The sequence below is a fragment of the Brucella pseudogrignonensis genome (assembly GCF_002252525.1).
Lineage (GTDB): Bacteria > Pseudomonadota > Alphaproteobacteria > Rhizobiales > Rhizobiaceae > Brucella > Brucella pseudogrignonensis.
This window is the reverse complement of sequence record NZ_NNRM01000053.1, coordinates 57,672-281,228: the sequence shown is the minus strand read 5'-3', so window position 1 is coordinate 281,228 and position 223,557 is coordinate 57,672. Positions and strand designations below refer to the sequence as shown.

The window sequence follows — 223,557 nt, the reverse complement described above, 5'->3', positions numbered from 1 at the left end:
AAGCCCCCCCGCCCAAGCGCGATACGGGCCTTTTCTGAAGAAGAACGCTGGGCCATTCATGTACTCATAAGAACAAATCAAATACCACTAACCTTGTGGGATTATGTATTTATCGGTACTTGTTGCTTTACTAAATCAATACTGCTAAACGATCGTCGTCGGGGAGGACAAGACCGCCTGCGCGCGCTTCTGCGCTGCCGGGCGGTTTTCCATTTTTAGGGCCATGCATATGCTGCATAACTGATGTGCATCATCGCCCATTGTAATCATCATACCAGCTACCTATCTTCGGCTTGTTCAGTCTCACTCCTCCTCCCAGAGACTGAACTCGAAGCGCGGCACTCCTCCTCCCAGTCGCGCTTTCCAGATCAGCCCGTTGCACACTCCTCCTCCCAGTGCAGCGGGCTTTCTTGTTTTTTGGAGCTTCTATCTAGATCCATCAAAACGGAATATCGTCGTCCAACATCTCAGATAGACCAACGGACACATTGTCGTTCGCTGGCTCCGGCACGTTGTCATTGTCTGCTTCAAGACTAAGGCCTGCCCGCACGTCTTTCACATTCCAGTATTTGCCGTTTGGAACGACACTGATTTCGTCGGTGGTAAGCAACTCACGCTGGCGTTCAAGCCATTCCATTACCGTCTTCGGAAACGGCCGCTGGCCTCCGTGCTGCGTCCACCATCTATGCGCCTTGGTTTGTGCGAAACCAGTGTGCTGAGGACAAAGCCATTCGTTGATCTGCGTATATCCAGCGATGTAGCTGCACTTAACCGACGGCGGCTTGTCGCCCTTACCTTCGTGAAAGTGAAACGTCCGACCTGTCACTTTGCGCCACTCTGCTTCTGCGGTGCTGACAATCGGAACGTCAGCGGCCTGCCGGGTTAGCTTCTCATCCTCATTTGGCGGGAAGTCATAGCCGCAGCATGGGCACTTCATCAGCGAGATGTGCACCTTCTCACCGCAACCGACCGCCCCGTTGTCGTCTGGCACTGTCGGGCAGATCTTGATTGGCGGCTCACCGTTGCCAGCGCTTGGTGCTTTCGGCTCGACCATGTCGACAGGACCATGCCGATCGACGAGTTTCGCGAAATCCAGAACAAGGCAATTACGTTTAGGGCCTGCCGAGATAGCAGCAAGCCGCTCCTCAACAGTATCCAGTGGCGCACCTACCTTATAGAGCGGGCGAGTGCCACGCCCAGCCATTTGGACGTACAAGCTCAGGGATAAGGTCGGGCGCATAAATGCAATTAGATCAACACCCTTATGATTGAATCCTGTCGTAAGAACTGAATTGTTCGTAACGCACTGGATTCGGTATGCTTTGAAGTCCTCAAGGATGCGGCGGCGTTCTTCCTTCGACGTATCGCCCGTTACAGCCTCGCATGTAATTCCGCGGGATCTAAATACGTCGCGCACGTCCAGCGCAGCCTTTACGCCGGCGCAGAAACAAAGCCAGGAGCGACGATCAGCGCCCTTTGCGATGATCTCAGAAACCACAGCATCATTAAGGTCAGTGCGATTGATTGCCTCTTCCAGCGCGCGCTGCTTGTAATCTCCGCCAAGCCGCCCGACGCCTTTAACGTCGTATTCTGTTGCCGTTGGTTTGCTCGTCAGCGGAGCAAGGAACCCGTCTCGGATGCCATCAGCAACTCCGTAGGTGTAGACAATCTGGTCAAAGAGGCGATCCGCGCCCTCATCCAAGCGACCGCTATCCAGCCGATAAGGCGTAGTAGTCAGGCCAAGGATTTTCATGTCCGGATTGATCTCGAGCAGCGCGTCAATGAACTTGCGATACATCGTGTTGCTGTTGATCGGGATCAGGTGGCACTCGTCGACCATAAGGACGTCGACGTGTCCAATCTGTGCCGCCTTGTTGTGAACAGTCTGAATGCCTGCAAAAACAATCTGACTGCGCGCATCACGACGACCCAAACCAGCCGAATAGATGCCTGCAGGTGCAAATGGCCAAACGCCAAGCAATTCCAGATAATTCTGTTCGATAAGCTCCGCGACGTGAGTAACGACCATCACGCGCATATCGGGCCAGCCCTCAACGAGGCGCTGGATCAGAGATGCCATAACCAACGACTTGCCGCAGCCCGTCGCAAGATCAACAAGCGGATTGCCCGCCTCCTCTTGCCAATAGTCGAACACGGCGTCTATTGCTTCTGACTGGTAGTTTCGTAAGGTTAGCATGTTGGGGGCGTTACCTTGTCTGGAAATGAAAGATTTTGGACGGTGGTTCTGTATGTCGTGACGGTGAGTTACGTCGCTTTCTGCTGCCTCATCTTGGGTTGGCTGGTTGCGACAGAAGATACCGTCATTGAGGCATTAGTCGTGCTGGGAGGAACTTACGGAACCTTATTGACCGGCGTCCCGGTACTGATCGCTGTTCTTGTTGCAAAGCAGCAGTTAGATGCTAATCGGACGCAGCATGTGGCGGCGATTAGACGGTCATTCATCAAGGAGATTAACGTGTTATGTGCAATTCGATCGTATGCTGTCGGCGTCATAAACTACAAGGAAAGATGGTTTTATAAGGCATCCTCAGAAAGTGACTACCCTATATTTACAACGCCATCTTTTGACCCGATGATTGTGGATAGTTGGCCCGATGTTTTGCCTTCATGCTTGAGAGATGATATTATAAGACTTGAGTTTTTATGCATGAAAGTCGTCGAAGATCATCCACATCGACAGGATTTTGAGGCTGCGATAGCAACTCCGATTTACTTAGCTGATAAACTCATCAAAAGCGCTGACGAACATCAAAAACAGCTCTCTCAATACTGGTCCTAACCTTTAGCCCCATCCACCCAAACCTCCCCACTTTTCATGCGATAAGTGATCGTCTCAGCCTCCTCATCGACATCGATCTGCTCACCATTCACCATGCCCGGTAGGTACAAATGCGCTGGGCAGCCGTCACGCTGTTCATCGATCGACAAAGGCTTTGCCCATCGTGCGCATGAGATATGGCAATCGCCGCCGCTCTCAGGCTGAGCATGAAGGCATGTGCGGCAGTTCACACGCGGCTGTGCCTCATGATGGCAGACAGCTTTGTGCTTGCAGAACATGCATCCAAAGAACTCCGGGTTTTCGCTAATTCTGCTCGGAGGCGCGTCTGAAAATACGATGCGTTCGCAGCGAGCAACGAGCCGTAAGCAGAATTCCAGATCGTATTCGATGCGCTCTGAATAGAGGCTGTCGCTGTCCTTGCACGACACCAGATAAAGGCACCGGCTTAAACCGAAGGCATGCATTCCAAGCTGACACTGCGCATAGTGCAACGGCTTTGCTTTCTGGCAGCCGTCCTTAACAATCAGCGCGAAGCCCTTGGCATTGCTCGATTTAAACTCTAGTAGGTGCTCTGTCTTCGACGCCTCCGGCACATTCATTGCCTTACCGTCGCACTTGCCGCGCACAAAGCCCGACACAAGCCGGATCTTGTCTTGCTGCCCGTAAACGTCGACGCCGATGCTCTCGAGATCAGCGACGAGCCGGTCTTCTTCAATGTTACCCGTTTCAAACAAGCGCAGCTGACGGCCGCTATGCACCTCGTGGGCCGAAGCCCACCTGAAGCCATACCAAAGCGCCCTGTCGCATTCTGCGCCCGCCTCGCCCACGCTGATGCCCCACGAGTCCCAGGATTTCGCCTGGGCCTCGTAAGCGGCATAAATCGCGCCGACGGTTGTGGACTGTGGTTTGGGGAGTGGTGCCACGGTCTACACCCGCATCGGCATAATTACGCACCTGTATCCCGGCCGACCGGCTGACGTGATAAGCGCAGGCGAACCAGAATCCGCCATCGACATGGTGACTTCATCCGCACTAAACGCCGCCATGAGTTCCGTGACATACTGGCCATTGAAACCAATCGTCAGTGGCTCGCTACTGAAATTGACCTCCATTTCCTCGGTCGCGTCACCGCGATCTGGATTAGCGACGTTCAGCGTCAGAGCATCCGAAGCAAACGAGAAGCGCACAGCACGCCCCCGCTCGCTTGCAATAACTGATGTGCGGCCGACTGCTTCGCGCAGTGCTTTAGCCGACAGGGTAGCGACACGCTCTGATGGCTTGGGAATAACGCGCTCGTAATCCGGATATGTGCCGTCGACGAGCTTCGACACGATGACAGTCGAACCCCTCTCGACCATTACCTTGTTTGACGAAAGCGAAACCGACACGACGCCTGTCGGCAGCAATGACAGAAGTTTGTTAGGAAGAATAACAGGCGCAAACGACGATTCCTGCTCGATACGTGTTGACGCGAGACGATGCCCGTCTGTTGCCGTGGCAACGATATGGCCGTCCTTGGCTTCCAGAAATACGCCGTTCAGGTAATAGCGGGTTTCTTCGGTGCTGACAGCGAACTGCACTTCCTGCACGAGCGAAGCGAGATCGAACTCGATCGTGGTGTCGAAGCTTCCGTGATTGAAGGACGGGAAGTCAGCGGCTGGCAGCGTATCCAGCTTGAAACGGCTTTTGCCAGATTTAACGACCAGATGATTGCCGTCGGCTTCCAAGCTAATGTCACTTGTGGCGCGCTTCGAAATGTCAGCAAGCAGCTTACCCGCAACCGTGACAGTGCCGTCCTGGCTATCCAGAACAGGCAAGCTGGTGCTGATTTCCAGATCAAGATTTGTACCGGTGATGCTCAGCTGTCCTTTGTCCGCGGACAAGAGCACGTTGCCAAGGATTGGGATTGTCGTTCTGGCCTCAACTGCCTTTGTCACGGTCGACAAGGCGTGCGCAAGCTGCGCTCGGTCAAGCGTTACCCGCATGGGTTTCTCCTCGTGTTGGTGGTGGCAGGCACGGCTGGTGACCGCGCCTTGGTTAGATTAGCCCTTAGACCAAGGACGGCTTCCCGCAGCTTTTGCAGGCTGCGATGGCTTGTTGTTGTTTGCCGCTGCAGGGCGGTTGTCATTGGCTGATCGCTGCGCTGCCGCCGCAGGCTGTTGAGCGTCAATGCTCGGCTCAGGCACGTTGTTTTCGTCAGGGAAGAAGTATTTCTTGATCTCGGCACGCGCCGGATACTGGCCGTCCTTTGAAGGCTTGCCGAGGGCTACTCGCACCGTGAACGACTTAAAGAGCAGATCGTCGGTGTCTTCTACCGAAGACATTTCGAGCGCGCGGCAAAGGCTGGCAAATTGCCTTTGACCAATTTCCTGAGCGGTCGGGTTCTTGTTCTCAATGTTGTAGTTGTTGAACAGCTTGCGATCAGCATATTCAGCGGGCTCGAGCACCTTCAGCGTTGTTTTCAGAATGGTGCCGCTGCCGGTCGAAGTCGGCACCACGTCGGCCGCCTCGATTTCCATCTTGTATGTGCCGTTCGGCAGTTCGGAATAGTCCGACTGCGTCGTGTCGTGTTGGGTGGCGTCAAACGCCGTTCCAAGTCTCGCCATGTGTTAGTTCCTCGTGTTGGTGGTGTGGTGAATGCGCAGGTTAAGACTTTGCGCGAAACACGGTGGGTCGGACAAACCCTCCGATGAAGCCAAGCGCAGCGCCGATCTGCCAAAGTGACATGTGTCCAGCATTGATGCTTAAAGCGGTGAGGAATGCCTGCACTGTTTCAGTGAAGAAGAAGCCGACAACCCATCCCGAAAACGCGCCAAAGAGAACGCCGATCAGCGGTGCAAAGAAAAGAATGGCGGCAACGGTAACCAGTCCAGCTAGTGCTTTTTCCATCAAGCAACCTCCTGCATCGTGTCCGGCCAGTACTTCGCCAGCTCGGTGAAGCCCTGCCCTTTGCGGTATGGAACGGCGTCGGGCATTGAATACCGGTTCTTGGCGTTGAAGCCTGCGCCTTCATTCAGATGGATCTGGCGCTCTTTGCCGCCCTCGGCATGGGCGACCTTTGTCTGGCGCGCGACTTCCTTTTCCTTGATGGAAACTCGGTAGTTCATGAACGCCACAACATCAGACTTTTCTCGAACAAGTGCATTAGCGCGCTTGTGCAGTTTCGGCTGGTACCTCGAATATGGATCTGTCGTCGGGCTGTCGAAGCGCACAATCTCGGGGTGAGCGAGGATGACCACATAAATGCCGGCTTGAGCGAGCGCAGACAGGGCCGACATGAGCTCATTCCATTCGGTGTCGGCTTCCACGTAGCCTTTACCGAACCCAGCTTCCTCAATGCTGTTGATACCAAGGCGGGCACATGTCGCAGCCCAGACAAGCGGTTCGAGGCCGTCGGCACTGTCGATAATCACGGTGCGCCGATCATGCTCAACAGTCAGCAGTTCGCCGATAATGTTGAGCAAATCTTCGAAGCTTTCAATTGTGCCTGGCGTTGCCATTTCGATATCAGATGGCGGACGCTCGCCTTCTGTGGCCAGATAAATCGGATCTGGAAACTCAGATGCAAGGCTGGTCTTGCCGATGCCGTCGACGCCATACAAAAGCATGACCGGCGGGTCGTTTCTCTTCGTCGATTTGAGGCTTGATAGGCTGATAGCCATAAGTAACTCCTCGTGTGTGGTTAGTGGGTAAGTTGAATGACGATCATCATGGCCAGCAGGATGATCGAGCCGATCAGCCAGACTGGCGCCGATGTGGCCAGCGTGGGAAACCGTGGGTAGGTCATTGGCCACCCCACAAATAAAGCAGGCCGTAGAAAGGCAGCACTGCGTTCCAGAAAATGAAGCCTGCCACGACCAGTAAAAGCCCAAGGGTAAACCCCGTGAGAGCCAACGAACGTGCAATCTTCCCGGTGCCATTACCGGCTGGCGTGACGGCGTTCACAACAGCACCCATGAGTAAAAGCCGATGCCCAGCGCTAAAGCCGCGACAACTGCCAGCCCCATGACGAAGTGATCACCAAGGCCCAGCGTAGTTTCGCTGGACAAGATCCGGTCGTCTTCGACGGCGTAGTCTTTGAAAGGCGCCGTCATTCGGCACCGTCCTTATGAAATCTGAGCATAATACCTCCTCGTTCCCCGCCGCGATTGCAGCGGGGCTGGTTGGTTCATCGGTGGGATTTACTGGTTAAGCGGCGATGCGCGAGTACGGCTCGTCGTGAGCGATCCAGTGTTCGACGGCATCCTTTGCCGCCCTCAATCCGAGACCAGTTACAGATCGCAGCTCTTTGATCGCTGAAATCTTCTCGCCCTTAGCAGCGAACCGTTGCCATTCGTGCTTATAGGATGGTGCAGGCTCACTCACCTTCTGCGTCAGCACGTACACGCCGAACTCCTGGCCCTTATGGATACCGGCTAGACGCGTTGCTTCCTTTGCGGCCAACGTTTCATTTGCATGAACATGAGGCGCTGCCGAGGGCTTTGGCTGGCCGTTTTCAATCAGTGCGACGATGGCGGGTTTTGCAACTGGCGCGAAATAGAACATATCGTTACGCAGAATGAACGGGGCCGGTGCAGCAGCTTTGACAGGCTCGTCGACCCATTCGGCGATGAGGTCGAGATTTGGCTCATTGCCTATCCAGCGTGAGCCGTGAACACCGTCTTTCTGGAAGATGCGGATCCCGATATCACCGGCTATATCAGCAGCAAATGCATATGAATCATTATTTCGTGCCATCAATGGCCCAGCCTTACGGCCATCACGCGTGCAGTAGTATTTGCCTGCTTCGATTTTGAGGGGGGCGGCGACAAAGTCAGATAATTGTGCGTGCCAATTGCGCCCTGTTTCTCCCCATCCAGTAAAGGGCGCATCGAACAATACGCGCGCATAATTATTATTGATTTTCTCGATGACACCGATGGAACCGCTATACCGACCATCGCCCTCATTGGCAGTCAAACGCACCCGATCACCGACCTTGAATGTCTGCGCCTTCGCAACTACAGGCAGAGTTTCAAATTCATCTGACGCCAAATACCAGTTGTCGCCAACGTCATCGATGACCCAAACATCACCACCATCGACGGTTTTTACCTCGTAAAGTCCGCCTGCGCGAACGTCGATCTGTGTTACCAGGCTTCTAACCTTATCTCCAACTTTCACATTACCCATCAAGCTACTCCCCTCGTCTTTGTTGATTTTGTCAATTTCACGCCCTTGGTGAAATCGACCGGAATGACATTGGCTTCTTCTGTTCCGATCTCAGAGCCGCCACCGCCGTCGCCATTATTGGCCGGTGGTTCGACTTCGAAGCGCGAAACCTCGATCGTCCCAAGGCCAGTACCTGGTATCCAGAACCGCACTGTGAGGAACATGCAGCCGTCTCGATCGCCGATAATGATCCCCTTCCAGCCTGTCAGCTTGTGGGTCACAATTGAGCCGGGCAGATCCCAGCAGTCACCGCATTCGCAAGTCACGCTGCACCCCGCTTCGTTCTGCTGAAGGACACAGGAGCGTTCGAAACATACCGACCATCTTTAAGGACGGCACTGTCTCGGGCATGCAGCTTCTGCGCGGCTGTTCGATAAGGCTTGCGGTTTGTCGTGTCCCGCTCGCCAGTCCGCGTGAATTTGGTTTGGTAAGCCTTGTGGGGCTCACGCAAGGTATGGGATTTCATTGATATTCCTCCTTTTAGGAGGTTGATCTGTGGCCTGCACATGCTGGCCAACGTGGCTCAGGCTGCGATGGCGCCCGGCTGTTCGTAATTGTCGTTCGCGGCTTCCAGCGCACGGATGCGTGGCATAGCGATATAACTGACGCAGTGATTCGCCGTGGACCATCCACCGTTCGAAACGCACCGCACAACGATGCGGTCGGCTGTAGATTTTGGGATCGGTCGGCGGAGAATTGAAGCTACAGTCGATCTGGGCAAGCTAAGCGCATTTCCGATCTCTGTCGGGTTGGCGCCCACCTCGTGCATGCGATGCACTTCTTCTATGGTTTCATAATCTTTCATGCTCTCCTCGTGTTTGGTGTTGGTTGACAAATGGCTTCGGTGAAGCCATCTGTCTTGTCGCGCGGGGTGGTACTCGCGAAGGAACCCCCGGTGTAGAAGTGGCGCAAGCCCTCCTCGTGTAAGCCGGGGTATTACGAGGCGGAGCGAGCAGCGGGTGGTGCCGGCTCATAAACTCCGCCTTTAAAGTTTTCGCCCTAATATCTGGCGCAGGGCTTATTGCTCGTGTTTGGTCATCATCCAGATATGACGGTCTGCTGGTGAGGCAGAATGAGGGTTAGGCCGATTTTTTACGCCTTGCCGTTGCTGGAACATTATCGTTACCAGCTGAAGACGACGGAACAGAACCCGCATCGATATCCAGGCCAAGATACATTTTGAGGATGATTTTTGCGCGCTCCCGCTGACGTGCGGTGGGATGACTTGTACTAATCATGCTTGCGGCGAAGCTGATTTCCCACGGCGTCATTTGACGCAATACGGTTTCAAGCAACACAAAACCGAGCGCTTGATAATCAGTATATTCGGGCTGTCGATCAGTAAGCGGAACGCTGACTGGACGATTACCGGCCTTAATGTCAGAAATTGCTATTTCCAGGCTTTTGGGATCAGATTTGACTAATGCTCTAGCCATTCACATTCTCCTCTGTGATGTTAAGCAGCGCTTCAATTTTTGATAATGTGTCGTCGTCGGCTGCTGATAGAGCGGCGACAATTCTTGCAACCCTTGCCGATGAATTGCTAATTTGTTGATTTTGTTGATGGATTTTTCCAACCACGTGGTTGGAGTTTTCTATGTGCTTTGGAACAGAGGCTGATGCTTTTGCCTTAGACCGTCTCTCCCGTTCAGATTTGGCTTTCTTTTCCCTGATCTCTTCAAGGGTAGCGTCGCCATTTGCTAGCATCATGTATTTTCTGGCTGTTTCATCACTCAGCCTAACGTGCGAGAAAAGAAAAGCCGACCATCGCATTTCGCGGGTTTCTTTAAGACGCTTCTGTGCTTCCAAAAGCTGAATACCGGCTGCAATGTAATGCTGTTCGGCTTTATCAAGGGCCTTGTCGCCAGCCTCGACGCGAGCCTTTATTTCGCGGCCAACCGTGTCGATTGCTATTAGTTGGTTAGCCACTGACTTCTCCTCATGGTTGTACTTTGTTTGGTTGCATGCTTATGGGTAGATGTCGGTGGGGAGCAAATAGCCACTCTGCAGCTTCGGCTGTTCTCATGTAGGCGAAGCGGCGCATGACTGCGTTCGCTGAGAGACGGCTTCAACCGTCAGAGCTTAGAGGTATTGGCTTATGCTGAAACCTAAGTTGGTCGCAGTTCGTGCTTACGTTCGTCTGCGATTTGGACGCTCAGAGCATGTCAGTGCTCATTGGCGGTCGTGGCCGGGACAACTGGCCTTCGATTTCTAGGCTGGCGTTACAAACCAGCTCAATCCCCACCGGCACCTATTCTTTTGTTCTATATGCTTCTATTCCTGCGCATGCTTATGGGTAGATGTCGGTGGCCGCTCTTCCGAGTGCTTGTTCTGTGTGGTGTTGGCAAACGTAGGTCATCCTTGAATGGCCACTTATCAAAACACCCACCAATCAACACGAGGAACAGCACCATGAAAAAGATTATTGAACGTCTCGTTCACGTACGGGCTCATGTACGGTTCAGACTTGGAAAGATTGAGAACGTTCGAGAGCACACCCGCTCTTGGCCTAATCAGCTAGCCTTCAACTTCTAAGATTGTACGGCCACCGGCACCCACTAATAAGCATGCGAAACATCGCCAGCCTCATATGCGAGGCCAGCGCTCCTGTTGGTCTACGGTGGGTATTTGTCGTTGACGGCGAAAAGCGCTCTGATCGAATGGGTCATGATTTTCTCCTCGTGTATTGGCTGGTCGTCTTGGGATTTTGGTGCTTGGCAGATTTACTATCTGTCCGGTCGCGGAAGCTCCGGCTTCTCTTTGTGCAACTCATTCTCCTTTTGTGTGTCCCGACATTCTTTGTGTCGGTTGATGATTGACTTATGCGATAAACAAATAATTATGTCAACTGGTATTATGCGATATTCGCAATATATTTGTTGAGCAATATATGCGAAAAGGCCATATGGCTAAAATATACTCAGCTCAGTGGATGGAAGACGCTCGCAATTCTGCGGGACTGACTCAGTCTGAACTGGCCGATCGTATCGGCTTGAGCCAAGACAAAATTAGTAATGTTAAGCGCGGAGTGCGTAAGCTTTCCAGCGACGAAGCCACTCGTATTTCAGAAGTTACCGGGTATCCGCTGCCCGGTCACATTAACCCACTGGATGTATTAGGATACATTGGCGCTGGCGCCGTGGTTTACCCCATCGATGATGGCGATCCCTTGTATTCGCTAAATATCGAATACCCCCTTCCACCGGGAACGGTGGGCGCGATTGTGCGCGGCGACAGTATGTTCCCCATTTTTGAGGATGGGGATCTAGTAGCATATTCAGGCGAGACGGTTTTACCTGAAGATATGATTGGGGAAACCTGTATTGTGCAAGTAACTGATGGGCGAATGCTTATCAAAACGATTCGGCGCGGGTCATTGCCTGGCCTATATACACTAACCAGCTACAATGCCCCCGACATTGTGGACGTGTCGTTAGATTGGGCTCGATCATTCTATAGTCGTATTTCTCGCAGGGTTTGGCGCAAGTTTGTACGCTAACCCTTGCCCTGACGACTGCAAATTGCGCTTGATGTAGGCTTAAAAGCCGAACGCCTTTTCAATTGCTTGCACACGCAAAGCTAATAGGGCTATTGGCGGAAATTCTTCATCATCCCATATAATTCCTGACCACCTTTTATGATCATATTTTGCAAGGCTACCAGCGATAACGATAGCCTTTTTTCGCGCGTCTAAATCGTTAGCATTTCGCTCAATCTGATCCATAAGCGCACTCACCTCATCAGGCTCGTCTCCGCCCATGTACTCTTCGATCAAATCGGATGCCTTCTTATGAAGCCGTGCGAACACCTCAACTACCGACTCCGATCCGTCCAAGGCTGATTTCTCGCGCAAAAGATCATCAATATTGGATCGCGCCTCTTCGTCTAATTTTGCCGGAAGCGATAAAACTTTAGTAAAAAACAGAACGGGCGTCACGAGAAGTAAGCCTACTATAAATGACGTCTTCGAAATCACGTCGCCCATGAGCGCGTCATACCCAGACCAAGCGCCCACAATTAAAGCTGCTACAACTGACAGTACTGCGGCAACGATCATTGACCGCGGTCCACCAAATCCCAAATCGCTAAGCGTCTCACGCCATGCGCGGGAAATAATTTTATTCCAATACTCTCTCTGCATGCTGCCCCCACTCGCTTTAGAAGGGGCAATCTACCTAATCTCTCCATTGATTCAATCTCCTCAACACCCGCATCATTGCTGGACGCGGTCATATTATGCGTTAATCAAAATCCACCGCAAGTTAAAATATTTGATTTTCGCTATTTTTTGACTTGACGAATTTATTTGATTATCGCATCTTTCTTATCGCAGCCAGCACGAAGACGGCCTCACCAGCTTGATCTGCTGAACCAACCAAACACGAGGAGTAACCCAATGACGAACGCGAAAACCCCGAGAAGAAGAAGATCGCCAGCACCTCGAAAGAACGAAGTAATCGGCGGCGGATTCTTTGTATTCCGCCGTGGCAAACTAACCGGCCGCGTCAGCGTTGCCACTACCCTACCGTATGAACACGGGTCGTTTGAGCAAGCACTGGCGGAGGCAACGCGCCTCGCCAAGCTCTGCCCAGGCGAAACATACGAAGTTTTCCAGACAAGTGGCGCGATCGCCACATCCAACCATGATGTGTTTCTCGCCGAACTCCGCGAGGCCGGTGCCAGCGTTGAGACTGTCGCTAGTGAAGACCCCGAGCTGGCGGAGGCTGCGTGATGAACCGCGCCCTGCTGGAAATGCTCGCCGATATGGAACCTGAGCTGCACACCGAAGTGCATCGCGCAGGCAGTGACGAACCAATGCGTCGTCCCGACCACCGTGCAAAGAAGCACGCTCGCCCAATGCCCTGGATACGATACGCAGCGCGCGAAGCCGTTGAGATGACGGTTGTCATTGGTTTCTTTGTGACAATCGGCGCTGTTGGGCTCGGCGTCACATGATTTACCGCGAAAGATAGCGACGGGGCGTAGCGCCCCAGGATTTACCAGTCATCGACGATCCGAGCGTTTTCACGCCACGGGCCGTCACGGTCACCAAAACCACACGAGGAGCATCAATTCATGTCTAACAGACACACGCACATTCTTACCGCCGACGAGTTCATTGCTCAGGGCACCACAGCAGCAGCAATCCTGTCGATTGCCCGTTGGTATCGCGTAAGCGACCCGGCAACCGCCGCAAAGATCAAAGACATTGCATATGACGTGTCGCGCAAAACGGGCGAGAAGTTCCGTATGCGCCGCGTGCGACCGGCCAACGACAATCGCCGTCCTTTCAAGCGGAGGGCGGCGTGATGGACAGCCGCGGCAACAGTATCGACGCTGCTTATCTCAACGCGTTGCGGCTAGGCCCGCAGCGCATAGGCCGGGCTTCTGTTGGAAGCACTGGGATTCCTCTGCCCGTTGCTCGCCGTCTGGCGGCAACAGGTCGGGCCGTCGTCGTGGGTGATGAGGTGCGATCTATCAAGGCGGCGGCTCGTCAGGGTCCGCCAACAGATTAAGATAATTGGTTATCTCTTCGGCTTCATCGCGCCGGAGATTGCAACAGAATTGGCCGTTCAGCTTCGCAGGTTCGCCCGTTGAGAGCTTAACGACGGTCCATGTTCCATCCGGCTCTTGCCGCTTGTCAAAATGAAATATCGTCATGGCATCAGCAGTTTGTTGCTATGCAGATCAGCTATTATTCCAATTCGCAGTACCCTACGTCATTTAATGATGACGTATCGGATGCCTATTCCATCGAATGTCGCAGTGATTAAACAGATAAGCCATCTCGCTAGCTTCGTCCTCTGACAAATCGTGAAGCAGCGTTCCATTCACGGCTGCTGGCAGAGCATTGTTAGTATTAACAACCGTCCAGCTACCGTCCTGCTCTCTGCGGACATCATATCTAAGGTCAGCCATGCCACTACCCTCCATGTGGACTAACTTTCCAATCACGAGACGAAGTTTAATTTCAAATCCCGTTTGGTCAATAGCCCACTAAGCCGCTAGCGCCTCATCCAATCCGTTGAGGTACTCAATCAGTTCTTCGGCATCGCGCTTCTTAAGCGAGCAGCAAAGCTGCCCATTGAGCGAAACCGGATTCTGACTGACGGTTTCCTTTACGGCCCAAAGACCATTCGGCTGTTCGTCCAGATAATAAAAGTTAGCTGCCATTGCGAACTGCGGCGTCATCTCAATTTCCTCAGTTGTGGGGAACCGCCGCGATAACGCCGACCCGGAATCTTTGTTCCAAAAAAATCAAGAAAAGTGAGGAATCAACATGCATAATGAAAACGACAACGAAGCTGATTTGCTTATGGGCGTCGAGCCTATCGCTAAATATCTAGGCGTCACAAGGCGCCAAGCGTATCGGCTTGTCTACGATAAAATTATGCCTAGCTTTAAGCTCGGTGGCACCGTTGCTGCTCGCCGATCCAGCCTCAAAAAATGGATGGAAAGTCTGGAAGCAGAGCACGCCGCGTAAGCCGTGTGCCATGTGTCAAACCATGTGCCGTCGATTCCCCGCGCAATCCTGAAAATGCGTGTTTTTCTGGGAAATCCCTGAATATTTGCGGCACATGGATTATGATGCCACACCAAGCTCAAACATTTGATATTGTTGTATATTTTTGGTGAGCGCGCAGGGATTCGAACCCTGGACCTACTGATTAAAAGTCAGTTGCTCTACCGGCTGAGCTACGCGCTCCCAGAGGGGAACAAATCGTCCCTGGAAGTGCGGCGGAACATACGGGCGACTTTCAGAATGGTCAACACCATAAAATCAAGTTTCTTCAACATAAATTCAAAAAAACGACACCAATCGGCAGATTTCCACGATAAGCTGGGCGCACCGCCGATTTTCCACCGTCAAAAAGTGCATTTATCAACAAAATTTCCGCGCCCGCCCATCCGAGACGACAAAGAATCGCGTCGGGATTGACGAACTAGCCAAAAATTTCGAGCTTTGAAAAAGCGATTCCTGTTGTTGAAATGTTACTGTAGGCTCATAGGTGTAACTCATTCCAGCATTTTGGTTTTTCATGTCCTTCGTTGCCAATGCATTCTATCGATTCAGGCATTCCCTATCTGGCATAGGGCTTGCACTCGGAACTTTATTGTTCGCAGCGGCACTGACACCAAGCCTTGTTCCGCGGACCTATGTCATGCAGGGCATATTGTGCGGCGTCGCATTTGGTTCTGGATATGGCCTGGGCGTATTTTGGCGTTGGGTCTGGCACTATCTGGAGCTGCCCGAGCCGGGGGAATGGTTGCGCAGCCGTGTTAATTTACTCGTTGGCCTTATCTGTCTTGCAGTTGCTATAGCTGCGCTTTATTTTTCGGCCGGCTGGCAAAATTCAGTCCGCGCCGTGATGGGCATGGAGCCAGTGCCCAGCGCCTATCCTGCAAGCGTCTGCGGACTAGCTGTAATAACCTTTTTGATCCTTCTGCTCTTGGCACGCGGTCTTATCGGGCTTGGCCGATTTATTTCTACACGAATACACCGTGTCGTACCTCGCAGAGTAGCTAACGTCATCGGTGTTGCAGTGACCGTTGTCCTCATCTGGACAATCGCAAACGGCCTGTTGATCCAATCCACATTCGAAGTGCTTGATCGTTCGTTTCGCGAATATGACGCGCTAATAGAGCCTGATCGCCCCCAGCCTTTGGCGGTTGATAAAACAGGAAGTGCTGCATCATTGCTACAATGGGATGAGCTTGGCCGAGCAGGGCGCGAATTTGTGTCGTCGGGTCCGACGGGCGCTGAAATATCATCGTTCACAAAACGCCCGGCAATCGACCCTATCCGCGTTTATGCGGGTTTGAATGTCGCAGACACACCCAAGCAGCGTGCTGAGCGAGCATTGGATGAACTCAAACGACAAAACGGATTTGACCGCTCGATCCTGGTAATCATTACTCCCACAGGAACCGGCTGGGTCGATCCTGCGGCTATGGATGGACTCGAATATCTTCACGATGGCAATGTCGCCAGCATCGCGATGCAATATTCCTATCTCAACAGCCCGCTTTCCCTTCTGTTTCAGCCGGAATATGGCGCTGAGGCCTCGCGTGCGTTGTTCTCCACCGTTTACAACTACTGGAAGGCATTGCCAAAAGATAAACGACCTCGCCTCTATCTCTATGGTTTAAGCCTCGGGGCGATGAATTCCGAGAAATCAGTTTCGCTATTCGAAATGCTGGCAGACCCGATCAACGGCGCATTATGGAGCGGTCCTCCCTTCCCTAGCCGCGATTGGAGGCAAATCACGCGCGACCGTAATCCTGACACTCCGGAATGGCTGCCGGTCTTCAAAGACGGCTCTTTTGCTCGGTTTATGAACCAGAATGGTGAGGCACCTGGAAACGGCGACCGTTGGGGACCGCTACGCATCGTCTATCTGCAATATGCCAGCGATGCAGTCGTGTTTTTTGACAGCCATTCTTTCTACCGCCAGCCGGACTGGATGAACGAACCGCGTGGTCCCGATGTTTCACCACAGTTACGCTGGTATCCAGTCGTGACCATGCTGCAGCTGGCCTTGGATATGGCGTTCGCAACCGCAACGCCTATTGGACACGGTCACGTTTACGCACCCGAACATTATGTCGATGCTTGGATCGAAGTCGCCGATGTGGATGGCTGGAGTGCGGAGCAAATTGACCGCCTGAAACAGTACTTACATCATAAAATGACAGGCGACGACGTTGAAGGCTATGACCAGCGCGGCGGATAATCGCACAAATATGGTCTTGGTATAATCTGACCTGCAAATGAAAACAGCCACCCTTTTGAGGCGGCTGTTTTTTCGGATTTCGACTTCTATCAGCGGTAAGGCGAATAGCACTGCTGGCGCGGACCATTATATGGCTGGAACGTATTGTCCGAAGCGCGATATGATCTGTAGCGGTTATAGCACCACTGAACATGGCTATTACTAGCGCGGTAAACCGGCTGAGGTGCTGGCTGAGCGATTGCACCACCGATGATCGCCCCAGCGCCGAAAGCTGCCAACGGATACCACCAGCCATCATTATGACGACGATAGCCATGGCGATAGTGGTTATAGCCGCGATGGCCATTCCAATAACCTGGACGCGGGCGATGATGGTTCCAACCCGGGCGCGGACCGGGACGGTGTCCATTCCAGCCAGGGCGGCCGGGACGATGACCGTTCCAATTGCCATGACCACGACGGTCCCAACGGTCACGCACTTGCATGACGTTATTAGCATCAACAACCTGAGCAGTTGGCAGGACCGGAGCAGCAGAGACAGGCGCCATCGCACCGATCATAAAAGTTGCGCCGACTAAGCCAACCATCATTTTCTTCAAGGTGTTTATCATCTTGTTCTCCAGTTCAACTGCACACATCATTATCGATGCTAGATGAACGTGTGCTGAATGATAGTGAGGAATATATAGCACCCTATACATCTGACAAGTGATTGGCATGATTTAGGGAAAAGCAATCTCGTGAGTTGAGACCTATGTCAGGTTGACCCCAATCATACTTACGGCGGTTACAGTTAAGACTGAACCGCTGGAACCGCTGTGAACTTTTTTAAGCATTATCCGACGCAAAACCGGTTCCCACTTTTACTGGAACTGCTTTAAGTCTCAAATCGATTTTGTTCGCCATGGTTCACATTATCAGTTAGTTTTGCCCATGGCTGATGGGCGTCGTAACAGCGCGTTTATGGTGGGGTTTGTCGTGTCAACTGAGTTGGAAGCATCCAGATTTTATGCTGCAGACATGATTTCCAAAGAAGCCGATCCTTTTCTGGCGGCTGTAGAAAATACACCCACACCTATGCTCATCACCAATCCGCAATTTTCCGACAACCCAATTGTCTTTGCGAACAAAGCTTTTTTGTTGCTGACGGGATATTCGACAGATGAGGTGATCGGCCAAAATTGCCGTTTCCTGCAAGGTTCTGGAACCAATCCAGAGGATGTGATTGCAATAAAAACAGCAATTGCAGCGGGCACTTCAATCGATATCGACATATTAAACTATAAGAAATCCGGCGAAGCCTTTTGGAACCGGCTGCACATTTCACCAGTCAGAAGCTCTGATGGTGTAATCCAGCATTTCGTTTCCACACAACTCGATGTCACGCTCGAGCTAAAGCGTTTGGTTGAGCTGCAACAAGAGCGTGACACGCTTTCCAGTGAGACCAGACGGCATCAGAACTATCTTGATTACATCGTGAATGCCGCAAATATCGGCTATTGGACCCGTGATCTGAAGACAGGGAGCGTGACCGGTTCTGCTGAGTGCCGCCGAATTTTTGGTTTTAGGGAAGACGAACACATCAATTTTGACCAGATTCTCGAGCTGATCGCGCTTGAGGATCGTATGTCGGTGATTCAACAGACGGAAGCTGCTTTTTTAACTGGCGAACCGTATTCCATGGAATATCGGATCGTAAACAGAGCCGGCCAGACCATTTGGGTGGAAACACGAGCCAAAGCGCTGCTCGGCGACAATCCGACATTGCTTGGCGTTATGCTGGATGTGACCGAACGCAAGCAGACCGAAGCTGACAAGGCATTGGTGACAAGAGAAATCTCCCACCGCTTCAAAAACTCCATGGCTATGGTGCAATCCATCGCCAACCAGACTTTACGCAATGCAAACAGTTCCGAACAGGCAAGCCAGCTGTTCAACGAGCGTCTTCATGCGCTGGCCCAGGCGCATGACATGCTGTTGCAAGATGACTGGGGTGGTGCAACCATTACGCAGATCGCCAATACCGCATTGGCTCCGTTCAACAGAACTTTTGGCAATCGCATCCGCATGAGCGGTCCTTCGCTCTTTGTAAGTGACCGGGTAACGGTCTCGCTTTCTCTCGGTCTCTATGAGCTTACAACCAATGCGGTGAAGTACGGTGCCCTGTCCAATGAGCACGGCAGCATCGATTTCAGCTGGGATATTGTCGATGATCAGGGCGAAAAGAAATTCCAGATGCGTTGGCTGGAAACCAATGGTCCCTCCGTTACGCGACCTTCACGACGCGGCTTTGGCCAGCGGCTTATCCGGCTTGTTCTTGCCGAAGAACTCAAGGCACGCTGCGACATCGACTTTGATCCCACAGGCTTGAAAATCAATGTGCTCGCGCCGATCACGGCCGATGTATTTCCGGGCTTTGATCATAGGATGAGCGCAGGCCCAACGATCACCTGACATCATGCTTTCGCGTAGAGGCATTTTGACATCTGGCGGTAGAGCATAAAAAGCGCCATATGCTGCGATCATGAACGATAGCTCTGCTCTTTTTTCCGAACAATCCGAAGTCACCGCGCAGGAGAAGGAAACGCACTTCTTCCCAGTCATGGCCGACTCACCGCCCGTTGATTGGCTGATATCGGACGGTTTGACGGATTACGACGAAGCGCTCGCTTTTATGGAAGCGCGCGTTGCAGCTATTCGTGAAGGAACGGCGAACGAACTCGTCTGGCTCGTCGAGCATCCATCGCTCTATACGGCCGGCACCAGTGCTCAATCAGCAGACCTGCTGACACCGGATCGCTTTCCCGTGTTTAACACCGGACGCGGTGGCGAATATACCTATCACGGTCCCGGCCAGCGTGTGGCCTATGTCATGCTCGATCTGAAGCGGCGCCGTGAAGATGTGCGCGCATTTGTGACTGCGCTTGAGCAATGGATTGTCGAAACGCTCGCGCAGTTCAATGTCAAAGGTGAAAGGCGCGCAGATCGCGTTGGCGTCTGGGTTGTCCGTCCGGAAAAGCCGCTGCTTGCCAATGGTGGCATGTGCGAAGACAAGATTGCTGCTATTGGCATCCGTCTGCGCCGTTGGGTGAGCTTCCATGGCATTGCCATCAATGTCGAGCCGGAGCTCGAACATTTTGACGGCATCGTTCCGTGCGGCATTGCAGATTACGGTGTGACAAGCCTCGTCGATCTCGGCCTTCCGGTAACGATGGGCGATGTCGATGTTGCGTTGGGCAAGGCCTTCGAAAACGTCTTTGGACCTCGCCAGCCCAAATAATTAGACGCTCTTCACGCGCCGCTCGCGCATGAAGACATAGAAACCTGATCCCACGATAATCGCGATGCCGAACCATTTGGACGGCGTCGGAAAATCGCCGAACACAATCAAACCGACCAGAACTGCATTGACGATTTCCAGATACTGGAAAGGTGCGAGCATAGATGCCGGTGCGAGTTTGAATGCTTGCACCACGAGCAGATGACTGACAGTACCGATCGTACCCAGCAAAAGCAGAAGCAGCCAGGGCTGCAGGCTATGTGGCAGTGCAAAACTCAAATCTTCAATGCCCAAACCTGTGCCGAATACCATCGCCAATCCTGCCAGCGCTGCCCCACCGATACCAGCATAAAACTGCATGACGACCGGGCTTTCCTTTGCGCCATATTTACGGTTCAGGATCAGATAAATCGCAAAAGTTACGGCGGTTGCGAGAGGCAACAAGGAAACCGCACCGAAAATTTCGAAGCTTGGCTGAATAACGATCATCGTTCCGATCAGACCGATACCCACAGCGCTAAAACGACGCCAGCCGACTTTTTCCTTGAGGAAGACGGCCGATAGCAGCGTTAGGATCAATGGTTCAGCAAAAAATACAGCCATAGCGTCTGCCAGAGGCATATATTTGACGGCCGTGAAAAAACACGTTCCGCCAAAACCCATCAGCGCGCCGCGCACAAGATTGCCGACAAGATGCGTGGTCCGTAAAGACGCAAAACCACTCATGACGATCAGCACGAAAAACATCAGCACTGACTGAATAAAAAAGCGCATGAAGGTGACAGTAGCCGGCGGCATATTATCCATCATGGCAAGCCATTTGCCGATGGCATCCATAAGCGGCAGCAGCAGTACCGAGAGGACCATGATCGCCATGCCCTTTACGTGCGCTTCTGTGCCGCCTGCTACCCTGCCCTGCATCTCACTACTCGCAATTTTCTCGCTCCCATTGCGCTTACGCGAATGGCCTGCCCGTTTCCATCTTAATTCACGCAAGAAAAGCGCCCGGTTTGACTTTCGCCATGTTTCTGGTGCAAATCGGCTTCGCTACGAGCAAAACCATTTGATAACTTCGGGCAAAAGCGGAACGTAAGGCGAACTTTGTTCGCATTGCGGGTATTCCCGTGGCATTATCTGTGTGATTCGCAGCTAACTTTATTTCGTGCCGTTCAGTGGGGGCGGTTCTTTCGGTTTCAGACAGAAAGCTTTTCGGACAAAGATGGACGACAGCAACGATCTCTTTTCCAGAGTAGTCAACAATGCCCGTGAACGGCAGATGGAGCAGCAGCCCAAAAAGGCTCATGCATCGACGCCTGTTGCGCAAACGGCAACGACACCATCTGCACCAAAGCCAGCCCCTGTTGCAACCAAGGCTCCACCTGTTTCATCAGGCGCTGATGATTACAACGCCTCCTCCATTCGCGTTCTCGAAGGGCTGGAACCGGTTCGCCTGCGCCCCGGCATGTATATCGGCGGCACCGACGAAAAAGCCCTGCACCACCTCTTCGCGGAAGTCATCGATAACTCGATGGACGAAGCCGTTGCAGGCCATGCCAATTTCATTGAGGTCAATCTCGACGCCGAAGGCTTTCTGACCGTCAGCGATAACGGACGCGGCATTCCGGTTGATGAGCACCCGCAGGTGCCGGGAAAATCGACGCTTGAAGTCATCATGACCAAGCTGCACGCAGGCGGTAAGTTCGACGGCAAAGCCTATGAAACCTCCGGCGGCCTGCACGGCGTGGGTGTTTCGGTAGTCAATGCGCTTTCAGATGTTCTGGAAGTCGAAGTCGCGCGCAATCGCCGCCTTTATCGCCAGCGTTTTTCGCGCGGCATTCCTCAGGGTGGCCTTGAAGATGTCGGCGAAGTCCACAACCGTCGTGGTACGCGCGTCCGCTTTCATCCTGACCCGGATATCTTCGGCAAAACCGCACAATTCGATCCGCACCGACTTTATCGCATGGCGCGTTCGAAGGCCTATTTGTTTGGCGGCGTAGAAATCCGCTGGAGCTGTGATCCGTCGCTTCTCGACCCGAAGAAGGAAACTCCGGAAAAGGCTGTTTTCCACTTCCCCGGCGGCCTCAAGGATTATCTCTCTGCCTCGCTCGGCAAAGAACATCAGGTAACGCGCGAGATTTTCTCGGGCCGCACTGAAAAGCAGGGTGGGCATGGTGCTGTTGAATGGGCGGTGTCATGGTATGGCGGTGACGGCTTCGTCAACTCCTATTGTAATACGATCCCGACGGGCGACGGCGGCACGCATGAAGCAGGTCTGCGCATTGCATTGACGCGTGGCCTCAAGGCCTATGCGGAGCTAACCAACAACAAGCGCGCTTCGATCATCACAACCGATGACGTGATGATTTCGGCAGCCGCTATGCTCTCGGTCTTCATTCGGGAACCGGAATTTGTCGGCCAGACCAAGGACAAGCTTGCAACCGTTGAAGCGCAACGTATCGTGGAAAATGTCATCCGCGATCCGTTCGATCACTGGCTTACAGCTTCGCCACAGGAAGCATCCCGCTTGCTCGACTGGGTTGTCGATCGCGCGGAAGAGCGCCTGCGTCGCCGTCAAGAAAAGGAAACCGTCCGCAAGAGCGCGACGCGCAAACTGCGCCTTCCGGGCAAGCTTGCAGACTGCACGCAGAATGCTGCAGCAGGTGCAGAACTTTTCATCGTCGAAGGTGACTCGGCTGGCGGCTCCGCCAAGCAGGCACGCAATCGTTCCAATCAGGCGATCCTGCCGCTACGCGGTAAGATTCTGAACGTTGCCAGTGCTGGCCGTGAGAAGCTGACAGCCAACCAGCAGATTGCCGATCTCGTGCAGGCGCTGGGTAGCGGCACGCGCAAGAATTATCGTGAAGACGATCTGCGTTATGATCGCGTCATCGTCATGACCGATGCTGACGTGGATGGTGCACATATTGCATCGCTGCTCATCACGTTCTTCTATCAGGAAATGCCGGATCTCATCCGCAACGGCCACCTGTATCTGGCAGTCCCACCGCTGTATCGTCTGAGCCAGGGTGGCAAGGTCGCCTATGCTCGTGACGACGCGCACAAGGACGAGTTGCTTCGCACTATGTTTACCGGACGTGGCAAAATCGAAATCGGCCGCTTCAAAGGCCTTGGTGAAATGCGTGCCGAGCAGCTGAAAGAAACGACCATGGACCCGAAAAAGCGCACGCTTCTTCGTGTTCATGTCGATGAAGATTATATCGATGAAACACGCAGCACTGTTGATGATCTGATGGGTACAAAGCCGGAAGCCCGCTTCCGCTTCATTCAGGATCGTGCCGCTTTTGTGGAAGAACTGGATATTTAATCTTTATCTCTTCCTATCCTGAACTTGCCGAAGGATCGGAAGAGATTCGAACTTCACCATTCCCCCAATTTTTTAAGGGGAATGGATAGTCTTTTGCGGCAAATGCTCAATTCTTGACGTCGATGCCGAGCTTGGTTTCGATTTCCTCGGTCGACTCTTTAACGAAAAATGTCAGGTCTGCGCTGAGCGTAACAATACGGGTTCCAGTACCGTAAGCATTATATGACAGGACGTGGTTGAAGTTCACTGCAACCCGTTCACCACTGACATCCGTAAGCATGATCCACATTTGCCCCTCCTCCTGAAAATAGTTGCTATAGAAGAGGATAGAAGCTTTTCTTGAAATGGCAATGCTCACCTAAAGCTTTACCTGCATTCTGACCTTTTCAACCTTGCGACCAAAACTCTCCGACCATTCTTCGCTGCGGTGATAGGTCTTGAATCCAGCTTTTTCATAAAGCCCGATTGCTGGAGAATTATCGGCATGGGTGCCGATTTCAGCTTCCGCAAAACCATCAAGAACAATCTGCGCCATCAGCGCACCAAGCAATGCGCCGCCTACGCCCTGACCATGGTGCGTGGGATCAACCCAGAGGTCGGAAATGTAGTTTGATTTCGGGACGCGAGCGCCCCAACCGTATATTTCGCCGCATCGTTCCGCCAACAAAACACCATCGGCATTCCCGCGCAAGTCGCGCAGGAATTTGGCCTGGAGTTCCGACCGGCTTTCATCCGTCAGCACAATGTCGCGCGCTGCGGTTTGCCATGCGCGCACCGCGATTTCAGCCATAAAAACAAACTCGCCGGTCATAGAGCGCTGTGCGTCCACTTGGACGCACAAAGGTCGCTCTAGTTTTTTATATTCTGGCTTCGATCCCCCTGAAAATCGATCTCGATTTTCGGATCGAAGCCGGGCACGGCGAATGAGAACTTCAGATTTTACCACCATTTCTTCGGTGTAAAGCGTCCCGCAGCCTGCTCAATCGCGCCAGCTGCCTGAAACAGCGTTTCTTCTTCAAACGGGCGACCGATCAGCTGCAGACCAAGCGGCAGACCCTGATCATTGAGGCCAGCAGGAACCGCGATGCCCGGCAGGCCGGCCATGTTAAGCGTGATGGTGAAGATGTCGTTGAGATACATCTTGACCGGATCGTTTGCGAGTTCCTTGTCGCCAATGCTGAACGCAGCGGAAGGCGTAACAGGCGTCAGGATTGCATGAACGCCGCTTGCAAAGACATTTTCAAAGTCTTTCTTGATCAGCGTGCGAACCTTCTGCGCGCGCAGATAATATGCGTCATAATAGCCAGCCGACAGAACATAGGTTCCGGTCAGAATACGGCGCTTCACTTCCTTGCCAAAACCTGCAGCACGGCTCTGTTCGTACATATCGGCAATATCCTTGCCCGGTACGCGCAGACCGTAACGCACGCCATCATAACGCGCGAGGTTGGACGAAGCTTCCGCAGGTGCCACAATGTAATAGGCAGCAAGCGCATATTTGGTGTGCGGCAGCGAAACATCGACGATTTCAGCGCCAGCATCTTTGAGATATTGCACACCCTTCTGCCAGAGCGCTTCGATTTCTTCCGGCATACCATCAATACGATATTCGTTCGGAATACCGATCTTGAGGCCCTTCAGCGACTTGCCGATAGCTGCTTCGTAATCCGGCACTGGCAGATCAACCGAGGTTGTATCTTTCAGATCGAGCGATGCCATAGACTTGAGCAGGATCGCGGCATCGCGCACGTCGCGAGCGATCGGGCCAGCCTGATCAAGCGATGATGCATAAGCAACTGTGCCCCAGCGCGAAACACGGCCATAGGTCGGCTTGATACCGACAGTGCCGGTGAAAGCCGCTGGCTGACGGATCGAGCCGCCCGTATCGGTTGCGGTAGCACCTGCACAGAGATGTGCTGCAACTGCTGCCGACGAACCGCCTGAAGAGCCACCCGGTACCAGATCAACATCTGAGCCGTTCGCACGCCAAGGGTTCTTCACAGGGCCGTAATAGGAGCTTTCATTGGACGAGCCCATGGCGAATTCGTCCATGTTAAGCTTACCCAGCATGACAGCGCCGTCAGCCCAGAGATTGGCGGTGACGGTCGATTCATATTCAGGCTTGAAACCATCGAGAATATGCGAACAGGCCTGCGTGTGAACACCCTTGGTCGCAAATAGGTCTTTCACGCCAAGTGGAATACCTTCGAGAGCACCAGCCTTGCCTTCGGCAATGCGGGCATCAGAAGTTTTTGCCATTTCGCGCGCCTTTTCAGGCGTCACAGCGACATAGGCATTGAGCTTGTCATTGGCGGATTCAATAGCCGCAATATAGGCTTCTGTCAGTTCCGACGCGGTGAAGGCCTTAGCCTTCAGCTTGTCGCGCGCTTCGGCAATGGTCAGTGCGGTCAGTTCGCTCATCATCAAATCCTGTAAAGTCACGCCTCAGCGAGACGCTTTTCAAAAAAGGCGCTGTATTCGGAGTCAGGATAATCCAGAACCACTCCGCAACGCGCAAAACCCGAATTTTCATAAAGCCGCCAGGCACCATCAAAGCCGGGGCCTGTGCCAGTTTCAAGGACCAGACGCGAAGCACCCTTGGCTCTTGCCAGCTCGACAATCGCATCGACAAGATGTGAGCCGATACGCTTGCCTCGAACTTCCGGGCGCGTGAACATGCGCTTGAGTTCACCCACACCGTTATCGTGCATCTTCAGCGCACCACAGCCGACGGCCTTGCCGTCTTCATCTCGCGCGACAAAAACCGTAGTTTCCGGCTCCGCCATCTGCTCAACAGTCATCTTGAACTGGAACTCGAGAGGCGAAAGCGGCAGCATATGCGCGTTCAAGGCTTCGACCAGATCACGCACATCATCCTGCAATGGGGTCTCGACGGAAACCCGAATAGCCATCGACTTACTCCACGACCTTTGGCACGACGAAGAAATTATCTTCGGTCACAGGCGCATTGGCAACAACAGCACTGGCGATATTGCCGTCCGTTACTGCATCTTCGCGCAGACGCATCTTCATCGGCGTTACCGAGGTCATCGGCTCAACGCCTTCAATATCGACTTCGTTCAACTGCTCGACAAAGCCCAGAATTGCATTGAGTTCGCCGGTCATACGCTCTGCTTCGTCTTCATTGACAGCAATGCGCGCAAGATGCGCGACGCGCTTGACGGTGGAAATATCGACGGACATTCTGTTCTCCGCAAATTCATAATTTAGAGCGGCCAACCGCCACCCCGAAAAGGTTCTTTTACCGGCTATAACGGTGCAGGTGGGGAAGCGCAACATTTCTTGCGCTTCCATCCGTCGTTAGCCAAAATTAGAACGTGTGAACAGTGCCAGCGTCAGCCACCAACACCTTCGTTTCCTTATGGTCAGACATTGCCGCTACAAACTTGTCTGCCGTCTTTTCAATGAATGGGAACGAGCCGTAATGGCACGGCAGAACGGTTTTAAAATTGAAATAACGCTGGCACGCAAGAGCTGCCACAGCACCACCCATGGTAAAACGGTCACCGACAGGCACAATGCCGATTTCTGGCTGATGCAGTTCATTGATCAGCGCCATATCAGAGAAAATATCCGTGTCACCCATATGATAAAGTGTCGGCGCATTCTCGAAATGAAATACCAGGCCGTTCGGATTACCCATCGACTGAGTGATGCCGTCTTCTGTCATCAACGCTGAAGAATGCAGCGCGTTAACAAACGTTACGCTGAAACCATCGCGGACAATGGTTCCGCCGGTATTGCCCATGCTGAACTTTTCCAAACCTTTGCGACCCAGCCAGCCGGTGATTTCTGGATTTGCGATAACCGTCGCACCGGTTTCTTTGGCAATCTCAACGGTATCGCCGATATGGTCACCATGACCATGAGTCAGCGCAATATGCGTGGTTCCCTTGGTGGCTTCCTTGAAATCGATGCCCTTGGCACCCGGATTTCCATTGATGAACGGATCAATCAGAATGACGGCCTTATCCGTTTCAACGCGATAGGCTGCATGGCCCAACCAGGTGATTTTCATTGTGTGTCTCCTTGCGGCTCGATTTTCAGTTTTAAAACAGATATTACGGCTCAATTCCATCAGGCAATATGAAGCCTGATCAAAATACTATGAGGACATATGGCCGTCGTTGAGATCGAAGACGTTTTGGAAATTCTGCAACCGGGCCAGACAGTCGCCGGGCTTGATCTCGGCACCAAAACTATTGGCCTTGCGGTTTCCGATCTGGGCCTGTCGTTCTCGCATCCCCGTCCGGTTATCAAACGCACCAAGTTCACAATCGATGCACAGGTGCTGCTGAAAGCACTCGAAGCAGACAAGGTCGGCGTCATTATTATTGGCCTGCCGATGAATATGGACGGGTCAGCCGGACCACGCGTTCAGGCAACGCGGGCTTTCGTGCGCACTATGCAGCCACTGACCGACCTGCCCTTCGTGTTCTGGGACGAGCGCCTGTCTACGGTCGCAGCCGAACGCGCACTCATCGGCATGGATGTTTCACGCGGCAAGCGGGCCGAACGCATCGATTCGGCCGCAGCTTCCTTCATTTTGCAAGGCGCACTGGATCGCCTGCACATGCTGCGCTCATCGCATACCGATGACAGCGATTACGACGCCGGATAAAGCTGATCGAGTATCCGGTTGGCATTATGACGTGCATCCAACATGCCATAGGTCGAGCGCCACTGCCCACCAAGACGTGTTTCGATGAAGGCATCGGCCACATCATCCGCACCAAGATTGCGCAATTCGGCGGCAGCAGCTGCATAAGCTAGCTGCTCCGTCAGAAGACGCGCAACGCCTTGATCAGTTTCGGTCAGCTGCAAGGCTGCCTGCAACACATCAATCGTACCCTGACCACGCACGCCCAGCTGTCCGCTGATCCAGTCGAGAACTTCATCGAATAGCGACGGTGCGCGTGAGAGCACGCGCGCCACGTCGAGTGCCATGACATTGCCCGAACCTTCCCAGATCGCATTGACCGGCGCTTCGCGATAGGCGCGTGCGAGATTGCCGTCCTCAATGTAGCCATTGCCACCGAGGCACTCCATCGCTTCATAAAGCAATGCCGGTGCGATTTTGCAGACCCAGTATTTGACAACTGGCGTCATGCATCGCGCGAATGCAGCTTCCGCGCGATCACTTGCAGCCATATCAAAGGCACGCGCCAGACGCATGGAAAGTGCGGTCGCACCCGCAACATCCAACGCCATATCGGCAAGAACGCGGCTCATCAGCGGCTGTTCGATCAGCTTTTGCCCACCTACCTCGCGATGACGTGCATGATGAACGGCCTCGGCCAGCCCCGAGCGCATCAGGCCAGCGGAGGCAACAGCGCAATCAAGTCGCGTCAGCGTGACCATATCCATGATGGTTTTGACGCCTTCACCTGGATTTCCGACCAGATGACCGATAGCGCCATCAAACTCGACTTCGGATGAAGCATTGGACTTGTTTCCGAGCTTGTCCTTCAAACGCTGGAAGAAAAAGCCATTTCCAGCCGCCTCATTGGTCAGGCGCGGCAGCAGGAAGCAGGAAAGCCCCTCTTCCGCCTGTGCCAGCACCAGAAAAGCATCCGACATCGGCGCAGACATGAACCACTTATGGCCGCTGATTGTATAGGTGCCGTCTTCATTGCGTTCTGCGCGGGTGGTATTGGCGCGAACATCCGTGCCACCCTGCTTCTCGGTCATACCCATACCAAGCGTAATGCCCTGCTTCTGCAAGGCGGGCTTTTGCGAGGAATCATATTTCCGCGACAGAATCTGCGGCGACCATTCCTTGTAAAGATCAGGCGAAGCCATCACTGCTGCGAGCGAAGCATTGGTCATGGTCAGCGGGCAGAGATGGCCTGCCTCAAGCTGTGCGGTGAGGAAGAAACGCGCGGCACGCGCCTGATGGCGACGTCCGGCTTCAGCTGGATTAGCCTCCCATATCGAGCAATGAAGACCCTGCGCAATCGAACGGCGCATCAGCGCATGGTAAGCTGGGTGATATTCCACCAGATCAACACGGCGACCCTGACGATCATGCGTCCGCAGCTTTGGCAATTCGGTATTGGCGAGACGTGCAAGATCCTGCGCTTCCGCCGACATGACGAAACGCCCGGTATTCTCCAGATCAGTATGCAGTTCTTTGGGGAAACGCGCTGCGATCTGAATCAGAAGCGGATCGCCCAGATATGCATTCGTACCCGTCATAGACGGGGTCTGGTTGGTGACTTCGTGGGTTTTCACAGGCTTATCCGTTCGGCTTTGTTCAACTCAAAATCAGCTTGCGAGCCGATTGAGGCGCGCAGAACTGACATTCTATGCGTTCTTGCATTGTAATTTACTAACATTTTCCGACAGCTCACCGCTTTATGCCCAAAGAATACAGGTTTTTCTTTGTGAATCCGCTAAAGCCTTTATAAGGGCGGTTGCGGTCCAGCTTTCACGGCTCTATACGGGTGACTTGCCATGACAAATCAAACGGTCTCACCGATTTTCCCTCATCGCCACCTACTTGGCATCAAGGGGCTATCGCCCCTGGACATTAATTGTCTTCTCGATCTTGCGGATCAGGAAGTGGCTGTCTCCAGACAGTCCAAGAAGAAAAAGTCCGTGCTGCGCGGTCGCACCCAGATCAACCTCTTCTTTGAAGCATCGACGCGAACGCAATCATCGTTCGAACTCGCCGGAAAACGGCTGGGCGCGGACGTGATGAACATGTCGGTCGGCAACTCGTCGGTCAAGAAGGGCGAAACGCTCATTGACACTGCGATGACGCTGAACGCCATGCAGCCAGACATTCTGGTCATACGCCATGCGTCTGCCGGTGCTGCGGCGCTCCTTGCGCAAAAAGTCGGCTGTGCAGTCGTCAATGCTGGCGACGGTGCTCACGAGCACCCGACACAGGCGCTGCTCGACGCGCTGACCATCCGCCGCGCCAAGGGCGATATCGGAAATCTGATCGTTGCTATTTGCGGCGATGTGCTTCACTCGCGCGTTGCGCGCTCCAACATTCTGCTTCTCAATGCACTTGGCGCACGCGTTCGCGTCGTCGCCCCTTCGACCCTGCTGCCTTCCGGCATCGCCGACATGAGTGTTGAAGTTTACAACACCATGGAAGAAGGCCTGAAAGACGCTGATGTCGTGATGATGCTGCGCCTCCAGCGTGAGCGCATGGCCGGCTCCTTCGTACCGTCGGTGCGTGAATATTTCCGCTTCTACGGTCTTGACAAGGAAAAGCTGAAGCTTGCCCGACCTGATGCACTGGTCATGCATCCCGGCCCCATGAATCGTGGCGTCGAGATCGCATCGGATGTAGCGGACGGCCCCCAGAGCATGATCCAGCAACAGGTGGAAATGGGCGTCGCTGTGCGTATGGCGGTTATGGAAGCCCTGCTCGATCCGCGTCGCGCAGAAGCCGCAGGAGAACGTGCATGAGTGCGATCCTTTTTGAAAATGCCCGCATCATCGATCCGTCTCGCGGACTGGATGAAGTCGGAAGCCTGCTGATCAAAGACGACAAGATTGTCGCCAGCGGTGCCGATCTCCGCAATCAGGGCGCTCCTGAAGGTGCTGAAATCATCGACCTCAACGGCATGGCTATTCTGCCGGGTCTGGTCGATTCCCGCGTTTTCATCGGCGAGCCCGGTGCTGAACACCGCGAAACCATCGCATCGGCCAGTCAGGCCGCAGCAGCTGGCGGTGTAACCTCCATCATCATGATGCCGGATACCGATCCGGTTATCGATGACGTGGCGCTGGTCGAGTTTGTGAAGCGCACTGCGCGCGATACGGCTATCGTCAATGTGCATCCCGCCGCTGCTATTACCAAGGGCCTGCATGGCGAGGAAATGACGGAAATCGGCCTGCTTCGCGATGCGGGTGCGGTTGCCTTCACTGAAGGTCGTAACACGCTCACCAACACACAATTGATGCGCCGTGCCCTGACCTATGCGCGCGACTTTGATGCCGTGATTGCCTGTGAAACCCGTGATCCTTATCTTGGTGCTAATGGCGTCATGAATGAAGGCCTCTTCGCAAGCTGGCTCGGCCTTTCGGGTAGCCCACGCGAAGCGGAAGTCATTCCACTGGAGCGTGATCTGCGCTTGGCTGCTCTCACCCGCAGCAAATATCACGCAGCACAGCTTTCCTGTGCCATGTCAGCCGACGCGCTCAAGCGCTCAAAAGACCTTGGCACCAATGTAACGGCAGGCGTTTCGATCAATCACCTGTCGCTCAACGAAAACGACATCGGCGAGTTCCGCACCTTCTTCCGTTTGTCGCCGCCTCTGCGCAGCGAGGAAGACCGTCTGGCAATGGTTGAAGCCGTCAAGAACGGCACAATCGATATTGTCGTTTCAGCACACGATCCGCAGGATGTGGACACCAAGCGCTTGCCTTTTGCCGATGCAGAAGCTGGTGCAATTGGCCTGGAAACGCTGTTGGCTGCAGCCCTTCGACTTCATCACAACGACAGCATTCCGCTGCTTCGTCTGGTTGAAGTGCTCTCGACTGCGCCTGCGCGCATCTTCGGACTGGATGCAGGCACTCTGAAGCCCGGTGCCAAGGCTGATCTTGCTATTGTCGATCTGGATGAGCCATGGGTGGTTCGTGAGCAAGACCTGCATTCACGCTCAAAGAACAGCTGCTTTGAAGGTGCCCGCTTCCAAGGCCGCGTCAACCGCACTATAGTCGGCGGCAAGACAGTTTATTCGGCTTAACATTTTCAGAAAAGCCGTCTTGCTTTTGGGCGGCTTTTCTTCTCAAGTAATTTGAATAAAGAACATATGGGGAGTTCCATGGCCGAAACAGGTCTGGTCAATTTAGTGACAATCTGCACGCTGATATTCGGCTATATTCTCGGCTCCATTCCCTTCGGGCTTATCCTGACGCGGTTTGCAGGACTGGGCGATGTACGTTCGATTGGTTCCGGCAATATTGGTGCTACCAATGTTCTGCGTACCGGCAACAAGAAGCTCGCGGCGGCAACGCTCATTCTTGATGCGCTTAAAGGCACGGCAGCTGTATTAATCGCCTCAAAATTCGGCCAGGAAGCTGCAATTGCAGCCGGTTTCGGTGCCTTTATCGGCCATCTTTTCCCGGTCTGGATCGGCTTCAAGGGCGGCAAGGGTGTTGCAACCTATCTTGGCATTCTGATCGGCCTTGCATGGCCCGGCGCTCTGGTTTTCATCGCGGCATGGATCATCACGGCACTTCTCACCCGCTATTCTTCACTGTCAGCGCTTGTTGCCAGTCTGATCGTTCCAATCGCACTTTATGCGCGCGGTGATCACGCGATTGCGGCTTTGTTTGCTGTGCTGACCATTATCGTCTTCATAAAGCATCACGCCAATATCTCGCGCCTCCTCAGCGGCACTGAAAGCAAGATAGGTAAAAAGGGATGAAACAGAGCGCGAATTCGACTTCTGGAATTCGCCTCTCCGACCGACAGCGGCTCAATTGGCTGCGCCTCATTCGCACTGAAAACATCGGTCCCGTCGCTTTCCGCGACCTCATTATGTTCTGTGGCTCTGCCGCCAGCGCCATAGAAAGACTACCTGACATCAACATACGCGGCGGTGGCGCTAAGCCCGTGCGCGTGACACCGCTGGAAGATGCCGAACGCGAGCTGGAAGCCATCGAGCGGATGGGCGCGCGTCTTGTTGGCATGGGCGAGCCAGACTATCCACAACAGCTAAAAAACTGCGAGGCACCGCCTCCTCTTGTGATCATCAAGGGCAACCCCAATGTGTTTCGCAAGCCACCAGTGGCTATTGTCGGCTCGCGCAATGCGTCTGTGGTCGGCGCACGCTTCACAGAGCGTCTGGCGCGTGATCTGGGTGACGCTGGCTTCGCAATAATCTCCGGCCTTGCGCGCGGGATCGATGCGGCAGCACATAAAGCCAGCATAGAAAGCGGAACCGTGGCTGTGCTGGCCGGTGGCCTTGATAAACCCTACCCACCCGAAAACCTGCCGATCTATCGTGCCATACCCGAAAACGGCAGTGCACTCATTACCGAGATGCCGATGGGTGCAGAGCCCCGTGCGCGTGATTTTCCACGTCGAAACCGCATCATAGCTGGACTTTCGCTTGGTCTCATCGTGGTAGAGGCTGCCGAGCGTTCAGGCTCGCTCATCAGCGCCCGCATGGCTGGTGAAATGGGCCGAACAGTGTTCGCAGTGCCTGGTTCGCCGCTCGATCCACGCGCCCGCGGAACCAATGCACTTCTGAAACAAGGCGCAACGCTTGTGACCTGCGCCGACGACGTTATCGATTCTTTGTCCCCGCTCATCGGCCGCGATACGTTCAAAGCCGAAGCAGCGCAGCCCGATCTGTTGACCCAGATCGATGAAGCGCCTGAGCCGCTTCAAGCCATAACGACGGACGAGCAACGCGATATTCTCGTCGATGCTCTTGGGCCGGTTCCAATCGATGTTGATACGCTTGTCAGACACACAGGCCTTGATGCAAGCAATGCCCAACTAATCCTGCTGGAACTTGATCTTGCCGGGAGGCTGTTACGCTATCCCGGCAATCAGGTCGCCCTTGTGCCACGCGATGAGCATTTCTAAACTCAATCACACGGGCAATGATGTTGATTGTCGCGTGCTTCCTGCAATGCCATGTCCATGAGATAGACGAGAAGATAACTATCCGTCCCTCTGGCCATTTTGACGAGTTCTTGTAGCATTTCTTCTATATAAGCCAGTGTCTCCTGACGAGTTGTATCTCGCTGAACCACCTTTGCCCCCAAAATGTGCCGGTTTCCTTCAAATGAAAATCACCCTTCTGGTTCAAACCCGACGGATATACCCCGGCCAGACACTACCACAAGCTTTATATTTACATATAGCAACTTTAGGTTGTATTTGACGATTTTTACCGTCTAGCTCTTGACCAAACGCAAACCGCTGTTCATGTGAAAGGCAACTATTTGAACGCGATACAGGGATAACTTACCCGTAAACATCGCGAATCTGGGCTGTTGTAATGAACGTCGTTGTCGTCGAATCGCCTGCAAAGGCCAAAACTATCAACAAGTATCTCGGGTCGAACTATAAGGTTCTGGCCTCGTTTGGTCATGTGCGAGATCTGCCAGCCAAGGATGGGTCTGTCCGTCCGGATGAAGATTTTGCAATGTCCTGGGAAGTTGACAGCAACTCTTCCAAGCGTTTGGCGGATATCGTCAAAGCGTTGAAGGACAGTGATGGTCTGTTTCTGGCAACTGACCCTGATCGCGAAGGGGAAGCCATTTCGTGGCACGTACTCGAAGTGCTCAACCAGAAAAAGGCCTTGAAGGGCAAGACCGTCAAGCGTGTCGCGTTTAACGCCATCACCAAGAAAGCCGTTCTCGACGCTATCGCAAATCCGCGCGATATCGATGAGCCGCTGGTCGATGCCTATCTCGCTCGTCGTGCACTCGATTATCTCGTTGGCTTTACGCTTTCACCGGTCTTGTGGCGCAAGCTGCCCGGGGCTCGTTCGGCAGGCCGTGTTCAGTCGGTAGCTCTGCGTCTCGTATGCGACCGCGAATCCGAGATCGAACGCTTCATCCGCGAAGAATACTGGAATATCGCCGCTTCGCTTAAAACACCGCGTAACGATGCGTTCTCGGCTCGTTTGACTGCGGTTGACGGCAAGAGGCTCGGCAAGCTCGACATCAAGAATGAAGAGCAGGCAACGGCCATCCGTACCATGCTGGAAGGCGCAAGCTTCAAGGCAGTTTCTGTCGAAGCCAAGCCGACCAAGCGTAATCCCGGCCCGCCATTCACCACATCGACGCTTCAGCAGGCGGCATCAGGACAGCTCGGCTTTTCGGCATCGCGCACCATGCAAGTTGCGCAGCGGCTTTATGAAGGCGTGGACATAGGCGGAGAAACCGCTGGTCTGATCACCTATATGCGTACCGACGGCGTGCAGATGGCCCCCGAAGCCATCACTGCCGCCCGCGATGCGATTGGGAAGAGCTTCGGTCCACAATATGTGCCGGAAAAGCCGCGCTACTATTCGAGCAAGGCTAAGAACGCTCAGGAAGCGCACGAAGCGATCCGTCCGACGGAATTCACGCGCCATCCGAAAGAAGTGCGCCGCTATCTCGATGAAGATCAGGCGCGTTTGTACGAGCTGATCTGGAAGCGCGCTATCGCGAGCCAGATGCAGGCTGCCGACATTGAACGCACAACCGCTGACATCGAAGCAACCAATGGTTCGCGTTCGGCCATGCTGCGCGCCAACGGTTCGGTTACGAAGTTTGACGGCTTCCTCGCGGCCTATATGGATCACCGCGAAGAAGAAGATGAGGATGAAGACAGCGCAAAGCTGCCTGAAATCCGCTCCGGTGAGGCGATTGCGCGCGAAAAAATCGACGCCACGCAGCATTCCACCGAGCCGCCACCGCGTTATTCGGAAGCATCGCTCATCAAGAAGATGGAAGAGCTCGGCATTGGCCGTCCATCGACCTACGCAGCGACGCTCGCAACGCTTCGTGATCGTGAATATATCACCATCGACAAGCGTAAGCTCATGCCGGAACCGAAGGGCCGTCTGGTTATTTCGTTCCTTGAAAGCTTCTTCAAACGCTATGTCGAATATGATTTCACAGCGGACCTTGAAGAAAAGCTCGACCTGATTTCCGATGGCAAGCTTTCCTGGAAAGACGTGCTGCGTGATTTCTGGCGGGACTTCTCCGGTTCTGTTGATGATATCAAGGAACTGCGCGTTACCAACGTTCTGGATGCGCTCAACGAAGAGCTTTCATCGCTTGCTTTCCCTGATCGCGGCGATGGTAGCGACCCGCGCACCTGCCCAACTTGTGGCACGGGCCAGCTTTCGCTGAAGCTCGGAAAATACGGCGCGTTCGTCGGTTGTTCGAATTATCCGGAGTGCAAGTTCACCCGTCAGCTGGGCGGTGAAGGCAACGGAGAAGCAGCAGCTTCCGACGAACCGAAGCAGCTGGGCAAAGATCCATTCACCGGTGAAGAAATCACCGCGCGAACCGGTCGTTTCGGCCCATATGTCCAGCGGGGCGAAGGCAAGGAAGCCAAGCGTGCCAGCCTGCCAAAAGGCTGGACGGTCGATACGCTTGATCATGAAAAAGCAATGGCGCTGCTGTCGTTGCCGCGTGATGTTGGACAGCATCCTGAAACCGGCAAGATGATCTCTGCTGGCATTGGTCGCTATGGTCCTTATGTCAGCCATGATGGCACGTTTGCCAATCTCGAAAACGCTGATGAAGTGTTCTCGGTGGGCCTCAATCGCGCTGTTTCCGTCCTTGCGGATAAACAGTCGAAGGGTGGTCGTGGCCGCTCGACACCTGCAGCCCTTGCGACATTGGGCGATCATCCAGATGGTGGCACAGTCACCGTTCGTGACGGTCGTTACGGTCCTTACGTCAACTGGGGCAAGGTGAATGCTACGCTGCCAAAGGGCAAGGACCCAGCCAGTGTGACGCTGGAAGAAGCGCTGGAACTCGTTGCCGCAAAAGCTGGCAGCACAAAGACAAAGAAGGCTCCTGCCCGCAAATCTGCCGCCAAGGCCGCAGATGGCGAAAAGAAAGCCGCACCGAAAAAAGCTGCTGCAAAGAAGCCGGCGGCGAAGAAAAAAGCCCCTTCCAAAGCAAAGGCGAAGGCGGCAGAGGAGTAAGAATTGGCGCGTCGTTTCCCCAAACCCGATACCGGACGATCCGCACGGACCGAACGGCGTGCTGCTAAAGCAAAATCAGAAGCTGCACAGGCAGGAGATTCAACCTCCTTCCTGCCGACGCGTGACGAGGTTCTCAAGTTTATTGAAGAGAACCCGGACCGCGCAGGCAAGCGCGATCTGGCCAAGGCATTCAATATCAAGGGCGATGCACGCGTCTATCTCAAGGATCTGCTGCGTGAACTCGGTGATGAAGGCCTGCTTGAAAAGCGTGCCCGTCGCCTCTCCCGTCCCGGCACTCTGCCACCGATCTCCGTATTGAACATTATCGGCCGTGACAATGACGGTGGACTCATCTCACGCCCGGCTGAATGGGACGAAGAAAACTACGGCAAGCCGCCAGTCGTCACTATCCGCCGAACCCGCCTCAACAAGTCGTCCGATGGTCCGGCAGTCGGTGTTGGCGATCGGGTATTGGCCAAGATTTTCCGCAACAAGGACAATGACGGTCCAGAGTATTCCGCGCGCGTAATCAAGGTTGTCGATCAGAGCAGCAACGCGGTACTCGGCGTATTGCGCAAGCTCAGCAATGGCGAATGGCGGCTCGAGCCAGTCAATCGCAAGCAGCCGGAAGTACAGCTTGATCCAAAGTCGCTTGCCGATGCGGAAAGTGGCGATCTGGTTGAGGTGGAACTGACGTCGTCTCGTCGCTATGGCTTGCCGAGCGGCAAGGTGCGACAGGTGGTGGGTTCAATCGACAGCGAAAAAGCCCTGTCGATGATCGCCATTCACGAGCATGAAATCCCGCATATCTTCCCCGATGATGTGATCCGCGAAGCAGAAGCTGCAAGGCCTGCAACGCTTGACGGTCGTGAAGACTGGCGCGAGCTGCCGCTACTCACCATCGATCCGTCAGATGCAAAGGATCACGATGACGCCGTTTATGCGGAGCCGGACTCTGATCCCGACAATGTCGGCGGTCATGTGGTCGTCGTTGCGATAGCTGATGTGGCAGCCTATGTGCGCCCCAACTCGGCGCTTGATCGCGAAGCATTGAAGCGTGGCAATTCGGTTTACTTCCCCGACCGGGTTGTACCTATGCTACCAGAGCGCATTTCCAACGATCTATGCTCGCTGCGTGAACTGGAAGATCGTCCAGCACTTGCCGTCCGCATGGTGTTTGACGCCAACGGACATAAGAAGTCGCACAAGTTCCATCGCATTCTGATGCGTTCGGCTGCAAAGCTTGCCTATGCGCAGGCACAGGCTGCGATTGACGGCGCAACGGATGAGAAGACTGCACCTATTCTGGACACGATCCTCAAGCCGCTGTGGGCCGCCTATGGCGCACTCAAACGCGGTCGCGATGCGCGTGAGCCGCTTGAGCTGGATTTGCCGGAAAAGAAAATCCTGCTCGGGCCTGATGGTAAGGTCGACAAGGTCATCGTGCCTGAACGACTGGACGCCCATAAGCTCATCGAAGAGTTCATGATTCAGGCCAATGTGGCTGCCGCTGAAGTGCTTGAGGCACATCGTCAGCCGTTGATTTTCCGTATCCACGATGAACCGGCACTGGCAAAGCAGGAATCCTTGCGGGAGTTTCTGCGCACGCTTGAAATTAACCTTGCCAAAGGTGTTGCTCTCAAGCCAGCGCAGTTCAACCGTATTCTCGAAGCTGTTGATGGAACAGATCATCAAGATCTGGTCAATCAGGTGGTGCTACGCACGCAAAGCCAGGCAATCTACAGCCCGGATAATATCGGCCATTTCGGACTGCATTTGCGCAAATATGCGCATTTCACCTCGCCGATCCGCCGTTATGCCGATTTGATCGTGCATCGCGCTCTGATCAAGGCTTTGGGATTTGGCAAGGATGGTCTGACCACCGATGAAGAAGCGCATCTGGAAGAAACTGCGGCGCTCATTTCTTCGACCGAACGCCGTGCGATGCTTGCAGAGCGCGAGACCGTTGATCGCCTGATTGCCCATTTCCTCGCAGCGCATCTTGGTGATGAATATGAGGGACGCGTAACTGGTGTCACAAAAGCCGGGCTTTTCGTATCCCTTGCGACATATGGCGCAGACGGACTTGTCCCCATTTCAACTTTGGGTAATGAATACTATCTGTATGACGAAGCAAACCATGCACTCGCCGGAGAAAAAAGCGGAAAAGGCTTCCGTCTGGGCGACAATGTAACGGTTAGACTGGTAGAAGCGCTCCCTGTCGCGGGTGCGCTTCGGTTTGAGATGGTTTCGGAACCGCATTCCTTGCCGATGTCGACGCGTTCGCATCACAAGGCAAGCAAAGGGATGCGCGGGCGCAAAGGAAAGCCGGCAGGCGTTTCGCGCTCCAAGAGAAAAGGTCACAGATGAGCACGCTAGAGGCCAATTCCACAGATAGTCAGATCCACGTTTTCGGTGGTGAAAGCCAGAAAACTGCACGCCCGACCCGCGATCTGGGTCAGGCGATGTGGCGCGGATTTAAGTGCCGCTGCCCGCATTGCGGCGAAGGCAAGCTGTTTCGGGCTTTTGTAAAGCCTGTCGATAGCTGCTCTGTCTGCGGTGAAGATTACACCGAGCAGCGCGCAGACGACCTTCCGGCCTATCTGACAATCCTTGTTGTTGGCCACATCGTCGTTGGCGCCTTCATGGGCGTTGAAGCAACCACGAACCTGTCGCTCTGGGCGCATATGGCTATCTGGGGACCGATGACCGTCATCCTGTCGCTTCTCATGCTGCAGCCAATCAAAGGCGCAACCATCGGCCTTCAGTGGGCGCTGTTCATGCATGGTTTCGGCGGTCAGGGCGAAGGTGATTACGGCGACGTCACCTGACAGGGTTCATCCCCGTGACATCCCCTTCACACGCCACAACGCATACACCAAGGCTGCCGCTTCGCCCGCGCGATGCTGCTTCATTGCTTCTTATTGACCGCACGGAACGCGTCCCCCGCATTCTGATGGGCAGACGCCATCCGTCTCTCGCGTTCATGCCCGGAAAATACGTATTCCCTGGCGGCAGAGCCGATCCTATCGATGGCAGCATTGGCGCTGCCTCCGAGCTCAGCTCCGATGACACGCAGAAGCTGGTATCTGGCATGGGTGCGCGCGCTTCACAACGCCGCGCAAGAGCGCTTGGGCTCTGTGCCATTCGCGAAACATTTGAAGAAACCGGGCTAAAACTCGCGCGTCCCGGGGCGGAAAACGCCTTGTCATTAAACGGTGCCAATTATCCTGCAAACAAGGACTGGTTGGCATTTCTGGAAGGTGGTGCGCTGCCTGCGCTGGGAGACCTGCGCTATTTCGCCCGTGCAATCACTCCCCCCGGAAATGTACGTCGTTTCGACACGCGCTTTTTTATTGCTTTCCGTGACAGCCTGCCGGAACTGGCAAGCCAGAAACTTGTTCCCAGTGGAGAACTACAAGATTTGGATTGGGTGGCCGTCGATGAAGTTGATAAACTGGACGTCGCCCGTATTACTCAGACAATTCTGAAAGAAGCGCAAATGCTGCTGACGGAAACCCGGCTTGAACTGCCAGCCACTCTGCCAGTGGTGCAATACAGCAAGCGGCATGGCCGCTTTGTTCGCGAAGTGATCTGACCTAATGAATAAAGAAGTTTATCCTGCCGACATCATCCCCCAGGAACCAGACGGCGGGAACACCCAGGGCCAGATGCATTGGCGTTCCCTTGCAGCGGCAATCGCCACGATCAGCGCCATGGGTGCAGCGATCGGGCTCGGTATTCCGCTTCTGAGCGTTCTGCTTGAAAGCCGCGGCCACTCAGCCAGCCTTATCGGTGCGAACACTGCAGTCGCAGGTCTTGCATCCATTGTTGCCGCACCGCTCGCAGCACCCATTGCCGCCCGCCTCGGTGTGGCCAAGGCAATTGTTCTGATGCTCTTGATTGGCAGCGTCGCATTTCTGGGCTTTCACTTTTTTCAGCCACTCTGGGCATGGTTTGCTCTGCGAATCGTCCTGCATTTTGCGCTGACAGTGCTTTTCGTTCTCTCGGAATACTGGATCAACGCCTCAGCTCCGCCTGAAAAACGTGGCCTTGTGCTCGGCATTTACGCAACCTCGCTTTCGCTCGGCTTTGCGCTCGGCCCTTGGCTCTTTTCAAAGATCGGCAGCGCGGGTGGTTTGCCGTTCTATGTCGGTTTCGCCATCATCTTGATCGCCATCATTCCGGTGGTTGTCGCATGGCGCGACAGCCCGGATTTCGAGGAAGGCGAACACGTTCCCTTTCTGCCGTTTATTTTTGCCGTACCGACGGCAACGATGGCAGTCTTCGTATTTGGCGCAGTTGAAACTGGCGGTTTCGCCCTGTTCCCGGTCTTTGGCGCCCGTGTTGGCTATGACGAAGGCGATGCAGCCCTGCTGCTGACGATGATCGGTCTTGGCAATGTCCTGATGCAGATACCGCTGGGAATCATCAGCGACCGCATTTCGGACCGCCGCAAACTGTTGCTGTTCTGCGCCGTTACGGGTCTCGCCGGGATGATGGCCCTGCCCTATCTGATGGAGAACTGGTATCTGATGGCGGCTGTGCTGTTCCTCTGGGGCGGTGTCGTTGCGGGTCTCTACACTGTCGGGCTTGCGCATCTTGGTTCAGAACTCACCGGTCGCGAGCTTGCATCAGCCAATGCCGCCTTCATCTTCTGCTATGCCATCGGCATGTTGGCAGGCCCACAGGCCGTTGGCGTGGGTATGGATATGGCTGGACCCAAGGGCTTTCCACTGACTCTGGGCGTCTTTTTTGCAGCTTTTGCACTCTTTGCTGCGATAAGACTTGTTCAAAGGAAGAAGCGGGGTTGACTTTTCGCCCTTAATCCGTAGTGTCGCGCCGAATTTCCGCTTCTGACCAATTGGACAGACTCGCAGCGGTTTAATCATGAAAGAGCAGGTATTTCGATATGGCCAAGGCTACGACCATCAAGATCAAGCTTTTGTCGACCGCTGACACCGGCTTCTTCTACGTAACGAAGAAGAACAGCCGCACGATGACGGAAAAGATGACAAAGACCAAGTACGACCCGATTGCGCGCAAGCACGTCGACTTCAAGGAAACGAAGATCAAGTAATTCGTTTCCGACGCCAGATTACTGGCAGGAATCAAAAAAGCCGTCTCCCAAGAGACGGCTTTTTTATTTGGGAGAGCCTAATCAGGCGGCGGAAAGAACGATGCGATTCCGGCCTGTTTTCTTGGCTTCATAAAGTGCTGCATCCGTTCGTGCAAAAAGTGCCTCAGCAGTATCTCCACCCATAAGCCGTAGCCCGGCAATACCGATGCTGATCGTCATATTGATCTTGTGCTTACCACCAATGATGAGGAACGGCGCTTCGGCAACAGCTTCGCGAATGCGCTCTGCTACCGCTGTGGCAGCTGTTAAATCAGTATCCGGTAATACGATGGCAAATTCTTCGCCACCATAGCGACACATGACATCCATGCCGCGTATCTTTTTACGCAGCCGCGCAGCGAATTCTCGCAGAACATCGTCGCCACCGTCATGCCCGTATTTGTCATTGACGCGTTTGAAATGGTCGAAGTCAATCATGATGACCGAAAGCGGCCTCTCGCGCCCTGTAGCGCGCGACAAGAGTACTGGCATGTGCGTATCAAGGTAACGCCGGTTATGCAGCCCGGTGAGGCTGTCAGTTACCGCCATTGTGATTGTGCGGTGTAAGCTCTGACGCAGCAAATCATTATAGCATTTGCGCTTGATCTGGGTACGCAACCGCGCATAAAGCTCCAGTTTCTCAAGCGGACGCATCACATAGTCATTTACGCCCAGTTCAAGCGCACGAACGACCAAAGCTCCCTCGTCTTCATTGACGATCAGAATGATCGGAACAAGCCGTGTGCGCTCGATTGTGCGTATCTGTGAGCATAATCGCAATGGGTCGTAATAGGTAAAATCTGCCGAAATGACGATGCTGTCGTAATCATTCTCAATCGCCTTGATGAGAGCCGCATTTGCGTCATGTGCGACATCGACGAAATAATCCTCGCCGAGGATGAGGCGCAACCGTGCTGCTGCCAGTTCATTCTCATCCACCACCAGAATACGTGCTGCATCTTCCCCGCCGCCAAAGCGCCCGGATAATTTGGTCACGAGTAGAGCTTCAACTTCTGTGTCAGCGACAGTTCCAGTGCGTTGGAAAAGCTCATCCGAAACCATTTTAAGACGTGCGAGGCTTTTCACGCGTGAAAGGAGCTGAAGATCCTGCGCGGGTTTGGACAGGAAATCATCCGCACCGGCCTCAAGCCCTTTGATCTTATCTTCAGAACTATCCAGAGCAGTTAGAATCACAACCGGAATATTGGTGGTGCGCGGGTCGTCTTTCAGGCGACGACAAACGTCAAAGCCGTCCATATCTGACATGACGACATCAAGGATAATCACATCGATCTGCCCGCCCAGGCAAATCTCGATCGCCTCCGCGCCTTTATTAGCGGTTACGACCTCGTAATATTCGCGCAAGAGCAGCGCTTCGAGCAGCTTTGCATTTGATTCTGCAGCATCAACGACAAGAATTCTTGCAGTCATATCAGCCAGCCCCCCAAATTCTCACCCTTGCGAGATTCCCCAAATCGAAAAGGTTTAAGCGTCACCCAAGTAGGATTTTATGGTTTCTATAAACCGCGGTACCGAGATCGGCTTGGATATATAGGCCTCACAGCCTCCCTGCCGAATGCGTTCCTCATCGCCTTTCATTGCGAAGGCCGTCACCGCAATCACAGGAATATGCCGCAATTCCTCATCATCTTTAAGCCACTTGGTCACTTCCAGACCGGATACCTCCGGAAGCTGAATGTCCATCAAAATCAGATCGGGACGATGTTCGCGCGCAAGATCAAGTGCCTCAAGACCGTTGCGTGTCCTGATGGTTTCATATCCGCTGGCTTCGATAAGATCGCGAAACAACTTCATATTGAGTTCGTTGTCCTCGACGATCATGACACTTTTCGTCATCGAATATTCCCTGGCCTTAATCTTTCCCGAGGTAAAACAAGGCTGTCTTGTTTGTCCTACCCATATAGCTCCCTTATAGTTTAAGCGCATTTCATTGACGAAAGGCAAATATTCGCCAAATCCCGCATTGTCGTTAAGACTTTAGGCGATTAAACAAAGGCCACAGTCTAAAGCTTTCCTAAAAACGGCAGAAAGCGATTTTTCTGCATAAAATCACGTAAAAACAACGAGTTAATTCGAGAGGCCATATGAAGACGCTGTTAAGCCAAACCGACGCGGAAAACCTAGCAGTCGAAGCGCTTGTGTGGTTGGCTCAAGACAAGGATCTATTGCCGCGTTTTCTCGCACTCACCGGCATTGAAGCGTCATCTATTCGCTCTGCAGCACAGGAACCGGGCTTTCTCGCAGGCGTTCTGCAATTCTTTCTCGGGCATGAACCAACATTGATACGCTTTTGCGAAGAAACGGGACGCGATCCTGCCCTTATAGAAAAGGCCATGGCACTGTTGCCAGGTGGCCTTAATCATCATCTTTGAAAAAAGCCCCGTCTCGCGGGGCTTTCTCGCCTGCAGCCTGCAGAATTATGCAGCGCTGACCGCTTCAGCGTTTATCACACTGATGACGCTCAGCTCATGGGCTTTGCCGTCGCGTGCAGTCCACGACATGGACTGGCCCGGAGTAAGGCCAATAAGAGCAGTGCCGATTGGCGTTAGAATAGAAATCTTGCCCTGAGCAATGTCTGCCTCGCCGGGATAAACCAACGTTACTTTGCGTTCATGCCCATCGTTTGAGCGAAACTCTACCGTCGAGCCCATGCGAACGACGTCTGCCGGCAGTTTTTTCTGCGGCACAACTTTTGCGCGATCGAGTTCCTGCATCAACTCCTCAGCCACTTCCTCCAACTTTTCGGAGACGTTGCCGGCCAGAATTGTCAGGCGCTCATGGTCAATATCGCTGACGACGATCTTTGGCTTCTTGCGATTCTTTTCGCTCATGACGATAGCTCACTGCTGTCTAAGGATAATTGTTCTCCGCACCGAATCCCGGCTGGAGCATTTGCTTGAATTTTGGATGAAAGCGCTTTTAGCAATTCCGCTTGAAGCCAAGCGGCAACCCGTCCCCCGGAGCCCTCTGCGCAAGGCAGGCCTCGAGGGTTGCTATCCCGTGATCGGTTGAACCCGATGGAGTATGGAAGCAAAGCGGTTGTTCATAACACTAAACTTGGTGATATCCTTGCCAATGTCAAGGGCACAGCTGACAGGGTGACAGAGTATCGATGGCATTGGCTCGCTTTAGTGCTATAAGGCGATGTTCCTTTTATGTTCATACAAACACACGCTGCCATGGCTGATCAACTCGCTATAAACCGCTCGGAGCAAGGCTTTTGCCGCGATTGTTTGTCGCTGCAAAAGCTGGAATCAGCTCGGCGTTGTCGGACCTGCGGAAGCCCTCGCCTTGTACGTCATCCTGAGCTTTACAAGCTGTCGCTCGCTCATGTGGATTGCGATGCGTTTTATGCTTCAGTCGAGAAAAGAGACAATCCCGATATACGCGATAAGCCGGTCATCATCGGTGGTGGAACACGCGGTGTCGTCTCGACCGCTTGCTATATTGCACGCATTCATGGTGTGCGCTCTGCCATGCCAATGTTCAAGGCTTTGGAAGCCTGCCCACAAGCCGTTGTCATCAAACCCAACATGGAAAAATATTCCCAGGTAGGCAAGGAAGTTCGGCAACTGATGCGCGAACTGACGCCGCTGGTCGAGCCTATTTCTATCGACGAGGCTTTTCTCGATTTGGGCGGCACTGAACGTCTTCACCGAGCGCTCGCGGCCATGGTGCTGGCGCGGTTTGCCAAGCGTGTCGAAACTGAAATCGGAATCACGATCTCTGTCGGGCTATCTTATTGCAAATATCTCGCAAAGGTTGCGTCCGATCTCGAAAAGCCACGCGGATTCTCCGTTATTGGTGAAATGGAAGCGCTGGATTTTCTTCGCGACAAGCCTGTCAGCATGATCTGGGGTGTCGGAAAATCATTTAATGCAAAGCTAGAAAGTGATGGCATTCGCACCATTGGGCAGCTTCAGACGATGGATGAAGGCACACTCATGAAGGCTTACGGCACGATGGGGCAGCGGCTGTTTCGGCTTTCACGCGGGCAGGACAGCCGTAAAGTCGAACCTGAGCACGATATGAAGAGTGTTTCAGCAGAAACCACCTTCAATAAGGATCTTTCTCAGGCCACTGATCTGGTTCCTGTGCTGCGCGCTCTATCAGAGAAGGTCTCGCAGCGGCTAAAGGCTGGGGATATCGCGGGACGCACCGTTGTACTTAAGCTCAAGACACAAGATTTCAAACTACGAACGCGCAATCGGCAGCTCGCCGATCCAACCCAACTTGCCGACCGCATTTTCCGCACCGGCCTGCAGCTTCTTGATAAGGAACTGGACGGAACCAGATTCCGTCTACTCGGCATCGGGGTAAGCGAACTTTCATCAGATGAACGTGCAGATCCGCCAGACCTTGTTGATACTCAAGCTACAAAGCGCGCAGTGGCTGAAAGCGCCATCGACCGTCTGCGTAACAAGTTCGGGCGCAACGCGGTCGAAACCGGCTACACATTTTCTAAGGGCAATCTCGCCAGACCGCAAACACCATCAGATCGTGACCCGGATGATTAATCCTGTATTGAAGCATCTTTTGGAAAGTGCTGGAGAAAAATGACTCAATCGTTGGTAACGGCTTGACGAAGTGTGTCTGGATCAATATTGGAACTGCTCAAGAGAGTGCTGACTGATTTGACAGTCCTCTTTCGGAAGGCCTCATGGCGGAGTGGTTACGCAGAGGACTGCAAATCCTTGCACCCCGGTTCGATTCCGGGTGAGGCCTCCAAAAAATTATCCAACAAAAACAATTACTTAATCTTTTTCGCGGACTTATTAAGATCTGTTTTCATGTCGCGTCTTGTTGCAAATAGATTCCCTGCAATTACAACCAGTTACAAGAAATCTCGGCAAATCCATGCAACATGGAACGCAACATGCTTGACTCTTTTAGCGCAGTGAACAAAATAAGAACATAGTAATATATGGACACGTCTGGCGGCGAGTGTGTCTGCTTTAACGGAGCAGGACAATGAATGCGGTTGCGCAAGAAAATGGATACGACGACGAGATTGAATTGGTGCTGGCTTATCACAAAGGCGATGTGCGAGCGGCAATAGAAGCACTGTTGAAAGACCGAGACTTCCTCGTCAAAGAGATCGAGTACGCCAGCCTAGCAATGTCGATGGGCTTTGCTCGTGGATGGAAGCCGACCATCATAAAATGAAAACCGTGCTTAGGAAAGCGCCTACTGTGTTTCTGAATTGATCTGAGCGTCAAAGATTGGCGCAGATTCATACGTGATGGCACTAAGGGTTAAATTAACTGAAGTATTCGTCTTCAGAAAATATTTTGCCGATTTTAGGTACAATCATTTGATTTCCCTAAACAAATCCCGTCACATAATGGACAAACAAACGTTGAATTTCAAGAATTTATGAAACTTGTTCTACAAATATAAACGCGCTCTTGCACCTCCTTGCTTAATGACAATAAGAAATAATCGGAAGTACTTTAAACTAGGGAGACGAATATGAACCGTTTAATCCTCACAGCGGCAATTGTTGGAACCACATTGACTTCTGCATTTGCTCAGCAGCCGACACCGGAACAAATGGAAATGGCTTATAATGCAGCACGTAATCAACTTGGCGTGCTCGCATACTGTCAGGAAAAAGGTTTCATTGATGGTAGTGCTTCTGAAATTCAGACTAAGCTGATGACACTTGTTCCTACACCTGCGGATGCTTCGAAAGGCGACGCAGCGGAAGCGGCTGGAAAGCAGGGTAAGGTTTCGGTTATGGGCATGGAACAAGATCTGGCGACATCAGCAAAGGCACAAGGCATTGAAGAAGCCAAACTTTGCGAAATGATGGCTAATGCATTGAAACAGGCCGCAGCAAATATGCCGAAGTAAGAAAACAGCCCCGCTGCGTTTAAAACAAGCGGGGCTATATTTTGTCCCACGCTAAACTGGCCAGCATCTGGTCAAGATGCTTGTTACCCTCTTTCGATTGCTCGCGAGTTTCTTCACGCCTTTCACAGTTGCCGAATACCTGCAACGACTACACGACTGGCAATCGGATCCATATTCGGTATTGTCCAGATTAGAGCAGCGATTGAACGAGTAGTGTTGTGATAAAATTTCTTGCCGGAGTAATAGTTCTACTTTCATGCCAAGGCGTCAGCGCTGAACCGTTTGCGGTCCAAAACGCTAATGTCACTTTCGATAATTCGAATGGTGAGCTCATAATAGCGATGAAGATTATGCAGCCAGATATTCGGCGTTTTAGTGACATGACCCAAAGAAACATTGGCCGAACAGTTTCCATTAAGGTCGGCGACCAAACTCTTTCTGAGGTCCGCATAGCTGAACCTATCAAAAATGGCTTTCTATCAATAACTTACCTTGAAAGTGTCCTATCAGCACAAAAGATTGTCAAAAGCATCATCAATGCCGGAACCATTGATGTATCGCCTAAAGATTGACCACCCATTTCATCAAGTGAGCACGAAAGCACCTGATTTGTCATCCCAAGCAACTATGCATGACCGGATTTTTACCAGTAAATACATTCATTTAAGCAGTCAGTCGAAAAGATTTCCTTGGCACAAAAGGAACGCAGGTATGCACCAATTTCATCCGATAATTGCAATCAGTGCCATTGCGGCTTTAACGCCACTCAGCCAAGTCAGCGCTTCTCAGAATGAGGCATATATTAAGAAAGCAGCTTTTGAACTCACAGTGGCCTATCAATGTGAGAAAGTTTTGAACGATAAAGAAGTGTATAAAACTGCCAAGCGCAACGCCGTTAAGCTGATGGGTGAAAGTGAAGCCGCCAAGCTGATCACTTCAGTAGAAACTCACCCTCGTGATGGCCACACGAAGGATAAAGGTTTTTGTCGAATGATGATAAAAGAAATACGGTGAGGATGTCTCTATACAAAAAAGCTTGGCTATTTCTTATTATAGCGTCCGTTTTGGTTTTAACCTCTCCTGATTGGACAGTGGGTATTGGCATTGCCATAGAAGTAAGCAGCGCCGCGATAGGATCAGTCGCATTAGTCGTTGGTGCGCTGATGTTCATGTTCGTTTTTGTGTGTCCCCAATGCTCGTTTTCACTCTTTAGAAGCGAGAGTATATTTGGCCTATATATTTACCATCCATGGCCAAATAAGCGTTGCTCCAGATGCGGGTGTGAGCACTCGCACCATAGTGTGCATCGATCCTAGTGGCAGGATTGGCACACGTTAGAACCAATGCCTGGCTGAAGGTAATATCGGCTTCATAAGCGGATCCACGCCTTGCGCATCGAACTGCTCAGCCAGAAGAGTTGCAGTTGTTGGTCCAAGTGTAAAGCCCTGATGACCATGACCAAAGTTAAACCATAGACCTTTATGTCTGCTAGGCCCTACGACCGGCAACATATCGGGCATACAAGGCCGCGTGCCTGACCATGGGTTTTCTTCGACTGGCTTTTGCAGCATGAACAGCTCGCGCGCCGCAGCTTCAGCACGAAGTACCTGCCGCGTTGAAGCAGCGGTACCCAGCGGGGTCATATGGGCACCGGTTAAAATACGTAGCCCCTTGTTCATCGGTGCGATGAATGCACCGTTTTCAACGTCCAGCGTTGCTATTTGCGGCTCCTGCTCAACGGCGAAATGTCGGTGATAACCGCGCTTGAAGACCATCGGAATGCGATAGCCAAAAGCCTCCAGAAGTGATGGCGACCACGGACCGAGAGCGATAACGACGCTCTGCGCGGAAAACGGCCCCTCATTCGACAAAACTCGCCAGCCTGTGGCATCCTGCTTTATGCTCGTTGCATCGCCGATTGCAAACGTTCCGCCGCGTGAGATGAAGAGCGATGCATAACGGCTAACCAACTCTCCCGGATCACGGCATGTCCAGGGAGACGTCCAGTGAACTGCACCTGCTAGCGGACGACGCAGCGTTGGCTCGGCCGCGGCAATATCGCTTGTCCCCAGCACTGTGTTTGGCACGCCATATAGCTGCTTCAGACGCTCCGCCCTTACCGCCGCTTCTTCGAATTTAGCGGTCGTGCGATAGGCAATTCGCCAGCCCTTCCGAACAATCAGCTCATCTGCACCTGCAGGCACGATAAACTTTGCATGGTCTTCACTCGCCCGCAGGACAAGTTTCGAATAGGTCGCCACCGTTTGGGCATAAGATTGCGGTGCCGAATGCGCAAAATAACGCCAAAGCGGTTCAGCCAAGCGCGGCATATCACGCACTTGCCAATCAACGTCGTTGCCACGTTTTAACGCAACGGAGAGAATTTCGCGTAAAGAACGCGGAAAAGCATGAGGCTCAACCGCCTCGGTTTGAATGATACCGGCATTGCCATAACTCGTCTCTCGTCCCGGCGCCGTGCGATCGACAAGGACCACATTGTGCCCCCTCTCCTGCAAAGCAAGAGCGGTAGAAACACCGACCATACCGGCTCCAAGAACGATTGCGTCAGTCATGGTTCAATTCCATCATTAAAATCTGGAAAAATCTGGCAGAAAACTTTTGATGGTCGCGAGCCTACGACTACCCGACCACATCAATCAATTTGACTTTCCGACAATAAACATATTTTTATTATTCAAAAATCCCATTCTTGTGTTTGAGAGATCAGAATGAAGCTTTTCATCGCCGGACTTGACACAGAGACCAACACATTTTCACCGATGCAAACCGGCCTTGAGGCATTCTCAGAGAATCTCATTGCTTACGGCGATGCGACCCAGAAACCATTGAACTGTTGCTCGTCGCAGCTTTTTGTCTGGCGCGATGCCGCACAAAAAAGAAGCTGGCGCGTTGTTGAAAGCCTGTGCGCTGTCGCAGAACCGGGCGGGAGAACTACACGTTCAGTCTATGAACATTTCCGTAAAACAATTCTCGATGATCTGAAGGCGGCCATGCCCATTGATGCCGTTATGCTGGCTCTTCATGGCGCATGTGTTGCAGACGGTTATGACGACGTGGAAGGCGATCTGATTTCACATATTCGCGCACTTGTCGGCGCTAATATCCCCATCGCTGTCGAGCTAGACCTTCACTGTCACATCACAGATGTCATGACCACAAATGCATCTATAATCATGACTTATAAGGAATACCCACACACCGATATCGAAACAGTTGCAGCCCAGCTTTTTTCCCTATTGGCAAACACACTTGAAGGCCAAATCCGACCAACCATGGCCACATATGATTGCCGCCTCGTCAGCATTTTTCACCCACATAAAGCTCCATTGCGTGGCATCGTCGATCGCATGAAAGACATGGAAGGCCAGGATGGCGTGCTTGCAGTTTCCTTCGGGCACGGCTTTCCATGGGGTGATGTTGCAGATGTTGGGGCTAAAATGCTCGTTGTCACCGATAATGATCCAGACAAAGCTGCACGCATTGCAGAAAATTTTGGTCAGGAAATATATAACGTGCGCGAACCAATGCGCGGCGAGTATCTGACAATCGACGATGCGTTGGATCGTGCCACTGCTATAAAGCATGGCCCAGTGGTGCTCGCCGATGTTTCCGATAATGCTGGCGGCGGCGCACCCGGCGATTCAACTTTTATTTTGCGCCGCATTCTTGAGCGCGGCATCGAAAATGTTGCTTCTTGCCTCTATTGGGACCCTGTTGCAGTACGCATGTGCCGCGAGGCTGGCGAAGGCGCAATTTTGGATTTGAGGATCGGTGGCAAAATAGGAAAAGTATCTGGCGATCCACTCGACCTCACAGTCAAAGTCAGGCGAGTTGCGTCTGGAGTTACTCAGCATTTTGGGCCAACACCGCTTAGCATTGGTGATGCCGTATGGGTTAGTGCAGGCAGCATCGACATCGTTCTGAACACAGTGCGCACGCAAACTTTCCATCCAGAATGTATGTCCGCATTGGGGCTCGACCCATCCAAAAAGAAGATAGTGGTGGTCAAATCCAGCAACCATTTCCGGGCTGGTTTTGAACCTATAGCGAGCGATATTCTTTATGTTGGAGCGCCGGGCGCATTGCAGCCTCGTTTCGAAGACTTGCCATTTACCAAGCTTACAAAGCCATATTGGCCACGCGTCGCCGATCCACTGGCTCAGTAGCCAGTCACTAAAACCCGCAAGACGATCGCTCGTAGAATGGATTGCGTTTCAATGACATATTGATTACGCGCTCGTGTTCATTGAATAGTTCTATCACCGCGTAAGCTGGGTTAGTCTCGCTTATCGCACACCTCCACGATCTGGTCGAAGGCGAATTGGAGACGTCAAGAATGAATGATGCGAAATCCAGCCTCGGCGACATTCTGCGAGACATTCGCAATCGCAACCAATGGACGCTCGCCGAAGTAAGCGCGATGACAGGGCTGGCCGTATCGACTCTCTCCAAGGTCGAGAATAATCAAATGCAGCTCACCTATGATCGGCTTATTGAACTTGCGCAGGGAATGAACATCGACATTGCCGAGCTTTTTGGCACAGTCGCCAGCCCCGATGCGACATCAAATGTTATGGGCCGTCGCACATACACGAAATCGGGCGAGGGAAAATCAATCATCACGCAGAACTACGATTACCTGTATCTCTGCACCGAAATATACAAGAAGGCGATGGTGCCTATTCTGGCGGTCGCACATGCCCGCACTCTCGAAGAGTTCGGCCCGCTTATCCATCACAAAGGTGAAGAGTTTTTCTACGTCGTCGAAGGTGAACTGGAACTACACTCGGAGATCTATGCACCTTTGCGCCTCAAGAAAGGTGACTCTGCGTATTTTGATGCAATGACGGGTCATGCCTATTTGAGTGTGAGTGAAGAACCTGCACAAATCCTATGTGTCTGCTCTACACCGGAAACTGAACTGGTTTCCACTCTCGTCAACCAGCAGACGATTAAGTTCAAAGCCAACTGAGCAGAAAATCTTGTATCAATGCATCATTTCGCAGAATAGTTTGCGAAAATTATGTTTCTTATAAGAAAATAAATTGATTGCCTTTCAGAGCTGTGCGAACTTGCACCGACTACCTTCGGGTACAGCTGAATTAGCTGGCTGAAACTATGCATGCGGCCAGCACCACTGTTGGAGACAACATTGTCTGACCATGCGGCAATCGAAGATTTCAATCGCGCAATACCGGCCGACCTTCCTACGCCTTATGTAGAGATCGACGAAGAGCGTTTGATGCGTAATCTCAAGGCGATGCAACAGCGGGCCAACCAAGCTGGCGTCACTTTACGCCCTCATATCAAGACCCACAAAAATCTTGCAATCGCGGGACGACAGCTTGAACTCGGAGCAATTGGCGTCACAGCCTCCAAACCGGAAGAAGCGCTTGTTTTTGTGGAAGCTGGCGTGCCGTCGGTGACAATTGCATATCCAATCGTCAGGTCTGAATCCATTGAGCGACTTGTTAAGAGTGCAAAAGTCCATCAGACCGAACTCCAGTTCATTGCGGCTCATGAGATGGGTATTGAAGCGATCGGGGCAGCGGCTCAAACGTATGGTGTAAAACTTGGTGTCTTTCTAAAAATCGATGTTGGACTAGGTCGCGTCGGCGTTAAGCCACAAGATCCCGCAACAATCCAATTGGCAGAGAAGATTGCACGCCACCCTCAACTTACATTCACAGGACTACTGTCACACGCTGGGCACTCTTATGGCAGCAAGTCCGTCGAGCAGCTGACAAGCATTGCTAACAAAGAAGCGCAAGACCTGCTCGAACTTGCAGAAAAATTGAAAAAGTCAGGTATCGAAGTGCCCCACATATCGGTGGGCGCAACACCAACCTGTCTGGGCGCAGCTATCCCAGAAGGGATTACTGAAATACGGCCCGGAAACTACGCCTTTCTGGATCGCACTGCACTTCGTTTGGGCATCGCATCTTCGGATGACTTGTCGCTCTCGGTAATTGCAACGGTCGTCGCCCATAACGACCATCATTTCATCGTTGATGCAGGTTCAAAAACTCTGTCATCCGATCTTGGCGCACATGGCTCTGGTGGCAGTGGTTTCGGGATTGCGGTCAATGTGAGCGACGCCACCCAAGCTTGGGAAGTAGAGCGCCTTTCGGAAGAGCATGGTTTCGTTCGTTTTTCCGATACGCCACCGGCGATCGGTAGCCGCGTTCGCATTTTCCCAAATCATTCCTGCGCGGTTGTTGCACAGTTTGATCGGGTCACATTGCTCAAGCTTGATGGACGACCGCACATCTTAAAAACCGACGCCAGAGGCCGACAAACCTAAAACGAAAGCTTTCGGCTGGTCGACATCATGCAATCTAAAATAATTGGGAGAGAGTTGAGTATGACAAAGGAAGTTGAATGGGCGCGCATGACCGCCCCTGCCCTTCGTGAAATAGCGGGCAAACCCGGTGCGCTGGCCATCTTACCGATTGGCTCGCTAGAACAGCATGGGCCGCATCTGCCAGTCATTACAGATACGGCTAGTGCTTCGGCAGCGTCCATCCGGGCAGCACGTCAGGTCGCCGACGAAATTCCAATCGCTGTTCTTCCCGGCCAATGGCTTGGCATGAGCGAACACCACCTGCCTTTTGGCGGAACGATCACTCTTGATTACGAAACTCTCAGCCGGGTCATCCGCTGCATTGTGAGATCGTTGAAGGCAATCGGTTTCTCGCGTCTTTTTATCGTTAATGGTCATGGCGGCAATATCGATCCACTTGCTGTCGCTGCCCGTGAACTTGCGGTCGAATTTGGAATGCCGATTGTCGTCACCACACCTTGGATGCTGGCAAACGAAGACGCAGCCAAAATCTTCGAGGTCGATAGCGGACCACACCATGCTTGCGAGGGCGAAGCTTCTGTTATGCTCGCAATTGCCGGTGATGCTGTAAAGTCCGAAATGTTTGGTCAGGCCTTTGGCAATCAGCAACATCCCATTGATGTGCCAGCAGATGTTTCGCGTTTCTACTCATTTGCAGAGCGCGCACCCATCACCGGAACGTGGGGTGATCCACGCAGCGCCACTGCCGAAAAGGGCGAAAAATTCCTCGATCTTCATGCACGAGAAATTGTGAAACTGATCCGCAATGAAGTGCTTTGGACCAAACCCGACCCCGTTTGGACGGCAGGACGCGGCCTTGGAACAACTGAAGGCAGAACCGAATAATCGGTGGCAACAGCCAAATAATTAAGAGGGAACAAACATGATAATAAAATCAAAAAGAGCGCGTCAGACTTTACTCTCATTGGCAGCAGCGGCAGCACTTTCCGGGGTGGCACTGGCCCCGGCTATGGCCAAGACGCTTGTCTATTGTTCGGAAGGTTCGCCCGAAGGCTTTGACGCCGCGCTCTATACTACCAACAGTACATGGGATGCTTCTGCCGAGACGATTTATGATCGCCTGACCGAATTCGAAAGCGGCACAACGAATGTCGTTCCGGGGCTGGCCGAAAGCTGGGTTATATCCGACGACAATCTTGAATATACACTGAAACTACGTCAGGGCGTGAAATTCCACACGACGGACAGTTTCACTCCAAGCCGTGAGTTCAATGCGGACGATGTGCTTTTCACTTATAATCGTCAGCTCGATAAACAGCATCCCTGGAACAACTATTTCGTGGGCGCTGGTTGGGAAATGTTCAATGCGATGGACATGCCGACGATTATCAAAGAAGTCGTCAAAATTGATGATCACACCGTCAAATTTGTGCTCAACCAGCCCGATGCTTCACTGCTTGCAAAGCTTGCGTTGAATTTTGGTTCAATCATGTCTGCTGAATATGCAGAACAACTGGACAAAGCCGGACAGCGCGAGGATCTAGACCATAAGCCCGTCGGTACCGGGCCTTTCCGTTTTGTTGATTATCAAACCAACGCAGCAATTCGCTTTGCTGCAAATACTGACTATTGGGACGGCGCTCCCAAGGTAGATGATCTGATTTTCGTGATTGCGACAGACGCCTCCACCCGTATGCAAAAGTTGCAGGCAGGCGAATGTCACATTGCTGCCTATCCCGCTCCGGCCGACGTTGCAGACTTGAAGAAAAATCCAAATCTCACTGTGATGGAACAGCCCGGACTGAACGTCGCTTATCTGGCGATGAACACACTGGATGCACCATTTGATAAGGTGGAAGTACGCCGTGCATTAAACATGGCAATTGATCGCAAAGCCATTGTTGATGCGGTTTATCAGGGCATGGGTCAGGTTGCACAAAGTGTGCTGCCATCAACCATGTGGGGCTATAATGCTGACATCAAAGGGTACAGCTACGATCCAGCTGCAGCAAAGAAGCTTCTTGATGAAGCTGGTGTCAAAGACCTGAAAATGAAGATATGGGCTATGCCCGTCAGTCGGCCTTATATGCCGAACGCACGTCGTGCAGCAGAATTGATGCAAGCAGATCTCGGCAAAGTCGGCATTAATGTGGAGATCGTTTCTTATGAATGGGGCGAGTATCTCAAAAAGGCGCGCGACAAGCAGCGCGATGGCGCAATCGTTTTGGGTGGAACCAGCGATAACGGCGATCCGGACAATCTGTTGAGCTATTTCTTCAACTGCTCAGGTGTTGGAGGAAGCAACAATGCGAATTGGTGCTACCAACCGCTTGAAGACATTCTGCAAAAAGCGCGCGTGAGCTCGAATAAGGATGAGCGCACAAAACTTTATCAGGAAGCGCAAGCCATCATCAGCGATCAGGCGCCTTGGGTACCATTGGCGCATTCAACTGTCGTGTTGCCAATGTCGAATAAAGTCAAAAACTATGTGATGGAGCCACTCGGATCACATCGTTTCGAGAAGGTCGATATTGAGGAATAAAGACTGCCTCTGCCTATAATCGATAAGCAAAACGGGACCGAGGACAGCAATTATAATAGCTGTCCTCGGGCATAAGACTAAGTATCAGCGCATCATAGCGGCGACATTACCACCATCGACTGTGACCACGGCACCGGTTGAAGTACGCGCTGAAATGAGATGCAAAAATGCATCCGCAACATCATTCGCCGAAACTTCTCGTTTAAGCAGATTGCCGCGCATATAGACTTTCGGCGTCACACCACGAGCCTGCGCACGCTCTTCCACCATTTCGTCAGTCATCAGGCCTGTGCGGATACGATCTGGATTGACGGCATTCACTGTAATTCCATCCGCGGCATGTTCCAACGAATACTGGCGCATCAGGGCCATCAGTGCCGCTTTTGAAGTGCCATACGGGCCGAAGTCGGGACCCGGATTGACCGCCTGCTTACTCACGTTGAACACGATGGAACCGCCGGTTTCCTGTCGCTTCATAACATTGACGACAGCGCGAGCGATGTAATGATGGCTCCAGAAGTTGAGATCGAATGCCGATTTGAACAAAGCATCATCAACTGACGTCAGCGCTCCCTGAAAAGCCGCCCCGGCGTTGGAAACGAGAATATCAACGCCACCAAAAGCTGCAACGATGTCAGCAATGGCCTTCTCCGCGGACTGGGGGTCTGTCAGATCGCAAGCGATAGCTTTGCCGCCTAGTCGCTTGGCTTCGGCTGCCACACGTTCTGCATCAATATCAATCAGCGCGATTTCGGCACCTTGCTCCCGCAGACGTTCTGCAATGGCAAGACCAAGACCGCCTGCCCCACCAGTTACGACTGCTACCTGACGGGTCAGCGGCTTCTCGGTCTGTTTGGCGAGTTTGACCTGCTCTAGCGACCAATATTCAATGTCGAAAAGGTCTTCTTCGCTCAGGGCCTCGAATTGATCAATTCCCTCAGCACCGCGAATGACTTCGATAGTAGCTTCAGCCACATCCGCACCGATGCGCGCCGCTTTTTGCGTTGGCCCCGCAGCAAACAAACCAATACCGTCGATATAGAAAACCCGCGGCATAGGGTCGAGCATGGTTTTACCACCACCAACGCGCGCATTGTTGCGCTCAAAATACTCTTTATATCCAGCGACATAAGATGCAACGCTGTCTTTAACGATCTGTGCCCAGCTCTCAATATCGTGTGCGTAAGGGGCAGGAAGCGATACACCATAACGCTTGATGTGGATGACGTGCTCCGGCGTTGCGTTGCCGCGACGAACAAGATCCGCAACATTGGGCGCTCCGCAGAAATCAAGGATATCGTCATTCGAACGATGCTCCACGATGAAACGGCGCGGACGACCTTCTTCCTTGCCCGAAAGCGCAATTGCTCCGCGCAATATCGGCGCAATATCGGAGACAGAAGCGAGCTCATGCCTATGCTCGCTTTTGCTTGCATGACCGAACGGTTGCGGATTGCCTTCAGCAATCCGTTTCTCGGCCCGATCAATTGCTTCGATCATATTTTCATAGGCGATGCGGGGATCTTCCGACCATGTGAAAATGCCATGTTTAAGCAGGATCATGCCCGGAGCATCCGGGCGCTCAGAAAAGGCTTTCTGACAGGCTTTGGAAAGATCAAACCCTGGCATGACATAAGGCACGATAATCATCTCGGGAAAGAGTTCGCGAATGATCGCTTCCCCGTTTGGTTGATTGGTCAGCGCGACAATTGCATTGGCATGGGTGTGATCGACATGCTTGAACGGAAGAATTGCATGGAGGATCGCTTCGACGGACGGATTTGGTGATGACGGATCGAGCAGCAGGCGGCGCTGCAGCATCACCATATCGTCATCGCTAAGCGTATCGTAATTGACCATAGCTTTCAGGCGCTCAAGATTGAGCGCGGGCAATCCTGCGGGCTCGATCTTGCCCATATCCCAACCGCTTCCCTTCACACAAAGCACTTCAACCGGGGTGCCGTCATGGTCATTCAACACTGTCTTGACTGAGGTGTTACCGCCGCCATGGAGAACAAGCTTTGGTTCCGAACCCAGCAAGCGTGTGGTATATGTGCGGATGGCCACATCACGATTGATGCCTGCTTTCTCATATGCACCAACAATTGCGTTGAAATCCGCATCCGACCAATTCGACTTCATCTGCCTACTCCTCAGTTGGCAATCTGTGACCCTCAAGTCGCAGACATAGAAAAGCGCTCACGGAAAGTGTATTTTCCATGGCAAAACAACAATTTATGAAGACATCTCCTCACCTGAAAACAATTGACACTATATACTGACATTAGTCAACTTCCTTCATTGGCTTGTTGATTAAAACTCGTTTCTGTGCGAACCAGATCAACGGCTAACATCAGGAAATCAGTATGACATCGGACGATCTGACACCGTCTACGCATGCCATCCCGGCTGAATTTGATGACGCGATCGTATGGGCAGCCTGGCTTTATTATGAAGACCAGCTCACCCAGAACGATATCGCGAAGAAGATGGGCGTTTCACGCGCGACCATCGTCAATTATCTGCAGGAAGCACGGCAGCGGGGCGTGGTGCGGATTCTGATGAATTCGGAGATACTCACCCGAACAGAGATCGCCCAAAAACTCGCAACCCGGTATGGTTTGGACGAGGTCCTAGTCATTCCCAGCGAAAAGGCAGCCTCCCCAGAAGCACGACTTCAGGCGCTGGGAACCGGCGGCGCACGCCTCATTGAACGTATGGTCAAACCGGGCGATACGATCTGCGTGTCCTGGGGACGAACCGTTCTGGCAATCGCAGATGCGATCTCGCTGCCTCGCCCCATCGAAGGATTGACCGTCGTTCAGGTCACGGGCTCATCGATGGGCAAACGTGAATTTGCCGCAGAGCTTTGCACCTCGATCATGGCCCGCAATGTCGGCGCAACCAGCGTAAACATGCTGGCTCCAGCGATTTTGAGCAGTGCTGGCTTGCGCGACGCGTTGATGGGCGAACCTGCGCTTAAACGGCAATTTGAACTGATTGCTCAGTCAGACATGATTGTCTTTGGCGTTGGCGGACTATCATCAGAAAGCACGATGCGCATTGCCGATGTCACCAGCGACGAAGAAATCGACGCCTACGCCAAAGATGGTGCGGTCGCGGTATTGATCTGTCGCTTCCTCGACAATGACGGCAAGCAGGTCATTCGTGAACTCGACAAGCGCGTCATCGGCATCGAGCTGGATGAATTGCATCGGGTTCCGCGCAGGCTTTGTGTGGCGGGTGGTTCGCGCAAGGTCGAAGCGATCCGCGCAGTTTTAACCGGCGGCTACGCAACCCACCTCGTTACCGATTTTGAAGCAGCAGAACTGCTGCTCGCGCAATAAAGCAAAAAGCGGCGGGTCGTTTTAATAACCCGCCGCAGTTTTAATTACTGCTTGATTGGCGCAGTATTCATGAAATTCAGTGTATCCTCAAACGAACGGATACCGGCATCTGAACCAAGTCCTGTGGCAACCAATGCTGCGGATGCCTGCGCAAAATTCAGTGCGGTTTTCACATCCATTTTGCGATGCAATGCCGTGATGAAACCTGCATCGAATGCATCTCCGCAGCCTGTCGTATCAACCACTTCAATCTGGAATGCTGGCTGACGCAGAACCGCGCCAGTTGCATCCAAGAAGCATACACCATCACCACCAAGCGTGAAAACACAATGCTTCACGCCGCGTTCGATAAAGAAATGTCCCGCGCCTTCGACATCAGCCGCGCCCGAAATCTGCTTTGCTTCCTCAATAGATGGCATGAAATAATCAATATGTGGGAAAAGCGGAGAGATCAGATCGAGAGTACCATCATTGGCTCCCAAAAGATCAAAGGTTGTAATACGCCCACGCGCCTTGGCTTCGGCCAGCAATTTACGGCTTGGTTCACCATCAAGTTTTGCCAACAGACCGGTTCCGCCCAAATGAATGATTGGTGGTGCCAGAACTGCATCGAGCGCGCTGTCAGCAATTTCAAAATGATCTGACGCGCCGCGTGCATGAAGTGCCGGGCGATCACCGTTGCGACGGATATTGAGAATAGTCGAAGATGTAGGAACGCCTTTCAGACGCTGCATCTGCGCAACGTCTACGCCAAAGCGCTGCAAAGTCGCCAGTACGAAATCAGCCTTCTCATCGTCCCCCACGGCCCCAACCGCAAGGCAGTTTAGACCAAGCTTCGCCAGATCGACAACTGTTCCGCCAGCGGTTCCCGCAACTGTCAGCCGGATTTCATCAATAAACTCGACATTGCCGCCCGGTGGAATTGCATCAACCGGACGCCCTAGTACGTCGAGAATATAAAGCCCGATAACGGACACATCGTGAGACATGAGATCCTCCCAGATTTCAGTTGGGAGCAGTCTGTGTAAACAACACAGACTGCCCAACAATATTCAATTTCAATAGTTGATGGTTTTGCTCATCAGGCTTGCTTCAAGTCCTGTCACGCAACGCGAAGATCGTGCCAGCAAGCAGGATGAAAGCCCCAACGATTGCCAGCTGCAGCGTGCTTGGAATGCCCACAAAGATCAGGACGTTACTGACAAGCGTTATCAACAAAACGCCCAGCAATGTCCCTATAACCGATCCTGAACCGCCGGTGATACGCGCTCCGCCAAGGACCACCGCTGCAATAATTTCAAGCTCCATCCCCGCAAGGTCGAAAGGATTGGCAAGACGATTGCTGGAGACGTGAACCACACCCGCAATACCCGCCAGCAAACCTGCATAGGCAAAGACAAAAATACGGACACGGAAAAGGTTGATCCCAAGTCGCTCGGCGATGGATGGATTACCACCAACCGCGAAAATAGCGCGTCCCATCAATGTGCGTTCAAGGATAAACCACGTCACGAAAGCTGCGACCACCAAAACCAGCACAGTGGCCGGCAGAACGGATACGACGCCGTTCGACGCGCGATGCGTGAACAGCGACGCCTTACCGAACGCGTCCATGGCGGCCGGAATATTCATGAAAAGTGCAGTGCCGACGAAGGTCAGAAGGAAGCTTCGGATCACATACTGCGTGCCGATCGTGACGATCAGCGAAGGCGCTTGCAGCTTTTGCACGAGAAAACCATTGAGCGCACCAAAGCAGGCACCGCCGAGAGCAGCCAGCACCAGAATGAGAGCCATCGGCATTTCTGGAAACAGGTTCGTCACCAACATTGTCAGCGCATACATGACAAAAGCGGCAATAGCTGTAAACGAGACGTCGATACCACCTGATGCGAGAACGACGAGCACCCCCATCGCAAACAAACCGCGCACGACGGATGCACGCAGGATATCAACCAGATTGCTCATCTGCAGGAAATCAGGGTTGGCCGCGATAACCACAAAACAAGTAATGACTGTCAGCAGAAGCGTAAACAGTTCCGGTCTGGCGCCCATCAAGTCCCAAAGCCGGAGCAGTATGCCGCGCTCTTTCGCGCTGGCCTTTTCTACCGATACTATGTCGGTCATTGCGCGATCTCCTTTGCAGTGCTGGCCATGGATGCATAGATCGCGTCTTCGGTCAGTCCATCGGCATTGTGTGCGGCAACGATACGTCCCTGCCGCATGACGAGAATGCGGTCGCAGTTCTGCAAGAGTTCAGGCAGATCGTCGCTGATAATGATGACGCCCATTCCATCGTCAGCAAGACGCTGGATGATGCGGAAGATTGTATCCTTGGAACCGACATCGACGCCAACCGTCGGACCATGCAGGATCAGAAGCTGCGGATTGATGGTCAACCAGCGCCCAATCAGAACACGTTGCTGATTGCCACCGGATAGAGATTGAACCGGGATCGTGACATCAGGTGCAACAATCTGAAGATCGGCGACGCTATCTTCCGCAACCTTTCTGGCACGTCTGCCACTGATCATGCCCAGCGCATTGCGCAAACGATCAAGAACCGGAAGCGTTATATTGTCCTGAATAGGCTTTTCCAGAAACAGACCTTCCGTAAGCCGATCTTCCGGAACATAGCCAATGCCAAAGCGGATCGCGTCAGCTGCCGATTGTGGCGCGATTTCTTCGCCGTTCAACCGGATTTTGCCAGAGCTTGCCGGCACAACACCAGCAAGCGCCAGCGCCAGTTCATTGCGACCTGAGTCAAGCAGACCAGTTACGCCAAGGATTTCGCCCTTCTTCAACGAAAGCGAAACGGATTCAAAATTCTGTCCGTCACCTAGATGTTCGACGTCCAGCATCACATTGCCCAGTTTGGGGTCGGTGCGATATCGGGTTTCACTGATTTCGCGACCCGTCATCCAATGGCTGAACTCAGCCTTCGTATGTGTTGCTACATCAAGTTCAGCGACTTTCAGGCCATCACGCATGATGATTGCACGACCACCGAGTGACTTGCACTCATCAAGCTTATGCGTGACGAAAAGGACAGCAACGCCTTTGCTAAGCAGCTTTTCGACAACGCGCAGAAGATTGACAACCTCCTGTCGCGTCAGTGAGGTCGTCGGTTCATCCATGATAACCAGACGTGCCTCGGAAGCAACCGCGCGTGCGATTGCAATAAGCTGTCGCGTAGCAAGCGGCAATGTATCTGTTCTGCGTTTCAAGAAGGCGTTATCGGTTGGAAGATGCACTTCCGCCAGGGCACGGCGCGCTGTTTCATTCAGTGCCGAAACATCGAGCCTGCGCGCAAGTTTCCCGGACGCTTCGACGAGCTGCTCGGTGAAGGCGACATTCTCGGCAACCGAAAGGTTCGGCAATAGCGACAGGTCTTGATAAACCGTCTCAATACCTGCGCGTAAAGAACCGATGGCACCAATGTCGCCTGCGCGGGCGCCTGTTGGTTCGCCGTCGATAAAAATCTGCCCCTCATCGGCAGGCTGCGCGCCGGAAAGGATTTTGATCAATGTGCTTTTGCCACAGCCATTTTCACCCATCAGGTGATAAATTTGGCCCGCTTCGATAACAAGGCTTACTTCCTTGAGTGCCTTGACGCCGCCAAAGGATTTCTTGACGCTTCTGATCTCAAGAAATGGCGGTGTTGATGCAGGTGTTGAATCTGTAGCGTGCATGGAAATTTCCTGAAACTCTCAGACACTTCTGCGCCGTGCATTTCCTCAAGGCGCGAACTGATTGGGTGCGATACCGCAGTTCCGGGGCTGCTGTGGTGCTACAGCCCCGGAATATTATCGGACAGGCGGAGTGCTTCTTAGAACGGGAAGTTCTTGTAGTTGGACTTGTCCACGTCTACCCATGCCTGACCCTGCATGATGACGCCCTTGCCCGGTCCCTTAATTACTGTCATCTTCTCATAGCCAGGAACGCCAAGGTCCATACCGTCCTTGATTTCCTCACCCTTGAGAACCAGATCGGCGACCTTGTTCATGACATAGCCCGCGTCTTTCGGATCCCAGAAGAAGATCTGATCGACGGCACCGCTTTCGAGATATGGGCCGGTATCCTTTGGCAGACCAAGACCATAAACGCAGGTCTTGTCCTGCAAACCAGCTTCTTCAACAGCGCGGCCGATACCAATCACATCGATAGCTGATGAGCCCTGGAAACCCTTGATATCGGGGTATTTACGCAAGATTTCCTTAGCCTTTTCATAGGCTTTGTTGGCATCGTTGAAGGATTCATTCTTCTCGGCAACCAATTCCATGTCTGGATACTGCTTTGCGTTGGCAGCGCCCGCATCAACCCACTGATTATGCGTGAGGCTTCCGAGCGAACCTACGAATGAAGTCCATTTGCCAGACTTGCCCATGCAATTTGCGAGCGCTTCATTGATACGCGTTCCGAATGCCTTGTTGTCGAAAGCTTCGATGTCGACATCGACATTGGTCAGGCTGTCACCTTCGTGTGCGATGACCTTGATGCCACGCTGGGCAGCACGACGCAGCACGCCTTCAAGTGCCGATGGGTCCATCGGTACAACGGCAATTGCAGACACGTTTTTTGCAACGAGATCTTCAAGAATACGAGCCTGCTGTGCAGCATCTGCCTTTGCCGGACCGACCTGGCTTGCGCTGACATCGGCATTGTCTTTGCCAAAGGCATCGACGCCTTCATTCATGCGTGTGAACCAGTTTTCACCGGTTACCTTCACGACAGTGACGATGGTTGGCTTGTCCTGTGCAACGGCAATACCGGCCATCGCAACACCTGCGAGCATTGTGCAAGCAGCCAGTTTGGAAATTATACGCATGCTTCTCCTCCAATTTTAATGATGCTTATTGTTGAGTTTCATTCCTGATGAGCAGCAAAGTTCCTCCCGCTGGACATCAGGGAATTGGTTATCTTCTTAGTCGCAACCAGTAGCCCAGATGCACGCGTGCCGAAGCCAGCAGCACCAGAAGCAGCACACCCCAGGCAAGATCGCGGAAGAAATTGGAAATGTTCATGAAGTTGAACAGGCTCGAGAGAATCTGCAGTGCTGTTGCGGCCAGCAGCACGCAAAGAACCTTACCGTAGCCGCCTTCCGGTTTAACGCCGCCGAGCACCGCGATAAGAATAGCGATCAGCACATAAGAGCCGCCGTAGTCCCACTTCACGGACGAATTGCGCGCTGCAATGATGATACCCGCGATTGAGGCCAATACACCGCAGATCGTGTAGGTAATAAGCAGCATACGCTTTTCGTTGATGCCGCCATAACGCGCGGCTTTTGAATTGCTGCCCATCAGCATCAGCTTCACACCGAATGGCGTGTATTTCAGAAGAAAAGCCAGCAGAGCGGCAATTGCGAGAAACAGAGCAAAGCACATTGGAATGCTTAGCACCGGCATGTTGCCGAAATTATCTAGCGGCTCGATATAGCCAAGGCTGATCGCAGAACCATTGGTCAGGAAAACTGCTACGCCCGTAAAAACCAGCTGCGTGCCAAGGGTCGCAATCAGTGGCGTAAGCCGTGCATAGGCGATCATGATGCCGTTGATGAAGCCGCCAACGAGGCCGACTGCCAGTGCCAAACCGGCAAAAGTCCAAGAAAACAGAAGCGGTGCATCGGCGACCGGAATAAGGTTTCGGGTCAACAGGAAGGCAACAATTCCCGCGAGATTGGCAAGCGCGATGCCCGAAAGATCAATGCCACCGTTTCCCGAGATCATGGCGAGCATAACACCCAGCGCAAGCAGACCAAGCTCAGGCACCTGAGCGGCCATGGACTGCAAATTATAGCTATCCATGAAATTGGCGCCGGCAAAAGCCGCGCCAGCAGCCAGAACTGCGCAATTGATCAAAAGCAGAAATAGAGTCTGCCTATCCACGCCATACGATGACACGTCGTCTCCTCCCGGTATTCAGGGGCTCCCACCCCTTAAATGAGCCAGCAATCCATTAGACTTTCGGCCTGAATGATTTATGCCACCTCGCACTGACATTTGTCAGCCTATGTTGTCGCTTGTCAACACATTTTGTTTTTGGTCTTTCAAAAGCCCGGATTCTCGGCTTTTCTGGCCCATTCATTCTGGTCCAGCAGAGCCTTCCTCCTAAGCTCAACTTCAACGTTAATCAAAATTCTTACATTTGTCGATTGTCTATCGAAAAATGTAAGAATTTTGAGGTGCGTAATTACACTTTCGGAGAAACATCTCAATCAAAGGCTTCAAATTTCCGGCCACTTCTAGACAATTGGATGCCGTTTTTATCCGTCAAAACGACGCAATAAGCCGATCCGTTGGCGCGGGAAATCTAGCCGCGCAGCAAAGACGGTTAAAGACACCATTAAGAAGGGTGGTAGTTATTTTCTCTGTATCTTCGTGACGGGATTACTTTCGCCAAGGGCGCGTTTCACAGCGGCACGCGCCGAAGCCAGATCCGGCATAACCCAGTTCGGTTCGCTGCCAAGAAACTTATCGAGAAACGCGATCGCATAGCCTGGCATTTCCGAGACATTTTCTTTGTAAGACCACCATGTCCGAAGCTCATCGGCACATTGGTCGATATCCGGCACCGTGCCAAACTCCTGCTCCTGCACAGCGGCAATGGCGCAGATACAGTAGTTGGTGTAGAGAAAACCTTCTGGCCAGAAGCTAACGATCTCGTAAAGGCGGGCAGAATCGCCCGTGGCATGTTTCGGCGATGAAACGACCTTCGCTGGCGACAAACGGATCAACTCGCGCAACACAAGACCTGCAGCAAAAGTAATGAAATCGTTGCGGTCCACCTTGGCAAAACGCTTGTTTTGATTGACCAGCTCTACCCAGTTCAGGAACGCCTCGGTGAGCTTCTTTTCATCAATGTCGTATTCAACGCCATAGAGCTCATGCAACAGAGCAGCATGTTTGCGAAATGTCGCCCTGAACCAGCGCAGCTGGCGCAGTCGATGGCGCAAATCAGGCATTGATGCCATTTGTTCTCTGAGTACCAAGTCCATGTTGCGAGCGACCTCCCGTTTGCAAATGACATTATTCGAAACCGATAGAAATGTCAGTCTTCATTCGTCTTCGATTATCGGACAAATTATACATATTGACATTCAAGAAGACAAATGTTCTCTAATTGATGAAAGACGAACTCGGAAAATATCCTGTTCGTCCTTCGTGGGAGGAGATCAAAAATGGCTATCTGGCAATGGGCTTTGCTGGCGCTTGCTTTGCTGTGGGGCTTTCAGTCGCTGGGCGTATGGTTCCAGATGCGCCACTATTCCGATGTGATGAAGGGCATCACTTCGAAATATTCTGACGGTTTTGTTGGTGCGGGGCATATTCGGGGACGCTTCGGCAAAGGCGTCATCGTGTTGATCGTCGTAGACCGCAACTTGGAGGTGCGACGCTTCCTGCAAATGAGCGGACGGACGGTTTTTGCACAATTCAGCCGCCGCGAAGGCTTCGAGGGAATGCGCCTCAGCGAATTGCAGGACAATCCCGCAATTGGAGAAGGAACGCCTGAAGTGGTGGCTGCTGCCAAACAGGCGATGGAGCAGATCGGTCGCATAAGAGATCAATCCGATGGAATCGAGCTCGAAGGTCTGAAGGCAGTGGGAGCATAGGAGTTGCTTGCCTGAAACAAGCAATCGAGGAGGAACAATGTCGATAGTGACGATGTTGGCACAACATGCCGACACAACGATGCAAACAATACATATGGCTGGCAGCATGATTTCCGATGCCGCCCTGCACGGCAAACACGCCGCAGAGCACGCAGGAAATGACTTACTACAGCTTGCACAAGCGACCACCACCGCGCCGGGCGATGCTGGCAGCGGCGGAATTACCGTCGATCAGTTCAAAGAACGACTTCAGAACGTCCAGCAGGAAGAACAGCTTGGCTGGCTTGCCTCTATCGGCAAGCACTTCATTGGCGTCTTCCAGAAAGGTGGCGAAGTTTTCGCCGGATTTGTAACTGGTATCATCCCGACACTCGTCGTGCTGATGACAGCGTTTTACGCCGTAACTGAACTGGTCGGTGAAAAGCGCGTCCATGGCCTCGCACGAAGCGCCGGACGTATCGCGCTTACCCGCTATACGGTTCTGCCAGTGCTCGCGGTCTTCTTCCTGACCAATCCAATGGCTTATACATTTGGCTCGTTCCTGGACGAAAAATACAAGCCTGCTTTCTATGACGCGGCTGTGTCCTACGTCCATCCTCCGCTGGGTCTCTTCCCGCATATCAATCCGGGCGAGTATTTTGTCTGGGGCGGCGTGCTCGTTGCACTTCTCGAACTTGAGAAGAAAGGTGCTGTTCCAACAGGTTATCACATCAACGTCGCCATCTGGTACGCAATCGTTGGTCTCGTCGTGATCCTCCTTAAAGGCATGCTCACAGAACGCATCACCGCCATCATGGCGCGGCGTCAGGGCATTGAGCTTTAAGCGGGAATTGGGGAGGACGACATGGTAAAGACCTATAAGGCAGTTAAGATTTCCCGCGGCTCAAATGGCTGGGGCGGACCACTAGTCATTCAGCCAACCGAGCAGCGTAATAAGGTGGTTTCTGTCACTGGCGGTGGCATCCATCCACTTGCACGCCAGATTGCTGAGCTGACCGGCGCGGAAGCCGTTGACGGTTTCCGCTCACCACCAATCGAAAGCGAAATGGCCGTCGTGGTTGTCGATTGCGGAGGTACAGCCCGTTGCGGCGTCTATCCACGCAAGCGCATTCCAACGGTGAACATTACGCCGGTTGGACAATCCGGGCCTCTCGCACAATTCATCACCGAGGATATTTATGTTTCGGGTGTGAAGCCGGAAAATATTGTTCCAGCTGATGGTTCGGCTGCCGCAGCTCCTGCTGCAGCCGCCGCAGAAGAGGAAACGCCTGTTCCGGTAGAACTGCCAAGCGAAGGCGGTATTGTCGGCCTCATCAGCAGCATTGGTCGCGTCATGGGCCGTGTGGTTGGTATCTTCTTCCAGGCTGGTCGACGCACAATTGATCAGGTTATCCGTAACGTTTTGCCATTCATGGCATTCGTAACAATGCTGATCGGCCTGATCCTCTACACGGGTATCGGCGACATCCTTGCTCAGCCACTCGGACCGCTTGCCAATAACATTGTTGGTTTGCTGGTGCTTTCTGCAATTTGCGGCCTACCGTTCCTTTCGCCAATCCTCGGACCAGGTGCGGTTATTGCGCAGGTTGTTGGCGTGGCAATCATCGGGCCACAGATCGCAAACGGCACAATCGCCCCGGCGATGGCCCTGCCTGCACTGTTTGCCTACAACACACAGGTCGGTTGCGACTTCGTGCCGGTCGGTCTGGCACTTGGAGAAGCGAAGCCGAAGACCATTGAAATTGGTGTTCCGGCAGTTCTGATCAGCCGTCAGATCATGGGCCCACTTTCGGTTCTGATCGCATGGCTCGTCAGCCTCGCAGTGCTGTAAAACTCTGAGCCTGCTGCGGCAGAAGCGGCGGCAGGCATTTTCCCAAACATGTACAATATCGATGTTCCTGATTGACTTTCGTGGGCATCGAACGACTATACCAAGAAAGGACCGCCTCTATGTCGATACATCTGAAAACGCGGATCACCGCGATCGGCCCGGAAGTAGCGGATCTCGCCGAAGGCGGCGTTCTCATCCTGTTTGCTGACGGCTCGCCACCTGAACTGGCAGAAGTATCTGTTCTTCACGTCGTGGAAGAAGGTCCTGAAGCATCAGCTCCCGCTATTGGAGCAAAGATAACCATTGGTTCTCTCAAAGCAGAGATTACTGCCGTTGGCGAAAGCGCCTGGCAGAAGGTGCGCGAAATCGGGCACGTCGTTATTTCCTTCACAGGCGCGAATTCAACTGATCGCCCCGGTGAAATCTGTGCCAGCGAAATAGCAGGTGAAGACCTTGTCGCTGCTCTCAAAGAAGGGCAGATTATCACCATCGACGGCTAGAAACTGGCGATCTCTGGAATAAGAATTGCGTGTTAAAACAGACAATTGAAATGATTTTTACGTCATGGATGTGAAATCGCTTAATTGTCGATTTGAGGCTTACATAAATGGAACGCTCGACTATCGTCCGGGTTCATGAAGGGCTGCATGCGCGCCCTGCAACTCGCTTTGTTAAACTGGCCAAAGGTTTTGAGAGTGACATCGAAATTGCCAAGGCCGGAAAAAGCGTAAGTGCCAAAAGCTCCGTGAAGCTGATGCTGCTTGGCGTAAAAGAGCTCGATGAAGTGACCGTTCGTGCTGATGGGGCAGATGCTATTGAAGCCATTGAAGCTTTGATAGGCTATCTGGAGAACCCGCAGGCTGGCCTTGAAGAAACTACAACCCCGAGTACTCCTGCTCCTATGGCTACGCCTCAAGCCGAAGCCACCCCGCAGCCTGCAATCTCGAACAAGCTTCCTGTTGGTCAGATAAAAGGCGTGGGGGCCAGCGAAGGCATTTCTTTGGGAACAGCTTTTCCGTTCTTTCCTGAAGAGATCAAACCTTCGGGTCGAAAACTTGCAGCATCTGAAATAGACGCCGAAATTGCCCATTTCAAATCTGCAATCGCGACAGTGCAGCAGCGCATGGACGCTTCCCTCTCCAGCGGCAATCTCGCCGATGCTGACCGAGGCATTATTGCAGCCTTGAAAGACATAGCAGCTGATGACAGCCTGACCGACGAAGCGCTTGGACTTATTCGGGGCGGTCTTGATGCAATTTCGGCCATGCTCGCTGCAGCTTCAACTGTGGCCGGCCAATTTGCGGCACTTGACGATCCGTATCTCAACGCACGCGCGGATGATGTGCACGCTGTTAGCCGCCAGATTTGTCTGGCTCTGCTTGGTAAGGAAGACATCAATCTGGAAGGCCTGCCGGAAGGCTCGGTGCTTATTGCAGAAGACATCGGCGCTTGGGATCTGGCGCGCGCGCCGCTCAAGAAGATCAAAGGCGTAGTTTGTGGTCACGGCGGCGCAACATCGCATGTCGCCATCATCGCCCGCACGCACGGTATTCCGGCGGTTCTTGGCCTTGGAAGTGCAGTTCAACAGCTCAAGAATGCGAAAACCGTAGCAGTGGATGGAAGTTTCGGCATCGTTCATGCCGATCCGGATATAGCCACCCGCGACGAAATCGAAGCGCGCATTTCCAAAGCGCTACAGGAAAAGCAGGCGCTGAATGCCTACCGCTCCATCACGCCGCGTCGCGCTGACGGAACAATCATCGAAGTGGCAGCCAATATGGGTGCGCTGGAAGAAATCGATGTTGCACTCGAAGCCGGTGCGATGGGTGTCGGACTTTTCCGCACCGAACTTCTGTTCATGAAGCACATTCACCTGCCTTCAGAAGATATGCAGACAGAAACTTATACGGCACTTCTGAAAGCTTTCGCGCCAAACTCCGTGATCGTTCGCACGTTGGATATTGGTGGTGACAAGCCGATTGCGGGGATTGAGTTTCCCGAGGAAGAAAACCCTTTCCTTGGGTGGCGCGGCATTCGTATGTGTCTGGACCGCCCGGATGTATTCAAACCGCAATTGCGGGCGCTGTTGCGTTCAGCGGTTAACGGCAATCTCAAAGTGATGTTGCCCATGGTTTCGGATGTTGAAGAAATTCGTGCGACCAGAGGCCTTATCGCGGAATGCATCACTGAGCTTAAAACCGAAGGCAAAGCATTTGCGGAGTTTGACCTGGGCGTAATGATAGAGACACCTGCGGCGGTTTTCGCTGCCCGAGAGCTCGCAAAAGAAGCTGCTTTCTTCTCCATCGGCACCAATGATCTAACACAGTATGTGATGGCTGCGGATCGGCTCAATCCAACCGTTGCAAAGCTTAATGATGTCAGACATCCGGCTGTAATGGCTGCAATCGAGATGACCGCGAAGGCGGGAACGGAAGCAGGCATCATGGTCGGCATGTGTGGGGAAGCAGCTGGAAAGCCGGAGCTTATCGGGGAATTCATTCGTATGGGGTTGACGGAACTCAGCATGAGTCCGGCTTCAATTCCCCGAGCAAAAAAGCATATCGCGGATATGTTCGGCAGTTAGATCTTGCCTGCAAGACACCTATAAGAAGCCCGGATATCGCTGTCCGGGCTTTTAATTTATGGAAGATGAGCAATCAAAGTCTGGAACAGTATTTCGAGCTGAGCCTCATCGCGGTCTTCTGCAGCCTGCACGAGACGATCATGGCGTACATCCAGCGCCAGAATGGCGCTTTCCAAAGGATCGACGCCTGCCAGATCTGCCGCTTTTGCTGTTGCCAGACCACAAGCGATACCGACAGCCGCAAAGCACGTTGTTTCAAATCTACGCAGCGCCTGCGGGTCGCAATGACCATCCATCGAGACAAATCGTACTGGTCTTTCTTCAAGCAGTTCCAGAAATAGAGCCGCGACAGCTCTGGCCGTTGCTGCAATCTTCGTATCTCCAGCTTCTGACGAAAAAACGCTCTTCAACAACGCGCGATGCTTTTGCATCATTCTGGCGTGGACCGTGACAAATGCGGCTTCCTGAATCAGCACATTCTGCAATTGATGGCGGCGGAGCACGTCTTTTGTGAGGTAATACATATCCTTACGAAAAGCGCGTGCGCCCTCCGCACCAGCGCCGAAATAAACCGACAGGCTTTTCACATGCGGCGCGCTGTTGTGCACATTTGGATTAGACGAAATCAGCGAAATCGAAATTGTTTCAGCCGTTGTCAGCGCCTTATCCATCACGCTTGCGGCGTGTCCCAGCAACAATTCCGGCGACACGATTTCTCCCGGACGTGTCGCTGATTGTTCGACCTGCAAACTTTCATGACGATTGCGACGAATCATGTATCGAACCTCCCGCAGGCGGTCCTTCAGGTTGACTGCAATTTCTTCCGAAAGAATGTGTAACATGTTCATTTTCCTCAACTGCAGCGCCATCGTAACAGGATGCAACAAGCACATGAATTATTGTTTGCCTTCGCACGGAAAAGCAATAGTTTCGGTGTAAGAACACGACTTCTATAATGTAATAATACGCCAATAATTTGAGGGACAGTTTTGAAAAAAGCCGGCAAGAAGACGCAGAAGAATCCGGAAGCAGCGGACCTCATCATTGGGTCGGAAGGTGTGGCTGCGGAAAACCGTACAAGCCGGCTGCGAACCCGCGCTGCGTGGATGTATTACGTCGAACAAATGACCCAAAATGATATCGCGGAAGCGCTGGGTGTCGGCCGTGTCACAATCGTTCGCCTTCTTGCTGATGCACGCGCTCGCAATGAAGTAAAAATTACGATCGAAGGCAAGCTGGCAAGTCTGACATCATTGGAAGTTGAGCTTGAGAAAACCTTCGGGCTTGAGCGCGCCATTGTCGCGCCCCTCTCTTCGGCTGACATTGATCCAATACCACCGATCAGTGCGGCAACAGGCGCATATCTTTCGGAAAAAGTGCAGCACGGCATGACGATCGGCGTGGGCTGGGGCCGCACACTTTCCAGCACCCTGCAACACATCGGTGCCCGCCCGCTCAATGATCTTAAAGTAATTTCTCTGCTTGGCGGCATCGTGCAACCGCGTCGTTCAAACCCACCGGAATTTGCGTGGCAATTTGCGCAGATTTTTCAGGGCGAAGGCTATCTGATCCCCGCCCCTGCTCTGGTCGACAGCAAAGAAACACGGATCGCACTTATCGAGCGTTGTGGGCTGAATACCGTGTTGGACATGGCCGAAGAACTCGATATGGTTTTGCTCAGCGTCGGTGATATTCAGACTGCGAGTAGCACGTCATATCGCGTGGGCCTGATCGACGAGGCGCAGAAACTGTCGCTGATAGAGAACGGTGCGGTCGGCGACGTGCTGTTTCACTTCTACGATATAAATGGCAAGATCGTTGATGATCCAGTGCATGACCGTGTCATGTCGGCCAAAATTGAGAGCCTTCAGAAAACGCCGCAACGTATTCTTACATCAGGTGGCAAAGAGAAAATCGCAGCTCTGCTTGGCGCAGTGAAGCTTCTGAAGCCAACCGTTCTCATCACTGATGAGGAAAGTGCTGCTGAAATGCTCAGAGCGTAATCCAATTAAATGCAAAAAGCACATCGTCGCAAAACGATGTGCTTTTTTGATTGCCGCATTTGCGACGAAACCGGCATCAATTGGCAGCTGCTGCGCATTCTTTAAGGATTTGCAACACCGCAGCCCGCTCTTCGATTTGTGGCATATGTCCACAACCTGCAAAAATGTGGACGCCCACCTTCCCCGGCAAACCATGAGCATGAGCAACCGGGATAACACGGTCTTCGACACCGAAGATAAGCCGCACTGGCATCGCCAGCGAAGCAATGCTTGAGCGTACCTCGAAGGTTTGCGTGCCATCTGCAAAGAACCGCGCACCAATTGCTTCCTGCGTATCGCGCAGTTCTGCATCCGCAGCCTGAGTAACGGTCGCATTGATGAAAGGTCTTGTCAGATGGCTCTCATCAGCGACGAGCAGTTTCAGCCAGGGAACGATGCTGGCTTCGCTTTTCGCGCCGACGAGACCCGTTATAAATGCCCCATTGACCTGTGGCCCCAAGCCGCCCGACGAAATGAGCAGCAGCGAACGCACATCGACAACACCGCGAGCCGCGGTGACAGTTGCGACCGCTCCACCAAGTGAATGTCCGACCAGAAGGCAGGATGTTACACCCAATGACGCAAGCGTTGCCTCCACGCTTGCTGCAATCTCATCTATGCTTTCAGGAACGACGCGTGGTGAATTGCCGTGTCCCGGGAGATCGAGTGCAAGGATTGGATGACCAAGCGATGCACCGGCAAACAATCCACGCCACGAATTGAGATCAGCTGCATAACCGTGAATCAGAACAACCGGCAAACGGCCAGCTTCCCCCTCACGCAGCCAGACTGCATTGAGCAGTTCTGTAGCAATCGGTTCAGCAGTGTTTCTCACTGGCGGTTTAGCCGCAACCGCAGCAATGGCTGGCTTCGCAACGCTGATATTGCCTTCAACGTCCTTTTTCTGCACGCGACCTTTCGGGCCTGAGCCTTGAACGGATTTGAGATCAATGCCTGCTTCGCGGGCAAGGCGACGAGCGAGCGGTGTTGCCCGAACATCATTTACTGAACCTGCTTCATCGTCTTGGGAGGACTGGGGTTCAACCTGCTTTGGAGCTACCGGCTCAACAACCGCCTCCACCTGAGCAACAGCGACAGGTTCTTCAACAAGCGGAACCGACTTGCCGTTACGCTCTTCACCTTCAGCATAAATCCAGGCCACAGCTTGACCGACGGGTACAACAGCCCCTTCAGCAGCACTAATATCTGCGATGATGCCGGATGCTGGCGCATCAACTTCCATCGCCGCCTTGTCGGTCTCGATTTCAAAGAGAAGCTGGCCTTTCGTGACGGTATCGCCATCCTTGGCAAACCATCGCGAAATCTGCCCTGTCTCCATATCCATATCGACCTTGGGGAGAATGACTTCCACAGCCATGGTCAGCGCACTCCTTTGGCCAGATCACGAGCGCTTTTCAGGATATCAGGCACCTGCGGAACGGTCGCGCGTTCAAGATCAGGATTATAAGGAATTGGCGTTTCGGCTCCGCCCAGACGCACAATCGGCGCATCGAGGTAATCAAAGGCATCGCTTTCCGCTACAATGGCAGATATTTCAGCGCCTATACCAAGGGTCTTTACTGCCTCGTAAACGCAAAGAAGCTTCGACGTCTTCTTGACGCTTTTAATGATGGTTTCACGATCAATCGGACGCACGGTGCGCAGGTCGATCACTTCAACATCAATGCCTTCCTTGGCAAGTTCAGCGGCGGCATCAAGGGCTTTGTGCACCATGATTGCAGTTGCAACGATGGTCAGATCGCGCCCTTCGCGAACCACTTCCGCCTTGCCGATTGGTACGGTGTAGAAGCCTTCAGGAACCGGACCTTTGGTCTTGTAGAGCAACTTATGCTCGAAAATCATAACCGGATCGGGATCTTCAACGGCTGCGAGCAACATGCCCTTGGCATCGTAAGGGGTCGCTGGCTGCAAAACTTTGAGACCCGGTACATGGCCAAGCCATGCTTCAAGGCTCTGGCTGTGCTGTGCCGCGGCACCCGTTCCCGACCCTGCCGGAAACCGCATAACCAGCGGCACAGAAACCGCACCGCCAAGCATATAGCGAATTTTCGCAGCCTGGTTGACGATCTGTTCCATCGCAAGTGCTGCAAAGTCGGAGAACTGGAACTCAAAGATCGGGCGCATACCGGTTAGTGCTGCACCGACAGCAACACCTGCACCGCCCAATTCTGAAATCGGCGTGTCCATGACCCGGTCTTCGCCAAAGCGATGCACCAGATCACCTGTGACCTGAAATGCGCCACCATAGACGCCAATATCTTCACCCATCAGGAACACGCGGTCGTCGCGTTCCATAGCAATTGCCATTGCTTCCTGGATGGCTTGCGAATAGCTCAACTCACGGATTGTCGTGTCCATATTCAAATATCGTCCGTGTAAACGTCGCGGGTCAGGTTGGTCAGATCAGGTGCCGGACTATTCTTGGCGAACTCGATCGCGTCAGCGATTTCCTTCTCCACTTGAGCGCGGATTTCCTCGATCTCGGCGTCATTGATGAAGCCATAGGCTTTCAAGTCGGCCTCAAAATATGCGATTGGATCGCGATCATTTTGCCAATGCTCGATTTCTTCCTTGGTGCGATAACGGTTGCGATCGCTCTTGGAATGACCACGAATGCGGTACGTCTTGTTTTCAATCAGCGTCGGACCATCGCCGCGCCGTGCGCGTTCAGTGGCTTCATTGATGGCCTCCGCCACTTCCGACAGATTGTTACCATCGACGATCACGCCGGGCATATTGTAGGCCGAGGCGCGGTCTGCAACATTGGCAACCGCTGTCGAGCGCTTGGTGGAGGTGGACATGCCGTAGCCGTTGTTTTCACAAACGAAAACAACAGGAAGCTTCCAGACAGACGCCATATTGAGAGCTTCGTGGAAAGCGCCTTCATTATTTGCGCCATCACCAAAGAATGATACGACTACCTTGCCGTTTTTCTGCTTCTTGGCGGAAAGCGCAGCACCGACCGCAATCGGAATACCGCCACCGACAATACCGTTCGCGCCGAGATTTCCCTTAGAAACGTCAGCAATGTGCATCGAACCACCACGGCCTTTGCAATAACCTGTTTCCTTACCGAAAAACTCAGCAAACATACGTTTCACGTCTGCACCCTTGGCGATGCAATGGCCATGGCCGCGATGGGTCGACGTGATCATGTCATCGTCATTGAGCGGCAGGCACGATCCCATCGCACTGGCTTCCTGCCCGATGGAAAGATGCATTGTTCCGTGAATGAGACCACGTGTGTAGCTTTCTTCCGCGCCTTCTTCAAAGCGGCGGATGAGATACATCTTATGCAGTGCTTCTTTCAGTTGCTCCGGCGAATAGGTGCGGAAGGCATAAGGCAAGTTATGACGGTCGCCCGTATCCTGCGGTTTGACTTTTTTGGCTTGAACCATGATGTTTTGTCCTCACGCTCCGTAAACGAGCTTGTCTTGACGCGCGCGCAGTTCAGCAATCTTGGAACCGGGAGCCACGGCCGCATTATCGTAGGTGATAAGCTCGCCCTTCTTGATCGGTTTGGTCACGCTGCCACCCTGCAGAAGCCCGCAAGGGATCGCATGTGCACTGCGCGCCTCGCCCGAAGTCATGATCCATGCGCGGTAGCAATATTCGCCAATCGCATCGAGCTTTTCGCCCGGCTGCATGTCCTTCTTTGCAACCGCAGCCACTTCTGCGACCGGCTTTGAAAGCGGAACCATGTCAGGCTTGCCGTAAAGAACAACGCGGGCGCAGGTGAGCGGCACTTCGAGAGAAGTCAGGTGATATGGGCGATGGAATGTGAAATATGGACCCTTGCCCATCTTCAGGTCTTCCATGCGCTCGGAAATACGTGGGTGCGACATGTCGGCGACGACAAACACGCCGGGTGCTACACCCTTCCCGATCGAATAATCAACCACACCAACTTTGGACAACACACCGCCGTCCTTTTCAGGGATCAGTGTCTTGTTGAGCTGGTCGAGCGTTGCAGCGGGACCGTGCATACCGGCTTTATCCGGGACAAGACCTGTCGCATTGGCAATGGCGGCCATTTCGACCATGGTCTTTGAACCATCGACGAATTCCACCAGCATGCGCACGTTCATGTTACGGTGCGTGGCTTCTTCCATATATTGATCAGGAACCGCATCGATATTGAGCGGGTTGTTCTTACCCTTGCCCGCCGCCACAATCGGATGACCCATGGCAGTCACAAACTCGATCAACTCCATGCAAGATGACGGCTCGTCCCCAGCGCCCAGCGAATAGGTAACACCAAGGCGTTCGGCTTCTGCTTTCAGATAAGCACCGATTGTCACGTCTGCTTCGACATTCATCATGACAAGATGCTTGCCGTGTTCCATGGCGCGCAGGCCAATCTCTGCACCGACAGCCGGAACGCCGGTTGCGTCGATCACAACATCGATAAGATCGTTCTCGAGGATCAGATTGGCGTTGTCTGTTACGGCAACCTTATGCGCTTCCATGGCGGCTGTCAGATCGGAAGCGGTCGAAACCTCACGGCCATGACCTCCTTCCTGAAAAGCAATATCGACTGCCTTCAGGGCATTGGGAACGCGCAGCTCAGAAATAGCACCAACTTCGATACCCGGCATATGCGCAACGCGCGTGACGATATCGGTGCCCATTTCGCCTGAGCCAATCAGTCCGATACGGATCGGTCGCCCACTATCCGCCCGCGCCTGCATATCACGCGCCAAACCTGTCAACGCCACATTGGTTGCCATCGTTTCCTCCTGAACGTCCCTGCAAATATTCTCGCAGTCTCCTCTGATACCTTATCGATTAATGAACATTTGTTTCTAAGTCAATACCAGTGTTCATAAACCGCGCACCTCAACCCGCTCGCAAATGCCATCTTGTTATTCAACTTTAGTTTGCTATAGAATACAAATGTTCTGCCGTTTCGCACAATTCACATTTTGAAACGTCGATACGTGCGAGCTAATAATGGCGTTCTGTTAGCTCGGCGCACTTTGGGAGTGCTCCGGGGGGAGGAGAAATAAATGGACGCATTTCTGAGCGGACTAAAAACGGCAGTCGATACGCTTGGGGCAACGGTTCTGTTGCCTATCGTCATCTTCATCATTGCGGTGGTACTCGGCGCAAAGGTGGGCAAAGCCTTCCGTGCAGCCATCACCATCGGCGTTGCTTTCATCGGTATCAATCTGGTCCTGGGCTTGATGTTCACCTCTATTGGTGAAGTGGCTCAGGCAATCGTCACCAACACGGGCATCAAGCGCGATATCGTTGACGTAGGCTGGCCTTCGGCTGCGGCAATCGCCTTCGGCTCATCGGTGGGTCTTTGGGTTATTCCTGTCGGTATTCTGGTCAACATCGTGCTGCTTCTGCTTCGCTGGACACGCACGTTGAACGTCGATGTGTGGAACTTCTGGCACTTTGCTTTCGTCGGTTCGCTGGTTGTCGCTGCAACCGATAACCTGGCTTACGGCATCATTGTTGCAGCACTTGTTGCGGCACTTTCGCTGCTGTTTGCAGACTGGTCGGCGCGTGCTGTTCAGCAGTTTTACGGTGTACCGGGGGTTTCCGTGCCGCATCTGGCCTCGGCACAGATTCTGCCGATTGCAATCGTGCTCAACTGGATCATGGATCGCATTCCCGGCATCAACAAGATCAACATCAGCACGGAAACCATCGAACGTCGCTTCGGTGTATTCGGCGAACCGGTTGTGCTCGGCCTGATTATCGGTTTGGTGCTCGGCCTAATCGCATTTTATAATGCAGGAGATTTCGGCGTCGTACTCGCGAAAGTTTTCGGCACAGGCATGACACTTGCCGCCGTTATGTTGCTTCTGCCGCGTATGGTCAAAATCCTGATGGAAGGCCTGCTGCCAGTTTCCGACGCTGCACAGGAATTTGTGCGCAAGCGCACCGGCGACCGCGAACTTCTTGTTGGTCTCGACTCGGCAATCCTTATCGGACATCCAGCCGCGATCTCGTCGTCGCTCATTCTGGTGCCTATTGCGATCATTCTTTCGGTCATCCTGCCAGGCAACCGCGTCATCCTGTTTGCCGACCTTGCCGTCATTCCTTTCATCGTCGCCATGACTGCACCGCTTCTGAAAGGAAACGTGTTCCGCATGGTCGTCGTAGGAACGATCACACTGGCAATCGGCTTCTATGTAGCCAATGCGCTTGCTCCGTTGTTTACGAGTGCTGCGGTTTCATCCGGCTTCAAGCTGCCTGAGAACGCCTTGCAGATCACTTCAGTGGTCGACGGATTCCTGTGGGTGCCATACATCATCATATCGGCCATCCAGTGGCTTGGTGCTATTGGTATCGCGGTGATCGCCGTTGTTATTGCTGCACTTTTCATGCTCTATCGCCGCAATACCCAGGCATGGGAGCGTGCGGCAGGCGCTGAGGACGAACCAGCAGACGAAATTGCCGCCTAAAATTGGCAATGATCGACACATGAAATAAAAGTCGCACGTCGAGACCGACGTGCGACCTTCTTTAAACGGAGAATGAAATGGCTGCTGGTCTGATTGATTTTCTCGACCCACAAGCGATCGAGCTTCAGAGCGAAGCAAAAACCAATGAAGAGATCATCCGGATTCTGGCGGGCAAGCTGGAAAAGCTGGGTTATGTAAAGCCAAGCTACGCCGACGCGGTCGTAAGCCGCGAACTGACGATGCCAACAGGATTGCCGCTTGAGCGCGAAGAAAACGTTGCTGTGCCGCATACCGATCCTGAGCATGTGCTTAAGGCTGGCATTGCCTTTGCAACCCTGAAATCACCAATTGAATTTGCCAATATGGAAGATCCTGAAGAGGCCGTTTCTGTTGGATATGTCTTTCTGCTTGCCATCAATGACAAGGACAAACAGATTGAAACCTTGCAGCAAATCATGGCGACAATTCAGGATCCGAATGCACTCGATAGGCTGAAGGCGGCGCGCACGCTTGAAGATATTCAAACTGCGCTGAATTAAGAGTAGATCTTAACAGCCGAATTCGAGACAACAAAAATACGATATTCGCGCGTTTCATGGAATGCACGAACACCACTTGGAGGAAACCATGGCTAGAATAAAAACAATTCTCTTCGCTTGCGGAACAGGTGTAGCGACATCTACGGCAGTCAACGCAACAGTCACCGAAGAAATGAAAAAACGCGGGCTTACCTTCAATGCTCAGCAGGCAAAGGCCACGGAAGTAGCCTCTTTAGCTGACAATGTGGATTTCATCGTTTCAACCACGCCTATTTCCGCTTCCGTCACCAAGCCAGTCATCAAGGGCCTACCCTTCCTGACTGGTATCGGAAAAGACAAAACGTTGGACGAGATCGAAGCCGAGCTTCGTAAATAATCTCACTCAGCTCAAAAAGCGGAAGTGGGGGACGCAGTTCCTCCACGTCAAATGATCTGAAGAAAAGCGTCGGTGTCCGGCGCTTTTATCTTTTTTGAACCACACGGATACGTTGCTCACCGCCGATATCTATAAACTGCGTGGCTGGCGGCACTTGATGCACATCATGTGTACCAAAGCTTTCGGGATAAAACGCGTAGCCTTCTGGTGCATTTGGTGGGTTTCGATCATCGATCAGCCGACCGCCTGTCAATTCCGTCATCGGATCGGGAATAGCGGAGATCAGCCGCCGCGTATAGGGATGCGTCGGGTTCGAGAATATCCGATCCCATGGGCCACTCTCAACAATCTGGCCGAAATACATAACGGCGACCCGATCACTCATATGCTCTACGACGCTCAGATCATGGCTGATCATGATGTAGGAAAGACCAAGCCGCTCTTTCAGCTCCAACAAAAGATTGATAATCTGTGCCCGGATCGAAACATCAAGTGCGGAGACAGGTTCATCCAGCACGATGACTTTCGGATTGAGCAGCAAGGCGCGCGCAATCCCGATGCGCTGGCGTTGCCCCCCGGAAAACTCGTGCGGGAAACGTTTTGCCTGCTCGGGTTTCAATCCAACGAGGCGCAGAATTTCCTCAACCCGCCCATCAACCTCGCTACGTGATTTTACACCATGAAGCCGTAAAGGTGCTGCGAGCGATGTATAGACGGACTGGCGTGGATTGAGTGAAGCAAACGGATCTTGAAAGACCATCTGCGCCATCTTTGCCCGCTCCAGCCGTGAAGGCTCATTCTTGCCAGTGATCGGACGCCCCTCAAAATAGATCTGCCCACTGGTTGGTTTCTGAAGGCCTACAATGGAGAGCGCGAGCGTAGATTTACCACAGCCGGACTCACCCACGATGGACAAGCACTCGCCTTTATTAAGGGTCAGGCTGAGATTATTGACGGCGCGCAGCAATTGCTTGGAATGGCTGAAGATACCGCCACTCACCGGGAAATAAACGCAGACATCATCAATTCTGACCAATGGCTCTGCCAATTTCGTCGAATGCATATCATTCATGATGGAAACACCTCACCACACCCGCATCCTCAAGTGGCGTCCAGCCCGGCTTTTGCGCGCGGCAAATATCGGTGGCACGCGTGCAGCGCGGCTCAAATCTGCAGCCTGCCGGGAAAGCGGAAATGGAAGGCACCACGCCTTCGATTTCCTGCAGCCGTAACTGACCTTCTTTCTGGCGAGAACCAAGTTGCGGGAGCGAAGCCAGAAGTCCATGCGCATAAGGGTGCGCCGGATGGTGAAACAGACCCGCTGTTATGCGCTCTTCGACAAGATGCCCGGCATACATCACACCCACGCGACGGCACATTTTCGCAATAACACCAAGATCATGACTGATCATGAGTACGGAAGTCCCACGCGCTGTGCAAAGCTCCTGCATCAGACGGAGAATTTCCGCCTGAACCGTCACATCAAGCGCCGTCGTGGGCTCATCGGCGATCAAAAGATCAGGGTTGCATGCGAGCGCAATAGCGATCATCACACGCTGGCGCATACCGCCCGACATCTGATGCGGATAATTTTTCACACGTTGCTCTGGCGCCGGCACCTGAACGCTGGCAAGCGCTTCAACCGCTTTGCGCTCTGCCTCATGCCAAGTTGCACCCTGGTGCAGCACAAACATTTCTGCAATCTGCCGCCCTACGGGTGAAAGCGGATTGAGTGCGGTCATCGGTTCCTGAAAGATCATCGCGATGCGATTACCACGCAGCTTTCGCATTTCGCGTGACGACATGGATCGCAAGTCCTGCCCTTTGAACCGTATCGCGCCACCGGTTATCGATAGTGGTTTTCGCAGCAATCCTATCATCGACAATGCGGTGATGCTTTTTCCGCAGCCGGACTCTCCAACCAAACCGAATGTTTCACCAGCACCGATTGTGAAGGATACGTCTTCAACAACATTATGCTTGGTCGAACCAGACACGATATCGATCCGCAGATTTTCGACCTCGAGAAGTGTTTGTTCGCTCATACTTTGCGCGTCCTCATATGCGGGTCGAGCCAGTCACGAAGACCGTCACCGAACAGATTGAGACCAAGCACTGTGAAAAAGATTGCTAGACCGGGGAACACCGCTGCCCAAGGTGCATTCACGATCAACTCACGCGCATCAGTGAGCATATTGCCCCAACTAGGATCAGGAGGACTGATACCAAGACCCAGATAGGAAAGGGCAGCTTCTGCGAGGATCGCGTCACCCATTCCCAGTGTGCCGATCACAAGGATAGGTCCAATCATGTTCGGCAAGATCTGCGTAATCATGATGCGAACATCGCTATAGCCCAGCATCTTGGCGGCCTGAATGTAGCCCTGCTTCTTGAGCGAAAGGGTGGAACTGCGCGCAATGCGGCACGTCCAGGACCAGTTTGTGAGACCAAGCGCGAGCAAAAGGCTCGGCAAACCGGGGCCGAGAACAGCCATGATCGCCAACGCGAAGATCAGCGACGGGATCGCCAGCATGAGATTTGTGAGACCATTGACGAAATCGTCCCACCAGCCGCCGAAATAGCCAGCAGAAATTCCAAAACAGAGGCCAATGACCGTGTTGATGCACTGTGAGACCACACCAACGGTCAATGACACCTGCGCGCCATAGAGGATGCGCGAATATACATCGCGGCCTTGTGCGTCAGTGCCGAACCAGAATTGTGCATCGGGTGGCAGTTCTGCATTCATCAGATCGGCATCGAGAACCGGATTATAGTGCGCCAGCAATGGTGCAAATACAGCCGCGCCCACGATTACGATGCACACGAACCCGCCAAATACGAGATTGAAACGGAGCTTCATGGGCTTACTCGTGACTTATGCGCGGATCGATAACCGCGTAGAGAATATCAACAATCGTATTGATGACCAGAAACCACAATACGATCACGAGAATAGCCCCCTGTACGACGGGAATGTCGCGCAGCGAAACGCTATCAATCAGCAATGAGCCAAGGCCCGGCCATGAAAACAGCTTTTCAACCACCACGGCTTGCCCCATCATCGATCCGAATTGCAGACCGATTGTCGTGATGATCAAAACAAGCGCATTTCGCATGACGTGCCACGTCACCAGCCTGAAGCTGTTCATTCCTTTTGAACGGGCTGTGCGAATGAAATCCGCGCCCATCACTTCAAGAACAGCTGCGCGTGTTGTCCTTGCGAGAAGCGCCAGCGGTGCAACACCCAAAGTCAGCGCTGGCAGAATGATGTTGCGTATGCCGCCATTGCCATAACCGAAACTTGGCAACCATCCAAGCGTCAGTGCAAAGAGATACATGGCAAGAAGCCCCAGCCAGAATTGCGGCAGTGAAAGGCCAGAGACCGCGCCTATCATTGTCACACTGTCGAGAATGCTTCCGGGCTTCAGCGCCGCTATAAATCCAAGTGGAACCCCAATCAGAATGGCAAATCCCATAGCTGCAAAAGCGAGTTTCAGCGTTGGCCACATACGTTCCTGAATGAGCGAAACAACCGGCTGCCTCGATCGGTAGGACGTGCCAAGATCGAACTGTGCCAACTGCACCAGATAGTTGCCGAAACGCACATGAACAGGCTTGTCGAGACCGAACTCCTGCGTGATCTTTTCAACCATCTTCGGGTCGTTCATGCCCTTGCCGTTGGCGATAAGACCAGAAGCAATGCTGCCCGGAACGACGCTGAAAATGACGAAGATCAGGAGCGACACCGCAATGACTGTCGGTATCATCTGCAAGACGCGGCGGGCGATAAAATAGAGCACACGGTCCTCCTTTCGGATCAGCGTGAAAGACGCTGGAGCAAAGGGGATCAGTGGCCCGCCCGAAATCGAGCGGGCCGATCCAGATCAGCCGGAATTAACGACCGGACGGAACCGTGTCGTCGACCCAAAGCTTTTCATAGGACTGTACTGCGAGCTCCGCAGAGTTTGGCTGCAATCCGTGCAACCATGGCTGATGCGCCATGACGGCCTTGTTGTAGTTGAAGAACCAGACTGGCGCTTCTTCCTGCAGCAGGTTGTTGGCTTTTTTCAGCAGCGCATTCTTTTCGTCTTCTGTTTTCGCGAGTTTTGCTTCATCGACGATCTTATCAAATTCTGCATTGGCGAACTTCTGATAATTACATGCAGATTGCGGTGTCGTGGAGTAGAAGCACTGCATTGCGGTCAGCGCATCTGGGCCACTTTCGAGCGACCACATATAGGCCTGGAAATTGCCAGCAGGAACTACATCCGCAAGTACGGAGGCTTCAACCGGCTTTGCTTTAACCTTGATCCCGACCTTATCCAGCATCGGGATGATCGCCTGAACGATAGTCAAGCCCCAGCTTTCGTTTTGCGTTGCCGTCAGCTCAAACTCGAAACCGTCTGGATAGCCGGCTTCAGCAAGCAAAGCTTTCGCTTTTTCAGGATCATAGGGATAAGGCTTGGCATCTTTGTCGAAGGCAGGCGATGAGTTCGGAAGCCAGCCCACGGCACGATAGGCCTTGTCCTTGACGAGGCGCTTGATGATCAGATCGCTATCAATGGCGTAGTTGATTGCTTGGCGGACGCGCTTGTCCTGAAACGGCTTGAAATCCGGGTTAAAGCCAACAGCGCGGGTATAGACCTCGGCTACTTCCACCATATTCTTCGCAAGTTCAGGATCGGCAAGATAGGCAGTGTACTGCGCCGGTCCGAGCACCGCCACATCGATTTCCTTATTGCGGAACGCAACGTCGCGAGCAGCGGCATCGCCCATGATCATGATGTTGATCTTGTCTGCGTATGGCTTGCCTTTTTCGTAATATTTGTCCCACTTCTCAACCGTCAAACGAGAGCCGGGGACGTATTCGGCAAACTTGTAAGGCCCAAGACCGATTGGGTGACGCTGATATTCTTCGCTGTCGCCCTGACCGGCAGGATAAATCGCCGTGTTGTTGCGCATGAACTGATAGCCAGGATCAATTGGCTGTTTCAGCGTGATCTCAAGCGTATGGTCGTCGATCTTCTTCAGACCGGAGATTTCCTTGGCTTTGCCCTGTGTGTATTCTTCGGCACCCTTGATTTCGGCAATATAGCGCGCTGGCGGGAAAGCCTTCTTCGGGTCCATTATGCGGGTGTAGCTCCAGATAATGTCGTCAGCCGTTAATGGCTTGCCATCATGGAAAAATGCGTCCTGGCGCAGCTTATAGGTATAGACGAGCCTATCCTCAGAAACGCTTACATCTGTTGCCAGACCGAGTACCGGCTTGTTCTGATCCGCATCCCAATCATACAGCGTGCGATGAATGGCCTTGGCATAAAACTCGTCCTGCGTTGCAGGTGAAGCCTGAACATCAAGCGTCGAGAAGCTGTCACCATAAGGTGCAACAAAATTAATAACGCCTCCCGAACGTGGTTCGTCAGCAGCATAGGCGGCAGTACCCGCCATCAGTGCAATGGACATCGCCGCAAGCAATGTAAATTTCCTCATAGTCTTCCCCTTTTACTTTATTTTTCTTGATCCGAATGGACGTCTTCAGGCAGCGGGACCGAAGCCTCGCTGCCTGTCCTCCTTACGAACGTTCGAACACCACTTCGCCTTCGCGAATAGTGAGCATACAATGCGTGTCGTTGAGAATTTCCTGTGGTTTTGCGGTAAGCATATTGCGTGAAAACACTGCAATATCAGCTACCTGTCCAGGAACCAGTTTGCCTTTCACATCCTCCAGTTTCTGCGAAAAAGCACCGTATTCGGTATAGACCTGAAGCGCTTCTTCGATTGAAACACGCTCACGGGCATCCATCACCGTTCCCTTGCCAGTTTCGCGCGTGAGCATCGAATAGATGTTGGGGTAAGGATTTGGATGACAGACAGGCGCGTCACTTCCTGTAGCAGGTTTGAAACCGAGGTCTTTCCACGTCTTGAGTGGATAGCTCGACAATGCTTTTTCTTCACCAAGCACGGAAATATACGCATCACCAAAGTCGTAGATGAAAACCTGTTGTGGGCATGGATAGATGCCAGCCTTTTTCATCCGCTCGTGCTGTTCAGTCGTAGAGAATCCACAATGTTCGATACGGTGGCGACGATCAGGATCTGGATGCGCTGCAAGTGCTTTTTCGTAGGCAGTAATGAGCTGACCAATCGCTGCGTCACCGATTGCGTGGCAGGCAAGCTGATAGCCCTTTTTGTGGGCATCAAGCACCAGTGCTTCCAATTCCGCATCCGGTAATATCTGCACGCCGATATTATTATCGTCGCCGAGATAAGGCTTGCTCATCCATGCGGTCCGCCCACCTGCCGAACCATCAAGGAAAATCTTGACTGCACCAACCGTCAGCATGTCATCACCGACCCCAGACACCAATCCGGCTTCGTAACATTTCTCGACAATTGATGGGCCAGGATCGCCCAACAGGACAAGCCATGTGCGTACCGGCAATCGCTTTTGAAGTTTCGCTATATTATAGGCGCGAATTTCGTCAAAGCCTGCAACCTGCCCAACGGCCGCATCCATCACGCTGGTAATGCCATATGAAAGCAACAGATTACCCGCAGCCTCAATGGCTTCGATCATTTCTTCCGTTGTTGCTTTTGGAATTGCTTTGCGAACTGCCCCTTGTGCATTTTCCGCAACCATTCCGGTCAGCACACCATTATGCTGTTCGATCAAACCGCCGTCCGGCACTGGCGATTTTTCATCGATACCGGCCAGCTCAAAAGCTTTTGAGTTGAAGATCGAAACGTGACCACAGGCACGCACCAGCATCACCGGATGATTGGGTGCTACAGCGTCGAGTTCTGACTTATGCGGATGGCGGCCGATGTCAAGTTTGGTCTGATCGTAACCACGGGCTCTAATCCACGTCCCCGGAGGAACCGAAGCTGCCATTTCGCGTATCGAACCAAGCAGACTTTCCAAAGTGGGTGCTGCTTGCGGCGTTGCATCAAGCCACTTGAGCGTCAGCCCGACTGAAATCAGGTGGAGATGAGAATCGTTTAATCCGGGTGTAGCGAAACGCCCCTCCAGATCGATGACTTTTGTTTTGTCACCTTTGAGAGACCAGACTTGGTCTTTAGTACCGGTGGCTAGAACCTTGCCTTGCCAGATTGCCAGGGCCTCTACCGTGCCCTCTTCGTATCCACACCAGATCGTGCCGTTATGAATAATGGTATCAGCACGCAATTCGGGCATTACAACAGACATTCAGCGATCCCCTCCCTAAGTCACGCCTTCATATAAGAAGATCAGAGTTCCACCGATGTATCAACCGTGCAAGCCTTTGATATGACAAATTTTGTGGGGGCAATTTAATCAAAACGACGAAGCTGCCGTCGTTTTGTTGAAACATTTGCAAAGGTCAAAAATCAAAAACAACGAAATAAAAGCATTACGGCCTTATTGCACTGCTCATTGATCAGCTTTAACCAACCGCTTCGCATTACATGCTTGACCAACCATGGTCATGGCAGGCAAAGCAAAGTTATATTGTTTGGGATCAAGAGTTGAACATTCTGTTTGATAAAGCCGAGGCGAAGTTTGCCGATAAGGTGGTTTTGGAACCGCTTTCGCTAGAGCTTTCAGAACGGCGCATTGGTATCATTGGCCTCAATGGATCAGGTAAGTCCACCTTTTCACGCATGGTGAATGGGCTGGTTCTGCCATCGTCGGGACGCGTTCTGACAAATGGCCATGACACAGCAATTGACGGAGCGAAAGTGCGCGCGGCGGTTGGCTATATCTTTCAGAACCCCGCGAACCAGATCGTACTGCCACTAATCAAAGACGACGTTGCATTAGGCCTGCAATCGCGTGGGCTGAGCAAGCAAGAATTGGCGAACACGGTTTCAGCGGTACTTGATCGCATTGGGATAGCGCATCTGTCCGAACGCCGCGCACATGAGCTATCCGGAGGTGAGTTGCAGCTCGCAGCGCTCGCTTCGGTTCTGGTCACGGAACCTGATATTGTCATCATGGACGAACCGACCAATCAGCTCGACTTGAAGAACAGAAATATAGTGGAGCGGACCATCCGTGAACTTAAGGAAAATGTTATCGTGGTCAGCCACGATCTAACCTTGTTGTCGGGCTTCGACCGTGTGCTGCTTTTCCATCAGGGTAAACTCGTCGAGGATGGCCCCGCTGATGAGACGATTGCGCATTATCTGGCGTTAGTCTCATGAACTTTTATGAAGCGCGCGGAAATGGACCAATCCATCGACTGCCACCAGCAATCAAACTCATTGCTCTTTTCGGGTTAAGTGTCGTTCTCTTCATGATCAACACTCCGGTTGCACTTGGAATTTTAACTGCTCTCGTGGCGTTCAGTTCCCTCGCCTTTTGTCGTTCGGCGGTCGTTCAATGGCTAAAATCTTGGCCACTCTTACTGACGATTGCCGTTGTCGTTGTTTGGACTGCCTATGCCAACAGTTTTGAAGCGGCTTCAATCGTTCTGATGCGGCTGGGATCATTGAGCCTTTTTGCAACCGTCATTACGGCCACAACAACGATTGGTCAGTTCATCGACACGATAACCAGAGCCGCACAACCATTTGAAGCAATTGGTATAGGCAACGCTCGTGACATTGGATTAGCGATTGGGCTCGTTATTCGCTTCGTGCCTGAGGTTCATGCACGCTATAAATCGGTAGCGGAAGCTCACCGCGCGCGGGGATTAAAAATGCGGCTATCCACGGTTATCGTACCGATGGTAATTGGCACGATGCAAAGTGCGGATGAAATTGCAAACGCTATTGATGCGAGATGCATTCGTTCGCAGCAGCGCAAACACAATTAGACAGATAGGCGCGCCGCCGCTTACAACAAAATTATCGTCAGCAAGAAGGTACACGACGTGCAAACGAGATCTTTGGTTATGATCGCGCTGTTTACAGCAATCATCGTGGTGCTGGGCTTGATACCACCAATTATGCTCACCTTCATACCTGTACCTATTCATGCCCAGAGTCTGGGTGTTCTGCTCGCCGGTGTGGTGCTCGGGGCCCGCGGTGGAGCGCTTTCAGTCTTGCTCCTGATAGCACTCGTCGCAATTGGCTTACCTGTTCTTTCCGGAGGCAGAGGCGGCCTCGGCATCTTCTTCAGCCCAACCGCTGGATATCTGGTGGGCTTCTTGCCTGCGGCCTTTGTGACAGGCTGGATTTCAAACAAAGTGGCCCAAAGCACGATCGGTGGCTGGAAAACCTTCGCAGGCTTTTTCATCGCTGCAACGGTCGGCGTCATTATCGACCACATCTTCGGTGTCGCATGGCTTGTCGCCTATGTCGGCCTCTCCCCGTGGAGCGCCATAATTGGAGATTTGGCCTTCGTGCCCGGTGATCTCCTCAAAGCAGCGATTGCAGCTTATGCAGGTCAGTTCATCTTCGTAAACTTTGGAAATCGGACCCGTGATATCTAACCTCACTCCTTCCATGCAAGGTTAGCCGAACTGGTCTTTCCAGGGAGTTGCATTGCCGCAACTCCCCGGGACAATAAGGCGACCAATCCCTCTGAACCAAAAGCAAGAATTATACACGCAATCTTTGCGCAATGTTTGTGATTCAACTAGCGGGACGTTTAAGGACACGCTAAATAAGCTGTGGGACGGCAGAAAGCCGTGGGAGGGGATAATGAAAAAGCCTCAGATGCTGCTATCGAGCAGCTCTATACTGACGCTCGCATTTCTGATGAGCATATCGGCATTGGATACTGCCGCGGCCAATTGCAGTTTACCGGGTGGATCGCCCCCTTGCTTTGCAAGCATGGCACCTTCTCTGCTGCCAGTAACGGTTGATGAAGGCGCGGTTGAGATAAATGGTTTCCAGGTATCTCATCCGAGTGACAACGCAATCGTCGGAACGACGAGCGGCAAACAAGCCAGCCTTGTCATTTCTAACGGTGGCACCCTCGAAAACCTGCGCGGTATCGTCGGTGACGTTGCAGGTTCTGAAGGCGAAGTCCTTGTCACTGGACCAAACTCTGCTTGGAACAATATCGAGCGGCTCATAGTTGGCAATGACGGCGTCGGCACTCTGTCGATTGAAAAAGGCGCAAAGGTTACAAGCGGTCCTTTCTCAGCTGTTGGCTGGGGTGCAGGATCCGTTGGCAATGCTACAATCACTGGCACCGGATCACATTGGTCTTTCGACTATGCAATGGATATCGGTTCCGGCGGCAAAGGAACCATGACCATCGCGGACGGCGGCGCTCTCAGTGGAGACGACCTCTTCGTCGGTTATGACACTGACGGTCAAGGCAGCTTGCTTCTTAAGGATAAAGGCTCGTCAATCGACGTCAACGAGTTCTATGTCGGCTTCTATGGCAAAGCCGACGTTAAGGTGGAAAATGGCGCCGAACTCAAAAGTGCACTAATTCGCCTGGCTACGCAGGCTGGCTCAGAAGGTTTGCTTGAAGTAAGCGGCAAAGGTACTGTCGTAACGACCGGCCCTATTCTGGCAGGAACTTCCGGGAAGTCCGACATCATCGTGCGCGACGGTGGAGCGCTGAACACCAATTCTCTCAGAATGGGGATTCTCGCCGGCTCTAATTCATCCGTCACAATTTCCGGCTCAAATGCCAAGCTCAACGCCGATGAAATCTGGTTTGGAAACGGCAAATCAACGCTCGATTTCCATCACAACAATGAGCTTTACGAATTCTCCGGGAAATTGATCAGCAAGCACATTGATGGCAATACGTGGAAAGACGGTATTACCGTTGGAACCCATGAGCTGCACCAGAGTTCTGGCAAAACACTTCTGTCGGGCGACAATTCGCTTTTCCAGGGCAAGACCTATGTTGAAGGCGGCACATTGCTGATCGGCAACAAGCTTGGTGGCGACGTACTTGTCAGCGGTGGTGGTGCGTTAGGCGGCTCAGGCGCGATTGGAACAACCGATGCGCTTTCGACTGTGACAATTGCTTCAGGAGGCATCCTTGCACCGGGCAATCTGAACGGGGGACTGACAATCAATGGCGATCTGATTTTTGCCGCTGGCTCGTCCTATCAGGTCAATGTTGACCCAAAAAGCAATGCATCTGATCATGTTTACGTTTCTGGCAAAGCTTCGCTCAATGGTGGCTCCGTGCTCCATGTTGGTGCAAGCGGCAACTATAACCCTTTTTCGACCTATCGCATCCTGACCGTTGGAAATGAACTAACCGGCGCATTCAACGGTGTAACCTCAAACTTCGCATTTCTGACACCAGAGCTTATTTATGACTATGCGAAAAAAACGGTCGATCTGAAGTTATCGCGGAACGATATGAAATTTGCCAACAAGGCTATGACCGCAAATCAGCGGTCATTGGCCGGTGCCTTGGACACCCTCAAGGCTGATGGGAACGCACTTTACACCGCTCTTGTTACTTTGGGCGACGATCAAGCAACAATCCAGAGCAGCTTTGATGCATTATCCGGCGAAGTGCATGCATCAGCTAAATCAGCACTGATCGAAAATACCCTGCTGACACAGAATGCCATAACCAATCGCTTGCGCTCAGCTTTCAATGAGCCTGTCGCAACGCCGCCAATCGAGCCTCTTGGCTACGGACCGGAACGCAAGCAGCCTACGGCATTTAACAGCGTTGTCGATAAAGACAGAGTAGCCGCGACTTATGGTGGGTGGGCGCAAGCCTATGGCCACTGGCTTAAACAGGACGGCAATAGCAATGTCGGCGAATTCAGCGCTTCGTCAGGCGGTTTCGTGGCAGGTATAGACAATACTATCGCTGATAGCTGGCGTGTCGGCGTGCTGGCAGGCTATGGACAGACAAGCTTTCACAGCAATGACCGTGCTTCATCGGGCAATAGCGACAATTATACGCTTGGAGCCTATGCAGGATCGCAATGGGCGATGTCGCATGGCGTGCTCGCGTTCAGTTCCGGCATCGCTTACACTTGGCATCAGCTGGAAACAGAGCGATCTGTTGCTTTTAACGGGTTCTCCGATCGTCTAAACGCGGATTATGATGCTGGCAGCCTGGTTGCCTTTGGTGAACTTGGCTACAAAATCGCAGCTGGCAGAAGCACTTTTGAGCCTTATGCCAATTTGACGAATGTCTATCACAAGACCAATGGTTTTAATGAAACCGGCAATACACTTGCTGCGTTGAATGTAGATTCCGACAAGACCAACACCGTCTTTACAACACTTGGTCTGCGCGCGGCGACGACGCTTGATCTGGGCAACATTTCACCGAAAGCAAGAGCCGACATTGGTTGGCGACACGCTTATGGTGACGTTGATTCAGAATCCTCCGCGCGTTTCACAGGTTCCGACATCTTCACTGTTGGGGGAACTCCCGTGGCAAAAGACGTCGCTACGCTTGAGGCAGGGCTGGACTTCAATCTGCTGCCATCGACAGTTCTTGGGGTCGCCTACACCGGTCAGTTTGCCAAGGATGTGAAGCAGAACGGTTTCAATGTAAAACTGGCTGTTTCGTTTTAAATCAGCCAATTTACAACTTAAGGGTCTGGTGGTGCGTAATGCACCACCAGACCCTTTTTACAACTAAATTTTTTATCTCGTATCATGGATAAAAGCTTGCATTTAAATTGCCTTTTGATGCCTCAAAAGAATATCCAGTCTCCAAAGCTGAGATTATCAAATATTAATTTTTTCAACCACTGAGCATCGAATATTATGGTTATACGCCCGTAATGTTTTTGATGATGAAATTTTCCATATAGGATTTTTCAGCAGAGTATATATTTCTATACCTGTTTTGGAGGAGGTGGAATGAGATGGCATTGGCGATTTGACTGGATGACTTTGGCTATACTAGCCTTTTTGTTATCGGTCTTGATTGCCGTTTTCGGCACCAATCATATGATGTCTATCGCACTAAATGGGTTGCATCAGCGTGGTGCCAACACTTTGGGTCTAGCTTCATCGGCGCTTGGCGGCCAATTGGCCCGCTATGAAAAGCTACCGGCGCTCATTGCTGAACACGACACCATTCAAAATCTGGTACGCAATCCTGCAGCTCAAAATGTGACGGCAGTGAATCAGTATCTGCAATCCATCAATAATCTGCTCGAATCCTCAGACATCTATCTGATGAACGATGAAGGCGTGACAATTGCCGCCTCAAACTACAATGAACAAAGGCCTTTTGTCGGAGAGAATTTCAGTTATCGTCCCTATTTCTTCGATGCAATTGCGGGGGATAGCGGCAGGTTCTTCGCACTCGGCACAACATCCGGAAAACGCGGCTACTATTTCAGCGCCCCAGTAATGGTCGATGGTCAAGCACGCGGTGTTCTTGCTTTCAAAGTCGACATGGATGTGATTGAGCGGTCATGGCATGGCAATGATTTCGAAATCATCGTGACTGATCCCGAAGGCATCATCTTCATGTCGGGGCGACCCGATTGGCTGTTTAAAAGTATAGGCCCCCTCACCGCTGATCAGATTGCTCGCACGGCTCACACCCGTCGCTATGCGGAAACACCGCTGATCGAAATACCGGTCCGCAGCACGCAAACGGATCGTGGTGACACTTTGCTTGAGATGGATGACGCAGAGCGCACCATTGAATATCTGATCCTATCGGAAGAAATGGTCGATGCCGGTTGGACCGTCAGCGTGTTGCAGGCGACGCGCCCGGCCCGAAACCAGGCTTATACCTCCGTGCTTGCCCTCTTGCTGCTGGTTGGGCTTGGCGCAATGGCCATTGCTGTCTTTCTGCAGAACCGCACACGGCTTGCCGAACGTCTCGCAGCCCAGCGTGAAATCAAAGAGCAACTGGAGTTTCGTGTTGCGGCACGTACGGTTGAACTGGCGACGGCAAACGACAAACTGGCAAGCGAAGTCGAAGAACGCAGAGCAACCGAGCGGCAGTTGCGGCGAACACAGGTCGAACTAGTTCACGCCGGAAAACTTGCGGCACTTGGGCAGATGTCAGCGGCGCTATCGCATGAGTTCAATCAACCGCTGGCCGCAGTCCGCGCTTATGCCGAAGTTTCTGGCCTGATGCTCGATCAGGGGCGCGAGCGCGATGCTAAAGCGGGGTTGGACCGGATATTAAAGGTCGTCGAGCGCATGACGAGCATCAGCAAACATCTGCGCAACTTTGCCCGACGACCCAACAAAAAGCTACGCGCTGTGAAAGTGCAGGATGTCATACGTGATACGAAGGAAATCATTTCATGGCGTCTGAGCGTCGCGAAGGTTGATCTCTCCTTCAACCAGCAAGACGAAGAGACCTGGGTGGTAGCGGATTCGGTGCGTCTGCAGCAGGTGCTCGTCAACATCATCTCAAATGCAGCTGATGCCGTTGAAGGTCAAGCGAGCCGGTTTATTGGTATTGAAATCAAGGCAGAGCCTGAAAAGGTTCAGATCGCGATCACAGATAATGGCCCAGGCGTTCCGGATGCTATAGCGGCCCGCATTTATGATCCGTTTTTCTCGACCAAGGGCGTGGGCAAAGGCTTGGGTCTGGGTCTCTCTATTTCCTACAACATCGTCAAAGATTTTGATGGGGACCTCGCCGTGAAAAATCTGATCGGGGGTGGTGCCGAGTTTTGCATCAGCCTCTATAAGGCGACTGCTCCAACCAACCAAGAAACTGGAAAAGACATATGAGTGTTGGCGAAATCCTCCTGATTGATGACGAAGAAGAGACCCGAGAAGCGATAGCACTTGGGCTTAAATTCATGGGATATCGCGTGCGCCAATTGTCGAATGCGGAACGTGCGCTTGAACTGGTCGGCTTTGGTTTTAAAGGCATTGTCGTCACCGATATACGTATGCCCGGCATGGATGGTCTGACACTCATGTCACGCATTCATGAGCTGGATCCGGAAACGCCCGTCATTGTGTTTACAGGTCATGGCGATGTGCAATTGGCAGTACGTGCGATGCGTGACGGCGCATATGATTTTCTCGAAAAGCCTTTTGCCATGCAGCAACTGGCAGAGACGGTCGGACGCGCACTCGACCGCCGGCAACTGGTCATGGAGAACCGCCTCCTTCGTGCAGCTGCCGGACAAAAAGACGACATCGAGCAACGACTTGTCGGGCGAACACAGGTCATGATTGATTTGCGTTATCATGTCCGCGCCGTCGGCCCTACAGACGCCGATGTTCTGATCGTCGGTGCAACGGGCACAGGCAAGGAAGTCGTCGCGCGGACGTTGCATGATCTGAGCACCCGCGCCGACAAACCTTTTATCGCGATTAACTGTGCCGCACTTCCGAGTAATCTCATTGAAAGCGAATTATTCGGCCATGAACCGGGTGCTTTCCCCGGTGCGATGCGGGCCCGCTTTGGCAAGTTTGAACTCGCACAAGGAGGAACCATTCTTCTTGATGAAATCGCAACCATGCCCATCGACACGCAGGCAAAATTACTGCGCGTTATTCAGGAGCGTACAATCACGCGGCTGGGATCGAACGAAGTTTATCCGTTGGATGTTCGCTTCATCGCGACCAGCAAAGCCAATCTGGAAGATGAAGTGGCTGCTGGCCGCTTCCGTGCCGACCTGCTTTACAGGCTCAATGTCGTGACGATTAAAGTGCCATCGCTCGCAGAGCGGCGAGAAGATGTTCCGGTGCTTTTCCTCAAACTCGTCAACGAAGCAGCTGCACGCTATCGCAACGACCCGACCCCTGTTCCGCCTCACCTGATCACCACGCTTACGGAGCGTGAATGGCCGGGAAATGTCCGCGAGCTGCGCAATGCGGCCGACCGTTTCGGGCTTGGACTTGGTCTGCAATTTGATGATGATCGCAAACATCAGACACGCCCGATGCGTCTTGCTGACCGCGTTGCTGCATTTGAAAAAAGCATCATTGCAAGTGAGCTTGTGATGCATCGCGGAAGCCTTAAACCCGTCTACGAAACGCTCGGGCTATCGCGCAAATCACTTTACGAAAAGATGCAGAAGTTCGGCTTGGACAAGCAGAACTTCATCAGCTCACAAGAAGACTGAACGCCGAGATGGGTGGAAATCCACCCATCTATTTACGCCGACGTTACCATTTCCACCCATGGCCATCCACAAACTGGCAAAAACCGCATGTTTGTGCTGAGCTTTTCCTTGCACGGCAAATGATCAGCCCGCGTTATCGCATTAAGTGGTCTGGGAGGAACCACGGCGTGAGCGGGCATATCGTGTCCGCTTGCTCTATTCCGCCCGTCCACACCGCGAGCCTTTTCAGGGCATCAGGGGCAAAAGACATCCGGGAGGAATTCAATTGAAAAAAGCAATTCTCACTGCTTTGACATTCACCGCTCTTACTGCAACCGCGTTTGCGCAATCCTTTCCAAGCCAGCCGATCACGATCATTGTGCCATTCACTGCAGGTGGGCCGACCGATACTGTGACACGTCTTGTTGCGCAGGCCATGAGCCGCGACCTGGGCAGTCAGATTGTCGTTGAAAACGTTGGTGGTGCAGGCGGAACGCTCGGCGCCGCAAGGGCTGCTCAAGCAAAAAATGATGGTCACACGCTGCTGCTTCATCATATCGGTATGGCGACATCGGCCACTCTTTACCGTGAACTTCCATACAAACCGCTCGAAGCATTTTCCTATGTCGGTCTGGTTACGGAAGTACCGATGACCATCATCGGTCGCTCAGATCTTGAAGCCAATTCGGTTGAGGAAGTTATCGAATACATCAAGACCAATGGCGAAGAGGTTATGTATGCCAATGCGGGCATTGGTGCGGCGTCGCATCTTTGTGGCCTATTGCTGATGAACGCGCTTGGCACCCAGATGACCACAATTCCTTATCAGGGCACCGGTCCTGCAATGACTGACGTTATGGGTGGACAGGTTGATCTGATGTGTGACCAGACAACAAATACCACCAACCAAATTCGTGACAAGTCGGTAAAGGCTTTCGCTGTCACGGTACCGGAACGCGTTGCAAGTCTGCCGGATCTGCCGACCATCGCGGAAAAGGGATTCCCAGATTTTAATGTCAGTATCTGGCATGGCCTTTATGCTCCGGCCGGAACGGACGAAGCTGTGGTTGAGCGCCTGAGCAAAGCTCTTCAGGTCGCACTCAAGGATGAAACCGTCATAGCACGCTTCGCGGATCTCGGCACGGTACCGTCGTCAGAGGAAGACGCGACACCGACTGCACTCAAGGCGAAGCTTGAAAGTGAAATCGAGCTCTGGCGCCCCGTCATTGAAGAAGCAGGCGTTTACGCGAACTAAAAACTGACAAAATCAAATCCATTTCATTGGGGTATCGCAAAATGCTGTCCCGAGATTATAGAGATATCGTTGGGGGCATCATGCTGGTTGCCCTCGGTCTCGCTTTCTCCTGGTATGCGGCTGCAAACTACGAGCTTGGCACGTTGCGGCGCATGGGACCGGGTATGTTCCCGACATCACTTGGCGTTGTACTGGCTGGCTTTGGTCTGGTGATAGCCATACCAGCTTTCTTCCGCCCGGGCGTTATGCCGGAAATTCGTGTCTGGACACCAATTTATGTTCTGTTGGGCGTCGGTGCTTTCGCGCTCACGATCCGGCCCTTTGGCTTGATCCCGGCAGTGCTGAGCGTTGTCGTGATTTCGTCCTTCGCAGAGTTGCGTGTGAAGCCACTTAGCCTGACCATTCTTTCAATCGCACTTTGCCTTATCGCCTGGCTGGTCTTCCGTGTCGGACTTGGGCTTCCTGTTGCAATGTTCCGGTGGCCGTTCTGATGGACATATTCTCCAATATCGCGATTGGCCTGGAAACAGCTCTGACGCTTAACAATCTGTTCTATTGTTTTCTGGGCGTGTTTCTGGGAACTCTGATTGGCGTTATTCCAGGTATCGGCGTGCTTTCAGCCATTTCGATGCTTTTCCCGATCACCTTCTATCTAGAGCCTACTACTGCTCTCATCATGCTGGCAGGTATCTGGTACGGCACGTCTTATGGAGGGAACACAGCCTCCATTCTGCTCAATATCCCCGGAACGCCTGCCAATGCTGTCACCTGCCTCGACGGGTATCCGATGGCGCGTCAAGGGCGCGGCGGTATCGCGCTTCTGATGACCACGGTCGCCTCTTTCGTTGGTGGTTCCATTGGTATTGTTTTGCTGATGTTGTTCTCACCTATCATCGCAAAATATGCGTTGAGCTTTGGCTCGGCGGACTATTTCTCACTAATGGTTCTGGGGCTGGTTGCTGCGTCCACAATATCGGATGGCTCGCTGGCGAAGGGCCTCGCAATGGTTGTTCTCGGCATCATGTTTGGCACAGTAGGGGCTGATATCTACACCGGCACTGCGCGCTTTTCGTTTGGCGTACTCGAACTGACCGACGCCATCAGCCTGATCGCGCTTGCCATGGGCATTTTCGGCGTATCCGAAGTGATTGCCAGTGTGCGTAAAGTCAATGTCGGTGACATTGACCCAGAGAGTGTTAAACTCAAGGCCATGAAACCATCCCGCGAGGACGTAAGCCGGTCATGGTTCCCGATGCTACGTGGATCGTCAATCGGCGCCTTCTTCGGCACATTGCCGGGCACCGGACCATCGGTGGCAGCTTTCATGGCTTATGCTGTCGAAAAGCGCGTGGCAAAAGAACCGGAGCGCTTCGGCAAAGGTGCGATCGAAGGCATCATGGCGCCGGAGTCTGCCAATAATTCCGCAGATCAGACCTCGTTCATTCCCACGCTTTCACTGGGCATTCCAGGCAGTCCGACCATGGCGCTGATGCTGGGCGCTCTGATGATCCACGGCATTGCGCCTGGCCCTACTCTCATGACCGATCAGCCATCTCTGTTCTGGGGTCTGATCATGAGTTTCTGGATCGGCAATCTCTTGCTGGTGATCCTCAATATTCCCCTGATTGGCGTCTGGGTGAGATTGCTAACTATCCCGTATCACCTGCTGTTTCCTGCCGTTCTCATGTTCATCTGCATCGGAACCTATTCGGTCAACAACAGTGCATTTGAAGTTTGGCTCGTGGTGTTCTTTGGCTTTGCCGGATACCTCATGCGTATCTTCAACTTCCCCGCCGCACCCCTGTTGCTCGGCTTTGTGCTCGGACCGCTTATGGAGGAACACTTCCGTCGGGCGATGTTGATGTCGCGTGGCTCGTTCTCCACATTCATCGACCGTCCAATCAGTGCCACGGTTCTCGCCGTCACAGCCGCACTACTCGTGTGGGGAACATGGTCAGCGTATCGCCGCCGCAATCAGCGTGTGCTGGCTGCGCAAACTCTTAGTTCCTAAAACAAAATGCCCGGCGAGAAATGACTGTCTCACCGGCCACAACTTTGCTCAACAGGGCTTAGAACTTTACGCTAAGCTTGGCCTTACCCGAATTCTGATTAAAGCTCGAACCATACTGACCAGAATATTCAAGACCCAAGGTCGTCTGGTTGCCGAGATCAATATCAAAACCAGCCTTGATAATCGCAGTATCCTTGGCAATTGGTGCACCAACCACTTCAAATACTGTTCCAGCATCAAATGCAGCAGCTGCAGTCGGTATAGTGTCGCCATAGGCGTGCTGCCAGCCGACTGTTCCGTTGAGCTTGGCATTTATGCTACCAAACACGACAGGAGCAGAAGCACGAAGACCAAGCGTAGTGAACGTAGTTGTCGTTGTTTCTTTTCCAATCTGCAGCGCAGCATTGCCACCATGCTCGTTAAAGCGGTCTGTTTGCAGACGTACCACAGCAACATTCGCAAATGGCTCAATCGCTGTTCCATTCAGATCGAAACGATGTGAGAGTTCACCAAAAGCCTGGAAGGTATTTGCGCTGTAATCCGCATCAAGACTCTCTGAAAAGCCTGGGAAGGCGACAAAACGATCAGTTTCGATTTTGTGCCAGCTATAGGCAACGCCTGCTTTGAGCAGTGTCGCGTCCCATTGAGTGCCACCATAGATACCCAGATGATAATTATCGCTGTGGCCCGATGAGTTGCGATCATTCACATCGAAGTTGGTGCGGCTATATCCTGCGAGAGCACCCAGCCTCCAGTTTTCGACAACTTCCGCATCATAACCTGCAACGAAGCCACCCGTGGATTGCTTCAACTTACCGGCATTTCCGTCAGCTCCGGTTTCACTCCATTGACCGAGCGCCTGTCCCCAGATTGCTGCGCGCGGTGCGGAAATCTGAGCTGAATCAGCATCCGTTGCGACCGACGAGGATGCAGCATTTCGCTCACCACCAAATGCTGCACCAATGCGGTCCATAACTGCATTTCGAACAATGGAACTGTCATTGATGATCGCAGTTCGCGTTGAAGCATGAACTTCACCCGAAAGAGCATTGAATGCGCGGCGCGCATTGTCTTCGCTGTCCTGCATGACGACCGTGTCGTAAACAGCGTTGCCAGCACCAAGCTCTTCCACAGCGAGGGCTACCGACTTCTGATTACTTGTCTTTGCTGTAGCAATGAAGTCGACATCGTTACGAGCGATATCGAGGTAAACCGCATTGGCGTCATAAGCCAAACCGAGATCTACGAAAGGCATGTTCTGGCTCATATCGCCAAATGTACCTGTGATGCCGCCTTCAGCACTCAGAATGGTGTAACGCTTGCCCGGCATATAGGTGCCAGCAGCCTTTTCTACATAAACCTTAGCGCCACCAAGCGCTGCCGTTCCACTCACATCGATACGGTCACTTTTACCGGCGGCATCAATTTCAGCAACATAAGTAGCTCCCGCATCAAATGCCAGGTTGCCGGCAACCTTCAGCGTGCCAATAGAATTGCCCGGCGCTATGATACTGCCAGCACCGGCGTAAAGTCCGCCGATGAAGCCTGCGCCACTAAGATGTGCGCCATTTTCAACGCTAACCGTGCCGCCAAGGAATGCACCTGAATGGGATGCATCACCGATGACCAGACCGCCTTCTTTTACAGTTGTACCACCTGTATAGGTGTTGGCACCATTAAGAACCAGAACACCTGAGCCGGACTTCGTAAGGCTGCCAGTACCGTCAATGTTGCCGTCAAAACGCGTATTGGCAGACTGGTTTACGGTCAAAGCTGCAGAACCAAGGCTCAATGTTCCGCCCTCACCCATCAGTGACGACATGCTCACATTGAAATTATTGAGATCAAGCTTGCCACCATTCACGGCGAAAGCCGTGTTGTTGACGAATGCACCATCTATACCAGCCTGAAGAACACCGCCTTCAACCAAGGTTCCGCCCGTATAGTTGTTTGCCTGCCCCAGTACGAGCGTACCGGCTCCACGCTTGAGCAGAGCGCCCTCGCCCGTGGCTTGCTGCAACAACGTCACACGGTTGTTTGCATCAGCAATGTCGATCCATCCAAGCCCTTCAAGCGATACGGTGCGATCCAGCGTTTTCATATCGCTGCCGGTTATGCGCAAACCGCCATCAATGAGACGCAGGCGAGCAGCGGCATTGCCAAGAGCTGCATCTTCGCTGACGAGGATCGTTCCGCCGTCGGTGACTGCTGTTTCACCAATGAAGGAATGATCATCAATACAATAGTCTTTGATGGCCTGCTGGAAGCGCGCATCGGTGCTATCGCAGTTGAGCAATGTCTTCTTCTCTTCAAGCGTCAGATCGTTCAGGATTGGTTTGCCATTGGCATCCGAAATCTGGCCAAGATAGAGATCTGTACGATGGTTGTTTCGCGTTAGAACAAATTCCTTGTTCTTGTCCGCAAAACCATAAGCATTGGCACCCCAAACGAGGCGTGTTTTATCAACTTGGTTCTCCGAATAGGTCTGCAACTGAGGCCCGACCCAGCGGAAATCGTGCGCAACGGGTTCATGATCCGAGATTGCTTCTGGCTGGCGGCCCGGCCGCGTGACTTTTACGTCTTTAATCACCCCGGTGTAGGGATCATTGGGATCATCTACAATCTCATACCACTTCCCGAATGGTCGCGAGACGAGGAAATGGTCGATCTTGGCACGGTCCCAGCTCGCCCAGGTATTGGTTGCGTCTTCGCCTGCCGATGGCCATGTGGTGCTACCATCGTTGAGATCATGTGGCTTGAAACCTTCACGGGCCGCATCAGTCTGAAGCAGCATATACTGCTTCTTGAGAACATTCATGGTAACCGGCGTGTTGTTATCAACCGCATAGGTTTCTTCTTGCAGACCAACATCCTTACCAGCTCTGTAGGCGGCCGAAAGAGCGTCACCCCATTGCTTCCACGACAGGCTGTCGATGTTTTGTCCAGCATATGCTTCCTGTATGACCGCGCGCATAGTCTGCTGATTGGCGTTGAGAACATATTGCCGTGTCAGGTCGCGGTAAAATGTATTGCCGTCAGACTGCTGCATCAGCCTAATTTGTGCATCAATGTGATGAAGACCACGCTCAGAAACATCACCAGCATTGAAATCGCCAAGAACGATGATTGGCTGGTTAAATCCTTTTGCCCATGTATTGAGGGCTTTGGCTTCGTTCAGGCGACCAGTTGAACCGTCTGCATAATCAAGATGAACCGTACCGATCATTGTCTGCGGGCGGGAACCTTGGGCATCCAGTTGAGTGTAGCTGACATAGCGCCCCTGCGTCGATCCACCCAGATTAAGTGTTCCAAACGTGCCTGGTAGACGCGAAATAATACCCACATCGCCGACCTGCACGTTGCCGTAAGTGCCACGACCAGCGGTTTGGAGGAAATCGGGGATACGCGTAACATAAGTACTACCGTTGACTTCCTGCATACCGAGGACATCAAAATTGGCGGCTGCCATAAAATCCGCGGTCAGTTCCGGGTTCTGTTTGAACTTGTTCCAGATATTGAGCGTCATGACACGAATGTCATAGCTATCGGCCGCGCGTGCCGGAGCCGCGGCTATTCCTGCAACTGCAACACCACATAAAAGCTGCGCAGTTAAAGCCAGAAGTTTTCGGTTACGTTTGGTTGTCCCCGGTACCATCCCTCAGTCCTTTTCTTGGAAAATGCATCCATTTCATCAATGTGACAGCCGGATTGATCATCCAACTTCACCTGATGCTGAAATGACAGAGTTCAATGTCACTTTTATTACATTTTACTCTAGAGCGACTTTGGAAGACTCAATTCTTTCGCCCCATGAACAGTAAATGTCATTAATATTACATTTTTATTTGCTATCGCCTCTGGGAGTTCTTGTGGCCTAAGCCCACAATTTCCTTGCCTATTTCAACCTGGGAATGAGAGATGGATCTGAGCAACCACGCGCATAAGGATGCGACAGCAAATATGAGCGAACTTTCTGGTTCCGGTGGCAAAAAGAAAGAAATACGGCAGCAAATGCTGCTTCAGTGGATTGAGAACAGCCATTATGTTTCGCTGGAGGAGATCGCTGAACGATTCCGCGTTACCACGCAAACAGCCCGACGTGACATTGCGGATCTGGAGCATCAGGGCAAAGTCAGAAGGTTACATGGTGGCGTATCACAGCTAGCTCCGCTGGACCCCATCACCTATCGTCAGCGCAGGCATGATAGGGCAGATGAAAAGGCTCGAATTGCTGAAGCAGTGGTCGCGCTCATTCCCGATAACGCCACTATTTTTCTTGACACCGGCACCACATGCGAAGCGATTGCCAATGCGCTTGTAAGCAGAGAACGCCTGCATGTTGTCACATATAGCCTAAGATCCGCCGCCATTATTAGTGAGAAAACGGATTTCACTTTAGCAGTTCCTGGTGGCTTTGTTCGACCTATCGATGGCGGGATGTTTCAGGAAGATACACCGGAATTCATCCGACGCTTCAAGTTCGACTATGCAATCATTTCGGTCAGCGGCGTTGATGATGATGGTGATCTTTGTGACGACGACCATACGGAAGTGGCCGTCGTTTCAGCAGCATTGCGACAAGCGGCACACAAACTGCTCGCAGTGGACAGCTCAAAATTTGGCAAAAGAGCGATGGTCAGGCTTGGATCGGTTCACGACATTACCGCCGTCATAACCAACGAGATGCCAGCCCCAGTTTTATCCACCTTGCTTGCAACAGCGAACATCCCTGTCGTTTTGGCAAATATGGAAGCATGAAGCCATGAATCACCTACTTTGCTGATCCATTCGTCCCGTTCGGTGCAAGATTCTGAGATCGCGCAACGACTTTAACGACCCAATCAGCAAAAACGCGGAGGCGATTGCTCAAATGGCGATTGGGTGGGTAGACGAGATGGATCGGCATCGGTTCGATCTGCCAGTCCTGCAATACCGGGCGCAAGGTGCCGTTCGCTATATCCTCCTGCACCATGAATAAGGGCGCCTGCACCACGCCTAAGCCAGCACGCGCAGCGGCAAGATAGGTGGTCGATTCATTAGCCGCGACAACATAGCGTCCATTGACCTCGACTTCTTCTGTACCTCGTTTGAAGTGAAATGGCATTTGCTGGCCGGTTGAAGGCCGGAAATAACCCACTACATGACAATTATTGCTCAGGTCGGATGGATGTTTAGGTGTGAAGCACCGATCAAGATATTCCGCAGACGCACAGGCGATAAAATGCATATCACCTATCCGGCGCGCAATCAGCGACTGATCGCTCAACTCGCCGATCCGAATCGCACAGTCGACGTTTTCCGCCACATAATCGACAGGGCGGTCTGATACGCCAAGATCAATCTGAATATCGGGATAGCGTTGATGGAACTCGATTAGTGCCGGGATGATAATCAGATTGGCAACCGCACTCGCCATTTCTACGCGCAGGCGGCCTTTGGGCAGTGTTTGGGCGCTTGAGAGGCTGCCGTCCAGTTCTTCGAGATCGGAAAGCAAGCGTGCAGCGCGCTCATAGTAAAGTGCGCCATCCGGTGTTACGAGAACACGGCGGGTCGTACGATTGAGGAGTTTTGTACGAAGATGGGCTTCCAATCCTTGAATAAGATTGCTGATTGTTGCCTTCGGCACATTGAGAGAAGCAGACGCGCGCGTGAAGTTACCGGTTTCGACGACCCGGAGAAATGCGCGCATGGCGGAGAGCTGATCCATTTTCAATAGCCATCATTGTTCGAAATTTGGGATAGTGTAACCAATACATGGGGACTATTCCAGATAATAGACAATGATAATATCTCAACATGGCAGTTTGCCGCTAGTGGTTTGATTCCGACATTTGCTCTTACGAGTTACAAAGGTCGAACAAATGTCAGAATCAAATGACCGCTAGTCACGAAAGCAAGAAAGATGTGCGAGAAATTTACGGTTGGAACAATGCAGGCTGGTGATGCCACCTGCACGGCACGCATTTATCGCGGTGCCAAGTTGCTTTCACCGCCACCAGTGGTTTTACACCTGCATGGGGGAGCGTTCTCAAACAGCTGTCTTGGTGCCTGCGAACGCGTTGCCGAAACACTTGCCGAGGCAGGTGCGGTGGTCGTGTCGCCTGAATATTCATCGGCCTGTCTCAACCCGTTTCCGGCGGCACTGGATGTGGCTTATTCGATAATGACCTCAATGCGCGCGCGTTGCCCGGAGTTTGCGCACAAGAAGTCGATGCTGTTCGTCGCCGGTGAAGAGGCGGGCGGTAATATTGCAGCCGGCGTGGCACTCATGGCGCGCGATCAGCATCTGGCAGACCTTAAGGGCCAGATATTGCTTTCGCCCATGCTTGATCCCTGCCTCGCCACGGCATCTTTCCGCAAATATTGTCCGGAAAGTGCCGTTCAGACGATTGCAGACGGCTGGCAGAACTATCTTGGCGAATGTGCAGGGTTCACCCACCCTTATGCCGCGCCCGCCCTTTGTACGCGGCTTGGTGGTTTGGTGCCAACTCTGCTCGTCACCAGTGCCCAATGTCCAATGCGTGACGAAACGCGGGCCTATGCAGAGCGTCTTCGTCAGGCCGGCGTCAAGGTTCAGTCGCATGTCCTGCCCGGACAAGCCGGCTGGATACCCGAGAACAATGTCACGCGCACGGACTGGACGCCGCAGGAAAAGACACTGATCGATCTGTTTTCGGATTTCTTCCGGCGAGCAGGTGCAAAGCAAATCGAAGCATAACGTCAGCTCGAACGGTCTCCCAACCTTTGGCCTGACGCTCAATATGAAGCCGGCCCCCACCGGTTAGGAGATACAACATGACATCGAACATTGCCCGCCGGGCCCTATGGGGCGCCGGCCTTAGTATCCTATTGTCTGCAGCAGGTGGTGGTGCCATTCTTTTCGGTATGCCGCACCTGAAAGCCGACGCCGCAACCGATGTATCTGCTCCACCACCCGCAGTTCCGGTTTCAGTTGCAGCAGCTGAACAGCGCGCCATCAACAGTTGGGAAGAATTCTCCGGTCGTTTGGAAGCCATTGACCGCGTTGAAATTCGTCCGCGTGTCGGCGGCGCAATCTTGAAAGCACATTTCCGCGAAGGTGCTTTGGTAAAGCAGGGCGATCTGCTCGTCACAATCGATCCGGAACCTTATGCCGCTGCCGTTGAAAAGGCCAGGGCACAGGTTTCAGCAGAAGAAGCGCGTGTAGCACTCGCCAAAGCTGAACTGGAACGCGGACGCCAGCTGGTGACAACCCGTACCATTGCACAAAGCGGCCTTGATCAGCGTTCAAGCGCCTTTGATGAAGCACAGGCAAGCCTTCGTTCTGCAAAGGCAGCACTACGCTCGTCTGAACTTGACCTCCAATATACCGAGGTACGCGCGCCTATCTCCGGTCGTGTCGGACGTCTGGAAGTAACGGCTGGTAATCTGGTTGCAGCAAGTTCAGCTTCACCGGTACTAACGACACTCGTATCGGTCGACCCGATCTATGCAAGCTTCAGCGCCAATGAAGAAGTTGTCACCAAAGCGCTTGCCAAGCTCGCGACTTCCCCCGGCGGCAATTCCATCGAGCGCATCCCCGTGCAGATAGGAACAGCGGCGGATAATGGCACACCGATTTCAGGACATATTCAGCTCATCAACAACGAGGTGGATGCCACGACAGGCACGATCCGTGTTCGTGCAGCCATCGATAATCCGGATGGAAGGCTCATTCCAGGACAGTTTGTCCGCATTCGCTTTGGCGAACCGGACCCTGATCAGAAGCTCGTGGTAAGTGATCGCGCAATTTCGTCGGATCAGGACAAGAAATTCGTCTTCGTAGTAGGTCCGGACAACAAGGTTGAATATCGGCAGGTGGTGCTTGGTCGCAACTATGACGGCCTGCGTATTGTCGAAAGCGGGTTGAAGCCCGGCGAAAACATCGTCGTCAACGGCCTGCAGCGTATTCGCCCAGGCGTAGTCGTTGCACCGCAGCCCGTAACCGAAACACTTGCCAAGAATTAATTGAAACGGCGCGTCTGTCGGCGCGCGCAAACGCAAAAAGCTCAGCCTATTCATCCCGCGAGAACACATGTTTTCGCGGGAACGGGAGAGTCTTTTGCTCATCCGCCTAAAGGGGGATAATAAGATGAATTTTTCACGCTTTTTCGTAGACCGACCGGTCTTCGCTGGCGTTTTGTCGGTTCTGATCTTTGTTGCCGGTCTGATCGGCATGACAGGTTTGCCGATCTCGGAATATCCGGAAGTCGTGCCACCACAGATCGTGGTGCGTGCACAATATCCGGGCGCCAATCCAGCCGTTATTTCAGAAACTGTCGCAACACCGCTTGAAGAGCAGATCAACGGTGTCGAAGGTATGCTCTATATGCAAAGCCAGGCGACCGCTGATGGTGTCATGACCCTGACCGTCACTTTCGCACTCGGCACAGATCCCGATCAGGCCCAGCAGCTGGTGCAAAACCGTATTTCGCAGGCCGAGCCACGCCTGCCGGAAGAAGTACGCACGCTCGGTGTCACGACAGCTAAGAGCTCGCCCGATCTTACGCTTGTTGTTCACCTGATATCGCCTGATGGCCGATATGACGTGAACTACTTGCGCAACTATGCTGTTCTCAACGTCAAGGATCGTATTGCTCGTATTCCAGGCGTCGGTCAGGTGCAGATTTTCGGCGGTGGCGACTATTCGATGCGCGTCTGGATTGATCCACAAAAGGCCGCTGAACGCGGACTTTCGGCCGGAGACATTGCCAACGCTATCCGCCAGCAGAACGTTCAGGCCGCAGCTGGTGTTATTGGCGCTTCCCCATCGGTTTCAGGTCTCGATCTGCAGCTTTCAGTTAATGCTCAGGGACGTCTCCAAACACCTGAAGACTTTGCCGATATCGTTGTGAAATCCGGCAGCCAGGGTGAAGTTACACGCCTTGGCGACGTTGCGCGCGTTGAAATGGGGGCAGCGGACTACTCGTTGCGCTCGCTGCTCGATAATAAATCAGCCGTCGGTATGGGTGTTTTTCAAGCGCCCGGTTCCAATGCCCTTGATATTTCCGCAAACGTCCATGCTGCCATGGCTGATCTGAAGAAAACCATGCCGGAAGGCGTGGACTTCGATATCGTCTATGACACAACGGCGTTTGTTAAAGCCTCTATCGAGTCAGTTATTCACACTCTGCTTGAAGCCATCGTTCTGGTGGTAATCGTGGTCATCATGTTCCTGCAGACATGGCGAGCCTCGATCATTCCTCTCGTAGCTGTTCCCGTGTCCATCGTCGGCACCTTTGCGGTGATGTATGTATTTGGCTTCTCCATCAATGCACTAAGCCTCTTCGGCCTCGTGCTTGCGATCGGCATCGTCGTCGATGATGCGATCGTGGTGGTGGAAAATGTCGAGCGCAATATTGAACAGGGCCTCTCTCCGATTGAGGCGACCTATCGCGCCATGCAGGAAGTGTCCGGCCCGATTATCGCCATTGCACTGGTGCTGGTGGCAGTTTTCGTACCGCTGGCCTTCATTACCGGCCTGACTGGCCAGTTTTATCGTCAGTTTGCGCTGACTATCGCCATATCGACCGTGATCTCGGCGTTTAACTCGTTGACACTGTCACCAGCGTTGGCAGCTTTGCTGCTGCGCGGCCACAATGCACCGAAAGACCGGCTGACCCGCGTTATGGACAAGCTGTTTGGCTGGTTCTTCCGTGGCTTTAATCGCTTCTTTGGTGCAAGTTCAAATGCCTATGGTCGCGGTGTTGGTGGTATTCTCACACGCAAGTCGCTTGTGATGGGCCTCTATGTCGTGTTGCTCGGCGTCACCTTCGTTCTGTTCCGTGCGGTGCCCGGCGGCTTCGTTCCGGCGCAGGACAAGCAATATCTGATCGGCTTTGCACAATTGCCGGATGCCGCGACACTCGACCGTTCGGAAGATGTTATCCGCCGGATGACGGACATTGCACTCAAGCAGCCTGGCGTCGCCAATGCTATCGCCTTCCCGGGCTTGTCGATCAATGGTTTCACCAACTCGTCGAACTCCGGCATTGTGTTTGTAACCTTGAAGCCGTTTGAAGAGCGCAAGACAGCTGAACTCTCTGCAAATGCTATTACCATGCAGCTCAACCAGCAGTTTGGATCCATTCAGGATGCCTTCATCGCCATGTTCCCACCCCCTCCCGTACAGGGACTGGGTACTACCGGCGGCTTCAAGCTTCAGCTGGAAGATCGCAATGGTTTAGGCTTCCGCGCGCTTGACGATGCAACCAAGGCATTTCTTGCCAAGGCGTATCAGACACCGGAACTGGCGGGGCTGTACTCGAGCTATCAGATCAACGTTCCGCAACTTTTCGCTGACATTGACCGCGTGAAGGCACGCCAGCTGGGCGTGGCCGTCACGGATGTTTTCGAAACTTTGCAAATCTATCTTGGTTCGCTTTACGTCAACGACTTCAATGCCTTTGGCCGCACTTACAGCGTGCGTATTCAGGCAGACGCGAATTATCGCAGCCATGCCGAAGATATCGGCAAGCTGAAGGTTCGTTCGCAGGCTGGCGAGATGATCCCATTGTCCGCCCTTCTTAAAGTTGAGCAGACCGTGGGGGCAGAGCGCGCAATCCGTTATAACGGCTTCCTTTCAGCCGACATCAACGGCAACCCGGCTCCCGGCTTTTCATCCGGTCAGGCGCAGGCTGCCATTGAGCGGATTGCGGAAGAGACCTTGCCTGCAGGCATTGCCTATGAATGGACCGACCTGACATATCAGCAAATTCTGGCTGGCAATTCGGGTTTCCTTGTCTTCCCGCTGGCGCTGCTGCTGGTGTATCTCGTGCTGGCTGCGCAGTATGAAAGTCTCACTCTGCCACTCTCGATCATCCTGATCGTACCAATGGGCATCATGGCCGCACTGATCGGCGTCTGGCTGACAGGAGGTGATAACAATGTCTTCACCCAAATTGGTTTGATCGTTCTGGTGGGGCTGTCCGCCAAGAATGCGATCCTGATCGTTGAGTTTGCCCGTGAGCTGGAACTATCTGGAAGAACGGCAGTTCAAGCAGCTATCGAGGCAAGCCGGCTGCGTCTGCGTCCGATCCTCATGACTTCGATGGCTTTCATCATGGGCGTCGTGCCGCTTGTCATATCGACAGGGGCTGGTGCGGAAATGCGCTCGGCAATGGGTATCGCAGTGTTTGCAGGAATGATCGGCGTGACGGCCTTCGGTATCTTCATGACGCCGGTGTTTTATGTACTGATCCGCAAATTGACCGGCGAACGTCCATTGAAACATGCTGGACCGAAAGTAGAAATACTGGATGCTCACTGAAGTCTAAAACATTAAGGCCGGAGGCAAAACCTCCGGCCTTTCTGCATATGAATGACTAATCGTGTAACCCAAAGCCTTTCTCAATGGCTTTCATTCGTTCACGCGCTCGGGCTTACGCAGCACAAGTTGAGCTTGAGCCATATGAACTTTCGGAATGAGAACGGCCTATCTTAAGTGTTTTCTCAAATGACATATCGTTCCACATTGGCGACTGGCGGGGGAATTATCGCCTTCGAAACTAATGCTGCAGAACTGGTTTGAACGCCTTCCCTGTTATAGGCGTCAGAATAACTTCATCAGAAGCGGTAGTTTACGCCTGCCTTTATGACATGGTCATGCACGTTCGTCTTGGTGGTACCATATGATGTCGTGCTCGAGACGTCCTTGGTTGTCACGTAGTTATACTCGATTTTTGCCGACAGACCGCCGCCAAATCCCTGTTCGATACCACCGCCCAGAAGATAACCAGATTTCCAGCCGTTAGGGCCGGTAACGTCATCGCCGTCTTTGAATTTCGTCATGGTCAAACCTGCTGTGCCGTAAACCAATGACCGATCAAACGAGAGACCAGCTTTGGCCTTCGCTGCACCACGAAACCGCTCTTTCAACCGGCCATGCGGTACACGCGCTTCATTTCCCATGTACGAACCTTCAAGTTCAGCACCAAGAACAGCAGGGCCAAACTGGAAATTGTAACCAGCCTGCACACCGCCGGTCATGCCCTTGCCGCCAGTAAACGGATTAATCTTCGGCGAAGCCAAACCACCATGAGCACCGATATATGCGCCGCCCCATGAAAATGCTGGCGGGGTTTCGTAATCGTAGGATCCTGAATTGTAGTTGAGATCAGCTGCATATGCGTTCGTTGCGAGCGCCAGGGCAGCGGTCGCGGTCGCAAGGGTTTTTGCGATAAAAGACATGTATAACTCCAGACGAAGCCAGCGCATCATTCATTGACGCTTACAAAGCTTCAGTTCGCGTTGGAGAGCCAGAATCAGGCTCCTATTGATCTCCCAACCCAATCAACAATGTGCGCTGACTAACTCAGAAGATGCTGGCATTCTCCTCGCGAGAGTTGCGTCTAGATTGCAGGAACATGCATTTCATAAAATTTATTTATTATTTTTATATATTTACACGTATTTCTTTAACTAAATAGTAAGCAATTATGCTTTGAAACATGAACCGCTCAATGCTGTTTCTTGTTTAGATCCGGGCCTGATCTCGCCGCGACTGAGTGAATCTGTAGACGCACGCAAAAGCCAGGCTTCAAATCAAAAAACATGACTTTTCCTCCGTGAATTTCTGCAGCCTTTTGGACAAGGTTCAATCCAAGTCCGGCACCCGATGAATGTGTATTAATGCGCCGAAATGGCTCAAACACATGCTCGCGCTCAGAAAGAGGAATACCAGAACCCTCATCACAAACATCGATAATGCCAGAAGCGCCGACTTTGATGACGATAGCCCCTTTACCGCCCGCATGGTCGATCGCATTGCGGATCAGATTAACGACTGCCATCTCGATAACCGAAGTCTGAACGGTGAAAATAGCTTCTTCGCTGCTCGGCTCGAAATCAAAATCATAACCGGCGTCGAGCGCCAGCGGTGCAAGATCAGCAGCCAGTCGCTGAACAAGCACATTCAAATCCTGGCGTTCAGCACGCAGTTCAACAACACCAATAGCCTGCATTTCAAGCAACTGATGTGCCACACGAGACAGACGATCAATATCGGATCGCAACTGCTTGCTTACATCATCATCGGCTAGAAGATCAGCTCGTGTGCGAGCTATGGCGATTGGTGTTCTAAGCTCGTGGGCAGCGTCTGCAAGAAAGCGGTTTCGGCGATTATAACCTTCATCAAGTTTCGAAAGCGCGGTGTTGAAGGCATCGACCAGCGGAATGATTTCCTGCGGAACCTTGGACCGGTCAATCCGTGCAGAACGGTTCTCAAAATTGATAGCCTGCGCTTGTTTCACAGTTTCCATGAGACCGCGAAGGGAGCGGCCAACAGCCCGTGGCGTCACGATCAATGTCGCAATGCTAGTCAGGATCAACATTGGCACGACAGCGATCAGGACGATGATACCCAGGCCCGGCAACACATTGGACCAATGGATTTCCCCATCAGGATATTTTGCGAGATCCACCTGCATGCTGATCCAAAGGCTGATCCCGTCGTTTTCAAACCCCTTTTCCGTGGCCGCTATCACTTGAAGTTTGCCAACGGAGGTATTGCGATTTTCTACTGTAGCACGCGTCGTATTGGCCGTTTGCACACGCGCACGGTCAATGGTCCACGGGAAGGTCGCATCAAGACCGGCCCACGGTATCTTTCCATATTGCAAGACAATCGCATTTTCATTTCTCACGATGAACCACAGATCAGGATACCGTTGTTTGAGCTGCGTAAACTGCGGCGTCTCTAATAACTGAACATGGCCCTGACCGTCTTTCATCACACTTTCGGCAACGACGCGCACTGCTTCTTCATTGGCATCTTCCAGCTCGGGGTTGATGATCCAAATCCATCCGACGAGCAAAATGACGAAAAGCACAAGTAAAAACGCCTGCAGTACGAACAGGCGTTTCATCAGACTCCATCGCAGCGATTGGCTACGCATCTTTTTCATGCTTTTGACCGGATCAAATAACCAATGTTTCGCACCGCCCTAATTTCAACGGTCGCTTCGGCTTGAGCCAGTTTCTTCCGAATACGGGAAATGTGAGCATCAAGAGCGTTTGATTCAATCTCATCATCAAGCGTGTAAACGGCTTCGACGAGGTTGGAACGGGTCACAATACGGTTTGGTCGCCGCATTAACGCTTCCAGTGCCAGATATTCTCGCCGCGGAAAATCAATAACCGCATCAAGCACAGTGACCTGATTGGTCCGAGGGTCAATGATAAGGTTTCCGAAACTCATAAACTTATCTGACAACGAAGTTCCCCGTCTTCTAAGTGCGCGCAGTCGTGCAAGCAGCTCTTCAATGGCAAAAGGCTTGGCAAGATAATCATCTGCACCTGCATCTAGCCCATCGACGCGGTGATCGACGCTTCCCAACGCAGTCAAAACAAGAATGGGTACGGAGAGCTTACTCTTGCGCAGCGCTGCGACCAGATTGAGCCCCTCTCCGTCAGGCAGACGACGGTCAAAAACCAGCACATCGTAATTGCCATCACGCGCCAGAGCATCGGCATCGGCAATGGTGCTGACATGATCAACCAGCACTTCATGTCGCCTCAACGCTTCAAGTAAAGCGCGCGCCATTTCAGGTTCATCTTCAAGAAGCAGGATACGCAATGATTTTCCCTCAGAGGCCAGTTCTTGCCCTCATTCCCCCAACTAGCCATCGAACATTGCGACTACATTGCAATTGGCATCCCTTACTATTTAGCACCTTGCAATAAGCTTTCCGAGCGGCATTGTTAAACAGTGGCTAAGGGCATCTCTGAACAACCAAAACGTGCAATGTACTTGCAATCTTGGCTCATATCGTTGCTGCCAATAGCAACCGATAGGAACAATAATGGCAATCAGATTATTTCCTGCCTCCCACTGGGGAATAGCCGCTCTTGGCACAGCTGTAATGCTGACAGGCTGTGCTTCGCAAATCATGAAAAACTATATTGGCGCACCCATCAGTAGCGTCATGCTCGATTACGGCCCTCCCGATAATATCTATAAGCTGAGCGCAAACGAGCAAGCCTATCAATGGAGTCGAACCAAAACGCAAGCCGTTGCTGGTGAATATAACGGAGAGGTACAAGAAACACGTCGCGGAGAACGTTATAAAGGAACTGAAACTCCCGGATATGTCGAACATACCGAGTGCTTCTACACCTTCTTTACCCGAAGATCAGGCCCCGATTGGTTGGTAACAAGTTTCCGACAACCATCGCTACAATGCGAATGATTTCAAAGTGTTGTTCGCGCATCCTGACGAAGACTGATAGTTTAAAAAACTAAGGCTTTCGACACATTATAGCATCGAAAGCCTGGTAATTATGGCAACGGCCTGATGCAGCTGCAAAAGCAAAACCCGATCAGTTCTTCTTCCACTGAACCTCTTCAATCGCGACTTTACCTGAACGCTTGTCGTAGAGGCAAATAACCGTCGTATCTTTGGGTTGCTTGCGATTGCGGGTCGATCCTTCACGCAAAAGCAAAGCTACTTTCCCAACGCTATCATCAAAGTCGACAGGCTCGGAAACAAATGGACTCACCATGGATGATTTCGCCATGCATGAACTGACAACTTTGGTATGAAGCGCCTCCCAAGCAGCCGGACTGGATGCATGAGCAGAGCCAACGCAAAAAGCAAACGCAGTAAGTGTAAATGCTACCGTCTTCATTGAGAGACCTTTCAAGCAGGATAGTTATTGCTTGCCGATCAGTATCGCACATTGAATAGGCTGTCGGCTCTAACATTTCTAACAATGAATAAGCCGCAAACAAGGCAATGGTTGCAGGAGGGCGCTCACCGCCCTTCTGCCGGTTAGACGAACTCAATCACGACTTAGCGCGAATTGATGGTCCAGAAATCCTGCCAATCCTGAAGCTTTGAATAGTCGCTTTCAGCGGTCTCAGAATGTGGAACATAGAGCTGGTCGATGACTTTCACGATGCCAGACACTTCGCTTTCTGGAATCTTGGCGCCCTTGTTCGACGAAATTTTTCCGTCTGCCAACTGCGGAGCCATGCCCTCTTCCGTCATCATGTAATGCACGAAGAGCTTCGATGCATTCGGGCTTTTCGTACCGGATGCGATAACGGCAACGCGTGGCGTCAGCTGTCCGGCCCAGGGCTTCATGCCTGCACAAATGCCCATCGTGTAGCCATTCTTCTTGGCATCACGGAAAATCGAGGTGCTGAGGAAGCCCATGAATGGCTTTTCCTGTCCCTTTGCACCAATGATCGGACCGACCTCCGTATCGCTCCGCGTAACGCTCGGGCGGTTCTTGGCGAAGCGCTTGACCCACTCAGCAGTCGCGCTTGCTTCATCGGTTTTCAGTGGCTCACCGAAGAACTCTTCATATGCCTTGCGCATGGCTTCATCATCATGCTCGGCAATCTGATTGAACCAGAACATGGTTTCGTTGCGCAGAAGCGGATCAGGGATAGCAATGCGGCCCTTCCATTCTTCCGTGGTCAATGCCCAGATATTGTCGATCGGGCACTTATCGCCATGGACATCTGAGTTATAAGCCCAAACCCATGGGTTAAGGCTGGTGATGGCCGGATTCTGATATTCCGCAGGCACCTGATCCTTGAGATCGACGGGAAGCCAGCTGAGACCTGCGCCCTGAACAATGATTTCCGACGTAACTGATGGCAGATTGCTCATGTTGAAGACGTCTGTGCGAACATTGTTCGCAGCAGCTTCACGCAGAATGACCTGTTCCTGATTCTGGCCGTTCATCTTCACGCCTGTAGCCTTCACACCGTATTTTGCGGTGAAAGCTTCAGCCATGGTGACGATCTTGCCAGTGGCGTCCACAACGGTAATGCCTGGCTCTTTCTTGGCCGCTTCAATCAGCGCTTCGAGCGAGTAATCCGCATCCTTGATGCCGATTTCAGCGACAGGCTCTGCGAAGGCAGCCGTGCTTGCCAGAAGTGCGGCGCTCAATGAAAGGGCCGCATATTTGCGAAGGGTTGAACTCATTATTTCCTCCAACGTTGATAATTATTGTTTGAAAGCGAAAGCATCGACGCGCATTTGATGCGCCGCTTTTTAGTGGCTGATGCGCTTGCCTTCTTTGTCGAACACATGGACGTGACTGCGGTCGACATGGAACCAGATTTCATCGCCAGCCTTCTGGGCTGGAGCATCTGCTGCGATTGCAAAAAACTGGTCGCCATGAACTGACATTTCGACGATCCAGCTACCGCCGGTGGGCACGATATCCATCACTTTGGCCACACATCCCTGCTCAACAGGCGTATCGTTGAGACGCACGGATTCCGGCCGGATACCGACGGAACCGATATCTCTTGCCGCAATGCTCTGCGCCTTGAGATAATCGCGTGCCCATGTCGCCAACGCGCCGTTATTGCTGTCATTTAGCTCGATGATATTGATCGGCAGATTGCCTATGAATTCAGCCACAAAGCGATTGGCCGGGCGCTCGTAGATGTCGTCAGGCGTGCCGAGCTGCTGCAACTCGCCTTCGCTCATCACCGCAATCGTGGTTGCCAAAGTCATGGCCTCCCACTGATCGTGGGTTACGAATACGACAGTCGAGCCCATTTCCTGATGAATACGCTTAAGCTCCGCGCGCATTTCGAGACGCAGTTTCGCATCGAGATTGGAAAGTGGTTCATCGAGCAGAATAATATCGGGCTTAAGCGCCAGCATACGCGCAAGCGCTACGCGCTGCTGCTGACCGCCAGACATCTGTGCTGGCAAACGGTCGCGATAACGCTCGATGCCAAGCTTCTGCAGAACGTCATCTATAATACGCTGACGCTCAGCCTTGGCGACCTTATGCAACTTCAAGCCGAACTCGACATTCTGTTCGACCGTCATATGTGGCCAAAGGGCATAGTTCTGGAACACCAGCCCCATGCCACGCTTTTCTGGTGGTACATAAATGCCGTCATCAACCGACACGATCTTCTGACCATCGACGAGGATCTGACCTTCGGTTGGATATTCAAGACCCGCAATCATGCGGAGCGTCGTCGTCTTGCCGCAGCCCGAAGGTCCAAGCAGGCAGAGAAACTCCGACTTTGGAATTTCGAGTGAAAGCTTTTCAACTGCGGCGCGGGCGGCTTTGCCGTAGCTCTTTCTGACATCGCGAATAGTAATGCTCGACATTATTTGCCTCCCAATCCGTCAGACAATTTGCTGTTGGTGAGTTTTTGAACGATGACCGTGCCGCCAAAGGCGATGACGCAGATCATCAAAACGACTGCATTTGCGGCCTGGCTATAGCTGTAATCGACGAGGCGCAATGCATAGGTGGTGAGAACATCCGTGCCCGGCACAGCCAGCACGACGACGAGGCTCAAGCCTTTGATGCCAGAGATAAACGGCAGCAGAATACCTGAAACCAGAGAGCCTTTCTGGATCGGCGCGACAATCGAAACCAGACGACGCCAGAAACCGGCACCGACGATCTGGGCCGCTTCTTCAGGCGCTTTGCCAAGTTGCATCATTGCAGAGATACCCGCACGCGATGCGAACGGCATCTGATCAGCAAGGATCGCTAGAACCAGCAGGATCGGCGTTCCGTAAAGGGCCGGAAGCGGACCACGCTGCACTGCAAACATCGTGAGATAGGCCGCAGCAAAGGCAATGCCCGGAACCAGATAAGGCAGGAATGTCACCTGACGCAGAAACGTGCCAACAAGCGAAACAGGCGTACGAGCCACGACATAGCCGACCAGAAGACCAAGCAGACCTGCACCCAATGCAGCCGAGCCGACGATCCACAACGTGTTCCAGGTCGCTTTCCAGAACTCGCCTGTCAGGAGGATGCCATTGCTCATTGCAGTGGTGTTAAGATCGGTGCCGATCCAGAAATCCAGCGTGAAATTATCCAGCGTGAAAACGCCCGGCACGCGCATAACCGTCGTCAGCAGAAGCGCCATCAGCGGAATGAACGCGCTGACAACGAACATGAGTGCGGCGAAGCTGAATGCAGGCACTCGGAAACGACCGAGGTCTGTCTCGCGGTTCATAGAACCCTTGTTGCCAATAGTGACGAAACGGCGCGCTTCCTTGAGCAGATACATATCGAGGAAGATTGAAATGCTACCAAGCACGACAATGGTTGCCGCAAGAACGGCACTCATGCCAGCCTGGCTGGTCGAAATTGCGCGGAAAAGAGACGTCGCCAGAACGTCAAAACCAACCGGCACACCAAGAATATACGCAACACCAAAGTCGCCGAGGCACTTGGCGAAAATCAGCGTTGAAGCCGACACTAGCGAGGGCAGCATCAAGGGAAGAATGATACGGCGCGCGATCAGCAATTTGCCTGCGCCCATGACACGGGCTGAATCTTCAAGCGTGGAATCAAACTGCCGCAACGCATTACCGAAAAGCAGGATCACGAATGGCGTATAGTGCATGGCCAGAATGAGCGTGATTGGCAACATGCCGTAAGCAAGCCAATCAGGTGGCGAGAAGCCCAAAGCTTCCATCCAGCTTGGCTGACCACCGGTGGTGCGGTTTTTAAACAGGGTCAGCCAAGCCAGTGCGAAGGTCCACGAAGGCAGCATGTAAGGAACGATCAACGCTGTCGAGAACCACTTCTTGCCCGGCAAATTTGTGCGGCTTAAAAGCCATGCCAGTGGAATGCCTGTGACAAGCGCAAAGGCAATCGAACCAAGTGCGATGATTGCTGTGTTCCAAAGCGGACGCCAGAACACATCGGTCGAAATCGCCGAGAAGAACGCACGGTTGAGATAATAAAAGGTCAATTCACCAATCTGCTGGCCCGAGCGCGCCCGATCAGCAAATTGGACAATCACTGCATCCGACAAAAGCAGCACGATTGGCGCTGCAATCAGATAGGCAAAAACGATTGCCAGCATAACCCCGATCAGTGTTGTGGGGTCTGCATTATAGACCTTATATTTGTAGGTTAGTTGCTTGTAAAAACTCATTATTTTATCCACTTTGAGCCGAAGAGACTCCGACCGAAACCCAATCGGGTTGCAGTTGACTGTGTTCTGGCTTGCTGCGGGAGCTGGCACTCAGAGAAATGCCATGCGAATTGATAGCTTGCTGTGAAGCGAATTATGGAGGCGGTGCGCCAGCCTTCTCGCTCACCTCGCGCACCACGGACCACGCGGCTGCATAATCTATGGGAATGAAGTGGTCGTCGCCCTGAAACTCGGCTCTCATTTCAGGCGTGAATGTGAAATTGAAGAAGCAGCGCTTCATCTCCGCCACGAGCGACGGCGCAAGATTGTGAGCATAGGCAAATGAAGAGGTCGGAAACAGATCGCTCTGATAAATCAGACGAACGGCATCACGCTTCACAAGCCCCCGCTCGATCATGCGTTCAAGCACATCGGAGGCAACCGCCGCCATATCGTAATCACCGGCGACAACACCGAGGATCGATTTATCGTGTCCGCCCGACATGATAGGCGCATAGTCCTGCCCCGGCGTGAGATCTTCTTTTGGAAAGAGAGCGCGTGGCGCGACATTGCCAGAATTTGAGAACAATGACGCATGGGCGACGCGATGCCCTTTAAGATCACCCAATTTTTCATAGGGCGATTCCGCGCGCACGACCGCCACCAGCCGATAGCCGCGCATCTGATCGCCAGTGCCTTTGGCGGCAAAAGGAACAGCACCTGCGCGATTGACCGCCTCAATTGTCGGCCCTGTCGAGAAGCCCGCAAAATGCAGACGTCCTGAACGCATCGCCTCAACTTCATCGGCACTGGACTGAATCGGATAATAAACGATCTGCCGTCCAAGGCAGGCCTCAAGATGCTGGGTGAACGGCTTGAAAAGCCGCGCATAAACCGCCGGATCTTCGATGGGCGAATAAGCCCATACGAGTGTTTGCGGATCACGCCACTGGGAAGCGTCTTTGGGAGTATCTGCGACAAGGTCGCGGTTCTCGTCGCAATAACGCTCATCCAGCGCACCGCGATAAGCGCAAGCCGCATCAGCGGCATTCGCATAAGCGATGCACAGCTGAAGCCCAAACAAGGTCATGCCGATACGACATGCCAACCCGCGCCAGAACATTTTTTCCTCCCTGGACACTTGCTATGATACAAGCGCCGCAGCCTCATCCAGTATTGTCCCAGATACTAGCAATTCTAACTGTCAGAATCCTGTCGTCCCGAAAACCTTGAGTAGAATCGTCGAACACAACATGCGTATCCTTCTTGTAGAAGACACAATCGATATTGCGTTTGCTATTGCTTCAAAGCTTGAAAAGGAAGGCCACTCTGTCACGACTGTCTATGATGGCGTGCAGGGGGAAGATCTGGCTGTAAATGGCTCCTTTGATCTGGTCGTACTCGACATCAACCTTCCGGGACGTGACGGTTTTGCCGTCCTGCGCAGTATGCGCGAACAATCCTTGTCGTGTCCGGTATTGGTAATCACCGCTCGCAATCAGATTGCCGACAAGATCGACCTTCTCGAGCTTGGCGCTGATGACTATCTAGTCAAACCCTTCGATCTCAGGGAGCTTGTTGCCCGTATCAGAGCTGTCGCAAGACGGCATATGGGCGTGGCGCAGCCGGTTTTGCGGATCGGCGAACTATCGATCAACCTGACACAAAGATCAGTGATGCAGGGTGACGAGCCACTGGATTTCGGGCGGCGCGAATTCGACGTTCTGGAAATGCTTGCCACCCGTTTCAATGTCACGGTCCCAAAAGATATGCTGGTTCTGAAACTGTTTGGCCACGAAGATACCGGCACACCCAATGCTATCGAACTGCTGGTTTCACGCGTGCGGAAGAAGCTCGAGAACAGCACAGTTGAAATTGTCACACAACGCGGCGTGGGCTATCTGCTCAGGCTCAAAGCGCCGCAACTCTGATGGTCAAAGGAGCAGCAAACAGGGAATATTCAATCCAGCGCCGCATTCTGGTGGGCAGTGGATTGACGCTGCTTGCTGTCACCGTTCTGCTCTTCTTTCTAGGCCGCTGGTATGCGCATCGTGCGGCCGATGAAGCATTTGATCGTGTTCTTGGTGCAGCTGCCCTATCCATCGCAGACACGATAACTCTGCAGGATGGTGCGCTCAGCGTCGATCTTCCACACTCCGCCTTTTCCATTCTGGGCACCTCACGGCTCAATCGCATTTTCTATCGTGTCGTCGCACCTGATGGCAGCCTCCTGACTGGTTCGCCCATTCTCGGGCTAGAAATTCCGCATGGCAATAATAGCCGCGTTCGCCTCAGCGACAGTATTTATCGCGGGGAAAAAGTACGAATTGCTGCAGTCGCACGCTATCACAGCGACGCAAAAGGCGGCGGCTGGGTCGACGTTCTGGTTGGGGAAACGCGCGAAGCACGGAGACAGCTGACCTTGCAACTAAGCCTCAACACTCTCTTGCCTGCGCTTGGAGTGGCTTTGCTTGCACTGGTCCTTATCTGGCTCGCAATTCGATTTGCATTCAGACCGCTGCGGACGGTTGAATCTGATCTGCGCCAGCGTTCCACATCCGATCTCAATCCGCTGGCCGGTCCTATTCCTAAGGAAGTCAGCGCGCTTGTCGCAGCACTCAATGACTTCATGGGACGTCTGAACAATGTGCTTGCAGGATTGAAGCTGGTCACAGCTGATGCAGCGCATCAGATGCGCACTCCACTTACCGCCTTACGTGCCCTGACTGAACTGTCGCTCGAAGAAACTGATCCTGACCGGCAAAAGGAAATCCTTGCCCGTGTCCATGCCAATTCCATAAGCGCAAGCCTTCTCGCAAATCAGCTTCTGTCTGAAGCGACGACATTGCACAGTATTCAGTCGCGAAAGCTCGAAACGCTCGATCTGCGGCAGGTTACACAGGAAGCGGTACGGAGACTGCGCGCTGAAGGCAGTTATTCTGATCTGCAACAAACCATCAGCTTTGATGTGCCTGATGAGCCGCTCTATGTGAGTGGCGAAACCATCAGCCTCAGAGAAATGATCCGCAATATCGTCGAAAACGCACTCGTTCATGCACCTGGCCCTTTGACTATCAGCCTTAGCCAGAATGGGACTACGATCACGCTTGGCGTTCATGACAGAGGCGCTGGGCTTGCGACCGACATGAAAGACCGTGTCTTCGAGCGTTTTGTCCGAGTGGATCAGTCAAAGCCCGGTTCCGGCCTTGGTTTGTCGATAGCAAAAATGGTTGTGGAAGCACTAGGCGGCCAGATCGAACTGCGTGACCGCGAAGGTGGTGGAACAAGCGTGCTGGTGACATTGCCCGCAACGACACCGGAGCAGCGCACATGAAACGTATCATCCTGCAATTCTGTGCCGTCCTAATATTGATTGTTCCTTCATGGCATAACACGCATGCGCAAAATGACCCGGCATCAAAGCCCGAGTTTCAGATTGTCGGTGACATCGCACCCGAAACCATAGCCCCCGTACAAGCTGGTCTGGCCCGTCAGTTGCCTGGCGTCAATATTGCTTATCGACAGATCAGACCGGGCGAATGGACCTCGCGGCTTCTAGCTGGTGCCGCAGAAGCGAGTGCCGCCGATCTTGTTATCCTCTCGACACCCGATCTTGCGGTACTCATCGCAAATGAAGGCGGCGCGCAGCCAAGAAATGGAATTGTCCGCAATGCCGGATTAGCACCACAAGCTCACTGGCGCAGCGAATTGTTCAGCATCGGTTTCGATCCAGCGGTGAGTGTTGTCAAACGCCGCGCACTCGACAATGAACTGCCAACGACACGCATCGAACTCGCACGACTGCTGGAGCAAAACGCTGCGCGTTTTCAACGGCGTGTCGGGGTCGTCAATATTGGCATTGATAATGTCAGTTACACATTGGCTGCTCAGGATTCGATCCGATCGCCACTATTCTGGCGTATCGTCCGCGCTTTCGGCGCGTCACAAGCGCGAATTTTCGATACAAGTGAGGAGCTATTACAGGCGTTGTCGGCTGGCAACATCGATCTCGCCTATAATGTGCCGTTGTCAGACGTAAGCAAATGGCAATATGACGCCCGGGATTTTGCAGTCATCGTACCACAGGATTACGTTGTCGCCCTGCCCTGGACCGCGCTCATCCCGGATCGAAGCAAACACGCAAACATCGCCGAGCAGGCGATCACATTTCTACTGTCTTCTAACGGTCAGGCGATCCTTCAAGAAACTGGTCTTGTATCAGAAACGAGTCCGTCGGACGTTGCATCACTGCAACCTGTCGAGCTTGGACCGGAGCTTCTTGTTTATCTAGACGGGCTAAAGCGCAGTCGTTTTCTCGACACCTGGTTCCAGCTTATCGTGCATGAATGATATTTCATATCACGATATGCGATCACCTAATTTGGTGAATGTGCTGGGCGATTTCTCGCCCAGCATCACAGTTTTCGGAGTATGTTTAAAGGTATCGCGCAGCTGGCTTTGAATTGCCAAACAACGTGGATAGTTCACCGCGCGCAGCTTCAAAACCTGTCCATTTCTCAACATCATGCAGCCCTGGAATGGTAACGCGCTCACCGTTTTTGAGACCGGCAAGTGCAGCATCGACCATATCATCCGTTGACATCACAATGCTTTGCGGCAGCTCTTCCACTGGTTTACCAGCAATGCTCCAGAAGTCGGTGGCCGTCGCGCCCGGTAGAACTGCTTGAACACGAATACCCTTGTCTGCCAGCTCATGGTTGACGGAATGGCTGAAGCTCAAAACATACGATTTCGAGCTGCCATAGACGCCATTCAATAGCTCTGGTGCTATCGCAACAACTGACGCGATGTTGATGATTGTCCCACGCCCCCGCGCGATAAACCCAGGTACGGCGGCATAAGTCAGCCGTGTCAGTGCGGTGATATTGAGCGTAATCATCTTCTCCATATCGTCCACATCGCTATCGAGCAGCGGCTTCACGCCACCCGCGCCAGCATTGTTGATCAAAAGACTGATGTTCTTGTCAGATTTAAGTACATCTTCCACGGCGCGGACATCATGAACGTTCGTCAGATCCGCTGGAAGCACTTCAACTGATCGCCCTGTCGCAGCGATGAGTTTCTTCGAAAGAGCTTCGAGTTTATCCGCACTTCGCGCCACGAGGATGAGGTCGTAGCCTTGTTTGGCAAGACGATCGGCATAGACAGCACCGATGCCAGTTGAGGCACCAGTTATGAGGGCTTTACCTAATGAATTCGCAGACATTCTAGTTCTCCAGATGGTCGGAACGACCCGATATCTGAAAAATAAGCTAGATGTCTCACGTCTCAAATGACGTATATATTACGTAATTAGGACATTTCCTATTACACAAAAGTGCGACTAGATCGCCCCTTGCCGCGCATTACGACGGATGACCTGAGGTGGTTGGCCGAAACCGCGAAGAAAAGCTTCACGCATCCGCCGCCGGTCAAGGAAACCGGTTTGTCCGGCGATCTCATCAATGCTGTGTCGGCTTTGCTCCATCATAAGACGCGCGGCTTCAAGGCGAAGATTTTCAACTGCCTTCGCAGGAGAATGTCCGGTTTCCGCCTTGAAGGCGCGGCTGAACTGCCGCGGACTAAGCCTTGCAACCTCAGCCAGATCTTCAACCGTTAAAGCCCGCGAGAGATTTGCGCGTGCATATGTAAGGGCTGTTTGGATACGATCCGACTTTGCGCCCATATCAAGCAGAGCAGAATGCTGCGACTGACCGCCAGCACGCCTGTGGTACATCACAAGAGCCTGCGCAACGCGGCGGGCAACATCCGGGCCATGATCTTCCTCCACCATAGCAAGTGCCAGATCAATACCCGCAGTCATACCCGCTGATGTCCAGACTTTGTCGTCTTTCACAAAGATGCGGTCTTCATCCAGAATGACGGTTGGGAAACGTTCTTTCAGGCTGCGCGCACAAGCCCAATGGGTCGTCACCCTTCGGCCATCTAGAAGTCCTGCCTGTGCCAGAACAAAAGCGCCAGTACAGATGGAAGCGACACGACGCGACGATTCAAAACTGCTGCGCACAAAGCGGATCAGCCCTTCGGAAGCGTCCTCAAAAGCCGTCGTACCACCAGCGATGATCACCGTATCAAATTTATTGTCTTCCAAAGGAGCGGTCATGATCGAAAGACCACCAGACGAACTGACAAGCCCGCCATGCTCTGAGAAGACAGCCGCGTGATACTTCTCCTCACCCAAAATCGAGTTGGCTGCCTCGAAAACCGGCTGCGCTGCCAGAGCCATTGATGAAAACCCGTCGAAGACCACAAAAGCTATTGTTTGCATCTCACTATGCCTCAATGACGTAAAATGTCTCTTTTATGTAATATAGGCTGATTATCGGACACATTAAACTATCCCGATAAAAGTGGGAACAGGTGTCGCTTTAAACATGCGCAGACAGACAGTTAGAGTCGCCAAATGTTAGTCGCAGCCGCTTATCGAGCCGCGATTGGAAAGCAATATGGGGTTTCATAGAGCGGGTGTGGCACGACCAGCGCCTCAATCCCAAACACGTCCTTCACCAGTTTCGGTGTCAAAAGCTGCGCTGGTGAACCCGAAGCATAAACGCGGCCCTCGCTGATCGCGATCAGATGATGCGCATATAGAGCGGCGTGATTAAGATCGTGCACAACCATGACGATGGTACGTCCACGCTCCTGATTAAGCTTTTTTAAAAGCTCAAGAACTTCAAGCTGGTGAGCAATATCAAGATAGGTCGTCGGCTCATCCAGCAACAGTAGTGGCGTTTCCTGAACCAACGCCATGGCAATCCATGCTCGCTGCCGCTGACCGCCTGAAAGCTGATCAAGCTGGCGCTCCGCAAAATCGATCAATCCCGTTGCTGCCAGTGCCTGCTCAACCAGCTTGTCATCGTCTTTCGTGAGAGGCGACAGAAAACCTTTATGCGGATGGCGCCCAAACCGACACAGTTGCCGCACAGTCAAGCCATCAGGCGAAACAGGATTTTGTGGCAGAAAAGCGAGTTGTTGTGCTACAGATTTGCTCGTCATCGACGCAATAGGTTTTCCACCTAGATGAATGGTACCTTCTGTCGGCTGAATAAGGCGCGCGAGTGCACGTAATAAGGTGGATTTTCCGCAACCATTAGCACCGACAACAGCCGTGATCTGGCCGTTAGGAATAGTTACATCAACATCCTTCAGAACTTCGGCTTGCGCATAGCCAACCGTGATGTTGCGGGCATATAGCCGAGAAGGATGGATATCAGCCATTTCGACCTGCTTCCTTGAAAAGGAGAAAAACGAGATACGGCCCGCCGACAACTGCAGCAATGATGCCTGCTGGTATCTCATTGGGTAGTGCAATCACGCGCCCGATCAAATCCGCGAGACATAGCGCCAAAGCTCCCAGCAAAGCGCTTGCCGGAACCAAATAGCGACTGCGAGAACCAACCATCAAGCGGCCAATATGCGGCGCCAACAGACCGAGAAATCCCATACTGCCTACAGCCGCAACCGCACCGGCGGAAAGCAATACGGATGTGAGAACGAGCCCGCCTCGTAAAATGGTAGGCGGCAAACCGATGCTGTTCAACGTGTCGTCGCCAAAGCCGCTGGCGTCAAGCTTGCTCGCAGCAAGGACCACCAATGGCAGGCAGGCAAGAAGCCAGACCGCGAGGATGACGACATCATTCAGCGTTCGCCCATAAACACTACCTGCAAGCCAGATCATGGACTGATCAGCGCGTGTCGGAAACAAGACCATCATATATTGCATTAATGCGTGCGCCATCATGCCTGCCGCAACACCTGTCAGAACCAGTGCAGTAATGCTTCCACCGAACTGTCGTGCAATCAGAAACAGTGTCGCGGCACCCAGCAAGGCACCTAAAACTACACCAAGCGGAATGGCCCAAACACTCCAGGCAGCTGGCGCCAACATCGCAGCACAAAATGCGCCAAGACCGGCCCATTTCGTAATGCCAACGACATCGGGCGAAGCGAGCGGATTACGCAATGCACCCTGCAGGAAAGCCCCTGCCAATCCGAATGCACCTCCGGCCATTATACTGACTCCGAGGCGCGGCAGGCGGTATTGCATGACGATGAAAGCGTTTTTGCCGCCGCTGATTGCGGTTATGATGTCGGACAGGCTCAAACGCACCGCGCCAACCATGATACTAAGAATGGAAATCGCGACAAGCAGCGCAAAAATAAAGCTGCATGTTACAAATGCGCTTCGGTTAGCCTGATGTTCGGCAGACGTCTTCATTTAAGCCGCCTGCCATAAAGAATGAACAGAAAAGCAGGGGCCCCAATCAGTGCCGTCACAATACCAACCGGCACTTCGGCTGGAAAAGCGAGAACACGCCCTAGCAAATCAGAAGCATTCAACAACAACGGTCCAGCAATGGCTGAAAGGGCAATGACACTCGTCTGATCCGCGCCGACCAAACGCCGCATAGCATGAGGTACAAGCAATCCGACGAAACCGATTGGTCCACTGACGGCCACTGCGGAACCGGCCAGAATGACAATAAGCAGCGCAGCAAGACCACCTACACGCTGAGCATTTTGCCCAAGTGAAGCGCCGGTATTCTGATCGAGCGCCAGAATGGCAAAATGCCGTGAACCAAGAAGCGCAATGCATCCGCCCAAGAGCGAGAATGGCAGAATAATCCAAGCCTTTGCCCATTGGGCCGCGTTGAGCGAACCGGCAAGCCAATAGACGATGTCCTGCGCGGAGTTGTTGGCAATCAAAATCGCCTGAACCAGAGCAGAGAGGACGAGCTGGATCGAAATACCGGCAAGAGCCAGTTTTATATCGCTCATGCGTCCGGAGATCGCCAGCATCCACATCGCAAAACCGACGATTGCCGCGCCAAAAAAAGCAAGCCAGACAGTTCCAACACCACGAAATGACGGAAAAGCGATAAGGCAGATCACGATTGCAAGTGATGCGCCGGCATTAATGCCGAATGTTTGTGGTGAGGCCAGCGGATTACGGGTCAGCGTCTGGATCAGCACACCCGCAACCGCGAGGTTAGCGCCGACCAGCGTTGCGAGCACGGCACGCGGCAAACGTATATCCCACACAAGCGCGCTTTGTGCTGAGCCATCTGGTTGAAACAGGAGTTGTAACGCACGACCGATAGAAAGATCAGATACGCCAAAGGCAATGCTTGCCAGAAGCACCACACAAAAGACAGCCAGCAGGATCGCGCCCAAAAGAACAGGGTTGATCAAACCTGATGTCTGCTTATGCCCGGCCTCCATTGTCACAGTTACTTACTTTCCGCCATAGACTTTTGAAAGCACTTCCTGAGCGAGCAATTCTGCGATTTTCAGCCCGCGGAAACGCACGAACTGCGTGCGGTCTATTTCAAACGCCATATGGTTTTGAACGGCAGGAATATTGGTCCATGCAGTGTTATCTTTCCACTGATCGACAATCGTGCCGCCGGAATCGACACCAATGAGTAGAATCTCTGGGCTTACGGCAATCAGGCGCTCAAGATTTGCACCACTCTCTACAGGCTTATCCGACTGTATGGCAGGCGTTAGTCCCATCGCTTTAAAGACGGAACCTGTGAACGAAGAAGATGTGTGCAGACTTAGCGAATCCGGTGTCGCCACTGCAAGCAGGATACGTCGCTGTTCAGTGGTCGGAATCCGAGCGATAATTTTCGACATAACTTCTGAATGTCGCGCAATCGCTTCATCACCTTTGGCGCGCTCACCGAGCGCTTCGGCAATTGTAATAACCGAAGACTTGATGGTGTCGTAGTCCCCTTCCCAACTATTGAGTACAATGGTCGGCGCAATGGAACTCAATTGCTGATAAACGGCAGAATGTCTAGTCACATCGGCGATGATCAAATCGGGCGAGAGCGTGCTGATCAGCTCAAGATTGGGCTCCAGACGTGTACCGACAGACGCATAATCAATCTTCTTGCCAAGCAGTTGCTCGACGCGTGCTGACTGATTGTCGTCCGATATACCAACCGGAACAACGCCCAATACATCAAGGGTCTGTAAAAACGAAAATTCAAGCGCAACGACACGCGTTGGCTTGCCCGTAATCTCAGTTGTTCCAAGTTCATGCTTTATTGAGCGAATGTCGTCACCTGCCAATGCCGGTACAGACGCCACACAGGCCTCCGCTACGATCATGCTCATGAACGCTAAATTGAATTCGCGACGGTTGATGCCTGCCATGTACTCATCCGAAGTTTTGAGCCATTACCCGGCGCGCCCGAGAAAAGCTCTCACAGTAGGTAGCTACGCCAGGGAAATCCCAGCGTAGCAATGTATGCTCTTAAAACGTAACCGATGCATTCACAAAGAACGTCCGTGGCTGGCCAACAAATTTGCCGCCATTGTTATCGGTCGCCCTCGTGAAATACTCTTTGTCAAACAGGTTTTTAACACCGAAGGCAAATTTCGGGGCGTATTTCATGTCTTCAGGCTGATAAGCAACCCGAAGATTAACGAGCCCATAACCGGGAATATCACCCAGACGGCCGGTCACGTCCTCTTCTGTCACATAGGTCGCGCCATCGGTAGCATTACCCGGCGAACGTTGCTTGGACTGTGCTGTAACATCGGCATTGAACAACCAATCAGCATAACGATAGCTCGCACCGATCATTCCTGTGTGGCGCGAGTAGAACGGCAAATCCTTACCCTTGAACGCTCCAGCGCTGTAGGTCGCCTGCGTATAGGTATAATTGCCATAGATGGACAAGCCTTCCAGCGCTTGTGATACCCCACCAAGATCGTACCGAGCGGCCGCTTCAATGCCCTTATGTTCAGTTGCGCCGAGATTGGTCCAGATGCCTTCACCGACAATCGTGCGCCCCAGATAAAGCTCCTTGTCGAAATCGATATAGAAAGCCGTGAACTCAGCACTCAGGCTGTCGCCCTCATAGTGCGTGCCAACTTCATAGGTCTTCGCTTTCTCAGGCTGAAGACCTTCGGTCGTCGAAGCGAGGTGGCTATATTGTTGCGGGCCAAACGATACACCCGCATTGGCAAAAACACTCCAGACATCATTGACCTGATAAGCAACAGAAATGGTCGGCAGGGCTTCTTTTGCATCAAGTTCCGGTGATTTCTGCCCAGTCACTGCACCATTACTGAAATCGGTTACTGTGTTGTTGGTGTTGATTATTTCATAACGAACACCCGGTGTAATCGTCCAGTTTCCATACTGAATCTTGTCATCGATATAGACGGCATGAGCAGTCGTTCCGCCATCGCTCGTCTGATAGGTGTTCATCGGAAGCGCATAAGGATTAACGCCCGAGGCACGGTTATAGAATGCCGTTCTCGCTGCGACCTCCGAACTTTCTTCCGAAAGATACCGATAGCCTACAGTGACTTCATGGGTGGTTTCTCCCAGCTCAATCACACGCGAATACCGCGGCTCGATGCCATAATAGGAGTAATCACGCGGTGCCGATGTCAGACGATAGCGTCCTGCATTCGCCCCGGTGCCCTGCTGTTCGACATGGCTGCCTCGGAATGAGCTGACGTAATAGCCAAGAATTTCCAGATTGTTGACACCGTCATTGTGCTGATAACGCAGCGAAATATCGTTACGTCGCCCAGTGAATTCGTCGTAGCGGCGCGTGGACTGGAACGGATCTTCTGCAAATTCAGCGGTTGTAAGCCCACCCGGCATTTTACCTTTGCCAGTATAGTGATGGTACTGAACGCTTAATGTATCCGTATCCGAGAGTTCGTATTTGCCCTTCAGGATAAGGTCATCAATATCAGTCCGATCGTTGCTGTCGCGATAACCAGTGCCATGAATGCCTGAATACAGAAGCGCTGCGCCAAAACCGTCAGCATTCGTGCCACCGATAAGCGCACTAGGCGTTGCTTTGGTGCCGCCATTCATTTCAGCACCCGCCGAGAAACGTGCTGTGAAATCTTCAGGAATTGGGTGGGTAGCAAAATTGATGATGCCGCCCACATTTTGCGGACCATACCGCACCGACCCTGCGCCACGAACCACGTCGATGGTTTCCACATTGCCTAAAGTCAGCGGAAACAGAGACAACTGCGGCTGCCCGTAGGGTGCGTAAGACAGAGGAATACCGTCCATCAGTACCGTCGAACGTGGCGACAGGCGGGATGTCAGACCGCGAACACCGAGGTTCAAAGAAACATCGCTGCCGCCGGTGCCATTGCTTTCCTGCACTTGTACGCCTGGAATTTGATTAAGCGCGTCGCGAATATCCTGCGCGCCGCGTTCCTCGAACTCCTTGCGATCCACGATTGTTCGTGCGCCAGGATGCTTGAGCATCTTTTCCTTATTGGGCGCATCAAGCCAGTTGCCCACAACGGTAATCGCGTCCAGGACAATTCCACGATCAGCATCAATTTTCTGGCTGCTCTCAGCATCCTGAGCGAAAGCATGAAAAGGCAGGATGGCAACGGAAGCCAGCAGAGCGGACGTGGCGATAATGCGATGGCGAACCATGGAAGTTCCTCAGGGCGGAAAAAAGTTGCACTGAGCCGCTGCGAAAATGTCATTTCGCATTTTGGCATTGTGCTCGGAAAGGAAGACAGAAAGCGGTGCAGGTCAGATGAAGGCGACCCTGCCGTCATGACCTATTGTCAGAACAATATCTCAGGAATGGATTTCATCTGCTGCGCCTCAAAAACAGAAATTGGGTCACCGCCGATTGCGGCAATGTTGTGACTACTACATTACTGAAGTGAGAATTTCAATAAACATTACCATAACCCTCATCTTTTTTCGATGAGGATCGAATTTCTATTTTTGAAGAAAGAGATACGGAGAGCATACCATTATAATTATATGATACTAAAAGGTTTTTTAGTTATCAGACACAACGAGTCCGATCAACTACGCTAGGCGGCTCCTGAAATCAGCGAGCTTCTTTTTTGTATCGAGGGCGCGTTGCTGATTTTTTGTTGCGATGCTGTAAGCCAGAGTCTCAGAAACGACAATGGCACCGACCGTCCAGCTGGCAAGTCCTGTCGCAGAGCCGACGCAGCACAAAACTGCCGCCACTTTATCCTGATAAGCATCCCTAAGCTGCGCGCCGCATACGAGTATAACGTGGCAGCCAATGGCCGCAAACTGATCCAGAATGAGTTTAAATTCTTTGGTCTCGCGCGCTGCATGAAAAAGCACAATGACATCGCCCGAACGCAGATCAATGAGCTCGTTGGCGAGCGAAAAACCGGCTTCACCGCTAAACCTTGTCCGCAGCCCGACGCGGCTCAACGCGATGGAACAGTGTTTCGCTTCAACTTCGGAGCGGCCAATGCCGATGCACCAAATGGTGTCAGCCTGTTCGAGCACTTGCATAGCTTGCGCAAGGGCATCCGCTTCGAGCTTTTCTTCAGTGGAGGTTACAATTTCGCGGGCTGTTTCAAAAACCCGCTTTTTGACGACCGAGAGGTCATCGCCAGTTGCGCGAAACCGTTGGGACAGCCTTTCAGTCGTTGGCTGTGCCTTTGCTATGGGACGGCTGCAAAGCCGCTTGAGCTCCGGCAGACCGCTGAAACCCAGCCGACGTGCCGCACGAATTACCGTCGCGTCACTGGTTCCGCTCTTTGCAGCTATGTCCTCAGCATTCTGAAAGATCATTTCTTCAACGGGCATCGACAAAAGATACTCGATGACCGCCAGCTCGGAGCGTGTCAGCTCCGAACGGTGCTTTTCAAAGCGCTGTCTCAATACCGAATCTTGAGAAGATGTGGTTAGCATTTCGGTCTCCAGTGATGCCCGTCGATACATCAAACTTTCACAACCGAAAAGCATTCCTCTTTAAATATCAACCCGAAAGCAGATCAGAGATCACAACACTCAACCAGGTTGTACTGCCCGTGCTCGTGCCGTGCTCTTCTCCCAGGCAACCAAAACAAGGCTCGAACAAACAATCAGCACAGCGCCGAAAGCGACATTTGAAGCCGGGATTTCCGCCCAGATTGCGTAACCATAGAGGAACGCCCAAATGAGGCCAGTAAACTCTGTCGGCGCGAGCGCAGAGGCGGGTGCGTGACGAAAACCTTCATAAAGAAGATATTGTCCAATCGTTGCAACAAGGCCAAGGCCAATCATCAATACCCATGCCGATGCGTCAGGCGTCTTCCACACCCAAGGGAAGGACACAGCGCAGGCAATACCAAAAAGAAGGCTTGTGGCCCACATCTGGGTCAAAGTCGTTTCGGTCCGACTAACGAGGCGGATCAAAATCGTGCTCAGAGCCCAGCAAAAGCCTGCAATCACGCACATAATAGCGGGTATCAGGTTTGGAGTATGGGTTGGGTTGGCCGCAATCAACACACCGACGAAGCCGCCCATACACGCGACCCAGCGCCCTGCCCCGATCTTCTCCTTGAGAATAAAGATCGACAGAAACATCACCATGATCGGCGCTGAGAAGTAAAGTGTTGTGAGCTCGGCAAGGCCAAGATGGCGGGCGGCATTATAGAACAGAAGCCAAGCCAAGAGCATCAGACCAGCGCGCAGCACGAGTGTGCCGCGATACTTGCTCTTGAAAATTGAGGAATGGCGAAGCCGCCACGCAAGCCCACCGGTAATGACTACAATCACGAGGCTTCGCATGAATAGAATTTGCGGAACCGCATAATCTGCAACTAGCCATTTAACAATGGCATCTTGCAAGGCGAAGCAGGCATAACCTGCAGAGGCAAGCGCGATCCCGAAAATCGGTTTCGACTCAGCGTTTCCAGAATCCATGATGACCTCACAGTGAAGCGAAGCCGCTATAGCTCAGGACGAGTGACTTGAGAAGGCTTGTTCTGATGTACGTAGGCCACCGAGCATCTTGCAAAGGCATGAAGCGAGGAGTAAGCAGATTCTATTCAAACATGCAGCGAGATTATCCGGCAAACTTCAGCAATGGATTTGCGCACGAGAACGCGTTGAACCAGTGGTCGGGGCACCCATAAATTATGAATAAGAAAGCGGCACTTGCCGTGGGCGGCAACGCTGTATTGGCCGGCATCCTTCTGATGCTGCTTGGCGATTTCATGTTCGCTTTGAACGATGCCATGGGCAAATGGCTTGTAGCCAGTTTCTCAGTTGGTCAAGTTTTGTTGATCCGCTCGTTTGGTGCCTTCTTTGTGCTCGGCCTGATGTTATCGCGCCAGCCGGCAAGCGCGTTGTTTCAAGTTGAAAAGCCTTCGCTTCAATTGGCGCGCGTAGTTCTGGCAACTGCAGATACAGGCCTTTTCTATGCGGCGGTTACTTTCCTTCCGCTAGCAGACGTGATGACCTTCTACATGGCAGGCCCAATCTACGTCGCAGCTCTCTCGCACTTCCTGCTTGGTGAACGCATCGGCTGGCGGCGCTGGCTTGCTGTCTTCATTGGTTTTATCGGCGTTATCATCGCGCTGCGTCCATCTTCAGCGATGCTGTCATGGCCTTCTGTTTTCGGCCTTTTGGGCAGTATTTCCTTCGCGATGACACTGGTACTAGGACGTGTTCTGCGCTCCACACCAGACGCGACGCTCGTAACCTGGCAGACGTTGGGCTGTCTTGTTGTTGGTGGTGTTCTGAGTATCGGACATTGGACGCCGTTTACCACAGGTGAATTGCTGGCTTTGCTTCTGCTTGGTATCGTTGCCTGCCTTGCACATCTGCTGATTACCCGGGCACTCAAGCTCGCACCGGCATCGGTATTGGCGCCACTACAATACACGCTATTGCTGTGGGCGATCGTGTTCGGTTGGATGTTCTTCAACGATCTACCGGATCGCCAAACCCTCTTTGGGGCTGCCATCATTGTTCTGGCTGGTCTGTTCATCTTCCACCGTGACAAGGTGAAAAAGACAGAACCCCTCGTTCCAAATGATGCCAGCCATGGTTGATCTTTAAGGCCTGTTAATTCGCAGCCGTATCAACCCGAACCACAACAGACATGCCGGGTGCAAGCAAATCAGCATCCGGCTGCCCCTCATCGATGGCGATGCGGACCGATAAACGTTGTGTGATCTTGGTGAAGTTGCCAGTTGCATTATCGGATTTGATAACACTGAACTCAGAACCCGCAGCTGGTGAAAACGCCTCGATATGGCCTTTCAACTCAGCGTGGCGAAGTGCATCAACAGTGAACGTCACCGGCTGACCAACCTTCATGCCGTAAAGCTGGGTTTCCTTGAAATTCGCAACAACCCATTTGGTGTTGGGAACAAGCGAGACAAGCTGAGTGCCTGCCGTCACATATTGCCCCAGCCGCACGCCAACCTCGCCGAGTTTGCCATCACGCGGAGCCAAGATCCTGGTGTTTTGTAAGTCAATCTTTGCCAGTTCTACTGTTGCCTCCGCATTGGCTATATCCGCATTCAAGCTGTCTCGATTGACGATAATGGATTGGAGATCCTGCTTTGCAACAGCAAGAGCTGCCTGCGCCTCTTCAACGGAAGCCTGCGCCTGCAACAACGTACCATGCGCTGTGTCAGCCGAGCTTTGCGTTGTAACACCGCGCGGCAGCAAAGCCTCTACGCGCTTCGCATTGGCCTGCGCCACTTCCAGCGCTGCATTAGCACCTGAAATCTGTGCCTGCCGCGACTGGATCGTTGCTTCCGCAGAACGCTGGCTCTGCTCGGAATTGGCCAGTGCTGCCTTTTTGCTGGCAAGCGAAGCCTCTGCCTGATCCAGCTTCTGTTGATAGCTGCGACTATCGATTTCAAACAGAAGCTGTCCCTGTTTGACCGTTTGATAGTCGGTTACATCGACCTTGGTAACATAGCCCGCAACCTGCGGGCTTATGACCGTGACCTGCCCCCGGACATAAGCATTGTCGGTTGTCTCAATGCTGTGCTTGAAGGGCGGCAATTGCCACGCCCAGAGAACCATCAGAACGCCTGCAAGGCCGATGATAAGGGCTAAGCCGCCGCGAATATATTGCTTTCCAACAGACATTTTCAAACACTCATTGATTAACGAACAGTCGTCACTTCTGGATGACGACGGATTTGCATACTTTCATAAATGCGATAGGCGATCAGACAGCCAAGCGAGACGACAGCGATTACCGAGATTGCCAGAAAGGCATCATTGTAAGCCATCACTGTTGCCTCACGCGTAACCTGTTTCCCGAGCAGAGCAAGCCCTTCAGCCTTGGTTAGCCCCTGATCGGCCAGCACCTTCGAGTAAGTACCCGAAAGTGCCTGAACGCGTTGTGCGACCAACGGGTTGGACATCACGAGCTGTTCGACCAGATGAGCCGAATGATATTTCTCGCGGATCGCAATGAAGGTGCTGAAGACTGCCGAGCCGATCAGCCCGCCAATATTCTGCGTAAACAGGAAGATGACGATGAAGCTCGTCATATAGGTCGGACCCTGTTTGAGCGCCTTCGTGATGCCCGTCAACATGGCAGGTGGCAGGAACAACGCGCCACCAAAGGCAATCAGCGCCTGACTAAGATAAGCATTGTGCGGACGCGTGAGATTGGTCGCGTGACTATCCATATAGGCACCCATCGCGATGAAAATCAGCGCCAGCCCGAAGATGGTCGAGACGCGTTCTAGGCTCATCCACATACCACAAACAAGGCCACCCGCCAGTGATGCGGCGAGAATGATGAGATATAGTCCCTGACTTTGCCCATCCTGCAAACCGAAAGCCTGAAACAACCCCACAGCACCAGTTGTCTGTTCCGCAAGCACAATGCGGAATACAAAGAGGATCAGCGTAAAACGCAGGATTTCCGGCGAAAACAGCCAATGCAAATTCATCAGCGGTTGTTCGCGGTTTAGTTCTATCGCTGCGGCGCAAGCCAACGCCGCGATTGATACCGCAAGGCACACGCCAATCCATGGTGCTTCAAACCACCAATAGTTTTTGCCCTGAACCAGAATGACAGCCAGAAGGCCAAAGCCGATAGCGATCAGCCCATAGGCCACAAAATCGAGCCAATGCAGAACTTTGGCACGCGGAACCTGTGTCATTGGCAGTACATAAACAACGGCAAAAGCCGCCAGCGACAGGCCAATCTCGACCATATAGAGCTGCTGCCACTGTCCAATATCAAACAACATCGGCGAGATTACACGCGCAAATGGACCAGCCGCCGCAGAACAGGTGAGCGCGAGGCTAAGTCCCCAGGTCATCTTCTTTGCTGGCGGAAAAGCTTCCAGCATATAGAGAAAGCCGATGGTCGAAACGGGTGCGGCGGCAGCACCGGCGATGAAGCGGATGGGGATCGCTGACCAGATGTCATAGACCAACAGATGCAGCAGCGAAGATACCAGAAAGATTGCAATCGCGATTTCTGCAAAGCGGCGTAGACCAAACTGCGTGCGGATCTTTACCAGAAGAATGGTGAGGCTCGCATAGGGCGCCATGTAGGCGGCAATCACCCATGAGGTTTCGGTCAAGGTCGCGCCGAGCGAACCTTGAATCTGCTGCGTGTTTGCCGAGATGAAATACATGCTGAGGCCGCGCGTCGACCACATGAGAACAGACGCTGCTATATAGATTGCAGACATGTAAACCGGCATATGCGGAACGGCAGGCGTTGCAACCTGTGTCGGAGCGACAGGCTCTTTTGCTGCTATCGGTTTATCATCGCCTCTCTCGGACATAGCGCATCACCTGTCTTTATCAGCCAGCGTTGCTTCAACGGTCTGGCTGATTTCCTGAAGGACGGTTAGCGCTGTTTCGAGCGACTTCTGATCAATCTTTTGCAGAAGCTCCGCGCGGATGGCTTGTGTGATTTCCTGAAGTTGCTTGACCTGAGCCTGTGCCTCTTCAGTCAGTTCAATGCGCTTGGCACGACGGTCGCCCTCCACAGCCGCGCGATAGATAAGCTGCTGCTTTTCAAGACCATCAAGGAGACGCACAACAGACGGATGCTCAATCTCAAGAGCATCGGCAAGTTCACGCTGGTTCCAGTCTCGCTGCTCGGCAAGCAGCAGCAATACGCGAGCGCGCGCAAGCGTCAGCCCGCGTTCGCGAACACGAGAGTCAAAAAGATTGCGCATTTTTCGAGCGGCGGTTGAAAGGCCCATCGTGAATGCGGCTTCTAATTCTAGTTTGGACTGAGACATTGTATAGCTATCTATAATATGAGTAGCTACATATATAGTGCACAATCGGGCAACAATCAATAATGCTCTAATGTTGTGTCAGCTAACGAAAACATTACCCAGTCAAATGAATATTTTTTCCGAAATGCGGGAATAAAATGGGTGTCGCGATTGTCTTACGTCATATCGCATGTCGCGATTGGAACCCGTGTGAGGCAAACCATGAGAACCGCAACGTTTATGTCTGTTTTGGCTATTGCAGCAGTATCGGCAACTTCAGTGCTCGCAGCGCCCATGGTCAAAACGATGGAAACATCCAAAGGTCAGGCGTTGGCTGGTGCCAAAGATATGACGCTCTACACTTTTGACAAGGATAGCAAAGGCATGTCCAATTGCTATGATACTTGTGCCACGAACTGGCCGCCTTTTATGGCAGCAAAGGGTGACAAGGCTTCTGGCGCCTATACACTGGTAAAGCGCAAGGATGGCAGCGAGCAATGGGCAAAAGACGGAATGCCGCTTTATTACTGGATGAAGGACAAAAAAGCCGGCGACGTGACTGGAGACGGCGTTAATGGAGTCTGGCACGTCGCAAAGCCATGAGGTCGATGTGAGCCGTCCTGCTCCCGACAGTTTCGAGGGCCAGCTTCTGGCCCTCCTGCCGATCATGCGGCGCTATTCGCGCAGTCTTGCAAAGTCCGATGCCGAAGGCGAGGATCTTTTGCAGGATTGCGTGACCAAAGCGCTGTCCCGCCGCGGCCAGTGGCGTGGCCTCAATCTGCGTGGGTGGATACTCACGATGATGACCAATCTTTATCGCAACAGCTATAAAAGCAAAGCACGCACCCGGCACGAAACGCTGGATGCTGCTGAAAACATCAGCTCTCCTTCAACGGAAAGCGATCCTTTTCAGTTGCAACAGCTTGAAGAAGCCATCAACAGTCTGCCGGAAGACAATCGCTCGGTCCTGATGCTGATCGTCGTTGAAGGATATAGTTATGGCGAAGCAGCAACCATGCTTGATATTCCCATAGGGACTGTAATGTCGCGCCTCTCACGCGCGCGGCAACGGCTCGCAGACCACATGAACGGCTCAAATGTCGTAATGCTTCGGAGAAACCCATGACAAAACGCAATTCTCCGATTACAGAAGCGGAACTGCATGGCTTTGTGGACGGTCACCTTTCCAGTGAAGAAAGCGCGCGTATCGCAGCGATCCTCGAAAACGACCCCGAACAGGCAGCAATCGTCGACGAATGGCGCAAGCAGAATGAAGGCATCAGACAGCTCTTCTCCGGCTATGCGCTTGAGAAGAATAGCGATGCGAACCTGATCCGTGCGAGAACCAGACAACATGAACGGCGCTATCGCTGGGCTGTTGCGGCGTCCATTCTCGCCGCACTGGTGATTGGCGGCCTCGGCGGCTTTGCCGGTTCCCGCATTTATGACCAGCCTCAGCAGATAGCCAGTATCGAAGCATTACCTCAGCAGGCACAGGCGGCCTATCTGGTCTATGCAAGCGAAGTACGCCACCCGGTTGAAGTCTTCTCAGAAGAAGAAGCTCATCTGGCGACATGGCTTGGAAAGCGGCTTAATATACCTGACCTTAAAATCCCCGACCTAAGCACGTTTGGCTTTCAGTTGGTTGGTGGTCGTCTGTTGCCAGTCGACAGCAAACCCGGCGCCTTTTTCATGTATGAAGATGCAGCTGGAAAGCGTCTTTCAGTCATAGTTGGTCGGAACCCTGAAAACCGGGACACAAGCTTCCGCTTCGCCTCAAGTGACGGCGTTGAAACCTTCTACTGGATCGATGGCGAGCTTGGCTACGCGGTAAGTGGCGAGATATCCCGAGACCAGCTACGGCAGATAGCTGAAGAATGCTATCGACAGTTTCCGAGCTGATGAAATCAGCGTACATAAAAAAGCAACCAAGATTTCGATAAATTCTGCGCACTTCTATAATACATACAAGTAACTATAATAGACGTTCTCTAAAGACAGACCTGTAAAAAAGGCTGTATGCGTTTGCACTAAAAGATTGCACGCAAAAAAACTATGGGGAACCCGTGCTTAAATTCCAGAACATTGTTCTTGAGCTGATTGCAAGAGGCAAGCCTCTGGAGCAGACACTTGTGCAACTCTGTCTTGAGATGGAGGAGCTGATCGCTGACGCAAGCGTGATGGTCTGCTCTGTCGATAGTGCAGGCATGATGCACCTGCTTGCAGCACCGGGCATCCCTGAAAGCTATGGCAAAATACTGGACGGAACAGTGGTCGGCCCGGAAGTCGGCTCCTGCGGAAGCGCGATCTATCACAACGCCGCTGTAAGCGTTGCCGATATAGAAAATGATCCGAAGTGGGCAACCTACAAGAAATGCGTGCTGCCCTTTGGTTTGCTGGCCTGTAGTTCTGTACCTATACGGAACGAGACTGGTGAGGTCGTCGGCGCGTTGGCTGTCTATTTCAGCAAAAAGCACACCCCGTCGGCACAAGAGCAGCAAGTGATCAATACGGGTGCAACGCTCTGCAATCTTGCGATGGCGCGTGAAATGCGCATTCTCAACTATGAGCGCAGAGCGACAGTTGACGAACAAACAGGACTTCCCAATCGTGCCGCATTTGATGACGCGCTTTCACAATTGCGCTGCGAACTGGCTGGCAGCTGGGCCTTGTTCGTCATCGATATCGACAATCTCAAAGTTACCAACGATACATTCGGCCATGAGGTCGGAGATTTTCTGATCCACACTATCGCAACCAGCATTTCGGTAGCAATGGCACCGGACATAACTTTCCGGACGGGCGGCGATGAATTTACCGTCATCATCCAAAGCCACAGCGCACTTTACGATCTCGACCACACGGCGGAGTTGATCTTTAAATCACTTTCCTCGCATGTCGAATTTGACGGTCAGACAATCCTGCCACGTGTGACTATTGGCGGCGCTGTTCTAGCCGCACAAGATACACAGCCGCAGATCGTGCGCCGCAATGCAGACTTTGCGCTTTACCACGCCAAGGAAAATGCGCGCGGCAGCTTTATACGCTATCAACCGAACGTTGATACGCGCATTGTCCATCGACGCAATTCGATCCGAGAAGTGCGCGAAGCACTCGATCAAAAGCGTATCACTGCGCATTATCAGCCCGTAATGCGGCTCGACACCAGGGAAGTCATAGGTTTTGAGGCTCTAAGCCGCATGACCACAACGTCGGGCGATATTCTACCAGCGTCGGTATTTCAGGAATCCTTTTCGGATGTGCATATCGCATCCGAAATCACGCAGTATATGCTCACCATCGTTGCTCAGGACATTAGGCGCTGGCTCGATCTCGGTCTGCCTGTGCAACATATTGGCGTGAACGTGACAGCTGCCGACTTTTATGTCGGCGATCTTGCGGCTTTTGTGTCTAAAACTTTCGCCAAATATGACGTACCACTGCGACATCTGATTATCGAAGTGACGGAAAACGCCTATATCGGTCAACGCGATGACGTGGTGGCTTCTGGCATTCGAAACCTCCGAATGCTCGGCGTCCGCATTGCTCTTGATGACTTTGGAACGGGGTTCGCTGCCCTTGCGCATCTCCTCACGGTCCCCGTCGATATTATCAAAATCGACAAGTCGTTCGTATGCAGGTTGGCACCGGGCGACCCAAGTGTCGCAATCGTCAAAGGTATCGTACAAATTGCCGGAGACCTGAAGATCAAACTCGTTGCCGAGGGGGTCGAGACTATGGCCCTTGCTGAAAAGCTGCAGCAGATGGGATGCCAGCTCGGCCAGGGCTATGCCTTCTCCAAGGCCGTCAATTACGAAAAGGCAACTGTCTTATTGCGGGATCTCGGTCAATACGCAGATCAGGCACCGACGGTCAAAGCGAAATCGTTGAATGCAAAAAACTGAAGCCTTTTACCCCGGCCTGTGATCCAGTTTCATCTAGCCTTCGTATGAGGCTTCATGAATACAAACGTTTCCTTTGGCTCACAGACATGGCACAAGAAAGTAGAGCGCAATTTGCTGCTTCTGGCTTCGCCACATCTGAGCGTACGGGATTCAATACGGATGAATGAACGGACTGCTTCTGAAAATCAGCCCTCATTGGAGGAATTGATGCTGGCGGTCAGTTCCCGACGCGACGTGGACGCATTCGAGGCGATTTTTAAGCATTTCGCACCCCGGGTGAAGGCCTATATGGCCAAACTGTCTGCCGATACGCAAACAGCGGAAGAATTAATGCAAGAGACCATGATTACGGTCTGGAACAAGGCGGATCAGTTTGATTTTTCCAAAGGAGCCTTGTCGACCTGGATTTTCACCATCGCACGCAACCAGCGCATTGATGCAGTGCGGCGCGCCCGACGCCCGGAATTTGACCCAACCGATCCGGCCTTCGTACCCGATGAGGAGCAGCCAGCCGATTTGAGGATTGCCGAGCGGCAATCTGCCAGCCAGTTACGCGCCGCAATGGCTGACTTACCGAAGGAACAATGCACCCTGCTTGAACTGGCTTATTTCGAGGAAAGCACGCATAGCGCCATCGCAAAGAAGCTTAACCTTCCGCTTGGCACCGTCAAATCCCGGCTTCGACTTGCATTCAGCAAATTGCGCGCAGCGCTCGATAATTCGGGAGCGCACTGATGGATATCAAGCATCATCTGAGCGATGAACTCCTTTCAAGCTATGCCGCTGGCACACTGGCAGAAGGCTGGAGCATCGCTGTAGCCACTCATCTTGCACTCTGCCCTCAGTGTCGCTCTCGCTTGAACCATTTCGAGTGCATAGGTGGTCAACTTCTTGAAACGGTTGAGCCAACGAAACTTGAAGCTTCCACATGGGATAGTTTTAAAGACAGGCTCCAGAAGGCACCGCAGTCAACAGTGCATTCGGCACCACGCGCCGAGATAAAAATGCCTGCCGTGATACCGGAACCGCTGCGATCCTATGTCGGTGGCGACTTACCGGATTTGAAATGGAAATCGCTCGGTCGAGGCGCTTATCAGGTGCCCATCGAAACGCGCGATAGCGAAACACAGGTTCGCTTGTTGAAAATTCCAGCGGGGAAGCCAGTGCCCGAGCATGGGCACGGCGGTCGCGAACTGACATTGGTGCTAAGCGGTAGTTTCCATGACGAAACCGGGCTTTTCGCTCGTGGCGACATTGAGGAAGCGGATGGTGATCTTGTGCATCAGCCGATTGCCTCACCCGATGGGGATTGCATCTGTCTGGCGGTGACTGACGCTCCGCTCAAATTCCAGAGCTGGCTTATGCGGCTGGTTCAGCCCTTGATTGGCATCTAAAGAAAAGGCGGCAAATATGCCGCCTTTTTTGTTAGTTCAAAACGACAATTGCCGCGTTCAGTGCGGTCGCCAGCGATAGCCATATGAGATAAGGCACGAATAGTAGCGCCGAGATACGATCTGGTCGCCATGCGCGAAGAATAAACAGAAGCACGCAAAGCCAGACCCCGATGATTACGACAAGTCCCAGCACTGTCATATGAGCGCCAAAGAAAATAGGCGTCCAGATGAAGTTTAAAATCATCTGACCAAACCATGATCCGTGCCGCTGCCACCCACTGTCACTTATCCATGTACGCCAGCCTGCAATGGCAATGAAGATATAAAGTATCGTCCAAATGGGGCCAAAGGCGGCGTTAGGCGGGGTAAACCACGGCTTTTGAAGCGATGCATACCATTCGCCCGGCGGGAAACCGATGCCGATTGCCATTCCGACAACAATAATGACGAAGGCGAAGACGGCCAGAAGCCCCAATTTTTGCATATGATTACTCCAGTCTATCCGCTGATCCGCGACGTAACCCAATAGCCAATATAGGCTGACACTGCAGACAGAACAGTGCCCCAGATCAGGTCTGCAATCGTCAGGGTCCACGACCAGTTTTTCAAGGTGGCCTGATTGGTCAGATCATAAGTCGCATAGGCGACAAACCCCAAAAGCGCTCCATGAACAAGCGTAACTGTGCCACTGCCAGCAACAAGTCCGGGCCTCACCGCGAAGAAAATCAGTCCGAACACGAAGATCACATAGAAAACGATAGCCGGTGCAAGACGAAAACTCGGCGCAAGCATGTCGCCCATGACAGGGCGGTAAAACACATTCGCCATGTTGGATAACCACACGGAGTCGATTGCCAAGAATGCAACCGCCGTCACCATATAGGCGATGAGATAATCTTTCATCGATCGCTCACTCTCTTATTTGATGCGGGTCCAGCCCACATTGCGACACAGGAGGCCAGCCAAAACGCAGCCATTGGTCGTCATACTATCGCCGTCGACTTTCACGCTGATCTTGTAGGTCAGGTTGCGTTGCGGGTCGAAAGCAGTGCCTGAATATCGCCCGTCTGCAGTCTCGTTGATACTCATCACCAGCCGGTCGCCAGTTTTCTCTTTGGGTGTTCCAGGCTTGATCCATGTGTTTGTGGCGCAGATATCCTTGCCGCATCCGGCAATTCTTACCCGCGCGTTGCCATCCCCACGCGCCCAGTTGCCGTTGATCTCAGCCGCATGCGCCGAGAAGGAAAACAACACCGTCATCATGCTGATCGTCAGTATCCATTTCATCGACGCCTCCTCCGTCAGTGGGTATGGAGCCTAAGCATGTTCAATCGTATAAAGGCCGACATTGATCGCGCCTTCCTCAAACCCACCTTCGCAATAGCAAAGGTAGTATTCCCAAAGCCTACGGAATTTATCATCAAAGCCAAGCTTTTCGATTTCCGGCCAATTGGCGATGAAGCGCTGACGCCATTCGGCAAGTGTCAGCGCATAAGAATGACCGAAATGCTCGGTATCCGTTAACACCAGACCGGCCTTAACAAGATCGCGCTCAAGCACTTTGTCTGACGGAAGAAAGCCGCCCGGAAAGATGAACTTCTGGATGAAATCGGCTTTGCGGCGATAGTTTTCGTAACGCGTTTCTTCTATCGAAATGACCTGCAAGACGGCTCGACCGCCGGGCTTGAGACATCGCTTCAGGGTTGCGAAATATTCCGGCCAATAGGCTTCGCCAACGGCCTCAAACATTTCGATCGATACGATGCGGTCAAACTGACCTTGCACATCACGGTAATCCTGCAGGCGAAGATCAACGGCGTCGCTTTTCCCAACCTCTTTAACCGCAGTTTGCGCCCAGGCGAGCTGCGATGGAGACAGGGTTATTCCCGTCACATGCGCGTCGCCATATTCTGCGAGATAGCGCGCCAAGGCGCCCCAGCCGCAACCGATTTCAAGTATCTTTTCGCCGCCCTCAAGCGCCAGTTTTTCAGCAATGCACTGCAACTTCTGCTCCTGCGCATTCTCAAGGCTATGCGTCGTCTCATTCCAGATCGCAGATGAATAAAGCATCGAAGGATCGAGCCACCGGGCATAGAAATCATTGCCTAGATCGTAATGCGCTTCGATGTTGCGGCGGCTGCCGCGCCGTGTATTGGCGTTGAGCAGATGGCCGATACGGTTTAGCGCCCGCATCCAACCCGACCCACGCAATGTGGAGAGCAGCGTATCGCGATTGCGCGCTGCAAAGCGGATGACTGAGGTTAGATCAGGTGATGTCCATTCGCCTTCGATATAGGCTTGCGCAAAGCCAATATCCCCACCCGTCAGCAACCGGCGCAGGCTATTCCATTTAACGATTGCGATCTTGGCTTCTGGTCCGGGTGATGGACCATTGACAGCAATAACCTCACCGCCGGGCAGCGAAAGCACCAATCGACCATGCTGGACCTGTTTCAACAGCCGTTTCAACACAATAGCTGAAGGGCTGAAAGCAGGTCGTTCGATCCGGCTTGATGCGGATAGTGGATGATATTCGTCGAGCTGGCTCATGCGGCCTTGTTCCTCTGCTGGACGGTCTCGTTACGAACAGATGTGATGGGAGTGTCAGGCGCTGCGGGTCGTTTGCGTAAACCGATGCCCTTCAACCAGATTTTCAGCGCTTCCCAGTGAATACCGCCCACCACTTTCAGGGTGAGAAATGGAATTGCGAAGAAGGCACTCAACAGGGCGGCGTCGCTCAGTTCAACCCGACGTGCCAGATGACGAGCCGTCAAAAGCAGGCCTTCATCGTCAAAACTGTTGATGCGGATGGAGAGCCTGTCTGTGGGGGGGGTGACTTCAAACTCATATAGCAGCTTCATATCCATGAAGGGCGAAACGTAAAAAGCCTTGTCACAGCTTTGCACGATGCGTCCGCTTGATGCGTTCTCGACGGGGATCATGTAACCGTGGCGCTGGCGGAATGTGTTATCAACTTCCCAAAGGATCGCCACGAGTTCGCCGCCACGATTATAGCAGAAGAAAACGCTCAGCGGATTGAAAGCCCAGCCTGCAATGCGCGGCATGGTGAGCAGGCGGATCGCACCGCCATCAGGCGTTACTCCGGCTGCATCCATGGCACGTTCGACCTGTTCGCGCAGCGACACAGTCGATCCATCGCCTCTGTCTTTTCTGTAGAAAGAAAACAGATTAAAACGGTCGAGAGAGAACAGCTTCAATTTACCGTCAAGCGCTTCCAACTCGTCGAGATCAAGCAGGAGCGAGTAGATTTTATAGGCCAGCTTGTGAACCTTGGGCCGCAAACGCGCGTGGGTCACATGCCCGGGGAACAGTGCCGACTGGAAACGTTCGGTCATGCCAACGCCCTTTCCCTGACCGGCAAAGGCTGGCGAACGATACGGGCGCTTTCCTGCTCGACCTGCCACGGGCGGCGCAGGCCGCCGAGATCTTCTGCCACGGCAAGACCTGCCTGAAGCCCATCCTCATGAAAGCCGGAGCCGAAATGCGCACCGCAAAACCATGTCCGGCGCTGTCCCTGCAATGACCAGATTTCCTTCTGCGCACGATCCGTTGCCATGTCGAAAATCGGATGCTCATAGATCTCGCGACGGATCACCAGTTCCTCACGCGGCGCACGACATGGATTGAGTGTCACAAAAGTCTCGGGCGCCTGGCCCAGCGGTTGCAGGCGGTTCATCCAGTAAGTGATGGATGGCTGCGCCGGGCCATTGGCTGCGTTGGTAAGGTAATTCCAGCTCGACCACGCCGCCCTGCGTTTGGGCATCAGCGACATATCGCTGTGCAACACCGCTTCATTACGTGAATATTGAAACGCGCCGAGAATGCGGCTTTCATCCGCGCTCGGATCGGCCAGCATCCGCAAGGCCTGATCGGCATGAGTGGCGATCACGACATCGTCGAAGACATGGCAAATACCGCTTCCGTCAATCAATTCGACAGAGTTTTCAGAGCGTCGAACGGATTTGATCGGTGTCGAAAGCCTGATCCGGTCTGCATAGGGTTTGGTGATACGCTTTACATATTCCCGGCTGCCGCCGGATACCGTACGCCAGATAGGCCTGTCACGAAGAGCCAGAAGACCATGATTGCAGCAAAAGCGAACGAAGCTTGCGGCCGGATATCGCCCCACTTCCATCGCAGGAGTGGACCAGATCGCCGCCGCCATCGGATAGAGATGATCTTCCCGGAAAGCCCGGCCATAACCATTACGTGCTAAATAATCATCCAGAGAAATTCCGCCCATAATGGCGAGGTCTTTTGGTGCATTGCGATAAAATCGCAAAAGATCACGGATCATCGACCAGAAGCGCGGGCTAACCAGATTGGAGCGCTGGGCAAAGAGTCCGAGGCCCGTGCCGCCCGAATATTCATAAGCACCATTTCCGACTGAAACGGCAAATGACATGCTCGATGCCGCGGTTGGAACTTCAAGTGTGCGAAACAATGCAGTCAGATTTGGATAGGTCACTTCATTATAGACGATGAACCCGGTATCGACCGCGACCGGACCGAGGCTGCTCTCAAACTCAACAGTATTGCTGTGGCCGCCGATGCGATCCGATGCTTCGAACACAGTCACATCATGGCGTTGCGAAAGCAGCCATGCAGCCGACAATCCGGAAATCCCGCTGCCGATAATCGCGACCCTGAGACGTTTAGAGCTGCCCGAGTGGTTCGTGATATCCATAGTCCCTCTCTTCACCGCATGCTTGGGCCGCGTGTTTGCTGCATTTTCATCGTTTTACGTTTTGAGAAGGGGTTTGGTTCAATTGGCGGCCAAACTTTTTTCATTTTTTTGAGCTGCTTACGAAACCAAACGGCCGGACCGAACGTATTGGATGAAGAAAAAGCGAACTCTCGGCTGAAGGTCCACCATGCAACCCGGTCTGCTTTTAATTGTTGCCATCAGCCTGTCTGCCATCATGGCTCTCGCGTGGGCGCTTGAAAGAAAGAGCGGCAAAAGCGGCTGGATCGATGCCATCTGGTCATTCTCTGTAGGTTTAGGTTCAGTCATAGCTGTGATGCTTGCGGATGTGACATGGCAACGGCGCTCCGCGATACTGATCCTCATTCTGGCGTGGTCGCTTCGCCTTGGCTTACACATAGCGCAGCGAAGCATGGGCCATGGTGAAGACCCACGTTATGCAAAGCTGATAAAAGAATGGGGAGAAAATGCTTCTTCCCGCCTTTTCTGGTTTTTGCAGATACAGGCTCTCGCAGCCTTCATGCTGGTTCTGGCGGTCTATCTCGCTGCTGTTAGCCGCCCCGCTTTTCCATCTTTATGGGATATAATCGGGGTAGTAATCATCGCCATAGCATTGATTGGTGAAGCCCTGTCAGACGCGCAGCTCGCGCAGTTTCGCAAAACGCCAGAAGCCAAGACCGAAATTTGCGAAACCGGCCTTTGGGCCTATTCCCGACATCCGAACTATTTCTTTGAATGGCTGTTCTGGTGTGCGTGGCCGCTGATGGCGATCACCGCATCGCCATGGAGCTGGCTGTCACTGCTCGCACCGCTCCAGATGTACTGGCTGCTGGTGCATGTCTCCGGCATCCCGCCGCTTGAAGAACACATGCTGAAATCGCGCGGTGAAAAATTCCGTGCCATGCAAAGCCGGGTCAATGCGTTTTTCCCCGGTCCCCGAAAAAGCCCCGCAAGATCAGGAGCCTCAACATGAATATGCTGGCATATGCAATCAATGCTGCAGAGCGCGTTCCTCTGAGCGATACCATCACGCTTGCGGGTATCGATTATCTTTGCGCCCGTACCAAACGTCGACTGGCTAGGACATCTGAACAGATCGAGCTGGATTTCCTGAAGACCATGAAGGATTTCCCGGTCGCTACCCATACGGATGATGCCAACCGCCAGCACTACGAACTGCCGTCACAGTTTTTTGAATTGGCACTGGGTCCGCAACGCAAATATTCCTGCTGCTTTTATCCGGATCAGAACACCACGCTTGAGGAGGCGGAAACCTATGCGCTCAGCGAAACTGTGCGCCATGCCGGTATCGGCGATGGAATGGACATTCTTGAGCTTGGTTGTGGCTGGGGTTCATTGTCGCTTTATCTCGCTGAAAAATTTCCCAACGCGCGGATCGTCTCCGTTTCAAACTCCGCCTCACAGCGCGCCTATATCGAAGCACAAGCAGCAACGCGCGGTCTTAAGAACCTCACCGTTATTACAGCCGACATGAACGATTTTTCCATCGACCCGCGCTTTGATCGTGTGGTTTCGGTGGAAATGTTTGAACATATGTCGAACTGGCAATCCTTGTTTGAACGCGTACGCGGATGGCTTCATGCAGATGGACGATTGTTCATTCATGTCTTCACGCATCGCGATCGTTCCTATCGCTTTAACCATGAAAATCCTGCCGACTGGATCGCACATCATTTCTTCACTGGCGGCATCATGCCTGCCTTCGACTTGCCGCATCGCTTCGACGATATTTTCACCGTCGAGCAGGATTGGCGCTGGTCTGGACGCCATTATCAGCAAACAGCTTTGGATTGGCTGAACAATTTCGACAATTCGATTGATCAGATCAGGCCAATTCTGCAACAGGTCTATGGGCAGGATGCCAGTCTTTGGGAACGCCGCTGGCGGCTGTTCTTTCTGGCGACTGCCGGACTGTTCGGCCACGAAAATGGTGATATCTGGGGCGTCGGACATTACCTCCTAAAGCCCGTCAAATAAGGATCATTCAATGACTGCGAATGCGCTTGTCTGGTTGCGTAACGATCTGCGTCTTGCCGACAATCCTGCCCTTCAAGCCGCCGTTAAGCTGGGTGGCAAGATCACAGCGCTTTATGTGCATGAAACCAATCCGCAATTGCGCGCACCCGGAGGTGCCGTGCTCTGGTGGCTGGAACAGAGTCTCAATTCACTCGAAAAAAGCCTCAACGACCGTAATGTCGAGCTGCTGGTGGCACGCGGCGATGCACTCGATATCATCGAGAGCCTGATTGAAGAAAACAGCTTCGATACGGTGTTCTGGAACCGGCGCTATGCGCCGCAGGAGCGTGATGTCGATGCAGTCGTCAAATCCACGTTGAAAGACAAGGGGCTGAATGTAGAGTCTTTTGCAGGCAATCTTCTGGCTGAGCCCTGGGAGATCAAAACCGGCAGCGGCGGTCCTTATCAGGTCTTTACACCTTATGCCAAAACGCTGCGTCAGCAGGGCGTAAACCGACCGCTCCACTCGTCTGACTGGAGAGCCGAACCATCGACCCTCAAGCACAAACCGGCAAGCGAAGCTTACAAGCAGCCTTTCTGGTCAAAAAAGATGAATGGCCTGTGGGAGATAGGCGAAGCGGCTGCCATCGATCAGTTATATCATTTCTTCGATGAGACCATCCGCAATTATGCCGGCGACCGTGATCGTCCGGATGTCGAAGGCACATCGAAACTTTCGCCGCATCTGCGCTTTGGTGAAATCAGCCCAAGACAGGCATGGTATGCTACGCTTTCGCTGATGGATGAGCATCCGGACACACAGACCGGCGGTGAAAAATTTCTCTCCGAACTGATCTGGCGCGATTTTCACTATCACCAGCTCTATTATCGTCCGGACATCGCTGAAAATGATATGCGCGATACGCTGGCTGACGTTCAGTGGCAGAGCAATCCACAAGCGTTCGAAGCCTGGAAAAAGGGTAATACCGGCGTTCCAATGATTGATGCCGGGATGCGCCAGCTCTGGGCTACTGGCTGGATGCATAACCGCGTGCGGATGCTGGTAGCGTCAGTCCTAAGTAAAAACATGCAGGTCGATTGGCGCGACGGCGAAAAATGGTTCTGGGATACGCTGGTGGATGCAGATATCGCAAGCAATCCAGGGAGCTGGCAATGGGTTGCAGGTTGCGGCATGGACGCGGCACCCTATTTCCGCGTGTTCAATCCTGTATTGCAAGGCGATAAATTCGATACCGGCGGCGGATATGTGCGCGAATGGGTGCCAGAAATCGCCGCATTACCGGATCGTTGGATCCATAAACCCTATGCTGCACCGGAAGACGTGTTGCAGAAAGCGGGCATTGTTCTTGGCAAAACTTACCCGCTTCCCGTTTTCAAGGCACCCAAAGCGGGTAAATAAACCCGCTTACTGCGTCTAAAGTTAAGACAGGATAATTGGAACCACTATATCCGACGCAAAGCCGCTTCGCACTTTTGCTGGAAATGCTTTAAAACCTCTGCATCAACCGACGCGCGGCAAGCTCGCTGCGCTTCAGATTTTTGTAGATATCGCGTTTCGCAGCATGGAACTCGCTGACCAAGCCTTTCTGCGGCGCAATCGTTTCAGCGATTGCGCTCATGCTGGCAGCAATTTGAGCGAGATCCGTTTTCTCAAAGGCGCTAGCGCCCGCGATGCCAGAGCCAAGCAGAACCGGCTCGGCAGAAGACGGCAGGGATACTTCCAGCCCTGTCGCATCAGCCAATATCCGACGCATGAGCGGGCTGCGCGCAGCACCCCCACTCACGATTATTGTACGGATTGGAATATCTTTGGCAGTCAGTGCATCAAGAATATCCGCCGTGCCATAGGCCAGACCACAAAGTCCTGCAACGAACAGACAAACCAGATTTTCCCGCGATGCATCGAGCTTGATGCCCGTTATGGTACCGGTCGCATCAGGATCGGCGTCTGGCGCGCGGTTGCCCAGAAACTCCGGCACAACATGCAGTCCCTTTGCCAGCAGCGCTGTCTTTGAAAGCTCACCTGTCGCATCAATAGCCAGCTGTTCAAGGTAGTCGAGAAGTGACAGGCCTTTGGCTGCCGCTTCCTTCTCAGCCTCAGCCTTATAGGGATGCATACCGACTAGATAATCAGTCGCGGCACCAAATGCCGACTGCCCACCTTCATTAAGCCAAAGGCCGGGCATCATGGCGCCCCAGTAAGGCCCCCAGACACCATCCACAAATGCAGGTTTCTCGGTAACACTCATCGTGCAGGCAGAAGTGCCGATAATCAGTGCCAGCCTTGACCGCATATCGACGGCGTTGTTCTCATCCGCACTTCCCGCGATTGTGCCGACGCCGCCGGCATGTGCATCGATGAGCGACGCACCGACCGCCGTACCGGGCACAAGCCCCAGCTCTTTTGCGGCCTGCTCAGTTAACCCCTGCCCCAACGGGGTGGCGATATCGACAATGTCGGTTCCAATACGGGCAAAACCTTCATCAGCCAGAACACCGAGGCCAATGGTGCGGAAGTAATCCTCATCCCATCGCTTTTCGTGTCCAAGAAAAGTCCATTTGCAAACCACCGTGCAGAGCGAGCGTGAGTGGCTTCCGGTTGCACGGTAGGTCAGATAATCAGGCAAGTCGAAGAAGAGACCGGCGGCGTTGAACGTATCAGGGTTGTTTTCCTTCAACCAAAGCAGCTTCGGCGTTTCCATTTCTGGTGAAATGCGCCCCCCGACATATCGCAAAACGGGATGGGCCGTCGCATTGATACGTTCGGCTTGTTCGCGGGCGCGATGATCCATCCACACGATGATGTTTCGCTCCGCGTCACCGGCAGGGCTCGCAGGCAATGGATTGCCGTTTTTGTCGAGAATGACCAGCGAACAGGTCGCATCAAAGCCGATGCCTTTGACGGATTCCGGGGCGACATTCGCCAGCTCTAATACTGCTGCCACTGAGCTGCAAACGGCCTGCCAGATATCTTCCGAGGATTGCTCGACAATATCCGAACCCTGCTTCCACATGCGGATATTTTGCTTGGCACTCGCCAGCAACTCTCCATCGCGTGTAAACAGCCCTGCCCGCGCGCTGCCCGTGCCGACATCAACACCCAGAAATACGTCCACCTTATGCCTCCCATGCAGGCAAGTTGCGCCAAATCGGCACTCCTTGCAGCGTCTTGGCTACAACATCGGTTAGAAAATCGGAACCGGTTTTTTCTGCTCTATTGCAATGGCGCACCATTGGCGCGCGTCCCGCAAAGATGAACTTCAATGCCCAGCTGGTGTGCGAGACTTGCCTTGGCCAGCATTGCATCGTCTGCCGCAGAAACATCATGCGAATAGACAACCTGTATATGGTTGGCCTTATGACGTGCCATCATCTGATCACGGGTGACGCCATAGAGCACACCGTGCATCATCGGCCATTCTCGATTGGTGAGATTCCAGCGTCTCTCAGTTTCCTGAGGAGAAAGCGCCACCGCCTTTCCGCGGCCGATATCCATTTTAAGCCGCCCATCTTCCACATAGATGCGCGACCAGACCAGCTCACCGGGTTTTGCGATACCACGAAGGGTGCCACCACCTTTACCAAAAAACATCGGAGGCTGCCGCACAGAATCCGATCCTCGATAGCCACCCTCATGATGAGCAGGCGGCGCTGCACCTGAAATCTCAAACACCCAGACATATTCATCTGTCGTCCCGCCTCGATCCATATCACCCCAACGCAGATCATGAAGTGTGGTCTCGACCGGCTCACCAAGCGCACGATGCAGGCGATTGATCATCAAAGCATCAAGACCCGCGCATTCATCCACTTCATTGAAATGAACTACGGCCTTACCTTCACGGATGATCTCTCCTTCTGCGTTGCGCACAGGCGGACGATCCTCGTTATTAAGAAGTCCTTCAACGAGGTCGGATGCTGGAAGCAGATCTTTCAAGCCTTGCTGATACTGGATACCAATCGTCTCGCATCCAAACTGCTCTGCCATTCGTACAGCAGCGATATAGGTCTGGCACTGACCAAGCACCTGTGCTTCCGTCAATTCCTGCGCTTCATCTTTGCCAAGATGAAACGTCATTCCAGCATCGAGCAACCATTGATAGGCTTGCCGAGCATCCTCCTGAGAAACATTGATCGCAGCATGATAGAGCGCCGACTGCGAGAGGCGTTCTTTGAAAACACCTATCGGAAACAATAGCTCATCGGGAATGATCGCATTATACATTCCCATGCACCCCTCATCGAAAATGCCCATGATGGATCTGTTTTCGACAAGGTCTTTTGCAATGTGCGAAGCTTGCTCAACCAGATGCACCGGCACAGTCGCATGGTTAAACGACTTCACATGAGATGTATCATGTGAAGCAATCTTACCTGTTTTCAGCCACTCATCGAGCTTGTTCAGAAACCACTGATCGGTGAAATCTTCACTCCAAAGCGACGCATATTCGACACCCGCCTTTGTCAGTGAGCCGTTAAGATTGAGCAGGCCAACCAGGCCGGGATAGGTTCCCGACCAGTTGGCGACTGTCAGGATCGGACCACGATGAGCGATGAGGCCTGCAAGAATATTCTGGGAATATTGCCAGACCGCTTCCGCAACAATTAGCGGTGCATCGCGATTGATCTTCGCGAAAACCTCAATGCCCTGCTTTTGCGTTGCAATGAAACCGTGGCCGGTTTTTGGATCGATACCGTGTCCGCGTACCGCTTTCCTGCCAAGTTTCTCGATTGCCGCAATGAGACGGCTTTCCATATTAGCCTGTTCAGGCCAGCATTGAATATTCGCGCTTTCACGCAAGTCGCCATTGGCGACGAGAATGATATCCTGCATGTGGTCGTCTCCTCCAGAACCGATGCTTGTCCTCTACCAGCAGTTCAACTGCTCATCAGACAGGCCCGGTTGATCCCAAAGGCCAGACGCTCTGCAACTTCTCACCAGACAAGATACGTTCGCGGCATTGGATTTCACCATCACCATTGGCATCTGCATCGTCGGCGATAACGGCAACCAGTTCTTCAGGAATGACCACTACACCCGAAATATCAGCGAAAATCACATCGCCAGGACGCACACGAACACCATTGATGTTCAACTCGACCTGCGACTTGGTCGGCTCCATACGTCCAGAAACCCCGACCGGGCTAACGCCACGCGCAAAAAGCGGGTAATCAAGCTTCTTCACTTCGGCAATATCGCGCACCGTACCATTGACGATTGTTGCAGCAGCACCGGCAGTTTTCGCACCAGTCGACATCAGCTCGCCAGTGCCAGAACCTTCAGCACAGGATGCGTCCACCAGCAGAATGCCTCCCTCGACGACATTGTCGATTGTGCCGTGATAGACATCCTGCGGCTGGCCGGTTCGCGTGCTTTTTTCATAGAGAACAGTATGAACTGGACCGCAGATCACCTGCCCCGGCTTCAGTTCGCTTTGCAGGCTCAGTCCCTGCAGAAAGCCATAAAAGCCATGCTTGTCCATGACATCCTGAATATCGCCCGAATACCAACACGACAGGCGTTTGATCGCATCCCAGTTGACGCGCGAATAATCATAGCTGCTCATTGTTTTGTTCTTCCGTTTTAGCCCGTTTCAGGCCTGTTTCTGGATTGTCTGATCGCCTGTTCGAGATAAGCCGTACTGTTGGTGATGTGTTCGCGCATGGCTTCGCGCGCATCGCTGGCCTTACCTGCTGCAATCAGCCCGTAAATATTCTCATGCTCGGCCAGCCCCGCGCTCAGTTTTTTGCTCGGAACCCGGCTCGATACTTTGATGACCTCTGAGATGAGCGAATGAAGATTGCCGTGCAGTGACGTTAAAATCTCATTGCCCAAAGATTGCACCAAAGCCCGATGGAAAGCCGCGTCGCCTTCGGCGAAACGGGAGAAGTCATTGTCATCGGCAGATTTCCGCATGACATCGAGTGCTGCCGTCACTCCATCACGCAGTTCTCCCTCGCCAGAAGCGAGGCGCCCCGCAACATCCACTTCGATCAGGCGACGCACATCCATGGCCTGAACGAGATAGGACGAGTCACGCGCAAAAAGTGATCCAACTGACGATACCAGTGAGTCCATGAACTCGCTGACATCATCCCGGACAACTTCAGCTCTTTCACCGTGGCGACGCCGCACCAGCCCTTTGGTTTCAAGAACCTGCATGGCTTCGCGCACAGATCGCGTGCTGACACCGAATGTCCTGCCAATCTCGGCCTCAGAAGGCAGACGTTCTCCCACCTGAAGCTCACCAGACAGAATGCGTGCCTCTATCGCGGCAACAATATGCATATGCAACTTGCCGCGATCGACATGAGGGGAAATTGAACCAATCACCATTTTACCGCTCCGAAGCCGCGATTATCGCGTTTTATTTACATTAGAGTTATGACATATGTCATATGTAAATTCGCATTTCATGTCAAGGTTTTGACATAATCAGGTTCTGGTTTCAGCCTCCTCCTACTCGGTATTATCGAGCTTTACCAAGCAGTAAAGCCGCCATCCACAACGACATTCGAACCCGTCATGTAAGACGAAGCGTCGGATGCGAGGAAGCGGATGATACCGTTATATTCATTGATCTCAGCCTGGCGACGCATTGGTACGCGATCAAGGAACGCATCGATAAATTCTTTATCGAAGCTCGCAGTCTTCACACCACCGAATGAAATCAGGTTCACACGAACGTTCTTCTCACCCCAATAGGTGCCGAGATAGCGCGTAAGATTGATAAGTCCCGACTTGGAAGCGGCATAGGAAATTGCTTTGATGAACGGCTTGCCGTCGCGTTTTTCGCGATAGGAATAGAGCGCCTGGTTTGGCGAAACGAGACCGTAGATCGAACCGACATTGATGATTGAACCGCGACCTTCGGATGCCATGTGGCTACCGATAACCTGACTGGTCAGCATAACGCCGGTCAGATTGGTATCGATAATCTCATCCCAAAATTTCTGCGGATAGACTTCAAACGGCGCATTCTGCTCTGCCGAACCGTCTGGCTTTGAATCGATACCCGCATTGTTGACGAGTACATGCGGCACGCCCCAATCAGCGATCAGCTGTTTGGTTGCAGCTTCAAGGGCAACCTTGTCTGTGACACTTGCCTCATAAACGCGGATACGATCTTCAAGTCCCGGAAACTTTTCAGCAATCTGCTGCTTCGTGAATGGGCGACGGCTGAAGATTGCCACCTTCGCACCTGCTTCAGCCAAAGACTTGGAAAACTGCGTTCCGAGCTGCCCAAGTCCGCCTGTCACAACCGCAACGCGGTCTTTGACACTAAAAATATCAGTCATTGTAGGTTCTCCTCGCAGATTTTACGCTTTGGCTGAGGCGTCGATTGCTTCGCGCGCGCGACGATTTCCTTCGTTAAGGAACATCACGTCATTGCCCATAATAATCATGTCCACGCCCTTCTTTTTGAGCGCAGTTACGCTTTCGGCGACCGGTGGAATGCACGGCGCCATGACCTTGATGTCTCGCGCGTGGCACTTTTCGATAAGCTCGCTCAGCTTCTCATCGACTTCCGGATGCGACATGGAATAGTCGATCGAAATGCGGCGCGAGATCGAGTAGTCGGCTGGGCCGAAGTTGATGACATCAATGCCTTCGACATCAAGAATTTCATCGATATTGTCGAAGAACTCGAAGCTCTCAGCCATCGGGATCACGAGCTTGTTGGCATTCTCGCGTTCCATGTAGGATGACCACTGGAAGCCCGGCCCGGCAAAACCCGCGGCACGACATGAAGCGTCGCCACCACGACGGCCGTAAGGCGGAAACTTTGCCGCCCGGACGATTGCACGAGCCTGCTCTGCAGTGTTGACCTGCGGTACGATAATGCCGGTTGCGCCGATTTCCAGCGACTTGCGGATATCCCATTCATTCGTGCCGCGAACACGAACCAGCGGTGCGATGCCCGAAAGGAGCGCTGCCATCACCAGCTTTTCCATATGGGTATCGACGTTGACGGGCGTATGCTCGGCATCGATGAAGGCAAAATCCAAGCCCCAATTACCAGCAACCTCGATTGCTGTCGTCGAACCGGTGTAGAATGTTGTGCCGAACGTCGCTTCGCCATTGCGCAGCTTTTCAGCCAGTTTCAGATTTTCAACTACAGGCACTGCTCTCTCCTTGAGTCAGTAGTTATGTGGGGAATTAATGATTGCTGGTTCACTTCACATCCGAGGAAATAAACGCCTGCAATTCAGGCGTTTTCGGATTTGCGAAGAGTTCTTCGGAAAGCCCGGCCTCCCAGACTTTTCCCTGATGCATGAAGACGGTGTGGGTCGCGACACGACGGGCAAAACCCATCTCGTGCGTTACCAAAAGCATGGTCATGCCGGTCTTGGCGAGTTCAGCGATGGTCTTCAGAACCTCGCCGGTCAGTTCTGGATCAAGTGCAGAAGTCACTTCGTCAAACAGCATGACTTTAGGCTTCATTGCCAATGATCTGGCAATCGCCGCACGCTGCTGCTGGCCACCGGACATAGAGTCTGGATAGGCATTCTTCTTTTCCAGCAAGCCTACTTTCGACAGCACTTCTTCGACCAGCTTTTCCTGCTCTGCCTTGGACACATTCTTCACAAGACGCGGGGCCAGCTTGATGTTTTCAGCGACGGTGAGATGCGGAAACAGATTATAGCTCTGAAACACCATCCCAACTTCCTTGCGCAAATCGCGTAGACCCTTGTTGGTGCCATCAAGCCTATGCCCAACCACTTCGATTGAGCCGGAGTTGAATGGCTCAAGCCCGTTGATGCAGCGTAGCATCGTGCTTTTGCCAGAACCCGACCGCCCGATAACGGCAACGGTTTCACCAGGTTCAACCGAGAGGTCCACACCTTTAAGAACAGGCAGAGAGCCGAAAGATTTTTGCAGGTTATCAATGCGCAGCGCTGGCATTTTTCTGCTCCTTTAATTTCTCGCTCCACCACGACAACGGGTAGCAAAGGGCGAAGTACATCACTGCGACCGTCAGGAAGACGTGGAAAGGCTGGAAGGTCATATTGTTGAGAAGCTGTCCGGCGCGGGTAAGCTCGACGAAGCCGATCAAAGCCGTCACCGACGTATTCTTGATTACCTGCACCATGAAGCCGACTGTTGGGCCAAGTGCTATGCGAAAGGCTTGCGGCAGGATCACATAGCGCAGCGTTTGCGTACCGCTAAGCGCAAGTGAATCCGATGCTTCCCACTGAGCGCGAGGGATCGATTCAATGCAACCGCGCCAGATATCTGCCAGAAATGCTGTCGTGTAGATCGTCAGCGAGATTGCTGCAGCTGCCAGCGGCGGAAAGTAGAAGCCAAGGAAGCTAAGACCGTAGAATGATAGGAACAGCAGGATCAGAAGTGGTGTTGCCTGCACGAGCTGAATGTAGCCCATGATGATCCAGCGCAGCCACTTTGGTCCGAGTGAGCGACCCAGTGCAAACAGCAATCCGAGAATGCCACCGCAGACGAAAGTGATAAGCGAGAGACCGGCTGTCCACCAAAGGCCCTGGATCAGAAACTGAATGCTTGTCCATCCGAATGACTGGATCATGGCTTTTGCTCCTGAACGTCGAGCATCAGCGCCCCAGTTTCATTGCCCACATCCACGCGGCGGCGGAACAGCCAGAGACCAAACAGCATGTAGATGAAGCGGAAGAAAAACGTGATGCAGATATAGATGGCGGCCACGATCAAGAAGGTTTCTAGGCTCCTGAACGTCTGTGACTCGATCGTCCCTGCTGCCATGGTCAGCTCCTTCGCCGAAACCGCCGACACAATCGAAGTACCAAGCAAGGTCAGTGTCAGCTGGCCGGTCAATGCCGGATAGATGATGCGAAGCGCAGGAACCAAAACCACGTAGCGCATGACTTGAAACTGAGACAGGCCAAGTGCCAGACCAGCCTGAATCTGGGTCTTGGGAATGGCGATCAGACCTGCACGAAATATCTCTGCCGAATAGGCTCCAAGATTAAGTGATACAGCGAATATCGCCGCCTGATTGGCGTCCAGCTTGATCCCTGTGTAAGGCAAGCCGAAGTAGATCAGAAAGAGTTGCACCAGAAGCGGTGTATTGCGGAATGCTTCAACATAGACCGCGCCGATTTTCCTGCCCCAGCGTGGGCCATCGAAGCGCAGCAGGGCCACAGCAAGACCGATCGTAAGGCCGATGGCAATTGCCTCTGCTGACAGGATTATCGTGTTGATTGTTCCGGTTACAAGCTCGGGAGCTCGGGCTAGGACCGGAGCGAAGTCCATCTCATAGGCCATTGTGTTGATCTTTCAGAGTTAACAGCGGCGCAGAAGCGGGATTGCGAGGTGCCGTAACACTTTAACTTTTATGCATATTCTTTCATCGGGCAGGGCCTGCAAAAAGAACACGGCATGAAGGAACGGGCAGTCGCATACATTGCGGCATGCGACGCCGATCAGACAGAAAAGGCTTAGAACGTCGGGAGTTTTCCACCCGGAATAGGTCCGCCGATCCACTTCTCGTGGAGTTCATTCAGGCGACCGGTCACTTCCTGATAATAGATGAAGTTGTTCAGCCACTGATGCAGCTCAGTCGAGCCTTTACGGGTAGCCATCGACCAATAGAGCGTAAAGATCGGAACGTCTTTCTTGATCTCCAGATTGGTGAGATTGCGCTTTTTTATGATGTCTTCTGCAACTGTTGCCACCGCCGCTGTCGCATCGACTTGGCCTGAAATCAGAGCTTGCATTGCAAGCGCATCGTCATCAAAACGGACAACCTCCAGGCCTTCGATGCCATAGCCGCTCACAGCCACATCCTGAGTACTTCCCTTTGGCACCGAGATGCGCTTTCCAGCCAGATCCTGCAGAGTTTCGACCTTCATATCCTTGGCGGCAATGAAACGCATTTCATAAGCGCCATATGGATTGGTCATGAGAAATGTCTTTGCGCGTTCTGGCGTCGCAGTCATCTGCGCGATCAAAAAGTCGACGCGACCGGACTCAAGTGCCGCCGAACGAGAAGCGTTATTGACCGGCACAACTACGAGATTGACGCCAAGCGCCTTAGCCGCATCGCGTGCTACATCGACGAGAAACCCATCGGTCTTGCCGCTGGCATCAACCGTATCATAGGGCGGAATGCCCGTCAGCACCCCGATCGTTACGGTGCCTTTTCCAGTGATATCCGACAGAGACTGCGCAATCGCCGATGATGCACCAAAGCACACAACAGACGCGAAAGATGCCGCAAGCGCAAACCGCCTGAACAGTTTCGTAAACATGATTTCCTCCAGCTTTTTTGTCCAAGCACGTTCCCTGTTGCGCTTCGACTTTTCCTCCCGCGGCGTCTTTTGAATACCCTGATCCTCATCGAGTAAACGCAGCCTCTGTCATATGACTTATGTCATAAGTTTAGTCAAGCAGCTTTTGTGCTTTCATTTCTATTGAGACAAAGCTTTTGAGCACGTTAAAACAGCTGCAAAACAACAGTGCTGCGAGGGAACAGCGTTCCTCGCAGCGCCGAAGCGACTGTTTTTCAAAGGGATACCCGAGTTAAGCGCTCAACTGGTACTCAGCGCAATGCTTCTAGTTCAGCGATACGGGCTGCACTGTCTTTTTCCAGAACGCGCGTCATTTCACGAATGATTGTTTCAGCCAGCACGAAAAGTGCCGCCGATGAGTCCCATGCAGACGGCACCGCAATGCGGCCTGCAAGAACATGACGCGATACTCGCGCGATCGGCGACAGCCACTGGTCGGTCACAAGGATCACTTCCACCCCTCGCCCGCGCGCCTTCTCCGCCAGCCTCAGAAGACTATCCTGATAACGACGAATATCAAACACCACCAGCACATCACGTTTGCCCATATCAAGCAGACGATCCCGCCATACACTTTCCTGCCCGCCAAGATGAAAAACGTTAGGCCGGATAATGGTCATATGCGCTGCCATATATTGCGCGATAGGGTCGGTGAAACGTCCGCCGATCAGGTAAACATTGCCCTTGGAGTTACAAAGCGCCGCAACCGCCTGTTTAAGTTGCTTCTCGCCCAAATGCCGGAAGCTTTCGCGGATATTTTCAAGCGTGTGCTCGACAGCCGGATAGGCCTTGTCCTGCTCTTTGTCCGGCCGCGCATTGCGATGATGCGGAGATTGCAATTGTGCAGCAAGCTCATCCTGCAAACGAGCTTGAAAATCGGGATAGTTCTGGAAACCAAGACGATTGACGAAGCGCAGGATTGTCGGCGAACTGACCCCGGCCTGTGCTGAAAATTCAGCGACCGTTTTCAAACCCAGCATGGGATAATTCGCGATCAGTGTCTGCGCAGCGCTTCGCTCGCCCGCGGGCATTGCATCGATCCGTTCATTGATCAGTTCAGCGACTGTGGCACTCGTCTGCACGCTGTTTCCATTCAAGTCTGCCCTTTTCAAATTTGGGCGAAATTGTGTTTGACAAATTATCATAGGCCGTATCAAATAATCCGCAATAGCGCATAATCTGAGAAAACGTAACATAAGTTACAGCGCGGGGAACAAACAGAATGACGGACGAGCGAGAAGATCGCACGGCTTCGTGCGCGCCTGTTATTGTCGTAAATGGGGACGGCAACAGCCCTTGGTTGTTTGTCTGCGAACATGCTTCAAATTTCATTCCGGAAAGCTTCAACAGTCTTGGTTTAGACGCTGAAGCACTGAAAGCGCATATCGCCTGGGATCCCGGCGCGATTGAGGTTGCTCGTCGGCTGAGTGCAGGCTTGAACGCCCCACTGGTGGAGTCCGGGCTATCCCGATTGCTGATTGATTGCAATCGCCCACTCCAAGCCACTGACCTGATCCCGGAGATCAGCGAAACCACTATCATCCCCGGCAATCACGATCTGAGCGCGATTGAACGCACTGCACGGATCGACCTTTCACACCGGCCCTTTCACACCCGCGTCGAGGAAGTTATTGCGAAACGCGCCAAGCGTAGATTGCCGTCTTGGATCGTTACCATCCATTCTTTCACGCCGGTTTATCGCAGCGTTTCCCGACCATGGCAGATCGGCATCATCCATGATGAGGATGATCGCATCGCAAAGCCGCTGATTGCAGCGCTTGCCCAAGACAAGAACCTGAATGTCGGCATCAACGAGCCTTATTCGCCCGCCGACCGGGTCTATTACACGCTGGAACGCCACGCGCGCCCACGCAACACACCTTGCGTGATGATCGAACTGCGCAACAACGAAATTGCGAGTGCAGAAACGCAGGCGCAATGGGCCGAACGGCTAACTACCATTTTCGCGGCAATCGGAAACGATCTTGCCTCTCAAACTCAACTCAGCGGATCGAAAGCCTGAAGGAGCGGGAAATGCCCAAGCCAATCAGACTGTTCGTCAAATATGTTGATGCACTGAACTACTATGTCGGGCGTTTTGCGATGTATCTGTTCTTCGTGCTCGGCGCATGTCTTCTTTATTCGACCTTCTCGCGTGTTGTTTTGGGCGTTCCGGTCAACTGGGTACTCGAAATGTCCCAGTTTCTGCTTTCAGCCTATTATCTGCTGGGCGGTGCTTACGCCATGCAGCAAGGAGCACATGTGCGGATGGATCTGTTCTTTGATCGCCTTACCCCACGTAAGAAGGCGATCACCGACATGATCACCATTCTCTTCATCATCTTCTATCTCGGAGTGATGGTTATGGGTGGGATTTCATCAACCAATTACGCCATCGTCTATAGCCAGAAGAATTATACTGCCTGGGCACCTGTCCTGTGGCCTATCAAACTCATCATGACGCTAGGTATCTTCCTGCTGTTGCTGCAATGCATCTCGAATTTCTTCAAGGATTGGGCGTCGTTACGCGGAAAGCCAATCAATACAATTGCAGGACCGGCGATTGAGGAAGGGCATCACATATGAGCTCGGAACTCATCACCCTTTTCATGTTTGCCACAATGATGCTGCTGCTGATGACCGGGCAGCGTGTCTTCGGCGTCATTGGTTTTGTCGGCGCGATTGCGGCCCTTCTGCTCTGGGGCAAAGGCTCTTTCGAGATGCCTTACAACGCCACCTTCGCGGTACTGAACTGGTATCCGCTGATCACGGTGCCTTTCTTCGTGTTCATGGGTTACATGCTTTCGGAATCCGGCATCGCCAGCAATCTCTACCGCATGTTCCATGTGTGGTTTGGCGGCATTCGCGGCGGTCTGGCACTCGGCACCGTCGGCCTGATGGTCATCATTTCCTGCATGAACGGTCTCAGCGTGGCGGGTATGGCCATTGGTGCGACGGTCGCTTTGCCTGAGCTTTTGAAGCGCGGCTATAACAAGGTCATGGTCACGGGCGTTATTCAGGCAGGCAGTTCGCTTGGCATTCTGATCCCGCCAAGCGTGGTTTTGGTGCTTTATGCGATGATCGCACGCCAGCCTGTGCTCCAGCTCTGGCTTGCAGGTATCGGCCCCGGCCTGCTGATGGCTACACTTTTCGCCATCTATATTTATATCCGTTGCCGCCTGAATCCAGAACTTGGACCAACTCTACCCAAGGAAGAACTTGAGCGAATTACATGGCGTGAACGCATTTCCTCGCTTCAAGTGGGCCTGCTTCCACTTGTCATCTTTGGGACCATGATGGGGTTGTTTTTGACAGGTGTTACGAGCCTCGTTGAAAGCTCTGCAGTCGGCGCTCTTCTGGCAACTCTGGCAGCATTGTTCACCAAGCGCCTGACAAAAGCAGTATGGGAAACCACAACCCGTAACACGCTAACCATTACCTGTATGTTCCTATGGATCATCCTGGCAGCACTTTGCTTCTCATCAGTCTATGATGGCCTTGGTGCAGTGAAGGCAATCGAGCGGCTTTTGCTTGGAACTTTTGATTTGTCGCCTTGGACAATTCTAATTCTGATGCTTTTTTCCTTCATCATATTGGGAATGTTCCTCGATGACACCGCTATGCTGGTGATCGTGGCACCTCTCTATATCCCACTGGTGAAGAGCCTCGGTTTCAACCCTATATGGTTTGGCATTCTCTACACCATCACCTGCCAGATTGCGTATATCACGCCGCCATTCGGGTATAATCTCTTCATGATGCGAGCGTTAGCTCCCAAAGAGGTCACGCTAATGGATATCTATCGATCCATCGTGCCATTCTTCTTTCTCATGGTGCTGACGATCATCATCCTGATGATCTTTCCTGAGATCGCGATGTGGCTGCCGAACTGGTACATGGGCCGATGAAAAAATTACGGAGGAACACGCATAAGAATGGTCAAAAGAGCCGGAAAGCGGCCAGACCAGCAGCAATAAAGGGAACATCAAACAACAATTGGGAGAATGGGCATGAGCGAGAATAACAAGCTTAATAAACGTGACTTTCTCAAAAAAGCGGGGCTGACAACCGTGGGCGCGTTAGGCGCCACCACACTGGCTACACCTTATGTGCGGGCACAAAGCCCGATCAAATGGCGACTGCAGACCTATGCCGGTCCAGCACTCGCAGAACACGTTATCAAGCCGTCGATCGACGCCTTTAATAAGGCTGCGAACGGCGAAATGGTGATCGAACTTTATACCGCTGATCAGCTTGTGCCGCAGGGCGAACTTTTCCGTGCTGTCCAGTCAGGTACAATTGATGCAGCACAGAGCGATGATGACTCCATGGCATCGCCTGTCGATGTCGCGGTTTTCGGGGCTTATTTCCCGTTTGCATCGCGCTACAGCCTCGATGTGCCAGCATTGTTTAACTGGCACGGCCTCAACGAAATCTGGGAAGAAGCTTACAAGGAAATTCCGGGCGTAACCTGGCTGAGCGCAGGTTCATGGGATCCGTGTAACTTCGTGACCACCAAACCGATCCGCAGCGTTGCCGACCTTCAGGGACTGCGCGTTTTCACCTTCCCGACCGGCGGACGCTTCCTCACCAAGTTTGGTGTCGTACCTGTGACGTTACCTTGGGAAGACATTGAAGTCGCCATCCAGACCGGCGAACTCGACGGCGTTGCATGGTGTGGCGCAACCGAGGCCTACACTGTCGGCTGGGCAGACATCAACAAATACTACCTGACCAACAACATCAATGGTGCATGGGCTGGCTCCTATTTCGCGAATACCGAAAAATGGGAGGCGGTGCCAGATCACCTCAAGACTCTCTTCAGGCTCGCGATGGATTCCTCGCACTATCATCGCCAGCATTGGTACTGGTGGGGTGAAGCGCATTATCGTACCACCGGCGGCAAACTCGAACTCACCACCATTCCAGAATCCGAATGGAAGCAGATTGAAGACGCCGCGCTTGAGTTCTGGGACGATGTTGCCAAGCAAAGCGAACGCAATGCCAAAGTGGTCGCAATCCTGAAGAAATATCAGGAAACGATGCGCAATGCGGGCGCGCCTTATCGCTACAGCTAACAATTTAGGGCGCCGCGCAACAATGCGCGGCGCCCATGATTTTATCCCGTGAGGAGCGAAGCATTAAATGGCCGAACAGTTGACTTTCGACACACTGAAAAAAGCCGTCGCAAATGACGAGATTGATACCGTGCTTGCATGTTTTGTGGACATGCAGGGGCGTCTGATTGGCAAACGCTTCTACGGACCATTCTTTGTGGAATCCGCCCATGATGAAACGCATGGGTGCAACTATCTTCTGGCTGACGACATCGATATGGAGCCGGTGCCCGGCTATGAGGCCGCAAGCTGGGACAAGGGCTACGGCGATTTCGTCATCAAGCCAGATCTCTCAACTCTGCGTCTGGCACCATGGCTGGAAAAGACAGCCATCGTTCTCTGCGATGTGCTTGACCATCACGACCACGAAGACCTTGCGCATTCACCCCGCGCTATCCTCAAGAAGCAGCTCGCGCGTCTGCATGAGCGCGGTTATCGCGCCTATTTCGCGTCGGAGCTCGAATTCTATCTCTTTGACGAGACATATAAAACCGCACGCGCAAAACGCTGGCAGGAGATGGAAACCGCCTCTCCTTATGTGCAGGATTATGTCATCCATCTGACCACCAAGGAAGAGCAGGTTCTGCGCGCCATGCGCAATCATCTGGGTGCCGCAGGCATCCCGGTTGAAAACTCCAAAGGTGAATGGGGACCGGGACAGCAGGAACTCAATGTTCGCTATGCAGAAGCGCTGGAAATGGCCGACCGCCATGTCATCATGAAAAATGCCATGAAGGAAATTGCCGAGGCCCATGGCAAGTGCATCACCTTCATGGCGAAGTATGATTATTGCAGGGCGGGAAGCTCGAGCCATATCCACAACTCCATCTGGAGTGCCGACGGCAAAGAACCGCTGTTCTTCGATCCCAAAGCACCCAATACGATGACACCGCTTATGCGCTCATGGGTGGCGGGCCAGCTCAAATATGCGGTTGATTATACCTATTTTCTGGCACCCTATATCAACTCCTACAAGCGTTTTCAGGTGGGCACATTCGCGCCCACAAAAATCATGTGGAGCCAGGACAACCGCACAGCGGGTTTCCGGCTCTGCGGCGAAGGCACCAAAGGCATTCGCATCGAGTGTCGCATCGGCGGTGCCGATCTCAACCCTTATCTGGCCTTTGCAGCTCTTATTGCTGCAGGGCTTAGGGGTATCGACGAAAATCTGGAGCTGGAAGATCCATTTGTGGGGGACGCCTATAGCGCGGTCAAACTCAAGGAAATTCCATACACGCTGCGCGAAGCGGCAGAAGCCCTAAAGAACTCGGCATTCCTCAAGGAAGCGCTCGGTGAAAAAGTGGTCAATCACTATGTCCACACCGCGCACTGGGAGCAGATTGAATATGACCGCCGCGTCACAGACTGGGAACTGCATCGCGGTTTTGAACGCTATTAAATTATATAAAGCATAGAGGAATTGCCCAATGAGCGGCACGGCCAGAATTATCTCCCCTATCGATGGCTCGATTTATGCAGAACGCGCCTATGCCAGTGACACCGCGATCCAGGCGGCGGTCACGGCGGCAAGCCAGGCGCAACCCGGCTGGGCAGCTACAAGCATCGCAGAACGCGCGCACTACTGCCGTTTGGCACTTGATGCGCTTGCTGCAATGCAGGACGAGATCATCCCTGAAATCGCATGGCAAATGGGGCGGCCAACGCGCTATGGCGGCGAGAATGGCGGCGTTCAGGAACGCGGCCAATATATGATCGACATCGCAGAAGAAGCGCTGGAGCCTTATGTTCCAGCACAGAAAGATGGCTTTCGCCGTTACGTAAAGCATGTTCCGCTCGGCGTGGTCATGATCATCGCGCCTTGGAACTATCCCTATCTCACCGCCGTCAACACGATCATTCCGGCATTGATGGCGGGCAATACGGTTCTTCTTAAACACGCCACACAAACACTGCTGACCGGCGAACGCTTCGCGCAAGCCTTCGAGAGGGCTGGTATTCCAAAAGGCGTGTTCCAGAATATCGTTCTTGATCATACATCTACGGAAAAGCTGCTGGCGTCTGGCTCAATCGACCATGTCAATTTTACCGGCTCCGTCGGCGGTGGCCGGGCAATCGAAAAGGCAGCCTCCGGCACTTTCATGTCGCTGGGGCTTGAGCTTGGCGGAAAAGACCCGGCCTATGTTCTGCCCGACGTCAATCTCGACCATGCCGTCGCCAATCTGGTCGATGGTGCCTTTTTCAATTCCGGTCAATGCTGCTGCGGCATCGAACGTATCTACGTTCATGAGGCCGTCTATGACCGCTTCGTCGATGGTTTCATCAACCTCACAAAGCAATATGTGGTCGGCAATCCGCTCGATAGCGCAACCACGCTGGGGCCGATGGCGCAGGCGCGGTTTGCCGATCTCATCCGCGAGCAGAAGGCCGAAGCCTTGCGCAAGGGCGCTAAAGCACACGTCAACATGAAGGTTGAGAGCGACATCACTGGTTCGCCTTATATTGCGCCGGAAGTGCTCACCCATGTCGACCACCAGATGAGTGTCATGCGTGAAGAAAGCTTTGGCCCCATTGTTGGTATCATGAAAGTGCGCAATGATGAGGAAGCGCTCGCGCTGATGAATGACAGCATTTACGGCCTCACCGCTTCGCTATGGACAAGCGACACGGACCATGCAGCGAGCCTTGGCGACCGCATCGAAACCGGCACGGTCTTCATGAACCGCTGCGATTACCTCGACCCGGCACTGGTCTGGACGGGGGTGAAAGATACCGGCAAGGGGGCTGCCCTTTCGCCCATTGGTTACGGCAATCTCACGCGACCAAAATCCTTCCACCTGCGTGAAAAAATCTGAACAATTTGTCTGACGCATTATTCGGAAAGAATGACATGACCACTCTAACTTCCAAATGGAATTTCCCGACAACCGTGCTTTTCGGGCCGGGTCGCATCAAGGAACTGCCTGCAGTTCTCAAAGCAGCCGGTATCGAACGTCCATTGTTCGTTACCGATCCCGGTCTCGCAAAACTCCCTGTCGTCGCTTCCACACTCGCCATTCTTGATGGAGCTGGCGTCAAATATGCAGTCTTCTCCGATGTGAAGCCCAATCCAGTTGAAAGCAATCTTTATGCTGGTGTGCAGGTTTTCAAAGACGGCAAGCATGACGGCGTGATTGCATTTGGTGGAGGCTCGGCGCTTGATCTGGGCAAGCTCATCGCTTTTCAGGCAGGCCAGACCCGCGATGTCTGGGATTTTGAAGACATTGGCGACTGGTGGACACGAGCCGACAGCAATGCGATTGCACCGATTATCGCCGTACCGACAACCGCTGGCACCGGCTCGGAAGTTGGCCGCGCAGGCGTGCTGACCAATGAATCGACCCATACCAAAAAAGTCATTTTCCACCCGAAAATGCTGCCTGTAACGGTCATTGCCGATCCAGAGCTTTCGACCGGTATGCCGCCGTTTATCACAGTTGGCACCGGCATGGATGCACTGGCACATTGTCTGGAAGCCTATTGCGCACCGGGCTTTCATCCGATGGCTGACGGCATTGCGGTTGAAGGCATCCGTCTTGTGTTTGAAAATCTGCCCAAAGCCTATGCCAATGGCGCAGATATTGAAGCGCGCGCCAATCTGATGGCCGCAGCTTCCATGGGAGCAACGGCGTTCCAGAAAGGGCTTGGTGCCATCCATTCCCTCTCCCACCCAATCGGCGCGCTTTACGACACGCATCATGGCATGACCAATGCCGTCTTCATGCCCTATGTGCTCAAACACAACCGCGCAGCTATCGAAAAGCGCATAGAACGCCTTGCGGATTATCTTGGTATTGAAGGTGGTTTCGATGGTTTTGTTGATGCTATCTTGAAGCTGCGCAAAGACCTCGGCGTACCGAATACATTGCCGGAATTCGTAAAAGGCCTTGAACTCGATACAGCCCGCAAAGACCTAATCGCCGAAATGGCCATCGTCGATCCAACGGCTGGCGGCAATCCAATCGAGCTCACAAAACAGGGCGCACTTGATTTGCTGAATGCAGCCATGACTGGAAAACTCTGACCGGAATCCGGTCAGAGCGTTTTCAGCAAAAGTGCGAAGCGGTTCCAACGATTTAGTCTTACAGCGGTTCCAGTTAAGAATGAATCGTTAGAACCGCTGTAACTGTTTGTTTTTACGCATTATCCGACGCAAAACCGCTTCGCACTTTTGCTGGAAATGCTATAACTGGAACCGCTGTAAGCGTAGTTGCGAATTCGCGGCTACGCTTTTTGTTCGACCAGACCGCGTCGTTCTCTGGCCTCCGCATCAAGCTTTTGCGCTTTCTCTACAGAGAGCACGGATACTGTGGTGATCAGGCAATAAAGCGCAGTAATCACAGCAACTGGCCAGGCGGATTCGTACCAGCTTACCAAAGCTGTTGCGAGCAGCGGCAGTGGGCCAACAAAGAGCGCACCCGTCACTTCTCGCGCAAAGGCAATCGCACTGTAGCGAACTTCCGTTGGGAAAATATCGCAGTAAAACGATGGCTGAACGCCGAACGAAGAACGCGCACCAATCGCATGCCCGATGATAATCAGCACCACTGCAGTCCAAGGCGTACCGGCACCCAGAAGCTGGAAATAGACCAGCGAGTAGATTGCGGCAGCAGCAGACCCCATGGCCATGATCGGCACGCGGCCAACACGGTCAGACAGAGCGCCAAATACCACGCACATAACCGCACCGAACGCACTTGAAAGCATCACGCCAATAAGGATGATTTCACGCGGGAAACCGAGTTTCGACGTCGCATAGGCCAATGTGAATGTCTGAAACACATAGGACAGGTTTGGCGCGAAATTTGCACCCATTGCCGCCAGCATTGTTCTTGGGTGGTCCCGCAAAACTTCAAGCACCGGCAGTTTGGCGTCGCGACGCTCTTCCTTTACCTGCAAAAACTCAGGCGATTCTGGCACTTTCTGGCGAATATAGATGCCAAGAAACAGCACCAGACCGCTTAACAGGAACGGTACGCGCCAGCCCCAGCTCATGAAGGCTTCTTCCGGCAGAAGCGTGAAAAGCGCAAACACGCCTGCTGCAAGAATTGTCGCCACATCAACAGCTGCAGCGGGAAGACTTGCAAAGAAGCCGCGGCGATTGCCTGCGATTTCACCCGCCATGACCACAGCGCCCGCATATTCTGCACCAGCACCAAGCCCCTGAACGACGCGAAGAGCCAGCAACAGGATCGGTGCCCAGATACCGATTGAGTCATAAGTCGGCAGACAACCGATCAATGTTGTGCTGATACCCATCATCAGAAGGGTGAGCATCAGCACAGGCTTGCGCCCGATGCGGTCGCCCATCCAGCCAAAGACGATGCCGCCCAGCGGACGCACCAGGAAGCCGACCGTATAGGTCGCAAAAGACGCAATGATACCGGTAGTCGGATCGAATTGCGGAAAGAACAGATGATTGAAGATCAGCGCTGCAGCCGTCGCGTAAAGAATGAAGTCATACCATTCAACGACGGTGCCGATGGTGCTGGCAAAAATCGTACTGCCAAGCGCCTTCTGTTTGCTCATAGTTTCGGTTGTCAAAATCCCTCTCCCTCGATTTGACGTATATAAAGCCCCCCGGCCTTTGTTAGCGCCGCTTGAAAACCGGCGCTCTTTTCTCCTTGAACGCCGCTCGCCCCTCCTGCGCATCAGCAGTTGCAAAGCAGATCGTTTGCAGGTCGCGCTCATATTCGATGGCTTTTTCAAGCGGCATCGAGACAGAAGCTTTGAGGTTGAGCTTCGCGGTTTCGGCAGCAATCGGTGCACGCGATGCGATCACGCTCGCAATTTCGCGCGCCCGCGTGAGCAGATCGGCCTGCGGCACGACTTCACTCACCAGCCCCCAGCGCTCTGCCTTCTCAGCTGAAATCGGGTCACCTGTCATAATCATCAGTGCTGCGTGGGATGCGCCAATCGAATGCGCCAGGTGGGCGGCCATTCCCCCACCACCGATCCAGCCGAGCTTGATCTCGGGTGCCGCAAATTGCGCGTTATCGGAAGCAATGCGGATATCACAGGACATTGCGGTTTCAAGCCCGCCACCAAAGGCATAGCCATTGACGGCTGCAATTGATGGCTTGAGAAGCGCGCGGAATGCATCGCAGTAATCCGGCCGATTGCGGAACTGCCACGGTGTCTCATAGGTATCGAGTTCGCGAATATCCGAGCCCGCACAGAATGCACGTTCTCCAGCGCCCGTTAGAATAACGCAACGGATCGTGTCGCTGTCGTTGCATTCGGTCACAGCTGCAACGATTGCATCAGCCATTTCCGGCGTCACGGCATTGAGTTTCTGCGGACGATTCAAGGTGATGACGGCAACCGCGCCGTCGATTTCGAATTTGATGTCTTCAGTCATGGAAAACTACCTTTCACCGCCATGCACGCGCGAAGCGGCGTAGAGAGTTTGCAGCTCATTCAACACTGCAGATGCCGGGCGGCGTTCATCAAAGGCCGCCCCCAAAAGCGCCGAAGCCTTGCCCTGAAAGGCGATGTAACCATCATGGCGCGGGCGCACATAGGCCTGCTCCAGAGTGTCCGCCGTGTTACGATAGAAATTGCCCCATCGCCGGTTCACCCGCTCATCGTGCCAGGCGTCGCGGCGCGATGGCTGGCCTTCATGATCGGGAATGAACCCGGATTGGGTTTCACGGCTCATCAGCCACAGAAGATGAGTTTTAAGCGCGGAGGTGATATGAGCGCGGCGTGAAACACCAATGCCCGTGCCGCCCAATGTAGAGCCCGGACGACCGCCATTGGTTGCGCGTGGTGCATTGTGAAACGCGACAGGCTTTCCACTTTGCGGGGCAGCATAATTCACATAACCATAGACCAGCGGGCACAATGCAACATCGTCATACTCGGCCATATGGCCCAATATACCGATGGGATTCTTTTGCCGAACAGATGCCGGGCTGCGCGCCGCAAGTTCTGCCATCAGGTCATAGACCTGCCGCCCGACATTTTCAGAAACCAATATATTCGGATCTTTTTCCGCGGGTGGCTCGCCAAAAGCTGCCGCGATAGACAGAAATGACAGGCAGGCATGTGGACCGGCAAGCGAAAGCGCGACCTTGCCGCTTTGCTGCGATAGACGAAGTACCTCATCCCAAGTGACAGGCACACCATCTGAGAGATCAGGGCGAAGAGCCATAACCTGCGTTGCAGCATCAAGCGGCAACGCCCAGTGCTTGCCCGCAAAGCGATAGCTCGTCAATGACGGACCGATACCGGCCTTGGCAAGCTCAGCAACCGTTTCAGCGCCAAACACGTCTTCAAGTGAAAGCAGACAATCGCCAGACATGGCTTCGCCCACATGCGGATGATCGAGAACCACGAGATCATAGCGGGCGCAGAGATCAGCAATCGGGTGGGATTCAAAACCTTCAAGCGGCTGTTTGTCCCAATGGATGTCCAGACCGGCAGCAATAACATCCGGCAATTTTGATGCCGCCGCCAATGCATTATAGCCGCGCGGATGATCCCAGGTGAGAGCTTTAATCACCTGCATTTCAGATGTTCCCCGACACGATAGCGCCAGATTTCTCAAGTGCTTCGATCTTGTCTGCCGCATATCCGGCTTCGGCCAGCACATCCCGTGTATCCTGCCCGGTTACGGGTGCACCACGGTCCACTGTCGATGGCGTCTTGGAAAAGCGGATCGGGAAGCCCGGCGTTTTTACCTTGCCCTCTGTCGGATGCTCATACTCGACAAAGGTGCCGTTATGCTTGATCTGCTCGTCGTCCACGAGATCGGCATAGCCATAGACAGGCCCGCACCAGATATCGGCTGCGCGAAGAAGCTCCAACCATTCGGCAGAGGTTTTCGTTTTCAGCTTATCGCGTGTCTTGGCAAAGATTTCATCGCGGCGCGCCCAGGTATCAACCTCATCATTCATGGTGAGGAAACTGTCTTCGCCAATCACTTCACCCAGCGTTTTCAGCTTCGGAAAAGCGACGATAATAAAGCCGTCAGAGGTTGCAAAAGCACCGTAAGGCGCCCGGATATAGACATGGGCATGTGGCTCTGCCGAGCGGGTTTGTGGTTTGCCACCGACGGTGAAAACCGAAAGTTCCTGCATCTGAATGGTGGTGATCGCATCGAGCATACTGACCTGAACCAACTGCCCCTCACCCGTGCGCTCGCGATGGAGAAGTGCTGCAAGCGCGCCTTCAAAAGCAGTATATGCGGTGATGGCATCCACCAGATATTGCCCGGCGGCAGTTGGCGGCTCACCCTCACGGCCTGCCGAAAGCATAGCGCCTGACATACCTTGCAAAACGAGATCCTGTCCCGGACGATGGACATAAGGACCATCTTCGCCATAACCAGAGATCGAAACATAGATCAGCTTTGGATTGATCTTGGAAAGCGACTCGTAATCGACGCCAAGACGCTTTGCGACTCCCGGACGATAGTTCTGCAAAAACACGTCTGCGGTTTTCACAAGGTCAAGAAGCACCTGTTTTCCATCTGGTGATTTGAGATCGACCGCGAGCGAACGCTTGTTACGGTTGAGCGACAGGAAAGAGACATTAACGCGATTGCCTTCGGCACCGCCCGCCGCCACATGGCGCTGCCATTCGCCTGTCGTTGGCTCAACCTTCACCACATCGGCACCAAGATCGCCCAAACGCTGCGCTGCAAATGGCCCCGCCATCGCAATTGAACAATCCAGCACACGATATCCTGATAAAACACCCATGGCAGCTCCACTCCCTGCTCAAATCCATATGCGTCAGAACCTATCCAATATTTTCGCCTTGTCTAGAGTGAGCGCTAACATTTTTATATTCATATCCTCATGATTCATGAGATAGTGCCACTAGATGTTTTAGCGCTAACATTTTTCAATTGACGTAATGACGCATATGTGAATAAAGTTTTTACAAGTGAACGGGAGGTTCACACTGGAGGAGAACACATGACCAGAATTCGCTCAGGCCTTGGTTTGAAGGCACTCACACTCGCCATTTTGTCGGCATCTGCGCTGAGCGCGAGTGCGCAAAATCAGGACCGCGCGGCACTACTCGGCACCCTGCCAACCGAAATTCAGGCACTTTATACCGATGTGGTTGAAGTTGGCCCTTCGGCTTATGGTGATTTCAAAGCGCCCGCCAAGCCGTGGCGCTGGTGCCATTCGGAATCCTATATGGGCAATCCGTGGCGTGTAACCTTCAATGACGAACTCAAGCGCCTTGTGGATGGGGCTATCGCTGCAGGCGATGTGTCTGAATATGTTGTTTCAGACTCCAATGGTGATGCCACACAGCAGATTTCGCAAATTCGCGCCTTCATCGAGCAGGGCTGTAATGTCATCACGACGATTGCCGGTTCTTCCACCGCACTCAATGCAGTGATTGACGATGCCTATAAGGCTGGCATTCCGGTTATAACGTCCGCTGGTTCCGTAACGACCCCGAATGCGATCAATGTCATGCACAACCAGAACCTCTGGGGCTACCAGATGGGCAAAGGCATTGCGGAAGTGCTCAAAGATGGCGGCACCGTCCTTCAGGTTGAAGGCATTTCCGGTCATCCACTTGTACAGCAGGAAAATGCCGGGCTTGAAAAGGCGGTTGAAGAGTCCGGCAATCTCAAGATTGCCCGTAAAGTGAGCGGCGAATGGACCGGCACGACAACGAAATCCGCAGTGCTTCAGGCACTTGCCACCACACCGCAGCAGATTGATGCAGTCTGGTCGACGGGCAGCGAAGCACGCTTTATTGCGGAAGCCTTCCAGCAGGCAGGCCGTCCGCTTCCCTTGATTGCGGCTTCCATTTCTGGCGATGCACTTGGCTACTGGAATGCCAATCAAGACACGTTCAAGTTCTATGGCGGTGAAGTATCACCGCATGTTGCAGCCCAGAACGCTTTCCGGGTCGCATTACGGGTTCTTGAAGGCCAGAAGCCGCTCGTCAATACGATCATCGCTCCGATGCCGCTTGTGACGCAGGCCGACCTTCCAAATTGGTACAAGGACTGCATGAAGCCGGATTCCGCGGCCATCTTCCCGATACCGCCGCAGGATCCATTCCCGGAAGAACTGCTTAATGGCTACTTCTCGAACGGAAGCGCCACCGCACTTTATGATTTCGCGAAAGTTCCAGCTTCCTGCTCCAAGTAAGGTTTGCAGGACGACGCGCTGAATAACGTCATTGCCAAGGTCAATTGGTCCAGATCACTTGGCCCAAACCATTGGCAATGACCTTCGCTTATCGCATGCAGAAAGTCATTTCATTATGCCAGACTCTGAGCATCCCCCGCTGGGCACATCCAGCATACACAGGCTGCTTGCCGAAGCGGGGCTGCCCAACATCACGCACGCTCCGGTTATGTCACTACAGGTGGAGAACCTTGAAAAGCGTTATGGGGAAACAATTGCGCTCACAAATGCAAATGTGACTTTCAGCCATGGCGTTCATACGATTCTGGGGGAGAACGGATCAGGCAAGAGCACGATGCTGAAAATATTGTCTGGCGTGGTCGCACCCACGCATGGGCGTGTCGTTCTCAACGACAAAACCATCTCGGCCAGATCGCCTGCAGATATGAAGGCATTGGGCCTTGCGACGGTTTTTCAGGAAGTTTTGATCGCTCCGCATCGTTCGGTGGTCGAGAATATCTTTCTCGGATTTGACGGGCTCATTACCCGTAAAGTCAGCAAATCAGTGCGCGAAAAGGCAGCCCACGCAGTTCTGTCAAAAATTGCACGCTTTCCGATCGACTTGCACGCAGCGGCTGGCAGCCTGTCACTAGCGGCGCAGCAGCTCGTTGTAATTGCGCGCGCCTTCATCAGCCGTCCTTCGATCCTGCTTCTCGATGAAGCAACGGCAGCGCTCGACTATGCAGATCGTGATCTCGTCTTTGAAACAATCGAAGATTATGCTGCATCCGGCAATATTGTGATCTTCATTTCGCACCGGCTGGAAGAGGTGAAACGCCTTTCCGATGAGGTCACAGTGCTGCGCAGCGGCCATGTTGTCGATACGCTCGAAAGGCAGCAGATCAACAGCCAGATCCTTCTGGAACTCATGGCGCCGGAGGCTCATCTCCATGTTGAATGATCAAATCATTCTTACCTATGAAAATCTCGTGCTTGCGCCCGGGCGCAAAGCGCTGTCCGGCACAATCCGCGCCGGTGAGATAACCGGACTTGCAGGTCTTGAAGGCCATGGCCAGGAGCAGTTTCTGCTGGCGCTTGCAGGCTTCAATCAGCCTCGTCATTCGAAGGTCGAAATCGTCACCCGGTCCGGTGAACAAAGTGCCTATAGCAATCATCACAATGCAGCCAGATGCGGCGTGGTTTACTTGCCGCGTGACCGACGCGCGACCGGTATTTTCCCGGTGCTTTCCGTACTCGATAATTTTGGTATGCCTTCCATGCCGCGTTTTTCATGGGGGGGCATTCTCAACCGCCGCAAACAGAAGGAAGAGCTGCAGCGCTATACCGAATTTCTGTCGATCCGCTATCAGGCAATGGACGCGCCGATCACGGCCCTGAGTGGCGGCAATCAGCAAAAAGTGCTGCTCGCGCGACTTCTGGCGCTCAAACCGCGTGTGATGCTGCTCAACGATCCGACACGCGGCGTTGATCTCAACACCCGCATGAAATTCTATGAAGCCTTCCGTAAACTCGCCCGTGAAGAAGGTATCGCGCTCGTCATCCTGTCGAGCGAAATCGAAGAAATCCTGCAAATCTGCGACAGCGTTTCAGTGTTCCGCGATTTTGAATGCTCAAAAACCATCAGCAAATCCGAAATGTCGATGTCGGGCGTCCTTGCAGCCATGTTCGGGCAGGATGAGGTGGAGCTATGATCTTAACCGACAACAAAAGCGGCTTGCGGCGCATCTTCTGCGGCAGTCAGGAAACACGGCTCGCCGCAATCCTGTTCATCATTCTGCTTGTCATCAATATTGTGCTTAACCCGGTACGCTTTGCACCGTCAAACTGGGGCTCGGTGTTGGGACTTGCAGCGCCGCTGCTGCTGACTTCGCTCGCAATTACCATACCGTTTCTTGCCGGGCGTGGCTCGATTGACATTTCCGTTGGTCCGCTCGTGGGTTTGATCAATGTCATTCTCGTTCAGATACTGATCACAAAAGGCGGCATATCCTCGCCCTTCATCATCGTCCCGGCAGCAATTGCACTCGGCATTCTAGCTGGCGCATTGAACGGCCTTCTGGCAGCAATCATCCGTATTCAGCCAATTGTTGCAACGCTTGGCACCTACTTGATCTTTGGCGGGCTGGCACTCACCATCCTGCCGTCCCCATCGGGTTCAGTGCCTGCATGGCTGTCATCTTTAGCGGGTCCATGGTCCATTCTGCCAGTAGGCGCTGCGGTTCTGATATGGATCGGCATCAAACGCCTGCCTTTCTATGAGACGCTTATGGCCGTCGGCAGCGAGGATCGAGCCGCCTACACCGCTGGTGTCAATGTTCCGCTCGTCCGCTTCATCGCTTATGTGCTGGCCGGATTATTCGCAGGACTGGCAGCATTGTCGCTCACAGCTCTCATTGGCTCGGGTGATCCGATCATCGGTCCCGGCTACACGCTGATTGCAATTGCTGCAGTCGCCCTTGGCGGCGTCAGCCTCGCCGGTGGCGTTGGCGGATTAACCGCAGCATTTCTGGGTGCAGCATGTATATTCTTGCTGCAAAGCATGTTGACGGCCTTCAACGTCTCAACCTTCGTGCTGCAAGCAGTCTATGGCGCAGTACTTGTTCTGGCTGTCTGCCTCAACTCCGAAAAACTAAAACTCTATTTCCGACGTAAGGTGGCGCAGTCATGATTAAGGCACTGGCTACAAATCGCGCTCTGGTCGCCTTCATCGGGGTCTTGTTGGTGTTCCTCTTGGGAGCAGCTCTCATTCCGGGCTTTGCCAGCCTGTTCTCAATCCGCGCCATGCTGGTTCTGGCTGCACTGCTTGCTATTGCAGCACTCGGTCAGACGCTGGTGATGATCCTTGGTGGTATCGACCTTTCCATTCCGTTTGTGATCGGCTTTGCCAATGTTGTCTTCGCCAGCCTCTATGGCGATGGAATGTCACCGCTTTTAGCCGGTATTCTCGTGCTGGCGTCAGCGGGGCTGATCGGTGCGTTTTCCGGCGCATTATCGGCAGCGCTTTCCATCCACCCACTCATCGTCACGCTTGGTGTCGGAACGATGGTTCAAGCGGGCGTACAAATCTGGACACGCGGCTTGCCGACAGGTTCAGCACCCGCTTTCATCAATGATTTCGTGTCACTGGGTGGCAGCATCGGGCCTTTGCCATTCCCTTGGCTGATCCCGTTTACAATTTTGCTGACCCTTGGCACCGTCTTTGTGTTGCGCCGTACGATTTATGGCCGCAAGCTTTATGCGCTGGGTTCAAATATCAAAGCCGCCGAACTGGCACTGATCAGACCGGTTGCAATCTGGGCAATCACCTTTGGCCTCAGTGCCATGTTTGCTGCACTTGCTGGCATTCTTCTGCTCGGCTTCACCGGCTCATCAAGTGCGACAGTAGGCACGCCCTATCTTTTCCAAACGGTCTCTGCGGTCGTTATCGGCGGAACCGCACTGATCGGCGGGCGCGGCGGATTTGTCGGAACGGTGGCTGGCGCTATCATGCTGATGGAACTTCGCACGTTTCTCATCGGCATGGGGTTTTCGGATGCCATGGTACAGTCGTCACTCGGTATCCTCATCCTGCTTCTGGTCGCAGCCTATGGCCGTGACCGCCATATCCGCAATCTTATCTGAAGGAGAACCCGTTGGACGAGCGGCTTGCACGGACAATTGACGCCATCAAAGCATCCGGTGCCGATTGGGGCATTTTCACAAGCCCCGATGGCATTGCCTACGCTTCAGGTCATATCGTTTCCATTGAAGCGGGGCCATCACCCTTTGCGGGTGGACCTGCCATCGCACTGGTTGGCAAAAACGGCGAATGCGGACTTGTTGTAACCAATCTCGAAGCAGATACGCCAAGCTGGGCACAGATCGTTCTCACATATGAAGGTTTTTCATATGAAGAGCCGACCGACATTTTTACCAACTATCTCAATGCCGCGCAGAAGCTCTTCAACAAATTTGGTGTCGGCGACACCATTGCGATAGAGCAGAACAGCTTCCCATTGTCCTTGCTCCCACTCATCGAAACATGCCGTCGTGTGTCGATTGACGATGCTTTCAAGCGCCAGCGCATGGTGAAAACAGCAACTGAGATCGCGCTATTGCGTGAAGCAGCGCTGACCGCTTCCGCCGGGCAACGCGCGTTTATTGAGCACAGCAAGGCTGGCCGCAGCGAGCTGGAAATATTTGCCGACATCAGGCTCGCCATGGAAAGCAGAGCCTCTGAACGCCTGCCACTTACCGGCGATTTCATATCCGGCAAAACCCGCACATCAGCATTCATGGGCTGGCCAACAAACCGCATCGTTGCCACCGGCGACCCACTCATCTGCGATCTCGCACCGCGCGTCAAAGGCTATTGGGGCGACAGCTGCGCATCGGCAATGCTGGGCAAAACAACTGACGGGTTTGAGAAACAGTTCAAGGCCGTAAAATCGGCGCTTGATCTGGCAATCGAAATCATCCGCCCAGGCCTTGGCATCGGTGAACTGGATCAAAAATTGCGGGCCCATATCGCAGCACATGGCTATGGCTATGCCCATCATTCCGGACATTCTATCGGCACATCTGTCCATGAATGGCCACGGCTTGTCAGCTATGAAACAGAGCGTTTCCGCAAAGACATGGTTGTCATGGTGGAACCCACCGCCTTCGATCCAGACACTGGCGGCGTGCGGCTCGAATTCATGCTGCATGTGACAGAGAATGGCTGCGAAGTGCTAACCGACTTCGAGCATCAGATGGTTATTAGCCACTAGCCCTGATCTTGAGTTCGAAACCGACATCGACAATCGTGTTTGTCGATGTTTCACCACGCATGGCTTCAAGCAAAAGCTCACCTGCCTGCCGTCCGATTTCCGCGGAAGGTACTGCAACCGTCGTCAATGGCGGCAGCAGATGACGCGAAAGTTCAAAGTCGCCAAAGCCTGTAATCGCGAGGCGTTGTGGCACCTTGATACCAATGCGCTGCGTCTCCAGAAGGGCGCCGGAAGCTAGAATATCACTTGAAAACATGACAGCATCGGCTTCCGGATATTGAGCCAGCGCCCGTCGCAGAAGATCGATACCCGAAGCCATGGCAATCGGCATTTCTGTTGCCACAGTGATGCGTGGCTTCTCATCCGGGAATTGTTGCTCCATTGCCGCTTTGAATGCGGCACGGCGTTCGGCAGCACGGCTGTCGCCTTTCCGAACTACACCGGCAAACACAATATAGCGCCGACCCGTATTGATCAAATGACTGACCATTTCAGTGATCGCCGCCGTGTTGGAGAATCCAACCAGCCGGTCAATCGGTTTATCGGTAAAATCCCAGCCCTCAACGACTGGAATTTCGGCACGTTTGAGCAATGCAACACTGCGCTTGCTATGGTGTGTGCCGATCAGAAAAACGCCATCCGGACGCCGCCCGAGGAGGCTGCGAATGATTTCTTCCTCGCGCTCCATTCGGTAATCAGTATTGCCTAAAAATATCTGATAACCGGACTGATGCAGTACATCGGAAAAATGCTGGATCGTGTCAGCAAAAACAGATGCGGACAGCGTGGGTATAATCGCCGCAACCGTATTGCTTTTATGCGATGCAAGATGGCTTGCCGCGAGATTATGAACGTAATGCGTCTTCTCGATTGCATCCTGAATAAGCTTCCGCTTTTCAGGCATCACAGAATCTGGAAAACGCAACGCGCGCGAAACGGTCTGCATGGAAACCCCTGCAGCCGCAGCCACATCCGCCATGGTCACACCAGAACCTTTGCGGCGCTGCTTTCGAGGTGTTGAGGCTTCAACGCTCACAGATAGAACGGCCTAACACAGACGGGAGTGCCAATTTCGATGCGTTTGCCCGTATCGGTCAAATTTCCCGTCTCCTTATCGATTGCGAAGATCGCAATGCAATCTCCATTCTGGTTAGCGACCAGAAGCCAGTTGCCATCCGGTGTCAGCGTAAAATTACGCGGTGTTGCGCCACCCGTAAAGCTGTGACCGATCTCAACCAGGCTGCCATTCTCCTGATCCACACGAAATGTAGTGATCGAGTCATGACCGCGGTTGGAACAGTAAAGAAAACGACCATCGGGTGAGAGGTGAATATCAGCGCCATGCGACTCAACACTCGCTGGCACTGTCGGCAAGGTCTGAACAAGGCGCATCTCATCGCCGTCGCGCTCAATGAGCGAAACCGTGGAATTCAGTTCGTTGGAGACATAGACAAACCGGCTGTCGGGATGCTGTGCGATATGGCGAGGACCAGTACCGGAAGGGGTCGCAACATTGCTCACCCGCTTGAACCTTCCATCACTATCAAGACGATAGGCAATGACTTCATCAAGGCCAAGGTCGGCAGACAGGAACATGCCGCCTTCCGGTGTTTCAACCACGCAATGCGGGTGGCTGCGTTCCTGCCGGTCGACAATAGGCCCAAGCTTGCCCTCGTGACGAACGCTATGTGCAACCGGCCCGAGGCTGCCGTCAGGCAACACTGGTAACGCAACAAGCGACTGGTCAGGCCCGCCCGAGCCCATCGCATAATTGGCGACAAGCACAAACTTTCCGTCCACCGTCACGGTATTATGCGCAGTTATGCTGCCCTGTGCACTTTGCTTGTTGAGATAAACAAGTTCACCCTTTTCAGCATCAAAACGATAGGCACTGACCGTTCCCTCGTGCCAGCTGAACACTTCGGAATTTGCATAGATCACGCCTGTATCCGGCGCGACACTCAGAAATGTTGGATTATCGACGGAAGATGTCGCGCATATATGCAACGCATCTCCTGTCGTCGTATCGAATGCGTAGATGGAAAGACCTTCGCCACGCGCACCCTGAAAATAAGGGGCTTCGCGATTAAGCGACCCGACTGCCAGATAAAGCTTCCTCACGCATTCCTCCAATGCAAACTCTTTCCTTAATGCATCACCCATCCGCCATCGACATTCAAGGTCTGCCCGGTGATAAATCCTGCTTCATCAGAGGCAAGGAACATCAAAGCCGAGGCAATATCCCGCGACGATCCGCGACGCTTAACAGCCTGACGCTCAAGCACGAATTTCGTATAGCCTTCCGGGTCGGGGTGGATTTTCTCGGCATCTGTTGGAAAAGCACCCGGAGAGATTGCATTGACGGTAATGCCATAGGTACCGAACTCGCGTGCCCAGGCACGCGAAAGCCCAATGAGCGCGCCCTTTGATTGCACATAAGGCGAAAGGAGTGCCCAGCCGCCATAGGCAGTCACGCTGGCGATATTGATAATACGACCCCACCCCTTTTCACGCATATGCGGCAGCGCCACCTGAACACAGACAATGCCCGCATCGACATTGATGTGCTGCACTTTCTGCATTTCCTCAAGCGTATAGTCTTCAAATGGCTTGGACGGATAAATCGCAGCATTGTTGATCACGACATCAAAGCCACCGGCCTCACGACTAATCGCTTCCAATGCGGGGCGGAGTGCCTGCAAATCCGACAGATCGAGCGCATGGATCGAAAGTCCGCTAAGCCCCTCGTCCTTGGCCTTGCCTTTCAGCTCTTCGATTTTTTTCGGATCATGATCGATAGCCACAACCCGTGCGCCAGCACGTAGAAAATTGAGCGTGGTTTCAAGACCGAGGCCACCGGCAGCACCCGTGTAGAGAATGGTTTTGCCCGCAACGGAAAACGGCGATCGTGCGGTCATGAGCGGCCTCCAATTGCAATGTGATTGCCTGATGGCACCGGATATTCCTCAATTGGCTGCTTCGCGATTGCGGCAATGCGTGTTTCTGTTTCCGCGATGCTCGCCGCATCACCAAGAATACGGAACGTGCTATCATAACGGCGCTCTTCGCCGTGTTCGAGCCAGATCAGTTCGCCGCGGTCACGGGCAGCACCATGTCCCAGAACGTGATTGGTCGCAGGTTCGATACCGAGCGCATATTGCCCGGCCTGCAGATTCTGCCACTCATACATGCAGGGGAACTGATCCTTGCGGGTAACGACTTCAAAACCGATGCCCAGCTTGTCATTGACCAGCGCAACCGACACTTCGCCATTGGCATCAGCGCCCATGTCATGCTGCCAGACCTGCTCATGAAACTTCATCTGCGGTGCAGGCAGCGTACGATATCCGACGCTCTGCTTTTTGTAGTCTTCTCCGGCATGAGCCGCCCAGACCACATCCCTGACAGGTGCCAGATAACGTGAGCCTTCGGCCAAAACGGGATGCCCGACATTAATGTGATAACAATACATATGCGGCGTGCGATAAAAACCGCGATTGGTCACGCGATCCGTCAGCTTGATATCGTTTGTACCAGCTTTGATTTCGATGCGGCGTGTCAGTTCAAGATGCTCACCGAACACGGTTCCCTGTGTGACGATACCCTCGCACCAGAGATAACATTCATCGCCTTCCCAGCGCTCACCATAGCCAGTCAGCTTTGCAGGAATAGTGCCAACACGGCCATGAATGGAGTGCTTGATCGTCTGGCGCGGCTTGTAATTATAATGGTCCGCCACCTCGTCATACATGAAGAGGATATGGTCCAGACCGCATGTCACCATCAGGCCGGAGAAAGAACGCATCCAGCCAAGACCGCCCTCGCCCTCATATTCATGCAGTCCCGGATGACGGAAACCCGACGGAGAATGCCAGCCGATAGCCATGCCACGATAGTCGCAGTCGGCAATATCGAGCGCGCGATCAACTAGAACGGTAAAGCGCAAACCGGTGCCTGAACGAAACTCCAGCATTCTAACGCCGCGTTCCAATCCGTCTTCAAGCACCATTAGGCGAACGCCTGCAAATTGCGCAAAAGAGCCACTGCTCGCGGCGATGTCGCGACGCGATCTCGCCTCTCCATAAAGCTTCACCATTCTCGAACCTTAGACACTGAGGCTTACAGCCATTTCATTTAAAATGGCGGTCGATGCAAGCACCGACCGCCCCACCCCGCCCGAGGTGAATTAGAGGCCCTGCGCGCGCAGCTTTCCGTCGAGGAACTTCTTCGCGCGTGGCACATCGGCCTCATCGAGATGTTCGATAATCATCGGAATATTCGGATGCTTTTGTGCAAGGCGCTTGAGATAGAGGTCATAGTTCAGTGAACCGAGACCCGGAGCCGGCAGTTCGATCTCACCAACGCCGCGGAAAGTATGGCTTTCAAGGGCATCGGCATCACCGATATCAGCATGCTTTTCCGTCTTGTCATCACCTGAGCGCTTGACGTCCTTGGCATGACCGATTTTGATCTTATCGCTCAACGTATCAAACACCTGGTTGAGAATTTCATCCATCCGGTCGATGTTGTGCGTCTCAAAATAATTGGTCGGGTCCATCAGCAGGCCAAGGCCCGGATGATCGACCTGCGCAAACATTTTCACCGTTTCCTCGACCGAACCGACGACGTTGTTCACATAGGTTTCGAGCAGGAAAATCGCACCGTGGTCATAAGCAAATTGCGACAGATCAGCGATGACCTTGCGGCATTCTTCAAAACCTTCTTCGGTCTTGTTCTTCGGGTGGTGAACCCAGTCGGATTCAGTATTGTAAGTACCGGTTTCCGAAATCACATAAGGCGTGCCGAGATATTGCGCATGGCGGATAATCTCTTTGAGATAGCCCACACGGCGCTCGCGCTCTGCCTTGTCCGGGTGAATGATATTCGTATAGCCGGAAATGCACGAGATCGGCAGATTATGATCGCGGAACGTCTCGCGAATTCGAACACACTTATCCTTGGTGATCTGACCAGCGCTGAGATCCATATCCTTGAAGTGCATGTCCAGCTGGACCGTATTGAAATCGAGTGCACGGATTTTTTTAGCTGTTTCCTCAAGCGAATAAGGGAAATAGCCGCTGAAAATACCCACCTGCATCATGTTGAAAACCCTCCCGGTTTATAGACTATTTATGAACGCGCATCTTTTCCGAAAACCGCTTCGCACTTTTCGGGATGCGCTCGTTTATTTGATTGATATTTCGGACAATCTGACCGTGCGACCTTCATCAATCGACCTGTAGCCAGCCTCGATAAGCGCAACCGTTTTCACATTGTCTGCCACTGAAAGTGCTGGCGGCTCGCCAGACTGAATGGCGTATTGCAGCTGCTCCATCACCCCAATGAAAGCATGCGGGAACCACATCGTTTCCCATTTCGGGCTCACCCATTTGCCGCCCGTTGCCTTTTTCGACGCATAGGTCAGCGTTGATGGCGAGCCATCCGGCCAGCCAATCGTGCCCTGTGCCACACCATCCGTACCTTCAACGCGCCATTTAATGTAAATATCGCTGTCAAAGCCCTCTTCGCGCGGCCCGGACCAGACATCTTCCATCGAAACAGCCATCACACCGCTCGGGAACATCAGCGTCGAAACGGTGATGCCGTCCTTGTGTTCAAACTGAGTGCGTGGGTCAGTGCGTGTCAGCGTGGTGATCGTTTCAGGCTCACCAAACAGGAAGCGCAGCACATCAAGATGATGCACGCTCATATTGGAAAGCGTCAGACGGTCATAATCTTCCAGAAACCCCTGCCAGTGCGGGATTGCGCGCATCTCGATTGTCGCCATGACAGGTGCACCCAACTCACCCTTGTCGAGAATTTGCTTCAACACGCGCATCGACTGGTCGTAACGCATGTTCTGATTGACCGAGAGGATTTTACCCGCTTTTGCCGCCTCATCGCGAAGCGAAATAGCCTCTTCAAGCGTCAGCGCCAGTGGCTTTTGCGCAAGGATGCCCTTGATATGCGGCTGTGCCAGCGCTTTGCGAATGAGTGCAGGCTGCTGATCCGGCGGATAAGCAATATCGATGATTTCGATAGCCTCGTCGGCAATCAGCGCTTCTGGCGTGTCGTGCACGGTCGCGATACCCCAGCGCGCGGCGACCTCTTCGGCCTTTGCCTTGGTACGTGAGGCGATTGCCGCGACCGTAAAGCCCGCTTCCTTATAGGCAGCAAGGTGGCACTCGGCCATGATCATGCCTGCGCCGATACAGCCGATTTTGAAATCCCGAGCCCGCACCTGCGGATCAGGAACAAAGCCTCGCGCTTCGCTCATTGCATCCTCCCATTATATTTCCAAGCCCACATATCATCGAAAGATCGACAAAAAGGCCCGTCCTCATTCGAGGAAAATGCCAACCTCCATTGGCAATTTGAGGATTAATGAAGATTCAATGCGGCAGTGTCAACATCATATAAAATCATTTTACATCATTTAACATCGTATCCGATCAATTTTCGGAACATTCTTTTGAATTATAATGTTCATATATAAATTAATGATGCTTTTTGATGGATTTATATAACATCAAAGCCGATTTCATGAGGAAAATGGATGACTGAGACACAAGAAGCCTTGCATCTTACACAAATCGAAATACATCATTTTCCATCATTTTGGTGAGGAGTGTGATTTGCGTTCCACGGTGAGTGACATTGCCAGAACAGCGGGCGTTTCCAGCGCCACGGTCGATCGCGTATTGAACAACCGCGAAGGCGTGAAAGAGCGCACGCGTGAAATCGTCCTCGAAGCCGCGCGCAATCTTGGCTATCTCCCCGGCAGCGCGCAGCTCAACCCAAATACCACCGACCGCATCAAACTGGATTTCGTTTTGCCAGCGGGCACCAACACCTTCATTGCAAATCTGCGCGACCAGATCGCGAGGCAAGCAGCCTTGAGGCCCGAAATCGAGCTTACAATCCATAGTGTTGAAGGCTTCAACCCTGACACGCTTGCGCGCACCCTTGAAGACCTCAAGGGGCAGGCACAGGGCGTTGGCGTGATTGCACTGGATCACCCAACCGTGCGTGAAGCCATGCGCGCCCTCGCCGAATCCGGCACCCATATCGTCACCATCGCGTCCGACATTCTGCATGTGCCGCGCGTCGGCTATATCGGCATCGATAACCGTGCAGCTGGTCGCCTCGGCGGCTATATTCTCGGTCGTTTTCTCGGCCAACAGTCCAAAAACAAAATCGCACTTTTTGCCGGATCACTTTCCTATCGCGGCCACGAAGAGCGCGAAATGGGCTTTCGACGTGTCATTGCAGAAGAGTTTTCGCACTTGAATATCGTCGAACTCAACGAGATCGAAGACAGCCGTGAAAAAGCCTACTCAGAAACCATAGCTTTGCTTAAACGCCACTCCGACCTTGCAGGCATCTATAATCTCGGCGCTGGCAATCAGGGCATCGGACAGGCACTGATGGATTCAGGCAAATCAGATTCGATCATTTTCATCGGCCATGAACTGACCGAAAGCACTAAGCGACTTCTGTTGAATGGCACGATGGATGCCGTCATTGACCAGAATCCGCGCGTTGAAGCACGCGAAGCACTGGCCACCTTGATGAGCAGCATCAAGGCCGAGCCATTCGACCAGCAGCCACCTCGCGTTCAGGTGATCTTCAGAGAGAACATTCCTGAAAATTAAAGCGCATCCCGAAAAGTGGGAACCGGCTTTCGGACAAGATGCGCGTAAATACAAACAGAGCGCCTCTCGAAAAAGGCTATTTCGTATAAAGCGCGCGCGAACGCTCCAGGTGATTGAGCATTGCCGCTTCTGCACCATCCGCATCTTTTACGGCCAGCTTGTCTACAATCTCTTCATGCTCGACCAGCGTGTATTTTTCTTTACCCGTCCAGATCAGCATATGCGTGTGATATTCACGCAGCCACGCAAGCATGGATTCGCTCACCGCGACAAAGATAGGATTGCCTGAAATCTTCGCGATACGGATATGAAACTCCATATCGGCTGAAATGAATGCATCGGCATCACCCAGCGAATCCCGCTGGCGTTCGACGATGGCGCGAAGCTCCGCAACATCCTTGTCACTTGCCTTGAGTGCCGCTTCGCGTGCGATGCCGCGTTCAAAAAAGATACGTGCGCTTTTAAGATGCTCCAGCGTATCCATCGATTGCGCAAGCATGATTTTGGCTGTCGGATCGACTTGCTGCAAAATTGAACGCGCAGTCAGTTTGAGAACTTTAGCACGTTCACCATGTGAAATGCTGACAAGCCCCATTTTGGCAAGCGACTGCATCGCCTCGCGGATCGCCGGGCGGCCGACGCCAAAGCGCTCCATCAATACACGCTCAGACGGCATTTCATCGCCGGGCGTCAATTCGCCAGACGTAATCATGTTTTCGAGCCGGTCGAAAACTTCGTCGGATAGCTTACGGCGAACGATAGGTTCCATGGGCTTGTTCATTGCATCTCACTGTTCATGAGCTTTCTCCCCCTTATGCATCTTCAAGCGATCAGATGAAAGCCGTTACCCACGATCTCGTGAATGGGCTAACAATTTTCCGCTTGCAGATATTGGAATACTCATTATACCAGTTCGCACTCAGAGCCAAGCGCTTCAATCGCATCCCGGAAAGTGAGGAGATACTTTCAGGCAAATGCGCGGAATAAGCTGTCAGAGTATCTCTGGCATGGGTGGAACACGAGCAGCGAGCGACAAACAATCCGATGAATATCTGTCTGACCTATCGCATTGAGACAACCGGCAGCATCGAAAAGATGGCCGCCAAGATCGCCAGCGATCAGTCGACCGGCACTTTTGTCGCCCTCCCCGGTGAAACAGAAGAGCTCAAGGCCCGCGTTGCAGCGCGTGTTCTGGAAATCCGTCCGCTTGAAGATGCAACAGTTCCAGCCTGGCCAGAACTTGAATCAGGTCACGGCCCAATCAAGCGCGCCGATGTCGACATCGCCTTTCCACTCGACGCAATCGGTACTGATCTTGCAGCACTGATGACGATTGCCGTTGGCGGTGTTTACTCGATCAAGGGCATGACCGGCATCCGCGTGGTCGATATGAAGCTGCCGGAAGCCTTCAAAAGCGCGCATCCCGGCCCGCAGTTCGGCATTGCTGGCAGCCGTCGTCTGACGGGCGTTGAAAAGCGACCGATCATCGGCACCATCGTTAAGCCCGCGCTCGGCCTACGTCCGCATGAAACAGCAGAACTCGTTGGCGAATTGATCGAATCCGGCGTCGATTTCATCAAAGATGATGAAAAGCTGATGAGCCCGGCCTATTCGCCGCTCAAAGAGCGCATCGCCGCTATCATGCCGCTTATTCTCAATCACGAGCAGAGGACCGGCAAGAAGGTTATGTACGCCTTCGGCATTTCGCACGCCGATCCTGACGAGATGATGCGCAACCATGACATGGTGCTGGAGGCTGGCGGCAATTGCGCCGTGGTCAACATCAATTCGGTGGGCTTTGGCGGGATGAGCTTCCTGCGCAAGCGCTCCGGCCTTGTTCTGCACGCGCATCGCAATGGCTGGGATATTCTGACCCGTAATCCGGGCGCAGGCATGGATTTCCGTGTTTATCAGCAGTTCTGGCGCCTTCTAGGCGTCGATCAGTTCCAGATCAACGGCATCCGCGTGAAATATTGGGAGCCAGACGAAAGCTTCGTCAATTCGTTCAAGGCTGTCAGCACGCCACTGTTTGATCCGTCCGATTGCCCGCTTCCCGTTGCTGGTTCCGGCCAGTGGGGCGGACAGGCACCTGAAACCTATGAGCGCACAGGTCGCACGACGGATCTGCTTTATCTATGCGGCGGCGGCATTGTCAGCCACCCGGGCGGCCCGGCAGCTGGTGTTCGCGCCGTACAGCAGGCATGGGAAGCAGCAGTCGCTGGCATCCCACTTGAAACCTATGCTGTTGAGCATCCTGAACTTGCAGCTTCGCTCGCAAAATTCGGCTCCGTTAATTCAAATGGAGGAGGCGAATAATGACCAAGGCCTCCAACGAATTGCTGCTGTCTTACTACGGTGACGACCTCACCGGCTCGACCGATGTTATGGAAGCCATGGCTTCCAACGGCGTTGACACTGTGCTGTTCATGAATGTGCCGGACGAAGAGCTTCTTTCGCGCTTTTCGCACTGTAAGGCTATTGGTCTTGCCGGAACGAGCCGCAGCGAAACACCGGATTGGATGCAGGAAAATCTGACGCCTGCATTCAACTGGCTCAAAAGCCTGAATGCTGCGATTGCCCATTATAAGGTCTGCTCAACATTCGATTCCGCGCCCCATGTCGGCAATATCGGCAAGGCGGTAGAAATTGGCAAAGCGATCTTCAATCAAGCCTATGTGCCACTGATTGTCGGCGCACCGCAGCTCAAACGTTATACCGCTTTCGGCAATCTCTTTGCCGCCTATCAGGGCGAAGTCTATCGTATTGACCGCCATCCGGTCATGAGCCGCCATCCCGTCACGCCAATGCATGAAGCGGACCTGCGCGAGCATCTGGCTAAGCAGACAGCACTGAAAACCGTGCTTGCTGATCTCGTAGCGCTTTCAGCCTCCGATGCGGATGAGCGTGTAAACGCGATTGTCAAAGCGGCTGACGGCATGTTGTTGCTTGACGTCGATAGCCACGAAAGCCAGCTGCAGTCAGGTGAACAGCTCTGGCGTTTGCGTCCTGATGCTGGCTGGTTCGTTGCCGGTTCGTCCGGCGTTGAATATGCGCTTCTGTCCGCCTGGGCCAAGGCCGGACTGATCGGTGCGAAAAAAGAGTTTCCGCTTCCAGGCAAGGCTGACCGCATCGCGGTCGTTTCTGGCAGCGTGTCGCCAACCACCGAACGCCAAATCCGCCACGCGACCGCATCGGGCTTTACCGGCATTGATCTTAATCCGCTCGATCTTCTTGGCGAAAACGGCAATCAGGCAATCGAAGCTGCCATTGCTGACGGCCAGAAGGCGCTCCAGCAGGGCAACAGCGTGATCCTCAACACTGCCCTTGGTCCGTCGGCTGATCGCGGCACAGAAATCGATAAGATCGCAGGCAGCCGCCACAAGCTGGCCCGCAGCCTCGGTTTTATCCTCCGCAGCCTTGTCGAGCGCGAACAGCTTACCCGCGCAGTGATTGCAGGCGGTGACACTTCCAGCCACGCATTGCGTGAATTGCATGTCGATGCACTCACCACGCTTTTGCCGCTTCCACAAACACCGGGGTCGCCACTTTGCACGGCACACGGCGCGCATGCCGCCACCAACGGCCTCCAGATTGCTCTCAAGGGCGGTCAGGTCGGTTCTGACGGGTACTTCAGCCAGATTCGTGATGGCCTGACCTCTTGAATCTGGAATACTCATTGACTGGTTATACCAGTTAAGCTACCAAAACTACGGGAAGGAAATACAATCATGACAGCTATTGCTCTGTTCGGCGCAGGCGGCAAGATGGGTTACCGTCTGGCCAAGAACCTCAAGGGTTCGCGCTTTGACGTACGCCACATCGAAGTCAGCGACGCAGGCAAGGCACGCCTGAAGAACGAACTCGACATCGACACCATCGATGCAGACGCAGGTCTCGAAGGCGCTGAAGTCGTCATTTTGGCTGTGCCGGACACCATCATCGGTAAAGTTGCTGCTGGCATCGTTGACAAGCTGAAGCCAGGCACAATGGTTATTGCGCTCGACGCGGCTGCACCATTTGCTGGCCATCTGCCAGAACGCGCAGACCTCACCTATTTCGTTACCCATCCTTGCCATCCGCCGATCTTCAACGACGAAACGGACATGCAGGCAAAGAAGGACCACTTCGGCGGTCTGTTTGCAAAGCAGCACATCGTTTCGGCTCTGATGCAGGGTCCGGAAAAATCCTATGCACTTGGTGAAGAAATCGCCAAGGTCATCTGGGCACCAGTCATGCGTTCGCACCGCGTAACCGTTGAACAGCTCGCAATCCTCGAGCCAGGTCTTTCGGAAACCGTTTGCGCGTCGCTTCTGGTTGTCATGAAGCAGGCCATGGACGAATGCGTCCGTCGTGGCGTTCCTGAAGAAGCAGCACGCGACTTCCTGCTCGGCCACATGAATGTTCTCGGCGCCGTCATCTTTGGCGAAGTCCAGGGCGTATTCTCCGATGCCTGCAACAAGGCAATCGAATTCGGTATTCCTGCGCTGATGCGCGACGATTGGAAGAACGTTTTCGAACCGGAAGAAATCGCAGAAAGCATCCGTCGCATTACGTGACGTCAGTTGGGAGGGCGTAATCCGCCCTCCTTTTTTACCGCCCTTTTGGGAAACGGGGCTTATTGGGAGGTCTACATGAAGTTTACACGCAGGAAAATTGCGCGCGGTTTTGCGATTGCAGCCGTCTCGGCAACATTGGCAGGCAGCGTCGTCATGCCAGCATGGGCTGCTGATCTGATCGCGATCATCACGCCATCGCACGACAATCCATTCTACAAGGCTGAAGCCGTCGGCGCTGAAGCCAAAGCCAAGGAACTTGGCTACGATACGCTGATCCTTCAGCATGACGACGACGCGACCAAGCAGTCGCAGCTCGTCGATACAGCCATCGGCCGTGGCGCAAAGGCCATCATTCTCGACAATGCCGGCTCGGAAGCATCGATTGCAGCCGTTCAGAAAGCAAAAGACGCGAAGATTCCTTCATTCCTGATAGACCGTGAAATCAACGCCTCAGGTGTTGCTGTTTCACAGATCGTATCCAACAACTATCAGGGCGCACAGCTTGGTGCTGAAGAGTTCGTAAAGTTAATGGGCGAAGCCGGCAATTATGTCGAGCTGCTCGGTCGTGAATCCGATCTCAATGCTGGCACCCGCTCCAAGGGCTATCACGACGTTATCGACGAATATCCAGACATGAAGATGGTCGCGCAGCAGTCTGCCAACTGGAGCCAGACTGAAGCCTTCACAAAGATGCAGAGCATTTTGCAGGCAAACCCTGACATCAAGGGCGTGATTTCCGGCAACGACACCATGGCCATGGGCGCATGGGCAGCGCTTGAAGCTGCGGGTCGCAAGGACGTCATCGTCGTCGGCTTTGACGGCTCAAATGACGTTCGTGACTCCATCAAGGCAGGCGGTATCAAGGCAACTGTTCTTCAGCCAGCCTATGCTCAGGCACAGATGGCCGTCGTTCAGGCTGACGAATATATCAAGACCGGTAAGGGACCTGCTGAAGAAAAGCAGCTGATGGACTGCGTCCTCATCAATCCTGATAACGCAGACAAGCTCGAAACCTTCGCTTTGAAGGACTAACTCCCAAGGCTTGCGACTTCGGGAGCGCCAACAAATGTTAGCGCTCCCGATATGTTCCTAATACCGAGGATAAAATCATGTCAGTGCTGAAGTCAGCTTCCATTATCCTGCTGGCCTGCGGTGTCGCGCTTTCGGGCTGCAAAATCATCAAGACTCCGACAGCAGAAGAAGCCGCAGAAGCACGCGGCGATAATTTCAATCCCGATCGTTCGGTTGCCGACATCTGGGACTCAAAAGTTAAGCCGTTTTTTGCCGAAAAAACTGCAACGCTCGATGAAGTGATGCAGGCAGCAAACGCAGATGCGGATGCCGCTGGAGCAAAATACGGTCATCGCGAAAAGCAGGGCAATGCCCCCTGGACTTTTGCAGCCAAGCTTGAAGGCACTGTGGTCGCCGCCGAAACGAAATCGCGCGCAGCCTATGTTGATGTCGACAGCAATGGCGATGGCAAGGCCGATGCACGCGTACAGATCGGGCCGACCGTTCGTGGCAGCGCAATTCGCGACAGCCTCTCCTTTGTGAACTTCAACGAGTTTCGCAATCAGATCGACTGGGCTCAATTTGGCAAGGCGTTCAACACCCGCGTCAATGACGATGTTCTATCAAAGCTCCCGCGCGAAGATCTGGTTGGCATGAAGGTGAAAGCCGAAGGTGCTTTCCCGTTGCCATCAAAGGGCCAGCTTCCGCTCGTCACGCCTGTTTCCATCTCTTTGGAGAAATAAGCGATGGAGACGGAATTGAACCCAAAGGACGATATCGTCCTCAAGCTTGAGGATGTTTCCAAGGTCTATTCGGGCATTGTCGCGGTTAAGCGCGCCAATCTTGAATTGCGCCGTGGTTCGGTCAATGTGCTTGTCGGCGAAAACGGTGCTGGCAAGTCAACGCTGATGAAGATCATCGCGGGCGTTGAGCGTCCGACCATGGGGAAGATCATTCTTGATGGCGAGGAAGTGTCATTCGACAGCCCCGCCGACGCGCAAAAGCGCGGCATTGCGATGATCTTTCAGGAACTCAACCTGTTTTCAAACATGACGGTGGCAGAGAACATCTTTGCCACGCGCGAAATTACACGCGGTTTGCGCGGCATTGATCACAAGGCGCAGGTCGTCAAGGCCAATGAATATCTCGACCGCCTTGATGCAGGCATCAATGCAAGTACGCTCGTCGCTGATCTGCCAATCGGTCAGCAGCAACTTGTCGAAATCGCCAAGGCTATTTCGCTCGATGCACGCATTGTCATCATGGATGAACCGACATCGGCTCTTTCTGCAGCCGAAGTCGATATTCTTTTCAAGGTGATCGCCGAGCTGAAAAAGAAGGGCGTGGCAATCGTCTATATTTCGCATCGTCTCGAAGAACTGATGCGGATTGGCGATTACATCACGGTTCTGCGTGACGGAAAAATCACCGGCCAGGAAGAGATCAAAAATATCGATACACAATGGATCGTGCGTTCGATGATCGGTTCTGATGCCAAGGATTTTGCCAAGCCTGTGACCCACAAGATCGGTGCAGAACGGTTTCGCGCTGAAAACATCACCCTGCCGCGTGCAACCGGCGGGCTTGCAGTTGATGACGTCTCCCTGACTGTGCGCGCAGGCGAAGTTCTGGGTATTTACGGCCTTATGGGCGCTGGGCGTTCCGAGTTTTTCGAATGTGTGATGGGCCAGCATGGGCATTCCACCGGCCATATCTATATCGATGGCGAGGAAGTGAAGGAACGCGATACGACCCGTCGCATCCGGCGTGGCCTTGCTCTCATACCGGAAGATCGCCAGCGCGAAGGACTGGTACAGATTTTGTCGATTGCCAGCAACCTGACACTGGCAAGTCTCGACCGTCTGGCTCGCTTCTTCCACATCACGCCAAAGCGTGAAAAGCAGGCCATTCAACAGGCAATCAAAGACCTTTCGATCAAGGCACCGAACCCCGAATTCGAAGTCACTTCGATGTCAGGTGGCAATCAGCAAAAGGTTGTCATCGGCAAGGCGCTGATGACCAATCCGAAAGTTCTTCTGATGGACGAGCCATCGCGCGGCATCGACGTGGGTGCAAAGGCCGATGTCTTTCGCACCATGCGCAGGCTTGCTGCCGAAGGTCTCTCCATTCTCTTTTCAACCTCTGATCTGGAAGAAGTCATGGCGCTCTCCGATCGCATCGCGGTGCTCAGCAATGGGAAGCTGATTGCCATATTCGACCGCGATAAAGCGACGGAAGCCGACATTGTTGCTGCATCGGCCAAGGGCCACGGGCACACACATGACAACGACCACAACAAACAAACAAGGGAACTCGCGTCATGACAGCCAACACGACGACGGCCGCCACTGACTCAACCTTTAACAGCGGCTCGGCCCTGCTGACGCTGATGAAACTGAGAACCTTCATCGCTCTTTTCGCGGTGTTCATCTTCTTCTCGTTCGCAGCCCCGAACTTCCTGTCAGCTGCCAACCTGATCCTGATGTCGAAGCACGTTGCTCTTAACGCATTTCTTGCAATGGGCATGACCTTCGTCATCATCACAGGCGGCATCGACCTTTCCGTCGGCTCCATTGTCGGGCTTTGCGGTATGGTTGCCGGTGGTCTTCTGATCTACGGTATCGATCTTGGCATCGGCTATACGATCTATTTCAACATCATTGAAATCTCGCTGATCACACTGGCTGTTGGTGTCGCGGTCGGCTTCATAAACGGGCTATTGGTAACCAAACTGAATGTTGCGCCCTTTATTGCGACACTCGGCACGCTTTATGTAGCGCGTGGCCTGGCACTTCTGTCCTCAGACGGCCAAACCTTCCCGAACCTTGTAGGCCGCGAAGACCTGGGCACAACCGGCTTCGCCTTCCTCGGATCAGGCAGCATTCTCGGTCTTCCGGTCTCGATCTGGATTCTGATCGTCGTCGCATTGGCTGCAGCCTATATCGCGCGATATACACCGCTTGGTCGCCAGATTTTCGCAGTCGGCGGCAATGAACGTGCGGCACGCATGTCGGGTATCCGCGTCGACCGCGTAAAGATGTTCGTTTACATGTTTTCGGGCTTCTGTGCTGCGATCGCCGGGCTTATCATCTCGTCCGAACTGATGTCGTCGCATCCGGCAACCGGCAACTCGTTCGAGCTGAATGCCATTGCGGCAGCCGTCCTCGGCGGGACTTCAATGTCGGGCGGACGCGGCACCATTGGCGGCACAATCATCGGTGCATTCGTCATCGGTATTCTCTCCGATGGTCTGGTCATGATGGGCGTATCGTCCTTCTGGCAGATGGTCATCAAAGGCCTTGTCATCATCATTGCCGTGGTGGTTGATCAGGCACAGCGCCGCCTCCAGCAGCGCGTTACACTCATGCAAATGGCAAAAGCAGGATAAAGGCTCAGTAAATGGCAGAATTGAATGGCGCTCTGATCGGCTGCGGTTTCTTCGCAATCAACCAGATGCACGCATGGAATGACGTTTCGGGTGCCAAAATCGTGGCAATCTGCGACCGCGATCCTGAGCGGTTGAAGATTGTCGGCGACCAGTTTGGCATCGAACGCCGCTACACGGATGCACAAGCGCTGTTTGCAGATGGCGGCATCGACTTTGTCGATATCGCCACCACGGTTTCAAGCCATCGTGCTCTGGTGGAACTTGCTGCCGCCCACAAGGTTCCAGCAATCTGCCAGAAGCCTTTTGCCAAAACGCTTGATGATGCCAAGGCCATGGTGAAGGTCTGCGATGAAGCAGGTATTCCGCTCATGGTGCATGAAAACTTCCGCTGGCAGACGCCTATTCAGGCAGTGCGCAAGGCACTCGACAGTGGCGTCATCGGCACGCCGTTCTGGGGACGTTTCTCGTTTCGCTCCGGCTTTGATGTGTTTTCCGGCCAGCCCTATCTTGCAGAAGGCGAACGCTTCATCATCGAAGATTTAGGCATTCATACGCTTGATATTGCACGCTTCATTCTGGGCGATGTGACCAGCCTTGTTGCTCGCACAAAGCGTGTGAACCCGAAAATCAAGGGTGAAGATGTAGCAACTATTCTCATGGATCATGAAAATGGCGCTACTTCCATTGTTGATGTAAGCTATGCCACCAAGCTCGAAACCGATCCTTTCCCGGAAACGCTCATCGAAATTGATGGCAGCGAAGGTTCGATCAGGCTTTATCAGGGTTATCGCTTTGAAGTGATTACGCCGAACAGCACCACGGTTTCCGACGTTTCGCCAAAACTACTCTCATGGGCCTCACGTCCTTGGCACAATATTCAGGAAAGCGTTTTTGCCATTCAGCAGCATTGGGTGGACAAGCTGGAAACTCACGAAGAAACCTCGACATCGGGTGCGGATAATCTCAAGACTTTCGCGCTTGTCGAAGCCGCCTATGACAGTGCCACAAGCGGCAACCGCGTCGACATTACGGCGTTGCTCAAATGAGCAACGTTGATCCTTTCCTGCTCTATGGAACGCGAGAAGCCGAAGCTCAGCCAACGCACCTAAAAGCGGGCTTGCTTGGCCTGGATTTAAGCGACGGCAATCTTCGCACCATCACTTATGACGGTGTCGAAGTTTTGCGCGCGGTCTCCTATCTCGTGCGGGATCGAGACTGGGGAACCTACAACCCGGAAATCCATGATCTGAATGTCGAGCAAAACGACAGCGGTTTCATTGTCACCTATCAGGCACGTTGCGAAGGCCCGGATGCGACCCAACTCACCATTGATGTCCGCATTCAGGCAGAGAGTGGCGGTACGCTCACTTTCGACGCCGTAGCGAATACCGCGACAGGCTTTGAAACCAACCGGTGCGGCTTTTGCATCCTGCATCCAATCGTCGGCGTGGCAGGCGCACCTGTGAGCGTCGAGCATGTAGACGGTACACTCAACAACACCCGCCTGCCCGATCTGATCGAGCCATGGCAGCCATTCAAGGACATGCGTGCGATCACCCATGAGGCCATGTCTAGTGTTACGGCCGAATGCCGCATGGAAGGCGATACGTTTGAGATGGAAGATCAGCGCAACTGGTCCGATGCATCTTACAAGACCTATGTACGTCCGCTGGCTTTGCCATGGCCTTACCAAATCGAAGCCGCCAACCCCCAGCATCAGCGCATCGTCCTCAACATTTCCGACACGCGCGCGGCGACACCAAATAACACCCGGGATGCGGAGCCGGTGAACATCACGCTTGGTGACACAAGCGGCAGAATGCCGAATATCGGCATTATCATCACACCGGAAGAAGCCAAAGCAAGCCTCGCCGCAATTGATCTGTTGCAGGAGATTGGTCCGCAGGATCTGTTATTTCATTACGATCCACTGGCAGAGCACAAAGGTTCGACCTTCGCGGATTTTGCAGCCCTGGCTGCGAAGCATAGCGGGCGCGTTTCGCTCGAAATTGCATTGCCTTGCACGAAATCGCTCATCGAAGAGACGACTGCAATCGCTTCTGACATGAAAGCGGCTGGCTTTACCCCAGATGCGGTCATAGTTTCACCGGCTATAGATCGGCAGTCGACACCGCCCGGCAGCGAATGGCCACCCTGCCCGCCACTTGAAGATGTTTATGCAGCAGCAAGAGCAGCCTTCCCGAATGTGCGGCTTGGCGGCGGAATGCTGAGCTATTTCACCGAACTTAATCGCAAGCGCATTCCGGGCGAGCTTGTTGATTTCGTCACCCATTGCACCAATCCAATTGTTCATGCCGCTGATGATCTGAGCGTTATGCAAACACTGGAGGCGTTGCCTTTCATTACCCGTTCGGTGCGCGCGATCTACGGCGACAAGCCCTATCGCATCGGGCCGTCGACCATCCCCATGCGCCAGAATCCTTATGGCAGCAGGACAATGGAAAACCCGAATGGCAAGCGCATTGCGATGGCCAATCGTGATCCGCGCCATAATGGGAAGTTCGCGGAAAGCTTCGCATTGGCCTATGCCATATCGGTGCTGAATGCTGGTCTCGACAGCCTTACGCTTTCAGCTCTCACCGGGCCTTTCGGGCTCATCGCGGACGAGAATGAACCGGTCGCTATTGGTAACAAGCGCCCTTTGTTCAACACAGTAAAAGTGCTTGCACAGCTTGCCGGGAAAAACTTCAGGCTATGCCAGTCTTCGCGTCCATCGGACGTTCTGGCAATGGCGGTAGAAGAGGAAGTCTGGCTGGTCAATATTACACCACATGAACAGGATGTGGTGATTGCAGGTAGCAAGACTATAACTTTGCCACCCTATGGCGTGCAGTTGAGCATGATCTAAAAAACGGGCCAATGGCCCGTTTTTTATTTAGACACTCGGATACTGAGCGTCCGTCACGTGCTCCATCCAGTCAACGACTTTACCGTCGAGCTGCTCCTGCATGGCAATATGGGTCATCGCATTTTTTGGTGACGCACCATGCCAATGCTTTTCATTTGGCTCAAACCAGACGACATCGCCGGGACGGATTTCTTCAATCGGTCCGCCCTCACGCTGCACCAAGCCCAAACCAGCGGTAACAATCAGTGTCTGGCCTAATGGATGGGTGTGCCAAGCGGTCCGGGCACCCGGTTCAAATGTCACGGTAGCGGCTGCAGCGCGCCGCGCGTCATTGGGCGAAAACAACGGATCGATGCGAACTTTGCCCGTGAACCAGTCTGCAGGACCCACACCCGATGGCGCAGATCCATTTCTTTTGATTTCCATAGCGTTCTCCTGTCCGTGAATAAGATAGCGTCATGACATGGCAAAGAAATAGCAAAACGCCGATCTCATGACCGGCGTTTATCAAATAGATTTGAATCAATTAGCGGCGTTTCGCTGGCTGCTCACCAAGCGTCATGCCGTGGCGTTTTGAAAGCTCGGCAATAACAAGCTCAAGCTCCTGCGCTTTGCGTTCCGCATCCCAGCCAAACTCGACGCTAAGAATATCAGCAATTGCCGCAAGATTGGCATTCGACAGCGCGCCGTCAATTGCCAGTGTCGTGCGTCGCAGAACAACGTCCGAGAGATGCACCACCAGCTCATTACGCGCAATCCACGCAATTTCCGCACGGCTGATGCTGTCCGTATCGGGCAAAAGTGTAACGCCAACTTTGGCTTCGTCCTGAATGATCGGCAGAGCGGTCGTGCCATAACGCTGCAAAAGTGTCTCGACACGTTCAACTGCAAGCCCGGTTTCCTTGGCGTGTTTCGCCACCCATGCGACGCGTGCTCGGTCATCCGCCGGGTAGTCCTTGCCGCCACCGATGGTCAAAGTGCGGGTGGATTTGAGACGCTCGCGACCAAAACGCTTGAGTACCGTATCTGCCACTTCTTCCGCGAATCCGCGGAACGTCGTCCACTTGCCACCAACCAACGAAATGATCGCGAAAGGACGGCCTGCATCCGGCTCAATAACCGGTGCGGAGTGGTCCCGGCTGATAAGCCCCGGTTCCGATGCATTGGAGGCAGGAAGCGGGCGAATGCCGCTATAGGTATAAACGATCTGGCTGCGATCGAACTTCAGCTTCGGCAGCAGCGACCGCAGGCTCTCGATGAAGTAATCGATTTCCTTGTCTTCCGCGAAAACCTCATCCGGATTGTTTGCCGGAATATCCGTCGAACCGACCAGCGCCAGACCATGATAATCATACACAAGACAGATACGACCATCATCCGCCTCGAAATAGATCATCCGGCCCTTCAGGCTCTTCACCAGCTCGGGATGATCTACAAGGATATGCGAACCCTTGGTGCCACCAATCATCTTGGTTTCTTTGCCAAGTGCCGCGTTTACATGATCGATCCATGGGCCAGCGGCATTGATAACGATCTTTGGCTTGATCGTGAAAGCAGCACCATCCGGCCCCTCAAAGCTCACTGCACCGTCGCGGGCTGCAACAATGGAGCTGAAATTGGCCGCTGTGCTCTTTGGATTGGCTTTCACGCCGTCGCTGACAAGCTCATAAACCAGACGTTCCGGCTTACTCACCCATGCATCATAATAAATGCCACCCGCCACGATAGACGGCGTCATGTATGGCATTTCCTTCAAAGCACTCTTCTTGAAGAGAAAATTATGCTTTGGCATGACGCGTTCACGCGCACCAAAATAATCGTAAAGACCAAGACCAATCTTGATGAGAACCGCGCCACGGCTGCGCGGTGCTGTGGTTGAACCGAACAGGGTACGAAGTGCTGCGGCAATACCCTTGGTCCAGGAGAAAGCCGGAATAAATGTCGGCAGCGGACGGACATTATGCGGCGCGTTTTTGAGCAGGATATTACGCTCAACGGTTGATTGCGCCACCAGGCCAAATTCACCGGTTTCGAGATATTTGAGACCACCATGAATGAGGCGTGACGGGGCAGCACTCGTGCCGGAACCAAAGTCACCCTTATCGACGATGAAACAGCTCACGCCCTGTTCACTCAGATCGCGATAGAGACCCGCACCATTGATACCCGCACCCAGAATGAGCACATCAACACCGTCAGCTTCGAGTTGACTGATGCGGTTCTTCATTTGGGCGCTGTTTACGAAATCGTTCATTTCACTGTCTTTACATATTCGGTGCGCTTAGTGGCGCATTGGATTTCAATCCGTCAGAGCATCGATCTTAGGCCAGATCGGTCCAAGTGCAGATGCGATTTCCTTGAACAGCGCATAGCGCTTTTCATACTGCTCGCTGCGCGCTGCATCCGGTGTGTAGGTCCGGCCAATTGCATCAAGATCGCGGGGATCGCTATAAACATCAGCGAAAACGCCAGCGCCCTTGCCTGCACAAAGTGCGGCACCCCATGCTGCTGCTTCATCCGTATCGGTGACTGTGACCGGCATACCCAGCACATTGGCAAACATCTGCGCAAAAGATGGGCTGCGCGACACGCCGCCGGTCAGACGCGCTGCGGAAATTTCAAAGCCATTTTTCAGATGGTCGACATGGATACGGTGGTTAAAGGCAATGCCTTCCCAGACCGCGCGCAGCATATCGCCACGTTCCTGCCAGCCGCGCAAACCGAAGAACGCGCCACTAGCCATCGCACCGTAAGGCGAGCCGAACAGATAAGGGTGAAACAGAGCCGTTGAAGGCTTTGCCAGTGCAGTGTCAATTTCCGGGCGCAGCATATCGTGGATCGAGCGGCCGGTTTTCTCAGCTTCAAGACGTTCCGCCGGGCAGAGCTTGTCGAGGAACCAGTCGTAATTTGCAGTGGAAGCAGGTGAGATGGACATATTGTTCCACTCTCCCGGCGCAATCCCATTGCGGCAGAACCAGCTCTTATCGACGTTGGGCTTCGACGACAGCGTTTCATTGATCGAGTAGGTCCCGGCGACAACTGCAACTGTACCAATCTTGAGACCGCCAACACCCAGCGCAGAAGCGGTCACATCATGTAGGCCGCCAACGACTGGCGTTCCCGCAACAAGCCCGGTACGGTTTGCGCATTCTTGCGAAACACCGCCAATGATCTCATCCGAGCGCGACATCGGCGGCAGCGCATCCCAAAGTGCTTCAAGGCCGAAAAGTTTGAGCGCGTCTTTGGAATAGTCTTGCGTTTTGTAATCAGTGAAAGACGTCGATGCCTCGGTGCGATCAGTGCCGACTTCGCCCGTCAGGCAGAAACGCAGCCAATCCTTACACGCAATCACATGCCCGATGCGCCCATAGCGTTCAGGCTCATTTTCCTTAACCCAGGCCAGAATGGCGGACGGTGCAGAGGCGTGCGGCAGCTGACCGGTGATCGCAATCGACTGTTCTGCGACAGGGCTGTTCACCCAGCGCTCAGCCACATCAACGGCACGGCTATCCAGCGACAGAATGCCTTTACCAAGCGGGCGGCAATCCTTATCGAGCATGTAGATGCCGTCACCATGGGCGGTGGTGGCGATGGCTAGAATGTCAGATGCAGGGCGCCCACATTTTGCAAGTGCTTCAGCAATTGCATCCGCAGTCGCATTCCAGAATTCATCCATGTCGCGCTCGACATGGCGGGGGCGTGGGAAGGATTGCGCGACGCGGCGGCGGGCAACGGCAAGCGTCGAGCCATCAACGTCAAATATTACGGCCTTGGTGACGGTCAGTCCGCTATCAATTCCCAACAGAGACGGCATGGATCGTATTTCCTGATATGTATGCGATGAAGTACTGAGGCTTATTCTTTTGTTCCGCCAGAACTGGCGATAACCACATTGATGTTCTGCGACTGCATGCGTTCGATATGTTCATGCGGAGTCTTGTCATCGACAATGACGACATCAAAATCACTCAGCGCACCAAAATTATGCAGCGCCCGGCGCTCAAACTTTGTGTGATCGGTCAACAGCACGCGCTTTGCAGCGCTTTCCAGCATGGCACGCTTGGTTTCAACCATTTCGGGCGACTGGTGAAACAGCAGATCGTCCATAATCGCCGAGATCGAAATGAAAGCCACATCGGCACGCAGACGACGGATTTCATGGATAGTCATGCCGCCGACAAAGGCGTTGCACCAGTTATAAAGCTGACCACCGAGACCGAGCAGCGTGACATCTTTCATGTCGCGCACTTCATTCATCAGGATCAGCGAATTGGTAATGACCGTCAGCGGTCCCTTATCGGCAAGATAGGGAACCATTTGAAGGACAGTTGTTGAGTCATCGAAGAAAATGGCCTGACCGGGCTCTACGAATTGCATCGCGGCTTCAGCGATCAGTTTCTTTTCTTCGGATTGACGCGCAACGCGATAGAGGTCGCTTGCTTCGATAAGGCTAGTGGGGGCTGCGGAAACAATACCGCGTGATTTGCGAAAGAGGCCGCGGCTTACCAGCTCATCCACGTCACGATGCGCGGTCATGAGGCTGATTGCGAAACGTTCGGTCAGATCTTCGATCCGCACCGACCCTTCCGACATAATCATTTCAGCAATTTGCTGGCGGCGAACCAGCTGACGTGCGTGCCGACTATCGTTCGGCACCTGCTCTGTCATCAGGTTGTCTATGCTTGCTTTGTTGCTTGTGACCATGCTTACCACTCGTCCCCAGCCCGCTCAATTATTGACCGGTCCCGATTCATAGCATCGGTACGAAAAATAGAGAGAGGAGCGCGAGGTTAAGCCCGCGCTCCATCTTTTCAGGTCTTACTGTTCGAGAACGAACGGAGCAGTGTACTTGTCGACATTGTCCTTGGTGATCAGGAAGCAATCGAATAGCTGCTTTTCCTGGTCAACGCCGGTCTTACCGGTCTTGATGAACGTGTCGGCCTGCTTGACTGCAGCTTCCGAGAAAATCGCAACTGGCTGCAGAACGGTGTACTGCAGTTCACCAGCCTTGATCGCAGCGACTGCGTCTGGCGAACCGTCGAAACCACCAACCTTGACCTTGTCGAGCTTGCCAGCCTTTTTCAGAGCAGCAATCGCGCCAAGAGCCATTTCGTCGTTACCCGAGATAACGCCGATGATGTCTGGGTTTGCCTGAAGCAGAGCCTGCATCTTGTCGTGGCCCTGGGTACGGTTCCAGTTAGCAACGTCCTGACCAGCCTTTACGAGGTCCGGATACTGCGAAAGAACAGTTTCATAGCCATTCGAACGGGTGGCAGCATTGTTGTCCGACGGCGAACCGAACAGCTCAACATACTTGCCTTCTTCACCAACGCTCTCAACCCACTGCGTTGCACCGAGTGCTGCGCCCTGCGCGTTGTTGGAAACGAGCTGTGCCTTTGCGAGGCCTTCCTGGTTGATTTCAGCGTTTACGAGGAACACTGGAATGCCAGCTGCGACAGCGCGCTTGACTGCACCGACCGAACCGTCAGCATTTGCCGGGTCGAGAATGATCGCGACCGACTTGTTGGTGATCGCGGTATCGATCAGGTTGCTTTCGGTGTTGGTGTCGCCCTTGTGGCCGCCAACAACAGCCGAATAGCCGAGGCCTTCAGCGGTCTTCTTGGCGATTTCACCTTCGGTGTACCAATATGGGTTCGAAGGATCGTTGACCACGATCGAGATCAGACCTTCAGCCCATGCGGTGCTGGCGATAAGCGGCAATGCTGCAGCAGCAGCAAACAGAACGCGCATACCCTTCTTAAACATGTCTCACTCCCGTAAAATTATCGTTGAGTTATGCCGGTTTCCCGGCGTTACCATTTCCAGTGGGCGAGACTTTTAAGCTTGGTCGCCGTCTTGGAAAGTTTTCGCTACCCCCGAAGAACCGGCCCCACCCGGAACGGAGAATGGGGCCGTAATTATCAACGTCGGGAATATTGAATGCTGTTGAGCAGAACTGCGAGCACGATCACTGCACCCGTAAAGACAGTCTGCCAGTAGGATGATACGCCGATGATCACGAGGCCATCGGAAAGGAAACCGATAACAAAAGCGCCGAGAAGCGTGCCGAGAATTGTACCTCGACCACCCGTAAGCGCTGCGCCGCCGATCACGACTGCGGCGATAGCCGTCAGCTCGTAAGTGGTGCCTGCGGTCGGACCAGCCGAAGTCAGCTGCGATGACAGAACCAGACCAGCGATTGCAGCACAGATACCCGAAATCACATAGACAGAGATCTGGACGCGCTTCACTGGAACGCCCGACAGTTCAGCTGCACGTTCGTTACCACCCGAAGCATAGAGCCAGCGGCCAAATGCGGTGCGGTTGAGTACGACTGCAACGATGATGGCAAGAACAGCAAGTACCAGAACGCCAATCGGCACACCAAAAAGCGTGTTGAAGCCGAGCCAGTCAAAGCCGGTATTGCCGAGCTCAGGGCGACCGCCAAGATTGTTGTAGGTGAGACCATTGGTCATCAGAAGCGCTACACCGCGTGCGCAATAAAGCACGCCGAGTGTCGCCACGAAGGCCGGAACGCGCAGATAAGCGATCAAAACACCGTTCACCGCACCAACAAATGCGCCCAGGGCACAGGTGATGATGACAACCGCCCAAACCGGGAAATAAAGGATAACACCCAGTTCCGGAATATTGACGCCCTGCATGAGGAAGCCCGCGACAACGCCCGCAAGCCCGAGTGTAGAACCGACCGAAAGATCAATACCGCCATTGAGGATAACCAGCAGCATACCAATCGCCAGCAAGCCGAAAATGGCCACATGCGAGGACATGATGAGGAAGTTATTGACGGTAAAGTAATAAGGCGAAAGGAACGAGAAGGCTGCGATGATCGCAATCAACGCAAAGAACGCACGGCCTTCGAGCAGCAAATGCACGATGCTGGTTTTGCGCTTTGTCCCGGTGGACGCCGCCTTTTTGTCGTTGGTGCTCGTGACTGACATTCTATCAGTGCTCCATAACTATTTTAGTGACCGACCATGGACTCGCCCGAGGCGGCCATGATCTTTTCCTTGGAGACATCGGAGCCGAATTCGGCCGAGATGCGTCCACGGTGCATAACGATGATACGATGAGCGATGCTGAGGCATTCGCCGACTTCAGATGTCGTATAGACGACTGCAAGCCCGTCCTTGGCCTTTTCGGCCAGCAGCTTGAACACTTCTGCCTTGGCACCAATATCGATACCGCGGCTTGGCTCATCCAAAAGGATAACCTTTGGCTCGGTCGCCAGCATTTTGCCAATAACGACCTTCTGCTGGTTGCCGCCAGACAGCGAACCGATTGCGGCTTCGCCACCATCCGTCTTGATGTGAACATTCTTGATCGACTGATCGACGATGTTCTTTTCACGCTTCGTCGAGGTGAAAAGGCCTTTCGTCATTTCGCCGATGCTTGCCAGCGAAAGATTGCGGCCAACCGTCATCGTCTGCACAAGACCATCACGCTGGCGATCTTCCGGTACCAGAACCAGCCCCTGATCAATGCGCTGGGCAATCGTGAGGCCTGCCACATCCCTGCCTTCAAGCAGAATGCTGCCCGAATTGGCCTTGAGGCGACCTGCAACGGTTTCAAGAAGTTCGGTACGTCCCGCACCCATCAGACCATAAATACAAACGATCTCACCGGCTCGCACATTCAGCGACATGTTATCGACAAGCGCAAAATCACCGGACTTGTCCTGAACCGTCAGACCTTCCACGGACAGCGCGACATCGCCCCATTCGTAACCGGTTGGAGGCGAACCAAGATCGAAGTTTTCGCCCACCATGTTGCGAACGATCCATTCGAGATCAATATCGGCGCGCGGTGCATAAGCCGTCATGGTGCCATCGCGCAAAACCACGGCATGATCGGTGATCTGCAGTGCCTCTTCCAGATGGTGAGAGATATAGACAATCGCCACGCCGCGCGCGGTAAGATCGCGAATGACCTTGAACAGCACTTCCACTTCCGAAGCACTGAGCGCTGAAGTCGGCTCATCCATGATCAGAATGCGGGAATTGACCGAAAGCGCACGCGCGATTTCGACAACCTGCTGCTGACCGAGACGAAGCTCTTCAACAGGCGTCAGCGGATCGATGTCTTCTTCAAGTTCTGCAAGAAGTTCGCGGGTCAGGCGTTCTTCTTCTGCGAAATTGACGCCCGTTGCACCGCGAATTTCGCGCCCCATGAAGATGTTGTCTCGCACATTCATATTGGGCGCGAGGCTCAGCTCCTGATGGATGATCGAAATGCCGCGATCGCGTGCTTCGGTTGAAGAATTGAACACAACTGGCTCGCCATCAAGGATGATCGTGCCCGAAGTTGGCTGAATGACGCCCGAGAGAACCTTCATCAGCGTCGACTTGCCAGCACCGTTTTCGCCAAAAAGCGTTGTGACCTGACCGCGACGGATTTCAAAGTTCACGCCTTTGAGCGCATTGATACGCCCATAAGCCTTGGCAACATCATGTGCGGAAAGAACGACTTCGCCGTGCTTGCCTTCAACTTTGGTTTGAACGGTCATTTTACTTCAAACCCCACCGGCGTAACCAGCCAGTTCTTCGGGTTGACCAGCTTGAAAACGCCCGTGACCGAAACCGTTTTGCCGACGAGATTATCGACATCGACGCCTTCGAGAACCTGCTTCTTCATCTCATTGTTGAGAGCGGAACCGGCATTCTGGAATTCGATCTGGTTCTTGAACTGACCGAATTCGATTGTGCCGGTTGCATCACGCAGATCGGTGCCGTTTACAGCAGGACCCGTCTGAACGCGGATAGCCATGCCTTCAGGGAAACCATCGACCTTGATGACATTATAGTTCGACTTGCGTTCTTCGACAGTGCCAGTGAACTTGACCGGGATAACCGGGTTCACGCTGCCGACGCCGTATTTCTTACCGGCTGCATCCTTGTCGGCAGCAAGTGCGGTGCCAACTTCAACAGCATCCGCCGCGCGTTCTTCAACGCTTGCCTTGACCTTTGGAAACTCAGATGCGCCATAGGCGTCAGGCGAGAAAACCTGCTGACGCACATCAGCGTCCGAGCCGATCTTCACGACTTTCGTGTCAAATCCAATCGCACCGACAACCACGACCGCAGCGACCACACTCCAGAGGACTGCGCGGTTCAGCTTGGCGGGCTTCTGTGAAACTTGATTAGCTTGTGTACTCATAATCAAACGCCTTCAGCAAATTCTGCCGGATTGTCGTTGTAAAAACGGATTATGCGGCTGAATTCATACCGCTTGTAGACTGCACTCGCGATAAAGCACCCGACCAGCAGCAGCTAAACGGAAGCTTGAACAGGTGGATATGGGAGTGACAAATTTATGCATGACGATCCTCCACATAATTCCCTGGCCCCGCCCCTCCGCGCAGCATGGAAACAGATGCGCCGCGACCATATGCTATGGTAGCGACATGTTATCAACTTCAATAATGATGTTATAAACACCTATAACTGTCAATCGGATGTTTTTGTAACACGCCGCGTTTCGCACGGTTTCGGGCTAAAAACTGACCATTCTGCCGCCAATTTCACCGCTCCGAATGATACGCGGAGACTTGGTTTTAAAAGCTGTCACTGGCAATACATGCCCTTGCCAAAAACGTTAGTTCTATTTTTTTATTATTTAAAAACAGATATATAGACACGACACCCACTTCTTTTCTTCTAGCAGAAGAGGCTAATCCATCCGCAAAGAAGCTGGGGTTCGAACTACAATTTCCACCACAATCACCTTTTGGTGAAAAAAAATGCTTACCCACGAAAATTTTACAGACAGGCCGTTATCGTTATGTTATCTCGATCATAAGCGAAGGCCCATTCTCATTAAAAACATGGGTAGCGAGCGACAGATTTCGTCGCGGGAGGAATCCAAATGTCCGCCAAGGACCTCATTGGGAAAGCATAATTCAGTCATGCGTGGTCAAGGTGATATAATCATCGGCATCGACGCGGGCACATCCGTCGTCAAGGCTGTGGCATTCGACCTTAGCGGTCGGCAACTCGATTCGGCAGCTGTCCGGAACAAATATGAAACCGGCGAACATGGCGCTGTTACACAGTCGCTTTCCCAAACATGGGAAGATTGCGCCAGCGCATTGCGTGGCCTTGCCGAGAAAATTCCAAACTTAAGCCAGCGCACTGCCGCTGTTTCGGTCACCGGCCAGGGTGACGGTACATGGCTGGTCGGGCGAGACAACAAGCCTGTTGGCGATGCCTGGATCTGGCTCGACGCCCGCGCGGCCAATACAGTTACCAAACTTGCAGCAGGGCCGATGAACCGCGCGCGCTTTGAAGCGACCGGCACCGGCCTCAATACCTGCCAGCAAGGCACCCAGATGGCGCATATGGACAGTTTCGTACCGGAACTGCTCGACAATGCGGAAGTCGCCCTTCATTGCAAGGACTGGCTTTACCTCAACCTCACCGGCGTCCGCGCCACAGATCCCTCAGAAGCCAGTTTCACATTCGGCAATTTCCGCAATCGTCAATATGACGAAGTGGTTATTGAAGCCCTTGGCCTTAAAAAGCGCCGTGGTTTGCTGCCCGCAATCGTGGACGGCACTCTGAACCAGCATCCGCTAACCCCCGAAGCGGCTGCGGCGACAGGTCTTTTGGCCGGTACGCCGGTGAGTCTCGGCTATGTTGATATGGTAATGACTGCACTCGGCGCGGGCGTCTATTGCGGCACCGCTGATGCAGGTTGCTCGACCATCGGATCGACCGGCGTGCATATGCGTGCAAAGCAGGTTTCCGACATTCATCTGAATGCGGAAGGCACGGGTTATGTCATTGCTCTGCCAGTTCCGGGCATCGTCACGCAGGTTCAGACCAACATGGGTGCGACGATCAATATCGACTGGATTCTGCAGATCGCTGCCGACCTCATGTCGACGGCAGACAAAAAAGTCTCGCTGAACGATCTGATCCCGCGCCTCGATGAGTGGTTTAACGCAAGCCGCCCCGGCGCGCTTCTTTACCATCCTTATATTTCGGAAGCCGGAGAACGCGGACCTTTCGTTAACGCTTTTGCCCGCGCGGGCTTTATCGGTCTTTCAAGCCGTGATCGTTTTCCCGAACTGGTTCGTTCGGTGGTCGAAGGTCTCGGCATGGCGACACGCGATTGCTATGCGGCCATGGGTGATATGCCCGCCGAATTGCGCCTGACAGGCGGCGCCGCTCGCTCGCGCGCACTGCGCAGCACCTTGTCTGCAGCGGTCAACGCACCTGTGCGCGTTTCATCGCGTGAAGAAGCTGGTGCGGCAGGTGCAGCCATGATGGCTGCGGTTGCGATCGGCGCTTATAAGACGATGGATGACTGTATATCCGAATGGGTGGCCCCGCTGCTTGGAGCCACTGAAGCGCCTGATGAAGTGCAGGCGAAACGCTATGAAGAACTCTTCACGGCCTACAAGGACGCAAGACTGGCTTTAGAGCCTATCTGGGACAAGCTCGCAGCTGATAGATAATTAGACAATCGGCTGAAATTACATATTATTTTGCCGGAATGCCGGCATCCGAAGGAGCATGAAATGGCTGAACCGGAAATCTACGATCTGTTTGTGATTGGTGGTGGGATCAACGGCGCGGGCGTGGCTCGCGATGCAGCCGGGCGCGGCCTCAAGGTTGTGCTGGCGGAAAAAGACGACCTCGCCGAAGGCACCTCGTCCCGCTCAGGCAAGCTTGTGCATGGTGGCCTGCGTTATCTCGAATATTACGAATTTCGCCTTGTCCGCGAAGCGTTGATCGAGCGCGAAGTTCTGCTTAATGCGGCACCGCATATCATCTGGCCGATGCGCTTTGTTCTGCCGCACAGCCCGCAGGATCGCCCGGCTTGGCTCGTTCGCCTCGGCCTGTTCCTTTACGACCATCTTGGCGGTCGCAAGAAGCTGCCCGGAACCCGCACACTTGATCTGAAGCGCGACCCGGAAGGCACACCGATTCTCGATCAATATACCAAGGGCTTCGAGTATTCCGATTGCTGGGTGGATGACGCCCGCCTCGTCGTTCTCAATGCTGTGGGCGCCGCTGAAAAAGGCGCGACCATTCTGACCCGTACGCCTGTTACCTCCGCACGTCGCGAAAAAGGCGGCTGGGTCGTTGAAACCAAAAACCGCGACACTGGCGAAGTGCGCAGTTTCCACGCACGCTGCATCGTCAATTGCGCAGGCCCGTGGGTTACAGACGTTATCACCAATGTGGCTGGCTCAAATTCTTCGCGCAATGTGCGTCTGGTCAAGGGCAGCCATATCATCGTGCCAAAATTCTGGTCGGGTGCGAATGCCTATCTGGTTCAAAACCACGACAAGCGCGTGATCTTCATCAATCCATATGAAGGCGACAAGGCGCTCATCGGCACCACCGATATCGCTTATGAAGGCCGTGCCGAAGACGTCAGCGCAGACGAAAAAGAAATCGATTACCTGCTCACCGCAGTAAACCGCTATTTCAAGGAAAAGCTGCGCCGCGAAGACGTGCTGCACAGCTTCTCTGGTGTGCGTCCGCTGTTTGATGACGGTAAGGGCAATCCATCAGCTGTCACCCGCGACTATGTTTTCGATCTGGATGAGACCAACGACGCGCCACTGCTGAACGTGTTTGGTGGCAAGATCACCACATTCCGCGAGCTCGCAGAGCGCGGTATGCATCGCTTGAAGCACATCTTCCCGAATATGGGCGGAGACTGGACACATGGCGCACCGCTTCCGGGCGGCGAAATCCCGAATGCGGATTACGAAACCTTCGCAAATAGCCTCCGCGACAGCTATCCATGGATGCCGCGCAAGCTCGTCCATCACCACGGACGTCTCTATGGTGCCCGCACCAAGGACATCGTTGCAGGTGCATCCGATCTTAACGGACTTGGACAGCATTTCGGCGGCAATCTCTATGAGGCTGAAGTTCGCTATCTCGTGTCGAAAGAATGGGCGAAGACGGCGAACGACATTCTCTACCGCCGCACCAAGCACTATCTGCACCTGACCGAAGCCGAACGTACTGCTTTCATTGCATGGTTCGACAATGCCAAACTTGCTGCATAAAGCGCGACAACCGAGGACACCATGGCCCTTACGCTTTCGCTGAACACCAATCCGCTTGTGAACCGCTTTGCAGAGCCGGATGATCTGATCGAAACCGTTGCGCGCGACCTGCGCCTGCGCGATCTGCAGCTCACGCACGAGTTCATCAATCCGAGCTGGCAGGCTTCGACCATTCGTCGCCTGACCCGCGACATGGACAAGGCACTAGAGCGCACCGGTGTCCGTGTAACGTCGGGCATGACGGGCCCCTATGGCCGCCTCAACCATTTCGGCCATCCGGATGCCGAAGTGCGCCGCTACTATGTCGACTGGTTCAAGACATTTGCCGATATTATCGGCGATCTCGGTGGCAAGTCGGTGGGAACACAGTTTGCGATTTTCACCTACAAGGATTTTGACAATCCTGAACGCCGCGAAGAGCTGATTAAGATTGCGATCGACTGCTGGGCGGAAGTTGCCGAACATGCGAGCCGTTCCGGTCTGGAATATGTCTTCTGGGAACCAATGAGCATTGGTCGTGAATTTGGAGACACAATCGCTGAAAGCATCAAGCTTCAGGATCGACTGACCGCCGCCAATATGGCAATTCCAATGTGGATGATGGCCGACATCGATCATGGCGATGTCACCTCCGCTAACCCGGACGATTTCGACCCCTATGCTTGGGCGCGTGCCGTGCCGAAGGTCTCACCGATCATTCACATCAAGCAGAGCCTTATGGATAAGGGTGGCCATCGTCCTTTCACCGCTGCTTTCAATGCCAAGGGCCGTATCCAGCCTGAACCTTTGCTCAAGGCTTTTGCCGAAGGCGGTGCGGTGGATAACGAAATCTGCCTTGAACTCTCATTCAAGGAACGTGATCCAAACGACCGTGAAGTTATTCCGCAGATTGCGGAAAGTGTGGCCTTCTGGGCGCCGCACATTGACACGGGTGCAGGCGATTTGAAAATATAACTACAAGAAAAGAATAAAGAATCGGGAGCAGGCAGCACGAAAATGGCAGATTCAGACGATTCCTTGGCCCTTCGTGCAGCCTGGCTCCATTTCATTGCTGGCATGACCCAGTCAGCCGTTGCAAAGCGCCTGGGCTTACCATCTGTGAAGGCACACCGATTGATCGCCAAAGCCGTTGCTGATGGCGCAGTTAAAGTGACAATCGACGGCGATATCACCGAATGTATCGACCTCGAAAACCGGCTCGCAGAGCAATATAATCTTGAATATTGCGAAGTCGCTCCCGATCTCGGCGAAGATGCCTTGCCTCTCTTGTCTCTCGGAAGTGCGGGTGCGGAATTTCTGCGCCGCGAAATTGAGCATGGCGATCATGAAGTGATCGGCCTCGGCCATGGCCGCACGCTTTCAGCAGCGGTCAATCACATGCCGCGCGTGGCGGCCAAGGATTTGCAATTTGTGTCGCTGCTCGGTGGTCTGACGCGAAATTTTGCAGCCAATCCGCATGATGTGATGCATCGCATTGCAGAAAAGACCGGCAGACCTGCTTATGTGATGCCAGTGCCTTTCTTTGCAAATACGGCAGAAGATCGCGAAGTGCTGCTGGCCCAGAAGGGTGTTACCAGCGTCTTTGAAATGGGGTGTCAGGCCGAACTCAAGATTGTCGGTATCGGTACTGTCGACGCCCATGCGCAGCTCGTCACATCAGGGGTGATTGATCTGTCGGAGATGGAAGAGATCGCAGAGCGTGGCGCTGTCGGTGAAATGCTGGGGCATTTCTTCGACATCAATGGCACGCGGCTTGAAACAGGGCTGACGGCACGCACCATTGCCGCTTCGGTGGAAAATGCCGATATGAGCCGCATTATCGGCCTCGCTGGCGGGCTCTCCAAAGCAGACGCTATCCGTTCGGTGCTTAGGAGTGGTCGGCTTTATGGGCTGATTACCGACGAGCGTACGGCCAAAGCACTTCTGCAATAGCCACAACGTCGATCAACAAAATATCACAAAATCACATTTTATATGGATTGTTTTGTGATTTTGTGATTTAAGTTTGTGTGATAAACAAACACGCTCTGAGATCGGAAATTCCGTGAAACGCGACGAAAGAAGACAGGCGATCATCAATCTGCTGATTGAAAATCATGCAGTCGATCTCGATGATCTTTCCGAGCGCTTTGCTGTCTCCAAAATGACCATCCATCGCGATCTGGATTCTCTTGAAGAATCCGGCGTGCTGCGCAAAGTACGCGGCGGCGCAACCATGGATGCTGGCTCTCAGTTTGAAAGCGATTTCCGTTTTCGCGTCCAGCAGGATAACGAAGCCAAGATCGAGATGGGCCGCGCGGCCCTTGACCTGATCGAACCTGGCATGACCGTGATGATTAATGACGGTTCCACCGCCGCAGTTCTCGGAAGCATGTTGATCGAAAAACGCCCGCTGACGGTGATTACCAACAATGCGGTCATCATCGAAAACCTCAAAGGCGAAGGCGGCATCAATCTGATCGCGCTCGGCGGGGTATTTTCGGCAAAGTTCAATGCGTTCTTTGGCCTGCTGACCGAAGAAGCGCTGTCAAAACTCAGCGCAGATATTGCCTTCATTTCCGCGCCTGCGGTCAATGGGCGTCTGGTCTACCATATGGATGAAAACGTCGTCCGCACCAAGCGCGCCATGACTGCGTCGGCAACCCGCACATGCCTGCTGGTCAATCATCAGCGTTTCCGGCGCACGGCCCTGCATGTGATGGCTGATCTTGGCGATTTCGACGCGATCATCACGGATAAATCACCGGGCGATGCACTTGTGGCCGAACTTGAGCCGGCAGGCATCAAACTGACAATTGCAGAATAACACACGAGAAGAAAGACCATTCAAGCATGTCCAAATTCTGGGTAGGTACGAGCTGGAAAATGAACAAGACGCTTGCGGAAGCACGCGTTTTCGCGGACGCACTGAAAGACGCCGATGCTGACCGCTCGGCAGACATTCAGCGCTTCGTCATTCCGCCGTTTACTTATGTTCGTGAAGTGAAGGAAATTCTGTCGGAAACCTCCGTCAAGGTTGGCGCGCAGAACATGCACTGGGCTGATCAGGGTGCATGGACTGGCGAAATTTCGCCGTTGATGCTGAAAGATTGCAACCTCGACATCGTAGAACTCGGCCATTCAGAACGCCGCGCAAACTTTGGCGAAACCAACGAAACTGTTGGCCTCAAGGTTGAAGCAGCCGTTCGTCACGGCCTGATCCCGCTTATCTGCATTGGCGAAACGCTCGAAGACCGCGAAAGCGGACGTGCTGCGGAAGTGCTTGCTGAAGAAGTGCGCGGTGCACTTTCCAAGCTTTCGGACGAACAGAAAAAGGCCGAAATCCTGTTTGCCTATGAGCCTGTCTGGGCGATTGGTGAAAATGGCATTCCAGCCTCGGCAGATTACGCCGATGCCCGCCAGGCCGAAATTATTGCTGTTGCTGAAGGTATCCTTGGCCGTCGCGTGCCATGTCTCTATGGCGGCTCGGTCAATCCCGGCAACTGCGAAGAACTCATTGCCTGCCCGCATATCGACGGCCTGTTCATTGGCCGTTCGGCATGGAACGTGGAAGGCTATCTCGATATTTTGGCGAAATGCGCCAAAACCATCAAAGCTAATTAAGGAGCAATATCATGAAAGTAGCAGTAGCAGGCGATAGCGCCGGTGAAGGTCTGGCCAAGGTTCTTGCAGATTATCTGAAGGATCGTTTTGAAGTGTCCGAAATCTCCCGCACGGACGCTGGCGCAGACACATTCTACGCAAACCTCTCGGACCGCGTTGCATCCGCCGTTCTCGACGGCACCTATGACCGCGCAATTCTGGTTTGCGGCACCGGTATCGGTGTTTGCATTGCAGCCAACAAGGTTCCTGGCATCCGCGCAGCGCTGACCCACGACACCTATTCGGCAGAACGTGCAGCACTCTCCAACAACGCGCAGATCATCACCATGGGCGCACGCGTTATCGGTTCGGAAGTTGCAAAGACCATTGCTGACGCGTTCCTTGCCCAGACCTTTGACGAAAATGGCCGCTCGGCTGGCAATGTTGACGCGATCAACGAAGTCGACGCCAAGTACAACAAGTGCTGATTGTCTAAAGCAACACCCCAAAACACAAAAAGCGGCGGGTTTTCCCGCCGCTTTTTTTATATTGAAGCTAGACTATTTTAGCTGAACTTCGGATCCAGCGAACCATCGCGATAACGCTTTGCCATATCCGACAGCGGGATCGGACGAATTGACTGAGCATGGCCAGCGGTGCCGAACTGCTCGAAGCGATCCTTGCAAAGCTTGGTCATCGCAGCCATTGCAGGCTTGAGATACTTGCGCGGATCGAACTCGCTCGGGTCTTCCTGCAGCACGCGGCGGATCTGGCCCGTCAGCGCCATGCGGTTATCGGTGTCGATGTTGATCTTGCGCACGCCATGCTTGATACCGCGCTGGATTTCTTCAACAGGCACACCCCAGGTTGGCTTCATATTGCCGCCATACTTGTTGATGATTTCCTGCAAATCTTCCGGCACCGAAGACGACCCATGCATGACAAGATGCGTGTTTGGAAGCTTACGGTGAATCTCCTCAATCACGTTCATTGCAAGCACGGAACCATCAGGCTTGCGGCTGAACTTGTAAGCGCCATGCGAGGTGCCCATAGCGATTGCCAGTGCATCGACCTTGGTTTCACGCACGAATTTCACGGCTTCTTCCGGGTCTGTCAGAAGCTGGTCATGCGAAAGCTGACCTTCCGCACCATGACCGTCTTCTGCCTCACCCATACCAGTTTCGAGCGAACCGAGAACACCAAGCTCACCTTCAACCGAAATGCCGCCAAGATGAGACATTTCACTGACCTGACGCGTAACGGAGACGTTGTAGTCCCAGTCGGCAGGGGTCTTGCCATCAGCCTTGAGCGAGCCGTCCATCATGACGGAGGTAAAGCCTGCCTGAATTGCAGTCATGCAAGTGGCAGCTTCGTTGCCGTGATCGAGATGCACGCAAACCGGAATATGCGGATAGATTTCCGTGACCGCATCCATCATGTGGCGCAGCATGATATCATTTGCATAGGAACGCGCACCGCGCGAAGCCTGCAGGATAACCGGCGCATTGGTCGCATCCGCCGCTTCCATGATGGCGAGCGCCTGCTCCATGTTGTTGATGTTGAAAGCCGGAACGCCATAGCTGTGTTCAGCAGCGTGGTCGAGCAATTGACGCAGCGTAATACGTGCCATCTGAGTTTCCTCTTAGTTAATTGCGCGGACGCGCGTAATATTCGCCGAGAACATCGACTTCTTCCGCAACACCGAACACCAGCGCGCTGCGCTCGTGGTAGGTTTCGGGAACGATATCGAGGATCGGTGTGGAACCGTTGGTCGCCTTGCCACCAGCCTGCTGGCTGAGGAAAGCAATCGGATTGGCTTCATAAACGAGGCGCAGACGGCCTTTTTCATAACCCGGACGCGCATCGTCTACGTAGAAGAAGATGCCGCCGCGCTGCATGATGCGATGCATGTCTCCGACAGCTGCACCCAACCAGCGCATATTGAAATTGCGTCCGCGCGGACCGTCCTTGCCGTTGTAGCAATCATCGACATAGGCCTTCATGCCAGCCGAAAGATGACGATAAACGGATGCGTTATAGGCGAGATCGGACGTGCGCTCTGGAAGAGTCACATTCTTGCGGGTGATCTGGAAGATACCGCTGACCGGATCAAGCGTCGCGAAAAGAACGCCTTCGCCGACCGAGAAGGCGAGATCAATCGAATTGCCGAACGAGACATAACCTGCTGCCAGCTGGCGATTGCCGGGCTGAAGGAATGGCTCTGCCGTATCCGCAGGGAAGATCGAGAAAATGGTACCGAGCGGCGCGCCGAGGCCCACATTACCGGAACCATCGAGCGGGTCGATTGCAACCGCAACCAGACCATCCGCTTTACCCTTAACAGGAAGATCCGCTTCTTCGGACAGAACTGATGCAGCACCCGCCGCAATCAGCAGTTCAACGAAGAGATTGTGTGAGCCGACATCGATGCTCTTCTGCTGATCAGAATCGCTGTTGACGCCAACCAGCTTACCCGGATCACCCGGTAGCGAGCCGCGCGCGATGCGACCAGCGAGACGGCCTGACCCTGCAAGAATGGCCTTGATGACGTTGCTCGTTGCAAGACGCAGGCCATCCTGACCTGCCCAAGTGTCCAGATACTCGCCAGCAGCCTGCGCATCCACACGGTCATTGTCGCCTGCGAGAACCAGTGGTGCGAAATTACCTACCATCGTCATTGGCCCTGCTCCTTAAAAAGAGGCAGTTGCAGCACGTTGGAAGCGGGGGAAACGGAATTCATTTACTGGCAATCTCCATGCGTATGTCTTCAAGACACGCCCGATAGTGGGCCGAGACACGGAGGACGTAACACCGTTCTGATATCATCACAATCATGTGGATAACATTATAACGATTTAAATGTGATAATATGTTTTAAAATGATGTTAATTAGAGATACGCAGCGTCATTTCCTCACACGAAACACATGAGGAAGGCCTGAACCCGGGTCGATTCCCCGCTCTCTTTTCAAATATTGAAGCGAATTTTTGGTGTCGCAGCGAATTGCGCTTTGCTAGGCTTAAAAGCTAAGAGCCCTGTTAATCCTGCTTTTTCTTGTCAGGATCAAATGTCACAAAGAAGCGGTAGGCCGACCAGAGGCCAAGCGCTCCGAACAGCATGGCCCAACCGACTGCGCCCATCGAAATCTCAAATGCAGCCCATGCCAGACAACTTCCTGAGATCAATACCCGTATCCACAGAGGTCGAAATCGCGGGTCATCAAACTCAAACATCGTCCAGCCTTGTTACGGTTTCGCATTTCCGCGCCATGCAGGCGGGGAATTCACCTTATTTAGCTAGTTTTCGATCATTCCGTAAGTGCTGGCGCTCCGTTTGGCTGATATTTTGTGATTTTGATCACATCAGATGCGGGAACTAAAAATCTGCCACCTTACCCCATGCGCTTTTATTCAAGCGTTCGGGCTTATATGAGCTCGGCTCGACAATCGGCTTGCGTCCCAAAATGACATCGGCAATCATATGCCCGGCACCAGGGCCAATGCCAAAACCATGACCACTGAAGCCTGCCGCCAGAATGAAACCCGGAACAGTTTCAATTTCTCCTATTGCCGGTACGCCATCGGGCGTGCTGTCGATATAACCAGCCCAGCGATTTGCAATTGGCACTCCAGCTAGCGCTGGTAATAGTTCCTGCGCCCTTTGATACGTTAAACCAATCTGCCCTTCGTCGGGCTTGGGGTTGAGAATGCGATTGCGCTCCATCGGCGTCACTTCATCCAACCGCCACTTGGTCAATGTTTCATGCCCAGAACACCAGCCTTGAATGCCGCCGGGAGCAAGGCTGCGCCAGCGGCGCATGAACATCGGTACAAACTCACGGCTGAAACGCAATTGCTGCGGCGTCACGTCAACGCGCGCGCGACCGCTGATCGCAAGTGTATAACCCCCATCCATACGGCGCGTCAGCGACACTTGAGCCGTATGCAATGCATCGGGCAAACCAACAACGCCGGATGCGACGGATAAAATGGAAGCACGAACTGCGGCCTGCGGAAAACGAATGCCAAGCTGGTTGCAGAAGGAGGATGCCCATGCACCACCCGCCATTACAACAGTCTTTGTGCGGATGGTACCCGACTCCGTTACAACACCGCTGACACGACCACCGCTTAATTCAAGTCCACGGGCGGCACAGTTCTGATGAACAGTTCCGCCGGCTGCCATGATACCTCGAGCCACCACAGGAACTGCGCGTGACGGATCAGCAATTCCGTCAGTTGGCGAGAAAACACCACCTTTCCAGCTCTGCCCGGTTGCTTTGCCGCGCTCAGCGGCCTCACCCGTGCTGAGCATATGCGTGGTAACGCCCACTGTTTTTGCAAAATCCCGCCAGCGGGCCCAGCCCGCAATCTCCGCCTCATCCTGCGACAGATAAAGAAGGCCGCACCGGCGAAAACCGGGATCTTC

General features: G+C 53.2%; 208 protein-coding genes and 2 tRNA genes (1 of these 210 cut by a window edge). 101 read left to right on the top strand and 109 right to left on the bottom strand.

Going from position 1 to position 223,557, the window contains the following annotated elements; all coding sequences use genetic code 11:
• Nucleotides 1–439: 439 nt before the first annotated feature.
• Nucleotides 440–2,197 (bottom strand): DEAD/DEAH box helicase, encoded by a 1,758-nt coding sequence (locus CEV34_RS26615; protein ID WP_094544785.1) that lies wholly within the window; start codon nt 2,195–2,197, stop codon nt 440–442.
• A 15-nt stretch (nt 2,198–2,212) separates the two neighbouring features.
• Here CEV34_RS26615 and CEV34_RS26610 point away from each other — a divergent pair, with 15 nt between their 5' ends.
• Entirely contained in the window at nt 2,213–2,800 is a 588-nt protein-coding gene (locus CEV34_RS26610; protein ID WP_143853527.1) for a hypothetical protein, read from the top strand.
• Here CEV34_RS26610 and CEV34_RS26605 read toward each other — a convergent pair.
• The 12 genes from CEV34_RS26605 to CEV34_RS26555 all read right to left on the bottom strand — a co-directional run bounded on the left by CEV34_RS26605 (nt 2,797) and on the right by CEV34_RS26555 (nt 9,940).
• Nucleotides 2,797–3,723, bottom strand: coding sequence for a PDDEXK family nuclease (locus CEV34_RS26605; RefSeq protein ID WP_094544783.1), 927 nt, complete (start codon nt 3,721–3,723; stop codon nt 2,797–2,799). The genes CEV34_RS26610 and CEV34_RS26605 overlap by 4 nt on opposite strands.
• 3 nt (nt 3,724–3,726) lie before the next feature.
• Nucleotides 3,727–4,785, bottom strand: coding sequence for a DNA polymerase III subunit beta (dnaN, locus tag CEV34_RS26600; RefSeq protein WP_094544782.1), 1,059 nt, complete (start codon nt 4,783–4,785; stop codon nt 3,727–3,729).
• A 57-nt stretch (nt 4,786–4,842) separates the two neighbouring features.
• Nucleotides 4,843–5,406: a DUF669 domain-containing protein gene (locus CEV34_RS26595; RefSeq protein ID WP_094544781.1), complete on the bottom strand. Its 564-nt coding sequence runs from the start codon at nt 5,404–5,406 to the stop codon at nt 4,843–4,845.
• Between the two features lie 40 nt (nt 5,407–5,446).
• On the bottom strand, nt 5,447–5,689 hold the full coding sequence (locus CEV34_RS26590; RefSeq protein WP_094544780.1) for a hypothetical protein: 243 nt from the start codon (nt 5,687–5,689) through the stop codon (nt 5,447–5,449).
• Nucleotides 5,689–6,462, bottom strand: a complete 774-nt coding sequence (locus CEV34_RS26585; protein ID WP_094544779.1) for an ATP-binding protein — start codon at nt 6,460–6,462, stop codon at nt 5,689–5,691. Before CEV34_RS26585 ends, CEV34_RS26590 begins: the two co-directional genes overlap by 1 nt.
• 121 nt (nt 6,463–6,583) lie before the next feature.
• Nucleotides 6,584–6,757 (bottom strand): hypothetical protein, encoded by a 174-nt coding sequence (locus CEV34_RS27195; protein WP_162761747.1) that lies wholly within the window; start codon nt 6,755–6,757, stop codon nt 6,584–6,586.
• Nucleotides 6,742–6,894 (bottom strand): hypothetical protein, encoded by a 153-nt coding sequence (locus CEV34_RS27190; RefSeq protein WP_179253659.1) that lies wholly within the window; start codon nt 6,892–6,894, stop codon nt 6,742–6,744. Before CEV34_RS27190 ends, CEV34_RS27195 begins: the two co-directional genes overlap by 16 nt.
• Before the next feature lie 94 nt (nt 6,895–6,988).
• Nucleotides 6,989–7,972, bottom strand: coding sequence for a ribosomal protein L7/L12 (locus CEV34_RS26580; protein WP_094544778.1), 984 nt, complete (start codon nt 7,970–7,972; stop codon nt 6,989–6,991).
• Entirely contained in the window at nt 7,972–8,277 is a 306-nt protein-coding gene (locus CEV34_RS26575; RefSeq protein ID WP_094544777.1) for a hypothetical protein, read from the bottom strand. Before CEV34_RS26575 ends, CEV34_RS26580 begins: the two co-directional genes overlap by 1 nt.
• Nucleotides 8,278–8,534: 257 nt before the next feature.
• Complete coding sequence (locus CEV34_RS26565; protein WP_094544775.1) at nt 8,535–8,816, bottom strand: hypothetical protein; 282 nt, start codon at nt 8,814–8,816, stop codon at nt 8,535–8,537.
• A gap of 274 nt (nt 8,817–9,090) precedes the next feature.
• Nucleotides 9,091–9,447 (bottom strand): hypothetical protein, encoded by a 357-nt coding sequence (locus CEV34_RS26560; protein WP_007878689.1) that lies wholly within the window; start codon nt 9,445–9,447, stop codon nt 9,091–9,093.
• Nucleotides 9,440–9,940 (bottom strand): hypothetical protein, encoded by a 501-nt coding sequence (locus CEV34_RS26555; protein WP_094544774.1) that lies wholly within the window; start codon nt 9,938–9,940, stop codon nt 9,440–9,442. The genes CEV34_RS26560 and CEV34_RS26555 overlap by 8 nt, the downstream gene beginning before the upstream one ends.
• A 976-nt stretch (nt 9,941–10,916) precedes the next feature.
• On the opposite strand from CEV34_RS26555, the gene CEV34_RS26550 reads away from it, so the two are divergent.
• A complete protein-coding gene (locus CEV34_RS26550) occupies nt 10,917–11,510 on the top strand; it encodes a LexA family transcriptional regulator (RefSeq protein WP_179253658.1) in 594 nt (197 codons plus the stop codon).
• Nucleotides 11,511–11,549: 39 nt separating this feature from the next.
• Here CEV34_RS26550 and CEV34_RS26545 read toward each other — a convergent pair whose 3' ends face one another.
• A complete protein-coding gene (locus CEV34_RS26545) occupies nt 11,550–12,068 on the bottom strand; it encodes a hypothetical protein (RefSeq protein WP_094544772.1) in 519 nt (172 codons plus the stop codon).
• A 339-nt stretch (nt 12,069–12,407) separates the two neighbouring features.
• Between CEV34_RS26545 and CEV34_RS26540 the strand changes: the two genes are divergently transcribed.
• The 4 genes from CEV34_RS26540 to CEV34_RS26525 all read left to right on the top strand — a co-directional run bounded on the left by CEV34_RS26540 (nt 12,408) and on the right by CEV34_RS26525 (nt 13,527).
• Nucleotides 12,408–12,743 carry a hypothetical protein gene (locus CEV34_RS26540; RefSeq protein ID WP_235819192.1) on the top strand — a complete coding sequence of 112 codons (336 nt, stop codon included), beginning with the start codon at nt 12,408–12,410 and terminating at the stop codon, nt 12,741–12,743.
• Nucleotides 12,743–12,967, top strand: coding sequence for a hypothetical protein (locus CEV34_RS26535; RefSeq protein ID WP_094544771.1), 225 nt, complete (start codon nt 12,743–12,745; stop codon nt 12,965–12,967). Before CEV34_RS26540 ends, CEV34_RS26535 begins: the two co-directional genes overlap by 1 nt.
• Before the next feature lie 120 nt (nt 12,968–13,087).
• Nucleotides 13,088–13,321, top strand: a complete 234-nt coding sequence (locus CEV34_RS26530) for a hypothetical protein (protein ID WP_094544770.1) — start codon at nt 13,088–13,090, stop codon at nt 13,319–13,321.
• Complete coding sequence (locus tag CEV34_RS26525; RefSeq protein WP_143853525.1) at nt 13,318–13,527, top strand: hypothetical protein; 210 nt, start codon at nt 13,318–13,320, stop codon at nt 13,525–13,527. Before CEV34_RS26530 ends, CEV34_RS26525 begins: the two co-directional genes overlap by 4 nt.
• 481 nt (nt 13,528–14,008) lie before the next feature.
• On the opposite strand, the gene CEV34_RS26515 is transcribed toward CEV34_RS26525, so the two are convergent.
• Nucleotides 14,009–14,203 carry a hypothetical protein gene (locus CEV34_RS26515; RefSeq protein WP_094544768.1) on the bottom strand — a complete coding sequence of 65 codons (195 nt, stop codon included), beginning with the start codon at nt 14,201–14,203 and terminating at the stop codon, nt 14,009–14,011.
• A gap of 88 nt (nt 14,204–14,291) precedes the next feature.
• Here CEV34_RS26515 and CEV34_RS26510 point away from each other — a divergent pair, with 88 nt between their 5' ends.
• Entirely contained in the window at nt 14,292–14,495 is a 204-nt protein-coding gene (locus CEV34_RS26510) for an excisionase family DNA-binding protein (RefSeq protein ID WP_007878673.1), read from the top strand.
• A gap of 146 nt (nt 14,496–14,641) precedes the next feature.
• On the opposite strand, the gene CEV34_RS26505 is transcribed toward CEV34_RS26510, so the two are convergent.
• Nucleotides 14,642–14,717: transfer RNA gene (locus CEV34_RS26505), tRNA-Lys, on the bottom strand.
• Nucleotides 14,718–15,051: 334 nt separating this feature from the next.
• On the opposite strand from CEV34_RS26505, the gene CEV34_RS26500 reads away from it, so the two are divergent.
• Nucleotides 15,052–16,746, top strand: a complete 1,695-nt coding sequence (locus CEV34_RS26500) for an alpha/beta hydrolase (RefSeq protein ID WP_039860652.1) — start codon at nt 15,052–15,054, stop codon at nt 16,744–16,746.
• Nucleotides 16,747–16,835: 89 nt separating this feature from the next.
• Here CEV34_RS26500 and CEV34_RS26495 read toward each other — a convergent pair whose 3' ends face one another.
• Nucleotides 16,836–17,357, bottom strand: a complete 522-nt coding sequence (locus CEV34_RS26495; RefSeq protein ID WP_007878670.1) for a BA14K family protein — start codon at nt 17,355–17,357, stop codon at nt 16,836–16,838.
• 409 nt (nt 17,358–17,766) lie between these two features.
• On the opposite strand from CEV34_RS26495, the gene CEV34_RS26490 reads away from it, so the two are divergent.
• Together CEV34_RS26490 and lipB are read left to right on the top strand one after the other, a co-directional pair.
• The gene (locus CEV34_RS26490) at nt 17,767–19,200 is read left to right on the top strand and encodes an HWE histidine kinase domain-containing protein (RefSeq protein ID WP_051063979.1); all 1,434 of its coding nucleotides are present in this window, start codon (nt 17,767–17,769) and stop codon (nt 19,198–19,200) included.
• A 148-nt stretch (nt 19,201–19,348) separates the two neighbouring features.
• On the top strand, nt 19,349–20,026 hold the full coding sequence (gene lipB, locus CEV34_RS26485; protein WP_235819199.1) for a lipoyl(octanoyl) transferase LipB: 678 nt from the start codon (nt 19,349–19,351) through the stop codon (nt 20,024–20,026).
• On the opposite strand, the gene CEV34_RS26480 is transcribed toward lipB, so the two are convergent.
• Complete coding sequence (locus CEV34_RS26480) at nt 20,027–20,947, bottom strand: DMT family transporter (RefSeq protein ID WP_064321603.1); 921 nt, start codon at nt 20,945–20,947, stop codon at nt 20,027–20,029. It abuts the gene before it with no gap.
• Nucleotides 20,948–21,245: 298 nt separating this feature from the next.
• On the opposite strand from CEV34_RS26480, the gene parE reads away from it, so the two are divergent.
• Nucleotides 21,246–23,351, top strand: coding sequence for a DNA topoisomerase IV subunit B (gene parE / locus CEV34_RS26475; protein ID WP_007878666.1), 2,106 nt, complete (start codon nt 21,246–21,248; stop codon nt 23,349–23,351).
• A 106-nt stretch (nt 23,352–23,457) separates the two neighbouring features.
• Here parE and CEV34_RS26470 read toward each other — a convergent pair whose 3' ends face one another.
• From CEV34_RS26470 to CEV34_RS26445, 6 genes are all read right to left on the bottom strand, one after another.
• Complete coding sequence (locus CEV34_RS26470; RefSeq protein WP_007878664.1) at nt 23,458–23,640, bottom strand: hypothetical protein; 183 nt, start codon at nt 23,638–23,640, stop codon at nt 23,458–23,460.
• A gap of 69 nt (nt 23,641–23,709) precedes the next feature.
• Entirely contained in the window at nt 23,710–24,141 is a 432-nt protein-coding gene (locus CEV34_RS26465; RefSeq protein ID WP_143853521.1) for a GNAT family N-acetyltransferase, read from the bottom strand.
• A gap of 149 nt (nt 24,142–24,290) precedes the next feature.
• Nucleotides 24,291–25,772, bottom strand: a complete 1,482-nt coding sequence (gene gatA, locus CEV34_RS26460) for an Asp-tRNA(Asn)/Glu-tRNA(Gln) amidotransferase subunit GatA (RefSeq protein ID WP_007878662.1) — start codon at nt 25,770–25,772, stop codon at nt 24,291–24,293.
• 17 nt (nt 25,773–25,789) lie between these two features.
• Nucleotides 25,790–26,263 carry a GNAT family N-acetyltransferase gene (locus CEV34_RS26455; protein ID WP_007878661.1) on the bottom strand — a complete coding sequence of 158 codons (474 nt, stop codon included), beginning with the start codon at nt 26,261–26,263 and terminating at the stop codon, nt 25,790–25,792.
• Nucleotides 26,264–26,267: 4 nt separating this feature from the next.
• Nucleotides 26,268–26,555, bottom strand: a complete 288-nt coding sequence (gene gatC / locus CEV34_RS26450; RefSeq protein ID WP_007878659.1) for an Asp-tRNA(Asn)/Glu-tRNA(Gln) amidotransferase subunit GatC — start codon at nt 26,553–26,555, stop codon at nt 26,268–26,270.
• A 127-nt stretch (nt 26,556–26,682) separates the two neighbouring features.
• Nucleotides 26,683–27,390 carry a metal-dependent hydrolase gene (locus CEV34_RS26445; protein WP_007878658.1) on the bottom strand — a complete coding sequence of 236 codons (708 nt, stop codon included), beginning with the start codon at nt 27,388–27,390 and terminating at the stop codon, nt 26,683–26,685.
• A 99-nt stretch (nt 27,391–27,489) separates the two neighbouring features.
• On the opposite strand from CEV34_RS26445, the gene ruvX reads away from it, so the two are divergent.
• The gene (ruvX, locus tag CEV34_RS26440) at nt 27,490–27,993 is read left to right on the top strand and encodes a Holliday junction resolvase RuvX (RefSeq protein WP_007878657.1); all 504 of its coding nucleotides are present in this window, start codon (nt 27,490–27,492) and stop codon (nt 27,991–27,993) included.
• Here ruvX and CEV34_RS26435 read toward each other — a convergent pair.
• The gene (locus CEV34_RS26435; protein WP_007878656.1) at nt 27,978–29,606 is read right to left on the bottom strand and encodes an acyl-CoA dehydrogenase family protein; all 1,629 of its coding nucleotides are present in this window, start codon (nt 29,604–29,606) and stop codon (nt 27,978–27,980) included. The genes ruvX and CEV34_RS26435 overlap by 16 nt on opposite strands.
• A 222-nt stretch (nt 29,607–29,828) precedes the next feature.
• On the opposite strand from CEV34_RS26435, the gene CEV34_RS26430 reads away from it, so the two are divergent.
• The 10 genes from CEV34_RS26430 to rpmG all read left to right on the top strand — a co-directional run bounded on the left by CEV34_RS26430 (nt 29,829) and on the right by rpmG (nt 42,083).
• Nucleotides 29,829–30,797, top strand: coding sequence for an aspartate carbamoyltransferase catalytic subunit (locus tag CEV34_RS26430; protein ID WP_094544766.1), 969 nt, complete (start codon nt 29,829–29,831; stop codon nt 30,795–30,797).
• Entirely contained in the window at nt 30,794–32,080 is a 1,287-nt protein-coding gene (locus CEV34_RS26425) for a dihydroorotase (protein WP_007878649.1), read from the top strand. Before CEV34_RS26430 ends, CEV34_RS26425 begins: the two co-directional genes overlap by 4 nt.
• 78 nt (nt 32,081–32,158) lie before the next feature.
• The gene (plsY, locus tag CEV34_RS26420) at nt 32,159–32,764 is read left to right on the top strand and encodes a glycerol-3-phosphate 1-O-acyltransferase PlsY (protein ID WP_007878647.1); all 606 of its coding nucleotides are present in this window, start codon (nt 32,159–32,161) and stop codon (nt 32,762–32,764) included.
• Entirely contained in the window at nt 32,761–33,933 is a 1,173-nt protein-coding gene (gene dprA, locus CEV34_RS26415; RefSeq protein ID WP_007878646.1) for a DNA-processing protein DprA, read from the top strand. Before plsY ends, dprA begins: the two co-directional genes overlap by 4 nt.
• Before the next feature lie 418 nt (nt 33,934–34,351).
• Entirely contained in the window at nt 34,352–37,003 is a 2,652-nt protein-coding gene (topA, locus tag CEV34_RS26405; RefSeq protein WP_007878636.1) for a type I DNA topoisomerase, read from the top strand.
• Between the two features lie 3 nt (nt 37,004–37,006).
• The gene (gene rnr, locus CEV34_RS26400) at nt 37,007–39,373 is read left to right on the top strand and encodes a ribonuclease R (protein WP_007878634.1); all 2,367 of its coding nucleotides are present in this window, start codon (nt 37,007–37,009) and stop codon (nt 39,371–39,373) included.
• Entirely contained in the window at nt 39,370–39,834 is a 465-nt protein-coding gene (locus CEV34_RS26395) for a DUF983 domain-containing protein (protein WP_007878633.1), read from the top strand. The genes rnr and CEV34_RS26395 overlap by 4 nt, the downstream gene beginning before the upstream one ends.
• Before the next feature lie 155 nt (nt 39,835–39,989).
• Nucleotides 39,990–40,601 (top strand): NUDIX hydrolase, encoded by a 612-nt coding sequence (locus CEV34_RS26390; protein WP_328589893.1) that lies wholly within the window; start codon nt 39,990–39,992, stop codon nt 40,599–40,601.
• Nucleotides 40,602–40,674: 73 nt separating this feature from the next.
• Nucleotides 40,675–41,817, top strand: a complete 1,143-nt coding sequence (locus CEV34_RS26385) for an MFS transporter (RefSeq protein ID WP_007878622.1) — start codon at nt 40,675–40,677, stop codon at nt 41,815–41,817.
• A 98-nt stretch (nt 41,818–41,915) separates the two neighbouring features.
• Nucleotides 41,916–42,083 (top strand): 50S ribosomal protein L33, encoded by a 168-nt coding sequence (rpmG, locus tag CEV34_RS26380; protein ID WP_007878621.1) that lies wholly within the window; start codon nt 41,916–41,918, stop codon nt 42,081–42,083.
• Nucleotides 42,084–42,164: 81 nt separating this feature from the next.
• Here the strand turns inward: rpmG and CEV34_RS26375 are convergent, their stop codons facing one another.
• A complete protein-coding gene (locus CEV34_RS26375) occupies nt 42,165–43,553 on the bottom strand; it encodes a PleD family two-component system response regulator (RefSeq protein ID WP_007878619.1) in 1,389 nt (462 codons plus the stop codon).
• A 54-nt stretch (nt 43,554–43,607) separates the two neighbouring features.
• Nucleotides 43,608–43,979, bottom strand: a complete 372-nt coding sequence (locus tag CEV34_RS26370; protein ID WP_007878616.1) for a response regulator — start codon at nt 43,977–43,979, stop codon at nt 43,608–43,610.
• Between the two features lie 248 nt (nt 43,980–44,227).
• On the opposite strand from CEV34_RS26370, the gene CEV34_RS26365 reads away from it, so the two are divergent.
• On the top strand, nt 44,228–44,515 hold the full coding sequence (locus CEV34_RS26365) for a DUF3572 domain-containing protein (protein ID WP_007878614.1): 288 nt from the start codon (nt 44,228–44,230) through the stop codon (nt 44,513–44,515).
• 45 nt (nt 44,516–44,560) lie between these two features.
• Here CEV34_RS26365 and rnk read toward each other — a convergent pair whose 3' ends face one another.
• Nucleotides 44,561–44,974, bottom strand: a complete 414-nt coding sequence (gene rnk, locus CEV34_RS26360) for a nucleoside diphosphate kinase regulator (protein WP_007878612.1) — start codon at nt 44,972–44,974, stop codon at nt 44,561–44,563.
• Nucleotides 44,975–45,322: 348 nt separating this feature from the next.
• On the opposite strand from rnk, the gene CEV34_RS26355 reads away from it, so the two are divergent.
• From CEV34_RS26355 to CEV34_RS26330, 6 genes are all read left to right on the top strand, one after another.
• Nucleotides 45,323–46,660, top strand: coding sequence for a DNA polymerase IV (locus CEV34_RS26355; RefSeq protein WP_007878610.1), 1,338 nt, complete (start codon nt 45,323–45,325; stop codon nt 46,658–46,660).
• Between the two features lie 137 nt (nt 46,661–46,797).
• Nucleotides 46,798–46,871, top strand: a tRNA-Cys gene (locus CEV34_RS26350).
• Between the two features lie 243 nt (nt 46,872–47,114).
• Nucleotides 47,115–47,309, top strand: a complete 195-nt coding sequence (locus tag CEV34_RS26345; RefSeq protein ID WP_007878609.1) for a CUE domain-containing protein — start codon at nt 47,115–47,117, stop codon at nt 47,307–47,309.
• A gap of 306 nt (nt 47,310–47,615) precedes the next feature.
• Entirely contained in the window at nt 47,616–47,999 is a 384-nt protein-coding gene (locus tag CEV34_RS26340) for a pore-forming ESAT-6 family protein (protein ID WP_007878608.1), read from the top strand.
• A gap of 218 nt (nt 48,000–48,217) precedes the next feature.
• Nucleotides 48,218–48,571 carry a SecDF P1 head subdomain-containing protein gene (locus tag CEV34_RS26335; RefSeq protein ID WP_007878607.1) on the top strand — a complete coding sequence of 118 codons (354 nt, stop codon included), beginning with the start codon at nt 48,218–48,220 and terminating at the stop codon, nt 48,569–48,571.
• Nucleotides 48,552–49,013 carry a hypothetical protein gene (locus CEV34_RS26330; protein WP_143853519.1) on the top strand — a complete coding sequence of 154 codons (462 nt, stop codon included), beginning with the start codon at nt 48,552–48,554 and terminating at the stop codon, nt 49,011–49,013. The genes CEV34_RS26335 and CEV34_RS26330 overlap by 20 nt, the downstream gene beginning before the upstream one ends.
• Nucleotides 49,014–49,333: 320 nt before the next feature.
• Here the strand turns inward: CEV34_RS26330 and CEV34_RS26325 are convergent, their stop codons facing one another.
• Entirely contained in the window at nt 49,334–50,572 is a 1,239-nt protein-coding gene (locus tag CEV34_RS26325) for an NAD(P)/FAD-dependent oxidoreductase (protein WP_094544765.1), read from the bottom strand.
• A gap of 156 nt (nt 50,573–50,728) precedes the next feature.
• Here CEV34_RS26325 and CEV34_RS26320 point away from each other — a divergent pair, with 156 nt between their 5' ends.
• From CEV34_RS26320 to CEV34_RS26300, 5 genes are all read left to right on the top strand, one after another.
• On the top strand, nt 50,729–52,186 hold the full coding sequence (locus CEV34_RS26320) for a M81 family metallopeptidase (protein WP_007878602.1): 1,458 nt from the start codon (nt 50,729–50,731) through the stop codon (nt 52,184–52,186).
• Nucleotides 52,187–52,356: 170 nt separating this feature from the next.
• Nucleotides 52,357–52,992: a helix-turn-helix domain-containing protein gene (locus tag CEV34_RS26315; RefSeq protein WP_064321585.1), complete on the top strand. Its 636-nt coding sequence runs from the start codon at nt 52,357–52,359 to the stop codon at nt 52,990–52,992.
• Nucleotides 52,993–53,172: 180 nt separating this feature from the next.
• Complete coding sequence (locus CEV34_RS26310; RefSeq protein WP_039860638.1) at nt 53,173–54,324, top strand: alanine racemase; 1,152 nt, start codon at nt 53,173–53,175, stop codon at nt 54,322–54,324.
• Nucleotides 54,325–54,384: 60 nt separating this feature from the next.
• The gene (locus CEV34_RS26305; protein WP_007878592.1) at nt 54,385–55,209 is read left to right on the top strand and encodes a creatininase family protein; all 825 of its coding nucleotides are present in this window, start codon (nt 54,385–54,387) and stop codon (nt 55,207–55,209) included.
• A 37-nt stretch (nt 55,210–55,246) separates the two neighbouring features.
• Entirely contained in the window at nt 55,247–56,866 is a 1,620-nt protein-coding gene (locus CEV34_RS26300; protein ID WP_094544764.1) for an ABC transporter substrate-binding protein, read from the top strand.
• Between the two features lie 84 nt (nt 56,867–56,950).
• Here CEV34_RS26300 and CEV34_RS26295 read toward each other — a convergent pair whose 3' ends face one another.
• Complete coding sequence (locus tag CEV34_RS26295; RefSeq protein WP_007878587.1) at nt 56,951–59,008, bottom strand: bifunctional aldolase/short-chain dehydrogenase; 2,058 nt, start codon at nt 59,006–59,008, stop codon at nt 56,951–56,953.
• Between the two features lie 224 nt (nt 59,009–59,232).
• On the opposite strand from CEV34_RS26295, the gene CEV34_RS26290 reads away from it, so the two are divergent.
• Complete coding sequence (locus tag CEV34_RS26290; RefSeq protein ID WP_007878586.1) at nt 59,233–60,213, top strand: sugar-binding transcriptional regulator; 981 nt, start codon at nt 59,233–59,235, stop codon at nt 60,211–60,213.
• Nucleotides 60,214–60,257: 44 nt separating this feature from the next.
• Here CEV34_RS26290 and CEV34_RS26285 read toward each other — a convergent pair whose 3' ends face one another.
• The 6 genes from CEV34_RS26285 to CEV34_RS26260 form a co-directional block, all read right to left on the bottom strand.
• Complete coding sequence (locus CEV34_RS26285; protein ID WP_007878581.1) at nt 60,258–61,202, bottom strand: carbohydrate kinase family protein; 945 nt, start codon at nt 61,200–61,202, stop codon at nt 60,258–60,260.
• A gap of 103 nt (nt 61,203–61,305) precedes the next feature.
• A complete protein-coding gene (locus CEV34_RS26280) occupies nt 61,306–62,337 on the bottom strand; it encodes an ABC transporter permease (protein ID WP_007878579.1) in 1,032 nt (343 codons plus the stop codon).
• Nucleotides 62,334–63,902 carry a sugar ABC transporter ATP-binding protein gene (locus CEV34_RS26275; RefSeq protein WP_007878577.1) on the bottom strand — a complete coding sequence of 523 codons (1,569 nt, stop codon included), beginning with the start codon at nt 63,900–63,902 and terminating at the stop codon, nt 62,334–62,336. The genes CEV34_RS26280 and CEV34_RS26275 overlap by 4 nt, the downstream gene beginning before the upstream one ends.
• Before the next feature lie 137 nt (nt 63,903–64,039).
• Nucleotides 64,040–65,038, bottom strand: a complete 999-nt coding sequence (locus tag CEV34_RS26270) for an autoinducer 2 ABC transporter substrate-binding protein (RefSeq protein WP_007878576.1) — start codon at nt 65,036–65,038, stop codon at nt 64,040–64,042.
• A gap of 88 nt (nt 65,039–65,126) precedes the next feature.
• Nucleotides 65,127–66,113, bottom strand: coding sequence for an ABC transporter permease (locus tag CEV34_RS26265; RefSeq protein WP_007878575.1), 987 nt, complete (start codon nt 66,111–66,113; stop codon nt 65,127–65,129).
• Between the two features lie 458 nt (nt 66,114–66,571).
• Nucleotides 66,572–67,207 (bottom strand): hypothetical protein, encoded by a 636-nt coding sequence (locus tag CEV34_RS26260; protein ID WP_039860629.1) that lies wholly within the window; start codon nt 67,205–67,207, stop codon nt 66,572–66,574.
• A 183-nt stretch (nt 67,208–67,390) separates the two neighbouring features.
• On the opposite strand from CEV34_RS26260, the gene CEV34_RS26255 reads away from it, so the two are divergent.
• From CEV34_RS26255 to ptsP, 5 genes are all read left to right on the top strand, one after another.
• Nucleotides 67,391–67,822 carry a transcriptional regulator GutM gene (locus CEV34_RS26255; RefSeq protein ID WP_007878570.1) on the top strand — a complete coding sequence of 144 codons (432 nt, stop codon included), beginning with the start codon at nt 67,391–67,393 and terminating at the stop codon, nt 67,820–67,822.
• Nucleotides 67,823–67,859: 37 nt separating this feature from the next.
• Nucleotides 67,860–68,645 carry a PTS glucitol/sorbitol transporter subunit IIC gene (srlA, locus tag CEV34_RS26250; protein WP_007878566.1) on the top strand — a complete coding sequence of 262 codons (786 nt, stop codon included), beginning with the start codon at nt 67,860–67,862 and terminating at the stop codon, nt 68,643–68,645.
• 21 nt (nt 68,646–68,666) lie between these two features.
• Complete coding sequence (gene srlE / locus CEV34_RS26245) at nt 68,667–69,653, top strand: PTS glucitol/sorbitol transporter subunit IIB (RefSeq protein WP_007878565.1); 987 nt, start codon at nt 68,667–68,669, stop codon at nt 69,651–69,653.
• Nucleotides 69,654–69,772: 119 nt separating this feature from the next.
• Entirely contained in the window at nt 69,773–70,153 is a 381-nt protein-coding gene (locus CEV34_RS26240; protein WP_007878564.1) for a PTS glucitol/sorbitol transporter subunit IIA, read from the top strand.
• A 107-nt stretch (nt 70,154–70,260) separates the two neighbouring features.
• On the top strand, nt 70,261–72,237 hold the full coding sequence (ptsP, locus tag CEV34_RS26235; RefSeq protein WP_007878563.1) for a phosphoenolpyruvate--protein phosphotransferase: 1,977 nt from the start codon (nt 70,261–70,263) through the stop codon (nt 72,235–72,237).
• 56 nt (nt 72,238–72,293) lie between these two features.
• Here the strand turns inward: ptsP and CEV34_RS26230 are convergent, their stop codons facing one another.
• Entirely contained in the window at nt 72,294–73,079 is a 786-nt protein-coding gene (locus tag CEV34_RS26230; RefSeq protein ID WP_007878562.1) for a hypothetical protein, read from the bottom strand.
• Nucleotides 73,080–73,226: 147 nt separating this feature from the next.
• Here CEV34_RS26230 and CEV34_RS26225 point away from each other — a divergent pair, with 147 nt between their 5' ends.
• On the top strand, nt 73,227–74,240 hold the full coding sequence (locus CEV34_RS26225) for a sugar-binding transcriptional regulator (RefSeq protein WP_007878561.1): 1,014 nt from the start codon (nt 73,227–73,229) through the stop codon (nt 74,238–74,240).
• Nucleotides 74,241–74,316: 76 nt separating this feature from the next.
• Here the strand turns inward: CEV34_RS26225 and CEV34_RS26220 are convergent, their stop codons facing one another.
• Genes CEV34_RS26220 through CEV34_RS26205 form a run of 4 tightly spaced genes read right to left on the bottom strand, consistent with a single transcriptional unit; the run spans nt 74,317 to nt 79,030 of the window.
• Nucleotides 74,317–75,657, bottom strand: a complete 1,341-nt coding sequence (locus tag CEV34_RS26220) for an acetoin dehydrogenase dihydrolipoyllysine-residue acetyltransferase subunit (RefSeq protein WP_007878560.1) — start codon at nt 75,655–75,657, stop codon at nt 74,317–74,319.
• A gap of 2 nt (nt 75,658–75,659) precedes the next feature.
• Nucleotides 75,660–76,658 (bottom strand): alpha-ketoacid dehydrogenase subunit beta, encoded by a 999-nt coding sequence (locus CEV34_RS26215; RefSeq protein WP_007878559.1) that lies wholly within the window; start codon nt 76,656–76,658, stop codon nt 75,660–75,662.
• A gap of 2 nt (nt 76,659–76,660) precedes the next feature.
• Nucleotides 76,661–77,698, bottom strand: a complete 1,038-nt coding sequence (locus tag CEV34_RS26210) for a thiamine pyrophosphate-dependent dehydrogenase E1 component subunit alpha (RefSeq protein WP_007878558.1) — start codon at nt 77,696–77,698, stop codon at nt 76,661–76,663.
• A gap of 12 nt (nt 77,699–77,710) precedes the next feature.
• Nucleotides 77,711–79,030, bottom strand: coding sequence for an NAD(P)H-dependent oxidoreductase (locus CEV34_RS26205; RefSeq protein ID WP_007878557.1), 1,320 nt, complete (start codon nt 79,028–79,030; stop codon nt 77,711–77,713).
• A gap of 279 nt (nt 79,031–79,309) precedes the next feature.
• Between CEV34_RS26205 and CEV34_RS26200 the strand changes: the two genes are divergently transcribed.
• The 3 genes from CEV34_RS26200 (at nt 79,310) to CEV34_RS26190 (ending at nt 81,634) form a co-directional block, all read left to right on the top strand.
• The gene (locus CEV34_RS26200) at nt 79,310–80,719 is read left to right on the top strand and encodes a PTS galactitol transporter subunit IIC (protein WP_007878549.1); all 1,410 of its coding nucleotides are present in this window, start codon (nt 79,310–79,312) and stop codon (nt 80,717–80,719) included.
• A gap of 77 nt (nt 80,720–80,796) precedes the next feature.
• Nucleotides 80,797–81,258 (top strand): PTS sugar transporter subunit IIA, encoded by a 462-nt coding sequence (locus CEV34_RS26195; protein ID WP_007878548.1) that lies wholly within the window; start codon nt 80,797–80,799, stop codon nt 81,256–81,258.
• Nucleotides 81,259–81,346: 88 nt separating this feature from the next.
• Nucleotides 81,347–81,634, top strand: coding sequence for a PTS sugar transporter subunit IIB (locus tag CEV34_RS26190; RefSeq protein ID WP_007878547.1), 288 nt, complete (start codon nt 81,347–81,349; stop codon nt 81,632–81,634).
• An 85-nt stretch (nt 81,635–81,719) separates the two neighbouring features.
• Here CEV34_RS26190 and CEV34_RS26185 read toward each other — a convergent pair whose 3' ends face one another.
• From CEV34_RS26185 to CEV34_RS26160, 6 genes are all read right to left on the bottom strand, one after another.
• Nucleotides 81,720–82,706: an ABC transporter ATP-binding protein gene (locus tag CEV34_RS26185; protein WP_007878546.1), complete on the bottom strand. Its 987-nt coding sequence runs from the start codon at nt 82,704–82,706 to the stop codon at nt 81,720–81,722.
• Nucleotides 82,699–83,679 (bottom strand): ABC transporter ATP-binding protein, encoded by a 981-nt coding sequence (locus CEV34_RS26180; RefSeq protein WP_007878545.1) that lies wholly within the window; start codon nt 83,677–83,679, stop codon nt 82,699–82,701. Before CEV34_RS26180 ends, CEV34_RS26185 begins: the two co-directional genes overlap by 8 nt.
• Nucleotides 83,676–84,497, bottom strand: coding sequence for an ABC transporter permease (locus tag CEV34_RS26175; protein WP_007878544.1), 822 nt, complete (start codon nt 84,495–84,497; stop codon nt 83,676–83,678). Before CEV34_RS26175 ends, CEV34_RS26180 begins: the two co-directional genes overlap by 4 nt.
• A 4-nt stretch (nt 84,498–84,501) precedes the next feature.
• Complete coding sequence (locus CEV34_RS26170; RefSeq protein ID WP_007878539.1) at nt 84,502–85,437, bottom strand: ABC transporter permease; 936 nt, start codon at nt 85,435–85,437, stop codon at nt 84,502–84,504.
• A 94-nt stretch (nt 85,438–85,531) separates the two neighbouring features.
• Complete coding sequence (locus tag CEV34_RS26165; protein WP_039860625.1) at nt 85,532–87,127, bottom strand: ABC transporter substrate-binding protein; 1,596 nt, start codon at nt 87,125–87,127, stop codon at nt 85,532–85,534.
• Nucleotides 87,128–87,209: 82 nt separating this feature from the next.
• Nucleotides 87,210–88,832 carry an amidohydrolase gene (locus CEV34_RS26160; protein WP_374891528.1) on the bottom strand — a complete coding sequence of 541 codons (1,623 nt, stop codon included), beginning with the start codon at nt 88,830–88,832 and terminating at the stop codon, nt 87,210–87,212.
• Nucleotides 88,833–89,143: 311 nt separating this feature from the next.
• Here CEV34_RS26160 and CEV34_RS26155 point away from each other — a divergent pair, with 311 nt between their 5' ends.
• From CEV34_RS26155 to CEV34_RS26115, 9 genes are all read left to right on the top strand, one after another.
• Nucleotides 89,144–89,821, top strand: coding sequence for an energy-coupling factor ABC transporter ATP-binding protein (locus CEV34_RS26155; RefSeq protein ID WP_039860634.1), 678 nt, complete (start codon nt 89,144–89,146; stop codon nt 89,819–89,821).
• Nucleotides 89,818–90,435, top strand: a complete 618-nt coding sequence (locus CEV34_RS26150; RefSeq protein ID WP_007878534.1) for an energy-coupling factor transporter transmembrane component T family protein — start codon at nt 89,818–89,820, stop codon at nt 90,433–90,435. The genes CEV34_RS26155 and CEV34_RS26150 overlap by 4 nt, the downstream gene beginning before the upstream one ends.
• 78 nt (nt 90,436–90,513) lie before the next feature.
• A complete protein-coding gene (locus CEV34_RS26145) occupies nt 90,514–91,053 on the top strand; it encodes a biotin transporter BioY (protein ID WP_007878533.1) in 540 nt (179 codons plus the stop codon).
• Nucleotides 91,054–91,264: 211 nt separating this feature from the next.
• Nucleotides 91,265–94,084, top strand: coding sequence for an autotransporter outer membrane beta-barrel domain-containing protein (locus CEV34_RS26140; RefSeq protein WP_094544763.1), 2,820 nt, complete (start codon nt 91,265–91,267; stop codon nt 94,082–94,084).
• A gap of 381 nt (nt 94,085–94,465) precedes the next feature.
• Nucleotides 94,466–96,223 (top strand): sensor histidine kinase, encoded by a 1,758-nt coding sequence (locus CEV34_RS26135; protein WP_235819190.1) that lies wholly within the window; start codon nt 94,466–94,468, stop codon nt 96,221–96,223.
• Nucleotides 96,220–97,572 (top strand): sigma-54-dependent transcriptional regulator, encoded by a 1,353-nt coding sequence (locus CEV34_RS26130; protein WP_007878517.1) that lies wholly within the window; start codon nt 96,220–96,222, stop codon nt 97,570–97,572. The genes CEV34_RS26135 and CEV34_RS26130 overlap by 4 nt, the downstream gene beginning before the upstream one ends.
• Nucleotides 97,573–97,831: 259 nt before the next feature.
• Nucleotides 97,832–98,806, top strand: a complete 975-nt coding sequence (locus CEV34_RS26125) for a tripartite tricarboxylate transporter substrate-binding protein (RefSeq protein ID WP_143853529.1) — start codon at nt 97,832–97,834, stop codon at nt 98,804–98,806.
• An 80-nt stretch (nt 98,807–98,886) separates the two neighbouring features.
• Nucleotides 98,887–99,297: a tripartite tricarboxylate transporter TctB family protein gene (locus CEV34_RS26120; protein ID WP_235819189.1), complete on the top strand. Its 411-nt coding sequence runs from the start codon at nt 98,887–98,889 to the stop codon at nt 99,295–99,297.
• The gene (locus CEV34_RS26115) at nt 99,297–100,817 is read left to right on the top strand and encodes a tripartite tricarboxylate transporter permease (RefSeq protein WP_079213896.1); all 1,521 of its coding nucleotides are present in this window, start codon (nt 99,297–99,299) and stop codon (nt 100,815–100,817) included. The genes CEV34_RS26120 and CEV34_RS26115 overlap by 1 nt, the downstream gene beginning before the upstream one ends.
• 58 nt (nt 100,818–100,875) lie before the next feature.
• On the opposite strand, the gene CEV34_RS26110 is transcribed toward CEV34_RS26115, so the two are convergent.
• Nucleotides 100,876–104,472 carry an autotransporter domain-containing protein gene (locus tag CEV34_RS26110; RefSeq protein WP_007878513.1) on the bottom strand — a complete coding sequence of 1,199 codons (3,597 nt, stop codon included), beginning with the start codon at nt 104,470–104,472 and terminating at the stop codon, nt 100,876–100,878.
• A gap of 263 nt (nt 104,473–104,735) precedes the next feature.
• On the opposite strand from CEV34_RS26110, the gene CEV34_RS26105 reads away from it, so the two are divergent.
• Entirely contained in the window at nt 104,736–105,575 is an 840-nt protein-coding gene (locus CEV34_RS26105; RefSeq protein ID WP_007878510.1) for a DeoR/GlpR family DNA-binding transcription regulator, read from the top strand.
• Nucleotides 105,576–105,588: 13 nt separating this feature from the next.
• Here CEV34_RS26105 and CEV34_RS26100 read toward each other — a convergent pair whose 3' ends face one another.
• Nucleotides 105,589–106,524 (bottom strand): LysR family transcriptional regulator, encoded by a 936-nt coding sequence (locus CEV34_RS26100; protein WP_007878509.1) that lies wholly within the window; start codon nt 106,522–106,524, stop codon nt 105,589–105,591.
• Between the two features lie 195 nt (nt 106,525–106,719).
• On the opposite strand from CEV34_RS26100, the gene CEV34_RS26095 reads away from it, so the two are divergent.
• The 3 genes from CEV34_RS26095 to CEV34_RS26085 all read left to right on the top strand — a co-directional run bounded on the left by CEV34_RS26095 (nt 106,720) and on the right by CEV34_RS26085 (nt 112,104).
• The gene (locus tag CEV34_RS26095) at nt 106,720–107,535 is read left to right on the top strand and encodes an alpha/beta hydrolase (RefSeq protein WP_039860613.1); all 816 of its coding nucleotides are present in this window, start codon (nt 106,720–106,722) and stop codon (nt 107,533–107,535) included.
• A gap of 77 nt (nt 107,536–107,612) precedes the next feature.
• Nucleotides 107,613–108,803: an efflux RND transporter periplasmic adaptor subunit gene (locus tag CEV34_RS26090; RefSeq protein ID WP_007878505.1), complete on the top strand. Its 1,191-nt coding sequence runs from the start codon at nt 107,613–107,615 to the stop codon at nt 108,801–108,803.
• 124 nt (nt 108,804–108,927) lie between these two features.
• Nucleotides 108,928–112,104, top strand: coding sequence for an efflux RND transporter permease subunit (locus CEV34_RS26085; RefSeq protein WP_007878497.1), 3,177 nt, complete (start codon nt 108,928–108,930; stop codon nt 112,102–112,104).
• 296 nt (nt 112,105–112,400) lie between these two features.
• On the opposite strand, the gene CEV34_RS26080 is transcribed toward CEV34_RS26085, so the two are convergent.
• The 3 genes from CEV34_RS26080 to CEV34_RS26070 form a co-directional block, all read right to left on the bottom strand.
• A complete protein-coding gene (locus CEV34_RS26080; protein WP_007878485.1) occupies nt 112,401–113,024 on the bottom strand; it encodes an outer membrane protein in 624 nt (207 codons plus the stop codon).
• 269 nt (nt 113,025–113,293) lie between these two features.
• Nucleotides 113,294–114,700 (bottom strand): sensor histidine kinase, encoded by a 1,407-nt coding sequence (locus CEV34_RS26075; RefSeq protein ID WP_007878484.1) that lies wholly within the window; start codon nt 114,698–114,700, stop codon nt 113,294–113,296.
• Nucleotides 114,701–114,735: 35 nt separating this feature from the next.
• Nucleotides 114,736–115,410 (bottom strand): response regulator transcription factor, encoded by a 675-nt coding sequence (locus CEV34_RS26070; RefSeq protein ID WP_007878482.1) that lies wholly within the window; start codon nt 115,408–115,410, stop codon nt 114,736–114,738.
• A gap of 226 nt (nt 115,411–115,636) precedes the next feature.
• Here CEV34_RS26070 and CEV34_RS26065 point away from each other — a divergent pair, with 226 nt between their 5' ends.
• Entirely contained in the window at nt 115,637–116,023 is a 387-nt protein-coding gene (locus CEV34_RS26065; RefSeq protein WP_083898658.1) for a hypothetical protein, read from the top strand.
• A gap of 130 nt (nt 116,024–116,153) precedes the next feature.
• On the opposite strand, the gene CEV34_RS26060 is transcribed toward CEV34_RS26065, so the two are convergent.
• The 5 genes from CEV34_RS26060 to phnD all read right to left on the bottom strand — a co-directional run bounded on the left by CEV34_RS26060 (nt 116,154) and on the right by phnD (nt 121,825).
• On the bottom strand, nt 116,154–116,462 hold the full coding sequence (locus tag CEV34_RS26060) for a hypothetical protein (protein ID WP_007878476.1): 309 nt from the start codon (nt 116,460–116,462) through the stop codon (nt 116,154–116,156).
• 164 nt (nt 116,463–116,626) lie between these two features.
• Nucleotides 116,627–117,772, bottom strand: coding sequence for an ABC transporter substrate-binding protein (locus CEV34_RS26055; RefSeq protein WP_007878474.1), 1,146 nt, complete (start codon nt 117,770–117,772; stop codon nt 116,627–116,629).
• Nucleotides 117,773–117,841: 69 nt separating this feature from the next.
• Nucleotides 117,842–118,927: an ABC transporter ATP-binding protein gene (locus CEV34_RS26050; RefSeq protein ID WP_094544761.1), complete on the bottom strand. Its 1,086-nt coding sequence runs from the start codon at nt 118,925–118,927 to the stop codon at nt 117,842–117,844.
• Nucleotides 118,927–120,723: an ABC transporter permease gene (locus tag CEV34_RS26045; RefSeq protein WP_007878463.1), complete on the bottom strand. Its 1,797-nt coding sequence runs from the start codon at nt 120,721–120,723 to the stop codon at nt 118,927–118,929. Before CEV34_RS26045 ends, CEV34_RS26050 begins: the two co-directional genes overlap by 1 nt.
• A gap of 133 nt (nt 120,724–120,856) precedes the next feature.
• Nucleotides 120,857–121,825 (bottom strand): phosphate/phosphite/phosphonate ABC transporter substrate-binding protein, encoded by a 969-nt coding sequence (phnD, locus tag CEV34_RS26040; protein ID WP_007878461.1) that lies wholly within the window; start codon nt 121,823–121,825, stop codon nt 120,857–120,859.
• Between the two features lie 130 nt (nt 121,826–121,955).
• On the opposite strand from phnD, the gene CEV34_RS26035 reads away from it, so the two are divergent.
• The 3 genes from CEV34_RS26035 to CEV34_RS26025 are packed head-to-tail and all read left to right on the top strand — an operon-like array spanning nt 121,956 to nt 125,052.
• The gene (locus tag CEV34_RS26035) at nt 121,956–122,633 is read left to right on the top strand and encodes a response regulator transcription factor (RefSeq protein ID WP_007878456.1); all 678 of its coding nucleotides are present in this window, start codon (nt 121,956–121,958) and stop codon (nt 122,631–122,633) included.
• A complete protein-coding gene (locus CEV34_RS26030; RefSeq protein WP_007878455.1) occupies nt 122,633–124,036 on the top strand; it encodes a HAMP domain-containing histidine kinase in 1,404 nt (467 codons plus the stop codon). The genes CEV34_RS26035 and CEV34_RS26030 overlap by 1 nt, the downstream gene beginning before the upstream one ends.
• Nucleotides 124,033–125,052 (top strand): ABC transporter substrate-binding protein, encoded by a 1,020-nt coding sequence (locus CEV34_RS26025; RefSeq protein ID WP_007878454.1) that lies wholly within the window; start codon nt 124,033–124,035, stop codon nt 125,050–125,052. The genes CEV34_RS26030 and CEV34_RS26025 overlap by 4 nt, the downstream gene beginning before the upstream one ends.
• Nucleotides 125,053–125,137: 85 nt before the next feature.
• On the opposite strand, the gene CEV34_RS26020 is transcribed toward CEV34_RS26025, so the two are convergent.
• From CEV34_RS26020 to CEV34_RS25980, 9 genes are all read right to left on the bottom strand, one after another.
• Nucleotides 125,138–125,929, bottom strand: a complete 792-nt coding sequence (locus CEV34_RS26020) for an SDR family NAD(P)-dependent oxidoreductase (RefSeq protein WP_007878453.1) — start codon at nt 125,927–125,929, stop codon at nt 125,138–125,140.
• Between the two features lie 117 nt (nt 125,930–126,046).
• Nucleotides 126,047–126,991 (bottom strand): GlxA family transcriptional regulator, encoded by a 945-nt coding sequence (locus CEV34_RS26015; protein ID WP_007878451.1) that lies wholly within the window; start codon nt 126,989–126,991, stop codon nt 126,047–126,049.
• A 152-nt stretch (nt 126,992–127,143) separates the two neighbouring features.
• Nucleotides 127,144–127,941 (bottom strand): ABC transporter ATP-binding protein, encoded by a 798-nt coding sequence (locus CEV34_RS26010; protein WP_007878449.1) that lies wholly within the window; start codon nt 127,939–127,941, stop codon nt 127,144–127,146.
• Nucleotides 127,934–128,941, bottom strand: a complete 1,008-nt coding sequence (locus CEV34_RS26005; RefSeq protein ID WP_007878447.1) for a FecCD family ABC transporter permease — start codon at nt 128,939–128,941, stop codon at nt 127,934–127,936. Before CEV34_RS26005 ends, CEV34_RS26010 begins: the two co-directional genes overlap by 8 nt.
• Nucleotides 128,938–129,915, bottom strand: a complete 978-nt coding sequence (locus tag CEV34_RS26000; protein ID WP_235819187.1) for a FecCD family ABC transporter permease — start codon at nt 129,913–129,915, stop codon at nt 128,938–128,940. The genes CEV34_RS26005 and CEV34_RS26000 overlap by 4 nt, the downstream gene beginning before the upstream one ends.
• A 42-nt stretch (nt 129,916–129,957) precedes the next feature.
• A complete protein-coding gene (locus CEV34_RS25995) occupies nt 129,958–130,887 on the bottom strand; it encodes an ABC transporter substrate-binding protein (protein WP_094544760.1) in 930 nt (309 codons plus the stop codon).
• Nucleotides 130,888–130,987: 100 nt separating this feature from the next.
• Nucleotides 130,988–133,159, bottom strand: coding sequence for a TonB-dependent receptor family protein (locus CEV34_RS25990; RefSeq protein WP_007878442.1), 2,172 nt, complete (start codon nt 133,157–133,159; stop codon nt 130,988–130,990).
• 390 nt (nt 133,160–133,549) lie between these two features.
• Nucleotides 133,550–134,419 (bottom strand): MurR/RpiR family transcriptional regulator, encoded by an 870-nt coding sequence (locus tag CEV34_RS25985; protein WP_007878441.1) that lies wholly within the window; start codon nt 134,417–134,419, stop codon nt 133,550–133,552.
• Nucleotides 134,420–134,518: 99 nt separating this feature from the next.
• Nucleotides 134,519–135,415, bottom strand: coding sequence for a DMT family transporter (locus tag CEV34_RS25980; RefSeq protein ID WP_007878440.1), 897 nt, complete (start codon nt 135,413–135,415; stop codon nt 134,519–134,521).
• Between the two features lie 215 nt (nt 135,416–135,630).
• On the opposite strand from CEV34_RS25980, the gene CEV34_RS25975 reads away from it, so the two are divergent.
• Nucleotides 135,631–136,548: a DMT family transporter gene (locus tag CEV34_RS25975; RefSeq protein ID WP_094544759.1), complete on the top strand. Its 918-nt coding sequence runs from the start codon at nt 135,631–135,633 to the stop codon at nt 136,546–136,548.
• Between the two features lie 13 nt (nt 136,549–136,561).
• Here CEV34_RS25975 and CEV34_RS25970 read toward each other — a convergent pair whose 3' ends face one another.
• From CEV34_RS25970 to CEV34_RS25960, 3 genes are read right to left on the bottom strand one after another with little or no spacing between them, the layout of a single operon-like run.
• On the bottom strand, nt 136,562–137,602 hold the full coding sequence (locus CEV34_RS25970; protein ID WP_007878425.1) for an HlyD family secretion protein: 1,041 nt from the start codon (nt 137,600–137,602) through the stop codon (nt 136,562–136,564).
• A 17-nt stretch (nt 137,603–137,619) separates the two neighbouring features.
• Complete coding sequence (locus CEV34_RS25965) at nt 137,620–139,269, bottom strand: MFS transporter (protein WP_007878423.1); 1,650 nt, start codon at nt 139,267–139,269, stop codon at nt 137,620–137,622.
• 6 nt (nt 139,270–139,275) lie between these two features.
• Nucleotides 139,276–139,734: a MarR family winged helix-turn-helix transcriptional regulator gene (locus CEV34_RS25960; protein ID WP_039860581.1), complete on the bottom strand. Its 459-nt coding sequence runs from the start codon at nt 139,732–139,734 to the stop codon at nt 139,276–139,278.
• Nucleotides 139,735–139,935: 201 nt separating this feature from the next.
• Between CEV34_RS25960 and CEV34_RS25955 the strand changes: the two genes are divergently transcribed.
• The 6 genes from CEV34_RS25955 (at nt 139,936) to CEV34_RS25930 (ending at nt 145,012) form a co-directional block, all read left to right on the top strand.
• Nucleotides 139,936–140,316 carry a COG4315 family predicted lipoprotein gene (locus CEV34_RS25955; protein WP_039860580.1) on the top strand — a complete coding sequence of 127 codons (381 nt, stop codon included), beginning with the start codon at nt 139,936–139,938 and terminating at the stop codon, nt 140,314–140,316.
• Nucleotides 140,288–140,839, top strand: a complete 552-nt coding sequence (locus CEV34_RS25950; RefSeq protein ID WP_007878418.1) for an RNA polymerase sigma factor — start codon at nt 140,288–140,290, stop codon at nt 140,837–140,839. The genes CEV34_RS25955 and CEV34_RS25950 overlap by 29 nt, the downstream gene beginning before the upstream one ends.
• Nucleotides 140,836–141,615 carry an anti-sigma factor family protein gene (locus tag CEV34_RS25945; protein WP_007878417.1) on the top strand — a complete coding sequence of 260 codons (780 nt, stop codon included), beginning with the start codon at nt 140,836–140,838 and terminating at the stop codon, nt 141,613–141,615. The genes CEV34_RS25950 and CEV34_RS25945 overlap by 4 nt, the downstream gene beginning before the upstream one ends.
• Before the next feature lie 164 nt (nt 141,616–141,779).
• Complete coding sequence (locus tag CEV34_RS25940) at nt 141,780–143,618, top strand: sensor domain-containing phosphodiesterase (protein ID WP_007878416.1); 1,839 nt, start codon at nt 141,780–141,782, stop codon at nt 143,616–143,618.
• A gap of 159 nt (nt 143,619–143,777) precedes the next feature.
• Complete coding sequence (locus tag CEV34_RS25935) at nt 143,778–144,353, top strand: sigma-70 family RNA polymerase sigma factor (protein ID WP_171379810.1); 576 nt, start codon at nt 143,778–143,780, stop codon at nt 144,351–144,353.
• Nucleotides 144,353–145,012 carry a ChrR family anti-sigma-E factor gene (locus tag CEV34_RS25930; RefSeq protein WP_007878412.1) on the top strand — a complete coding sequence of 220 codons (660 nt, stop codon included), beginning with the start codon at nt 144,353–144,355 and terminating at the stop codon, nt 145,010–145,012. The genes CEV34_RS25935 and CEV34_RS25930 overlap by 1 nt, the downstream gene beginning before the upstream one ends.
• Nucleotides 145,013–145,043: 31 nt before the next feature.
• Here the strand turns inward: CEV34_RS25930 and CEV34_RS25925 are convergent, their stop codons facing one another.
• The 6 genes from CEV34_RS25925 to CEV34_RS25900 are packed head-to-tail and all read right to left on the bottom strand — an operon-like array spanning nt 145,044 to nt 149,720.
• Nucleotides 145,044–145,496 carry a TspO/MBR family protein gene (locus CEV34_RS25925; RefSeq protein WP_094544758.1) on the bottom strand — a complete coding sequence of 151 codons (453 nt, stop codon included), beginning with the start codon at nt 145,494–145,496 and terminating at the stop codon, nt 145,044–145,046.
• A gap of 14 nt (nt 145,497–145,510) precedes the next feature.
• A complete protein-coding gene (locus CEV34_RS25920) occupies nt 145,511–145,915 on the bottom strand; it encodes a DUF2177 family protein (protein WP_007878409.1) in 405 nt (134 codons plus the stop codon).
• Between the two features lie 15 nt (nt 145,916–145,930).
• The gene (locus tag CEV34_RS25915; protein ID WP_007878408.1) at nt 145,931–146,299 is read right to left on the bottom strand and encodes a DUF2147 domain-containing protein; all 369 of its coding nucleotides are present in this window, start codon (nt 146,297–146,299) and stop codon (nt 145,931–145,933) included.
• 30 nt (nt 146,300–146,329) lie between these two features.
• Nucleotides 146,330–147,562, bottom strand: coding sequence for an SAM-dependent methyltransferase (locus CEV34_RS25910; RefSeq protein WP_007878407.1), 1,233 nt, complete (start codon nt 147,560–147,562; stop codon nt 146,330–146,332).
• On the bottom strand, nt 147,559–148,368 hold the full coding sequence (locus CEV34_RS25905) for a DUF1365 domain-containing protein (protein ID WP_094544757.1): 810 nt from the start codon (nt 148,366–148,368) through the stop codon (nt 147,559–147,561). The genes CEV34_RS25910 and CEV34_RS25905 overlap by 4 nt, the downstream gene beginning before the upstream one ends.
• Nucleotides 148,365–149,720, bottom strand: coding sequence for an NAD(P)/FAD-dependent oxidoreductase (locus CEV34_RS25900; RefSeq protein ID WP_007878405.1), 1,356 nt, complete (start codon nt 149,718–149,720; stop codon nt 148,365–148,367). Before CEV34_RS25900 ends, CEV34_RS25905 begins: the two co-directional genes overlap by 4 nt.
• A 187-nt stretch (nt 149,721–149,907) precedes the next feature.
• On the opposite strand from CEV34_RS25900, the gene CEV34_RS25895 reads away from it, so the two are divergent.
• The 3 genes from CEV34_RS25895 to CEV34_RS25885 are packed head-to-tail and all read left to right on the top strand — an operon-like array spanning nt 149,908 to nt 153,135.
• Complete coding sequence (locus CEV34_RS25895) at nt 149,908–150,711, top strand: DUF1295 domain-containing protein (protein ID WP_007878403.1); 804 nt, start codon at nt 149,908–149,910, stop codon at nt 150,709–150,711.
• Nucleotides 150,708–151,736 carry an SAM-dependent methyltransferase gene (locus tag CEV34_RS25890; RefSeq protein ID WP_007878402.1) on the top strand — a complete coding sequence of 343 codons (1,029 nt, stop codon included), beginning with the start codon at nt 150,708–150,710 and terminating at the stop codon, nt 151,734–151,736. The genes CEV34_RS25895 and CEV34_RS25890 overlap by 4 nt, the downstream gene beginning before the upstream one ends.
• A gap of 10 nt (nt 151,737–151,746) precedes the next feature.
• Complete coding sequence (locus CEV34_RS25885) at nt 151,747–153,135, top strand: cryptochrome/photolyase family protein (protein WP_007878401.1); 1,389 nt, start codon at nt 151,747–151,749, stop codon at nt 153,133–153,135.
• Between the two features lie 88 nt (nt 153,136–153,223).
• Here the strand turns inward: CEV34_RS25885 and CEV34_RS25880 are convergent, their stop codons facing one another.
• From CEV34_RS25880 to CEV34_RS25830, 11 genes are all read right to left on the bottom strand, one after another.
• Nucleotides 153,224–154,852 carry an FGGY-family carbohydrate kinase gene (locus tag CEV34_RS25880; RefSeq protein ID WP_007878399.1) on the bottom strand — a complete coding sequence of 543 codons (1,629 nt, stop codon included), beginning with the start codon at nt 154,850–154,852 and terminating at the stop codon, nt 153,224–153,226.
• Nucleotides 154,853–154,950: 98 nt separating this feature from the next.
• Complete coding sequence (locus CEV34_RS25875) at nt 154,951–156,570, bottom strand: L-fucose isomerase (protein WP_007878398.1); 1,620 nt, start codon at nt 156,568–156,570, stop codon at nt 154,951–154,953.
• A gap of 55 nt (nt 156,571–156,625) precedes the next feature.
• A complete protein-coding gene (locus CEV34_RS25870) occupies nt 156,626–157,303 on the bottom strand; it encodes an RraA family protein (protein WP_007878397.1) in 678 nt (225 codons plus the stop codon).
• A gap of 17 nt (nt 157,304–157,320) precedes the next feature.
• A complete protein-coding gene (locus tag CEV34_RS25865; RefSeq protein ID WP_007878395.1) occupies nt 157,321–158,073 on the bottom strand; it encodes a FadR/GntR family transcriptional regulator in 753 nt (250 codons plus the stop codon).
• 143 nt (nt 158,074–158,216) lie between these two features.
• The gene (locus CEV34_RS25860; RefSeq protein ID WP_007878393.1) at nt 158,217–159,035 is read right to left on the bottom strand and encodes an SDR family oxidoreductase; all 819 of its coding nucleotides are present in this window, start codon (nt 159,033–159,035) and stop codon (nt 158,217–158,219) included.
• A 21-nt stretch (nt 159,036–159,056) separates the two neighbouring features.
• Nucleotides 159,057–159,863 (bottom strand): HpcH/HpaI aldolase family protein, encoded by an 807-nt coding sequence (locus CEV34_RS25855; RefSeq protein ID WP_007878391.1) that lies wholly within the window; start codon nt 159,861–159,863, stop codon nt 159,057–159,059.
• A 49-nt stretch (nt 159,864–159,912) separates the two neighbouring features.
• On the bottom strand, nt 159,913–160,644 hold the full coding sequence (locus CEV34_RS25850) for an amino acid ABC transporter ATP-binding protein (protein WP_007878390.1): 732 nt from the start codon (nt 160,642–160,644) through the stop codon (nt 159,913–159,915).
• Nucleotides 160,625–161,281, bottom strand: coding sequence for an amino acid ABC transporter permease (locus CEV34_RS25845; protein ID WP_007878389.1), 657 nt, complete (start codon nt 161,279–161,281; stop codon nt 160,625–160,627). The genes CEV34_RS25850 and CEV34_RS25845 overlap by 20 nt, the downstream gene beginning before the upstream one ends.
• Nucleotides 161,278–161,997 (bottom strand): amino acid ABC transporter permease, encoded by a 720-nt coding sequence (locus tag CEV34_RS25840; protein ID WP_007878388.1) that lies wholly within the window; start codon nt 161,995–161,997, stop codon nt 161,278–161,280. The genes CEV34_RS25845 and CEV34_RS25840 overlap by 4 nt, the downstream gene beginning before the upstream one ends.
• A 173-nt stretch (nt 161,998–162,170) precedes the next feature.
• On the bottom strand, nt 162,171–162,983 hold the full coding sequence (locus tag CEV34_RS25835) for a transporter substrate-binding domain-containing protein (protein ID WP_007878387.1): 813 nt from the start codon (nt 162,981–162,983) through the stop codon (nt 162,171–162,173).
• 290 nt (nt 162,984–163,273) lie between these two features.
• On the bottom strand, nt 163,274–164,218 hold the full coding sequence (locus CEV34_RS25830; protein ID WP_268877863.1) for a MurR/RpiR family transcriptional regulator: 945 nt from the start codon (nt 164,216–164,218) through the stop codon (nt 163,274–163,276).
• A gap of 26 nt (nt 164,219–164,244) precedes the next feature.
• Here CEV34_RS25830 and CEV34_RS25825 point away from each other — a divergent pair, with 26 nt between their 5' ends.
• The 7 genes from CEV34_RS25825 (at nt 164,245) to CEV34_RS25795 (ending at nt 172,160) form a co-directional block, all read left to right on the top strand.
• Entirely contained in the window at nt 164,245–165,045 is an 801-nt protein-coding gene (locus tag CEV34_RS25825) for an N-formylglutamate amidohydrolase (protein WP_007878383.1), read from the top strand.
• Nucleotides 165,046–165,056: 11 nt separating this feature from the next.
• Complete coding sequence (locus CEV34_RS25820) at nt 165,057–165,608, top strand: TRAP transporter small permease subunit (protein WP_007878382.1); 552 nt, start codon at nt 165,057–165,059, stop codon at nt 165,606–165,608.
• Nucleotides 165,605–166,930 (top strand): TRAP transporter large permease, encoded by a 1,326-nt coding sequence (locus CEV34_RS25815; protein WP_007878380.1) that lies wholly within the window; start codon nt 165,605–165,607, stop codon nt 166,928–166,930. Before CEV34_RS25820 ends, CEV34_RS25815 begins: the two co-directional genes overlap by 4 nt.
• Nucleotides 166,931–167,032: 102 nt before the next feature.
• Complete coding sequence (locus tag CEV34_RS25810; protein WP_007878379.1) at nt 167,033–168,100, top strand: TRAP transporter substrate-binding protein; 1,068 nt, start codon at nt 167,033–167,035, stop codon at nt 168,098–168,100.
• Between the two features lie 67 nt (nt 168,101–168,167).
• On the top strand, nt 168,168–169,538 hold the full coding sequence (locus CEV34_RS25805; RefSeq protein WP_007878378.1) for a glutamine synthetase family protein: 1,371 nt from the start codon (nt 168,168–168,170) through the stop codon (nt 169,536–169,538).
• Between the two features lie 28 nt (nt 169,539–169,566).
• Nucleotides 169,567–170,952 carry an aldehyde dehydrogenase family protein gene (locus CEV34_RS25800; RefSeq protein WP_007878377.1) on the top strand — a complete coding sequence of 462 codons (1,386 nt, stop codon included), beginning with the start codon at nt 169,567–169,569 and terminating at the stop codon, nt 170,950–170,952.
• 35 nt (nt 170,953–170,987) lie between these two features.
• On the top strand, nt 170,988–172,160 hold the full coding sequence (locus CEV34_RS25795; protein WP_007878376.1) for an iron-containing alcohol dehydrogenase: 1,173 nt from the start codon (nt 170,988–170,990) through the stop codon (nt 172,158–172,160).
• A gap of 200 nt (nt 172,161–172,360) precedes the next feature.
• On the opposite strand, the gene CEV34_RS25790 is transcribed toward CEV34_RS25795, so the two are convergent.
• From CEV34_RS25790 to CEV34_RS25775, 4 genes are read right to left on the bottom strand one after another with little or no spacing between them, the layout of a single operon-like run.
• A complete protein-coding gene (locus CEV34_RS25790; RefSeq protein ID WP_161624148.1) occupies nt 172,361–173,680 on the bottom strand; it encodes an MFS transporter in 1,320 nt (439 codons plus the stop codon).
• A gap of 46 nt (nt 173,681–173,726) precedes the next feature.
• The gene (locus tag CEV34_RS25785; RefSeq protein WP_007878366.1) at nt 173,727–174,497 is read right to left on the bottom strand and encodes an enoyl-CoA hydratase/isomerase family protein; all 771 of its coding nucleotides are present in this window, start codon (nt 174,495–174,497) and stop codon (nt 173,727–173,729) included.
• 6 nt (nt 174,498–174,503) lie between these two features.
• Entirely contained in the window at nt 174,504–175,649 is a 1,146-nt protein-coding gene (locus tag CEV34_RS25780) for a hypothetical protein (protein ID WP_007878364.1), read from the bottom strand.
• A gap of 1 nt (nt 175,650) precedes the next feature.
• Nucleotides 175,651–176,844, bottom strand: a complete 1,194-nt coding sequence (locus CEV34_RS25775; RefSeq protein ID WP_007878358.1) for a CaiB/BaiF CoA transferase family protein — start codon at nt 176,842–176,844, stop codon at nt 175,651–175,653.
• 219 nt (nt 176,845–177,063) lie between these two features.
• On the opposite strand from CEV34_RS25775, the gene CEV34_RS25770 reads away from it, so the two are divergent.
• The 6 genes from CEV34_RS25770 (at nt 177,064) to CEV34_RS25745 (ending at nt 183,017) form a co-directional block, all read left to right on the top strand.
• Nucleotides 177,064–178,266 carry a substrate-binding domain-containing protein gene (locus CEV34_RS25770; protein WP_007878357.1) on the top strand — a complete coding sequence of 401 codons (1,203 nt, stop codon included), beginning with the start codon at nt 177,064–177,066 and terminating at the stop codon, nt 178,264–178,266.
• A 115-nt stretch (nt 178,267–178,381) separates the two neighbouring features.
• A complete protein-coding gene (locus CEV34_RS25765) occupies nt 178,382–179,206 on the top strand; it encodes an ATP-binding cassette domain-containing protein (RefSeq protein WP_007878356.1) in 825 nt (274 codons plus the stop codon).
• Nucleotides 179,196–179,957: an ATP-binding cassette domain-containing protein gene (locus tag CEV34_RS25760; RefSeq protein ID WP_007878355.1), complete on the top strand. Its 762-nt coding sequence runs from the start codon at nt 179,196–179,198 to the stop codon at nt 179,955–179,957. Before CEV34_RS25765 ends, CEV34_RS25760 begins: the two co-directional genes overlap by 11 nt.
• Complete coding sequence (locus CEV34_RS25755) at nt 179,954–180,934, top strand: ABC transporter permease (RefSeq protein ID WP_007878353.1); 981 nt, start codon at nt 179,954–179,956, stop codon at nt 180,932–180,934. Before CEV34_RS25760 ends, CEV34_RS25755 begins: the two co-directional genes overlap by 4 nt.
• Nucleotides 180,931–181,887: an ABC transporter permease gene (locus tag CEV34_RS25750; protein ID WP_007878351.1), complete on the top strand. Its 957-nt coding sequence runs from the start codon at nt 180,931–180,933 to the stop codon at nt 181,885–181,887. Before CEV34_RS25755 ends, CEV34_RS25750 begins: the two co-directional genes overlap by 4 nt.
• An 11-nt stretch (nt 181,888–181,898) precedes the next feature.
• Complete coding sequence (locus CEV34_RS25745) at nt 181,899–183,017, top strand: M24 family metallopeptidase (RefSeq protein ID WP_007878349.1); 1,119 nt, start codon at nt 181,899–181,901, stop codon at nt 183,015–183,017.
• Here CEV34_RS25745 and CEV34_RS25740 read toward each other — a convergent pair.
• From CEV34_RS25740 to CEV34_RS25715, 6 genes are all read right to left on the bottom strand, one after another.
• Nucleotides 183,007–184,053 carry a LacI family DNA-binding transcriptional regulator gene (locus tag CEV34_RS25740; RefSeq protein WP_007878345.1) on the bottom strand — a complete coding sequence of 349 codons (1,047 nt, stop codon included), beginning with the start codon at nt 184,051–184,053 and terminating at the stop codon, nt 183,007–183,009. The two genes, CEV34_RS25745 and CEV34_RS25740, sit on opposite strands and share 11 nt — an antisense overlap.
• A complete protein-coding gene (locus CEV34_RS25735) occupies nt 184,050–185,138 on the bottom strand; it encodes a lactonase family protein (RefSeq protein WP_007878343.1) in 1,089 nt (362 codons plus the stop codon). Before CEV34_RS25735 ends, CEV34_RS25740 begins: the two co-directional genes overlap by 4 nt.
• Nucleotides 185,139–185,164: 26 nt before the next feature.
• Nucleotides 185,165–185,935 (bottom strand): SDR family NAD(P)-dependent oxidoreductase, encoded by a 771-nt coding sequence (locus tag CEV34_RS25730; protein ID WP_007878340.1) that lies wholly within the window; start codon nt 185,933–185,935, stop codon nt 185,165–185,167.
• The gene (locus CEV34_RS25725; protein WP_007878338.1) at nt 185,932–187,113 is read right to left on the bottom strand and encodes an aldose 1-epimerase family protein; all 1,182 of its coding nucleotides are present in this window, start codon (nt 187,111–187,113) and stop codon (nt 185,932–185,934) included. The genes CEV34_RS25730 and CEV34_RS25725 overlap by 4 nt, the downstream gene beginning before the upstream one ends.
• 90 nt (nt 187,114–187,203) lie before the next feature.
• Complete coding sequence (locus tag CEV34_RS25720) at nt 187,204–188,118, bottom strand: sugar phosphate isomerase/epimerase family protein (protein ID WP_007878337.1); 915 nt, start codon at nt 188,116–188,118, stop codon at nt 187,204–187,206.
• An 84-nt stretch (nt 188,119–188,202) separates the two neighbouring features.
• Nucleotides 188,203–189,294: a Gfo/Idh/MocA family protein gene (locus CEV34_RS25715; protein WP_007878334.1), complete on the bottom strand. Its 1,092-nt coding sequence runs from the start codon at nt 189,292–189,294 to the stop codon at nt 188,203–188,205.
• A 358-nt stretch (nt 189,295–189,652) separates the two neighbouring features.
• On the opposite strand from CEV34_RS25715, the gene CEV34_RS25710 reads away from it, so the two are divergent.
• Nucleotides 189,653–190,672 (top strand): LacI family DNA-binding transcriptional regulator, encoded by a 1,020-nt coding sequence (locus CEV34_RS25710; RefSeq protein WP_007878332.1) that lies wholly within the window; start codon nt 189,653–189,655, stop codon nt 190,670–190,672.
• A gap of 76 nt (nt 190,673–190,748) precedes the next feature.
• Here CEV34_RS25710 and CEV34_RS25705 read toward each other — a convergent pair whose 3' ends face one another.
• Nucleotides 190,749–191,453: a transcriptional regulator NanR gene (locus CEV34_RS25705; protein WP_007878330.1), complete on the bottom strand. Its 705-nt coding sequence runs from the start codon at nt 191,451–191,453 to the stop codon at nt 190,749–190,751.
• Nucleotides 191,454–191,716: 263 nt separating this feature from the next.
• Here CEV34_RS25705 and oiaX point away from each other — a divergent pair, with 263 nt between their 5' ends.
• From oiaX to apnL, 9 genes are all read left to right on the top strand, one after another.
• Complete coding sequence (gene oiaX, locus CEV34_RS25700) at nt 191,717–192,988, top strand: 3-oxo-isoapionate-4-phosphate decarboxylase OiaX (protein WP_007878329.1); 1,272 nt, start codon at nt 191,717–191,719, stop codon at nt 192,986–192,988.
• Nucleotides 192,988–194,334 (top strand): four-carbon acid sugar kinase family protein, encoded by a 1,347-nt coding sequence (locus CEV34_RS25695; protein ID WP_007878327.1) that lies wholly within the window; start codon nt 192,988–192,990, stop codon nt 194,332–194,334. The genes oiaX and CEV34_RS25695 overlap by 1 nt, the downstream gene beginning before the upstream one ends.
• Nucleotides 194,335–194,400: 66 nt before the next feature.
• On the top strand, nt 194,401–195,228 hold the full coding sequence (locus CEV34_RS25690; RefSeq protein ID WP_007878325.1) for a phosphogluconate dehydrogenase C-terminal domain-containing protein: 828 nt from the start codon (nt 194,401–194,403) through the stop codon (nt 195,226–195,228).
• Between the two features lie 75 nt (nt 195,229–195,303).
• Nucleotides 195,304–196,260 carry a D-ribose ABC transporter substrate-binding protein gene (locus CEV34_RS25685; RefSeq protein ID WP_007878322.1) on the top strand — a complete coding sequence of 319 codons (957 nt, stop codon included), beginning with the start codon at nt 195,304–195,306 and terminating at the stop codon, nt 196,258–196,260.
• Nucleotides 196,261–196,337: 77 nt separating this feature from the next.
• Nucleotides 196,338–196,982: a DUF2291 family protein gene (locus tag CEV34_RS25680; protein ID WP_007878321.1), complete on the top strand. Its 645-nt coding sequence runs from the start codon at nt 196,338–196,340 to the stop codon at nt 196,980–196,982.
• A 3-nt stretch (nt 196,983–196,985) separates the two neighbouring features.
• Nucleotides 196,986–198,563, top strand: a complete 1,578-nt coding sequence (locus CEV34_RS25675; protein WP_007878320.1) for a sugar ABC transporter ATP-binding protein — start codon at nt 196,986–196,988, stop codon at nt 198,561–198,563.
• Nucleotides 198,560–199,627, top strand: coding sequence for an ABC transporter permease (locus CEV34_RS25670; RefSeq protein ID WP_007878319.1), 1,068 nt, complete (start codon nt 198,560–198,562; stop codon nt 199,625–199,627). Before CEV34_RS25675 ends, CEV34_RS25670 begins: the two co-directional genes overlap by 4 nt.
• A gap of 11 nt (nt 199,628–199,638) precedes the next feature.
• Entirely contained in the window at nt 199,639–200,673 is a 1,035-nt protein-coding gene (locus CEV34_RS25665; RefSeq protein WP_007878318.1) for a Gfo/Idh/MocA family protein, read from the top strand.
• Nucleotides 200,670–202,496 carry a D-apionate lactonase gene (gene apnL, locus CEV34_RS25660; protein WP_007878317.1) on the top strand — a complete coding sequence of 609 codons (1,827 nt, stop codon included), beginning with the start codon at nt 200,670–200,672 and terminating at the stop codon, nt 202,494–202,496. Before CEV34_RS25665 ends, apnL begins: the two co-directional genes overlap by 4 nt.
• Nucleotides 202,497–202,523: 27 nt before the next feature.
• On the opposite strand, the gene CEV34_RS25655 is transcribed toward apnL, so the two are convergent.
• From CEV34_RS25655 to CEV34_RS25620, 8 genes are all read right to left on the bottom strand, one after another.
• Nucleotides 202,524–202,922, bottom strand: coding sequence for a (R)-mandelonitrile lyase (locus CEV34_RS25655; protein WP_007878316.1), 399 nt, complete (start codon nt 202,920–202,922; stop codon nt 202,524–202,526).
• 100 nt (nt 202,923–203,022) lie between these two features.
• Nucleotides 203,023–204,750 (bottom strand): glycerol-3-phosphate dehydrogenase/oxidase, encoded by a 1,728-nt coding sequence (locus CEV34_RS25650; protein WP_094544756.1) that lies wholly within the window; start codon nt 204,748–204,750, stop codon nt 203,023–203,025.
• A gap of 45 nt (nt 204,751–204,795) precedes the next feature.
• A complete protein-coding gene (locus CEV34_RS25645; RefSeq protein WP_007878312.1) occupies nt 204,796–206,310 on the bottom strand; it encodes an FGGY-family carbohydrate kinase in 1,515 nt (504 codons plus the stop codon).
• Between the two features lie 41 nt (nt 206,311–206,351).
• Nucleotides 206,352–207,200 carry a DeoR/GlpR family DNA-binding transcription regulator gene (locus CEV34_RS25640; protein WP_007878311.1) on the bottom strand — a complete coding sequence of 283 codons (849 nt, stop codon included), beginning with the start codon at nt 207,198–207,200 and terminating at the stop codon, nt 206,352–206,354.
• 114 nt (nt 207,201–207,314) lie between these two features.
• Nucleotides 207,315–208,262 (bottom strand): D-ribose ABC transporter substrate-binding protein, encoded by a 948-nt coding sequence (locus CEV34_RS25635; RefSeq protein WP_007878309.1) that lies wholly within the window; start codon nt 208,260–208,262, stop codon nt 207,315–207,317.
• Between the two features lie 155 nt (nt 208,263–208,417).
• Nucleotides 208,418–209,458: an ABC transporter permease gene (locus tag CEV34_RS25630; RefSeq protein WP_007878307.1), complete on the bottom strand. Its 1,041-nt coding sequence runs from the start codon at nt 209,456–209,458 to the stop codon at nt 208,418–208,420.
• A 23-nt stretch (nt 209,459–209,481) separates the two neighbouring features.
• Entirely contained in the window at nt 209,482–211,023 is a 1,542-nt protein-coding gene (locus CEV34_RS25625) for a sugar ABC transporter ATP-binding protein (RefSeq protein WP_007878305.1), read from the bottom strand.
• The gene (locus CEV34_RS25620) at nt 211,020–211,673 is read right to left on the bottom strand and encodes a DUF2291 family protein (protein ID WP_007878304.1); all 654 of its coding nucleotides are present in this window, start codon (nt 211,671–211,673) and stop codon (nt 211,020–211,022) included. The genes CEV34_RS25625 and CEV34_RS25620 overlap by 4 nt, the downstream gene beginning before the upstream one ends.
• A 748-nt stretch (nt 211,674–212,421) precedes the next feature.
• Between CEV34_RS25620 and CEV34_RS25615 the strand changes: the two genes are divergently transcribed.
• From CEV34_RS25615 to derI, 7 genes are all read left to right on the top strand, one after another.
• Nucleotides 212,422–213,975 carry an FGGY-family carbohydrate kinase gene (locus tag CEV34_RS25615; protein ID WP_007878298.1) on the top strand — a complete coding sequence of 518 codons (1,554 nt, stop codon included), beginning with the start codon at nt 212,422–212,424 and terminating at the stop codon, nt 213,973–213,975.
• A gap of 63 nt (nt 213,976–214,038) precedes the next feature.
• A complete protein-coding gene (locus tag CEV34_RS25610; RefSeq protein WP_007878297.1) occupies nt 214,039–215,547 on the top strand; it encodes a glycerol-3-phosphate dehydrogenase in 1,509 nt (502 codons plus the stop codon).
• A 21-nt stretch (nt 215,548–215,568) separates the two neighbouring features.
• Nucleotides 215,569–216,501 (top strand): TIM barrel protein, encoded by a 933-nt coding sequence (locus CEV34_RS25605; RefSeq protein WP_007878296.1) that lies wholly within the window; start codon nt 215,569–215,571, stop codon nt 216,499–216,501.
• Nucleotides 216,502–216,543: 42 nt separating this feature from the next.
• Nucleotides 216,544–217,479 carry a sugar-binding transcriptional regulator gene (locus tag CEV34_RS25600; RefSeq protein ID WP_007878295.1) on the top strand — a complete coding sequence of 312 codons (936 nt, stop codon included), beginning with the start codon at nt 216,544–216,546 and terminating at the stop codon, nt 217,477–217,479.
• Nucleotides 217,480–217,591: 112 nt separating this feature from the next.
• Nucleotides 217,592–218,353: a DeoR/GlpR family DNA-binding transcription regulator gene (locus CEV34_RS25595; RefSeq protein ID WP_007878294.1), complete on the top strand. Its 762-nt coding sequence runs from the start codon at nt 217,592–217,594 to the stop codon at nt 218,351–218,353.
• Between the two features lie 26 nt (nt 218,354–218,379).
• The gene (locus tag CEV34_RS25590) at nt 218,380–219,150 is read left to right on the top strand and encodes a triose-phosphate isomerase (protein WP_007878293.1); all 771 of its coding nucleotides are present in this window, start codon (nt 218,380–218,382) and stop codon (nt 219,148–219,150) included.
• An 11-nt stretch (nt 219,151–219,161) separates the two neighbouring features.
• Nucleotides 219,162–219,617, top strand: a complete 456-nt coding sequence (derI, locus tag CEV34_RS25585; RefSeq protein ID WP_007878291.1) for a D-erythrulose-4-phosphate isomerase — start codon at nt 219,162–219,164, stop codon at nt 219,615–219,617.
• Between the two features lie 77 nt (nt 219,618–219,694).
• Here derI and fba read toward each other — a convergent pair whose 3' ends face one another.
• The 4 genes from fba to CEV34_RS25565 all read right to left on the bottom strand — a co-directional run.
• Complete coding sequence (fba, locus tag CEV34_RS25580; RefSeq protein WP_094544755.1) at nt 219,695–220,759, bottom strand: class II fructose-bisphosphate aldolase; 1,065 nt, start codon at nt 220,757–220,759, stop codon at nt 219,695–219,697.
• Nucleotides 220,760–220,775: 16 nt separating this feature from the next.
• On the bottom strand, nt 220,776–221,807 hold the full coding sequence (locus tag CEV34_RS25575) for a class 1 fructose-bisphosphatase (RefSeq protein ID WP_007878285.1): 1,032 nt from the start codon (nt 221,805–221,807) through the stop codon (nt 220,776–220,778).
• A gap of 360 nt (nt 221,808–222,167) precedes the next feature.
• Nucleotides 222,168–222,314, bottom strand: coding sequence for a hypothetical protein (locus CEV34_RS25570; protein WP_231195164.1), 147 nt, complete (start codon nt 222,312–222,314; stop codon nt 222,168–222,170).
• 190 nt (nt 222,315–222,504) lie between these two features.
• Nucleotides 222,505–223,557 carry the 3' portion of an NAD(P)/FAD-dependent oxidoreductase gene (locus CEV34_RS25565; RefSeq protein WP_007878284.1) on the bottom strand. The gene runs 273 nt beyond the window's last position, so only the last 1,053 of its 1,326 coding nucleotides appear in the window; its start codon lies off the right edge, out of view; the stop codon is at nt 222,505–222,507.

What these genes read in the sequence shown, in the direction of transcription:
- CEV34_RS26615 (WP_094544785.1), bottom strand. Translation starts at nt 2,197, where the DNA reads ATGCTAACCTTACGAAACTACCAGTCAGAAGCAATAGACGCCGTGTTC.
- dnaN (WP_094544782.1), bottom strand. Translation starts at nt 4,785, where the DNA reads ATGCGGGTAACGCTTGACCGAGCGCAGCTTGCGCACGCCTTGTCGACC.
- CEV34_RS26595 (WP_094544781.1), bottom strand. Translation starts at nt 5,406, where the DNA reads ATGGCGAGACTTGGAACGGCGTTTGACGCCACCCAACACGACACGACG.
- CEV34_RS26590 (WP_094544780.1), bottom strand. Translation starts at nt 5,689, where the DNA reads ATGGAAAAAGCACTAGCTGGACTGGTTACCGTTGCCGCCATTCTTTTC.
- CEV34_RS26585 (WP_094544779.1), bottom strand. Translation starts at nt 6,462, where the DNA reads ATGGCTATCAGCCTATCAAGCCTCAAATCGACGAAGAGAAACGACCCG.
- CEV34_RS27195 (WP_162761747.1), bottom strand. Translation starts at nt 6,757, where the DNA reads ATGGGTGCTGTTGTGAACGCCGTCACGCCAGCCGGTAATGGCACCGGG.
- CEV34_RS27190 (WP_179253659.1), bottom strand. Translation starts at nt 6,894, where the DNA reads ATGACGGCGCCTTTCAAAGACTACGCCGTCGAAGACGACCGGATCTTG.
- CEV34_RS26580 (WP_094544778.1), bottom strand. Translation starts at nt 7,972, where the DNA reads ATGGGTAATGTGAAAGTTGGAGATAAGGTTAGAAGCCTGGTAACACAG.
- CEV34_RS26565 (WP_094544775.1), bottom strand. Translation starts at nt 8,816, where the DNA reads ATGAAAGATTATGAAACCATAGAAGAAGTGCATCGCATGCACGAGGTG.
- CEV34_RS26560 (WP_007878689.1), bottom strand. Translation starts at nt 9,447, where the DNA reads ATGGCTAGAGCATTAGTCAAATCTGATCCCAAAAGCCTGGAAATAGCA.
- CEV34_RS26550 (WP_179253658.1), top strand. Translation starts at nt 10,917, where the DNA reads ATGGCTAAAATATACTCAGCTCAGTGGATGGAAGACGCTCGCAATTCT.
- CEV34_RS26545 (WP_094544772.1), bottom strand. Translation starts at nt 12,068, where the DNA reads ATGATCGTTGCCGCAGTACTGTCAGTTGTAGCAGCTTTAATTGTGGGC.
- CEV34_RS26540 (WP_235819192.1), top strand. Translation starts at nt 12,408, where the DNA reads ATGACGAACGCGAAAACCCCGAGAAGAAGAAGATCGCCAGCACCTCGA.
- CEV34_RS26535 (WP_094544771.1), top strand. Translation starts at nt 12,743, where the DNA reads ATGAACCGCGCCCTGCTGGAAATGCTCGCCGATATGGAACCTGAGCTG.
- CEV34_RS26530 (WP_094544770.1), top strand. Translation starts at nt 13,088, where the DNA reads ATGTCTAACAGACACACGCACATTCTTACCGCCGACGAGTTCATTGCT.
- CEV34_RS26515 (WP_094544768.1), bottom strand. Translation starts at nt 14,203, where the DNA reads ATGACGCCGCAGTTCGCAATGGCAGCTAACTTTTATTATCTGGACGAA.
- CEV34_RS26510 (WP_007878673.1), top strand. Translation starts at nt 14,292, where the DNA reads ATGCATAATGAAAACGACAACGAAGCTGATTTGCTTATGGGCGTCGAG.
- CEV34_RS26500 (WP_039860652.1), top strand. Translation starts at nt 15,052, where the DNA reads ATGTCCTTCGTTGCCAATGCATTCTATCGATTCAGGCATTCCCTATCT.
- CEV34_RS26495 (WP_007878670.1), bottom strand. Translation starts at nt 17,357, where the DNA reads ATGATAAACACCTTGAAGAAAATGATGGTTGGCTTAGTCGGCGCAACT.
- CEV34_RS26490 (WP_051063979.1), top strand. Translation starts at nt 17,767, where the DNA reads ATGATTTCCAAAGAAGCCGATCCTTTTCTGGCGGCTGTAGAAAATACA.
- lipB (WP_235819199.1), top strand. Translation starts at nt 19,349, where the DNA reads ATGGCCGACTCACCGCCCGTTGATTGGCTGATATCGGACGGTTTGACG.
- CEV34_RS26480 (WP_064321603.1), bottom strand. Translation starts at nt 20,947, where the DNA reads ATGCAGGGCAGGGTAGCAGGCGGCACAGAAGCGCACGTAAAGGGCATG.
- parE (WP_007878666.1), top strand. Translation starts at nt 21,246, where the DNA reads ATGGACGACAGCAACGATCTCTTTTCCAGAGTAGTCAACAATGCCCGT.
- CEV34_RS26470 (WP_007878664.1), bottom strand. Translation starts at nt 23,640, where the DNA reads ATGTGGATCATGCTTACGGATGTCAGTGGTGAACGGGTTGCAGTGAAC.
- CEV34_RS26465 (WP_143853521.1), bottom strand. Translation starts at nt 24,141, where the DNA reads ATGGCTGAAATCGCGGTGCGCGCATGGCAAACCGCAGCGCGCGACATT.
- gatA (WP_007878662.1), bottom strand. Translation starts at nt 25,772, where the DNA reads ATGAGCGAACTGACCGCACTGACCATTGCCGAAGCGCGCGACAAGCTG.
- CEV34_RS26455 (WP_007878661.1), bottom strand. Translation starts at nt 26,263, where the DNA reads ATGGCTATTCGGGTTTCCGTCGAGACCCCATTGCAGGATGATGTGCGT.
- gatC (WP_007878659.1), bottom strand. Translation starts at nt 26,555, where the DNA reads ATGTCCGTCGATATTTCCACCGTCAAGCGCGTCGCGCATCTTGCGCGC.
- CEV34_RS26445 (WP_007878658.1), bottom strand. Translation starts at nt 27,390, where the DNA reads ATGAAAATCACCTGGTTGGGCCATGCAGCCTATCGCGTTGAAACGGAT.
- ruvX (WP_007878657.1), top strand. Translation starts at nt 27,490, where the DNA reads ATGGCCGTCGTTGAGATCGAAGACGTTTTGGAAATTCTGCAACCGGGC.
- CEV34_RS26430 (WP_094544766.1), top strand. Translation starts at nt 29,829, where the DNA reads ATGACAAATCAAACGGTCTCACCGATTTTCCCTCATCGCCACCTACTT.
- CEV34_RS26425 (WP_007878649.1), top strand. Translation starts at nt 30,794, where the DNA reads ATGAGTGCGATCCTTTTTGAAAATGCCCGCATCATCGATCCGTCTCGC.
- plsY (WP_007878647.1), top strand. Translation starts at nt 32,159, where the DNA reads ATGGCCGAAACAGGTCTGGTCAATTTAGTGACAATCTGCACGCTGATA.
- dprA (WP_007878646.1), top strand. Translation starts at nt 32,761, where the DNA reads ATGAAACAGAGCGCGAATTCGACTTCTGGAATTCGCCTCTCCGACCGA.
- topA (WP_007878636.1), top strand. Translation starts at nt 34,352, where the DNA reads ATGAACGTCGTTGTCGTCGAATCGCCTGCAAAGGCCAAAACTATCAAC.
- CEV34_RS26395 (WP_007878633.1), top strand. Translation starts at nt 39,370, where the DNA reads ATGAGCACGCTAGAGGCCAATTCCACAGATAGTCAGATCCACGTTTTC.
- CEV34_RS26390 (WP_328589893.1), top strand. Translation starts at nt 39,990, where the DNA reads ATGCCCGGAAAATACGTATTCCCTGGCGGCAGAGCCGATCCTATCGAT.
- CEV34_RS26385 (WP_007878622.1), top strand. Translation starts at nt 40,675, where the DNA reads ATGCATTGGCGTTCCCTTGCAGCGGCAATCGCCACGATCAGCGCCATG.
- rpmG (WP_007878621.1), top strand. Translation starts at nt 41,916, where the DNA reads ATGGCCAAGGCTACGACCATCAAGATCAAGCTTTTGTCGACCGCTGAC.
- CEV34_RS26375 (WP_007878619.1), bottom strand. Translation starts at nt 43,553, where the DNA reads ATGACTGCAAGAATTCTTGTCGTTGATGCTGCAGAATCAAATGCAAAG.
- CEV34_RS26370 (WP_007878616.1), bottom strand. Translation starts at nt 43,979, where the DNA reads ATGACGAAAAGTGTCATGATCGTCGAGGACAACGAACTCAATATGAAG.
- CEV34_RS26365 (WP_007878614.1), top strand. Translation starts at nt 44,228, where the DNA reads ATGAAGACGCTGTTAAGCCAAACCGACGCGGAAAACCTAGCAGTCGAA.
- rnk (WP_007878612.1), bottom strand. Translation starts at nt 44,974, where the DNA reads ATGAGCGAAAAGAATCGCAAGAAGCCAAAGATCGTCGTCAGCGATATT.
- CEV34_RS26355 (WP_007878610.1), top strand. Translation starts at nt 45,323, where the DNA reads ATGGCTGATCAACTCGCTATAAACCGCTCGGAGCAAGGCTTTTGCCGC.
- CEV34_RS26345 (WP_007878609.1), top strand. Translation starts at nt 47,115, where the DNA reads ATGAATGCGGTTGCGCAAGAAAATGGATACGACGACGAGATTGAATTG.
- CEV34_RS26340 (WP_007878608.1), top strand. Translation starts at nt 47,616, where the DNA reads ATGAACCGTTTAATCCTCACAGCGGCAATTGTTGGAACCACATTGACT.
- CEV34_RS26330 (WP_143853519.1), top strand. Translation starts at nt 48,552, where the DNA reads ATGTATCGCCTAAAGATTGACCACCCATTTCATCAAGTGAGCACGAAA.
- CEV34_RS26325 (WP_094544765.1), bottom strand. Translation starts at nt 50,572, where the DNA reads ATGACTGACGCAATCGTTCTTGGAGCCGGTATGGTCGGTGTTTCTACC.
- CEV34_RS26320 (WP_007878602.1), top strand. Translation starts at nt 50,729, where the DNA reads ATGAAGCTTTTCATCGCCGGACTTGACACAGAGACCAACACATTTTCA.
- CEV34_RS26315 (WP_064321585.1), top strand. Translation starts at nt 52,357, where the DNA reads ATGAATGATGCGAAATCCAGCCTCGGCGACATTCTGCGAGACATTCGC.
- CEV34_RS26305 (WP_007878592.1), top strand. Translation starts at nt 54,385, where the DNA reads ATGACAAAGGAAGTTGAATGGGCGCGCATGACCGCCCCTGCCCTTCGT.
- CEV34_RS26300 (WP_094544764.1), top strand. Translation starts at nt 55,247, where the DNA reads ATGATAATAAAATCAAAAAGAGCGCGTCAGACTTTACTCTCATTGGCA.
- CEV34_RS26295 (WP_007878587.1), bottom strand. Translation starts at nt 59,008, where the DNA reads ATGAAGTCGAATTGGTCGGATGCGGATTTCAACGCAATTGTTGGTGCA.
- CEV34_RS26290 (WP_007878586.1), top strand. Translation starts at nt 59,233, where the DNA reads ATGACATCGGACGATCTGACACCGTCTACGCATGCCATCCCGGCTGAA.
- CEV34_RS26285 (WP_007878581.1), bottom strand. Translation starts at nt 61,202, where the DNA reads ATGTCTCACGATGTGTCCGTTATCGGGCTTTATATTCTCGACGTACTA.
- CEV34_RS26280 (WP_007878579.1), bottom strand. Translation starts at nt 62,337, where the DNA reads ATGACCGACATAGTATCGGTAGAAAAGGCCAGCGCGAAAGAGCGCGGC.
- CEV34_RS26275 (WP_007878577.1), bottom strand. Translation starts at nt 63,902, where the DNA reads ATGCACGCTACAGATTCAACACCTGCATCAACACCGCCATTTCTTGAG.
- CEV34_RS26270 (WP_007878576.1), bottom strand. Translation starts at nt 65,038, where the DNA reads ATGCGTATAATTTCCAAACTGGCTGCTTGCACAATGCTCGCAGGTGTT.
- CEV34_RS26260 (WP_039860629.1), bottom strand. Translation starts at nt 67,207, where the DNA reads ATGGACTTGGTACTCAGAGAACAAATGGCATCAATGCCTGATTTGCGC.
- CEV34_RS26255 (WP_007878570.1), top strand. Translation starts at nt 67,391, where the DNA reads ATGGCTATCTGGCAATGGGCTTTGCTGGCGCTTGCTTTGCTGTGGGGC.
- srlA (WP_007878566.1), top strand. Translation starts at nt 67,860, where the DNA reads ATGTCGATAGTGACGATGTTGGCACAACATGCCGACACAACGATGCAA.
- srlE (WP_007878565.1), top strand. Translation starts at nt 68,667, where the DNA reads ATGGTAAAGACCTATAAGGCAGTTAAGATTTCCCGCGGCTCAAATGGC.
- CEV34_RS26240 (WP_007878564.1), top strand. Translation starts at nt 69,773, where the DNA reads ATGTCGATACATCTGAAAACGCGGATCACCGCGATCGGCCCGGAAGTA.
- ptsP (WP_007878563.1), top strand. Translation starts at nt 70,261, where the DNA reads ATGGAACGCTCGACTATCGTCCGGGTTCATGAAGGGCTGCATGCGCGC.
- CEV34_RS26230 (WP_007878562.1), bottom strand. Translation starts at nt 73,079, where the DNA reads ATGTTACACATTCTTTCGGAAGAAATTGCAGTCAACCTGAAGGACCGC.
- CEV34_RS26220 (WP_007878560.1), bottom strand. Translation starts at nt 75,657, where the DNA reads ATGGCTGTGGAAGTCATTCTCCCCAAGGTCGATATGGATATGGAGACA.
- CEV34_RS26215 (WP_007878559.1), bottom strand. Translation starts at nt 76,658, where the DNA reads ATGGACACGACAATCCGTGAGTTGAGCTATTCGCAAGCCATCCAGGAA.
- CEV34_RS26210 (WP_007878558.1), bottom strand. Translation starts at nt 77,698, where the DNA reads ATGGTTCAAGCCAAAAAAGTCAAACCGCAGGATACGGGCGACCGTCAT.
- CEV34_RS26205 (WP_007878557.1), bottom strand. Translation starts at nt 79,030, where the DNA reads ATGGCAACCAATGTGGCGTTGACAGGTTTGGCGCGTGATATGCAGGCG.
- CEV34_RS26200 (WP_007878549.1), top strand. Translation starts at nt 79,310, where the DNA reads ATGGACGCATTTCTGAGCGGACTAAAAACGGCAGTCGATACGCTTGGG.
- CEV34_RS26195 (WP_007878548.1), top strand. Translation starts at nt 80,797, where the DNA reads ATGGCTGCTGGTCTGATTGATTTTCTCGACCCACAAGCGATCGAGCTT.
- CEV34_RS26190 (WP_007878547.1), top strand. Translation starts at nt 81,347, where the DNA reads ATGGCTAGAATAAAAACAATTCTCTTCGCTTGCGGAACAGGTGTAGCG.
- CEV34_RS26185 (WP_007878546.1), bottom strand. Translation starts at nt 82,706, where the DNA reads ATGAATGATATGCATTCGACGAAATTGGCAGAGCCATTGGTCAGAATT.
- CEV34_RS26180 (WP_007878545.1), bottom strand. Translation starts at nt 83,679, where the DNA reads ATGAGCGAACAAACACTTCTCGAGGTCGAAAATCTGCGGATCGATATC.
- CEV34_RS26175 (WP_007878544.1), bottom strand. Translation starts at nt 84,497, where the DNA reads ATGAAGCTCCGTTTCAATCTCGTATTTGGCGGGTTCGTGTGCATCGTA.
- CEV34_RS26165 (WP_039860625.1), bottom strand. Translation starts at nt 87,127, where the DNA reads ATGAGGAAATTTACATTGCTTGCGGCGATGTCCATTGCACTGATGGCG.
- CEV34_RS26160 (WP_374891528.1), bottom strand. Translation starts at nt 88,832, where the DNA reads ATGCCCGAATTGCGTGCTGATACCATTATTCATAACGGCACGATCTGG.
- CEV34_RS26150 (WP_007878534.1), top strand. Translation starts at nt 89,818, where the DNA reads ATGAACTTTTATGAAGCGCGCGGAAATGGACCAATCCATCGACTGCCA.
- CEV34_RS26145 (WP_007878533.1), top strand. Translation starts at nt 90,514, where the DNA reads ATGATCGCGCTGTTTACAGCAATCATCGTGGTGCTGGGCTTGATACCA.
- CEV34_RS26140 (WP_094544763.1), top strand. Translation starts at nt 91,265, where the DNA reads ATGAAAAAGCCTCAGATGCTGCTATCGAGCAGCTCTATACTGACGCTC.
- CEV34_RS26135 (WP_235819190.1), top strand. Translation starts at nt 94,466, where the DNA reads ATGATGTCTATCGCACTAAATGGGTTGCATCAGCGTGGTGCCAACACT.
- CEV34_RS26130 (WP_007878517.1), top strand. Translation starts at nt 96,220, where the DNA reads ATGAGTGTTGGCGAAATCCTCCTGATTGATGACGAAGAAGAGACCCGA.
- CEV34_RS26120 (WP_235819189.1), top strand. Translation starts at nt 98,887, where the DNA reads ATGCTGGTTGCCCTCGGTCTCGCTTTCTCCTGGTATGCGGCTGCAAAC.
- CEV34_RS26115 (WP_079213896.1), top strand. Translation starts at nt 99,297, where the DNA reads ATGGACATATTCTCCAATATCGCGATTGGCCTGGAAACAGCTCTGACG.
- CEV34_RS26110 (WP_007878513.1), bottom strand. Translation starts at nt 104,472, where the DNA reads ATGGTACCGGGGACAACCAAACGTAACCGAAAACTTCTGGCTTTAACT.
- CEV34_RS26105 (WP_007878510.1), top strand. Translation starts at nt 104,736, where the DNA reads ATGGATCTGAGCAACCACGCGCATAAGGATGCGACAGCAAATATGAGC.
- CEV34_RS26100 (WP_007878509.1), bottom strand. Translation starts at nt 106,524, where the DNA reads ATGGATCAGCTCTCCGCCATGCGCGCATTTCTCCGGGTCGTCGAAACC.
- CEV34_RS26095 (WP_039860613.1), top strand. Translation starts at nt 106,720, where the DNA reads ATGTGCGAGAAATTTACGGTTGGAACAATGCAGGCTGGTGATGCCACC.
- CEV34_RS26090 (WP_007878505.1), top strand. Translation starts at nt 107,613, where the DNA reads ATGACATCGAACATTGCCCGCCGGGCCCTATGGGGCGCCGGCCTTAGT.
- CEV34_RS26085 (WP_007878497.1), top strand. Translation starts at nt 108,928, where the DNA reads ATGAATTTTTCACGCTTTTTCGTAGACCGACCGGTCTTCGCTGGCGTT.
- CEV34_RS26080 (WP_007878485.1), bottom strand. Translation starts at nt 113,024, where the DNA reads ATGTCTTTTATCGCAAAAACCCTTGCGACCGCGACCGCTGCCCTGGCG.
- CEV34_RS26075 (WP_007878484.1), bottom strand. Translation starts at nt 114,700, where the DNA reads ATGAAACGCCTGTTCGTACTGCAGGCGTTTTTACTTGTGCTTTTCGTC.
- CEV34_RS26065 (WP_083898658.1), top strand. Translation starts at nt 115,637, where the DNA reads ATGGCAATCAGATTATTTCCTGCCTCCCACTGGGGAATAGCCGCTCTT.
- CEV34_RS26060 (WP_007878476.1), bottom strand. Translation starts at nt 116,462, where the DNA reads ATGAAGACGGTAGCATTTACACTTACTGCGTTTGCTTTTTGCGTTGGC.
- CEV34_RS26055 (WP_007878474.1), bottom strand. Translation starts at nt 117,772, where the DNA reads ATGAGTTCAACCCTTCGCAAATATGCGGCCCTTTCATTGAGCGCCGCA.
- CEV34_RS26050 (WP_094544761.1), bottom strand. Translation starts at nt 118,927, where the DNA reads ATGTCGAGCATTACTATTCGCGATGTCAGAAAGAGCTACGGCAAAGCC.
- CEV34_RS26045 (WP_007878463.1), bottom strand. Translation starts at nt 120,723, where the DNA reads ATGAGTTTTTACAAGCAACTAACCTACAAATATAAGGTCTATAATGCA.
- phnD (WP_007878461.1), bottom strand. Translation starts at nt 121,825, where the DNA reads ATGTTCTGGCGCGGGTTGGCATGTCGTATCGGCATGACCTTGTTTGGG.
- CEV34_RS26035 (WP_007878456.1), top strand. Translation starts at nt 121,956, where the DNA reads ATGCGTATCCTTCTTGTAGAAGACACAATCGATATTGCGTTTGCTATT.
- CEV34_RS26030 (WP_007878455.1), top strand. Translation starts at nt 122,633, where the DNA reads ATGGTCAAAGGAGCAGCAAACAGGGAATATTCAATCCAGCGCCGCATT.
- CEV34_RS26025 (WP_007878454.1), top strand. Translation starts at nt 124,033, where the DNA reads ATGAAACGTATCATCCTGCAATTCTGTGCCGTCCTAATATTGATTGTT.
- CEV34_RS26020 (WP_007878453.1), bottom strand. Translation starts at nt 125,929, where the DNA reads ATGTCTGCGAATTCATTAGGTAAAGCCCTCATAACTGGTGCCTCAACT.
- CEV34_RS26015 (WP_007878451.1), bottom strand. Translation starts at nt 126,991, where the DNA reads ATGCAAACAATAGCTTTTGTGGTCTTCGACGGGTTTTCATCAATGGCT.
- CEV34_RS26010 (WP_007878449.1), bottom strand. Translation starts at nt 127,941, where the DNA reads ATGGCTGATATCCATCCTTCTCGGCTATATGCCCGCAACATCACGGTT.
- CEV34_RS26005 (WP_007878447.1), bottom strand. Translation starts at nt 128,941, where the DNA reads ATGAAGACGTCTGCCGAACATCAGGCTAACCGAAGCGCATTTGTAACA.
- CEV34_RS25995 (WP_094544760.1), bottom strand. Translation starts at nt 130,887, where the DNA reads ATGGCAGGCATCAACCGTCGCGAATTCAATTTAGCGTTCATGAGCATG.
- CEV34_RS25990 (WP_007878442.1), bottom strand. Translation starts at nt 133,159, where the DNA reads ATGGTTCGCCATCGCATTATCGCCACGTCCGCTCTGCTGGCTTCCGTT.
- CEV34_RS25985 (WP_007878441.1), bottom strand. Translation starts at nt 134,419, where the DNA reads ATGCTAACCACATCTTCTCAAGATTCGGTATTGAGACAGCGCTTTGAA.
- CEV34_RS25980 (WP_007878440.1), bottom strand. Translation starts at nt 135,415, where the DNA reads ATGGATTCTGGAAACGCTGAGTCGAAACCGATTTTCGGGATCGCGCTT.
- CEV34_RS25975 (WP_094544759.1), top strand. Translation starts at nt 135,631, where the DNA reads ATGAATAAGAAAGCGGCACTTGCCGTGGGCGGCAACGCTGTATTGGCC.
- CEV34_RS25970 (WP_007878425.1), bottom strand. Translation starts at nt 137,602, where the DNA reads ATGTCTGTTGGAAAGCAATATATTCGCGGCGGCTTAGCCCTTATCATC.
- CEV34_RS25965 (WP_007878423.1), bottom strand. Translation starts at nt 139,269, where the DNA reads ATGTCCGAGAGAGGCGATGATAAACCGATAGCAGCAAAAGAGCCTGTC.
- CEV34_RS25960 (WP_039860581.1), bottom strand. Translation starts at nt 139,734, where the DNA reads ATGTCTCAGTCCAAACTAGAATTAGAAGCCGCATTCACGATGGGCCTT.
- CEV34_RS25955 (WP_039860580.1), top strand. Translation starts at nt 139,936, where the DNA reads ATGAGAACCGCAACGTTTATGTCTGTTTTGGCTATTGCAGCAGTATCG.
- CEV34_RS25950 (WP_007878418.1), top strand. Translation starts at nt 140,288, where the DNA reads ATGGAGTCTGGCACGTCGCAAAGCCATGAGGTCGATGTGAGCCGTCCT.
- CEV34_RS25945 (WP_007878417.1), top strand. Translation starts at nt 140,836, where the DNA reads ATGACAAAACGCAATTCTCCGATTACAGAAGCGGAACTGCATGGCTTT.
- CEV34_RS25935 (WP_171379810.1), top strand. Translation starts at nt 143,778, where the DNA reads ATGAATGAACGGACTGCTTCTGAAAATCAGCCCTCATTGGAGGAATTG.
- CEV34_RS25930 (WP_007878412.1), top strand. Translation starts at nt 144,353, where the DNA reads ATGGATATCAAGCATCATCTGAGCGATGAACTCCTTTCAAGCTATGCC.
- CEV34_RS25925 (WP_094544758.1), bottom strand. Translation starts at nt 145,496, where the DNA reads ATGCAAAAATTGGGGCTTCTGGCCGTCTTCGCCTTCGTCATTATTGTT.
- CEV34_RS25920 (WP_007878409.1), bottom strand. Translation starts at nt 145,915, where the DNA reads ATGAAAGATTATCTCATCGCCTATATGGTGACGGCGGTTGCATTCTTG.
- CEV34_RS25915 (WP_007878408.1), bottom strand. Translation starts at nt 146,299, where the DNA reads ATGAAATGGATACTGACGATCAGCATGATGACGGTGTTGTTTTCCTTC.
- CEV34_RS25910 (WP_007878407.1), bottom strand. Translation starts at nt 147,562, where the DNA reads ATGAGCCAGCTCGACGAATATCATCCACTATCCGCATCAAGCCGGATC.
- CEV34_RS25905 (WP_094544757.1), bottom strand. Translation starts at nt 148,368, where the DNA reads ATGACCGAACGTTTCCAGTCGGCACTGTTCCCCGGGCATGTGACCCAC.
- CEV34_RS25900 (WP_007878405.1), bottom strand. Translation starts at nt 149,720, where the DNA reads ATGGATATCACGAACCACTCGGGCAGCTCTAAACGTCTCAGGGTCGCG.
- CEV34_RS25895 (WP_007878403.1), top strand. Translation starts at nt 149,908, where the DNA reads ATGCAACCCGGTCTGCTTTTAATTGTTGCCATCAGCCTGTCTGCCATC.
- CEV34_RS25890 (WP_007878402.1), top strand. Translation starts at nt 150,708, where the DNA reads ATGAATATGCTGGCATATGCAATCAATGCTGCAGAGCGCGTTCCTCTG.
- CEV34_RS25885 (WP_007878401.1), top strand. Translation starts at nt 151,747, where the DNA reads ATGACTGCGAATGCGCTTGTCTGGTTGCGTAACGATCTGCGTCTTGCC.
- CEV34_RS25875 (WP_007878398.1), bottom strand. Translation starts at nt 156,570, where the DNA reads ATGCAGGATATCATTCTCGTCGCCAATGGCGACTTGCGTGAAAGCGCG.
- CEV34_RS25870 (WP_007878397.1), bottom strand. Translation starts at nt 157,303, where the DNA reads ATGAGCAGCTATGATTATTCGCGCGTCAACTGGGATGCGATCAAACGC.
- CEV34_RS25865 (WP_007878395.1), bottom strand. Translation starts at nt 158,073, where the DNA reads ATGGTGATTGGTTCAATTTCCCCTCATGTCGATCGCGGCAAGTTGCAT.
- CEV34_RS25860 (WP_007878393.1), bottom strand. Translation starts at nt 159,035, where the DNA reads ATGACTGATATTTTTAGTGTCAAAGACCGCGTTGCGGTTGTGACAGGC.
- CEV34_RS25850 (WP_007878390.1), bottom strand. Translation starts at nt 160,644, where the DNA reads ATGCCAGCGCTGCGCATTGATAACCTGCAAAAATCTTTCGGCTCTCTG.
- CEV34_RS25845 (WP_007878389.1), bottom strand. Translation starts at nt 161,281, where the DNA reads ATGATCCAGTCATTCGGATGGACAAGCATTCAGTTTCTGATCCAGGGC.
- CEV34_RS25840 (WP_007878388.1), bottom strand. Translation starts at nt 161,997, where the DNA reads ATGGCCTATGAGATGGACTTCGCTCCGGTCCTAGCCCGAGCTCCCGAG.
- CEV34_RS25835 (WP_007878387.1), bottom strand. Translation starts at nt 162,983, where the DNA reads ATGTTTACGAAACTGTTCAGGCGGTTTGCGCTTGCGGCATCTTTCGCG.
- CEV34_RS25830 (WP_268877863.1), bottom strand. Translation starts at nt 164,218, where the DNA reads ATGTTACGTTTTCTCAGATTATGCGCTATTGCGGATTATTTGATACGG.
- CEV34_RS25825 (WP_007878383.1), top strand. Translation starts at nt 164,245, where the DNA reads ATGACGGACGAGCGAGAAGATCGCACGGCTTCGTGCGCGCCTGTTATT.
- CEV34_RS25820 (WP_007878382.1), top strand. Translation starts at nt 165,057, where the DNA reads ATGCCCAAGCCAATCAGACTGTTCGTCAAATATGTTGATGCACTGAAC.
- CEV34_RS25815 (WP_007878380.1), top strand. Translation starts at nt 165,605, where the DNA reads ATGAGCTCGGAACTCATCACCCTTTTCATGTTTGCCACAATGATGCTG.
- CEV34_RS25810 (WP_007878379.1), top strand. Translation starts at nt 167,033, where the DNA reads ATGAGCGAGAATAACAAGCTTAATAAACGTGACTTTCTCAAAAAAGCG.
- CEV34_RS25805 (WP_007878378.1), top strand. Translation starts at nt 168,168, where the DNA reads ATGGCCGAACAGTTGACTTTCGACACACTGAAAAAAGCCGTCGCAAAT.
- CEV34_RS25800 (WP_007878377.1), top strand. Translation starts at nt 169,567, where the DNA reads ATGAGCGGCACGGCCAGAATTATCTCCCCTATCGATGGCTCGATTTAT.
- CEV34_RS25795 (WP_007878376.1), top strand. Translation starts at nt 170,988, where the DNA reads ATGACCACTCTAACTTCCAAATGGAATTTCCCGACAACCGTGCTTTTC.
- CEV34_RS25785 (WP_007878366.1), bottom strand. Translation starts at nt 174,497, where the DNA reads ATGACTGAAGACATCAAATTCGAAATCGACGGCGCGGTTGCCGTCATC.
- CEV34_RS25780 (WP_007878364.1), bottom strand. Translation starts at nt 175,649, where the DNA reads ATGCAGGTGATTAAAGCTCTCACCTGGGATCATCCGCGCGGCTATAAT.
- CEV34_RS25775 (WP_007878358.1), bottom strand. Translation starts at nt 176,844, where the DNA reads ATGGGTGTTTTATCAGGATATCGTGTGCTGGATTGTTCAATTGCGATG.
- CEV34_RS25770 (WP_007878357.1), top strand. Translation starts at nt 177,064, where the DNA reads ATGACCAGAATTCGCTCAGGCCTTGGTTTGAAGGCACTCACACTCGCC.
- CEV34_RS25765 (WP_007878356.1), top strand. Translation starts at nt 178,382, where the DNA reads ATGCCAGACTCTGAGCATCCCCCGCTGGGCACATCCAGCATACACAGG.
- CEV34_RS25760 (WP_007878355.1), top strand. Translation starts at nt 179,196, where the DNA reads ATGTTGAATGATCAAATCATTCTTACCTATGAAAATCTCGTGCTTGCG.
- CEV34_RS25755 (WP_007878353.1), top strand. Translation starts at nt 179,954, where the DNA reads ATGATCTTAACCGACAACAAAAGCGGCTTGCGGCGCATCTTCTGCGGC.
- CEV34_RS25750 (WP_007878351.1), top strand. Translation starts at nt 180,931, where the DNA reads ATGATTAAGGCACTGGCTACAAATCGCGCTCTGGTCGCCTTCATCGGG.
- CEV34_RS25730 (WP_007878340.1), bottom strand. Translation starts at nt 185,935, where the DNA reads ATGACCGCACGATCGCCGTTTTCCGTTGCGGGCAAAACCATTCTCTAC.
- CEV34_RS25725 (WP_007878338.1), bottom strand. Translation starts at nt 187,113, where the DNA reads ATGGTGAAGCTTTATGGAGAGGCGAGATCGCGTCGCGACATCGCCGCG.
- CEV34_RS25720 (WP_007878337.1), bottom strand. Translation starts at nt 188,118, where the DNA reads ATGATGCAGGTGGGTATTTTCAGCGGCTATTTCCCTTATTCGCTTGAG.
- CEV34_RS25715 (WP_007878334.1), bottom strand. Translation starts at nt 189,294, where the DNA reads ATGAGCGAAGCGCGAGGCTTTGTTCCTGATCCGCAGGTGCGGGCTCGG.
- CEV34_RS25705 (WP_007878330.1), bottom strand. Translation starts at nt 191,453, where the DNA reads ATGAACAAGCCCATGGAACCTATCGTTCGCCGTAAGCTATCCGACGAA.
- oiaX (WP_007878329.1), top strand. Translation starts at nt 191,717, where the DNA reads ATGAATATCTGTCTGACCTATCGCATTGAGACAACCGGCAGCATCGAA.
- CEV34_RS25695 (WP_007878327.1), top strand. Translation starts at nt 192,988, where the DNA reads ATGACCAAGGCCTCCAACGAATTGCTGCTGTCTTACTACGGTGACGAC.
- CEV34_RS25690 (WP_007878325.1), top strand. Translation starts at nt 194,401, where the DNA reads ATGACAGCTATTGCTCTGTTCGGCGCAGGCGGCAAGATGGGTTACCGT.
- CEV34_RS25685 (WP_007878322.1), top strand. Translation starts at nt 195,304, where the DNA reads ATGAAGTTTACACGCAGGAAAATTGCGCGCGGTTTTGCGATTGCAGCC.
- CEV34_RS25680 (WP_007878321.1), top strand. Translation starts at nt 196,338, where the DNA reads ATGTCAGTGCTGAAGTCAGCTTCCATTATCCTGCTGGCCTGCGGTGTC.
- CEV34_RS25675 (WP_007878320.1), top strand. Translation starts at nt 196,986, where the DNA reads ATGGAGACGGAATTGAACCCAAAGGACGATATCGTCCTCAAGCTTGAG.
- CEV34_RS25670 (WP_007878319.1), top strand. Translation starts at nt 198,560, where the DNA reads ATGACAGCCAACACGACGACGGCCGCCACTGACTCAACCTTTAACAGC.
- CEV34_RS25665 (WP_007878318.1), top strand. Translation starts at nt 199,639, where the DNA reads ATGGCAGAATTGAATGGCGCTCTGATCGGCTGCGGTTTCTTCGCAATC.
- apnL (WP_007878317.1), top strand. Translation starts at nt 200,670, where the DNA reads ATGAGCAACGTTGATCCTTTCCTGCTCTATGGAACGCGAGAAGCCGAA.
- CEV34_RS25655 (WP_007878316.1), bottom strand. Translation starts at nt 202,922, where the DNA reads ATGGAAATCAAAAGAAATGGATCTGCGCCATCGGGTGTGGGTCCTGCA.
- CEV34_RS25650 (WP_094544756.1), bottom strand. Translation starts at nt 204,750, where the DNA reads ATGAACGATTTCGTAAACAGCGCCCAAATGAAGAACCGCATCAGTCAA.
- CEV34_RS25645 (WP_007878312.1), bottom strand. Translation starts at nt 206,310, where the DNA reads ATGCCGTCTCTGTTGGGAATTGATAGCGGACTGACCGTCACCAAGGCC.
- CEV34_RS25640 (WP_007878311.1), bottom strand. Translation starts at nt 207,200, where the DNA reads ATGGTCACAAGCAACAAAGCAAGCATAGACAACCTGATGACAGAGCAG.
- CEV34_RS25635 (WP_007878309.1), bottom strand. Translation starts at nt 208,262, where the DNA reads ATGTTTAAGAAGGGTATGCGCGTTCTGTTTGCTGCTGCTGCAGCATTG.
- CEV34_RS25630 (WP_007878307.1), bottom strand. Translation starts at nt 209,458, where the DNA reads ATGTCAGTCACGAGCACCAACGACAAAAAGGCGGCGTCCACCGGGACA.
- CEV34_RS25625 (WP_007878305.1), bottom strand. Translation starts at nt 211,023, where the DNA reads ATGACCGTTCAAACCAAAGTTGAAGGCAAGCACGGCGAAGTCGTTCTT.
- CEV34_RS25620 (WP_007878304.1), bottom strand. Translation starts at nt 211,673, where the DNA reads ATGAGTACACAAGCTAATCAAGTTTCACAGAAGCCCGCCAAGCTGAAC.
- CEV34_RS25615 (WP_007878298.1), top strand. Translation starts at nt 212,422, where the DNA reads ATGCGTGGTCAAGGTGATATAATCATCGGCATCGACGCGGGCACATCC.
- CEV34_RS25610 (WP_007878297.1), top strand. Translation starts at nt 214,039, where the DNA reads ATGGCTGAACCGGAAATCTACGATCTGTTTGTGATTGGTGGTGGGATC.
- CEV34_RS25605 (WP_007878296.1), top strand. Translation starts at nt 215,569, where the DNA reads ATGGCCCTTACGCTTTCGCTGAACACCAATCCGCTTGTGAACCGCTTT.
- CEV34_RS25600 (WP_007878295.1), top strand. Translation starts at nt 216,544, where the DNA reads ATGGCAGATTCAGACGATTCCTTGGCCCTTCGTGCAGCCTGGCTCCAT.
- CEV34_RS25590 (WP_007878293.1), top strand. Translation starts at nt 218,380, where the DNA reads ATGTCCAAATTCTGGGTAGGTACGAGCTGGAAAATGAACAAGACGCTT.
- derI (WP_007878291.1), top strand. Translation starts at nt 219,162, where the DNA reads ATGAAAGTAGCAGTAGCAGGCGATAGCGCCGGTGAAGGTCTGGCCAAG.
- fba (WP_094544755.1), bottom strand. Translation starts at nt 220,759, where the DNA reads ATGGCACGTATTACGCTGCGTCAATTGCTCGACCACGCTGCTGAACAC.
- CEV34_RS25575 (WP_007878285.1), bottom strand. Translation starts at nt 221,807, where the DNA reads ATGACGATGGTAGGTAATTTCGCACCACTGGTTCTCGCAGGCGACAAT.